At 61.1% G+C, this 224,436-nt stretch carries 212 protein-coding genes, 6 tRNA genes, 1 pseudogene and 1 other annotated feature; of the genes and pseudogenes, 115 read left to right on the top strand and 104 right to left on the bottom strand.

The window, feature by feature from the left end:
* Positions 1-27: 27 nt before the first annotated feature.
* On the bottom strand, positions 28-552 hold the full coding sequence (locus tag Q9295_RS03210; RefSeq protein ID WP_306679066.1) for a hypothetical protein: 525 nt from the start codon (positions 550-552) through the stop codon (positions 28-30).
* Between the two features lie 629 nt (positions 553-1,181).
* Between Q9295_RS03210 and Q9295_RS03215 the strand changes: the two genes are divergently transcribed.
* The 4 genes from Q9295_RS03215 (at position 1,182) to Q9295_RS03230 (ending at position 3,707) form a co-directional block, all read left to right on the top strand.
* Positions 1,182-1,877: a hypothetical protein gene (locus tag Q9295_RS03215; RefSeq protein WP_306679067.1), complete on the top strand. Its 696-nt coding sequence runs from the start codon at positions 1,182-1,184 to the stop codon at positions 1,875-1,877.
* Positions 1,878-2,276: 399 nt separating this feature from the next.
* Positions 2,277-3,215 carry a pirin family protein gene (locus tag Q9295_RS03220; protein WP_306679068.1) on the top strand — a complete coding sequence of 313 codons (939 nt, stop codon included), beginning with the start codon at positions 2,277-2,279 and terminating at the stop codon, positions 3,213-3,215.
* A 154-nt stretch (positions 3,216-3,369) separates the two neighbouring features.
* A tRNA-Asp gene (locus tag Q9295_RS03225) sits at positions 3,370-3,446 on the top strand.
* 184 nt (positions 3,447-3,630) lie between these two features.
* Positions 3,631-3,707, top strand: a tRNA-Asp gene (locus Q9295_RS03230).
* An 80-nt stretch (positions 3,708-3,787) separates the two neighbouring features.
* Here Q9295_RS03230 and Q9295_RS03235 read toward each other — a convergent pair.
* Both Q9295_RS03235 and Q9295_RS03240 read right to left on the bottom strand, forming a co-directional pair.
* A complete protein-coding gene (locus Q9295_RS03235; protein WP_306679069.1) occupies positions 3,788-4,237 on the bottom strand; it encodes a GNAT family N-acetyltransferase in 450 nt (149 codons plus the stop codon).
* A 62-nt stretch (positions 4,238-4,299) separates the two neighbouring features.
* Positions 4,300-5,673 (bottom strand): dipeptidase, encoded by a 1,374-nt coding sequence (locus Q9295_RS03240; protein ID WP_306679070.1) that lies wholly within the window; start codon positions 5,671-5,673, stop codon positions 4,300-4,302.
* A 106-nt stretch (positions 5,674-5,779) separates the two neighbouring features.
* Here Q9295_RS03240 and Q9295_RS03245 point away from each other — a divergent pair, with 106 nt between their 5' ends.
* The 4 genes from Q9295_RS03245 (at position 5,780) to ispG (ending at position 10,136) form a co-directional block, all read left to right on the top strand.
* Positions 5,780-6,199: a hypothetical protein gene (locus Q9295_RS03245; RefSeq protein WP_306679071.1), complete on the top strand. Its 420-nt coding sequence runs from the start codon at positions 5,780-5,782 to the stop codon at positions 6,197-6,199.
* 133 nt (positions 6,200-6,332) lie between these two features.
* On the top strand, positions 6,333-7,562 hold the full coding sequence (hemA, locus tag Q9295_RS03250) for a 5-aminolevulinate synthase (protein ID WP_306679072.1): 1,230 nt from the start codon (positions 6,333-6,335) through the stop codon (positions 7,560-7,562).
* Positions 7,563-7,681: 119 nt separating this feature from the next.
* The gene (locus Q9295_RS03255; RefSeq protein ID WP_306679073.1) at positions 7,682-8,875 is read left to right on the top strand and encodes a helix-turn-helix domain-containing protein; all 1,194 of its coding nucleotides are present in this window, start codon (positions 7,682-7,684) and stop codon (positions 8,873-8,875) included.
* Positions 8,876-9,011: 136 nt separating this feature from the next.
* A complete protein-coding gene (gene ispG / locus Q9295_RS03260; RefSeq protein ID WP_306679074.1) occupies positions 9,012-10,136 on the top strand; it encodes a flavodoxin-dependent (E)-4-hydroxy-3-methylbut-2-enyl-diphosphate synthase in 1,125 nt (374 codons plus the stop codon).
* A 72-nt stretch (positions 10,137-10,208) separates the two neighbouring features.
* On the opposite strand, the gene Q9295_RS03265 is transcribed toward ispG, so the two are convergent.
* On the bottom strand, positions 10,209-10,952 hold the full coding sequence (locus Q9295_RS03265; RefSeq protein ID WP_306679075.1) for a DsbA family protein: 744 nt from the start codon (positions 10,950-10,952) through the stop codon (positions 10,209-10,211).
* A 162-nt stretch (positions 10,953-11,114) separates the two neighbouring features.
* Between Q9295_RS03265 and Q9295_RS03270 the strand changes: the two genes are divergently transcribed.
* From Q9295_RS03270 to prfB, 4 genes are all read left to right on the top strand, one after another.
* Positions 11,115-12,275, top strand: coding sequence for a pyridoxal phosphate-dependent aminotransferase (locus Q9295_RS03270; protein ID WP_306679076.1), 1,161 nt, complete (start codon positions 11,115-11,117; stop codon positions 12,273-12,275).
* A gap of 90 nt (positions 12,276-12,365) precedes the next feature.
* Positions 12,366-13,589 (top strand): N-acetylmuramoyl-L-alanine amidase, encoded by a 1,224-nt coding sequence (locus tag Q9295_RS03275; protein WP_306679077.1) that lies wholly within the window; start codon positions 12,366-12,368, stop codon positions 13,587-13,589.
* 86 nt (positions 13,590-13,675) lie between these two features.
* The gene (locus Q9295_RS03280) at positions 13,676-16,210 is read left to right on the top strand and encodes a penicillin-binding protein 1A (protein ID WP_306679078.1); all 2,535 of its coding nucleotides are present in this window, start codon (positions 13,676-13,678) and stop codon (positions 16,208-16,210) included.
* Between the two features lie 89 nt (positions 16,211-16,299).
* Positions 16,300-17,415 (top strand): peptide chain release factor 2, encoded by a 1,116-nt coding sequence (gene prfB / locus Q9295_RS03285; RefSeq protein WP_306679079.1) that lies wholly within the window; start codon positions 16,300-16,302, stop codon positions 17,413-17,415.
* Between the two features lie 39 nt (positions 17,416-17,454).
* Here the strand turns inward: prfB and Q9295_RS03290 are convergent, their stop codons facing one another.
* The 4 genes from Q9295_RS03290 to Q9295_RS03305 all read right to left on the bottom strand — a co-directional run bounded on the left by Q9295_RS03290 (position 17,455) and on the right by Q9295_RS03305 (position 20,633).
* Entirely contained in the window at positions 17,455-17,847 is a 393-nt protein-coding gene (locus Q9295_RS03290; protein WP_306679080.1) for a hypothetical protein, read from the bottom strand.
* A 191-nt stretch (positions 17,848-18,038) separates the two neighbouring features.
* Positions 18,039-18,554, bottom strand: a complete 516-nt coding sequence (locus Q9295_RS03295; protein ID WP_306679081.1) for a bactofilin family protein — start codon at positions 18,552-18,554, stop codon at positions 18,039-18,041.
* The gene (locus Q9295_RS03300; protein WP_306679082.1) at positions 18,544-19,884 is read right to left on the bottom strand and encodes a M23 family metallopeptidase; all 1,341 of its coding nucleotides are present in this window, start codon (positions 19,882-19,884) and stop codon (positions 18,544-18,546) included. The genes Q9295_RS03295 and Q9295_RS03300 overlap by 11 nt, the downstream gene beginning before the upstream one ends.
* A 275-nt stretch (positions 19,885-20,159) precedes the next feature.
* Complete coding sequence (locus tag Q9295_RS03305; protein WP_373457414.1) at positions 20,160-20,633, bottom strand: peroxiredoxin; 474 nt, start codon at positions 20,631-20,633, stop codon at positions 20,160-20,162.
* A 375-nt stretch (positions 20,634-21,008) separates the two neighbouring features.
* On the opposite strand from Q9295_RS03305, the gene Q9295_RS03310 reads away from it, so the two are divergent.
* The 7 genes from Q9295_RS03310 (at position 21,009) to uvrA (ending at position 33,263) form a co-directional block, all read left to right on the top strand.
* Positions 21,009-24,266: a YhdP family protein gene (locus Q9295_RS03310; RefSeq protein WP_306679084.1), complete on the top strand. Its 3,258-nt coding sequence runs from the start codon at positions 21,009-21,011 to the stop codon at positions 24,264-24,266.
* A gap of 9 nt (positions 24,267-24,275) precedes the next feature.
* Complete coding sequence (gene queA, locus Q9295_RS03315; protein WP_306679085.1) at positions 24,276-25,337, top strand: tRNA preQ1(34) S-adenosylmethionine ribosyltransferase-isomerase QueA; 1,062 nt, start codon at positions 24,276-24,278, stop codon at positions 25,335-25,337.
* Between the two features lie 232 nt (positions 25,338-25,569).
* Complete coding sequence (locus tag Q9295_RS03320) at positions 25,570-26,838, top strand: MFS transporter (RefSeq protein ID WP_373457415.1); 1,269 nt, start codon at positions 25,570-25,572, stop codon at positions 26,836-26,838.
* A 105-nt stretch (positions 26,839-26,943) separates the two neighbouring features.
* Positions 26,944-27,513 carry a DUF924 family protein gene (locus Q9295_RS03325; RefSeq protein ID WP_306679087.1) on the top strand — a complete coding sequence of 190 codons (570 nt, stop codon included), beginning with the start codon at positions 26,944-26,946 and terminating at the stop codon, positions 27,511-27,513.
* Positions 27,514-27,608: 95 nt separating this feature from the next.
* Positions 27,609-29,006, top strand: a complete 1,398-nt coding sequence (gene lpdA / locus Q9295_RS03330) for a dihydrolipoyl dehydrogenase (RefSeq protein ID WP_306679088.1) — start codon at positions 27,609-27,611, stop codon at positions 29,004-29,006.
* A gap of 129 nt (positions 29,007-29,135) precedes the next feature.
* Complete coding sequence (locus Q9295_RS03335) at positions 29,136-30,302, top strand: MFS transporter (protein ID WP_306679089.1); 1,167 nt, start codon at positions 29,136-29,138, stop codon at positions 30,300-30,302.
* A gap of 108 nt (positions 30,303-30,410) precedes the next feature.
* Positions 30,411-33,263 (top strand): excinuclease ABC subunit UvrA, encoded by a 2,853-nt coding sequence (gene uvrA, locus Q9295_RS03340; RefSeq protein WP_306679090.1) that lies wholly within the window; start codon positions 30,411-30,413, stop codon positions 33,261-33,263.
* A gap of 125 nt (positions 33,264-33,388) precedes the next feature.
* Here the strand turns inward: uvrA and typA are convergent, their stop codons facing one another.
* From typA to Q9295_RS03370, 6 genes are all read right to left on the bottom strand, one after another.
* Positions 33,389-35,203 (bottom strand): translational GTPase TypA, encoded by a 1,815-nt coding sequence (gene typA, locus Q9295_RS03345; RefSeq protein WP_306679091.1) that lies wholly within the window; start codon positions 35,201-35,203, stop codon positions 33,389-33,391.
* A gap of 57 nt (positions 35,204-35,260) precedes the next feature.
* The gene (locus tag Q9295_RS03350) at positions 35,261-35,875 is read right to left on the bottom strand and encodes a YitT family protein (RefSeq protein WP_306679092.1); all 615 of its coding nucleotides are present in this window, start codon (positions 35,873-35,875) and stop codon (positions 35,261-35,263) included.
* 129 nt (positions 35,876-36,004) lie between these two features.
* Positions 36,005-37,219 carry an NADP-dependent isocitrate dehydrogenase gene (locus Q9295_RS03355; RefSeq protein WP_306679093.1) on the bottom strand — a complete coding sequence of 405 codons (1,215 nt, stop codon included), beginning with the start codon at positions 37,217-37,219 and terminating at the stop codon, positions 36,005-36,007.
* Positions 37,220-37,314: 95 nt separating this feature from the next.
* A complete protein-coding gene (locus tag Q9295_RS03360) occupies positions 37,315-37,899 on the bottom strand; it encodes an HD domain-containing protein (RefSeq protein WP_306679094.1) in 585 nt (194 codons plus the stop codon).
* Positions 37,900-37,913: 14 nt separating this feature from the next.
* A complete protein-coding gene (locus tag Q9295_RS03365) occupies positions 37,914-38,177 on the bottom strand; it encodes a hypothetical protein (protein ID WP_306679095.1) in 264 nt (87 codons plus the stop codon).
* The gene (locus Q9295_RS03370; RefSeq protein ID WP_306679096.1) at positions 38,177-38,836 is read right to left on the bottom strand and encodes an alpha/beta hydrolase; all 660 of its coding nucleotides are present in this window, start codon (positions 38,834-38,836) and stop codon (positions 38,177-38,179) included. Before Q9295_RS03370 ends, Q9295_RS03365 begins: the two co-directional genes overlap by 1 nt.
* A gap of 173 nt (positions 38,837-39,009) precedes the next feature.
* On the opposite strand from Q9295_RS03370, the gene iscR reads away from it, so the two are divergent.
* The 11 genes from iscR (at position 39,010) to Q9295_RS03425 (ending at position 47,828) form a co-directional block, all read left to right on the top strand.
* Positions 39,010-39,492: a Fe-S cluster assembly transcriptional regulator IscR gene (gene iscR, locus Q9295_RS03375; RefSeq protein ID WP_306679097.1), complete on the top strand. Its 483-nt coding sequence runs from the start codon at positions 39,010-39,012 to the stop codon at positions 39,490-39,492.
* A 183-nt stretch (positions 39,493-39,675) separates the two neighbouring features.
* Positions 39,676-40,722 (top strand): cysteine desulfurase family protein, encoded by a 1,047-nt coding sequence (locus tag Q9295_RS03380; RefSeq protein ID WP_306679098.1) that lies wholly within the window; start codon positions 39,676-39,678, stop codon positions 40,720-40,722.
* A gap of 15 nt (positions 40,723-40,737) precedes the next feature.
* A complete protein-coding gene (gene sufB / locus Q9295_RS03385; RefSeq protein ID WP_306679099.1) occupies positions 40,738-42,246 on the top strand; it encodes a Fe-S cluster assembly protein SufB in 1,509 nt (502 codons plus the stop codon).
* Positions 42,247-42,309: 63 nt separating this feature from the next.
* Positions 42,310-42,621, top strand: a complete 312-nt coding sequence (locus Q9295_RS03390) for a heavy metal-binding domain-containing protein (protein WP_306679100.1) — start codon at positions 42,310-42,312, stop codon at positions 42,619-42,621.
* 75 nt (positions 42,622-42,696) lie between these two features.
* A complete protein-coding gene (locus Q9295_RS03395; RefSeq protein WP_306679101.1) occupies positions 42,697-43,281 on the top strand; it encodes a hypothetical protein in 585 nt (194 codons plus the stop codon).
* Positions 43,282-43,296: 15 nt separating this feature from the next.
* Complete coding sequence (sufC, locus tag Q9295_RS03400; protein ID WP_306679102.1) at positions 43,297-44,052, top strand: Fe-S cluster assembly ATPase SufC; 756 nt, start codon at positions 43,297-43,299, stop codon at positions 44,050-44,052.
* Complete coding sequence (gene sufD / locus Q9295_RS03405; RefSeq protein WP_306679103.1) at positions 44,052-45,338, top strand: Fe-S cluster assembly protein SufD; 1,287 nt, start codon at positions 44,052-44,054, stop codon at positions 45,336-45,338. The genes sufC and sufD overlap by 1 nt, the downstream gene beginning before the upstream one ends.
* A gap of 1 nt (position 45,339) precedes the next feature.
* Entirely contained in the window at positions 45,340-45,819 is a 480-nt protein-coding gene (locus Q9295_RS03410) for a YIP1 family protein (RefSeq protein ID WP_306679104.1), read from the top strand.
* A gap of 2 nt (positions 45,820-45,821) precedes the next feature.
* On the top strand, positions 45,822-46,415 hold the full coding sequence (locus tag Q9295_RS03415) for a YIP1 family protein (protein ID WP_306679342.1): 594 nt from the start codon (positions 45,822-45,824) through the stop codon (positions 46,413-46,415).
* A complete protein-coding gene (locus tag Q9295_RS03420) occupies positions 46,408-47,628 on the top strand; it encodes a cysteine desulfurase (RefSeq protein ID WP_306679105.1) in 1,221 nt (406 codons plus the stop codon). Before Q9295_RS03415 ends, Q9295_RS03420 begins: the two co-directional genes overlap by 8 nt.
* A gap of 123 nt (positions 47,629-47,751) precedes the next feature.
* Positions 47,752-47,828, top strand: a tRNA-Arg gene (locus Q9295_RS03425).
* Positions 47,829-47,836: 8 nt separating this feature from the next.
* Here Q9295_RS03425 and Q9295_RS03430 read toward each other — a convergent pair.
* The gene (locus Q9295_RS03430; RefSeq protein ID WP_306679106.1) at positions 47,837-48,019 is read right to left on the bottom strand and encodes a hypothetical protein; all 183 of its coding nucleotides are present in this window, start codon (positions 48,017-48,019) and stop codon (positions 47,837-47,839) included.
* A gap of 724 nt (positions 48,020-48,743) precedes the next feature.
* Here Q9295_RS03430 and Q9295_RS03435 point away from each other — a divergent pair.
* The gene (locus Q9295_RS03435; RefSeq protein ID WP_306679107.1) at positions 48,744-49,532 is read left to right on the top strand and encodes a helix-turn-helix transcriptional regulator; all 789 of its coding nucleotides are present in this window, start codon (positions 48,744-48,746) and stop codon (positions 49,530-49,532) included.
* A gap of 407 nt (positions 49,533-49,939) precedes the next feature.
* Here the strand turns inward: Q9295_RS03435 and tsf are convergent, their stop codons facing one another.
* Both tsf and rpsB read right to left on the bottom strand, forming a co-directional pair.
* Positions 49,940-50,851 carry a translation elongation factor Ts gene (gene tsf / locus Q9295_RS03440; RefSeq protein ID WP_306679108.1) on the bottom strand — a complete coding sequence of 304 codons (912 nt, stop codon included), beginning with the start codon at positions 50,849-50,851 and terminating at the stop codon, positions 49,940-49,942.
* Positions 50,852-50,996: 145 nt separating this feature from the next.
* Positions 50,997-51,767: a 30S ribosomal protein S2 gene (rpsB, locus tag Q9295_RS03445; protein ID WP_306679109.1), complete on the bottom strand. Its 771-nt coding sequence runs from the start codon at positions 51,765-51,767 to the stop codon at positions 50,997-50,999.
* A 324-nt stretch (positions 51,768-52,091) separates the two neighbouring features.
* On the opposite strand from rpsB, the gene Q9295_RS03450 reads away from it, so the two are divergent.
* The 3 genes from Q9295_RS03450 to Q9295_RS03460 all read left to right on the top strand — a co-directional run bounded on the left by Q9295_RS03450 (position 52,092) and on the right by Q9295_RS03460 (position 54,652).
* Entirely contained in the window at positions 52,092-52,982 is an 891-nt protein-coding gene (locus Q9295_RS03450; protein WP_306679110.1) for a PfkB family carbohydrate kinase, read from the top strand.
* The gene (locus Q9295_RS03455) at positions 52,979-53,893 is read left to right on the top strand and encodes a pseudouridine-5'-phosphate glycosidase (protein ID WP_373457416.1); all 915 of its coding nucleotides are present in this window, start codon (positions 52,979-52,981) and stop codon (positions 53,891-53,893) included. The genes Q9295_RS03450 and Q9295_RS03455 overlap by 4 nt, the downstream gene beginning before the upstream one ends.
* Positions 53,894-53,974: 81 nt before the next feature.
* Entirely contained in the window at positions 53,975-54,652 is a 678-nt protein-coding gene (locus tag Q9295_RS03460; protein WP_306679111.1) for a DUF502 domain-containing protein, read from the top strand.
* A gap of 5 nt (positions 54,653-54,657) precedes the next feature.
* Here Q9295_RS03460 and Q9295_RS03465 read toward each other — a convergent pair whose 3' ends face one another.
* Both Q9295_RS03465 and Q9295_RS03470 read right to left on the bottom strand, forming a co-directional pair.
* The gene (locus Q9295_RS03465) at positions 54,658-55,686 is read right to left on the bottom strand and encodes a patatin-like phospholipase family protein (RefSeq protein WP_306679112.1); all 1,029 of its coding nucleotides are present in this window, start codon (positions 55,684-55,686) and stop codon (positions 54,658-54,660) included.
* Positions 55,683-56,456, bottom strand: coding sequence for a 3-hydroxybutyrate dehydrogenase (locus tag Q9295_RS03470; RefSeq protein WP_306679113.1), 774 nt, complete (start codon positions 56,454-56,456; stop codon positions 55,683-55,685). The genes Q9295_RS03465 and Q9295_RS03470 overlap by 4 nt, the downstream gene beginning before the upstream one ends.
* A 321-nt stretch (positions 56,457-56,777) precedes the next feature.
* Here Q9295_RS03470 and Q9295_RS03475 point away from each other — a divergent pair, with 321 nt between their 5' ends.
* Together Q9295_RS03475 and Q9295_RS03480 are read left to right on the top strand one after the other, a co-directional pair.
* A complete protein-coding gene (locus Q9295_RS03475; protein WP_373457418.1) occupies positions 56,778-58,607 on the top strand; it encodes an extracellular solute-binding protein in 1,830 nt (609 codons plus the stop codon).
* Between the two features lie 125 nt (positions 58,608-58,732).
* Positions 58,733-58,852, top strand: a complete 120-nt coding sequence (locus Q9295_RS03480) for a lipoprotein (RefSeq protein ID WP_306679115.1) — start codon at positions 58,733-58,735, stop codon at positions 58,850-58,852.
* Here Q9295_RS03480 and Q9295_RS03485 read toward each other — a convergent pair.
* The 3 genes from Q9295_RS03485 to Q9295_RS03495 form a co-directional block, all read right to left on the bottom strand.
* Complete coding sequence (locus tag Q9295_RS03485; RefSeq protein WP_306679116.1) at positions 58,834-60,288, bottom strand: bifunctional serine/threonine-protein kinase/universal stress protein; 1,455 nt, start codon at positions 60,286-60,288, stop codon at positions 58,834-58,836. The genes Q9295_RS03480 and Q9295_RS03485 overlap by 19 nt on opposite strands.
* A gap of 1 nt (position 60,289) precedes the next feature.
* A complete protein-coding gene (locus Q9295_RS03490; RefSeq protein ID WP_306679117.1) occupies positions 60,290-61,030 on the bottom strand; it encodes a metallophosphoesterase family protein in 741 nt (246 codons plus the stop codon).
* Between the two features lie 117 nt (positions 61,031-61,147).
* Positions 61,148-61,771, bottom strand: coding sequence for a helix-turn-helix domain-containing protein (locus Q9295_RS03495; protein WP_306679118.1), 624 nt, complete (start codon positions 61,769-61,771; stop codon positions 61,148-61,150).
* Between the two features lie 73 nt (positions 61,772-61,844).
* On the opposite strand from Q9295_RS03495, the gene Q9295_RS03500 reads away from it, so the two are divergent.
* Genes Q9295_RS03500 through Q9295_RS03510 form a run of 3 tightly spaced genes read left to right on the top strand, consistent with a single transcriptional unit; the run spans position 61,845 to position 65,166 of the window.
* Positions 61,845-63,311, top strand: a complete 1,467-nt coding sequence (locus tag Q9295_RS03500) for a class I adenylate-forming enzyme family protein (RefSeq protein WP_306679119.1) — start codon at positions 61,845-61,847, stop codon at positions 63,309-63,311.
* Positions 63,308-63,946 carry a DsbA family oxidoreductase gene (locus Q9295_RS03505; RefSeq protein ID WP_306679120.1) on the top strand — a complete coding sequence of 213 codons (639 nt, stop codon included), beginning with the start codon at positions 63,308-63,310 and terminating at the stop codon, positions 63,944-63,946. Before Q9295_RS03500 ends, Q9295_RS03505 begins: the two co-directional genes overlap by 4 nt.
* Entirely contained in the window at positions 63,943-65,166 is a 1,224-nt protein-coding gene (locus tag Q9295_RS03510; RefSeq protein ID WP_306679121.1) for a multidrug effflux MFS transporter, read from the top strand. The genes Q9295_RS03505 and Q9295_RS03510 overlap by 4 nt, the downstream gene beginning before the upstream one ends.
* A gap of 50 nt (positions 65,167-65,216) precedes the next feature.
* On the opposite strand, the gene mfd is transcribed toward Q9295_RS03510, so the two are convergent.
* Positions 65,217-68,768, bottom strand: coding sequence for a transcription-repair coupling factor (gene mfd, locus Q9295_RS03515; RefSeq protein ID WP_306679122.1), 3,552 nt, complete (start codon positions 68,766-68,768; stop codon positions 65,217-65,219).
* A 2-nt stretch (positions 68,769-68,770) separates the two neighbouring features.
* Positions 68,771-69,295 carry a component of SufBCD complex gene (locus Q9295_RS03520; RefSeq protein WP_306679123.1) on the bottom strand — a complete coding sequence of 175 codons (525 nt, stop codon included), beginning with the start codon at positions 69,293-69,295 and terminating at the stop codon, positions 68,771-68,773.
* Between the two features lie 190 nt (positions 69,296-69,485).
* Between Q9295_RS03520 and hemB the strand changes: the two genes are divergently transcribed.
* The gene (gene hemB / locus Q9295_RS03525; protein WP_306679124.1) at positions 69,486-70,484 is read left to right on the top strand and encodes a porphobilinogen synthase; all 999 of its coding nucleotides are present in this window, start codon (positions 69,486-69,488) and stop codon (positions 70,482-70,484) included.
* Positions 70,485-70,644: 160 nt separating this feature from the next.
* Positions 70,645-71,202 carry a lipid-binding SYLF domain-containing protein gene (locus Q9295_RS03530; protein ID WP_306679125.1) on the top strand — a complete coding sequence of 186 codons (558 nt, stop codon included), beginning with the start codon at positions 70,645-70,647 and terminating at the stop codon, positions 71,200-71,202.
* A 49-nt stretch (positions 71,203-71,251) separates the two neighbouring features.
* Here Q9295_RS03530 and Q9295_RS03535 read toward each other — a convergent pair whose 3' ends face one another.
* Positions 71,252-72,115 carry an NAD(P)-dependent oxidoreductase gene (locus Q9295_RS03535; RefSeq protein ID WP_306679126.1) on the bottom strand — a complete coding sequence of 288 codons (864 nt, stop codon included), beginning with the start codon at positions 72,113-72,115 and terminating at the stop codon, positions 71,252-71,254.
* A 124-nt stretch (positions 72,116-72,239) separates the two neighbouring features.
* On the opposite strand from Q9295_RS03535, the gene Q9295_RS03540 reads away from it, so the two are divergent.
* A complete protein-coding gene (locus tag Q9295_RS03540) occupies positions 72,240-74,702 on the top strand; it encodes a penicillin acylase family protein (RefSeq protein WP_306679127.1) in 2,463 nt (820 codons plus the stop codon).
* A gap of 51 nt (positions 74,703-74,753) precedes the next feature.
* Here the strand turns inward: Q9295_RS03540 and hflX are convergent, their stop codons facing one another.
* The 9 genes from hflX to dusB form a co-directional block, all read right to left on the bottom strand.
* Positions 74,754-76,085, bottom strand: coding sequence for a GTPase HflX (hflX, locus tag Q9295_RS03545; protein ID WP_306679128.1), 1,332 nt, complete (start codon positions 76,083-76,085; stop codon positions 74,754-74,756).
* Positions 76,086-76,105: 20 nt separating this feature from the next.
* Complete coding sequence (hfq, locus tag Q9295_RS03550; RefSeq protein ID WP_054303569.1) at positions 76,106-76,339, bottom strand: RNA chaperone Hfq; 234 nt, start codon at positions 76,337-76,339, stop codon at positions 76,106-76,108.
* 181 nt (positions 76,340-76,520) lie between these two features.
* A complete protein-coding gene (locus Q9295_RS03555; protein ID WP_306679344.1) occupies positions 76,521-78,035 on the bottom strand; it encodes a TrkH family potassium uptake protein in 1,515 nt (504 codons plus the stop codon).
* A gap of 3 nt (positions 78,036-78,038) precedes the next feature.
* Positions 78,039-79,415 carry a Trk system potassium transporter TrkA gene (gene trkA / locus Q9295_RS03560; protein WP_306679129.1) on the bottom strand — a complete coding sequence of 459 codons (1,377 nt, stop codon included), beginning with the start codon at positions 79,413-79,415 and terminating at the stop codon, positions 78,039-78,041.
* A gap of 91 nt (positions 79,416-79,506) precedes the next feature.
* Positions 79,507-80,922, bottom strand: coding sequence for a nitrogen assimilation response regulator NtrX (gene ntrX, locus Q9295_RS03565; RefSeq protein ID WP_306679130.1), 1,416 nt, complete (start codon positions 80,920-80,922; stop codon positions 79,507-79,509).
* Positions 80,919-83,198, bottom strand: coding sequence for a sensor histidine kinase NtrY-like (locus Q9295_RS03570; RefSeq protein WP_306679131.1), 2,280 nt, complete (start codon positions 83,196-83,198; stop codon positions 80,919-80,921). Before Q9295_RS03570 ends, ntrX begins: the two co-directional genes overlap by 4 nt.
* A gap of 61 nt (positions 83,199-83,259) precedes the next feature.
* The gene (locus Q9295_RS03575; protein WP_306679132.1) at positions 83,260-84,624 is read right to left on the bottom strand and encodes a response regulator; all 1,365 of its coding nucleotides are present in this window, start codon (positions 84,622-84,624) and stop codon (positions 83,260-83,262) included.
* A 3-nt stretch (positions 84,625-84,627) separates the two neighbouring features.
* Positions 84,628-85,725, bottom strand: a complete 1,098-nt coding sequence (locus tag Q9295_RS03580; RefSeq protein WP_306679133.1) for a two-component system sensor histidine kinase NtrB — start codon at positions 85,723-85,725, stop codon at positions 84,628-84,630.
* Positions 85,722-86,699: a tRNA dihydrouridine synthase DusB gene (gene dusB, locus Q9295_RS03585; RefSeq protein WP_306679134.1), complete on the bottom strand. Its 978-nt coding sequence runs from the start codon at positions 86,697-86,699 to the stop codon at positions 85,722-85,724. The genes Q9295_RS03580 and dusB overlap by 4 nt, the downstream gene beginning before the upstream one ends.
* A gap of 199 nt (positions 86,700-86,898) precedes the next feature.
* On the opposite strand from dusB, the gene Q9295_RS03590 reads away from it, so the two are divergent.
* The 3 genes from Q9295_RS03590 to Q9295_RS03600 are packed head-to-tail and all read left to right on the top strand — an operon-like array spanning position 86,899 to position 88,996.
* On the top strand, positions 86,899-88,023 hold the full coding sequence (locus Q9295_RS03590) for a bifunctional 2-C-methyl-D-erythritol 4-phosphate cytidylyltransferase/2-C-methyl-D-erythritol 2,4-cyclodiphosphate synthase (RefSeq protein ID WP_306679135.1): 1,125 nt from the start codon (positions 86,899-86,901) through the stop codon (positions 88,021-88,023).
* Complete coding sequence (locus Q9295_RS03595) at positions 88,020-88,520, top strand: phosphatidylglycerophosphatase A family protein (RefSeq protein WP_306679136.1); 501 nt, start codon at positions 88,020-88,022, stop codon at positions 88,518-88,520. Before Q9295_RS03590 ends, Q9295_RS03595 begins: the two co-directional genes overlap by 4 nt.
* Complete coding sequence (locus Q9295_RS03600; RefSeq protein WP_306679137.1) at positions 88,517-88,996, top strand: CinA family protein; 480 nt, start codon at positions 88,517-88,519, stop codon at positions 88,994-88,996. The genes Q9295_RS03595 and Q9295_RS03600 overlap by 4 nt, the downstream gene beginning before the upstream one ends.
* Before the next feature lie 147 nt (positions 88,997-89,143).
* Here the strand turns inward: Q9295_RS03600 and Q9295_RS03605 are convergent, their stop codons facing one another.
* Positions 89,144-89,605, bottom strand: a complete 462-nt coding sequence (locus Q9295_RS03605; protein WP_306679138.1) for a type II toxin-antitoxin system RatA family toxin — start codon at positions 89,603-89,605, stop codon at positions 89,144-89,146.
* A gap of 138 nt (positions 89,606-89,743) precedes the next feature.
* On the opposite strand from Q9295_RS03605, the gene hpt reads away from it, so the two are divergent.
* From hpt to Q9295_RS03625, 4 genes are all read left to right on the top strand, one after another.
* Positions 89,744-90,298: a hypoxanthine phosphoribosyltransferase gene (hpt, locus tag Q9295_RS03610; protein WP_306679139.1), complete on the top strand. Its 555-nt coding sequence runs from the start codon at positions 89,744-89,746 to the stop codon at positions 90,296-90,298.
* Positions 90,295-90,462, top strand: a complete 168-nt coding sequence (locus Q9295_RS03615) for a hypothetical protein (RefSeq protein ID WP_306679140.1) — start codon at positions 90,295-90,297, stop codon at positions 90,460-90,462. The genes hpt and Q9295_RS03615 overlap by 4 nt, the downstream gene beginning before the upstream one ends.
* Positions 90,463-90,558: 96 nt before the next feature.
* Positions 90,559-91,455 (top strand): c-type cytochrome, encoded by an 897-nt coding sequence (locus Q9295_RS03620; RefSeq protein ID WP_306679141.1) that lies wholly within the window; start codon positions 90,559-90,561, stop codon positions 91,453-91,455.
* A 242-nt stretch (positions 91,456-91,697) separates the two neighbouring features.
* Entirely contained in the window at positions 91,698-92,642 is a 945-nt protein-coding gene (locus tag Q9295_RS03625) for a porin (protein WP_306679142.1), read from the top strand.
* Between the two features lie 77 nt (positions 92,643-92,719).
* Here Q9295_RS03625 and lipA read toward each other — a convergent pair whose 3' ends face one another.
* Positions 92,720-93,706: a lipoyl synthase gene (gene lipA / locus Q9295_RS03630; RefSeq protein ID WP_373457419.1), complete on the bottom strand. Its 987-nt coding sequence runs from the start codon at positions 93,704-93,706 to the stop codon at positions 92,720-92,722.
* Between the two features lie 90 nt (positions 93,707-93,796).
* Here lipA and Q9295_RS03635 point away from each other — a divergent pair, with 90 nt between their 5' ends.
* The gene (locus Q9295_RS03635) at positions 93,797-94,480 is read left to right on the top strand and encodes an MIP family channel protein (RefSeq protein WP_306679144.1); all 684 of its coding nucleotides are present in this window, start codon (positions 93,797-93,799) and stop codon (positions 94,478-94,480) included.
* A 63-nt stretch (positions 94,481-94,543) separates the two neighbouring features.
* Here Q9295_RS03635 and Q9295_RS03640 read toward each other — a convergent pair whose 3' ends face one another.
* Positions 94,544-95,650 (bottom strand): DUF6456 domain-containing protein, encoded by a 1,107-nt coding sequence (locus tag Q9295_RS03640; protein WP_306679145.1) that lies wholly within the window; start codon positions 95,648-95,650, stop codon positions 94,544-94,546.
* A gap of 286 nt (positions 95,651-95,936) precedes the next feature.
* Between Q9295_RS03640 and Q9295_RS03645 the strand changes: the two genes are divergently transcribed.
* On the top strand, positions 95,937-96,221 hold the full coding sequence (locus tag Q9295_RS03645; protein WP_306679146.1) for a DUF6477 family protein: 285 nt from the start codon (positions 95,937-95,939) through the stop codon (positions 96,219-96,221).
* 88 nt (positions 96,222-96,309) lie between these two features.
* Here the strand turns inward: Q9295_RS03645 and Q9295_RS03650 are convergent, their stop codons facing one another.
* Complete coding sequence (locus Q9295_RS03650; RefSeq protein WP_306679345.1) at positions 96,310-97,872, bottom strand: trimethylamine methyltransferase family protein; 1,563 nt, start codon at positions 97,870-97,872, stop codon at positions 96,310-96,312.
* A gap of 179 nt (positions 97,873-98,051) precedes the next feature.
* On the opposite strand from Q9295_RS03650, the gene guaA reads away from it, so the two are divergent.
* Together guaA and Q9295_RS03660 are read left to right on the top strand one after the other, a co-directional pair.
* Entirely contained in the window at positions 98,052-99,611 is a 1,560-nt protein-coding gene (gene guaA / locus Q9295_RS03655) for a glutamine-hydrolyzing GMP synthase (RefSeq protein ID WP_306679147.1), read from the top strand.
* A gap of 22 nt (positions 99,612-99,633) precedes the next feature.
* Positions 99,634-99,906: a putative quinol monooxygenase gene (locus Q9295_RS03660; RefSeq protein ID WP_306679148.1), complete on the top strand. Its 273-nt coding sequence runs from the start codon at positions 99,634-99,636 to the stop codon at positions 99,904-99,906.
* Between the two features lie 58 nt (positions 99,907-99,964).
* Here the strand turns inward: Q9295_RS03660 and Q9295_RS03665 are convergent, their stop codons facing one another.
* Entirely contained in the window at positions 99,965-100,558 is a 594-nt protein-coding gene (locus Q9295_RS03665; RefSeq protein ID WP_306679149.1) for a nitroreductase family protein, read from the bottom strand.
* 163 nt (positions 100,559-100,721) lie between these two features.
* On the opposite strand from Q9295_RS03665, the gene Q9295_RS03670 reads away from it, so the two are divergent.
* The 6 genes from Q9295_RS03670 to Q9295_RS03695 all read left to right on the top strand — a co-directional run bounded on the left by Q9295_RS03670 (position 100,722) and on the right by Q9295_RS03695 (position 106,335).
* A complete protein-coding gene (locus Q9295_RS03670; protein ID WP_373457420.1) occupies positions 100,722-101,648 on the top strand; it encodes a DMT family transporter in 927 nt (308 codons plus the stop codon).
* 113 nt (positions 101,649-101,761) lie between these two features.
* On the top strand, positions 101,762-102,865 hold the full coding sequence (locus Q9295_RS03675; RefSeq protein ID WP_373457421.1) for an outer membrane protein transport protein: 1,104 nt from the start codon (positions 101,762-101,764) through the stop codon (positions 102,863-102,865).
* 111 nt (positions 102,866-102,976) lie between these two features.
* Positions 102,977-103,855: an ATPase gene (locus tag Q9295_RS03680; RefSeq protein WP_306679151.1), complete on the top strand. Its 879-nt coding sequence runs from the start codon at positions 102,977-102,979 to the stop codon at positions 103,853-103,855.
* 40 nt (positions 103,856-103,895) lie between these two features.
* Positions 103,896-104,834: a homoserine O-acetyltransferase MetA gene (gene metA / locus Q9295_RS03685; protein WP_306679152.1), complete on the top strand. Its 939-nt coding sequence runs from the start codon at positions 103,896-103,898 to the stop codon at positions 104,832-104,834.
* A gap of 17 nt (positions 104,835-104,851) precedes the next feature.
* Positions 104,852-105,727, top strand: a complete 876-nt coding sequence (gene ppk2, locus Q9295_RS03690) for a polyphosphate kinase 2 (RefSeq protein WP_306679153.1) — start codon at positions 104,852-104,854, stop codon at positions 105,725-105,727.
* Entirely contained in the window at positions 105,724-106,335 is a 612-nt protein-coding gene (locus tag Q9295_RS03695) for a TetR/AcrR family transcriptional regulator (RefSeq protein ID WP_306679154.1), read from the top strand. Before ppk2 ends, Q9295_RS03695 begins: the two co-directional genes overlap by 4 nt.
* Before the next feature lie 97 nt (positions 106,336-106,432).
* On the opposite strand, the gene Q9295_RS03700 is transcribed toward Q9295_RS03695, so the two are convergent.
* The 5 genes from Q9295_RS03700 to Q9295_RS03720 all read right to left on the bottom strand — a co-directional run bounded on the left by Q9295_RS03700 (position 106,433) and on the right by Q9295_RS03720 (position 111,320).
* Positions 106,433-107,506 (bottom strand): ABC transporter ATP-binding protein, encoded by a 1,074-nt coding sequence (locus Q9295_RS03700; RefSeq protein ID WP_306679347.1) that lies wholly within the window; start codon positions 107,504-107,506, stop codon positions 106,433-106,435.
* Between the two features lie 23 nt (positions 107,507-107,529).
* Positions 107,530-108,339 carry an ABC transporter permease gene (locus tag Q9295_RS03705; RefSeq protein WP_306679155.1) on the bottom strand — a complete coding sequence of 270 codons (810 nt, stop codon included), beginning with the start codon at positions 108,337-108,339 and terminating at the stop codon, positions 107,530-107,532.
* Complete coding sequence (locus Q9295_RS03710) at positions 108,336-109,274, bottom strand: ABC transporter permease (protein WP_306679156.1); 939 nt, start codon at positions 109,272-109,274, stop codon at positions 108,336-108,338. Before Q9295_RS03710 ends, Q9295_RS03705 begins: the two co-directional genes overlap by 4 nt.
* A 243-nt stretch (positions 109,275-109,517) precedes the next feature.
* The gene (locus Q9295_RS03715; RefSeq protein WP_306679157.1) at positions 109,518-109,775 is read right to left on the bottom strand and encodes a hypothetical protein; all 258 of its coding nucleotides are present in this window, start codon (positions 109,773-109,775) and stop codon (positions 109,518-109,520) included.
* Between the two features lie 141 nt (positions 109,776-109,916).
* Positions 109,917-111,320, bottom strand: a complete 1,404-nt coding sequence (locus Q9295_RS03720; protein ID WP_306679158.1) for an aminotransferase-like domain-containing protein — start codon at positions 111,318-111,320, stop codon at positions 109,917-109,919.
* A gap of 86 nt (positions 111,321-111,406) precedes the next feature.
* Between Q9295_RS03720 and Q9295_RS03725 the strand changes: the two genes are divergently transcribed.
* Complete coding sequence (locus tag Q9295_RS03725; RefSeq protein WP_306679159.1) at positions 111,407-111,628, top strand: DUF1127 domain-containing protein; 222 nt, start codon at positions 111,407-111,409, stop codon at positions 111,626-111,628.
* A 102-nt stretch (positions 111,629-111,730) separates the two neighbouring features.
* Here the strand turns inward: Q9295_RS03725 and Q9295_RS03730 are convergent, their stop codons facing one another.
* The 4 genes from Q9295_RS03730 to Q9295_RS03745 form a co-directional block, all read right to left on the bottom strand.
* Complete coding sequence (locus Q9295_RS03730; RefSeq protein WP_306679160.1) at positions 111,731-112,021, bottom strand: DUF1330 domain-containing protein; 291 nt, start codon at positions 112,019-112,021, stop codon at positions 111,731-111,733.
* Positions 112,022-112,115: 94 nt separating this feature from the next.
* Positions 112,116-112,616 carry a 30S ribosomal protein S9 gene (gene rpsI, locus Q9295_RS03735; RefSeq protein ID WP_306679161.1) on the bottom strand — a complete coding sequence of 167 codons (501 nt, stop codon included), beginning with the start codon at positions 112,614-112,616 and terminating at the stop codon, positions 112,116-112,118.
* Positions 112,617-112,618: 2 nt separating this feature from the next.
* Complete coding sequence (rplM, locus tag Q9295_RS03740; RefSeq protein WP_306679162.1) at positions 112,619-113,083, bottom strand: 50S ribosomal protein L13; 465 nt, start codon at positions 113,081-113,083, stop codon at positions 112,619-112,621.
* Positions 113,084-113,271: 188 nt separating this feature from the next.
* Positions 113,272-114,078, bottom strand: a complete 807-nt coding sequence (locus Q9295_RS03745) for an SseB family protein (RefSeq protein WP_306679163.1) — start codon at positions 114,076-114,078, stop codon at positions 113,272-113,274.
* A 256-nt stretch (positions 114,079-114,334) separates the two neighbouring features.
* On the opposite strand from Q9295_RS03745, the gene Q9295_RS03750 reads away from it, so the two are divergent.
* The 4 genes from Q9295_RS03750 to kdsA all read left to right on the top strand — a co-directional run bounded on the left by Q9295_RS03750 (position 114,335) and on the right by kdsA (position 119,047).
* Entirely contained in the window at positions 114,335-115,576 is a 1,242-nt protein-coding gene (locus Q9295_RS03750; RefSeq protein ID WP_306679164.1) for a Na+/H+ antiporter NhaA, read from the top strand.
* A gap of 268 nt (positions 115,577-115,844) precedes the next feature.
* Positions 115,845-116,498: an ABC transporter ATP-binding protein gene (locus Q9295_RS03755; protein WP_306679165.1), complete on the top strand. Its 654-nt coding sequence runs from the start codon at positions 115,845-115,847 to the stop codon at positions 116,496-116,498.
* Entirely contained in the window at positions 116,482-118,206 is a 1,725-nt protein-coding gene (locus tag Q9295_RS03760) for a KpsE/RkpR family capsule polysaccharide export protein (RefSeq protein ID WP_306679166.1), read from the top strand. The genes Q9295_RS03755 and Q9295_RS03760 overlap by 17 nt, the downstream gene beginning before the upstream one ends.
* A 10-nt stretch (positions 118,207-118,216) precedes the next feature.
* Entirely contained in the window at positions 118,217-119,047 is an 831-nt protein-coding gene (gene kdsA, locus Q9295_RS03765) for a 3-deoxy-8-phosphooctulonate synthase (protein WP_306679167.1), read from the top strand.
* Positions 119,048-119,105: 58 nt separating this feature from the next.
* Here the strand turns inward: kdsA and Q9295_RS03770 are convergent, their stop codons facing one another.
* Positions 119,106-120,278 (bottom strand): BaiN/RdsA family NAD(P)/FAD-dependent oxidoreductase, encoded by a 1,173-nt coding sequence (locus tag Q9295_RS03770; protein ID WP_373457422.1) that lies wholly within the window; start codon positions 120,276-120,278, stop codon positions 119,106-119,108.
* 71 nt (positions 120,279-120,349) lie between these two features.
* Between Q9295_RS03770 and Q9295_RS03775 the strand changes: the two genes are divergently transcribed.
* From Q9295_RS03775 to Q9295_RS03795, 5 genes are all read left to right on the top strand, one after another.
* Positions 120,350-120,424 (top strand) — tRNA-Gln (locus Q9295_RS03775).
* Positions 120,425-121,053: 629 nt separating this feature from the next.
* A complete protein-coding gene (locus tag Q9295_RS03780; RefSeq protein ID WP_306679169.1) occupies positions 121,054-122,640 on the top strand; it encodes a flavin monoamine oxidase family protein in 1,587 nt (528 codons plus the stop codon).
* A 22-nt stretch (positions 122,641-122,662) separates the two neighbouring features.
* Entirely contained in the window at positions 122,663-123,064 is a 402-nt protein-coding gene (locus Q9295_RS03785) for a c-type cytochrome (RefSeq protein ID WP_306679170.1), read from the top strand.
* A gap of 110 nt (positions 123,065-123,174) precedes the next feature.
* Positions 123,175-123,711 carry a RidA family protein gene (locus Q9295_RS03790; RefSeq protein ID WP_306679171.1) on the top strand — a complete coding sequence of 179 codons (537 nt, stop codon included), beginning with the start codon at positions 123,175-123,177 and terminating at the stop codon, positions 123,709-123,711.
* Between the two features lie 497 nt (positions 123,712-124,208).
* Positions 124,209-124,703, top strand: coding sequence for a PRC-barrel domain-containing protein (locus Q9295_RS03795; RefSeq protein ID WP_306679172.1), 495 nt, complete (start codon positions 124,209-124,211; stop codon positions 124,701-124,703).
* 109 nt (positions 124,704-124,812) lie between these two features.
* Here Q9295_RS03795 and aroB read toward each other — a convergent pair whose 3' ends face one another.
* Complete coding sequence (gene aroB, locus Q9295_RS03800) at positions 124,813-125,919, bottom strand: 3-dehydroquinate synthase (RefSeq protein ID WP_306679173.1); 1,107 nt, start codon at positions 125,917-125,919, stop codon at positions 124,813-124,815.
* Between the two features lie 2 nt (positions 125,920-125,921).
* Positions 125,922-126,461: a shikimate kinase gene (locus tag Q9295_RS03805; RefSeq protein ID WP_306679174.1), complete on the bottom strand. Its 540-nt coding sequence runs from the start codon at positions 126,459-126,461 to the stop codon at positions 125,922-125,924.
* 184 nt (positions 126,462-126,645) lie between these two features.
* Between Q9295_RS03805 and Q9295_RS03810 the strand changes: the two genes are divergently transcribed.
* The 4 genes and pseudogenes from Q9295_RS03810 to Q9295_RS03825 form a co-directional block, all read left to right on the top strand.
* On the top strand, positions 126,646-126,780 hold the full coding sequence (locus tag Q9295_RS03810; protein ID WP_306679175.1) for a hypothetical protein: 135 nt from the start codon (positions 126,646-126,648) through the stop codon (positions 126,778-126,780).
* Positions 126,770-128,392 carry a hypothetical protein gene (locus tag Q9295_RS03815; protein WP_306679176.1) on the top strand — a complete coding sequence of 541 codons (1,623 nt, stop codon included), beginning with the start codon at positions 126,770-126,772 and terminating at the stop codon, positions 128,390-128,392. The genes Q9295_RS03810 and Q9295_RS03815 overlap by 11 nt, the downstream gene beginning before the upstream one ends.
* Complete coding sequence (locus Q9295_RS03820) at positions 128,392-129,339, top strand: tyrosine recombinase (protein ID WP_306679177.1); 948 nt, start codon at positions 128,392-128,394, stop codon at positions 129,337-129,339. Before Q9295_RS03815 ends, Q9295_RS03820 begins: the two co-directional genes overlap by 1 nt.
* Before the next feature lie 129 nt (positions 129,340-129,468).
* Positions 129,469-130,251 (top strand): annotated as a pseudogene (locus Q9295_RS03825) (transporter associated domain-containing protein); the annotation flags it as partial.
* A gap of 48 nt (positions 130,252-130,299) precedes the next feature.
* Here Q9295_RS03825 and Q9295_RS03830 read toward each other — a convergent pair.
* Positions 130,300-131,871, bottom strand: a complete 1,572-nt coding sequence (locus Q9295_RS03830) for a helicase HerA-like domain-containing protein (RefSeq protein WP_306679178.1) — start codon at positions 131,869-131,871, stop codon at positions 130,300-130,302.
* A 471-nt stretch (positions 131,872-132,342) separates the two neighbouring features.
* Between Q9295_RS03830 and Q9295_RS03835 the strand changes: the two genes are divergently transcribed.
* The gene (locus tag Q9295_RS03835; protein WP_306679179.1) at positions 132,343-133,029 is read left to right on the top strand and encodes an invasion associated locus B family protein; all 687 of its coding nucleotides are present in this window, start codon (positions 132,343-132,345) and stop codon (positions 133,027-133,029) included.
* Between the two features lie 53 nt (positions 133,030-133,082).
* Here Q9295_RS03835 and Q9295_RS03840 read toward each other — a convergent pair whose 3' ends face one another.
* From Q9295_RS03840 to Q9295_RS03855, 4 genes are read right to left on the bottom strand one after another with little or no spacing between them, the layout of a single operon-like run.
* The gene (locus Q9295_RS03840; protein WP_306679180.1) at positions 133,083-134,282 is read right to left on the bottom strand and encodes a beta-ketoacyl-[acyl-carrier-protein] synthase family protein; all 1,200 of its coding nucleotides are present in this window, start codon (positions 134,280-134,282) and stop codon (positions 133,083-133,085) included.
* A 1-nt stretch (position 134,283) separates the two neighbouring features.
* The gene (locus tag Q9295_RS03845; protein WP_306679181.1) at positions 134,284-134,544 is read right to left on the bottom strand and encodes an acyl carrier protein; all 261 of its coding nucleotides are present in this window, start codon (positions 134,542-134,544) and stop codon (positions 134,284-134,286) included.
* A 3-nt stretch (positions 134,545-134,547) separates the two neighbouring features.
* Positions 134,548-135,624: a UDP-3-O-(3-hydroxymyristoyl)glucosamine N-acyltransferase gene (gene lpxD, locus Q9295_RS03850; protein ID WP_306679182.1), complete on the bottom strand. Its 1,077-nt coding sequence runs from the start codon at positions 135,622-135,624 to the stop codon at positions 134,548-134,550.
* A gap of 36 nt (positions 135,625-135,660) precedes the next feature.
* A complete protein-coding gene (locus Q9295_RS03855) occupies positions 135,661-137,301 on the bottom strand; it encodes a L,D-transpeptidase family protein (RefSeq protein WP_306679183.1) in 1,641 nt (546 codons plus the stop codon).
* A 364-nt stretch (positions 137,302-137,665) separates the two neighbouring features.
* On the opposite strand from Q9295_RS03855, the gene mepK reads away from it, so the two are divergent.
* Complete coding sequence (gene mepK, locus Q9295_RS03860; protein ID WP_306679184.1) at positions 137,666-138,247, top strand: peptidoglycan L,D-endopeptidase MepK; 582 nt, start codon at positions 137,666-137,668, stop codon at positions 138,245-138,247.
* A 120-nt stretch (positions 138,248-138,367) separates the two neighbouring features.
* Here mepK and Q9295_RS03865 read toward each other — a convergent pair whose 3' ends face one another.
* Positions 138,368-139,132, bottom strand: a complete 765-nt coding sequence (locus Q9295_RS03865; protein ID WP_306679185.1) for an RlmE family RNA methyltransferase — start codon at positions 139,130-139,132, stop codon at positions 138,368-138,370.
* On the bottom strand, positions 139,129-140,280 hold the full coding sequence (locus tag Q9295_RS03870; protein WP_306679186.1) for a Ppx/GppA phosphatase family protein: 1,152 nt from the start codon (positions 140,278-140,280) through the stop codon (positions 139,129-139,131). The genes Q9295_RS03865 and Q9295_RS03870 overlap by 4 nt, the downstream gene beginning before the upstream one ends.
* A gap of 229 nt (positions 140,281-140,509) precedes the next feature.
* On the opposite strand from Q9295_RS03870, the gene Q9295_RS03875 reads away from it, so the two are divergent.
* Genes Q9295_RS03875 through Q9295_RS03885 form a run of 3 tightly spaced genes read left to right on the top strand, consistent with a single transcriptional unit; the run spans position 140,510 to position 142,797 of the window.
* Positions 140,510-140,818, top strand: a complete 309-nt coding sequence (locus Q9295_RS03875; protein ID WP_306679187.1) for a virulence factor — start codon at positions 140,510-140,512, stop codon at positions 140,816-140,818.
* A 40-nt stretch (positions 140,819-140,858) separates the two neighbouring features.
* A complete protein-coding gene (locus Q9295_RS03880; RefSeq protein WP_306679188.1) occupies positions 140,859-141,779 on the top strand; it encodes a methylenetetrahydrofolate reductase in 921 nt (306 codons plus the stop codon).
* 37 nt (positions 141,780-141,816) lie between these two features.
* Positions 141,817-142,797 (top strand): methyltetrahydrofolate cobalamin methyltransferase, encoded by a 981-nt coding sequence (locus tag Q9295_RS03885; RefSeq protein ID WP_306679189.1) that lies wholly within the window; start codon positions 141,817-141,819, stop codon positions 142,795-142,797.
* 59 nt (positions 142,798-142,856) lie between these two features.
* On the opposite strand, the gene Q9295_RS03890 is transcribed toward Q9295_RS03885, so the two are convergent.
* Positions 142,857-143,588 carry a GNAT family N-acyltransferase gene (locus Q9295_RS03890; protein WP_306679190.1) on the bottom strand — a complete coding sequence of 244 codons (732 nt, stop codon included), beginning with the start codon at positions 143,586-143,588 and terminating at the stop codon, positions 142,857-142,859.
* A 58-nt stretch (positions 143,589-143,646) separates the two neighbouring features.
* On the opposite strand from Q9295_RS03890, the gene msrB reads away from it, so the two are divergent.
* The gene (gene msrB, locus Q9295_RS03895; RefSeq protein ID WP_306679191.1) at positions 143,647-144,042 is read left to right on the top strand and encodes a peptide-methionine (R)-S-oxide reductase MsrB; all 396 of its coding nucleotides are present in this window, start codon (positions 143,647-143,649) and stop codon (positions 144,040-144,042) included.
* Between the two features lie 72 nt (positions 144,043-144,114).
* Here msrB and Q9295_RS03900 read toward each other — a convergent pair whose 3' ends face one another.
* Complete coding sequence (locus tag Q9295_RS03900) at positions 144,115-144,588, bottom strand: outer membrane protein assembly factor BamE (protein ID WP_306679192.1); 474 nt, start codon at positions 144,586-144,588, stop codon at positions 144,115-144,117.
* 330 nt (positions 144,589-144,918) lie between these two features.
* On the opposite strand from Q9295_RS03900, the gene Q9295_RS03905 reads away from it, so the two are divergent.
* From Q9295_RS03905 to Q9295_RS03940, 8 genes are all read left to right on the top strand, one after another.
* Positions 144,919-145,464, top strand: coding sequence for a YceD family protein (locus Q9295_RS03905; RefSeq protein WP_306679193.1), 546 nt, complete (start codon positions 144,919-144,921; stop codon positions 145,462-145,464).
* A gap of 157 nt (positions 145,465-145,621) precedes the next feature.
* The gene (rpmF, locus tag Q9295_RS03910; protein ID WP_306679194.1) at positions 145,622-145,828 is read left to right on the top strand and encodes a 50S ribosomal protein L32; all 207 of its coding nucleotides are present in this window, start codon (positions 145,622-145,624) and stop codon (positions 145,826-145,828) included.
* A 21-nt stretch (positions 145,829-145,849) separates the two neighbouring features.
* Positions 145,850-146,989 carry a phosphate acyltransferase PlsX gene (plsX, locus tag Q9295_RS03915; protein WP_306679195.1) on the top strand — a complete coding sequence of 380 codons (1,140 nt, stop codon included), beginning with the start codon at positions 145,850-145,852 and terminating at the stop codon, positions 146,987-146,989.
* Entirely contained in the window at positions 146,986-147,957 is a 972-nt protein-coding gene (locus Q9295_RS03920; protein ID WP_306679196.1) for a beta-ketoacyl-ACP synthase III, read from the top strand. The genes plsX and Q9295_RS03920 overlap by 4 nt, the downstream gene beginning before the upstream one ends.
* Before the next feature lie 102 nt (positions 147,958-148,059).
* The gene (ihfA, locus tag Q9295_RS03925; RefSeq protein ID WP_306679197.1) at positions 148,060-148,362 is read left to right on the top strand and encodes an integration host factor subunit alpha; all 303 of its coding nucleotides are present in this window, start codon (positions 148,060-148,062) and stop codon (positions 148,360-148,362) included.
* A gap of 6 nt (positions 148,363-148,368) precedes the next feature.
* Positions 148,369-149,331, top strand: a complete 963-nt coding sequence (locus Q9295_RS03930; protein ID WP_306679198.1) for a MerR family transcriptional regulator — start codon at positions 148,369-148,371, stop codon at positions 149,329-149,331.
* 74 nt (positions 149,332-149,405) lie between these two features.
* A tRNA-Pro gene (locus Q9295_RS03935) sits at positions 149,406-149,483 on the top strand.
* Between the two features lie 67 nt (positions 149,484-149,550).
* A complete protein-coding gene (locus tag Q9295_RS03940) occupies positions 149,551-150,624 on the top strand; it encodes a 2'-deoxycytidine 5'-triphosphate deaminase (RefSeq protein WP_306679199.1) in 1,074 nt (357 codons plus the stop codon).
* A gap of 6 nt (positions 150,625-150,630) precedes the next feature.
* On the opposite strand, the gene Q9295_RS03945 is transcribed toward Q9295_RS03940, so the two are convergent.
* From Q9295_RS03945 to epmA, 8 genes are all read right to left on the bottom strand, one after another.
* Positions 150,631-150,834: a hypothetical protein gene (locus Q9295_RS03945; protein ID WP_306679200.1), complete on the bottom strand. Its 204-nt coding sequence runs from the start codon at positions 150,832-150,834 to the stop codon at positions 150,631-150,633.
* A gap of 3 nt (positions 150,835-150,837) precedes the next feature.
* Positions 150,838-151,470 carry an SMC-Scp complex subunit ScpB gene (gene scpB, locus Q9295_RS03950; RefSeq protein ID WP_306679201.1) on the bottom strand — a complete coding sequence of 211 codons (633 nt, stop codon included), beginning with the start codon at positions 151,468-151,470 and terminating at the stop codon, positions 150,838-150,840.
* Positions 151,467-152,258: a segregation and condensation protein A gene (locus tag Q9295_RS03955; RefSeq protein ID WP_306679202.1), complete on the bottom strand. Its 792-nt coding sequence runs from the start codon at positions 152,256-152,258 to the stop codon at positions 151,467-151,469. Before Q9295_RS03955 ends, scpB begins: the two co-directional genes overlap by 4 nt.
* Entirely contained in the window at positions 152,251-153,270 is a 1,020-nt protein-coding gene (locus Q9295_RS03960) for a glycoside hydrolase family 3 N-terminal domain-containing protein (RefSeq protein WP_306679203.1), read from the bottom strand. The genes Q9295_RS03955 and Q9295_RS03960 overlap by 8 nt, the downstream gene beginning before the upstream one ends.
* The gene (locus Q9295_RS03965) at positions 153,267-154,193 is read right to left on the bottom strand and encodes an SPOR domain-containing protein (RefSeq protein WP_306679204.1); all 927 of its coding nucleotides are present in this window, start codon (positions 154,191-154,193) and stop codon (positions 153,267-153,269) included. Before Q9295_RS03965 ends, Q9295_RS03960 begins: the two co-directional genes overlap by 4 nt.
* Before the next feature lie 62 nt (positions 154,194-154,255).
* The gene (argS, locus tag Q9295_RS03970; RefSeq protein ID WP_306679205.1) at positions 154,256-155,998 is read right to left on the bottom strand and encodes an arginine--tRNA ligase; all 1,743 of its coding nucleotides are present in this window, start codon (positions 155,996-155,998) and stop codon (positions 154,256-154,258) included.
* A gap of 146 nt (positions 155,999-156,144) precedes the next feature.
* Positions 156,145-156,591, bottom strand: coding sequence for a cytochrome c maturation protein CcmE (ccmE, locus tag Q9295_RS03975; RefSeq protein ID WP_306679348.1), 447 nt, complete (start codon positions 156,589-156,591; stop codon positions 156,145-156,147).
* Between the two features lie 155 nt (positions 156,592-156,746).
* Positions 156,747-157,799 (bottom strand): EF-P lysine aminoacylase EpmA, encoded by a 1,053-nt coding sequence (epmA, locus tag Q9295_RS03980; protein ID WP_306679206.1) that lies wholly within the window; start codon positions 157,797-157,799, stop codon positions 156,747-156,749.
* A 90-nt stretch (positions 157,800-157,889) separates the two neighbouring features.
* On the opposite strand from epmA, the gene efp reads away from it, so the two are divergent.
* Positions 157,890-158,456, top strand: a complete 567-nt coding sequence (gene efp, locus Q9295_RS03985) for an elongation factor P (RefSeq protein ID WP_306679207.1) — start codon at positions 157,890-157,892, stop codon at positions 158,454-158,456.
* Positions 158,457-158,525: 69 nt separating this feature from the next.
* Here the strand turns inward: efp and Q9295_RS03990 are convergent, their stop codons facing one another.
* The 5 genes from Q9295_RS03990 to murI all read right to left on the bottom strand — a co-directional run bounded on the left by Q9295_RS03990 (position 158,526) and on the right by murI (position 162,444).
* A complete protein-coding gene (locus Q9295_RS03990; protein ID WP_306679208.1) occupies positions 158,526-158,729 on the bottom strand; it encodes a DUF2158 domain-containing protein in 204 nt (67 codons plus the stop codon).
* A gap of 30 nt (positions 158,730-158,759) precedes the next feature.
* A complete protein-coding gene (locus tag Q9295_RS03995; protein WP_306679209.1) occupies positions 158,760-159,458 on the bottom strand; it encodes a spermine/spermidine synthase domain-containing protein in 699 nt (232 codons plus the stop codon).
* A gap of 283 nt (positions 159,459-159,741) precedes the next feature.
* Positions 159,742-160,929 (bottom strand): acyltransferase family protein, encoded by a 1,188-nt coding sequence (locus Q9295_RS04000; RefSeq protein WP_306679210.1) that lies wholly within the window; start codon positions 160,927-160,929, stop codon positions 159,742-159,744.
* Positions 160,930-160,931: 2 nt separating this feature from the next.
* Entirely contained in the window at positions 160,932-161,630 is a 699-nt protein-coding gene (locus Q9295_RS04005; RefSeq protein ID WP_306679211.1) for an acyltransferase family protein, read from the bottom strand.
* A gap of 1 nt (position 161,631) precedes the next feature.
* Positions 161,632-162,444, bottom strand: a complete 813-nt coding sequence (murI, locus tag Q9295_RS04010) for a glutamate racemase (RefSeq protein ID WP_306679212.1) — start codon at positions 162,442-162,444, stop codon at positions 161,632-161,634.
* Between the two features lie 209 nt (positions 162,445-162,653).
* Between murI and Q9295_RS04015 the strand changes: the two genes are divergently transcribed.
* The 6 genes from Q9295_RS04015 (at position 162,654) to grxD (ending at position 167,395) form a co-directional block, all read left to right on the top strand.
* Positions 162,654-163,547: a LysR family transcriptional regulator gene (locus Q9295_RS04015; RefSeq protein WP_306679213.1), complete on the top strand. Its 894-nt coding sequence runs from the start codon at positions 162,654-162,656 to the stop codon at positions 163,545-163,547.
* Positions 163,548-163,890: 343 nt separating this feature from the next.
* Positions 163,891-166,053, top strand: coding sequence for a phosphoribosylformylglycinamidine synthase subunit PurL (purL, locus tag Q9295_RS04020; RefSeq protein WP_306679214.1), 2,163 nt, complete (start codon positions 163,891-163,893; stop codon positions 166,051-166,053).
* 4 nt (positions 166,054-166,057) lie between these two features.
* Positions 166,058-166,546, top strand: coding sequence for a GNAT family N-acetyltransferase (locus Q9295_RS04025; protein WP_306679215.1), 489 nt, complete (start codon positions 166,058-166,060; stop codon positions 166,544-166,546).
* Positions 166,547-166,630: 84 nt separating this feature from the next.
* Positions 166,631-166,873, top strand: a complete 243-nt coding sequence (locus Q9295_RS04030) for a BolA/IbaG family iron-sulfur metabolism protein (RefSeq protein WP_306679216.1) — start codon at positions 166,631-166,633, stop codon at positions 166,871-166,873.
* 19 nt (positions 166,874-166,892) lie between these two features.
* Positions 166,893-167,036, top strand: a complete 144-nt coding sequence (locus Q9295_RS04035; RefSeq protein ID WP_306679217.1) for a hypothetical protein — start codon at positions 166,893-166,895, stop codon at positions 167,034-167,036.
* Positions 167,033-167,395 (top strand): Grx4 family monothiol glutaredoxin, encoded by a 363-nt coding sequence (gene grxD / locus Q9295_RS04040; protein WP_306679218.1) that lies wholly within the window; start codon positions 167,033-167,035, stop codon positions 167,393-167,395. The genes Q9295_RS04035 and grxD overlap by 4 nt, the downstream gene beginning before the upstream one ends.
* Positions 167,396-167,450: 55 nt before the next feature.
* Here grxD and Q9295_RS04045 read toward each other — a convergent pair whose 3' ends face one another.
* From Q9295_RS04045 to Q9295_RS04055, 3 genes are read right to left on the bottom strand one after another with little or no spacing between them, the layout of a single operon-like run.
* The gene (locus Q9295_RS04045; protein WP_306679219.1) at positions 167,451-167,783 is read right to left on the bottom strand and encodes an MliC family protein; all 333 of its coding nucleotides are present in this window, start codon (positions 167,781-167,783) and stop codon (positions 167,451-167,453) included.
* Positions 167,780-168,154, bottom strand: a complete 375-nt coding sequence (zapA, locus tag Q9295_RS04050) for a cell division protein ZapA (protein ID WP_306679220.1) — start codon at positions 168,152-168,154, stop codon at positions 167,780-167,782. The genes Q9295_RS04045 and zapA overlap by 4 nt, the downstream gene beginning before the upstream one ends.
* Positions 168,147-168,776: a hypothetical protein gene (locus Q9295_RS04055; RefSeq protein WP_306679221.1), complete on the bottom strand. Its 630-nt coding sequence runs from the start codon at positions 168,774-168,776 to the stop codon at positions 168,147-168,149. Before Q9295_RS04055 ends, zapA begins: the two co-directional genes overlap by 8 nt.
* Before the next feature lie 277 nt (positions 168,777-169,053).
* Here Q9295_RS04055 and tkt point away from each other — a divergent pair, with 277 nt between their 5' ends.
* Both tkt and Q9295_RS04065 read left to right on the top strand, forming a co-directional pair.
* Complete coding sequence (tkt, locus tag Q9295_RS04060; protein WP_306679223.1) at positions 169,054-171,069, top strand: transketolase; 2,016 nt, start codon at positions 169,054-169,056, stop codon at positions 171,067-171,069.
* Between the two features lie 117 nt (positions 171,070-171,186).
* On the top strand, positions 171,187-171,828 hold the full coding sequence (locus Q9295_RS04065) for an ankyrin repeat domain-containing protein (RefSeq protein WP_306679224.1): 642 nt from the start codon (positions 171,187-171,189) through the stop codon (positions 171,826-171,828).
* Between the two features lie 81 nt (positions 171,829-171,909).
* Here Q9295_RS04065 and Q9295_RS04070 read toward each other — a convergent pair whose 3' ends face one another.
* On the bottom strand, positions 171,910-172,884 hold the full coding sequence (locus Q9295_RS04070; RefSeq protein WP_306679225.1) for a DUF808 domain-containing protein: 975 nt from the start codon (positions 172,882-172,884) through the stop codon (positions 171,910-171,912).
* Positions 172,885-173,099: 215 nt separating this feature from the next.
* Between Q9295_RS04070 and gap (Q9295_RS04075) the strand changes: the two genes are divergently transcribed.
* The 4 genes from gap (Q9295_RS04075) (at position 173,100) to Q9295_RS04090 (ending at position 175,753) form a co-directional block, all read left to right on the top strand.
* Complete coding sequence (gene gap, locus Q9295_RS04075) at positions 173,100-174,098, top strand: type I glyceraldehyde-3-phosphate dehydrogenase (protein ID WP_306679226.1); 999 nt, start codon at positions 173,100-173,102, stop codon at positions 174,096-174,098.
* Between the two features lie 30 nt (positions 174,099-174,128).
* A complete protein-coding gene (locus Q9295_RS04080; protein WP_306679227.1) occupies positions 174,129-174,272 on the top strand; it encodes a hypothetical protein in 144 nt (47 codons plus the stop codon).
* Between the two features lie 104 nt (positions 174,273-174,376).
* A complete protein-coding gene (gap, locus tag Q9295_RS04085) occupies positions 174,377-175,378 on the top strand; it encodes a type I glyceraldehyde-3-phosphate dehydrogenase (protein ID WP_306679228.1) in 1,002 nt (333 codons plus the stop codon).
* A gap of 210 nt (positions 175,379-175,588) precedes the next feature.
* On the top strand, positions 175,589-175,753 hold the full coding sequence (locus Q9295_RS04090; protein ID WP_306679229.1) for a hypothetical protein: 165 nt from the start codon (positions 175,589-175,591) through the stop codon (positions 175,751-175,753).
* Positions 175,754-175,846: 93 nt separating this feature from the next.
* On the opposite strand, the gene coaD is transcribed toward Q9295_RS04090, so the two are convergent.
* The 3 genes from coaD to Q9295_RS04105 form a co-directional block, all read right to left on the bottom strand.
* Entirely contained in the window at positions 175,847-176,338 is a 492-nt protein-coding gene (gene coaD, locus Q9295_RS04095) for a pantetheine-phosphate adenylyltransferase (RefSeq protein WP_306679231.1), read from the bottom strand.
* Between the two features lie 114 nt (positions 176,339-176,452).
* Complete coding sequence (locus Q9295_RS04100; RefSeq protein ID WP_306679232.1) at positions 176,453-176,884, bottom strand: CBS domain-containing protein; 432 nt, start codon at positions 176,882-176,884, stop codon at positions 176,453-176,455.
* A gap of 85 nt (positions 176,885-176,969) precedes the next feature.
* Positions 176,970-177,860 carry a LysR family transcriptional regulator gene (locus tag Q9295_RS04105; protein WP_306679233.1) on the bottom strand — a complete coding sequence of 297 codons (891 nt, stop codon included), beginning with the start codon at positions 177,858-177,860 and terminating at the stop codon, positions 176,970-176,972.
* A 93-nt stretch (positions 177,861-177,953) separates the two neighbouring features.
* On the opposite strand from Q9295_RS04105, the gene Q9295_RS04110 reads away from it, so the two are divergent.
* On the top strand, positions 177,954-179,453 hold the full coding sequence (locus tag Q9295_RS04110) for a CoA-acylating methylmalonate-semialdehyde dehydrogenase (RefSeq protein WP_306679234.1): 1,500 nt from the start codon (positions 177,954-177,956) through the stop codon (positions 179,451-179,453).
* A 100-nt stretch (positions 179,454-179,553) separates the two neighbouring features.
* Here the strand turns inward: Q9295_RS04110 and Q9295_RS04115 are convergent, their stop codons facing one another.
* From Q9295_RS04115 to recA, 5 genes are all read right to left on the bottom strand, one after another.
* The gene (locus Q9295_RS04115; protein ID WP_306679235.1) at positions 179,554-180,990 is read right to left on the bottom strand and encodes an NCS1 family nucleobase:cation symporter-1; all 1,437 of its coding nucleotides are present in this window, start codon (positions 180,988-180,990) and stop codon (positions 179,554-179,556) included.
* A gap of 206 nt (positions 180,991-181,196) precedes the next feature.
* A complete protein-coding gene (locus Q9295_RS04120; RefSeq protein WP_306679236.1) occupies positions 181,197-181,991 on the bottom strand; it encodes a class II glutamine amidotransferase in 795 nt (264 codons plus the stop codon).
* Positions 181,992-182,157: 166 nt separating this feature from the next.
* The gene (locus Q9295_RS04125; protein WP_306679237.1) at positions 182,158-182,451 is read right to left on the bottom strand and encodes a DUF1330 domain-containing protein; all 294 of its coding nucleotides are present in this window, start codon (positions 182,449-182,451) and stop codon (positions 182,158-182,160) included.
* 3 nt (positions 182,452-182,454) lie between these two features.
* Entirely contained in the window at positions 182,455-185,109 is a 2,655-nt protein-coding gene (gene alaS, locus Q9295_RS04130; protein WP_306679238.1) for an alanine--tRNA ligase, read from the bottom strand.
* 190 nt (positions 185,110-185,299) lie between these two features.
* Positions 185,300-186,373 (bottom strand): recombinase RecA, encoded by a 1,074-nt coding sequence (gene recA, locus Q9295_RS04135; protein ID WP_306679240.1) that lies wholly within the window; start codon positions 186,371-186,373, stop codon positions 185,300-185,302.
* A 202-nt stretch (positions 186,374-186,575) separates the two neighbouring features.
* Here recA and Q9295_RS04140 point away from each other — a divergent pair, with 202 nt between their 5' ends.
* Complete coding sequence (locus Q9295_RS04140) at positions 186,576-187,175, top strand: hypothetical protein (RefSeq protein ID WP_306679241.1); 600 nt, start codon at positions 186,576-186,578, stop codon at positions 187,173-187,175.
* Positions 187,176-187,181: 6 nt separating this feature from the next.
* Here Q9295_RS04140 and Q9295_RS04145 read toward each other — a convergent pair whose 3' ends face one another.
* The 6 genes from Q9295_RS04145 to guaB all read right to left on the bottom strand — a co-directional run bounded on the left by Q9295_RS04145 (position 187,182) and on the right by guaB (position 196,117).
* A complete protein-coding gene (locus tag Q9295_RS04145) occupies positions 187,182-189,461 on the bottom strand; it encodes a hybrid sensor histidine kinase/response regulator (protein WP_306679349.1) in 2,280 nt (759 codons plus the stop codon).
* 249 nt (positions 189,462-189,710) lie between these two features.
* Positions 189,711-190,865, bottom strand: a complete 1,155-nt coding sequence (locus tag Q9295_RS04150) for an RsmB/NOP family class I SAM-dependent RNA methyltransferase (protein WP_306679242.1) — start codon at positions 190,863-190,865, stop codon at positions 189,711-189,713.
* A gap of 175 nt (positions 190,866-191,040) precedes the next feature.
* Positions 191,041-192,051 (bottom strand): Ldh family oxidoreductase, encoded by a 1,011-nt coding sequence (locus Q9295_RS04155; protein ID WP_306679243.1) that lies wholly within the window; start codon positions 192,049-192,051, stop codon positions 191,041-191,043.
* A gap of 2 nt (positions 192,052-192,053) precedes the next feature.
* Positions 192,054-193,475 (bottom strand): SulP family inorganic anion transporter, encoded by a 1,422-nt coding sequence (locus Q9295_RS04160; protein ID WP_373457425.1) that lies wholly within the window; start codon positions 193,473-193,475, stop codon positions 192,054-192,056.
* A 20-nt stretch (positions 193,476-193,495) separates the two neighbouring features.
* Positions 193,496-193,551, bottom strand: a sequence feature (sul1 is cis-regulatory element that is thought to sense ions involved in sulfur or methionine metabolism; They are found in Alphaproteobacteria).
* Between the two features lie 172 nt (positions 193,552-193,723).
* Positions 193,724-194,425: an inorganic diphosphatase gene (locus tag Q9295_RS04165; RefSeq protein WP_306679245.1), complete on the bottom strand. Its 702-nt coding sequence runs from the start codon at positions 194,423-194,425 to the stop codon at positions 193,724-193,726.
* A 243-nt stretch (positions 194,426-194,668) separates the two neighbouring features.
* On the bottom strand, positions 194,669-196,117 hold the full coding sequence (guaB, locus tag Q9295_RS04170; protein WP_306679246.1) for an IMP dehydrogenase: 1,449 nt from the start codon (positions 196,115-196,117) through the stop codon (positions 194,669-194,671).
* 151 nt (positions 196,118-196,268) lie between these two features.
* On the opposite strand from guaB, the gene Q9295_RS04175 reads away from it, so the two are divergent.
* Both Q9295_RS04175 and Q9295_RS04180 read left to right on the top strand, forming a co-directional pair.
* Complete coding sequence (locus Q9295_RS04175) at positions 196,269-196,958, top strand: type 1 glutamine amidotransferase (RefSeq protein ID WP_306679247.1); 690 nt, start codon at positions 196,269-196,271, stop codon at positions 196,956-196,958.
* Positions 196,959-197,496: 538 nt separating this feature from the next.
* The gene (locus Q9295_RS04180; protein WP_306679248.1) at positions 197,497-198,468 is read left to right on the top strand and encodes a glucokinase; all 972 of its coding nucleotides are present in this window, start codon (positions 197,497-197,499) and stop codon (positions 198,466-198,468) included.
* Between the two features lie 100 nt (positions 198,469-198,568).
* On the opposite strand, the gene Q9295_RS04185 is transcribed toward Q9295_RS04180, so the two are convergent.
* Both Q9295_RS04185 and Q9295_RS04190 read right to left on the bottom strand, forming a co-directional pair.
* Complete coding sequence (locus Q9295_RS04185; RefSeq protein ID WP_306679249.1) at positions 198,569-199,231, bottom strand: alpha/beta hydrolase; 663 nt, start codon at positions 199,229-199,231, stop codon at positions 198,569-198,571.
* A complete protein-coding gene (locus Q9295_RS04190) occupies positions 199,228-199,857 on the bottom strand; it encodes a DNA-3-methyladenine glycosylase family protein (RefSeq protein ID WP_306679250.1) in 630 nt (209 codons plus the stop codon). The genes Q9295_RS04185 and Q9295_RS04190 overlap by 4 nt, the downstream gene beginning before the upstream one ends.
* Positions 199,858-199,903: 46 nt before the next feature.
* Here Q9295_RS04190 and Q9295_RS04195 point away from each other — a divergent pair, with 46 nt between their 5' ends.
* Positions 199,904-201,106, top strand: a complete 1,203-nt coding sequence (locus tag Q9295_RS04195) for an MFS transporter (protein ID WP_306679350.1) — start codon at positions 199,904-199,906, stop codon at positions 201,104-201,106.
* A gap of 7 nt (positions 201,107-201,113) precedes the next feature.
* Here Q9295_RS04195 and Q9295_RS04200 read toward each other — a convergent pair whose 3' ends face one another.
* From Q9295_RS04200 to cysS, 3 genes are all read right to left on the bottom strand, one after another.
* Positions 201,114-201,863, bottom strand: coding sequence for a phytoene/squalene synthase family protein (locus tag Q9295_RS04200; protein ID WP_306679251.1), 750 nt, complete (start codon positions 201,861-201,863; stop codon positions 201,114-201,116).
* A 63-nt stretch (positions 201,864-201,926) separates the two neighbouring features.
* On the bottom strand, positions 201,927-203,555 hold the full coding sequence (cimA, locus tag Q9295_RS04205) for a citramalate synthase (RefSeq protein ID WP_306679252.1): 1,629 nt from the start codon (positions 203,553-203,555) through the stop codon (positions 201,927-201,929).
* Between the two features lie 95 nt (positions 203,556-203,650).
* Positions 203,651-205,093, bottom strand: a complete 1,443-nt coding sequence (gene cysS, locus Q9295_RS04210) for a cysteine--tRNA ligase (protein WP_306679253.1) — start codon at positions 205,091-205,093, stop codon at positions 203,651-203,653.
* Between the two features lie 207 nt (positions 205,094-205,300).
* Between cysS and Q9295_RS04215 the strand changes: the two genes are divergently transcribed.
* Positions 205,301-205,651, top strand: coding sequence for an MmcQ/YjbR family DNA-binding protein (locus tag Q9295_RS04215; protein ID WP_306679254.1), 351 nt, complete (start codon positions 205,301-205,303; stop codon positions 205,649-205,651).
* A gap of 59 nt (positions 205,652-205,710) precedes the next feature.
* Positions 205,711-207,096, top strand: coding sequence for a pyridoxal phosphate-dependent decarboxylase family protein (locus Q9295_RS04220; protein ID WP_306679255.1), 1,386 nt, complete (start codon positions 205,711-205,713; stop codon positions 207,094-207,096).
* A gap of 161 nt (positions 207,097-207,257) precedes the next feature.
* On the opposite strand, the gene Q9295_RS04225 is transcribed toward Q9295_RS04220, so the two are convergent.
* Entirely contained in the window at positions 207,258-207,857 is a 600-nt protein-coding gene (locus Q9295_RS04225) for an outer membrane protein (RefSeq protein WP_306679256.1), read from the bottom strand.
* Between the two features lie 184 nt (positions 207,858-208,041).
* Positions 208,042-209,853, bottom strand: a complete 1,812-nt coding sequence (locus Q9295_RS04230) for an ABC-F family ATP-binding cassette domain-containing protein (protein ID WP_306679257.1) — start codon at positions 209,851-209,853, stop codon at positions 208,042-208,044.
* 335 nt (positions 209,854-210,188) lie between these two features.
* On the opposite strand from Q9295_RS04230, the gene Q9295_RS04235 reads away from it, so the two are divergent.
* The 5 genes from Q9295_RS04235 to Q9295_RS04255 all read left to right on the top strand — a co-directional run bounded on the left by Q9295_RS04235 (position 210,189) and on the right by Q9295_RS04255 (position 215,548).
* Positions 210,189-212,240 carry an ASKHA domain-containing protein gene (locus tag Q9295_RS04235; protein WP_306679258.1) on the top strand — a complete coding sequence of 684 codons (2,052 nt, stop codon included), beginning with the start codon at positions 210,189-210,191 and terminating at the stop codon, positions 212,238-212,240.
* Between the two features lie 142 nt (positions 212,241-212,382).
* Entirely contained in the window at positions 212,383-214,038 is a 1,656-nt protein-coding gene (locus Q9295_RS04240) for a vWA domain-containing protein (protein ID WP_306679259.1), read from the top strand.
* Positions 214,039-214,181: 143 nt separating this feature from the next.
* A tRNA-Gly gene (locus Q9295_RS04245) sits at positions 214,182-214,255 on the top strand.
* Between the two features lie 243 nt (positions 214,256-214,498).
* Entirely contained in the window at positions 214,499-214,933 is a 435-nt protein-coding gene (locus Q9295_RS04250) for an META domain-containing protein (protein ID WP_306679260.1), read from the top strand.
* 228 nt (positions 214,934-215,161) lie between these two features.
* Positions 215,162-215,548 carry a hypothetical protein gene (locus Q9295_RS04255; RefSeq protein WP_306679261.1) on the top strand — a complete coding sequence of 129 codons (387 nt, stop codon included), beginning with the start codon at positions 215,162-215,164 and terminating at the stop codon, positions 215,546-215,548.
* A 245-nt stretch (positions 215,549-215,793) separates the two neighbouring features.
* Here the strand turns inward: Q9295_RS04255 and Q9295_RS04260 are convergent, their stop codons facing one another.
* On the bottom strand, positions 215,794-216,147 hold the full coding sequence (locus Q9295_RS04260; RefSeq protein ID WP_306679262.1) for a roadblock/LC7 domain-containing protein: 354 nt from the start codon (positions 216,145-216,147) through the stop codon (positions 215,794-215,796).
* 495 nt (positions 216,148-216,642) lie between these two features.
* Between Q9295_RS04260 and Q9295_RS04265 the strand changes: the two genes are divergently transcribed.
* Positions 216,643-217,287: an SOS response-associated peptidase gene (locus Q9295_RS04265; protein WP_306679263.1), complete on the top strand. Its 645-nt coding sequence runs from the start codon at positions 216,643-216,645 to the stop codon at positions 217,285-217,287.
* A gap of 37 nt (positions 217,288-217,324) precedes the next feature.
* Here Q9295_RS04265 and Q9295_RS04270 read toward each other — a convergent pair whose 3' ends face one another.
* Positions 217,325-217,897: a CHAP domain-containing protein gene (locus Q9295_RS04270; protein ID WP_306679264.1), complete on the bottom strand. Its 573-nt coding sequence runs from the start codon at positions 217,895-217,897 to the stop codon at positions 217,325-217,327.
* A 216-nt stretch (positions 217,898-218,113) separates the two neighbouring features.
* Between Q9295_RS04270 and Q9295_RS04275 the strand changes: the two genes are divergently transcribed.
* Positions 218,114-218,467 carry a RidA family protein gene (locus Q9295_RS04275; protein WP_306679265.1) on the top strand — a complete coding sequence of 118 codons (354 nt, stop codon included), beginning with the start codon at positions 218,114-218,116 and terminating at the stop codon, positions 218,465-218,467.
* Between the two features lie 65 nt (positions 218,468-218,532).
* The gene (locus Q9295_RS04280; protein WP_306679266.1) at positions 218,533-219,744 is read left to right on the top strand and encodes a hypothetical protein; all 1,212 of its coding nucleotides are present in this window, start codon (positions 218,533-218,535) and stop codon (positions 219,742-219,744) included.
* A 6-nt stretch (positions 219,745-219,750) separates the two neighbouring features.
* On the opposite strand, the gene pgi is transcribed toward Q9295_RS04280, so the two are convergent.
* The 4 genes from pgi to Q9295_RS04300 all read right to left on the bottom strand — a co-directional run bounded on the left by pgi (position 219,751) and on the right by Q9295_RS04300 (position 224,399).
* On the bottom strand, positions 219,751-221,355 hold the full coding sequence (pgi, locus tag Q9295_RS04285) for a glucose-6-phosphate isomerase (RefSeq protein ID WP_306679267.1): 1,605 nt from the start codon (positions 221,353-221,355) through the stop codon (positions 219,751-219,753).
* Positions 221,356-221,454: 99 nt separating this feature from the next.
* Positions 221,455-222,129 carry a 6-phosphogluconolactonase gene (pgl, locus tag Q9295_RS04290; RefSeq protein ID WP_306679268.1) on the bottom strand — a complete coding sequence of 225 codons (675 nt, stop codon included), beginning with the start codon at positions 222,127-222,129 and terminating at the stop codon, positions 221,455-221,457.
* On the bottom strand, positions 222,129-223,580 hold the full coding sequence (gene zwf, locus Q9295_RS04295) for a glucose-6-phosphate dehydrogenase (RefSeq protein WP_306679269.1): 1,452 nt from the start codon (positions 223,578-223,580) through the stop codon (positions 222,129-222,131). Before zwf ends, pgl begins: the two co-directional genes overlap by 1 nt.
* A gap of 120 nt (positions 223,581-223,700) precedes the next feature.
* Positions 223,701-224,399, bottom strand: a complete 699-nt coding sequence (locus tag Q9295_RS04300) for an MgtC/SapB family protein (protein ID WP_306679270.1) — start codon at positions 224,397-224,399, stop codon at positions 223,701-223,703.
* Positions 224,400-224,436: the final 37 nt, after the last annotated feature.

The raw sequence follows: 224,436 nt of genomic DNA on the forward strand, positions 1-224,436 counted from the left end.
TCTGTCAGTCTCCTCGCGGAGCCTGAATCACGCCGCGAGTGGATAATCAATGGGTCCTGACCCTAAGTTTGTTGGGCCGTAAGGGCCCGAAAGGTATCCAGCTGTGGCCAAACAGTCTAAGACGCCCTCAAAATTGTCTTTGTTATGGCAACGACCGAACGATTCTTGGAGAACTGCATCAAGCTCAACCAAGTCTGCGGCTGCGATTGCGTTAGGTCGTTCGGCTTCTACGTCATCCGTTTGAGATTTCGACATCGCTTCGCCGATTGAAGGAACTGCTGCAGATGCACCAACTTCCCCGCGTTCGCCCGCCTCTAGTGGGTCGAGTGGAGGCATAAACTCATAGGGACTCACCGGGGTCACCAAACCCTTTGCTGAGCAAAAAGATCCCTCAGGAACCTTACCTTCAGCGATCAGTCCCGCAATGCGATCTTCCCACATCTCAATCTCGATAATTCCAGCGGTGATTGCTAGATACTCATTATTGGTCTGATAAACGTTCGAAGGTGGGAATTCCGGATTGTGCCAAATCCATTCGTGTACTTTAGTCATGGACTCTTTGGAGGCCATGACTATCGCGCAGTAACCCGCCGGCAAAGACTTCCCTTGGGCGTAAAGTGGCGGGCAAACCAGCACGAGTACACACAGACAAGATAAAAAAGACCGCATTGATCGCCGCCACTCTCTTTGTTGTGCGTTAATGCTGCACTACTTAGAGCAACAAGTCGAGTTCATTGGCTTAACGACCGGCTGGGATGGGGTGAATTTGCGGTGTCCAACGGCAAATTCACCTTCCTGTCCCGTCTCCAGTTCGCTATCCGTTCCCCATGTTGGAACTGGATCATCGCGTCACCTGCTGGTGCGGCCACCACGCGACCTTGAGGGCTGAGGACATGCCTGCGCGCTGGGTTACGGATTGGTGGAACCTCAAGCCCGAGGCGATGGGGCGGTTTCGCTGCACAAAGTGCGGACGACTCGGGCGGCCCCGGCAGATCTCGGTTTCATCGGTGGATCTGCGTGGGAGGGCATTCAGCTAAGGTTCTCTTGGCGACACGGTTCGTTAATAATCGAGCATGAAATTAGATCCGGATTAGTAGTTACTTAATACCTTTGTTGAAACTAACAAAATTACATCAAATTCTGAACAACACGCTACGGTTGATTAACCTTATGAGGCAATGTTGCCGATAGCCGCCGCGTCTGGCGGGCATGAGGGAGAAACCATGCTGCATAACAGAATGTTGCCGGTAAGCACTCCGGTGGATGCGTCTAAATTTCTAGCCCCACCACTCGATATCTTTGAGGCCGTTCAGCGGCACGCATATCTTGAGCAAGAGATGGATATGGCTATCCAGCAGCAAGAGGAGCTGACTAGGGCCTTCTATCGGTCCCGCAACCGTATGGCGAACGGAAAGTCGTATACTGGCAAAATGCTCGAAGGCGAGCTTCACGACGGCGACATCGTACTAGATGACGGCGGCGCGCGCAGGCGGAACGATTTGCGCATCGCTGAACTCCCGTTGAAAACGGTGTCAAAGCTTTTGCGGAGCGTGAAGGCTAGCGTACCGTCTTTCATGCCGAATGCGGCGCGACGGGCAGTTCTGAACCGCTGCAATATTGATCTCGTAGCGGTCGAAGAGATCGAAACGCAGATCTTGGTCTATCGGGTGAATATGGACGATCTCGAGGAGCATATCTGGGAATATCGTCCTAAAAATCTTGATGAGTGTGTTGCGAAGCTTACCTTCATCAGCGGCATCATGATGGATGCCCGCGAGACTGACCCCGCACATGTGGCGTTCGTCCTTGATGAGGCTGCAATGCTGATCAAAGCCGAATACTGGTCGGGGCAGGGGAAACCTCCTCAGTTGATCTAAGCTGCTCTGATCTCGCACCCGGGATTGCTCTACCCCTCGCGAAAGCGGGGGGTGTTTTTTGCGTTTAGGGTGGGGTTCGCGTACCAGTTCAGGCGCCTAACGAAGCGCTCCTCAGTTCACTGAACTGGCGTGAACTGGAACGGATGGCGAAACCCGCTCTTTACCCTCTGATAAAAAGCGTTCCTTTCACACACTTACAATATCTTGCGCTCGAGGCGCTTCGTTTACACCGAAGATGTCGGCGGGTCGAGTCCCTCACCACCCACCATCCTCTCCCAATTCGCACTGAACTTTGCCGAGTGTGGCGCATGCGTTCGTCAGCGCACAAATGGGTCGCGCCGCTTCGGGATGGATTCGGCCGCCAGAATGCCTATCCTTTGATCAGCAAAGGAGACCGTTATGAGCTGGAACCCCATCCTCGACCCCTCAATCCCGATCGGCGATCAAGTGGACAGCATTGAGACGGTCATTGTACCGCGTGCCCGAGACTTGGGCGGCTTTGAGGTGCGCCGTGCTTTGCCCTCGGCGCAGCGTCAGATGGTGGGCCCCTTCATTTTCTTTGACCAAATGGGTCCGGCTGAATTCTTGACCGGCGAGGGCATCGACGTGCGCCCGCACCCGCATATCGGTTTGGGAACCGTAACCTACCTGATGCGGGGTGCCTTGCATCACCGTGACAGCCTTGGCACCGATCAATGGATTGAGCCGGGGGCGGTGAACTGGATGATGGCGGGGCAGGGCATCACCCACTCTGAACGCACCGATGGTGAGGCGCGCCAAAAGCCATTGTCGATGTTCGGGTTGCAGACTTGGCTCGCATTGCCCGAGGCACGCGAAGAAGATCCGGCGGGCTTTATTCATATTGAGAAAGCCAAGCTCCCCGAGTTGGAGGGCGAGGGCAAGCAGGTCCGGCTGATTCTGGGCCATGCTTGGGGCGAGACCGTGCCGCTGGAGATGCCCTCCGAGGTGTTCTACGCCGATGCGGTGCTGCAACCCGGCGCTTCCTTGCCCTTGCCCGACGATCACGAGGATCGCGGCATCTATGTGCTGGAGGGCGAAGTCTCGTCTGGCGGTCAGACGTTTGATGCAGGGCGGATGTTGGTGTTCCGGCCGGGCGATCGGGTTTCCATCAAAGCCGGGGCGCAAGGCGCGCGGGTTATGGCGCTTGGCGGTGCCACGATGGGCGGGCCGCGCTTCATCTGGTGGAACTTCGTGGCCTCGTCGCGCGACAAGATCGATGCCGCGCGTGAAGCGTGGCGGGCTGGCGATTGGGCGCATGGCCGCTTCAGCCTGCCGCCGGGCGATAATGAAGAGTTCACCCCCGCGCCGGAACGTTAACTCGGGGCGTCCTATAGGGCTGGATTGGGCGATCACCCTGCGATCCGCCCGCCAATACACTGAACTTGCCGGAAATTTTTGATTTTTTGAAAATTTCTGGCAAGGGGCCATTGACGCGGCCGAAGCGGTTCAGTATCAGCCCCCTACGGTTCGCGCGGTGGTAGCTCAGTTGGTTAGAGTACCGGCCTGTCACGCCGGGGGTCGCGGGTTCGAGCCCCGTCCACCGCGCCACCGTCTTCTTCGGAAGGCATGAAGAAAGCCCCGTTTCCTGTCATGGGAAACGGGGCTTTCTTCATTTCCGATCAACGCGTTACGCGTGAATCTTCATCTTTGAGATTCTTTTCATGCTTCTGTCATTTTGGTGCATTTTCGTGCTTGACGCTCCCCGCCACAAACTCTATCTCACCCTCATAGCGCGGTGGTAGCTCAGTTGGTTAGAGTACCGGCCTGTCACGCCGGGGGTCGCGGGTTCGAGCCCCGTCCACCGCGCCACTTTCCTCTCGCAAGAGGGTGAAACCTAAAACGGCGGCAGCAATGCCGCCGTTTTGGTTTGTGGCCCTTACCGTAAGGACTTAGCCTTGCAACGGCAGGCGGTAGCGGATGTGGTCATCCGTTTTCACATATTGATCGTAAAGCTGACGGGCGCGGGCATTGTCGTGGCGGGTGTGCCAGTAAAGCCGATGCCAGCCCTTGGCGCGGGCCAGCGCTACAAGATCATCGATCAAAGCGCGGCCAATGCCGGCGCCGCGATGCGCAGGATCGACGAAAAGATCCTCAAGGTAGCAATCCTCCCCAATGACCCAAGACGAGGGGTGGTGCAGGTTCATCGCAAAGCCCACCGCCACGTCACCCATCACCGCCATGCGGGCCTTGAGCGGCGCCTGTGGGGCCATCAGGTTGCGCCAAGTGTTGTCGGTGACCTCGGGGGTCAAGCTCACCTCATAATAATCAAGGTAACCCGCCCAAAGCCGCCGCCAAGCTTGTTCATCTTCCAAAATGGCATCACGAATCGTCAGGGTCATTTTTATGGCTGTTCAAAGGGTTGAAAGAAAAAGGGCGGACACCGCAGTGCCCGCCCCGATGGTCACGCGATCCGCGCCAGCACCCGCGCCCAAGAACGGATGCCTTTGTGGAACGAGGCCAGATCGTATTTCTCATTCGGCGAGTGGATCTGGTCATCGTCTTGGCTAAAGCCAATCAGCATCGCATCCATCCCGAGCACGGTCTTGAAATAGCCCGCGATCGGGATCGAGCCGCCCTCGGCCACAAAGGCCGCCGGAACGCCCCATTCGTCCGAAAGCGCCTGACGCGCGGCCTCAAACGCCGGGTCGGAGATGTCCATCACGGAAGCGGGCGATCCCTCAACCCCGTCATGCCAAGTGACCGAGCAATCGGCAGGCAGTTGTGCTTCAAGCCAAGCGCGGAAGGCGGTCAGCACCTTGACCGGATCTTGCTTGGAGACGAGCCGGAACGAGACCTTGGCATGGGCTTCGGCCGGAAGCACGGTCTTGAAGCCCGCGCCATTATAACCGCCCCACATGCCGTTGACCTCGGCCGTCGGGCGCGACCAGATCCGCTCCAAAGGCGTGCGGTCTTGCTCACCCGCCGGGACCGACAGGCCCACGGCGTCCAAATAGGCGGCGTGGTCAAAGGCCAAAGCCTGCCATTGCTGGCGGAGGGTGTCGGGCAACTCGGCCACATCGTCGTAGAAGCCCGGCACCTGCACATGGCCCTCGGCATCATGCAGACCGGCAAGAATCCGCGCCATGATATGCAAAGGGTTCTGCGCAATGCCACCATACATGCCCGAATGCAGGTCGCGCGTCGCGGCGTGGATGGTGAATTCCGCCTTGGCAAGCCCGCGCAGCATGGTCGAGATCGCCGGGGTCTTGTCGCCGTAAAGCCCGGTGTCACAGATCAGCGCGAGATCCGCGGTCAGCTCTTCGCGGTTCTCAACCATGAACGGGATCAGTGAGGGCGAGCCGGATTCTTCTTCACCCTCAAGGAAGATGGTGATGCGGCCGGGCAGGGTGCCATGCACCTCTTTCCAAGCGCGGCAAGCCTCGATGAAGGTCATCAGCTGGCCTTTGTCGTCGGAGGCACCGCGGGCGCGGATCACCTTGCCACGGGGTGAATCCTCCAAGGCCGGATCAAAGGGGTCGCGGTCCCAAAGCTCCAACGGATCAACGGGTTGCACGTCATAATGGCCGTAGAAAAGGATGTGCTTTTCGCCTTCGCCACCATGCGCCACCACCATCGGATGGCCGGGCGTGGGGGCGACGCGGGCTTCAAAGCCCAAGGATTCCAGCTCGGCCACCAGCCATTCGGCGGCACGGGTGCAATCGGCCTTATAGGCCGGATCGGTCGAGATTGAGGGGATGCGCAGCAGGTCCATCAGACGGTCCAAAGCCTGTGGCAGGCTGGCGTCAATGCGGTCCAAAGTGGCGTCGAGGGACATCTTGCTCTCCGTAATGTCAAGTCACGGGACAGGGTAACAGGGTGCGGGGGGCTGTAAAGTGCTGCAAGGATGCGCTAGGGGAATAGCTGTTTTGCGGAGGTGTGAGATGAGAATTTTTACAAGTGCCGTGTTGGCTTGTCTGGCCGCAACCACTGTCTTTGGCGGCGCCGCTTCGGCGCAAGAGGCAGCCATTGAGACCGCGACTTTGGGCAAGGCAGAAGTGAAGCTGCATGCGCAGCCGTTCCTGACCGCCGAAGAGCAGGCAACTTTGCGCTTGGTTTTGTCCAATGAGCAAGCCTTGCAAGTCTTCATCGCGCCGGGCGGCAGTGTCGCCAAAGGCTACGCCGCAATGGCGGTGAACCCAGATGAGGGCTTTATCCGCGAGGGCCAGCCTGCGAAATCGGCATCGGCTTTGGCGGGCTTTGCCAGTGCTGAAGAGGCGTCAACCGCGGCGCGGGCAGCCTGTCAGGCGGCAGCAAAGTCAAAAGCGCCTTGCGTGCTGGTGCTTGAAGTCAAGGCAAGCTAAAGTTACGTAAAGTTAACCTATAAAAGGGGGTGACAATTCGCCCCCTTTTCCGCAATCCGCCTTTGATGCATGTCAAGGTCGGAAGCCCCAAGCTGCGCTAGGGACCTTCCCAAGCGAGAGCCAGGAGATGACGATGGATTACGATGCCCAACTGACCCATGCGCTGCAAAAGCTGCATGACGAGGGGCGCTATCGCACCTTCATCGACATCGAGCGCCAAAAGGGCCATTTCCCGCATGCGGTTTGGACCAAACCCGATGGCACGCAAAAAGACATCACCGTCTGGTGCGGCAATGACTATCTGGGCATGGGCCAGCATCCGGTGGTGCTAGAGGCGATGCATGAGGCTCTGGATGCCACCGGCGCAGGCTCGGGCGGCACGCGCAATATCTCGGGCACCACGGTTTATCACAAACGGCTTGAGGCCGAGTTGGCCGATCTGCACGGCAAAGAGGCGGCTTTGGTCTTCTCCTCGGCCTATATTGCCAATGATGCGACCCTGTCGACGTTGCGCACCATCTTCCCCGGCCTGATCATCTATTCCGACCAGTTGAACCATGCCTCGATGATCGAAGGCGTGCGGCGCGGCGGCGGCGAGAAGCGGATCTTCAAGCATAATGATCTGGCGCATCTGCGGGCTTTGCTGGCGGCGGATGATCCGGCGGCACCGAAGCTGATCGCCTTTGAATCGATCTATTCGATGGACGGCGATGTCGCGCCGATCTCGCAGATCTGCGATCTGGCCGATGAGTTTGGCGCGCTGACCTATATCGATGAGGTCCATGCCGTGGGCATGTATGGTGCCCGCGGCGCTGGCGTGGCCGAGCGTGACAATCAGATGCACCGCATCGACATGATCAACGCCACTTTGGCCAAGGCTTATGGCGTTTTCGGCGGCTATATTGCTGCAAGCGCGAAGATGGTCGACGCGGTGCGCAGCTACGCGCCGGGGTTCATCTTCACCACCTCCTTGCCCCCGGCAGTTGCGGCAGGCGCTGCGGCTTCGGTTAAGTTTTTGAAGACGGCGGAAGGCCAAGAGTTGCGCGATCAGCAGCAGGCCATGGCGAAAATGCTGAAGATGCGGCTGCGCGCTTCCGGTCTGCCGATCATGGACGAAGGCACGCATATTGTGCCTGTGCATGTTGGCAACCCCATCCATTGCAAGATGCTCAGCGATATGCTGCTGGATCAATTTGGCATCTATGTGCAGCCGATCAACTTCCCCACCGTGCCGCGCGGCACCGAGCGGCTGCGCTTCACGCCCAGCCCGGTGCATGATGCGGGCGAGATCGACCGGCTGGTGAAGGCGATGGATTCGCTCTGGCAGCAATGTGCGCTAAATCGTGCCGAGCTCTCTGCCTAAGGCCATATCCTGCATGTGCAAAGGCACTTGCCCTATGCTAGGGTTCCCGCAATACGATACGCGATGAGTCGGGTTAACCGACTCGTGTAACGCGGCGGGTTCAAGGGGACAGAGTGCTCATGATCGGCTGGAGGTCTAAACCTCAGGCAGCGGAAGAAGAGAAGCCAAAAGGCTTTGACGATTTCGACTTGCGGCTCGGCGACCTTATGCGGGGCGAGCGCGCAACCTTGGGCAAATCCTTGCTGGATGTGCAGCGCGAGCTGAAGATCAAAGCCACCTATATCGCGGCCATCGAAAATGCCGATATCTCGGCTTTTGAGACGCCCGGTTTCGTGGCTGGCTTCGTGCGCTCTTACGCGCGTTATCTGGGTATGGACCCCGATCAAGCTTTCGCCCGGTTCTGCCGGGAGGCCAATTTCACTGTCGCGCATGGGCTTTCGGCCTCGGCGGCTCCGGCGCGGCTGAGCCAAGCGCGGGCGCGGGTGGAATTTGCCGATCCTTTGGCCAATCCCAATGCCAGCTTCATCCCGCGCGGCGAAAGCCTTTTCAGCCGGGTTGAGCCGGGGGCTTTGGGCTCGGTCGCGGTTTTGGTGGTGCTGATTGGCGCCATTGGTTACGGCGGCTGGTCGGTCCTGCGTGAGGTGCAGCGTGTGCAGCTTGCCCCCGTGGATGAGGCGCCTGCCGTGGTTGCCCAGATCGACCCGCTGCAAGGTGTGACCATGCCGGCGCAAGCCGTGGTCACCGATCCCTCGCAAGCGGTGGATCATGCAGGGGCTTTGGCCTCGGCGGAAGGTGCGGGCCGGCTTTACCGCCAGCAGGCGTTGGATGTGCCAGTGCTGGTGTCGCGCGATGGCCCGATTGCGGCGATCAACCCCGGCATCACGGCCGCGCAAAGCGTAGAAGCCGCCACACTCGCTGCCAATGACCCGGCCTTGACCGAGACGGTGCAAGTCGTGGCTGACGCCCGTCCGAGGGTTGAGCTTTTGGCCGTGCGCCCAGCTTGGGTGCGGGTCTCGGCCGCCGATGGCACTGTTTTGTTTGAGAAAACCTTGGATGCGGGCGAGCGTTACGCCGTCCCCGCCATGGAAGAGGCCGCGATCCTGCGCGCGGGCAATTCGGGCTCGGTTTATTTCGTGGTGAACGGTCAGACCTTCGGTCCGGCGGCTCCGGGCGCCAATGTGGCCAAAAACATCGCGCTGACCGCAGAGTCGCTGACGCAAAGCTATGCTTTGGCCGATCCGCAGGCCGATGACGCTTTGGCCAAGGTGATGACCGCAGATGCCTCGGCGACGGGCACGGTGGCGGTCGAATAAGACCGTCTGGCGCGGACCCACCCCAGGGTCTGCCGCCCGTCTGACGCACCCGATTGACCCGACCATCTGCGGGCGCGGCAGTTGTCCTTGCCAGCACTTCCGCCTATGGTCCGCGCGAATGGCTTGAGGCTTTGTGATGTCGCTGAATCCGATCCGTCCCTGGCGCAATATTGAGCGGCGCAAGAGCCGCCAGATCATGGTGGGCAAAGTCCCGGTGGGCGGCGATGCGCCGATCACTGTGCAGACCATGACCAACACCGATAGCTCGGACGCGCGCGCGACGCTGGCGCAGGTGATCCGCGCAGCCGATGCCGGGGCCGATATTGTCCGGGTCTCGACCCCGGATGAGGCCAGCACCCAAGCCCTGCGCGAGATTTGCCGCGAAAGCCCGGTGCCGATCGTGGCGGATATCCACTTCCACTACAAACGCGCGATTGAGGCGGCGGAGGCAGGGGCGGCTTGCCTGCGCATCAACCCCGGCAATATCGGTGACGCCAAGCGCGTGGCCGAGGTGGTGCGGGCGGCGAAAGACCATGGCTGCTCGATCCGTATCGGGGTGAATGCCGGTTCTTTGGAGCGGCATTTGCTTGAGAAATACGGCGAGCCTTGCCCCGATGCGATGGTGGAATCCGGCCTCGACCATATCAAACTCTTGCAAGACAACGATTTTCACGAGTTCAAAATCTCGGTGAAAGCCTCGGATGTGTTCCTCTCGGCCGCTGCCTATCAGCAGTTGGCCGCCGCGACCGATGCGCCGATCCATCTGGGCATCACTGAAGCCGGGGGCCTGACCTCGGGCACGGTGAAATCCGCGATCGGGCTGGGGTCTTTGCTTTGGTTCGGCATTGGCGACACCATCCGCGTCTCGCTCTCCGCCGATCCGGTGGCCGAGGTCAAAGTCGGCTATGAGATCCTGAAATCACTTGGCCTACGCACGCGTGGTGTACAGATCATCTCTTGCCCCAGCTGCGCGCGGCAAGGCTTTGACGTGATCAAGACCGTCGAAAAGCTGGAAGAGCGGCTTGAACACATCAAAACGCCGATGAGCCTTTCGATTATTGGCTGCGTGGTCAACGGCCCGGGTGAGGCTTTGATGACCGATATCGGCTTTACCGGCGGCGGGGCTGGCAAGGGCATGGTCTATATGGCCGGCAAGCAGGACCACACGATGACCAATGACCGGATGATCGACCATATCGTCGAGCTGGTCGAAGCGCGCGCCGCCAAGATCGCCGCGGAAGAGGCGCAGGCGGCCGAGTAATCCGGGCGCTCAGGCAAAAGAAAAGGGCAGGGGTTTTCACTCCCGCCCTTTTTTCATGTGTAACCTATAGGCTTAGCCCTCTTCGCGCTCGCCCGCCACGATCTGACGCATGCCGTCCAAGGGCACATAGCCGCGCAGCATCGTGCCATTGATTACGAAGGTCGGCGTGCCGTTGATCTCAAGCGCGTTGGCCAAAGCGTGGTTGGACATGATCACCGCCTCAACCTCGGGCGAGCTCATTTTCTCCGTCACTGCCGCCGGATCATGGCCCAGATCGGTGGCCAGACGGCCCAGCGTCTCGGGCGTCGAAGGGCCGCGCAGAGTGACCAAAGCATCATGCGCCGCTTTGTAAGCGTCATCGCCGTAAAGCGCCCGCACGGCGAGGGCGAATTGCGCCGAATACAGCGATTCCTCGCCCAAGATCGGGAATTCCTTCAGCACGAAACGGATATTGCCGTCCGCGCTGACCAGATCTTCCACCTCTTGATAGGCCTTGCGGCAATAGCCACAGCGATAATCCATGAACTCGACCACGGTGATATCGCCGTCGGGATTGCCGCCCACCCAATCGCCGGGGCTGTTGAAAATAGCGTCTTGGTTCGCCGCCAGCATCTGTACATCGCGGTCAGCCGAGGCCAGCTCTTCGCGGGCCTGCAACTCGGTCATCGCCTCAACGATCACCTCGGGATGCTCCATCAGATAGGCCTTCACCTCTTCACGAAAGGCGCTGCGCTCGGCGTCGGTCATCTCGCCCAGGCCCCCGGCATAGGCGGTCGAGGTGGTCAGCGCGGCAAGAAGGGCAAGGGTAAAGCGCATGGAACTTCCTATCTTGGGGCGGGCCGATGGGGCCCAAGGCGGATCTGGGTCGGCCCAGCTATACTGCGTGCCCGAGGGCGGGCCAAGCGCTGGAACATCGGGTCAGGCTTGACCCAAGGCCCGTGACCGGGCAGGGATCGGCAAAACTCTATGAGGCATGTGATGACAAGTGCAAGTCAGCCCAACCGGCGCGGCGACGTTGATCCCTTCATTGTGATGGATGTGATGGAGCGCGCCCGCGCGGCCGAGGCCTCGGGCCGCCGCATCATCCATATGGAGGTGGGCCAGCCCGGCACCGGCGCGCCGCAAGGCGCGGTTGAGGCCGTCAAAGCGGGGCTTAATCAGCCCTTGGGCTATACGGTGGCGCTTGGTATCCCCGAGTTGCGCGCCGGAATCGCCGCCCTTTATCAGCGCTGGTATGGCGTCAGCATTGATCCGTCGCGGGTGATCGTCACCACGGGCTCGTCGGGCGCTTTCCTTCTGGCTTTCACCGCCTTGTTTGAGGCGGGCGATAAGGTGGCTTTGGGCGAGCCGGGCTACCCGAGCTACCGCCAGATCCTGCGGGCTTTGTCGCTGACCCCGGTGGGCGTGCCAGCGAGCCTTGAGAACCGTCTCCAGCCGGTGGTTGAGGATCTTGAGGGGCTTGATGTCGCAGGCCTGATCGTGGCCAGCCCCGGCAATCCCTCGGGCACGATGCTGGACCATAGTGCTTTGACCAAGCTTGCGAATTGGACTGCTGAGAAGGGGATCCCGCTGGTTTCGGACGAGATTTACCACGGGCTGCATTATGGCGAGCGCGCTGTCTCGGCGTTGGAGGTCACCGATCAGGCTTGGGTGATCAACTCCTTCTCGAAATATTTCTCGATGACCGGCTGGCGGATTGGCTGGATGGTGGTGCCGGAAGATCAGGTCCGCCGGGTCGAGCGCCTGGCGCAAAATATGTTCATCTGCCCGCCGCATGCCAGCCAAGTGGCGGCTTTGGCGGCCTTGGACTGCACCGATGAGCTGGAGGAAAACCGCAAAGCTTACGCCGAGAACCGCCGGCTGATGCTGGAAGGCCTGCCGAAGGCCGGTTTCACAAAAATCGCGCCGCCGGATGGGGCTTTCTACATTTATGCCGATGTCTCGGATCTGACGGATGACAGTCTGAAACTGGCCGAGGAAATCTTGGACAATGCCGGTGTGGCGGTGACGCCGGGGCTCGATTTTGACCCGGTCCGGGGCAAGCAGTGGTTGCGGTTCTCTTACGCGCGCTCAACCTCGGACATTATCGAGGGGCTTGAGATGTTGGCGCGCTATATGGCGGCGCGGCAAGCGCGTTAACGCGTTTCGGTGTTAGGCGGTAAGGGTGAATTTACTTACCGCCTGCTGCAAGGAATACTGGTCTGCCGGGCGGGCAGCGATGAGGTGATTATGCGGGCGGTTCTAGCGGCACTGCTGGTTTTGATCGGGCTTTGCAGCGCGGCACCTAAGGCTGCGGCGCAAGAGCTGTCGGCTTTGGCGCGGTTTGACGGCGGGCAAAGCCGGATCAGCGGCGATGCCGCGGCGCTGTCGGTGGAATTGGGGATCAGCCAGCCGGTGCCGTGGCGCATCCGCATGTTGGACGGCCCGCCTCGGCTTATCTTGGATGTGCGCGAGGTGGACTGGCGCGGGGTGGATGCGCTGGCTTTGCCGGCTTCGGTCGCGGAAATTCGGGCGGGCGTGTTCCGTCCGGGTTGGTCGCGGCTGGTGGTGGAACTGGCCGGGCCGATGGTCGTCACCAGCTCTGCCATGACCACGGGCGAGGCCAAAGGGGCGGCCGGTGCGGTGATCGCTCTGAACCTGACCGCAGCCTCGCCCGAGGCCTTTGCGGCGGAAGCCACGCGGCCCGAGCCGCCCGAATGGGCGACGCCGAAAGCCGCGCAACTGCCCATGCCGGACGTGCAAGGCCAGGGCCCGATCGTGGTGGTGCTGGACCCGGGACATGGCGGCATTGATCCCGGAGCAGAAAGCGGTGACCAGAATGAAGCGCGGCTGATGCTTCTTTTCGCGCGTGAGCTGAAAGAGATCCTCCTGCGCGATGGCGGCTTCCAAGTGGTGATGACCCGCGACGAAGATATCTTCGTGCCGCTGGAGACCCGGATTTCCATCGCCCGCGCTGCCGGGGCGGATGTCTTCCTGTCACTGCACGCCGATGCCTTGGCCGAGGGCGAGGCGCAGGGCGCCACGATTTATCGTTTGGCCGATGATGCCACCGATGAGGCGGCACAGGCTCTGGCTGAACGCCATGACCGCGACGATCTTTTGGCGGGATTGGATCTTTCCGCGCAAGACGACGTTGTCGTCACAGTGCTTATGGATATGGCGCGGACCGAGACCAAGCCACGGATCGACCGGCTCTCGGCCCAGTTGGTTGCGGCGATCCAAGGCGCCGAGTTGCGGATGCACCGCCATCCTGAACAAGAAGGCGGATTTTCGGTGCTGAAATCGCCCGATATCCCTTCGGTTCTGATCGAACTGGGGTTTCTGTCTTCGGCGCGGGATCTTAAGCGGTTGGAAGACCCCGAATGGCGGGGGAAATTTGCGGCGGCTTTGACGCAAGGGTTGAAGGCTTGGGCGGCCGAAGATCAGGCGATCAGAGCTTTAAAGGGCAACTAGCCGCCAGTGACGCGGCGAAGTTTGCCCAAGCTTTTGACGGCGCGCCACGTCTGATATAGGACGGCGCGAAATCTGCGGGGGTGCGCGTGATACGATTCATCGGCTCTTTCTTCGGGGCCATCTTCACGATGCTCACTCTGGGTGCCTTTTTTGGCGCCATAACCGTTGGTGGGATCTTCTGGATGTATGGGCGTGACTTGCCCAGCCACGAAAGCCTTGTGCAATATACGCCGCCCACGATCAGCCGGATCTATACCGGCGAGGGCCGGATCTTGGACGAATTCGCTCGCGAGCGGCGGCTGTTCGTGCCGGTCTCGGATATCCCTGATCTGGTGAAGCAGGCCTATATCAGCGCTGAGGATAAGGACTTTTACACCCACCACGGCTATGACGCGCAAGGCATGGTCTCGGCCTTCATCGATGCGGTGAAAAGCCGGGGCGAGGATGTGCGTGGCGCCTCGACCATCACCCAGCAAGTCGCCAAGAACATGCTTCTTGATGGCACCCGCAAGGGCGTGAAAGGGATTGAACGCAAGATCAAAGAGATCATCCTTGCGACGCGGCTGGAAAAGACGCTGACCAAGGACCGGATCCTTGAGATCTACATGAACCAGATTGATTTGGGGTATCGCAGCTTCGGCGTGGCGGCGGCGGCGCAGACCTATTTCAACAAAACGCTCGACCAGTTGAGCCCCGGGGAGGCGGCCTATTTGGCAGCTTTGCCGAAATCTCCGGGTCGCGGCCTGCGCCCGGTGCAAGAATATGACCGCGCGGTGGATCGTCGGAACTACGTTCTGGGGCAGATGCTGCAAAACGGCTACATCGATCAGGCCGTCCATGACGCCGAGCGCGCCTTGCCTCTGAAGACGGTGATGGCTGGGGATTACGAATCCTACCGCGAAGAGCTGCCCGATCGCACCTATTTCACCGAAGAAATCGCCCGCCAACTCTCGAAAGACTTTGGTGAGGAAGAGTTCTACAACGGTGGTCTGACCATCCGTGCCACCATCGACCCCGAGCTGCAGCGTCAGGCCGAGAAATCTCTGCGCGTGGCGCTTGAGAAATACGACCGTGGTTTGGGCCGTTGGCGCGGCACGGGCGAAGCTCTGGACCCGTCCGTCTTGGGCTCTGAGGCGGATTGGCGCGCCGCTTTGGCCGCCGTCAGCGTACCGCGCGATATTGAGGGCTGGTTCCCGGCGGTTGTGCTTGAAGTCGGCGATCGCGAAATGCGCATCGGCATTGAAGGCGTCGAGGCCAGTGAGGCCGAGCCGCAGGTGGTGCCGCGCAATGACATCGAATGGATGCGCGGCAGCTTTGCTGACAATTTCAAAGCCGGCGATGTGGTGCATGTCCGCCGCATGGTCAAAGACGCTGACGGCAGCTTCATCCGCTGGACCCTGCGGCAAGTGCCGGAAGTGCAGGGCGCCTTTATGGCGATGGACGTGAACACCGGACGCGTCATCGCGATGCAGGGCGGCTTCAGCTATCAAGATTCGGTCTTTAACCGCGCCACTTTGGCCAAGCGTCAGCCGGGGTCGAGCTTTAAGCCCTTCGTCTACGCCGCCGCTTTGGATTCGGGCTTTAGCCCTGCCACCATCGTGGTCGATGCGCCGATCGAGGTGAACACGCCGCAGGGGCTTTGGACGCCGAAAAACGCCTCGAACAAATTCTACGGCCCCACGCCTTTGCGCACCGGGATCGAGCAGAGCCGCAACCTGATGACGATCCGGATTGCCGAAGAGATCGGCATGGAGACGGTCGCAGGCTATGCCGAGCGGTTTGGCGTTTATGACCGGATGCAACCCTATTTGGCCAATGCGCTTGGCGCGCAGGAAAGCACGGTTTTCCAAATGGTCGCCGCCTATGCCATGTTCGCCAACGGTGGTGAGCGGGTAGAGCCGACCCTGGTGGACCGCGTGCAGGACCGCTACGGCCGCACCGTCTATCGCCACGACAAACGCCTTTGCGCCGATTGCAGCGCCACCAGCCTGCCCGAGGGCAAGGGGCTCAGCCTCAGCTCGGACCGCGAGCGGGTGATGGATGCGATCACCGCCTATCAACTGACCTCGATGATGGAAGGCGTTGTGCAACGCGGCACTGCGCGCGGTATCAACCTGCCCGTGCCTGTCGCGGGTAAGACAGGCACCACCAATGACTCGAAAGACGTGTGGTTCATCGGCTATACGAGTACCATCGTCGCGGGCTGCTACATCGGCTATGACAACCCACGCTCCTTGGGTTCGGTCTCGGGTGGCGGCTTCTGCGGGCCGGTGTTTGAGAGCTTCATGAAAGAGGCGATTAAGAAGTACGGCGGTGCGTCGTTCAAAGTCCCACCGGGCGGCTATTTCATGAAGATCGACCGCTTCACCGGCCAAGCCTTGCCGGGGGATGCGACGGGCGACAATGTCGTCTCGGAATACTTCCGCGAAGGCGCTGACCCGCTGATCGGTCTGGGTGTCTTCGTCGATGGTGGCTTTGAGATGGGGCAGAACCTGCCGCTCTATGCCTACGGCGAGACCGAGGCTGACCAAGGCTCACGCGTGACCACGGCCACGGGCGAGACCAAGGTCATCCCGAAGAAGGCCGATTTTGGCACCGTCTCCTCGGGCGGACTTTATTAACACCTGATGCAGGCGATCCGCCCGCGCTCTTGCCGGGGCGCGGGACTGGCGCTATCACGCCGCTTGTAAGTTGAAGGAAGACCGCACTCATGCGCGCAGAAACCCAAGGCGATATTGAAGCGATCCAGAAGTCGCTGGCGCTTTTGGCGCAACGGTTGGATTGGGAAACCGCTCCGCACCGGCTGGAAGAGTTCAACGCGCTGATCGAACAGCCCGACCTCTGGAACGACCCGGCAAAGGCGCAAAAGCTGATGCGCGAGCGCCAAGCGCTGATCGATGCGGTCAACGGCTATAAGCTGATCGACCAAGGGCTGAAGGACAATATCGAGCTCATCGAATTGGGCGAGATGGAGGGCGAGGATTCGATCATCGCCGAGGCCGAGACCGCGCTCAAAGCCTTGGTTGAAGTCGCCTCCCAAAAAGAGCTTGAGGCTTTGTTGAATGGCGAGGCCGATGCCAATGACACCTTCCTTGAGATCAACGCGGGCGCTGGCGGCACCGAGAGCCAAGACTGGGCCGAGATGCTGGCGCGGATGTTCACCCGTTGGGCCGAGCGCCGTGGTTTCAATGTCGAGATGCTGTCAGAGGAAGCCGGGCAAGAAGCCGGCATCAAATCCGTGGCTTACAAGATTTCCGGCCATAATGCTTATGGCTGGCTGAAGACCGAAAGCGGCGTGCACCGTCTGGTGCGGATCTCGCCCTTCGGCTCGGGCGACAAGCGGCAAACCTCCTTCGCCTCGGTCTGGGTCTATCCGGTGGTCGATGACAATATCGACATCGAGATCATGGACAAAGACATCCGGATCGACACCTATCGGTCGTCCGGCGCGGGCGGTCAGCACGTCAACAAAACCGACTCGGCGGTGCGGATCACCCACTTCCCATCCGGTATCGTGGTGACCTCTTCGATGAAGTCACAGCACCAGAACCGCGAGATCGCGATGAACGCGCTGAAGGCGCGGCTCTTCCAGATCGAGCTCGACAAACGCTCGGCCGCGATCAACGAGGCGCATGATGCCAAGGGCGATGCGGGCTGGGGCAACCAGATCCGCTCATACGTCTTGCAGCCCTATCAGATGGTGAAAGACCTGCGCACCAACTTTGAGACCTCGGATACACAAGGCGTGTTGGATGGGGATCTCGACGGGTTCATGGCCGCCACTTTGGCGATGAACATGGCCGGCAAGAGCCGCGCCGACGCGTGATAAATGGCGGAGCGTGCAGTGCACCCTCCGCCTTTTTCTTTAGATCCGGATATTATTGGCTTGGCAGTATTGCCGCACGGCGGCAATACGCGCCGGATCTTGGCCCTTGCCCGGAATGCGGACCGGTTGGAATTGGCCGCCTACCAAATGCGCGGCAAAGATCGACTGAGGTCCGCCGCCGGTGGCATAACCGCAGACCGTGATCAGCCCGTCTTGCAATCGGTAGCTGGCATCAAGGCCAGAAACGACGACCGGGGTGTTCAGGTAGCTCGCCATACCCGATTGGATCTTGACCTGCTCGGCCGTGGTCAGCTTGTGATCGGTATGGCTGATTGTCGCTGAATTCGCGACCGATAGGTCACTGACCATTTCATCCACACAGCCCGCTGTGAACAGCGCCGCGGTGACCGCGAGAATAGGGATAATGCGCATTTTATTCCTTTCATTCAGTCTGGTCTAAAAAAGCCGAAGTCAAACGCTGCTAGTTTCAGCGTTAAGAACAAACATGGCAACCGTTTAAGCCTGAATTGGACGGGGGCCGTGGCATGCGCCACTGGCCCAATGAAAAAGGCGCGCCAGATTGGGCGCGCCTTTGCATAAGTTTTCTAATTGGACTGAAGGGCTTAGCCTTCGCCACCAACCGGGCCCGGCGGGAAGGGCGGCACGGTGCCAGCAGCGGAAGCGCTGCGGCCGGTGGCCAGCGGGTCTTCCTGACGCTGCACCGAACCTTCGAAATGCGCGCCCGACTCGATGGCGATGGTCTTGTGGATGATATCGCCTTCGACCCGCGCTGTTGCGGTGAGACGGACTTTCAACCCGCGAACCCGGCCAATCACGCGGCCATTGACCACGATATCATCAGCCACGATCTCGCCGCGGATGGTGGCACTTTCGCCAACCGTCAGCAGGTGGGCGCGGATATCGCCCTCGACCGTGCCCTCGACTTGAATATCGCCCGTGGTGCGCAGATTGCCCACAACCGTCAGGTCCGAGGACAGCACAGAAGCGGCAGCTTTGCCCTTGGGCGATGCGGCCGAGAAGTCCATCGAAGATTTGGTCACAGGTGCCTCTGGGGTCTTGGGTTTATCGCCATCGGCTTTGGGAGATCCGGGCTCGTTGATGCGGCTCTTAGAAAACATCGCTGGCTGCCTTTATGAACTTCACCGGGTTGACGGCCCCGCCGCCGATCCGGACTTCGTAGTGGAGATGTGTGCCGGTGGACCGACCTGAATTTCCCATATCACCGATCCGGTCCCCGCGCGAGACCCTTTGGCCGACTTCGACCCGGATCTGCGACAGGTGGGCGTATCGCGTTTCGATGCCAAAGGCGTGCTGGACCTTAATCAAGCGACCATATCCGCTTTGCCAGCCTGCGAAAGTCACGACACCGTCACCGGTGGTGATGATCGGCGTGCCATAATCGCCGCCGAAATCTTGACCCTCATGCTTGCGGTAGCCGCGACCCAAGGGATCATTGCGGCCGCCAAAGCCCGAGGTCCAGCGCACCGAATTTTTGACCGGCATACCCAGCGGCACGCGGAAGGCGGCCATGCGGTAAAGGTTGACCTCTTCCAGCGATTTCAAAATCGCATTCGCCCGCAGTTCATCGCCCGTCAGCGCTGCGCCGCCCGAGGTCGAGGCCGTGATCGGCGACAAAGGGCCGCCGCGTCCCGAATAGCCCTTGCGGACCGATGAGATCAGATCATCGGGGTTCAGGCCCGCGGCCCGGAACATCTTTTCCATCGGCGCGACCGAGATGGTCATCGCATCTTCGAGCTTGGCAAAGATCGCGTCATTGCGTGCCTCAAGAGCGGCTTTGTCCATCTCAACCGCTTCGAGTGCGGCCTGCACTTCGGCGGCAGCTGCAGCATCGGCATCGCGGGCGCGGGCGGTTTGGCCCAAAGCGCTGGTCAAATAGGCCAGTGTTTCGGCGGTGTCGCGGATCCGGCCCATCTCGGTGCTGCCATCGCCTTGCTGGTTCAGTGCAAGCTTCATGCGCTCTGCCTCGGCGCGGGCTTCATCCCGCTCGGCAATGGTGCGGCGCAGGGTGTTTTGGATCACTTCAACGCCGGTCTCGAGCTCGCGGCGGCTGTCTTCCGAGGCAAGGAGTTTTTCTTGCATTTCAGAGACTTGGGCGAGGGCGACGTTGAACCGCTCCTGCGCACGCACGGCCTCTTCGGCGCGGGTGTCGCGATCAGCCGAGATGAAGGAAAGCCGCTCTTCAAACAGCATCCGCTGTCGCTGGGTCTGATCGCGGGCCGAACCTGCGCCGATCGTCTCCATCATGATAATCGCGGTGGCGACGATGGTCCAAGCCAGCCCCAAAGCCCCGACAACCAGCGCAACGGCTTGGGTCGAGGGGCGCAGGCGCACAAACCGCGTACCGTGATCGGATTTCAGAAACAGACGTTGTTCCGGGAAATACCGTTCCAGCTGGCTGTGGATCCGGAAGGCAAAGCGGGTCAGCACGGGGTTGCTAAATCCATGATTGGGGCAAAGATGGCTGCCGAAAAGCGGCGCGCTGGCAACTGATTAGACAACAGGGTCTAGGCTCGCAAGGAGTATGACCCAATGCGCGGGAATGCCGCCGGAAGGCTTTGCGCGATCGGCAAGATCCTGCCGAACCGGCTTTTACGGCGCTGCGACGGTGGGTCATCTGGGCTGGCTGGGGCGGCGCAGCCCAAGTGATCAGCCGCGAATCTGACCTTCAGCCGATTGCATAAGGCCGTTCAGGCATTTTGGCATTAAAGGGCTTCAGTCGCCGCCAGCACGGCCTCGACATGACCCTTCACTTTCACCGGTGACCATATCTGTGCGATCTTGCCATCTGCATCGATCAAGAAAGTGCTCCGCACCATGCCCATAAAGGCGCGCCCGTAAAGTTTCTTTTCGGCCCAAGTGCCATAAGCCTCAGAAACAAGCCCTTCGGCGTCTGAGCCCAGCATCAATCGCAGATCATGCTTGGCACAGAACTTGTCATGCGAGGCGACCGAATCCCTTGAGATGCCGATCAATTTGGTGCCTGCAGCCTCGAAGGCCGCAAGCGCTGCGGAAAATCCTTGCGCCTCAAGCGTGCAGCCGGGAGTGTTGTCCTTGGGGTAAAAGAACAGCACCACTTTGGCAGGCCGCAAAGCCGAAAGCGTGACCGAGGTGCCGCCATTGCAGGGCAGAGTGAAATCAGGGGCGCTGTCGCCCGGACGTAAAGTGACTGTTTGCATGGGCATCTCCTTGCCAAACCCGAAGGCCGGGCTTGGTGTTCTTGTTGCCTTCGGGCAAAGTTGAAGGCAAGGGCATGCTGCCTGCATGAAGATGGGCAAAGCAAAAGACCAGAGGCAGAGGGCCAGTTGGCTGAGGGCGAGACACAGCGGACGGGGCTGATGGCAAAGGCGGATGCGTCTTCGGCTGCGGCAGGGCCTGTGCAGCAAGGCGATAGGGCGGCTGCTGATGGCGCTGAAGCGCTGTCCGTCGATCCTCCTGCTCAGACGGCCGGTGCTCCGCGTGCAGGCGATGACAGTGAGTCGTCTCCCCCTGGGAAATCCCGGCGCAACCGGCACTTACAGCATAAGCACAGACCCCGGATCGGCTTGCGGCTGGTGCTTTTGATCCTGCTTATGGCTTTGCTGGTGGGCATCGGCGGCATGGCCCTGACCGGGCGCAGCCTTGGCTTGCCGGTTTTCGTGGTGGCCGAGGCCGAGGCACGGCTCAACGCCAGCCTGCGTGCCAACAACCATTTGCCCCCCGGCGCGGCGATCGCCCTTGGCCAGATCGAGGTGGCATTGCACCGCGATTTCAGCCCGCGATTCCGGCTGACCGATCTGCAACTGATCGAACCCAGTGGTCGTGCGATTTTGGCTCTGCCGCAGCTGGAGGTCTCGCTTGATCCTGCCGCTGTGCTGAGGGGGCAAATCCGGCCCAGCTCGGTGCGGTTGATGGGCGCGCAGTTGGAAGCATTGCGCGACGCAGAGGGCCGGATTGGCCTGTCGATCGGGGGGCTTTCGGGCGCGCAAAATCCGCAATCCTTGGCCGAAGTTTTGGATGCTTTGGACCGGATGTTCTCGACCCCGGCACTGGCGGGGCTGCGGATCATCGAGGCCGAGGCGCTGACCTTTACCCTAAAAGACGCCCGCGCCGGCCGGGAGTGGCAGTTGGGCGATGGCCGTCTGATTTTGGAGAACCGCGACACCGCTCTGGCGGCGGAGCTGAGCTTGACGCTTCTCGACGGTGAGACCCCGGCGCAAGCCCGGATGACGATCGAGACGGATAAGTCCAACTCCTCGGCGCGGATTTTGGCCAATCTCGATCGGATGGCGGCGGCTGACCTTGCCGCGCAAGCGCCGCCCTTGGCGATTCTGGCGCTGTTGGACGCGCCGATCTCGGGCCGGATGATCGGCGAACTCGGCCCCGAAGGGCGTCTTAAGGGCTTTGAGGGCGCGCTTTCTTTGGGGGCGGGCGAGATGCGCCCCGCGCCAGACGCAGCCCCTGTCGCCTTTGATCGCGCGGGATTGGCTTTGCGCTACGACCCCGAGCAGCAGCGCGTCACGCTTGGCTCTTTGCGCGTCGAAAGCGCAAGCCTTCGCTTGCGCGCCCGCGGTTCGGCTGAACTACAAGACGGCACGGGCAATTTGGCCCGCGTGGGCCAGATGCCGGCGCAAGTCGTGGGCCAGCTGATCTTCTCGGAAGTTATGGTCGATCCCGAAGGGCTTTTCGCCGAGCCGGTCCGCTTTGACACCGGTGCTTTGTCGATGCGTGTCTCGCTTGACCCGTTCAGGGCCGAAATTGGCCAGCTGTCCTTGGGCAAGGGCGAGGGGCAGTTGCGGCTGACCGGCGATCTTGCGGCAGGCAAGGGCGGCTGGAGCGGCGCGGTGGACGTGGCCTTGGACCGGATCGATGCGGATCGGTTGATGAAGCTTTGGCCGGTGGCGGTGGTGCCAAAAACCCGCGATTGGCTGGCGGATAACGTTGGCCAAGGCGAATTCCGCGATTTCGATGCCAGCCTGCGGCTGAAGCCCGGCCAAGAGCCTCGCTTCGCGCTGGATTACAATTTCGAAGGCGCTGAAGTGCGGTTCATCCGCACGCTCCCACCGGTGCAAGACGGCACCGGGCGTTCTACGATCTTTGGCAATGCCTATACCGTGGTCTTGGAAAGCGGCCATGTCACCGCGCCAAGTGGCGGGCAGATTGATGCGGCTGGCTCGGTTCTGGTGGTGCCCGATATCACCCAAATCCCCGCCGTGGCCGAGGTTTCGCTGACCACGCGCTCGGGGCTGACCGATGCTTTGTCTTTGTTGGATCAAGAACCGTTTCGGTTCCTGACCAAAGCCGGCCGGCCGGTGGATCTGGGCGACGGTCAGGCCGACATTCGTTCCTTGCTGCGCTTTCCTCTGAAAGCCCGGATCGGGGTTGAGGATGTCAGCTATGAGGTCGAGGGGCGGGTGCGCGACTTCCGTTCGACCGTGCTGGTGCCCGGTAAGGTGCTGAGCCTGCCCGATATGGCGGTGAAAGTAACGCCCGAAGGCTTGGCGCTTTCGGGCAAGGGCCAGTTGGATCAGTTGCCCTTCGATGCCACATTCACGCAACCTTTCGGCCCCGAGGCCAATGGCCGCGCGACCGCCAGCGCGAAGGTCAAACTGACCGATGCCCGTCTGCGCCAGTTTGGCATTGCTCTGCCGGAAGGCTGGCTTGGCGGCGAGGCCGAGGCTTCGGTCGATATGGTGATCCCGAAAGCCGCACCCTTGACGCTGGAGCTGAGCTCCTCGCTGATCGGCGCGGTGCTCAAAGTGCCGCCTTTAGGTTTTGCCAAAGCGGCCAAAAGCAAGGCGCAGCTCACGCTTTCCGCCAAGCTCGGCGCGCGGCCCGAGGTCACAGCTTTGCGTCTGGAAGCGCCGGGGCTTTTGGCCGAAGGCACGCTCACCACCAGCGAAGGCGGCGCTTTGGAGCGCGCGCGTTTCTCGCGGTTGGTTGCGGGAGAATGGCTCTCGGTCGCGGTGGACCTGGTCGGGCGCGGCGCGAATCGCATGCCATTGGTCGAGGTGAAATCGGGACGGCTGAGCCTGCCTTTGATGCCAAAATCCTCGGGCGGGGCGGGCAGCGAAGGCACCGAGATGAAGGTGGCGCTGGACCGGTTGGATGTCTCATCTGGCGTGGCGCTCACCGATTTGCGCGGCACCTTCAAGGCCCTGAAGGGCGGGATGGACGGGCGCTTTTCGGCGGCGGTCAATGGCAGGGGCGCGGTTGACGGCACCGTGGTGCCAGATCGTGGTCGCACTGCGGTAAAAATCACCTCGGGCAATGCTGGCACGGTGATGGCTGCGGCAGGCTTTTTTGAAAATGGCCGTGGCGGCAGCCTTGAAATGACGCTTTCGCCGCGCGGGCCCGAGGGGCAATATGTTGGCAATGCCACCTTCCGAAAGCTCTCGGTGCAAGAGGCCCCGGCGCTGGCGGCGCTGCTCTCGGCCGTCTCTGTCGTCGGGCTTTTAGAGCAATTGAACGGGCAGGGGCTGCATTTCGACGAAGGCGATGTTGAGTTTGTCCTTGCCCCTGAAGGCGTTCAAATCACCAAAGGTGCTGCGGTCGGCGCCTCCCTTGGCATTTCCTTTGAAGGGGCCTATTCGAGCGCCTCTGAGAAACTGGATCTGCAAGGCGTGATCTCTCCCATCTATCTTTTGAACGGCATCGGCCAGATTTTCGCGCCGCGCCGGGGCGAGGGGCTTTTTGGCTTCAGCTATCGGCTTTCGGGGCCGGTGGACAATCTGACTGTGGGGGTGAACCCGCTCTCGATCCTGACGCCCGGCATGTTCCGCGAGATTTTCCACCGCCCGGCGCCCGTGGTGCGCAAGGCCCCCGGCGGCTGAGGACTGATAATGCAGCTTTCTGACTTCGATTTTCACCTGCCCGAAGAGCTGATCGCCACAAGGCCGGCGAAGCCGCGCTCATCGGCGCGCCTGTTGCGGGCCGAAGCTGGGGCAGGCGGCGTCACGCTGACCGATCTGCATGTGCTTGATCTGATTGATATTTTCCGCCCCGGCGATCTTTTGGTGTTGAACAATACCAAGGTGATCCCAGCGCGGCTTTTCGGTCAGCGTACCCGTGGCGAAGCCGTCGCCAAGGTTGAGGTCACGCTCCTCGAACCCGCAGCCTCGGGCGGCTGGCGCGCCTTGGCCAAACCCTTGCGCAAGGTCCAAGAGGGCGAGGTGATCCGCTTCTCGGATGCTCTCTCGGCCACCGTTACGGCCAAGGGGGAGACCGATCTGCATCTGGCCTTCAATCTAGAGGGTGAGGCTTTTGACGCGGCCTTGGCGCAAGCAGGGGCGATGCCGTTGCCGCCCTATATCGCGGCCAAGCGCCCGGCCGATGCGCAGGACAATCAAGACTATCAGACCGTCTTTGCCCGCCATACCGGCGCGGTTGCCGCTCCCACCGCCAGCTTGCATTTCGATGCCGATCTTTTGGCAGCTTTGCGCGCCAAGGGCGTGCGCTTTGTCGAAGTCACGCTGCATGTTGGCGCGGGCACCTTCCTGCCGGTCAAGGTCGAGGATGTGACCACCCACCGCATGCATGCCGAATGGGGCCAAGTCACGCCTGAGGCCGCCGCCGAGATCCGGGCGGCAAAGGCGGCTGGCGCGCGGGTGATTCCGGTCGGCACCACGGCGTTGCGGCTGATCGAGACGGCAGCGCGCGAGACTGGCACGGTTGAGCCTTGGGAAGGCCCCACCGATATCTTCATCTATCCCGGTTTCCAGTTCCGCGTCACCGATGCGCTGATGACCAATTTCCACCTGCCAAAGTCAACGCTTTTGATGCTGGTCTCGGCGCTGATGGGCAAAGCGGCGGTGGATGCAATTTACGACCACGCGGTTACCTCTGGTTACCGTTTCTTCAGCTATGGTGATTCATCTTTGCTGATTCCCGGGACCGCTGGATGAGCGCTTTGCCGTGACCGTGTCGCCCTTCGCTCAAGGCCATCCCGTTGGGGGCAAGCTGGCGTGCCAAAGCGCTGGCTGGATGGGGCTGAGTGCGGCACTCTTGATCTCAGGGCAAGCGAACAGCGGTTTTCCCTTCACAGTGTCGCTTCTGTTGTGTGTTGCACAGACGATTGCGTTTTACTTCTTCATGATGTGGTGTGGCCCCAAGCCGGGCATAAAACGATAGGTTACGATGCTCAGAGTATTTCTCCAGTCTTGGCCCCTCTTGATGGGGGTGATGTTGCTGATGGTTGGCAACGGGGTGCAGGGCTCTTTGCTGGGCATCCGAGGCACGCTGGAAGCCTTCGACACGATGCAGCTTTCCGTGGTGATGTCGGCCTATTTCTTGGGCTTCCTTGTCGGCTCAAGGCTCGCGCCCGAGATGATCCGCAGTGTCGGCCATGTGCGGGTTTTCGCGGCACTGGCCTCGCTGATCTCGGCGGTGTTGGTGACGTATCCGATGCTGGTCGAATGGCAGATTTGGGCGATCATGCGGGTGGTGATCGGCTTTGGCTTTGCGGGCATCTATATCACCGCCGAAAGCTGGCTGAACAACACCGCCACCAATGAGACCCGCGGTCAGGCGCTGTCGCTGTACATGATGGTGCAGATGGTGGGCATCGTCACCTCGCAGGGCTTGTTGGCGATGGGCGACCCCTTTGGCTACGACATGTTCTTGATCTCCTCGGTGCTGGTCTCGCTGTCGTTCCTGCCGATTTTGCTGGCAAAAACCCCGGCGCCGACGTTTGAGAGCACGGCGCGGTTGGGCGTTCGCGAACTCTATGCCATCTCGCCTTTGGGCTGCGTGGGGATGCTGATTTCGGGCGGGATCTTCTCGGCGATGTTCGGGATGGCGGCGGTTTGGGGCACGCTGAGCCTTTTGTCGGTGTCGCAAATCGCGCTCTTTGTCTCGGCGCTTTATGTCGGCGGGCTGATGCTGCAATACCCCGTTGGCTATTTCTCTGACCGGATGGATCGCCGGACCATTATGCTGTGGCTTTCGGCGGCGGCGACCGTTGTGCTTTTGGTGCCAACGATCTTCATTCTGCCGTTCTGGGCGATGCTGATCGTCGCGATGATACTGGGCGGCATCACCTATCCGATGTATTCGCTGCTGATCGCCTATACCAATGACTTTCTGTCGAAAGAGCAAATGGCGGCGGCCTCCGCTGGGCTGATCTTTATCAACGGCTTTGGCTCAATCTTTGGTCCCTTGATTGTGGGCTGGTTGATGGGCGTTGTGGGCACGCGCGGGTTTTTCCTTTTTATGTGCGTGCTTTACGCGATCATGGCGGGCTATACGCTTTGGCGGATGAGCCGGCGCGCAGCGCCTTCCACCACAGGCGGCTATCGTGGCGTGACGCCGACCGCCTCGCCTGTGGCGGCGGTTGCGGTGTTGGAAAGCGCCCCCGAAATTGGCCCATCGCCCGAGGCGCCAAAGGCGGATTCTAACGCCGCCTGAAACCCTTGATGTGACCCAAGCCCGGCGGGGCAGGGTCACATCCGCACGCCAATGGTTGCGCTGGCCGGTCAGGCCTGTCAGGCTAAGGCCAAAGTGGAGGTGTTTATGTCTGACCCGTTGGAAGTGTTGGATTTCTGGCTTGATGAGATTGGCCCGGATGGTTGGTATGCGGGCACGCAAGAGATTGACGATGCCTGTGCCACCGGCTTTGGCGAACTGGTGACGGCCGCGCGCGAAGGCAATCTTGAGCATTGGGTCGATGGCCCGGCGCCGACCTTGGCTTATCTGCTGCTCACCGATCAATTCACCCGCAATATCTATCGGGGCGATGCGCTGTCATTTGCCTCGGATCACCTCGCACGGGCGGCTTCGCGCAAAGCTTTGGCCGAGGGATGGGATATGCAAGTGCCTGAGCCTGAACGCCAATTCTTCTACATGGCCTTTGAGCATTCCGAGGATATGGCCGATCAGGATCTGGCGGTTGAGCTGATGGAAACCCGGATGCCCTCGCTGCCGGATTTGACTTTGCACGCCAAAGCGCACCGCGAAATGATCCGCCGCTATGGCCGGTTCCCGCTGCGCAACGCTGCTCTTGGGCGTGAAAATACGCCCGAAGAGCAGGCCTTCTTGGATGCGGGCGGCTATATGGCACTGGTGCAAGAGATGCGCGGCTGAGCCATGCGCTAGGTGCATGGGCCTGCGGCGTGGGGTTCATTGCTGGCCGGCTCAGGATGGTTTAGGGCTAAACCACTTTTCCGAGGGAGGGAAGAATGGCCGACCAAAGCTTTGATGTGATTGTCGTGGGCGCAGGCCCTGGCGGCTATGTTGCGGCGATCCGCGCCGCTCAACTGGGGCAAAAGGTTGCGATCGTTGAACGTGAACATCTCGGCGGCATCTGTCTGAACTGGGGCTGTATCCCGACCAAGGCGCTCTTGCGCTCGGCCGAGGTGTTCCATCTGATGCACCGCGCCAAGGAGTTTGGCCTAAAGGCCGAGGGCATTGGTTTCGACCTGCCCGCCGTGGTCGCGCGCTCGCGCGGGGTGGCCAAGCAGCTTTCGGGCGGCATTGGCCATCTGATGAAGAAGAATAAAGTCACCGTCTTTATGGGGGCTGCGACCCTGCCGAAAGCCGGTGTCGTCTCGGTCAAAACCGAGAAAGGCAGCGAGACGCTGACCGCCAAGAACATCATCCTTGCCACCGGTGCTCGCGCGCGGGAATTGCCGGGGCTTGAGGCGGATGGCGATCTGGTTTGGAATTACAAGCACGCTTTGGTTGCGACCCGGATGCCGAAAAAGCTTCTGGTGATCGGCTCGGGCGCGATTGGCATTGAGTTTGCCAGCTTCTTCAACACCTTGGGCGCGGATACCACCGTGGTCGAAGTGATGGATCGCATCTTGCCGGTCGAAGATGTTGAAATCTCGACCTTCGCTAAGAAAGCCTTCGTCAAGCAAGGCATGAAGATCATGGAAAAGGCGGCGGTGAAGAAGCTTGACCGCAAGCCGGGCAAGGGCGTCACCGCCCATATCGAGATCGGCGGCAAGGTCGAGACGCATGAGTTTGACACCGTCATCTCGGCCGTCGGCATTGTCGGCAATGTCGAAGGCCTTGGGCTTGAGGCTTTGGGCGTTAAGATTGATCGCACCCATGTGGTGACGGATGAATATTGCCGCACCGGCGTCGCGGGCCTGTTCGCCATCGGCGACATCGCCGGCGCACCGTGGCTGGCGCATAAAGCCAGCCATGAGGGCGTGATGGTGGCCGAGTTGATCGCAGGCCAAAAGCCACATCCGATCAAGCCCGGCTCGATCGCGGGCTGCACCTATTGCCACCCGCAAATCGCCTCGGTCGGCATGACTGAAGCCAAGGCGAAAGAGGCAGGCTTTGAGATCAAAGTGGGCCGTTTCCCCTTTATTGGCAACGGCAAAGCCATTGCTCTGGGTGAGGCCGAGGGCATGGTGAAAACCATCTTCGACGCCAAAACGGGTGAGCTGTTGGGTGCCCATATGGTCGGCGCGGAAGTGACCGAGCTGATCCAAGGCTACGTCGTGGGCCGCAGCCTTGAGACCACCGAAGAAGATCTGATGAACACGGTCTTCCCGCATCCGACCCTGTCCGAGATGATGCATGAATCGGTGCTCGACGCTTACGGGCGCGCGCTGCATATCTAAACTTTGACCCAAATGGGTTAAGGAACGCAGGCCCAAGGGACACCTTGGGCCTTTTCTATGTGCTACCCTTGTCAATGATTTCGATCATCGGCTCTGGTGCCTGCCGCGCGGCTCGGCTAGCTCATGGGCATGACACGTTCTCCAATGCTGCTTGTGACTTTGCTCTGGTGTGCTGGCCTTGGCGCTGCCGCGCAATTTGGAAAAATCTCGGTTATCTACGAGGAGTTGCGCGCCATTTATGGCAGCAATGGTGAGCTGGCGCTTGGCCTTGTCGTCTCGGTTGTGGGCATCGTCGGGCTGATCTTTGGCACCACCGCGGGGCTGATCGTCGCCCGCATCGGCCCCAAACGCGCCATTGTGGCGGCCCTGGCCTTGGGGGCGTTGGTCTCAGCGGGCGAGGCGATGCTGCCCAGTTGGTCGCTGATGATCCTTGCCCGCGTGCTGGAAGGCGGCTCGCATCTGGCGATCGTGATCGTCGGTCCGGTGATGATTGCCGGTCTGGCCCCACCCGCGCGGCGGCCCTTCGCGATGACGCTTTGGTCGTCCTTCTTTGCTGTCACCTATGCCATTTTGGCGCTGATTGCGCCTACAGTGCTGGCAATGGGCGGTATCCCCGCCTTGTTCATCGGCCATGCGGCTTGGATGGCCGCTTTTGCGGTGATCCTTTGGCTGGTCCTACCGGCCGATCCTAGGGCCGAAGCGACTCCAACGGGCAGCTTTTGGGCCGAGCATGTTAAGATCTACACCTCGCCCTCGATGTCCGCCCCGGCGATGGGCTTTGCTTGCTATACCTTCCTTTACGTTGCCTGCCTGACCCTCTTGCCCGCCCATGCGCCGCAAGAGATGCGCGGGCTGATGGCAAGCGCGATGCCTTTGATCTCCATGGCAATCTCGCTGACACTTGGCGTCTACCTTCTGGGTCGGCTGCCAGCGGTGCGGCTGGTGCAATGGGGGTTTGCGGTCAGCCTGCCGGGCTTTGCCCTGCTGGGGCTTGGCTGGGGGCAGGGCCTGCCGATGCTGATCGGCGGGCTTTGGGTTGCGGCCACTTTGGGCGTGGTGCAAGGCGCCAGTTTCTCGGCCATCCCCGAGCTCAACGACAGCCCTGAAGGCCGTTCCGGTGCCGCGGGCGCGATTGCGCAACTGGGCAATCTGGGCACCACCACCGGCACGCCGCTTTTGGCATTCGTGCTGGCCAATAGCGGCGCCACGCCGATGGTGCTGATCGCGATTGCCAGTTGCCTTGCGGGCATCTGGCTGCATAGCTGGCATGCCAAGCGCCGCCTTGTGCAAGGCTAAACGCGCCCCCATTTCCCGCTTGCGTGATTGTTCGCGCTACGTTCTCATTAACCAGTTGGATCGGGGCCCGATTTGCCCTATCTGTTGGGCATATTTGTAGGGCTGGTCATGGCTGAGCAGAAGTTTATCGAAGTCCGCGGCGCGCGCGAGCACAACCTTAAGAACGTGGATGTCGACATTCCACGCGACAAGCTGGTGGTGATCACCGGCCTTTCAGGCTCGGGCAAATCCAGTCTGGCCTTTGACACGATCTATGCCGAAGGCCAGCGCCGCTATGTCGAGTCGCTCTCGGCCTATGCGCGGCAATTCCTTGATATGATGGGGAAACCTGACGTCGATCATATCTCGGGTCTCAGCCCCGCGATCTCGATTGAGCAAAAGACCACCTCGAAAAACCCGCGCTCGACCGTTGGCACGGTGACCGAGATCTATGACTATCTGCGGTTGTTATGGGCCCGCGTCGGCGTGCCTTACAGCCCAGCCACTGGTCTGCCGATCACGGCGATGCAGGTGCAGGATATGGTCGATGCGGTGATGGCAATGCCCGAGGGCAGCCGCGCCTATCTGCTGGCGCCGATCATCCGCGACCGCAAGGGCGAGTATAAAAAAGAGTTTATCGAGCTGCGGAAGCAGGGTTTCCAGCGCGTAAAGGTTAACGGTGAATTCTACGAGCTGGAAGAGCCGCCGACTCTTGATAAGAAGTTCCGCCACAATATCGATGTGGTCGTTGACCGGATCGTGGTGAGGGAAGGCCTTGAGACGCGGCTTGCTGACTCCTTCCGCACGGCGCTGAACCTTGCCGATGGCATCGCAGTGATCGAAATGGCCGATGAGGGGGCCGCGCGCATCACCTATTCGGAGAAATTCGCCTGCCCAGTCTCGGGCTTCACCATTGCCGAGATTGAGCCGCGTCTGTTCTCCTTCAACGCGCCCTTCGGCGCGTGCCCGGCCTGTGATGGCTTGGGGGTTGAGCTCTTCTTTGACGAGCGGTTGATCGTGCCCGATCAGGGGTTGTCGGTCGCCCAAGGCGCGCTGGCGCCATGGGCGAAGTCGAAATCGCCGTATCTCACCCAGACCATCGATGCTTTGGCCAAGCATTATGGCTTTGATAAAAAGGTGAAATGGCGCGATCTGCCCGAGTCTGTGAAGTATCTGTTCTTGCAGGGTTCAAAGGGCGAAGAGATTGATTTTGCCTATGACGAGAACGGCCGCAGCTACAAAGTGCGTCGGGTGTTCGAAGGCATCATTCCCAATATGGAGCGGCGCTACCGCGAGACCGATTCCGCTTGGAGCCGCGAAGATATGGAGCGGTTCCAAGGTCATAGGGATTGCCAGACCTGCAACGGCCACCGACTGAAGCCCGAGGCTTTGGCGGTGAAGATTGACGGCAAACATATTGGTGAGATCGTTCGGCTCTCGATCCATGAGGCTTACGAATGGGTACAGACCGTGCCCGGCTCGCTGAGTGGCCAGCAGAATGAAATCGCCCGCGCGATTTTGAAGGAAATCCGCGAACGTCTTGGATTCCTTGTGAATGTTGGTTTGAACTATCTGACGATGAGCCGCAATTCCGGCACTTTGTCAGGCGGCGAAAGCCAAAGGATCCGGCTGGCGAGCCAGATCGGCTCGGGGCTGACGGGCGTGCTTTACGTCTTGGACGAGCCTTCGATCGGTCTGCATCAGCGCGACAATGACCGGCTTTTGACCACGCTGAAGAACCTGCGCGATGCGGGCAATACGGTGCTGGTCGTCGAGCATGATGAGGATGCGATCCGCGAGGCGGATTATGTCTTCGACATCGGTCCGGGCGCGGGTGTGCATGGCGGGCAAGTGATCGCCAAGGGCACCCCGGCCGAGATCGCCGCCGATCCGGCCAGCATGACGGGGCAGTATCTTTCCGGGGTAAGAGGAATTCCTTTCCAGAAAACCCGCCGGGCCGGGAATGGGAAAAAGCTAACGGTTGTCGGGGCTTCCGGGAATAACTTAAAGAACGTGACGGCGGAGTTTCCGCTGGGTAAATTCGTTTGCGTCACCGGGGTTTCGGGCGGCGGCAAGTCGACGCTGACGATTGAGACTTTGTTCAAGACCGCCTCCAGCCGGTTGAATGGCGCGCATCACAACCCGGCGCCTTGCGAGACGATCAAGGGTTTTGAGCATCTTGATAAGGTGATCGACATCGATCAACGCGCCATCGGCCGGACTCCACGTTCGAATCCAGCCACTTACACCGGGGCCTTCACACCGATCCGCGATTGGTTTGCCGGGCTTCCCGAGGCGAAAGCGCGCGGCTATGGCCCGGGGCGGTTCAGCTTTAACGTCAAAGGCGGGCGCTGCGAGGCGTGCCAAGGCGATGGTGTCATCAAGATCGAGATGCACTTCCTGCCGGATGTTTACGTGACCTGCGAGACCTGCAAAGGGCAGCGCTACAATCGCGAGACTCTGGAAATTAAATTCAAGAACAAGAGCATAGCTGACGTTCTTGATATGACATGTGAAGATGCGCGCGACTTCTTCACCGCCGTGCCAAGCATCCGCGAGAAGATGGACGCGCTTTGCGAGGTGGGTCTTGGCTATATCAAGGTTGGCCAGCAAGCGACCACACTTTCGGGCGGTGAGGCGCAAAGGGTGAAGCTTTCAAAAGAGCTGAGCCGTCGCGCCACTGGCCGCACGCTGTACATCTTGGATGAGCCGACCACGGGTCTGCATTTCGAAGACGTGCGCAAGCTCTTGGAAGTGCTGCATTCCTTGGTGGATCAGGGCAATACGGTCGTGGTGATCGAGCACAATCTGGATGTGATCAAAACCGCCGATTGGATCATCGATATCGGCCCCGAAGGCGGCGATGGCGGCGGGCAGATCGTGGCCACCGGCACGCCGGAGGCGGTGGCCAAGGTCGAGGCCAGCCATACCGGGCGCTATCTGAAAGATATGCTGAAGCCCAAGCGGGTCGCGGCCGAATGAGCCAAGGCCGGGGGCGCTGCCCCCGGACCCCCGGAGTATTTGGGTCAAGATGAAATGCAAACGGCCGCTCTTTCGGGCGGCCGTTTTGGTTTTGGGGAGGTTAAGGGGCGCGTGGCCCCTTTGCCTTAGCTGCGGCTTTGACGCTTACGCTCGTTGGAATCGAGGAAGCGCTTGCGGATCCGCACGATCTTCGGCGTCACTTCGACCAACTCGTCGTCTTGGATATAAGCGATCGACTCTTCAAGGCTCATCCGCACCGGGGTGGTGAGGCGGACGGCTTCGTCGGTGCCGGAGGCGCGGACGTTGGTCAGTTTCTTGCCCTTGAGCGGGTTCACTTCAAGGTCATTGTCACGGCTGTGCTCGCCAATGATCATGCCCTCATAGACCGCTTCTTGCGCGCCGATGAAAAGCTTACCGCGCTCTTCGAGGTTCCAAAGCGCATAGGCCACCGAGACGCCGTTCTCCATCGAGATCAGCACGCCTTGGCGACGGCCTTGGATCGGGCCCTTATGCGGGGTCCAGCCGTGGAAAATGCGGTTCATCACGCCCGAGCCGCGGGTGTCGGTCAGGAATTGGCCGTGATAGCCGATCAGACCGCGCGAAGGCACATGGGCGATGATCCGGGTCTTGCCAGCACCAGCTGGTTTCATCTCGACCAGATCGCCCTTGCGCTCACCGGTCAGCTTTTCGATGACCGCGCCGGAATATTCGTCATCCACGTCGATGACGACTTCTTCCACCGGCTCCATGCGCTGGCCATCTTCGTCTTTGAAGATCACGCGCGGACGCGAGATCGAAAGCTCAAAGCCCTCGCGGCGCATGTTTTCGATCAAGACGCCCATTTGCAATTCGCCGCGGCCCGAGACTTCGAAAGCCTCACCACCGGGAGTGTCGGCGATCTTGATCGCGACGTTTTGCTCGGCCTCTTTCATCAACCGCTCGCGGATGACGCGGCTTTGCACCTTGGACCCGTCCTTGCCGGCAAGGGGTGAGTCGTTGATGCCGAAGGTGACGGTGATGGTCGGCGGATCGATCGGCTGGGCCGGGATCGCAGTGTCGATCGACAGATCGCAAAGCGTGTCGGCCACGGTGGCTTTGGTCATGCCGGCGAGGGTGACGATGTCGCCAGCAACAGCCTCATCGATCGGGGTTTGGGTGGTGCCACGGAAGGCGAGGATTTTCGAGACACGGAATTGCTCGATCCGCTCGCCGTCGCGGGTCAGGGCCTTCAACGAAGCGCCTGCGGTGATGCGGCCAGCCTCGACGCGACCGGTGAGCAGGCGGCCCAAGAACGGGTCGGCGCCAAGCGTGGTGGCCAGCATTTGGAAGGGCTCTTCCTGCCGCGCCATTTGCTTCGGCGCCGGAACATGTTTGACCACGAGATTGAAAAGCGCGGTCAGATCCTTGCGCGGACCATCCAGCGACTCGTCCGCCCAGCCGGAACGGCCCGAGGCATAAAGATGCGGGAAATCAAGTTGTTCGTCGCTGGCGCCAAGGTTGGCGAAGAGGTCGAAGACCTCGTTCAGCGCGCGCTCGGGCTCGGCATCGGCTTTGTCGACCTTGTTCAGCACCACGATCGGGCGCAGGCCCAGTGCCAGGGCTTTCGAGGTCACGAATTTGGTTTGCGGCATCGGGCCTTCGGCGGCGTCGACCAGCAGCACCACACCGTCCACCATCGACAGGATCCGCTCCACCTCGCCACCGAAGTCGGCGTGGCCGGGGGTGTCGACGATGTTGATCCGCATGCCCTCATATTCCACCGAGGTGGCCTTGGCGAGGATGGTGATGCCGCGCTCGCGTTCGATGTCATTGCTGTCCATCACGCGTTCGGTGGTCGCCTGACCTTCGCGGTAGGTGCCGGCTTGTTGCAGAAGCCCGTCAACCAGCGTCGTCTTGCCGTGGTCAACGTGCGCGATAATCGCAATATTGCGAAGGTCCATTAGAGTGTCCTGTTTGCTATGCGCCGCCCATACAGCAAGTTTTGCGGCTTGGCTAGTTCAGCTCACCACATACCAATCGCGGCGATGGTTCAGGGCCACGATAAAGTTCACAATCGCGGTGCCCAGCAGTGACCAAGCCACGATTTGCAGTGGGAAGAACCAAAAGGCAACGGCAAAGAGTGCCACATCATACCCCAGCTGGATCCAGCCGGCCTTCACGCCGAAGCGATCTTGCAAGACCAAAGCGACGATGGAGATGCCGCCCAGAGAGCTGGCGTGACGGAAGAGGCCCAAGAGGCCAACGCCCGAGCTGATGCCAAAGAGGATGGCCGCGATGGCCGGATGAATGCTGTCGATGTGCAGATAGGGTTTCAGTGCCTCGGTGACCAAGGCCACCAGCGCGACGGTGATGATGTTCTTGATCAAAAACACCCGACCGCGCGCCATATAGGCGAAGATGAAGAAGGGCAGGTTCAGCACCAAAAACACCAGCGAGAAGTTCCAGCTGGCAAGGTACGAGATCACCAAGGCCGTCCCCGCGGTGCCGCCGGTGACAAGCCCGGCCGAGCGCAAGATGAAGACGCCAAGCGCGGCCTGCACCGATCCGATCAGGATGCCTTGAAAGTCCTCAAAGAGGCTGTGGCGGCGGGGGGTGATTAGGTCAATACTCATGACCTAGTAATAACGCAAAACCGGGGCTCCGGTCGAGAGGGGAAAATACGGATTTCGGGCCGGGTCTTGGAAATCCGGGGCAGCGCTGAACAATCGCGCAGCCCCGCCCAAAACTTCAGCACCGAAAGGTTAGCCCGCCAGCGCGCGGTTTAGATATTCATCAACCTTTTCAAGATATCCCATCGTGGTCAGCCAGTTCTGATTGGGCCCGACCAGCAGCGCCAGATCCTTGGTCATATGGCCATCCTCGACCGTCTGCACGCAGACCTTCTCCAGCGTCAGAGCGAAATTCATCAGCGCCTCATTGCCATCCAGCTTGGCGCGATGCTTCAGCCCGCCGGTCCAAGCGTAGATCGAAGCGATGGAATTGGTCGAGGTTTGCTCGCCCCTTTGGTGCTGGCGATAGTGGCGGGTGACGGTGCCATGCGCGGCTTCGGCCTCGACCACTTGACCATCGGGGCTAAGGAGCACGCTGGTCATCAACCCCAATGAGCCAAAGCCCTGCGCCACGGTGTCAGACTGCACATCACCGTCGTAATTCTTACAGGCCCAGATATAGCCACCCGACCATTTCAGCGAAGAGGCGACCATATCGTCGATCAAGCGGTGCTCGTAATAGATGCCAAGTGCTTTGAATTTCTCGGCAAATTCGGCGTCATAGATCTGCTGGAACAGCTCTTTGAACCGGCCATCATAGGCTTTGAGGATGGTGTTCTTGGTCGAAAGGTAAACCGGCCAGCCCTTCATCAGCCCGTAATTGAACGAGGCGCGGGCGAAATCGATGATCGATTGGTCAAGGTTATACATCCCCATCGCCACCCCGGCGGCGGGGGCGTCGAAGACCTCGCGCTCGATCACCGTGCCATCCTCGCCCACGAATTTCATCGTCAGCTTGCCCTTGCCGGGAAAGTGAAAATCGGTGGCGCGGTATTGGTCGCCGTAAGCGTGGCGGCCGACGACGATCGGCTTGGTCCAGCCGGGTACCAGTCGAGGTACGTTGCGGCAAATGATTGGCTCGCGGAAGATCACGCCGCCAAGGATGTTGCGGATGGTGCCATTGGGGCTTTTCCACATCTCTTTGAGGCCAAATTCTTCGACCCGCGCCTCATCCGCGGTGATCGTGGCGCATTTGACGCCCACGCCCACCTCTTTGGTCTTTAGCGCCGCATCAATGGTGATCTGATCATTGGTGCGATCGCGCTCTTGGATCGAGAGGTCATAATAAAGCAGATCAATGTCCAGATAGGGCAGGATCAGCTTTTGCTTGATGAAATCCCAGATGATCCGCGTCATCTCGTCGCCGTCCATCTCGACGATGGGATGGGCCACTTTGATCTTGGTCATGGGCGTGCTTTCTCGCTGAGGGCTTTGGGGGGCGAGCCTAACGGAAAGCGGCGGGCGGGGCAAAGTGGAGCGCTACGTCCTTAGCGGCGCTTCGCTCAGCCGAACCAGGGCCGCACCTTGGTCTGCACCCAGTCCCAAAGCTTTGGCGCACCGCGGGCGACTTTGGTGCCGACGCGGGCCTCAAGCTGGTCATAGGTCACGCCATATTCCACCCAAGTGCCGCCGTCGCAGGCCAAGTTCTGCATCACCGGCTGCACCCGGTCGAGGCTTTTGGCAAAGATCGCGTCTTGGGTCTCGGCGGCTTCGAATTCATCCCAAATCGCGCGGAAGCTGTCGCGCAGATCGGGGGGCAGAAGGCCGAAGATCCGGTCCGCCGCGCGCCTCTCGGCTGCAATCGTATCGGCGCTGGCATGGGCGGCGCCACCCGACGAATGGATCGGCACATCGCCGGTGTCGATCTCGACCAAATCGTGCAAGATCAACATCTTGATCACCCGGTCGATCGAGACACCCTTGGGCGCTTGATCGGCGAGAACCATGGCATAAAGCGCCAGATGCCAAGAATGCTCGCCCGAGTTTTCCCGCCGCGAGCCATCACAAAGCGTGGTGGCGCGCAGCACCGATTTCAGCCGATCCGCCTCATTCAAAAAGGCAAATTGCGCGTCCAGCCGGTCGTTCATTTCAGGGCTGGTATTCAATGACCCGAGCTCAGATCCCGCGGCGCATCGGGGGCTTTGCTCCCATCACGCTTGGCCTTCAGTGCCTTGTCCAAGAAATCACGCCCCCGACGCTCGGCCAGACGGATCCGGATCGAGGTCATGAAGCTTTCTTGCAAGGTGGGCGAGGCGGCCAGGAGAACCCGGCCGACTTGCTCATAAAACCGATCATCGCCCAGCTCATCCTGGCTATCCAACACATCTCTGGCGAGATCGTCTGCAAGCTCTTGGATGAAAGACATCAGCGCGTGCCTTCGCCCATCCGGCGGCGCACATAGTCGCTGACGGTTTGGATCATCGGGTTCATATGGGTCTCTTCATCTTTGAAGAAGTGATCCGCACCTTCCACCTCGGTATGGGTGATGGTGATGCCCTTTTGCTCATGCAGCTTGCCCACGAGCGTGCGGGTGTCCTTCGGCGGTGCCACTTTGTCGGCGGTGCCGTTGATGATCAGACCCGACGAAGGGCAGGGCGCCAAGAAGCTGAAATCATAGATATTCGCCGGCGGTGCGACCGAGACAAAGCCGGTGATTTCCGGACGGCGCATCAACAGCTGCATGCCGATCCAAGCGCCAAAGGAGAAGCCCGCAACCCAGCAATGCTTGGCGTTTTGGTTCATCGATTGCAGGTAATCCAAGGCCGAGGCGGCATCCGAGAGCTCGCCAATGCCTTGGTCATATTCACCTTGGCTGCGGCCGACACCGCGGAAGTTGAACCGCAGCACCGTGAAGCCAAGGTTGTAGAAGGCGTAATGCAGGTTATAGACAACCTTGTTGTTCATCGTGCCGCCGTAAGCGGGGTGCGGGTGCAGCACGATGGCAATCGGCGCGTCGCGTTCTTTTTGCGGATGGTAGCGGCCTTCAAGACGGCCGTCAGGACCGGCAAAGATAACTTCGGGCATGGATCTCGCCTGTATGTTCAGTGGGGGACGGCGTTTCTTGACGGAACCGCCCGTCCAACTTAGAATGGTTCCAAACTCCGCGCGGAGCTGCGGGGGTCGGTGTTTGAGGTAATGGCCGGATTGTCCGGCGTCAATCGGTTTGCGCCTTTTGGGTGCGTACGGGGCAGGTAGGGATGAAGCTTTCCACGAAAGGGCGCTACGCCATGGTCGCTTTGGCCGACCTCGCCTTGGCCGAAGCCAAGCGAAAAGAGGGGGCGACGGATGAGCTGGTCTCATTGGCCGCGATCTCCAAACGCCAAGATATCTCGCTGCCCTATTTGGAGCAGCTTTTCGTCAAGCTGCGTCGCGCCGGGTTGGTCGAGGCCGTGCGTGGCCCGGGCGGCGGCTACCGTCTGGCGCGCTCGGCCGACAGCATTCGGGTCTCGGAAGTGATGGAGGCGGTCGAGGAGACCGTCGATGCGATGCATTCCGGGGCAGGGGCGACGGGCGGCGTCTCAGGGAGCCGCGCCCAGAGCCTGACCAACCGGCTTTGGGAAGGGCTTTCGGCCAATGTCTATGTCTTCCTGCATCAGGTGCGGCTTTCGGATGTGGTGAAGAACGATCTGACGCCATGCCCGGCGGTGCCTTCCTTGTTCCGCGTGGTGGACGAGGAGTGATCTGCGGGAACAACTTGCGAGCCGTGGGACTTCTGGCAGAGGCCGGGGGCTGTCTGCCCGCCGCATCTTTGACCAAGGCCGGGGGCTGTCAGCCCCCGGACCCCCGAGGATATTTAGAGACAGAAAATGAAGCGGCGTTGGGCAAGTTCCGGCGCGTGGGCGGCAAACAAGTGGTGAGTTTCGGTGGCTGAGCGGCTTTATCTCGATTGGAATGCGACGACACCGCTGCGGGCAGAGGCCAAAGCGGCGATGATCGCGGCGATGGAGCTGGTGGGCAATCCATCCTCGGTCCATGCCGAGGGCCGCGCGGCCAAAGGGCTGATGGAGCGTGCCCGCGCCGATATCGCGGCGGCTTTGGGTGCGGATGGGGCGGATGTTGTCTTCACCTCGGGTGCGACCGAGGGCGCTGCTTTGGCATTGGCTGGGCGCGGCTTTGCCTGCGCCGCCGTTGAGCATGATGCGGTGGCGGCTTGGTGTGACGCGAGTTTGCTGGTGACTGAGGCCGGTGCGGTGCAAGTGCTGGATCCGGCGCAATCGTGCCTGCAACTGGCCAATTCCGAGACCGGCGTTGTGCAAGATCTGCCGCAGGGCTTGGCGGTTTCCGATTTGACGCAAGGTTTTGGCAAGTTGCCGATCGCGTTTAATTGGTTGGGCTGCGATATGGGGCTGGTCTCGGCGCATAAGCTGGGCGGCCCCAAGGGCATTGGCGCGGTGGTTCTGCGCCAAGGACTTGATTTGCCAGCGCAACTGCGCGGTGGCGGGCAGGAGATGGGGCGGCGCGCGGGCACCGAGAACCTGATCGGCATTGCCGGTTTTGCCGCCGCTGCCAAGGCGGCCGCGCAAGATCTTGCCAATGGGGTGTGGGAAGAAGTGGCTGAAATTAGAAATATTCTAGATTCAGCATTGTCGGCAGCCGCGTCTCAGACTATTTCAGTCGGAAAAGGAGCCAGCCGGCTGCCCAATACGCTTTGTGTGATCGCTCCCGGTTGGCGCGGCGAGACGCAAGTGATGGCGATGGATCTGGCGGGTTTTGCGGTTTCTGCCGGTTCGGCCTGCTCCAGCGGCAAGGTCCGGGCTTCGAAAGTGTTGCGGGCGATGGGGTTCGATGAAGAGGCGGCGGCGCAAGCCATTCGCATCTCGATTGGCCCAGGCGTTCGAAAGGAAGACGTGCTGCGGTTCGCCGATCAATGGACCAAGGCCTATCAGCGCGCCCTATCACGGGCTGCGTGAGACGGAGGTGAAGTGATGACCGAAGTGATCGACGATATCCGCGAAGGCGTGGACCGTGAGACGATCGAGACCGTGCAGGCTATGGCCGGCAAGTATAAATACGGCTGGGAAACCGCGATCGAGATGGAATATGCGCCGAAAGGCCTGTCCGAAGACATCGTGCGGCTGATTTCCGAGAAGAACGAAGAGCCGGAGTGGATGCTGGAATGGCGTCTGGCGGCTTATCGGCGCTGGGTGCAGATGGAAGAACCGCGTTGGGCGATGCTCAACTATCCTGAGATCGATTATCAGGACCAGTATTACTACGCGCGCCCCAAAAGCATGGCGGAAAAGCCGAAGTCCTTGGATGAGGTCGATCCGAAGCTTTTGGCCACCTATGAAAAGCTTGGCATCCCCTTGAAAGAACAAGCGATCCTTGCCGGCGTCGAAGTGCCGGAAGGCGAGCGTCGCGTGGCGGTGGATGCGGTCTTTGACTCGGTTTCCGTTGGCACCACGTTCAAGGAAGAGCTGAAAAAGGCCGGCGTGATCTTCTGCCCGATCTCGGAAGCGATCCGCGACTACCCGGAACTGGTGAAGAAATATCTCGGTTCGGTCGTGCCGCAATCGGACAATTTCTTTGCCACGCTGAACTCGGCCGTCTTCTCGGATGGGTCCTTCGTCTACATCCCCGAGGGCGTGCGTTGCCCGATGGAGCTGTCGACCTATTTCCGCATCAATGCCGAAAACACCGGGCAGTTTGAGCGCACCCTGATCATCGCCGACAAGAAGTCCTATGTGAGCTACCTTGAAGGCTGCACCGCGCCCAAGCGCGATATCGCCCAGCTGCATGCTGCCGTGGTCGAGTTGGTGATCTTGGAAGATGCCGAGGTGAAATATTCCACCGTCCAGAACTGGTTCCCCGGCGACGAGGAAGGCAAGGGCGGCATCTACAACTTCGTCACCAAGCGCGCCGATTGCCGGGGCGACCGCGCCAAGGTGATGTGGACGCAAGTCGAGACCGGCTCGGCGATCACCTGGAAATACCCCAGCTGCATCCTGCGCGGCGACGACAGCCAAGGCGAGTTCTATTCGATCGCCATCGCCAACAACCTGCAACAGGCCGACACCGGCACCAAGATGATCCATTTGGGCAAGCGCACCAAATCGCGCATCGTCTCGAAGGGCATCTCGGCGGGCAAGGCGCAAAACACCTACCGGGGGCTGGTGTCGATGCACCCCAAGGCCAAGGAAAGCCGCAACTACACCCAATGCGACAGCTTGCTGATCGGCGATCAATGTGGCGCGCATACCGTGCCTTACATTGAGGTCCGCAACAACTCGAGCCGGGTTGAGCATGAGGCCACCACCTCCAAGGTGGATGACGACCAACTCTTCTACTGCCGCTCGCGCGGGATGGATGAAGAAGAGGCCGTGGCTTTGGTGGTGAACGGCTTCTGCAAGGAAGTGCTGCAAGCGCTGCCGATGGAATTTGCTATGGAGGCGCAAAGCCTTGTGGCGATTTCCTTGGAAGGCTCGGTCGGCTGATAAAGGCCTGAACGGCGCAACCCGGCCCGCATTTGCGGCCGCCCAGTTAAGATGGAGAGAGACATGATCGTGACGACCACTCCCACCGTCGAAGGGCGGCCTGCGCGGGATTATCTGGGCATTGTGACCGGCGAGGCGATCTTGGGCGCGAATATCTTCAAAGATCTTTTCGCCGGGATCCGCGACATCGTCGGGGGCCGCTCGGCCGCTTATGAAAAAGAGCTGGGCCGCGCCCGCAAAACCGCTTTGGCCGAGATGGAGGCCGAGGCGCAAAAGCTGGGGGCCGATGCCGTGGTGGGCGTCGACCTCGATTTCGAAGTGATCAACAATATGCTGATGGTTTCGGCCAGCGGCACGGCGGTGCGTCTTGGCTAAGAGCTTGGCCCTCCTTTTTTCCTTGCATCTCCCGGGGCTTATGCCCACGGGTGGCAAGGCTATTGGGGGCAGGGCATGTTGATCGCGCGTCCCGAATGCACCATGCCCGAAGCGGAAGCCGCAGCCTTGGCCGAGGCCTACCGTCGCGCCGATACCGTGCTTGAATATGGCTCGGGCGGCTCGACCGTGGTCGCTGCGGAAGCCGGGGCCGAGGTTTGGGCCGTGGAATCTGACGCTGCTTGGGCGCAGATGATGCAAGGCTGGTTCGCCCAGAACCCTGCCAAGGGCCGCGCGCATATCCATCACGCCGATATCGGACCGACCAAGGAATGGGGCCATCCGCGCGATGAGAGCCAGATCCGCAAATGGCCCGATTACGCGCTTAGCATTTGGGAAAGCGCGGGCTTCCGCCATCCTGATGTGATCTTGGTCGATGGCCGCTTCCGTCTGGCCTGCTTCATGACCGCGCTCTACCGCATCACCCGCCCGGTGGTGCTCTTCTTCGACGACTACGCCCCACGCCCTGCCTATCACAAGGCCGAGGCGCTGCTGGCACCCTCTCATCTGATCGGCCGTATGGCGCGGTTCGATCTTACGCCCGTTAAACTTACCCCTGACCGGATGCGCGCTTATGTGAAAGCGCTCTTGCAACCGGTGTGAAAGACCGAGGAAATCATGCTGGAAATCAACAACCTGCACGTCAAGCTTGAGGAAGAAGACAAGGTCATCCTCCGCGGTGTTGACCTCAAGATCAAAGCCGGTGAAGTGCATGCGATCATGGGCCCGAACGGTTCGGGCAAATCGACCCTGTCTTATGTGCTCTCGGGCCGTGACGGTTATGAAGTGACCGATGGTTCGGCCACTCTGGACGGCGAAGAGCTGTTGGAGATGGAGCCGGAAGAGCGCGCTGCCGCTGGCCTGTTCCTCGCCTTCCAATACCCGGTGGAAATCCCCGGCGTTGGCAATATGACCTTCCTGCGCACCGCAGTGAACGCACAGCGCAAAGCGCGCGGCGAGGAAGAGCTTTCCGCTGGCGACTTCCTGAAAGTCGTGCGCGAAAAGGCCAAAACCCTGAAGATCGACGCCGAGATGCTGAAGCGTCCCGTCAACGTTGGTTTCTCGGGCGGTGAGAAAAAGCGCAACGAAATCCTGCAAATGGCCATGCTTGAGCCGAAGATGTGCGTGCTGGACGAGACCGACTCCGGCCTTGACGTCGATGCGATGAAACTTGTGGCCGAAGGCGTGAACGCTTTGCGCGATGCGGGCCGCAGCTTCCTCGTGATCACCCACTACCAGCGCCTTCTGGACCACATCAAACCGGACGTCGTCCACATCATGTCGGCCGGTCGCATCATCAAAACCGGCGGCCCGGAGCTGGCGCTTGAGGTCGAGAACAACGGCTACGCCGACATTCTGGCCGAGGTGAAGTGATGTCTGTTGCACAGGTGAAACAAGACGCGCTGGCGGCGCGGATTGCCGATCTGTCCTTTGCCGAGAAGGGCTGGTTGGCCGCCCCGCGCCGTGCCGCATTGGACCGTCTTTCGGCGGTTGGCCTGCCGGGCAAGCGTGATGAATACTGGCGCTACACCGATCCGGCGGCGCTGAACGCGCCAGCAGCGGCGCCGGCTGCTTTGTTCGATCCCGGTGATGAGCCGCAGGTCTTCGACCAGATCGACCGGGTGAAGCTGGTCTTCGTCGATGGCGTTTTTGACGCCGCCGCCTCGGACGATCCGCGCCTTTCCGGGGTTGAGATCGAGCGCCTGACCGAGGTCGCCACCCGCGACAGCCACTGGGCCTCGGGGCTTTATGGCGCGCTGGAGGCCCGCGGCCAAAACCCGGTCTCGCGCCCGCAAGCCATTCTGAACACGGCCTTTGCGACCGATGGCGTGCTGATCCGGGTCACCGGGCAGGCGAAAAAACCGGTCTCGCTGATCTATAAGCAGGGCAGCACCACCTCGGACGTGATCTTGCACCACTGCATCCAGTTGGAAGCCGGGGCCGAGCTCACGCTTTTGGAAAACGGCGCCGCCGCCGCACGGCTCAACACCGTGATGGAGGTCGAGGTCGATGACGGCGCGCGCTTCCACCACATCCGTGGCCAAGGCCGCGCGCATGAGCGCCAAGCCGTGACGCATATCTTTGCGCGTCTGGGCAAGGAATCGAGCTTCAAATCCTTCACCCTCAGCGCCAATGGTCGTCTGACGCGCAACGAATGCGTGATCGAGATGACCGGCGAAAACGCGGTGGCCCATGTCGCCGGCGCGGCGGTGGGCGATGGCGATTTCCACCATGACGACACCGTCTTCCTCACCCATGGCGCCCCCGGCTGCGAAAGCCGTCAGGTGTTCAAGAAAGTGCTGAAGAACGGCGCCACCGGCGTCTTCCAAGGCAAGATCTTGGTGAAACAAGTCGCGCAGAAGACCGACGGCTATCAGATCTCGCAATCGCTTCTGTTGGACGATGACAGCCAGTTCCTCGCCAAGCCCGAGCTGGAAATCTACGCCGATGACGTGAAATGCAGCCACGGCTCGACCTCGGGCGCCATTGACGAGACCGCGCTCTTCTATCTGCAATCGCGTGGCGTGCCGAAGTCGATTGCACAAAGCTTGCTGGTTTTGGCCTTCTTGGCAGAAGCGATCTCCGAGATCGAAGATGCTGAAATCGCTGAAGATATCCGGACCCGGCTGGAAAGCTGGCTGGAACGGCACGAGCGCTGATATGGCGGTGACCACCGACCTGCTAGCGGCCTGGAGGTCACCGGGCCGCTCGATCCGCCGACATCTGAACCGGGGCATCTCGGAGCCATTTGCGTTTTCCTTGCTGATGGTCTTCGTGCTCCTCGCTTTGGTCGGGCATTGGCCGGTGGCCGCACGCGAGGCGTTTTTGGCGGAAGAGCCCTCGGCTATGCCGCGGATGCTGGCCTTCGCCTTGGCGCTTTTGGCCACGATCCCGCTGTTTTACGGCTTGGCAGCTGTGGCGCGGCTTGTGGCGCGCGCATTGGGCGGGCAGGGCACATGGTATGGCGCGCGGCTTTCGCTTTTCTGGGCGTTGGCTGTCACCGGCCCATTGATGCTCCTCTTAGGGCTGGTTGAGGCGATGATCGGTCCCGGCGCGCAGCTCAACGCAACAAGAGGCGTGGTCGGACTTGCCTTTCTGGGCTTCTGGATTTTGATGATGCGCGAAGAAAGCCGCGGGTGAACATGGGTCTGACCGATCTTATTGCCTATGCCAAAGAGACGTTGCGAAACCCTCGCGAGGGGCTGCGCGCGATTTTGGACATGGGCCTCACGCGCCGCGCTCAGCTTTTGATGCTGTCGCTGGTTGCCGTAGTCTCGGCAATTTTTACGCATATTTCCCTGAGCTTAATGCCCGTACCTGACAATCCGGTTCTGGCTTTGCTGCTGGTCTCGCCGGTGCAGACCGCGATGATCCAGATGGTGGGCATGGTGGTGACGGCGGCGCTGGTACAGATGATTGGCCGGATGATGGGCGGGCGCGGCAGCTTTGATGAGGCGCTGATCGCCGTCATCTGGCTGCAAGTCTTTATGCTGGCGCTTCAGTTGGCCGAGTTGATCGGCGCGGCAACGGGTGTCACCTTAATCAGCCTGATCGCCGCATTGGCAAGTTTGGTGATTTTTCCGTGGCTTTTCACGATGTTCGTGACCGAAGTTCACAGATTCATCCGGCCGGTGAAGGTGTTCTTTGGCATCATCTTCAGCGCCACGCTTTTGATCTTCGTGCTGAGCTTCGTGCTTGTCGCGATCTTGGGACCGGAGAGCTTTGCACATGTATGATCTCGACAAGATCCGCGCCGATTTCCCAATCCTGTCGCGGCAGGTCAATGGCAAGCCGTTGGTCTATCTCGACAACGGCGCCTCGGCGCAAAAGCCGCGCGCGGTGATTGATGCGGTAACGCAGGCCTATTCGATGGAATATGCCAATGTTCACCGTGGCTTACACTACCTTTCTAATCTTGCGACCGAGAAGTATGAGGCCGTTCGCGGCATCATCCAGCGCTTTTTGAACGCGGCTTCGGAAGAAGAAATCGTCTTTGCTTCCGGCACGACCGAGGCGATCAACCTGGTCTCCTACGCTTGGGCCGCGCCGCACTTGCAGCCCGGCGATGAGATCGTGCTGTCCATTATGGAACATCACGCCAATATTGTGCCGTGGCATTTCCTGCGCGAACGCCAAGGCGTGGTGCTCAAATGGGTCGAATGCGATGCCAATGGCGATCTTGACCCGCAAGCGGTGATCGATGCGATAGGGCCGCGCACCAAACTGGTCGCCATCACGCAAATGTCCAACGTTTTGGGCACGGTGGTGGATGTGAAAACCATCTGCCAAGCGGCGCGGCAAAAGGGCGTGCCGGTGCTGGTCGATGGCTCGCAAGGGGCCGTGCATATGCCGGTCGACGTGCAAGATATCGGCTGCGATTTCTATGCGATCACCGGACATAAGCTATATGGTCCAAGCGGTTCTGGGGCGATCTTCATCCATCGCGATAGGATGGCCGAGATGCGGCCCTTCCTTGGTGGCGGGGATATGATCCGCGAGGTCTCGCGTGAGGCGGTCAGCTACGCCGATCCTCCGATGAAATTTGAAGCGGGTACGCCCAGCATCGTGGCGCAGATCGGTCTTGGGGTTGCTTTGAGCTATCTGATGGATCTTGGCATGGACAAGGTCGCCGCGCATGAGCGGGCTTTGCGCGACTATGCACGCGCGCAGCTTGATGGGCTTAACTGGCTGAACGTGCAGGGGAATTCGGCGACCAAAGGTGGGATTTTCTCCTTCACCTTGCAAGGTGCGGCCCATGCGCATGATGTCTCGACCGTGCTTGATAAACGGGGAATCGCGGTGCGGGCGGGCACGCATTGCGCCATGCCGCTCTTGACGCATCTTGGCGTCGGCGCGACCTGCCGGGCCTCCTTCGCGCTTTACAACACCAAGGACGAGGTCGATGCGCTGGTCTCAGCGCTGGAGCTCTGCCACGATCTTTTCTCGTGATTTCAACCCAATACCCTTGCCGCGCCTTTGGCCGCGGCAAGGGTAGGGCGACTGCAATCTTGTTGCCAAAACCGACAGTTAGCGATTGCAGCGCCCGGCCCAAGCCGCTATAGACGCGCTCAGGCACCCATAGCTCAGCTGGATAGAGTGCTGCCCTCCGAAGGCAGAGGTCTCAGGTTCGAATCCTGATGGGTGCGCCATTTCCCCCTTAGAATGCGCTTTCTAGCATAATCTGGATCGTATGATCCCGCTGGCGGCTGTCGCGCCAGCCAATGGCGCAGTCGCCGGTGGCGTCGATGTCGTGGCGTCTGTCACAGCCCATCAAACCGTAGCCGTGCAGGCCGTTGATATAAAACTGAGGGCTGGGCTTAAAACTGCGGTAGGTGGCCACCGACCAAGCTTTGCCGCTGGTCTGGTCTGGCTGCCATTCGTGCCAAACTGCCTCTTATCGCATCCGTAGCCGAAACCGATGCTGCCTACGAAATGCGAGGAAAAGTGATGCTCCATGCCGCCCGAGACGCCGACACGCGTGCTCTCAAGATCGACGCTGCGAATCTACCATGTATCAGGATATCGCATAATCAGTATTATGTAACTAATGCATGGTGCCGCATAGGGGTTTGGTTAAGCTTTTGCACTTAATGCGAAGGAATAAGGCCTTACCGGAGAAAACGCACCGCGCTGTCTGCTGTGAGCGTAACGCATAGCCTGCCATGTAACAGCTATCTGCCCCAAAATCCCGCGATGTATAACGAGAGATCCCCGTGACTTCTCTGCCACGCGTTGATGCTGCCCGACGACCGTTTGGGGTTGAACGGCACGTTCCTGCCGCGCATTGCAAAGCGGTTGCGCTGCTCGCAGATCTTGTGGGTGTGGACAGTTCCGTCCACAGATGTCGGTCTTTACTGCTGCGGGCCGTTTACACCTTGGGGTGATCGTGAGCGCCGCGCCTTAGGCGCATGTAAGATGACAAGCACCGTCATGGAGCGCTTTGACCTTGCACAACTCTCGACAGCCTGCCGTCGCCTTCGTATGAGAGTCAGGATTTGTCGATTTACGTTAAGCAAGGCCCAACCAGGCCGGTTTTGATGACTATAGGTTAAGGAGTGCTTGGCATGAACGGATCGTCCGTGCTGCCCTTGCTGTCGCAGATTGCCGAGGCCCAGAGCATCGATGGGGTTTGGCGTCTGACGCGCGAATATTTCGCCTCGATTGGCCTTTCGCATGTTAATTACGGCTTCACGCGCTTCAAGCATCAGACAACGATCGGCGATCCTGACGATGCGCTTTTTCTGACCACCGGCGATGATGCCTATGCGCAGCGTTATTATCGCGGCGGATTTTACGCGAAATCACCGCTTTTTCGCTGGGCGCAGCGCAATTCGGGCGCCTGCACTTGGAAATGGGCCACCGATGCTTTCGCCGCTGGAAAACTCTGCGCCGAAGAGGCCGAGGTGATGCGCTTCAATGCCTCAATCGGGGTGATCGCCGGCCTCTCCTTCAGCTTTCCCGAAACCTCAGCCCGCGCCAAGGGCGTGATGGGATTGACGGCAGATTTTGGGATCACGGTTGAGCAGATCGAAGATCTGTGGCGCGAAAAGCGACATGAAATCATGGCCGTAGCCCATATGGCGCATCTCAAGATCATCCAGCTCCCCCGGCTCAGCCGCGCGCGGGCCTTGTCGCCTCGGCAGCGCGAGGCGCTGGAATGGGTGGCTGATGGCAAGACGACGCAGGATGTGGCGCTTTTGATGGGCGTCTCGCCGGCAATGGTGGAAAAACACCTGCGTTTGGCGCGTGAGGCTCTGGCGGTTGAGACCACCGCACAGGCCGTCGCCAAGGCGGCTTTGCTCAATATGATTTTCCAAGAGCCGACCGTGCCGCAGGCGCAAGCGGCGCGATAGCTACAACTTACTTTAAGCATTGGTAAAGGTAGGGAATCCCCAACTGGATTGACCCAAGGGAAAGGCGCTAGTCTGATCTTGTTCCGTGAGCGAAGGCATTAGCCTGGAACAGTGGGTGCTGGGGCCGCAATTACGACCCTATCTGTGCCTGCAATCTGTCTTTCCCCCGTGGTCCTCATCCCCGAAGTAAGCGGGGGAAAGACAATTTTTGTAATATAATCATATTTCTATAGCTTAAGGCTAATCTATTACGTGAAGCGCAAGGCCCAAAGCCTTGCGCTATTTTCTTATGTCGATCAGGGCGCCTAAGACCCAGCAATGCGCATAAGAAAAGGCCGGCGCAGTTCCCTGCCCCGGCCCTTGTCTATCGATCGGACCGCACAACTTGGCGCGGTCTGAAAGCCATCTTAGCCTTGCGCGATTTTCGCGACTTCGGCTGCGAAGTCTTCTTCTTTCTTCTCAACGCCTTCGCCAACCATCACGCGGGCATAGCCGGTGATCTCGACGCCAGCTTCTTTCGCTGCGGCTTCGACGGTCAGGTCGGGGTTGATGACGAAGGGCTGACCCATCAGGGTGTTCTCCGCCAGGTACTTCTTCATCCGGCCCGGGATGATGTTCTGGTGGATCACGTTCTCGGGCTTCGGCTTGGCCGAGGAAGCGTTTTCTTCCAAAGCTTTAGCGGTTTGCACGGCCAGCTCACGCTCAACCAAAGCCGCATCCATCGTGGCTTCCGACAGCGACAGCGGGTTGGTTGCAGCGATGTGCATCGCGAATTGCTTGCCAATCGCTTGGGCTTTGTCAGCCGGGCCTTTCAGCGCAACGAGCACGCCGATTTTGCCCATGCCGTCAGCGGCAGCGTTGTGGACGTAAGAGACCACATTCTCACCGGTCAGCACATGCATGCGACGGAAGGTCATGTTCTCGCCGATCCGAGCGATCGCGTTTTGGATCACGGTCTCAACCGGCTCGCCGTTCAGCGCAGCGGCTTTCACCACTTCCAGCGAGTCGCCAGCGGTCAGAGCGACATTGGCAACATCACGCACAAGCGCTTGGAAGTCAGCGTTCTTCGCAACGAAGTCGGTTTCCGAGTTGATCTCAACGGCAACGCCGCGGCCATCCGAAACGGCGACGCCAACCAGGCCCTCGGCCGCAACGCGGTCGGCCTTTTTGGCGGCTTTTGCGAGGCCCTTGGTGCGCAGCCAGTCGATTGCTGCATCCATGTTGCCGTCGTTTTCGGTCAATGCCTTCTTGGCATCCATCATGCCTGCGCCGGTGGTCTCGCGCAGTTCTTTCACCATTGCTGCGGTGACTGTGGTCATTTCAATGCTCCTGAATCTCGTGCGCCGGCGGGCTAACCCCGCCGGGCATCGGTTCCGTCACAGAACCCCTGATCGGGATCCTTGGGCCCTGCCCCGCAGCCCTATGGGCAAAGGCAGAACCCTCAGTAAGCTTAAGGCCTAAAGATCAGGCCTCGGTGACAGCTTCTTCCACGGCTTCTTCAACCGGAGCAGCTTCCAAAGCGCCCAAGTCAACGCCAGCAGCGCCCAGCTGTGCCGACATGCCGTCCAGAGCCGCGCGGGCCACCAGGTCGCAATAGAGCGAGATGGCGCGGGCCGCGTCGTCGTTGCCCGGAATGACATGGGTCACGCCTTTGGGGTTGCAGTTGGTGTCAACCACAGCCACGACCGGGATGCCCAGCTTTTGTGCTTCGAGGATGGCGAGGTCTTCCTTACCAACGTCGATGATGAACAGCAGGTCCGGAACGCCGCCCATCTCACGGATACCGCCCAGCGAAGCTTGCAGCTTAGCTTGGTCACGTTCCATGCCCAGACGCTCTTTCTTGGTCAGGCCTTCAGCGCCCGAAGCCAGCGTCTCGTCGATCTGCTTCAAGCGCTGGATCGATTGCGAGATGGTTTTCCAGTTGGTGAGCGTGCCGCCCAGCCAACGGTGGTTCATGTAGTACTGAGCGCATTTTTCAGCGGCTTCAGCGATCGGCTTCTGCGCCTGACGCTTGGTGCCAACGAAAAGAACGCGGCCGCCTTTTGCAACGGTGTCACGGACGGTTTTCAGAGCTTGGTCCAGCAGCGGAACAGTCTGGGTCAGGTCGAGAATATGGATGCCATTGCGGTCACCATAGATGTACTGACCCATGCGGGGGTTCCAACGGGCGGTTTGGTGACCATAGTGAACGCCAGCTTCCAAAAGCTGACGCATCGAGAAATCGGGGAGCGCCATTGCGATATCCTTTTCCGGTTTAACCTGAGCGGATGTTCTTACGACTTGCGCCGCAACCGGTGGACTGACGAGGATTTCTCCCCCGACAAGCCCGCATCCGCCTGTGAAGTGTCGCGCATATAGACCCAAGACCCGGCAATGGCAAGCATGGATGCCATATCTCTTGCGACCAATCGCGTATGAGTATTTGGATCAAGATGAAAACCTCGTCCAGTCGCTCAGTGATACGATACTGGCTCTTCCCTTACGTCCTTTCATCTTGATCTAAATACTCACTTGCCCCCTGCGGCTTGCGCCGGGCGCGGGCTTGGGCGATGAAAGCCTATGACACCAGATATCCTTTGCATCGGCTCGGTCCTTTGGGACGTGATTGGACGCTCGCCTGCGGTGATGCGGGTGGGCTCGGACGTGCCCGGACGCATCACGCGACTGCCGGGGGGCGTGGCGATGAACATCGCTATGACCTTGGCGCGCTTTGGCCTGCGCCCCTCAGTCTTGACCGCGATCGGCCGCGACGCCGAGGGGGATGAGCTGGTGGCGGCTTGCGGGCGGCTGGGGGTGGCGACGGATTATGCCTATCGCTCTGAGGATTTGCCCACCGATGTCTATATGGGCATCGAGGGCGCCAATGGCCTGATTGCCGCCATCGCCGATGCCCATTCGCTTGAGGCTGCGGGGGATAAGATCCTGCGCCCATTGGAAGATGGCCGCCTTGGCAGCGCCGAGGCCCCTTGGCTTGGCCCCATCGCGCTGGATGGCAATCTGACCGAGGCGCTTCTGTCGGACATCGCCGCCTCACCGCTCTTTGCCGCTGCCGATCTGCGTGTCGCGCCCGCCAGCCCCGGCAAGGCCGAGCGTCTACGCCCGCTGCTCGCCCATCCCCGTGCCACGCTTTATGTGAACCTTGAGGAGGCCAATCTCCTCACCAAACAGCCCGCCGCTACGGCTGCCGAAGCCGCCGAGGCTTTGCTTGCCCGTGGCGCCGCCCGCGTGCTCGTCACCGATGGCGGCCGCTCTGCCGCCGAAGGCCGCGCCGGGCAAGGAGTCATCGCCGATGTGCCGCCGCAGGTTTTGGTGACCCGCGTCACCGGCGCAGGTGACACCTTCATGGCCGCACATCTTGTGGCCGAACGCAGCGGCGCCGCCCGCGCCACCGCCTTGCGCACCGCTTTGCAAGCCGCCGCTTCTTATGTTTCAGGAGATCCCGGATCGTGACGATTGCTCTGACTTACTCCGCCGAAGTTGAAGCCGCCCGCGCCAATGGCGCGCCGATCGTGGCTTTGGAATCCACCATCATCACCCACGGCATGCCCTATCCGCAAAATGTGGCGACCGCCGCAAGGGTCGAGGCGGAGATCCGCGCCGCCGGCGCCGTGCCTGCCACCATCGCCGTCATGGGGGGCAATCTGCACATCGGTCTGTCCGAGGCTGAGCTGCAAAGCCTTGGCCAAGCGCAAAATGTGGCCAAGCTTTCCCGCGCCGATCTGGCCGCTTGCGTCGCCACCGGCGGCACCGGCGCCACCACGGTCGCCGCAACGATGATCTGCGCCCGCCTCGCCGGGATCGAGGTCTTTGCCACCGGCGGCATCGGCGGCGTGCATCGCGGGGCTGAGCTGAGCTTTGACATCTCCGCCGATCTGGCCGAGCTGGCCCAGACCGCCGTCACCGTGGTGGCCGCTGGGGCAAAAGCCATCCTCGATCTGCCGAAAACCTTGGAATATCTTGAAACCCAAGGCGTGCCGGTCATTGCTTACGGTCAAGATGACTTCCCGGCCTTCTGGTCGCGCTCTTCGGGCCTCAAGGCACCTTTGCGCATGGACAGCGCCGCTCAGATCGCCGCCGCCCACCGCATGCGCGCCGCTTTCGGCCTGCCCGGCGGCCAGCTTGTCGCCAACCCGATCCCGCACGCCGCCGAGATCCCGCGCGCTGAGATCATGCCGGTGGTCGAGCAAGCTCTGGCTGAGGCCGAAGCCCAAGGCATCGCCGCCAAAGCTGTCACGCCTTTCCTCCTCCAACGGATCTTTGAGCTGACCGAGGGCCGCTCACTGCATTCCAATATCGAGCTTGTCTTGAACAACGCCCGGCTTGGCGCGGCGATCGCGGCAGAATTGGCCAAACAGCGCTGAAATTAAGCCTTTGATTTCCCAGAGCGTCCTTGCACAGTGCAGGGGCGGCTCCCTAAATTGGGGGCAAATAGGGTATTGCGAATGTCTGAACTGCCTCCGACCCGGCGCGGCTTTCTGGCCAGCCTGCGCGCCAGCTTTCTGACCGGCCTTGTCGTCGTTCTGCCGATCGGCCTGACGATCTATTTCGTCTGGGCGGTGATCGGCTGGATCGACGGCTGGATCTTGCCGCTGATCCCACCATGGTATCGCCCCGATGCTTTGATGCGCGATTGGTTCGGGCCGGAATATGAATTTCCGGTGCGCGGCGTTGGCGTCTTGGTCTTCCTTGTCTTCACCATCCTTGTCGGCTGGATGGCCAAGGGTCTGATCGGCCGCTCGATCATCCGCCAAGGCGAGATGATGGTTGACCGCATGCCAGTGGTCCGCTCGATCTACGGCGGCATCAAGCAAATCGCCGAGACGTTCTTTAACAAAAAAGAGCAAAGCTTCGACAAGGTGGTGCTGGTCGAGTTTCCCCGCGCTGGCTCATGGGCGCTTGGCTTTGTCTCAACCCGGCCCAAGGGCGAGCTTGCTGACAAGCTGGCTTTGATGAGCCCCGAGATGTCGGCGGTCTTCGTTGGCCTCACGCCCTTCACCTCGGGTATGCTTCTCTTCGTGCCGACCAAGGATCTGGTCGAGCTGGATATGGGTGTCGATGATGCGGCCAAGCTCATCGTCTCGGGCGGGCTGGTCTATCCTTTGCCGAAAGAGCTGCGCTAAGACGCTTAGGTCAGCATCCCGCGCAGATCGACCGGCGGGGTGGCAGCGATGCCGCCCTTGGCGCGGGTCAGGAAATCCGCCCCGCGCGCCCTGCCCGCCTGATACATCTTCTCGATCAGCTCTCCGGTCGGCTGCAGCTTCGATGACCCGCTCAACTCATTCATCAAAGCATCATCAGCGATCAGATGGATGCGCACATCCTTCATCTGACCCTCCTCAATGCGGCCCTGCTCGATCAGGCGGTGCACGAAAGCAATCGCGCGCAGCTCGCCCATCAAAGGCGCATTGAAGCCGATCTCATTGACCCGGTTCTGAATATCCAGCGGCGTCTCGGGCAAAACCTCACGCCGCAACGGGTTCACCTGCACCACCACGATGTCATCGGGCAGTTCGGCATGAAACAGCGGCCAGAGCGAGGGGTTGCCCGAAAAGCCGCCGTCCCAATAGGCCTCGCCCTCGATCTCGACCGCGCGAAAGGCGGTGGGCAAGCAGGCCGAGGCCATCACCGCCAAGGGCGTCACCTCTGTGCCGCGAAAGAGCCGCACCTTGCCGCTGCGCACATTGGTGGCGCCAATGTAAAGCCGCGGGCCCTGCGCTGCCGCCACCGCGTCGAAATCGATCAGATTAATGACCGGCTCCAAAGGGTTGGCCGTATCCACCCCGGCGCTATAGGGCGACCAAAGCTGGGTCATCAAACCGGCGGGGTTAAAGGGCAAAAGGCTTTCCGCCGCTTGCTGCCAGAACCTATAGCCCGGCACGAAGGGCTGCACCCATGGCATCGAGCGGAAGTCGCCGATCGCCGCCACCGCCTCCCAAACCTGCCGCAAGACCCGCCGTGCCTCATCCGCACCGCCCTGCACCATACCCGCCTTCAGCGCCGCGCCATTCAGCGCCCCGGCCGAGGTGCCTGAGATCGCGGCGATCTCAAAGCGGTCTTCCTCTAGCAGCCGATCCAGCACGCCCCAAGTGAAGGCGCCATGCGCGCCGCCGCCTTGCAGCGCCAAACTGACCTTGTCGCGCTGAGCCCCGCTCAAAGCGCCGTCCAGCCGCCATCAAGTGAGATCGTCGTCCCGGTGACCTGCTCGGCATAAGCGCTGCACAGCCAAACCGTGGTGCCGCCGATCTGCTCGGTGGTGGCAAAGGTCTTGCTCGGCTGGCGCTCCAGCATCACCTCCCGGATCACCGTCTCGCGGTCCATCCCATGCACCTTCATCTGCTCGGGGATCTGCGCCTCGACCAAAGGTGTCAGCACATAGCCCGGACAGATCGCATTGCAGGTGATGCCTTGGCCTGCCGTCTCCAGCCCCACGGTCTTGGTCAGCCCGACCACACCATGTTTGGCCGCAACATAGGCGCCTTTATAAGGGCTTGCGGTCAATCCATGCGCCGAGGCGATATTGACGATCCGGCCCCAACCCTTCGCGCGCATCCCCGGCAAAGCCGCTGCCGTGGTGTGAAAGACCGAACTCAGATTGATCGCCAAGATCGCATCCCATTTGTCGGTCGGAAATGTATCAATCGCGCTCACGAATTGAATGCCCGCGTTATTCACCAAAATATCGCAGCCCCCGGCCTTTTCAATCAAAGCCCGGCATTCCGCCCCTTTCGACATATCAGCGGCAATATAGCGCACCGTCACGCCATGGCGGCGGCCCATCTCAGCCGCCAATGCATGATCTTCATCGCGGTCGGTGAAGCTGTTGATCACCACCTCGGCCCCGGCGCGGGCCAACTCTTCGGCCACCCCAAGTCCAATGCCCGAGTTCGACCCGGTGACGATGGCGCGTTTTCCGTTCAGCCTCATGCCGACCTCCATGCTGCGGTTGCGGCAAGATTATAGGTCAGCGCGCCGAAAGAAAGCCCATGCCGGCGGATTGGCGCCGAGCGCCCCCATTGGTGCCGCGCTTGTGACTGGCAGCCCCCGCGCGGCGCGTGGCAAAAAAAAAACGCTGGCGCAAGGCCAGCGTTAAGTCGTTGAGGCAGGTTTCATACAGGCAAGAAACCTATCGAGCAGTAGGCCCTTTATATCCTTCTCGATCGGGATGGCCAAGCTAAAAGTTTGAAAACCCATGACCTCGGGCGTAACTTGCCACAAAGGCCAGAACCCGAAGGGACCGTTTCCGAAATGCGATATCCAACTCCATCCGCCCTGCGCACTGCGATCCTTGGGGCGGCCCTGATTCTCGGCGGCCCTCTCAGCCTTGGTTTCGCCCATGCAGAGCCGCGTCATGGCATAGCTATGTATGGAGAACCGGCACTTCCCCCTGATTTTGTGTCCCTGCCACAGGTCAACCCCGATGCGCCGCAAGGCGGCAGCTTCCGCTGGGGAGAGGCTGGCAGCTTCGACAGCCTCAACCCGTTCATCACCAAAGGCCGCCCCGCTTCTGGCATCAACACTCTGGTGATCGAGACGCTGATGGGCCGCAATTATGACGAGCCCTTCTCGCTTTACGGCCTTCTGGCCGAATCGGTCGATACCGATGAGGCCCGCAGTTTCGTAGAATTTACCTTGCGTGAAGAGGCCCGATTCTCTGACGGCTCTGCGGTCACTGTCGAAGACGTGATGTGGTCGGTCGAGACCTTGGGCACCCAAGGCAACGCCCGCTACGCCGCCGCTTGGGGCAAGATCGCCTCGATGGAGCAAACCGGACCCCGTTCGGTCCGCTTCACCTTCAATGTCGAAGACCGCGAACTGCCGCTGATCATCGGCCTGCGCCCGATCCTGAAAAAGGCGCAATGGGACGGCAAGGACTTCACCCAATCCTCGCTTGACGCCCCGATCGGTTCCGGCCCTTACCTCGTCGACCGGATGGAGCCGGGCAGCTTCATTTCCTTCCGCAAAGATCCCAATTGGTGGGGCAAGGATCTGAATTTTAATCGTGGCCTCTGGAACTTAGACGAAATCCGTTATGATTATTTCACAAATGCCCAAGCCATATTCGAGGCGTTTAAGGCGGGCGAACTTTCCGCCTATAACGAAAGCAATGCCTCGCGCTGGGGCACCAATTACGACTTCCCGGCTGTGAAGTCGAAAGCCATCGTGAAAAGCGAAATCCCGCACCGCCGCCCCTCGGGGATTGAAGGTCTGGCCTTCAACACCCGCAAACCGCTCTTCGCCGATTGGCGGGTGCGCGAGGCGCTGATCCTGTCCTTCAACTTTGAATTCATCAACCAAACCCTGAATGCGGGCATCTTGCCGCGCATCTCCAGCTACTTTGGCAATTCGGCCTTGGGCATGGCCCCCGGCCAACCCGCCGAAGGCCGCGAGCTGGAGCTGCTGACCCCCTTCGCAGCCGATCTGCCGCTTGGCACGATCGAGGGCTATGCTTTGCCGGTCTCGGATGGCAGCGCGGGCAACCGGCGCAACATCCGCGCCGCTGCGGCGCTGTTGGAAGAGGCGGGCTGGAGCGTCGGCACGGACGGCGTGTTGCGCAACGCCACCGGTGAGGCCTTCAGCTTTGAGATCCTTCTGTCGAACGGCCAAGACGACCTCGCCGCCGCCACCGCGATCTGGACCGAGGCTTTGCGTCCCTTGGGCATCACCGCCCGCGTCACCATGGTCGATGATGCGCAATATAAAGAGCGCACCAACGCCTATAACTTTGATATGACGCATTATATTCGCGGCCTCACCCTCTCGCCTGGCAATGAGCAGATCCTTTACTGGGGCCGCGCAGGCGTTGACCAACCGGGCAGCCGCAACTGGCCCGGCATCAACTCCGAGGCTGTGGAAGCGCTGATCGCTGCCATGGTCTCGGCCAAGGACCGGGCAGAGTTCGAAGCCGCCACCCGCGCTTTGGACCGCGTGCTGACCGCAGGGCGCTATGTGATCCCAATCTGGTATTCCGATGTCGCTCGGCTCGCGCATAAATCAGATCTGCGCTACTCCAAGCAGATCCCCCTCTACGGACATTGGCTTGGCTTCATGCCCGACACTTGGTGGCAGGAAAACTAAGCCAAACCACAGCGCCTATGGGCGTGATTTTGAAGTGCTTTATCGCCGGTAATCGGCGATAAAGCTGCAGCGCCCCCAATCAGGGCCCAAGCATAAACGAAACGCTGTCAGATTAAGGAAGCTCTATGAAACGGATGATCCTTCTCGCCCTCGCCCTCAGCGCGCTGTCCGCTTGCAACACGGTTGCCGGCGTTGGCGAAGATGTCGCGGGCGGCGCCCGCACGGTTCAAGGCTGGGTCGGCTGATCCAAGGCCACTGGCTTGGGCAGGGGCGCACCCTGCCCTTCGCGCAAGCGCACCACCGTGACCGAGCAGGCCGCCTCGGCCACCACCTGCGCCGAGACAGACCCCAGATAGCGCCGCGCCGTTGATGAGCCGCGCGCGCCCATCACAATATGATCCGCCATGTTCTGCGTGGCAAAATCGATGATCGCCTGCGCCGGATTGCTGCCCTCCAGCACCGAAAAGGTCAGCCGCTCTTGCGGCAAAGCAATCTCATCGCCCCAAGCGCGCAGCTGCAAGAGCCTTTGCACATGCAGATGCTGGCCGTCCGCATCGGTCATTTGATCGATCCCCAGGCGCGCGGTCTTGATCACATTCACACAAGCGATCCGCGCATCGGGCGCATTGACCAGCATCCGCTTGATCTGACGGCGCAAAGTATTGGCCAGCTTCTCGCCCTCGGGCGTCAGATCCACCGCCACCACGATGATCGGCACCGAGGCGATTTGCGCGCCAATGAAATCTGCCGGACGGAAGCTTTGCATCTTGCGCAATGCGCGCCAGCGATCAAACACCCGCAGCCAGCCGTCGCGCTTCACCTTGCGCCCGCGCGCGGTGATCTGCACCTGCGCCGGATGCGCCAAATCAAAGCCCATCTGCGCCGCCGATTGGTACCGCCGCAGGGGATCCACCTCTAGTGCGTGCAGGATAACCTCTTGCAGCCATTCGGGTATCTCGGGCCGATGCAGGCGCGGCGGCACCGGATCACGCCAAAGGCGCTTGCGCACCCCGCGCAAGGTTTCAGGCGTGCCGAAGGGCTGCTTTCCGGTGCAAAGCCCGTATAACAGCACCCCCAAAGCAAAAAGATCAGACCGAGGATCATCCCGGCATCGCAGGTATTGCTCGGGCGCGATATAGGGATAAGTCCCCATCGGGATGCGAAACTCTTCGGCCAGAAGGTCGGGCAGCTGCGCATGCCGCGACAGGCCATAATCCACCAGCACCATCTCGCCACTGGCGCGTTGCAGGAAATTCTCCGGCTTCAGATCCAGATGGATCACCTTCTGGCGGTGCAAATCCGCCACCGCCTGCACCATCTTCGCAATGATCTCCACCGCCTCAGATATCGGCAGCGGCGCGCGCAAAAACGTCTCCAGAAACGATCCACCTTGGATCTTTTCGGTGACGATATAGGGCATCACATCAAAATCACCGAGGCCGATGACCTTCGGCACATGCGGCCCGGAAAGCCGCGGCATGATCATCTGCTCGACCTCGAAGCCCACGATGGTTGGCCCATCATCGCCGTCCAAAATCGTCGGCACCTTCATCACCATCGGCAGATCTTGGGCCAAACCGTCGCTGCGGCTCACCTCCCAGATCGTTGCAAAACCGCCCTTATGCAGCTGCGCGCCAAGGGTGAAGCCGTCGATCTGCAAGCCTTGATAGGGACGAATCATGCTATCTTCCCTCGCTCAACCGCTGCGCCAAGCTTTCTGGCAGCCCCGCTGCGCGGATTTTTTCAGCCGTTTTGGCAAAATCCGCCGGGCTGCGGCGGAAGGTCAGCTCATGGCTCTCGCTGTCAAAGAGCGCCCATCCCGCCTGCGCCACCCCATCGCGCGGCTGCCCGACCGAGCCGACCACCGCCAACCAACGCCGCGAGCGCAACAATGGGATCGCGAAGCCGGTGCGAAAACTTTGCGCCCGCGCCACCCCTTGCCGGTCGCAATGCACCAGCAAAGGCACATGCACATGGCCGCAAAAGATCACCTTGGCATCCGAGCTGCGAAACGATCCAATCGCCTTGGTGTCCGAGCTGACATAGCGCCATTCCTCTGGCGCATCAGCGCTGGCATGGCTGAAAAGCAACGCGCCCAGCCGCTCGGTATAGGGCAAACCGCCCAAATAGGCCTTCTGCGCGCCGTTCAGCCGGGTCTCGGTCCAATCCATCGCCTTGCGCGCGGTGCTCGACATCTCCTCCGCCGCGCCCGAGGCCGCGTTGTCATGGTTGCCGCGCAAAACCAAAGCGCCCGAGGCATGTAAGTCCATCGCGCGCTCAACGCACCATTCCGGGTCCGGCCCATAGCCGACGATATCGCCCAAGAGCACCAGCCGCTCCGCGCCATGCGCCGCAGCATCGCGCAGGACCGCCTCAAACCCCTCACGATTGCCGTGGATGTCGCTTAGGATCGCCAGCCGCATCCGCCCCTCCCGCTGCGCATGGCGCGACGATAAAAGCAGCTCGCCCTAAGGACAATGCGACAAATCAAGCGCTTGGGGCTTAAAGACCCGCGATCAAGCCAGCGGTCAGACCCTTGGTCAAACCAGCGAGGTCACCCAAAGCAAAGTCGCATCATCCTCGGAAAGGCTGATGACATTATGACCCATCGAGCCGTCATAATAGGCGCTGTCACCGCGTTTCAGGTCCACCGGCTCATAGAACTCGGTGTAAAGCCGGACAACGCCGGTCAAGACATACAAGAATTCCTCGCCGTCATGGCGCACCCAGCCGTCGAAATCGTCAAAGGATCGCGCCCGGATCACCGCGCGATAGGGCAACATCTGCTTCTTGCGCAGGCCCGTGGCCATCAGCTCATGCTCATAGGTCGCGGTGGCATTGGCCTGCCCTTCGCCCATTTTCGTCACCGCCATCCGGCCATTGACCTGCGGCCGCGAGGGCGGCGTGAAGAGCTGCGGCACCGAGATCGCCAAGCCCTGCGCCAGCTTTTTCAGCGCCTCATAGGTGGGCGACATCTGCCCGTTTTCAATCTTTGACAGCGTCGAGCGGGCCAGCCCTGCCTGCGCTGCGGCCTGCTCTAAGGTCCAGCCGCGCGATTTGCGCAGCTCGCGCACGCGGGCGGCAAGGTCCAGCTGCTCTGGTTGCGGCGTGCTGCCCTCTTCTCGGGCAATTCGGATCAGGCTTTTGGGATCTGTGGTGCGCATAGCGCAAGGGCCTATCCTTCCGCGCCCGCGCTTGCAACCCAAGCGGCGCGCGCCTATTCCAAACCCTATGGATATGCGTGAATTCAACCTTGCCGCTTATGTGTTAAACGCCGGTGAAGCGGTGCCCGAAAAGATCGCTCTGGCGATCTTGGGCCTGACCGGGGCTGAGCGGTGGAGCTATGGCCGCCTGATCGGCGCGGTGCGCGGATGTGGCACCTGGCTCTCGCAACGCGCCGCCCCGGGTGATCGGATCTTGATCCGCATGGCCAATACGCCCGCCTATCCGGTGCTTTATCTCGGCGCGATCGCCGCTGGCATGGTCCCGGTGGCGACCTCGCCCCTCCTCACCACGCCCGAGATCACCCGCATGGCCGCGCTGATCCGGCCCCGGCTGATCCTCACCGATCCCGGCATCGCTTTGCCCGAAACCCTGCCCCATTCCACCGCGCTCCCCGCCGATCTGGCCGCATGGGAGGCCAGCCGTCCCTGCCCCTATCACCTCGGTGATGCCGAGCGTGAGGCCTATATCGTCTTCACCTCGGGCACCTCTGGCAGGCCCATGGCCGTGCGCCACGCCCATCGCGCCATCCTCGCGCGGCAAAAGATGCACCAAGGCTGGGAGGGGCTGACCCCGCAAGACCGCATGATGCATGCCGGGGCCTTCAACTGGACCTATACGATGGGCACCGGGCTTTTGGACCCTTGGACGCTGGGTGCCACCGCCCTCATCCCCGGCGCGCAGGTGCCGCAAGAGCATCTTGGCCTTCTCATTAAGCGCCATGATGCGACGATCTTCGCCGGCTCGCCTGCGCATTTCCGCCGCCTCTTGCGTAATCCTCTGCCCCCGATGCCGCGCCTGCGCCATGCGCTCTCGGCCGGTGAAGCCCTGCCGCCTGCGGTTCGCCAAGCCTGGCGTGACACCACCGGGACCGAGATCCACGAGGCCTACGGCATGTCCGAGATCTCGACCTTCATCTCGGCCAGCCCCGACCGGCCTGCCCCGCCCAATGCCACCGGCTTCCCGCAGCAGGGCCGCCGCATCGCGGTGCTGTCCCCCGAAGGCCAAGCCCTGCCGCCGGGTGAGATGGGCCAGCTTGCCATCTCGACCAAAGACCAAGGGCTGATGCTGTCCTACCTCGATCAACCGCCGCCCGAGGGCGATTGGTTCGTCACCGGTGACCTTGTTCACCAAGGCTGGGACGGGGCGATCCATTACGCCGGGCGCGCCGATGAGATGATGAACCCCGGTGGCATCCGCGTCTCCCCGCGTGAGGTGGAACTGGCGCTGTCCGACCTTCCCGGCGTCACCGAACTTGCCGTGACCGAGATCGCAGCCGCCGATGGCGCAAGTTTCATTGCGTGCTTTTACGCAGGCGATACCTTGCCGGAATATGAAGCCGCTGCCTTTGCGGCCGAACGCTTGGCGCGTTACAAGCAGCCCCGCGCTTGGGTGCAGCTTGACGCCCTTCCTCGTACCGCCTCGGCCAAGATCAACCGCCGCGCCTTGGCGGCGCTTTATCCGAAAGACCCGCAACGATGACCCCCATCCGGCTTGATATCTTCGCCGATCCGATCTGCCCTTGGTGCTATGTCGGCAAAGCCAATCTTGAGCGCGCTTTGGAAGCCGCCGCCGATCACCCTTTCATCATCCAGTGGCATCCGTTCCAGCTGAACCCCGATATGCCGCCCGAAGGTGTCGCCAAACGCGCTTGGCTCGAAGAGAAATTCGGTGGTGCCGCCAAGGTCGATGCCGTGCATGACCGGCTGCGCGAAGTGGCCCGTGCCGCTGGCCTGCCACTGAACCCCGATGTGCCAAAACGCATCCCCAACACGCTCAACGCCCATCGGCTGATCCATTGGGCCGGGGTTGAGGGCCGCCAAGCCGCTGTCGTCTCGGCGCTTTACCGCGCCTATTGGGCCGAAGGCCGTGACATTGGCAACACGGGCGTCCTTGCCGATATCGCCGGAGCCGCCGGTATGGACCGCGCCGCCACCGCACGACTTCTGGACAGTGACGCCGATTCCGACGATATCGCAGCCCGGGATGCCGATGCCCGCGCGAAGGGCGTGTCCTCCGTGCCGACCTGGCTGATCGGCCAACATTATGTCGTCACCGGCGCCCAGCCCCCCGAACTTTGGGCCCAAGTGATCGACGACCTCAGGAAAGACCAATGACCGAGCATATACCGAGTACCGCCAAGCGCTTGTCGCAAGGCGAGTTCATTGCGCTCATCGCAATGCTCTTTGCCACGATCGCCTTTTCGATCGATGCCATGCTGCCCGCCGAGCCTGCGATTGCCGCAGCGCTCTCGCCCGAAGACCCCAACCGCGCCAAGCTGGTCGTCGGCGCCTTCTTCCTTGGCATGGGCATCGGCACCTTCGTCTCTGGCCCTCTGTCCGACGCCTTTGGCCGCAAGCCGGTGATGATCTGGGGCGGCGTGCTTTATTGCATCGCCTCGCTCGCCTGCATCTATGCCCAATCTTTGGACATGCTGCTTTTGGCCCGTGTGGTCCAAGGCATCGGCGGCTCCGCTCCGCGCGTGGTCTCGCTGGCTTTGGTGCGTGACCTTTACAAAGGCCGCGAGATGGCACGGATCATGTCCTTTGCCATGATGATCTTCATGCTCGCCCCCGCGGTTGCCCCGCTCCTTGGCCAGCAGATCATCTTCCTTGCCGGTTGGAAGGCCATCTTCGTTGCCTTCATCCTCTTCTCGGTGGTCTCGCTTCTCTGGCTTGGCTTGCGTCAGGGCGAAACCCTGCCGCCCGCCGCCCGCACCAAGCTGACCGTCGCAGGCCAGATCGCCTCGCTGAAAGAGCTGTTCTCGCATCGCGTGGTCGTGGTCTCGGTGATGATCCAAGCCCTGACCACCGCCGTTTTGGTGGCGATGATCTCCTCGGTCCAAGGCATCTATGCGCAAGAATTCGGCCGCGAGGCAGAATTCCCGATGTGGTTCGCTCTGGCCGCGGTGCTTTCGGCGGTGGCCTCCTTCCTCAACGCCAAATTGGTGATGCGGATGGGCATGCGCAGCGTGGCACGGTGGGCCTATATCGGCGGCGTCGCCCTGACGCTGCTGCATTTCGGGCTTTATGAGCTGGAAATGCTCACCGGCACCGCCGCATTCATCAGCTTCTTCCTCTGGCAGGTCACGCTTTTCGTGATGATGGGCCTGACCATGGGCAACCTCAACGCTCTGGCGATGGAGCCTGTGGGCCATATCGCAGGCTTTGCGGCTTCCTTGATGGCCGCTGTCTCGACCGTGCTCGCGGTGGTGATCTCCACCCCCATCGCACAGGCCTTTGACGGCACCCACCAGCCCTTGGTGGTCGGCGCCCTCGTCTGCCTGATCCCTTCGACACTTATGATGCGGCTTCTGGGCAAGCCCACGAAAAGCTGAACCAGCCTAAGGCGTTGCACTAAAAAAGGGGCCCTCCGGGGCCCCTTTTCTTATCTGCGGAACTTCGGCACCTGCCGCCCCGATTGCGGCACCCTCGGCGGCTTCGGTGCCGGAGGGGGGGGCGGCGGCGGTGGCGGCAAGCTCGTCCCACGCGGCGCGGCACCGGGCTTTTTTGCGCCCTGCAATTGCTCGGCCAGATCGCGGGCAATCGCAAAAGCGCCCTTGATCCGTTCAGATTCCAGCTTCATCTCGCCCGCGATCGAGATCTTGGTGCCCTGCACCTTGGCCGCCCCGCCTTGCGCTTTCAGGAACTCGACCAGACCTGCCGGATTGGCGAATTTGTCGTTGTGGAACTGGATCGTCGCGCCCTTCGGCCCCAGATCCATCCGAGAAATCCCAGCCCGCTTCGCCATCGCCTTGATCCGCACGATCAGCATCAGCGTGTTGACCTCTTTCGGCACCGGGCCAAAGCGGTCAATCAACTCAGCGGCAAAGCCCTCCAGCTCAACCTTGCTCTGCAAGCCCGAAAGCCGCCGATAAAGCCCGAGCCGGATATCCAGATCGGGGATGTAATCCTCGGGGATCATCACCGGCACGCCCAGATTAAGCTGCGGGCTCCAATCGTCCGAGATGGTGGAAAGCCCCTGCAACTCGCCCGATTTGATCTTGGCAATCGTCTCTTCCAGCATCTGCTGGTAAAGCTCGTAGCCGACTTCCTTGATATGCCCAGACTGCTCCTCACCGAGCAAATTGCCCGCCCCGCGCAGATCAAGGTCATGGCTGGCAAGGTTGAAGCCTGCCCCCAGAGAGTCAAAACTGGCCAACAATTTCAACCGCTTCTGCGCCTGAGGCGTCAGCGGGCTGCGCGGCTTTGTCGTCAGATAGCAATAGGCCCGCGTCTTCGAGCGGCCCACGCGACCGCGGATCTGGTAAAGCTGGCTTAGGCCGAACATATCCGCCCGGTGCACGATCATCGTATTCGCGGTCGGGATGTCCAAGCCGCTTTCCACAATCGTCGTCGCCAAAAGCACATCGAATTTACCATCATAGAACTGGTTCATCCGATCATCGAGATCGCCCGCCGCCAACTGGCCATGCGCGATCATATAAGAGACCTCGGGCACATGGGTTTTCAGGAACTCTTCCACATCCGGCAGGTCCGAAATCCGCGGCACCACATAGAAGCTCTGCCCGCCCCGGAACCGCTCGCGCAGCAGCGCCTCGCGGATGGTGATCGTGTCGAACTCCGAAACGTAAGTGCGGATCGCCAAACGGTCGACAGGCGGCGTTGCGATGATCGACAGATCGCGCACGCCCGTAAGCGACAGTTGCAAGGTGCGCGGGATCGGCGTTGCCGTCAGCGTCAGCACATGCACCTCGGATTTCATCGCCTTCAGCCGCTCTTTATGGCTCACGCCAAAATGCTGCTCTTCATCGATGATCAACAACCCAAGGTTCTTAAACGTGATCCCCTTGGCCAAAAGCGCATGGGTGCCCACGACGATATCAACCTTACCCTCGGCCATTTCGGTCCGCGTGCGGCTGGCCTCAGACGCTGTAACAAAGCGAGACAAGGGTTTGACAATAATGGGAAAACCACGGAACCGCTCGGCAAAGCTGCGGTAATGCTGGCGCGCCAGCAGGGTCGTCGGGCAGATCACCGCAACCTGCATCCCGGCCAAAGCCGCGACAAAAGCCGCGCGCATTGCGACCTCGGTTTTGCCAAAGCCCACATCGCCCACGACCAGCCGGTCCATCGGGCTGCCCTTTTCCAGATCCGTGATCACATCGGCAATGGCTGAGAGCTGATCATCGGTCTCCTGATAGGGGAACCTTGCCGCAAAAGCCTCCCAAAGCGAATGCGGCGCCTCCAAGATCGGCGCATGGCGCAAGGCGCGCTCGGCCGCGATCCGCATCAGACGGTCCGCAATCTCGCGGATCCGCTCTTTCAGCTTGGCCTTCTTCGCCTGCCAAGCCCCGCCGCCCAGACGGTCCAGAAGCCCCTCTTCATGGCCATAGCGGCTGAGCAGCTCGATATTCTCTACCGGCAGGTAAAGCTTTGCATTATCTGCATATTCCAGCATGACGCAGGCATGCGGAGCGCCCAAGGCAGTGATGGTCTCCAGCCCCAGATAGCGGCCCACGCCATGTTCGACATGCACGACGAGATCGCCCACGCTCAGCGTATCAACCTCCTTAAGGAAGTTCTCCACCTTGCGCTTGCGCCGGGGCTTGGCGACCAGCCGATCGCCCAAAACATCCTGCTCTGAGATCACCACCAGCCCCGGCGCGGTGAACCCCGCCTCCAGCGCCCAGACCACCAGATGCAAGCCACCCTTGCCGGGCTTCAGATCCCGTAGATCAGCCAGTTCTTCACTCGCCAGACCTTGGTCGGTCAAAAGCCCCTTCAGCCGTTCGCGCGCGCCTTCGGACCAACTGGCAATCACCACCTGAGCCTCTTTGCGCATCACGCGAATATGATCCGCCAAGGCGCTGAAAAGGCTAACGCTTTCCTGCTGACGCTCGGGCGCAAAGCTGCGCCCCATGCGCCCGCCCGCATCCAAAACCCCCGGTCCCGGCGGCTGCGCCAAGGGCGAGAATTGCACCACCCGATGCCGCGCCACCGCCGCTTCCCAAGCGCCGTCATCCAGATACAAGAGCCCCGCCGCCACCGGTTTATAGACCGTGTCCAAACGCCCCTTGGCCGCCAAAGCATCGGCGCGGGCGTCATAGGCGTCGTCCACCGTCTCCCAGCGCGACAGCCGCGCCGGGGTGATCTGGTCATCCAGCATCACCGAGGCCTCGGGGAGATAGTCGAACAGGGTCTCTAGCCGGTCATGGAAGAACGGCAGCCAATGCTCCATCCCCTGATGCTTGCGCCCCGCCGAGACCGCTTCATACAACGGATCATCCGTGCCCGCCGCGCCGAACTCCACCCGGTAGTTCTGGCGAAACCGGGTGATCGAGCCCTCATCCAGCATCACCTCGGAGACCGGGGCAAATTCGACATAAGTCAGCTTCTCGGTCGTCCGCTGCGTCGCAGGGTCAAACCGCCGCGCGCCATCCAAGACATCGCCGAAAAAGTCCAAACGCACCGGACCATCCGGGCCCGGCGGATAGATGTCCACAATCCCGCCGCGGATCGCATAATCGCCGGGTTCCGCCACCGTCGAGACCGGCGAAAACCCCATCCGCGCCAAGAACCCCTTCAGCCGCGCCTCATCCACCCGGTCCCCGACCGAGGCGCGGAACGACGAGGCCTGCACCAAATCCCGCGCCGGTATCCGCTGGGTCGCAGCATTCAGCGTGGTCAGCACCACATAAGCGCCCTTCAGCCCATCGGCCAACGTCGCCAAAGTCGCCATCCGCCGGCTGGAAATCTCGGGGTTGGGAGACACCCGATCATAGGGCAAGCAGTCCCATGCCGGGAAATCCAGCACCACCACCTCGGGGGCGTAAACCGCCAAAGCCGCCCGCATCGCCTCGGCCCGCTTGTCATCGCGCGCGACATGCAGAACCGGGTGGCCCTTCTCCAGCTCTCGCAAGAGCAGTTTGGCGTCAAAGCCTTCCGGGGCACCCCCGAGCAGAATACGGTCACTCATAGTCAATTCAGAATGGAGAGGTTCATGTTTTGATACATACCGAACATGGAGGTGATGAAGATAGAAACAAGTCCCACCACTTGGACCAAGCGGCGATGGATGAGCAACCGGCGATAAAGCGCGGGGCCGCTGGTCTCACCGCCCTCAATCTTCAAGGCACTCCGCAAGCTGAGCCAGCCGATGAAGATCATCGGCACCAGCAAGAACAAAACCGCCTGCGCAAATTCCATCCTATACCAGATCGCCAGCAGCAAAAGGCAGCTGAGCATAAACGACAGTACCACAAAGATCGGCACCGCTGCCGTGCGCGAGATGCCAAGGAAGCGGCGGGTGTTGATCGCGACCAGCGCCTCAAGATCCATCTCAGTCTGCCCCCCCAATCGGCGCGCGCGCTGGATCATATCGAAGGGGACGCCAAGCACCCAATGGCTGCTCGAGGACCACAGCACCGCCAGCGCGATCCAGTACCAAAGGTTCGAGAAGGATCGCATGTCGATCACTTCTGACAGGGTGCGGTAGAAATCCACGCGCCATCCTTTCGCCAAAGCCTGCGTCGAAGCGCCAGCTTGAGGTGCGGGTCTTTCCATGGCAGGCAGAAAGCAAAGCCGCAAGCCCTCTTTGTCGCGTGGTCTTGCCTAAGACCTACGACATGACGCAAACCATACTAAAGCCATACCTAAGCCATACGTCATCCAGACGTTGCCACCGGAGAATTTCATGCGCCCCCGTATCGCCGATTACCCCGCCATGCGTTTTCGCCGTCTGCGCCGCAGTGCGGCCCTCCGGGCCTTGGCGCAAGAGAATGTCCTGTCGGTGGGCGATCTCATTTGGCCGATCTTTGTGCGCGATGGTGAAGGGGTTGAAGAGCCAATTCACTCAATGCCCGGCGTCAAGCGTCTCAGCATTGATCTGGCGGTAAAGGCCGCGCGCATGGCGGCCGATCTTGGCATTCCGGCGATCTGTATCTTCCCCTATACCGATCCCGCGCTGAAGACCGAAGCCTGCGAAGAAGCGTGGAATCCCGACAACTTAGCCAACCGCGCCATCCGCGCGATCAAGGCGGCGGTGCCTGAGATTGCCGTGATGACCGATGTTGCCTTGGACCCTTACAACGCCAATGGCCATGACGGCATCGTGCGCGATGGCGTAATCTTGAACGACGAAACCGTCGAGGCTTTGGTGCGCATGGCCCTGCGTCAGGCCGAAGCTGGCGCCGATATCCTTGGCCCTTCGGATATGATGGATGGCCGCATCGGCGCGATCCGTTCCGCGCTTGAGACGGCAGGCCATAAGGACGTGGCAATCATGTCTTATTCAGCCAAATATGCCTCGGCCTTCTACGGCCCCTTCCGCGACGCCGTTGGCGCGTCTGGCGCGCTGAAGGGCGACAAGAAAACCTACCAAATGAACCCCGCCAATTCGGATGAGGCGCTACGTTTGGTAGAGCGCGACCTCTCCGAAGGCGCCGATATGGTCATGGTCAAACCCGGCATGCCCTATCTCGACATCTGTCGGCGGGTGAAAGACCAATTTGGCGCGCCGACCTATGCCTATCAGGTCAGCGGCGAGTACGCGATGATCAAGGGTGCCGCGCTAAACGGTTGGATTGACGGCGAAAAAGCCATGATGGAAAGCCTTTTGGCCTTCAAACGCGCAGGCTGCGACGGCATCCTGACCTATTTCGCCCCCGAGGCCGCGCGGCTGCTCCGGGGTTAATTTTCGGTAAACCAGCATCGGGGCAGCTCTTTCCCGGCGGGCAATCGCCGGGCAGAACGCCTCTCTGGCATCACCGGGTGACAGATGGGCGGATTACCGCTAGGCTGTTGTGTGAACGGGACTTCAGATCCCGGTAATTGAGGCGCAAAGGGCTGATAAGATGCAAAATTTCCCAACGCGGCGCAGCGTGATCCTTGGGCTTGGGGCGACCTCGCTTTTGGCGGCTTGCGGCAATGGAGTAGGCTCGAACGGCGCCGCGCAGATCGATGCGCGGGTGGATGCGACGCAAAATTATCTCTTTGGCCGTTACCCCGGCACGCGGGACCTCGCCTCGCGCGCGGCGGGTGTGCTTTACATGCCGCTGATGACCGAAGCCGGGCTGATCTATGGTGGCGCGTTCGGCCGTGGCGCCCTGCGTATTCAAGGGGTTACGGTGGATTATTATTCCGCCGGCAAAGCCTCGATCGGTTTGCAAATTGGCGCGCAGCAATATGCCCATGCGCTTTTCTTCATGACCCCGCAGGCACTGGAAGAATTCCGCCGGGCCCAAGGCTGGGCTGCGAGCGCCGACCTGCGCTATGCAACACCCGAGGAAGGCGCCACCATCGGCAAAGCCACGACCGAGATTGACCCGGTGGTCCCCTTCGTCTTCGGCCAGCAAGGCCTGATCGCAGGCGCATCGCTCGCGGGCGTCAAATACACCCGGATCATCCCGTAAGTATTTGGCAGAACGGAATAAAAAATGGGAGCCAATCGGCTCCCATTTCTCATTTCAACCGCCGGATCAGGCTGGAAGTATCGTTGCGCCCGCCGCCCATCAGCTGCACATCCTTGTAGAATTGATCGACCAAAGCCGTCACCGGCAACCGCGCACCGATCTCATCCGCGGTGGCAAGGCAGATCGCCAGATCCTTGCGCATCCAATCGACCGCAAAGCCGAAATCAAACTGATCGGCCAGCATGGTCTTGTGGCGATTGGCCATTTGCCACGAGCCTGCCGCACCTTGGCTGATCACCTCGACCACTTTCTCGCCATCCAACCCGGCCTTTTGGCCAAAAGCCATCGCCTCCGACAGCCCCTGCATCAGCCCGGCAATGCAGATCTGGTTCATCATCTTGGCCAATTGCCCGGCGCCACTTTCACCCAAAAGCCGGCAAACCCGCGCGAAAGCCGCCATCACCGGCTCTGCCGCCGCATAATCCGTGTCGGAGCCGCCGCACATGATGGAAAGCACGCCATTCTCGGCGCCCGCCTGCCCGCCCGAGACCGGAGCATCAACGAAACCAATGCCTTGGCCCGCCGCAATGCCATGCAGCTCGCGCGTGACGGCGGCCGAGACCGTGGTGTGATCGACAAAGATCGCACCCTTCGCCATGCCCGCAAAGGCCCCATCCGGGCCAAGGCAGACCTGCCGCAGGTCATCATCATTGCCCACGCAAGCCATCACAAAATCGGCACCCTCAGCCGCCTCCCGCGCTGTCGCAGCGGGCCTACCGCCATGCTTGGCCACCCAAGCCTCGGCCTTCGCCGCAGTGCGGTTCCAGACCACCACCTGATGGCCCTTGGCCGCCAGATGCCCCGCCATCGGGAACCCCATCACCCCCAACCCAAGGAACGCCAATTTCGCCATCATCAGACCCCTGCCCTAAACGTCATTCACCGCTCACGATTGTTCTGTCGTGATTGCTCTGTTTCGTCGTATGGACTAGGAACCGATCGCGTTCCCATCGTCAAGCATGGCCCCGGAAGTCCCGATGTTCACTCTGTTCCGCTGGCTCCTGCGCATCGTTATCGGCATTCTGGCCTTTGCGCTGCTTGCAGGGCTGTTGCTCTATTGGTTCCTGTCGCGGTCCTTGGTGGATTACGCCGAGGATTTCACGCTCAAAGGCCTCGACGGCCCGGTTGAGATCGTGCGCAACAATGACTCGGTGCCGCATATTTTTGGCCAGAGCGACCATGACGTCTATTTCGCGCTTGGTTTTGCCCATGCGCAGGATCGGCTTTGGCAGATGACCATGCTGCGCCGCACCGCCCAAGGCCGTCTGTCCGAGCTTTTCGGTGAGCGCACCCTGCCGGTGGATGAGTTGATGCGACGCTTGGATCTTTACCCCTTGGCGCTGCAATCGGTGAAGGCGCAGGACGCGCAGACGCTGAATGCTTTGCAGGCCTATTCCGACGGGGTGAACGCTTGGATCGGTGAAGTGAATGCGGGCGCGCGCGGACGTGGCGCGCCGGAATTTTGGTTCTTTTCCAATGAGATCTCGGCTTGGGCTCCGGCGGATTCCATCGCTATCCTGAAGCTTATGGCTTTGCAGATGACAAGCCACGCCAGCACCGAGGTTTTGCGGGGACAGCTCTCCTTGCTGCTGCCACCGGAGCGGTTGTTGGACGTGTTGCCCGAGGATAAAAATCCCGGCATCGCCGCCTTGCCGAAATACTCTGACCTCGTCCCCGGCATCCTGCCCGCGATGCCGGTGAAAACCGCCGCTTTGCCCTTTGATCCGGTGCCGCAGATCGGCATGGCGGGAGCGTCCAACGCTTGGGCCGCCGAGGCGCGGCGCTCGGCCGCCGGTGGCGCGCTTTTGGCCAGCGATCCGCATTTGGGCTTCTCGGCCCCGACGATCTGGTATCTGGCGCGGTTGCAGCTGACCTCGGGCAGCATCATCGGCGGCACCATTCCGGGTGTGCCAGCGGTGCTTGTCGGGCGCTCGGATCTGATCGGCTGGGGGCTGACCACGGCCTATCTTGATGACCAAGATGTGGTGATCGAAAAGCTGAACCCCGCCAATCCGGAAGAATATGCTTTGCCGGACGGCAGTTGGGCTAAGTTTGAGGGCCGCCAGACCATCGTTCGGGTCAAAGACGCGCCGCCGATCAGCCTGACCCTGCGCTGGTCGCGCAACGGGCCGGTGCTGCCCGGCACGCATTTCAACCTTGCCGCCATCACGCCCCCCGGCCATGTCGCGGCGCTCAGCTGGACGGCGCTGTCCGGCGCCGACACTTCGATGACGGCGGCAATGCGGGTGATGGGCGCGCAAAGCGTGGCCGAAGCGATTGAGGGCGGCAAGCTGCATATCGCGCCTGCGCAAAACCTGATGTTGGCGGGGCCGGATGGCATCGCCCTGCAGGTGATCGGCGCCATGCCGATCCGCGATGCCGCACACCCCAGCCAAGGCCGCCTGCCTGCGCCGGGTTGGATGGAGGCGGTCGGGTTCAAAGGCGTCTATCCCTATGAAACCAATCCGCGTTTCGTGAACCCCGAGATGGGAATCTTGGGCAATACCAACAACAAGACCATCGACCGCGCCTTCCCCGAGCACCTCAGCTTCACTTGGGGCGACACCCAACGCATCCGCCGCTGGCTGACGCTGATGGAGACGCGAGCCGTCCACACCCGCGAGAGTTTTATCGAGGCGCAGCTCGACACCGTTGACCCCACCGCGCGTCTTTTGCTGCCGCTGATTGGGGCCGATCTGTGGTACACGGGCACGCCCGCGCCCGAGGGCACTCCGGAAAGCCTGCGCCAGCGCGCACTTAGCCTTTTGGCGGAATGGAACGGCGAGATGAATGAGCATCTGCCCGAGCCGCTGATCGCCACCGCTTGGATCCGCGCGGTGCAAGACCGGCTGATCCGTGATGAGCTGGGCCCGATGGCCGATAAATTCACCCATCCCGAGCCGGTTTTCATCGAGCGCGTCTATCGCAACACCGATGGTGCGGCGGCGTGGTGCGATGTGATCCAATCCGCGGCGGTCGAGACCTGCACCGATGTGGCCCGCGATGCTTTGGATGAGGCGCTCTTGCGACTGACCGAGACCTATGGCCCCAATATCGAAAGCTGGCGCTGGGGCGATGCGCATCAGGCCACGCATGACCATGCCGTCTTGGGCGAGGTGCCGTTCCTCAAATGGTTCGTAAACATCCGCCAATCCACCAGTGGTGGCGATGACACGTTGATGCGCGGCAAAACCGCAGGATCGGGGGCCAACCCCTATCTCAATGTGCATGGCGCGGGCTATCGCGGAGTCTATGACTTCGCCGACCCCGACAGCTCGGTCTTCATCTCGGCAACCGGACAATCGGGCCATCCGCTCAGCCGGCATTATGATGATCTTGGGGAACTCTGGCGGCGCGGCGAATATATCCCGATGTCGCTGGATGATGAGCTGGCACGGGCGGCGGCGGTTGGGGTGATGCAGCTGACGCCTGCACCATGAGATAAAAAAGCGGGGCCGAATGGGCCCCGTTTTTCTTTTATTTTGAGCGGCTTACAAGGCGCGGTAGCGGGCTTCTTGTCTTGCGGTCCAGCGCACGGTGACGGACCAAGCCTCATCACCTTCGCGCTCTTCCGTGATCAGCCCCCGCTCATGCAACCAAGCGCGGCGACGGCCTTCGCTGAAGGGCAGCTGCAAGACGGCCGTGCTGCGCTCTTCGTCCAAGGCCTTGCCCACAGCGGCTAGCAGCGTGTCCAAACCTTCACCGGTCAAAGCCGAAAGCGCATAGACGCCCCGGCGCTGTGCAGCTTGGGCAAGCAGTGCCTCACGCGCGGCGGGATCAACGAGATCAAGCTTGTTCCAGACCTCAAACTGCGGCGTCTCGGCCGCGACGCCCAGCGAGGACAGGATCTCGGCCACATCCGCCGCCTGCTCGCCCGTCTCAGGGTGCGAGATGTCGCGGACATGCAAGATGAGATCGGCGCTCAGCACTTCTTCCAGCGTCGCCCGGAAAGCCGCGACCAGCTGGGTCGGCAGATCCGAGATGAAACCCACGGTGTCCGAGAGAATGACCTTTTGTCCCGAGGGCAAAGTCACGCCGCGCATCGTGGGGTCCAATGTGGCAAAGAGCATGTCTTTGGCCAGCACATCCGCCCCGGTCAAGCGATTGAAAAGCGTAGATTTTCCAGCGTTGGTATAGCCAACCAAAGCCACAATCGGGAACGGCACCTTGGCGCGCGAGGCGCGGTGCAGCTCTCGCGTTTTGACCACTTGCTCGAGCTGACGCTTCAGCTTGACCACTTGGTCATCAATGGCGCGGCGGTCGGATTCGATCTGGGTCTCACCCGGGCCGCCGACGAAACCAAAGCCACCGCGCTGCCGCTCAAGGTGGGTCCAAGCCCGCACCAGACGCGAGCGCTGGTAGCTCAAAGCCGCCAGTTCGACCTGCAAAACACCCTCACGGGTGCGGGCGCGATCGGCGAAAATCTCCAAAATCAGGCTGGTGCGGTCAAGCAGTTTGACCCCCCATTCCTTCTCCAGATTGCGCTGCTGCACAGGCGAGACGACACCGTCCACCAGCACCAGATCAATCTCATCGGCTTTGATCCGTGCGCTCATCTCGGCCAGTTTGCCTGAGCCGAAAAGCGTGCCGGGTTGGGCCTTTGGCAGTCGCACCACCTCGGCCCAGACAACATTCAGCCCCGGTAAGGCTCCCGCCAAGCTGACGGCTTCAGCCAAGCCATGCTCGGGCAAACGCCGGGTTTGCCGCGCCTTGGTGTCGGGGTGTAAGACGATGGCGCGCGTCAGCTGCTCTGCCGTGTCATGGCCGCCCACATGTCGCGCTTTGCCGCGCGGCAGATCGCCGGCGGGTTCGTCTTCATCCATGCCTGAACCCATCGGTGAGATCAGTCTTCGCCTTCGTAAAGGTTGATCGGTGCGCCCGGCATGATCGTCGAGATTGCATGCTTATAGACCAGTTGCGACTGGCCATCCCGACGCAGCAGGACGCAGAAATTGTCAAACCAAGTGATCACGCCCTGCAGCTTCACGCCATTGATCAGAAAGATCGTGACCGGGACTTTGGCTTTGCGCACATGGTTCAGAAATGCGTCTTGCAGGTTTTGCTTATCAGCAGCCATTCTTATTTTGCCTTGCCTTTGGCTCGCGTTTGTCCGCGAGTCTGTTCAACCATATGCATCCCCTACCACTCTGATCCACGTGGCACAGGCGGAAGCGAGTATGGTATGGGTGCGTGGGATATTCCAGATACAAAATCGGGCATTTTCGCAACAGCTTGCGGAGCGTTGCTTGGAAAGCGCATCAGCGCCGCCAACCTTGCGGCGCGAAAAGCGCGATCAGAGCCAGCGTCTCAAGCCGCCCGATGATCATCGCGACACCCAAGATCAGCTTCACCGTCGGGGAAAGTGGGCCGTAGGCGATCGGTTGGATTTGCGCCACATCGGCCAATTGCCCCGTTGTCGTAAGTGCGGCAATCGCCAGAACCAGCCCCGACTGAAAGTCGATCCCAGCCATCGACAAGGCCAGCACCACGGCGGCGATCGACATGGCAAAAAGCATGAAGAAGACCCAAGCCATATAGGCGCCCTCACCGCGCAGCTTGCGCGCGGAAGGCCCGCTGCCGCCGATGGATGAAGGGTGGATGAGCCGCTCTAACTCGCGCTCACCGTGGCGCAAAAGCGCATAGACGCGCAACAGCTTGACGCCGCCGGCAGTGGTGGCGATGCCGCCGCCAAGGATTGACAGACCCAGAAGCATCATCCCCGGCGCTTGCAGCCCCGACCAAGCCTGCGCTTGGCCCCAATGCGCGCTTTCATAACCCGTGGTGGTCAGGAACGAGACAGCGGTGAAAAGCGCGCCCCAGAACGTCGCAGCGATACCCGCGATCATGCTGATCTCATCCGGGGCTGCAGCTGCAACAAGCGCGTGATGCAGCAACAGCACCAGCGGCACTGCGCTGGTGAGCAAAAGCGCGGTGCGCAACTCTGGATCGCGGTGCAGCGGTTGGCTGCGGTCGATGAGCCCGACGAAAGGCACGGCGCGGCGGGTTATGGCAAAGACCATGAAGCCCAAAATCAGCGCCTCATCCAACAGCAACGCCGGATTGCTCTCCGGCCCGCCTGCGGCTGAAATCCCCGAGGTGGAAAGCGTGCCCATCGCATGGACCAAAGCGGTCAGCGCCGTCTCTCCAGCCAGATAAAGGCCCAGCCAAAGTGCCAAAGTCAGCCCGGCATAAACCGGGAAGATCTGCCCAACATGGCGCGCAATCCGATCTGACGGATCATAAATCCGGGTGTAAGGCGCGCCCGAGGTGCCACGGTCGGGCAAGCGGCCCGAAATCACCTCGGTGCCGCCAAGGTTGAGCGGCGCTAAGATGGCGTAGGCTGCAAGCAGGATGAAAAAACCACCCATCCAGCCCGCTATCGCCCGCCACAGATGCAGCGATTCGGGCAAACGATCGGGGGCATAGCCGGTGGCCCCGGTCGTGGTGAAGGAGGACAGCATCTCAAACCAAGCATTGGTGAAGCTGGTGTCGGGCAGGATTTGCAAAAACGGCAGCGCCATGACGACGGGCAGCACAAGATAGGCCCCGGCCAAGGTGGCCAAATGGCTGCGTGCCAGATTGCGTGGTTGCCAAGAGGCGGTGGCCAGACCGAGCATCACGCTCAGAACGAGCAGCAGCAAACCGGCGTAGAAAAACGCCTGCGCGGTCGGCGCATCCTTCAGCATCGCTGCATGTAAAGCCGGCACCCAATTGGCCAGCGCCGTGATCCCCAGCAAAAGGACAATCAGCGGCAGCTGCAGCAAGCGGCGCATCATCTAGAAGAAATCAATCGAGACCTGCAGGAGGCGTTCCACCTCGGGCACGTCTTTGGCCATGGCAAACAGCGCCACCACATCCCCCGCCTCGATCCGCAGATCTCCGGTCGGCTTCATAACCCGCTCGCCCTTCATCACCGCGCCCACGAGCACGCCTTCGGGGAAGTTGATCTCGCGCACGAGCCGCCCCGAGAGCGGCGAGGTCGACATCACCTGCGCCTCAATCAGCTCGGCCTCGGCATCCCCGATCGAATAGACATTGCGCACCCGGCCATGTCGGATGTGGCGCAGGATCGAAGACACCGTGGTGGCGCGCGGGTTGATATAGGCGTCAATGTCCAAGGGCGCCATCAAAGGCGCCAGCGTCGGGTCATTGACCAAGGCGATGGAAAGGCGGCAACCGGCCTGTTTGGCGCGCACCGCCACAAGCAGGTTGGTCTTATCATCATCGGTGACGGCCAAAACCGCATCGGCGCGGTCAATCGCCGCCTCCATCAGCAGGTCCATATCCATACCATCGCCGTATAGCACGATGGTGCGTTCCAGCGCATCCGCCGCGCGTTCAGCCACTTGGCGGTTCTTTTCGATGATCTTCGCGCGGCTACGCTCGGTCCTTGTTTCCAGCGCACGGGCCACCATCAGCCCGACATTGCCGCCGCCAATGATCACAACACGCTCTTGTTTGTGGTTCTTCTTACCAAAGATCTCAAGACTGCGGCCCATATCCTCGGAATGGGTAAAGAGATAAATCTGGTCATCGGGCAAAAGCTGATCGCCGGGATCGGGGGCGAAAAGCCGCCCCTCGCGCCGGATACCCACCACGATGGCGCGCAGGCTGGGGAAGAGCTCATTGAGCTGACGCAAAGGCGTGTTCAACACCGGGCAATCTTCGGCAAGCTGAATGCCCAAAAGCTGCGCCCGGCCGTTCATGAAAATCTCGGTGTCAAAGGTCGAGGGCGCAGCAAGCCTTTGCAAAGCGGCCTCGGCCACCTCGCGCTCGGGGCTGATCACCACATCAATCGCCAGCCGGTCGAAGTTATAAACATCCGAATAAGCGGTCTCGAGGTATTCTTGCGCCCGGATCCGCGCGATTTTGCGGGTCACGTCAAAGGCGGCCGAGGCGATCTGGCAGCAGATCATATTCACTTCGTCGGAATAGGTCGCGGCGATGATCATATCTGCATCGCGCGCGCCGGCCCGTGCCAGCACGTCCGGATGTGAGGCGAAACCCACAACCCCTTGAACATCCAAAGATTCTGTCGCGCGGCGCACCAAGTCTGCATTGGTATCAACGATGGTGACATCGTTCTTCTCGCCGGCAAGATGGCGGGCAATTTGCCAGCCAACCTGCCCGGCGCCGCAGATGATGACTTTCATAACGCGCCTGTTCCTTGGGTCTCAAACTTGCACTTTGGCTTGGCAGAAGCCCCGCCTTGGGTCAAGCCGGCGCCCTTTGACTGGGCGCGTGTCAAGCTTCGCCCTCGCCCTCATCATCCTCATCTCCGCCCGCACGCAGGCCGGATTTTAGCCCCGTCACCACACCGAGAGATTTCAGTTTGCGATGCAACGCCGAGCGCTCCATGCCGACGAAATTCGCGGTGCGGCTGATATTGCCGCCGAAGCGGTTGATCTGGGTCAGCAGATATTCACGCTCAAACATCTCGCGCGCTTCGCGCAGTGGCAAGGTGGCGATGGTGCCGCCCAAGAACATGCTTTCCGACCGGGCTTCACCGCCGCTTTCCATCCCCGGAAGCTCTTTCGCTTCGATCTGGCCGCCGCCCTCACCAAGGATCAGCACCCGTTCAATCACATTGCGCAATTGGCGGATGTTGCCGGGCCAGGGCATGGTTTGCAGCATCGCCTCGGCTTCTTGGCTGAGGCTGCGGGCCGGCAAACCCTGAGTGCGGTGGAACCATTCGATGAATGAGCGGGTGAGTTCAGGGATATCCTCGCGCCGCTCGGAAAGCGGCGGCACTTGGATCGGCACCACGTTCAGCCGGTCGTAGAGCTCTTGGCGGAAGCGCCCGGCGCGGATCTCGGCGGGCAGATCGCGGGTGGTTGATGAGATCACGCGCAGATCAACGCGCACCTTATCGGTGCCGCCGGCGCGGGTAAATTGCTGCTCAGTCAGCACGCGCAGGATCTTCGATTGCGTGCCCGAAGGCATATCGCCGACCTCGTCGAAATAGATCACACCGCCATGCGCCTGCTCCAAAAGGCCTGGCTCAACGCCACGCTCGGGCGTCTCGCGGCCAAAAAGCACCTCCTCCATCCGATCGGGTTCCACCGCAGCGCTGGAGACCGAGATGAAAGGCGCCGCAGCACGGGCCGAATTGGCATGGATGAAGCGCGCCGCAAGTTCTTTGCCCGAGCCGGGCGCGCCGGTCAGCATGACCCGGCCGTTGGACTTCGTGACCTTTTCAAGCTGTGATTTCAATGCCTTGAAGGCCGGACTTGAACCAATCATTTCAGATGTGGTCACATCCTTGCGGCGCAGCTCTTGGTTCTCGCGCCGCAGGCGGCTCGTCTCCATCGCCCTGCTCACAACGACCATCAACTGATCGATATTAAAGGGTTTTTCGATAAAGTCGTAAGCGCCCTGCTTGATCGCCGCGACGGCGATTTCGATATTGCCGTGACCCGAGATGATGATGATCGGGATATCGGGATTGTCCCGCTTCACCGTTTTGAGAATGTCGATCCCGTCCATCCGGCTGTCTTTCAGCCAGATATCAAGGATCATCAGATGCGGAGGCTCGGCGTTGATCTCGGCCATGCAATCATCGGAATTCCCTGCGAGACGAACGGGATAGCCTTCGTCCTTCAGAATGTCTCCGATCAGCTCACGAATGTCCTTCTCGTCGTCGACGATCAGAATGCTCATATCTGCCCCTCCTGGCCGCTGCCTTGCGGCCCGATGTTTCTGCCCATTCGACGTTTGGCCAGCCGCGGCAGGCGCACCTCAGCCATCGCACCGGAATGGGAATTACCAGCAAAAACGGGGGCATCCAGCAGCGCCAGCTGCCCACCGTGGTCTTCAATGATCTTCTTAACAATGGGCAGGCCCAGGCCGGTGCCCTTTTCGCGTGTCGTCACATAGGGCTCAAAGAGCCGGCTGCGGTCCTCGGGCAGGCCGGTGCCATTGTCCATGATCCGGATCACGCCATCGCCCTCTTCGATGGTTAGGCTGATCTGGATTTGCGCTTGGTAGCTCTCAGCCGGTCCCTTTTCTCTATAACTTTCGGTAGCTTCCCCGGCATTCTTAATGAGGTTTGTGAGCGCTTGGCTGATCATCCCTGCATCAAGATCCAAGAGCAAAGGCATCTCTGGAAGTTCGGTCGAAATCTGTACCTGCGGTTGGCCTGCAACTTGAAGCGTGACAGCGTCGCGCAAGATTTGCACCAGATCGGTCTCTTTGCGGTCGGGTTCGGGCATGCGTGCGAATTTAGAGAATTCATCAACAATGCGGCGCAAGTCGTTGGTTTGACGGACAATAACGTCCGTGAGCTGCTCCAGCTCTTCGGGTTGTTGAACCTGCCCGCGGAACTTGCGCTTCAACCGTTCGGCCGAGAGTGCGATCGGGGTCAGTGGGTTCTTGATCTCATGCGCGATGCGCCGGGCCACATCGCCCCAAGCCGCCATACGTTGCGCGGTGACCAAATCGGTCACGTCGTCGAAGGCCACCACATAGCCTTCAAGCCGCTGGCCTTCACTCCGCCGGATCGACATGCGGACCAACAGACTTTCCAATTTGCCCCGCCGTGTCAGGCGGACTTCTTCTTGCACTGCATTGACAGCTTCGTCGCGCAAGCGCTCGAACAGTAATGAAAATTCTGGAACAGCCTTATCAAGCGGCAGATCCTGTCCTTCGGGCAGATCCAAAATCCGCATCGCAGCGCGGTTTAGAAAATCGACGTTCCCTTCGGGGTCAAGGCCCATCACGCCCGCAGTGACGTTGCTCAGCACCGAGTCAAAAAGCCGCCGCCGTTGCTCGGTCTGCCGGTGGTTCTCCACCAATGCCTCGCGTTGACCCTTCAACTGATGCGTCATCTGATTGAAGAGACGCCCCAGCATCGCAATCTCATCGTCGCCGTCCTCTTCTTGCACGCGCACGTTAAGATCGCCGCCACCCACCATTTGCGCAGCGCCAGCAAGCCGCCCGACCGGTCGTGCCAACCGCTCGGCGAACCAAAGGCCCAGCCAGATCGCCGCTAAGATCAAGATCAGCGCAAAGCCCAGATAAATAAGGCCGAAATTGAACAAGATGCTGCCGCGGTCGGCCTCAAGTTGGTTGTAGACTTTCACCGTCTCTTGGGTCTCATCCAAGAGCGACAGGATCGAGCCATCGACCTCACGGCTGACATAGAGGTAGCGATCGGGGAATGAATCTAGATGAACAACGGCCCGGAACTCATTGTTCGACCAGTCTTCTATCAGCTGGGGGCCCTCTTCGCGGGCGTAGCGCAATGTGTTCAGCGGCACCGGCTCAAAACCGAAGAGGTAAGAGCGTTCGCCCCGCAACTGCAAAGCCCCGGTGCCATCGATCAGATAGGCTTCTTTCAGCCCGCGCTGGATCAGCTCTTGGCCCCGCGCCAGCATCGTGCGCAGCACGTCATCTGGCAAAGCGCGGCTCTTTTGCCGCTCAAGATTTAAGAAGGCTGCCAGCCGGACGGCGTCATTCTCAAGATCCTCCCGCTGCTCGCCCTCATAGGCCTGAGCCGCCGCCAGCGATGTCCCAACGACCGAGCGCACACGGTCCGAGAACCAGCCCTCAAGGCCCAGATTAACCGTGAGCATGGCAAAGACCGCGACAAGCACGGTTGGCACCAAGGCCATGCCAGCAAAAACGCCGGTGAGCCGAAGGTGCAGCCGTGATCCGGCCGAGCGGCTGCGCCGATCCGCGATCATCCGCGCGATCCGCGACAGCACCAAGGCGGCCACGACCAGCACATAAACGAAATCGGTGAGCAAGATCAGCCGCAGGGTCGGTGAGCTGCTGCTTTGATTAAGCGGACCCAAGGTCAGGAAAGTCAGTACGACCAAGACTGGCCCAAGGAAGACCAAGCCAAGCGTCATCGCGGTCTGCACGCGGCGGATCCGGCGCAGGCGCGTCAGTCTGGTCCAAGTGTCCCGGCGCAGAGCGCGATTGAACGGCGTCATCACTCACAACATCTGGTGGCGCGGCCGGCTAGGCTCCGGCGCAACGCTTGATGTTGCAGTTTTACATCAACTTGCGGCGCCGTGTCACCCGGATATCGAGGTCGGTGATCTTCTTGCGCAAGGTATTGCGGTTGATCCCCAAAAGATCGGCACATTTGGCCTGATTTCCGGCAGTCGCATCCAGCGCAATTTCGATCAATGGCATCTCAACTTCGCGCAAAATCCGCTGGTAAACCCCTGCGGGCGGCAGCTGCCCGTTGTGTAGATCGAAATAGCGCTTCATGTGGCGCATCACGGAAGACGAGAGCTTTTCATGATCGCCACCGCCCTTCAAAGGCTCACCCACCGGTTGTGAGCCTAGGGCTTGCTCCAACTCGGCACGCGAAATCTCTGATTCGGAGCTGGTGACCAAAAGGCGGCGCAGGGTGTTTTCAAGTTGGCGCACATTGCCGGGCCAGGGATGGGTGCGAATATAGTCGGCAGCCGGCTCGGACAGACGCCGCAGCGTGCCCAGATCCCGCCCGCCGCGTCCCAGGAAATGCTCGGCCAAGAGCGGGATGTCGTCCACCCGCTCGCGCAAGGCGGGCACATGCAGTGCCACGCCACTGAGCCGGTAATAAAGATCCTGCCGGAACTGGCCGCTTTGCAGCCGCGCCGTCAGATCGATCTGGCTCGTGGCCATGATGCGCGGCGCGTGGTCCAGTTGCAGGTCCAAGAGCCGCACCACGCGGGCTTGGGTGTCCTCGTCGAAATCTGAGACCTCGTCGAAGACGATCGAGCCACCGCGCGCTTTGGCCAAAAGCGAAGACGGACCGTCAACCCCAGCGAGATCAGAGGCCTGCGCGATCGCGAAAGGCAAAGTTCTGCGGTCAGAGAAATCATGGATCGCGCGGGCGATCAGGCTTTTGCCGGTGCCGGATTCGCCAGTGATCAGCACCGGAAGATCGGCGTTCATCACCCGTGCCACCAGCCGGTAAAGCGCCTGCATCGCCGGGGTGCGACCGACCAAAGGCAGCTCCTCGGTCGGGGCACGCACGGGCGGCTCAACCTTGGGCTGGCGGCGCTTTTGCTCTAGCGCGCGGGCCGAGCGTTTCATCAGATCGGGCAGATCGAAGGGTTTCGGCAGATAGTCAAAGGCCTCGGCCTCGGCCGCCTGAATGGCGGTCATGATGGTGTTTTGCGCCGAGATCACGATCACCGGCAGGCCCGGCCGCATCCGCGCAATCCGCGGCAAAGCATCCAGACCATTGCCGTCTGGCATGATCACATCCGAGATCACCAGATCGCCTTTGCCCTCTTCCACCCAACGCATCAGGGTCATCAGGCTTGAGGTGGCATGCACCTTGCAGCCCGCCCGGGTCAGCGCTTGGGTCAGCACGGTGCGGATGGTGCGGTCGTCATCTGCGACAAGAACGGTTCCGTCCATGGTCTAGAGATCCTTGCGTTTTTCCTTGGGTGCCATAGGCAGGGAGAGGCGAAAGACCGTGCGGCCGGGGACGGAATCCACCGTGATCCAACCGTCATGGTCCGAGATGATTTTCGACACCAGCGCGAGGCCGAGCCCGGTGCCATTCTCGCGCCCCGAAACGAAGGGTTCGAAAATCTCGCCCGCGATATCGGGCGGAATGCCGGGGCCGTCATCGATGATTTCCACGTTCAGCGGCAAAGCAGCTTGTTTGCCGTCCTTGCCCCGCACCCGCAGGCTCAGGTCGTAAAAGGTGCGCAGCCGGATGGTGCCGCCGCCCCTGCCCGCCGCTTCTGCGGCATTCTTGATGAGGTTCAAGAACACCTGCATCAACTGATCCGGATCGACCCAAGTCGGCGGCAATGACGGGTCATAGCTTTCGATGATGGTCATTTGCGAGGCGAACCCCACCTGCGCCGATTTACGGGCGCGGTCCAAGGCGTCGTGGATATTAACCGCGCGCCGCTCGGGCGGGCGCAGATTGCCGAATTGCTCAACCTGCTCCAGCAGTTTGACGATGCGGCGGGTCTCTTCCACGATCAGATCGGTCAGCTCTTGATCTTCAGGCGTCAGACCCATCGACAAAAGCTGTGCCGCACCCGAGATGCCCGCGAGCGGGTTTTTGATCTCATGTGCCAGCATCTCGGCCATGCCGATCGCCGATTTCGCCGCCGATTTGACGCCCATCGAGCGGCCCAGCCGGTCGGCCAGCTCGCGCGGCGACAGGATCAGCAAGATCACCTCGGGGTTGTCTTGCAAGGGCGCCACATGGATGTTGCATTGCACGGGGGGGCGGTCGCCCCCCGTCACATCCACATCATTGATATTCAGGCCAGATTGATTGGCCCGCGCCCGTGCCAGCACCTCTTGCATCGGCGCGTCTATGGAAAGCCGATCAAAGGCCGGATGCCCCGCCAGACTGCGGCTTGAGGCGTTGAGAAAGGTCTCGGCCTCGGGGTTGACCTCAAGGATCGCGTCATCCGGCCCAATCAGCAGCGAGGGCAGCGGCAGCGAGGCCCAGATCACCCCGGGCACCGGATAGGGCGCGCGGTAGCCGCTCATGCAGCAGACTCCATCTCGTCGAAGGCGCGGTTCAGCAGGCGGATCACCTCATCAGGGTCGGTCGAGGTCAGGATCGCGTCGCGGGCCTGCGGCAGTCCGGCCTCTTCCAGATGCCAGCCAAGGTGCTTGCGCGCGCAGCGCAGGCCCAGATCGCGGCCGTAAAAGCCAAGGATGGCCTCATAATGCTCAACGATCATCTCGGCTCGCGCCCGGCCTTCGGGGATCCGTGGCGCAGGCGCGCCGTGCAGTGCATGGGCGATCTCGGCCAACCGCCAAGGCGCGCCCTGCGCCCCGCGCCCGACCATCACCCCATCGGCGCCGGAATGGTCCAAAGCCGCGCGGGCCGAGCCTCCATCGGTGATATCGCCATTGGCGATCACCGGAATGCGCACCGCCTCTTTCACCGCGCGGATCGCGCGCCAATCGGCATGGCCCTTGTAGAACTGGCAACGGGTGCGGCCATGGATCACCACCATTTGCACCCCCGCCCCTTCGGCGCGGCGCGCAAGTTCGGGCGCGTTGTGCAAGCTGTCATCCCAGCCCAGCCGGGTCTTCAGCGTGACGGGAACTTTGACCGCCCCGACCACGGCCTCAATCAGCTCCAGCGCCAGATCGAGATCGCGCAACAGGGCTGAGCCGCAAAGCCCGGTTGTCACCCGTTTCGACGGGCAGCCCATATTGATATCAATCAGCTGCGCGCCCTGGCCTTCGCACCATTTGGCGGCCTCGGCCATCAATGCCGGATCCCGGCCCGCAAGTTGCACCGAGGTGGCTTGGTCTTCAAACCCCAGCTCTGCCCGCGCGCGGGCCTCGGGCTTGGCGCGCAAAACCTCATCCGAGGCGACCATCTCACTGACCACCAGCCCGGCGCCGAAACGCCCCACCAAGCGGCGGTAGGGAAGATCGGTGATTCCCGCCAGTGGAGCGAGAAAGACGGGAGGGCTTGCGGTGAGGGGGCCAATCGTAAAGGACAAATGCCGTTTCCTTGTGCGTTACCAAATCGAATAGCGCGGGCTTAGATTTAGATGAAAGCGGCCCGGCGCTTGCCGTAGGGTCGGTTATGCGCGATTTGCGGCAGATGCACAAATATTAGGCGATGGCGCTGAAATAAGCGGCGCGTTGAAAGCGGGCACGGCTTGGCCTAGGAAGGCAACACCGATCAAAGGAGGCGCCATGAGCACGGCCGTCATCATCGTCGCCGCCGGACGCGGCAGCCGCGCCGGGGGCGATTTGCCCAAGCAATGGCAAAGCCTTGCCGGAAAATCTGTGCTGGAACATACGGTTGCGCAGTTTGGCGCCATGCAGATCGTGCTGGTGATCCACCCCGAGGACCGCGTGCGTGCCGCAGCGCTTTTCCCCGAGCTAACCTTGGTCCATGGCGGCGAGACGCGGGCGCAAAGCGTGCTCAACGCCTTGGCCGCGCTGGAAGGCTCACAAGTGGACCGCGTCCTCATCCATGACGGCGCCCGCCCCTTCGTGTCGCAAGCGGTGATCACCCGTGTGATCGCGGCACTCGATCATCACCCTGCCGCCGCCCCTGCCTTGGTGGTCTCGGACGCACTGTGGCGCGGCGAGGCTGGACTTGTGCAGGGCACCCAAGACCGCGCCGGGCTTTACCGCGCGCAAACCCCGCAAGGCTTCCGCTTCCCCGAGATCTTGGCCGCGCATCGCGCCCATCCCGGTGGCGCCTTGGACGATGTCGAGGTTGCCCGCGCCGCAGGGCTTGACGTTGCCATTGTCGAGGGCGACGAGGAGAATATGAAACTCACCTACCCCGGCGATTTCGCCAAGGGAGAGGCTTTGCTGAAGGGTCGCAAGATGGATCTGCGCGTGGGGAATGGCTATGATGTGCATGCCTTTTGTGAGGGCGATCACCTCTGGCTTTGCGGGGTAAAGATCCCTCATTCGAAAGGCTTGCTGGGACATTCCGATGCTGATGTTGGCATGCACGCTTTGACCGACGCGATTTATGGCGCGCTGGCCGAAGGCGATATCGGCCGCCATTTCCCCCCCTCGGACCCGCAATGGAAAGGCGCTGCGAGCCATATCTTCTTGGCCCATGCGATCGCCTTGGCGCGGGAGAAGGGCTATCAGCTGGCCAATTGCGATGTGACCTTGGTTTGCGAATATCCCAAGATCGGCCCGCATGCGCTGAATATGGCGGCCGAGCTTGCCCGGATCATGGGGGTCGAGACCAGCCGTGTCAGCGTTAAGGCCACCACCTCCGAGCGTCTGGGCTTCACGGGCCGCGAAGAGGGCATCGCCAGCATCGCCACCTGCGCTTTGGTGAAAGCATGAACCGGGCCATCGCGACCTTTTTCTACATCGGCCATCTGCGCCCGGCCCCCGGCACTTGGGGCTCGCTCGCCGCCGCCGTCTTGGGCGTTTTGGCCTATCAATGCGGCGCGGGCTGGCTGGTGCCTCTGGGCGCGGTGCTTGCGACGATTTTGGGCTTCTGGGCGGTGCCGCTTTACTTGCAAAGCAGCGCCTCGTCGGACCCCTCCGAGGTGGTGATCGATGAGGTCGCGGGGCTGTGGCTGGCGATGAGCTTCCCCGTGATCCCACTGATGATGCGCGGCGTGGAGATGGGCTTTTTCTCCGGCGCTTGGCCGGGTTGGGTGGCGCCCTTCCTGCTGTTCCGGCTTTTCGACATCTGGAAACCTTGGCTCGTCGGCCGGGCAGATCGGCGCGGCGATGCGGCGGGGGTGATGCTTGATGACCTTTGGGCTGGGCTTTTCGCGGGGATCGGCTCGATCCTTCTCGCAGCACTCTACCATGTGGTGCTTTTCGCATGATCGCCGAGGCGCTGGCCCGTGAGGTGCTCGCCTTGGCCCGCGCGCGCGGTCTGCGGATTGCCACGGCGGAAAGCTGCACCGGCGGGATGGTCGCGGCGGCGCTGACGGATGTGGCAGGCTCATCGGATGTGTTCGATCGCGGCTTTGTCACCTATTCCAACGCCGCCAAAGAGGCTGTGCTGGGCGTCCTACCCGCCACCCTCGCCGCCCATGGCGCGGTCTCTGAAGCTGTTGCGGCTGAGATGGCGTCCGGCGCGCAGCGCAATTCGCTTGCTGAACTCACGGTCGCCACCACCGGCATCGCCGGCCCCGGCGGAAGTGAATATAAACCCGAAGGCCGGGTCTGCTTTGGCCTCAGCCTTGGAGGCCAGACTCAGGTCGAAACGATCGACTTCGGCCCGCTTGGCCGCGCGGAGGTGCGCCTTGCGGCCACGCAACACGCTTTGCAGCTTTTGCAGCGCGCCCTGACCGCCTGAGCCACCTTGAACTTCGGTCGGATGCCTCCGGCGGGGATATTTTTATTCTGAAAGAAATCCCCTCTTTCAGAACTTAAATATCCTCGGGGGGAGGCCCTGCATAGCAGGGCCGTGGGGGGCGAAGCGCCCCCGCTTCTTCAAAATAACCTATTTCGCGCCGTAAAGCGTGGCGGCGCGGGTCTCAAAGGCGCGCACGATGCGCTGCATCGCCTCGTTGAAGACAAGGCCGATGATGCCTTGCAGGATCGCATTGCGGAATTCGAAATCGACGAAGAACTCGACCTCAGAGCCGCCGCCCTCTGTCTCGGGCAAATCCCGGAAGCTCCAGGTCGAGCGCATGTATTTGAACGGGCCATCCAAATACTCGGTGAGGATTTTCCCCTCGCCCGGCAAAAGCGTCACTCGGCTGGCAAAGCGCTCGCGGAAGACCTTGAAGCTGATCACCAGATCAGCCTCCATCACCTCACCGCCCTCAACCGGCAGGCGCGAACGGATGCGCGCGGCCGAGTTCCAAGGCAGAAACTCGGGGTAGCGGGCGACATCGGCGACCAGATCATAGATCTGGGCAGCGGTGTAAGGCAGACGGCGTTTTTCGTGATGGGTGGGCATTTTGGTCTTTCCGGCTTCCCTGCTGATTTGGCCTGCGTGACTGCGAAGTTCAAGCGCCTGTGCCGGATAACGCTGCGCGAGGCTTGCATTGTGGCGCTGATGGCGCAAGGAAGGAGCGCGAACCAATTGAGGTGCAGGATGACCGATACCCCGCCGCGTTATGTGATCGACCAGATGATCAGCGCCAAATCCATCGCGGCCCGGGTCGAGGCCTTGGCGCGCGAGATCACGGCGCATTACCAAGATTCCGAGAAACTGGTGGTGGTCGGGCTCTTGCGCGGCTCTTTCGTCTTCATCGCCGATCTGGTGCGCGAGATCGATCTGCCGGTCGAGGTCGACTTCCTTGAGGCCAGCTCCTACGGCGACGGCATGCAATCGAGCCGCGAGGTCCGCATCCTGAAGGATTTGCGCGGCGAGATCGCGGGCCGCGATGTGCTGGTGGTGGAAGACATCGTCGACACCGGCTTCACCTTGCACCATGTGAAAAACCTTCTCCTCTCGCGTGAGCCGCGGCGTTTGGAGATCTGCGCTTTGCTTGACAAACCCTCGCGCCGCGAGGTGCCGATCAAGGCGACATGGACCGGCTTTGACATCCCCGATGAATTCGTCGTCGGCTATGGCATTGATTACGCACAGCGCAATCGCAACCTGCCCTTTATCGGCAAGGTGCGCTTCCCCGACGCCGAGGCATGAACCCGCGCTGGCTGATGAAGGCCAAGCGTTGGGCACAGAATCCGCCCTCGGCGCGACAGGTTGTATTTTACGGGGCAATCTTGGCGCTTTGTCTGGCGGTGGCGGGCTTTGAATGGTTCTTCGGCTGGCCCGAGGCGCTGACGCCCGCGCGGTTGCGTCCCTAAAACCGTCGCGCCGCCCAATCGCCGCGCATGAGGTGAGCTTGGCGCAGACAGCAGCGGAGCGATCCGCTATCCTAAGCGCAGCGAAAGGGAGCCACCATGCGATTGCTACGTAACTTTATGATTCTCTGCGGTATTTCTGCGGCGGGCCTTTACTGGTGGACCTTGCCCGCCCCCTTAGACGCCTCGGCGATGGCCGGGCTGACAGGCGATGCGACCCGTGGTGAGGCGGTGTTCCACGCAACGGGCTGCGCCTCTTGCCATACCGCGCCCGGCGCCTCGGACAGTGATGAGCTGGTGTTGGCGGGTGGGCAGCGTTTTGCCTCGCCCTTTGGCACTTTCCTTGCGCCCAACATCAGCCAAGACAAAGCGCATGGCATTGGCGATTGGAGCGCGTTGGATCTGGCCAATGCGCTGACACGCGGTGTGTCGCGCGGGGGCGAGCATCTTTATCCGGCCCTGCCCTATGCCTCATATGCCAAGTTGGCCTTGCAAGATGTGGCGGATTTGCATGTCTATCTGCAAAGCCTGCCCGCCGATCCCACCCCCAGCCAGCCACATGAGATTGGCTTTCCCTTCAACATCCGCATGGCGCTTGGCGGATGGAAGCTGCTGTTCTTGAGTAACGACTGGGCGGTTGCGGGCAATCTGACCCCGACCGAGGATCGCGGCCGCTATCTTGTTGAGGCAATGGGGCATTGCGGTGAATGCCACACCCCCCGCAATGCGCTTGGTGGAATGGACCGCAGCCGTTGGTTGGCGGGGGCCGAGGACGCTTCAGACCCGACTGGCGTGGCGCGGGTGCCGAATATCACCCCAGCCAAGCTGAGCTGGTCCGAAGATGAAATTGCCTATTACATGCAAAGCGGCTTTACGCCGGATTACGACTCGGTTGGCGGCCATATGGCACATGTGGTGGCGAACTTTGCACGCCTGCCGGTTGAGGATTCCAAAGCCGTAGCGGCCTATCTTAAGCGGGTGCCGGCGGTCGAATAAAGCCGCAGCTTTCTGCTGCGTGAACCCCTGATAAGGCGGCCTTTCATGGCCGCCTTTTCTTCGGCGAAAGCAGCTGTGTTAGATATATCAAAGAGTTGCCTTTAATTGCTGTTGGCACGTTCTTGTCTATCCCGTTGCAGAGCTTTGAGGGTACAACTGACGTCATCACACGCAGGAGTTGAACCTTGTCTTTGACGTGCCTTCCCCGCCTCACAGGTCTTGCCTTGGGCCTTAGCTTTTCGATGCTCCCGTTTTCTGCCAGCGCAGAAGGTCTGGAACTCGCCCCCGGATTGACGCTCACCGGCGATGTGATGCTGCAACACAGCGTTGACGCCTATTACGAATATACCGATATCATCGCCGATCTGCGTCTGTTCTGGCGTCCGGTCACCGACACGTCCTTTAGCTTTGGCATCGAGGCCAGCACCGATAGCTTCATCGGTCTGCATGAGGATTGGAGCGATAACGGTCTTTATGCAGCTGCAGTCTTCGGGTTTGAGGGCTATGATTTGCGCATCGGCGCACCGCGCCCGGTCAGCGATACGATGGCCTTGCTGCCGCCCCTTGGCGCCTATCGCTATGTCAGCTTGGGTGTGGAAACGCTGCATGGATCGGTTGTGCGGGGGAACGCCCGTTGGGATGACCGTTTCACTCCGGGCCTATCGCTGCAAAGCAACACGGACGGTGCTTTCGCTTGGGGACTCTCGGCGCATAAATCCAGCTACGCGGACCAAGGCTACCGCGTTGATGTGCCAGTGGTCGAAGCGGTCGCGCAATATAGCTTTGGCGATCTGACGCTGGGCGCGCAGATTGTGCATACGCGCATGGACGATGGTGAGGCTGATCAGGAATATCCCTTTGCAGTGGGGGTATCGGGAACCTCAGCCATGATCGGGATGCGTTATGCCAAGAATGGCTGGCTCCTTGGCTTGGCGCATGGCAAAGCCGACACTGGCGACGCCGAGCAAAATTTCTCGCGCGTGCATGGATCTTATGATTTTGGCAACGGCCTGACGCTTTATGCTGATCTGACCAAAGCTGACCGGCTCTATGAGGACGATCCGTCGGGATACCAAGTGCTGGGCGCCCAATACCGCTTTGCAAACGGCTTCTATCTGGAAGCGGGCGTGACGCATGATCGTGGTGAATACACCCATAAGACCATTGCCGCAGGTTATAAGTTCTGACACGCAACGCTTAGGTTTTGAATAAAAAAAGGCGCCAGAGTGGCGCCTTTTTTCGATCACATGAGAAGCGATGCCGCTTATGCGCGCCCCAGCTTTTGCAGACGTGCCTCGCGCAACCGGGCGAAATCGTCGCCTGCGTGGTAGCTGGACCGCGTCAAAGGTGTCGCCGAGACCATCAAGAAGCCTTTGCCATAAGCGGCTTTTTCATAGGCTTTGAACTCATCCGGTGTAACAAAACGGTCGACCCGGTGGTGTTTGGGCGTCGGCTGCAGATATTGTCCGATGGTCAGGAAATCGACATCCGCCGCGCGCATGTCATCCATCACCTGCAAGACGCCGGCGCGATCTTCGCCCAAGCCGACCATGATGCCGGATTTGGTGAACATCGTCGGGTCAAGCTCTTTGACCTTTTGCAAAAGCCGCAGCGAGTGGAAATAGCGCGCGCCGGGGCGCACCTCGAGGTAAAGCCCGGGCACGGTTTCCAAATTGTGGTTCAGCACATCGGGCCGCGCTTCAACCACCGTCTCCAAAGCGCCGGGGGCGGCTTTTAGGAAATCGGGGATCAGCACCTCAATCGTGGTGCCGGGGCTGCGGTGGCGGATGGCGCGGATCGTCTGAGCGAAATGCTCGGCACCACCATCGGTCAGGTCATCGCGGTCGACAGAGGTCACCACAACGTGGTTCAGCGACAGCTCCGAGACCGCATGTGCCACGCGGCCCGGCTCGAAGAGATCCAGCGCATTGGGCTTGCCGGTGGCGACGTTGCAGAAGGTGCAGCCACGGGTGCAGATCTCGCCCATGATCATCATGGTGGCATGGCCTTGCGACCAGCATTCGCCAACGTTGGGGCAACCCGCCTCTTCGCAGACCGTGACCAGCTTTTTCTCTTTGAGAATAGCGCGGGTCTGCTTGTAGCCCTCGGAGTTGGGCGCGCGCACGCGAATCCAATCGGGCTTCTTGGGCTGCGCCTGATCGGCCCGATGGGCCTTTTCGGGATGGCGTTGTTCCGGAAGGCTGAGGTCTCGCACAGAATTTTCCCCCTGCAATGCTCTCTTTATGCTCATACTGCTGGGAAAGGATCAAGGCCATGCCCGACCTGCCTGCTGCAAAGGCGCGTCAGGGGGCGGCAGATGGCGACAACGAGGGGTCTTAACATGAAGAAATTTATTGCAGAGACGATGGGCACAGCCATTTTGGTGCTCTTTGGGTGCGGGGCTGCGGTGATCGCAGGTGCCGATGGTACCACCGGGATCGGGCTTGCGGGGATCAGTCTGGCCTTTGGCCTGGCGATCGTCGCTGCGGCCTACGGTTTGGGCGCGATCTCGGGCGCGCATTTGAACCCTGCGGTCTCGCTCGGCGCACTGATGGCCGGTCGGATGCCTGCGGCCGAGTTCGTCAGCTATGTGATCGCACAGATCCTTGGCGCGGTGATCGGCGCATTGCTGCTTTACCTCATTGCTTCGGGTTCTGCGGGCTGGACCGGCGGGCTGGGGCAGAACGGCTATGGGGCGGGTTATATGGGCGAATACAGCCTGACTTCGGCGCTGGTGTTTGAGTTCGTGATGACCTTCATCTTCGTCACCGTCATCCTGGGCGCCACCCAGCCGGGCGCTGCAACCGCTTTTGCAGGTCTTGCAATTGGTCTGACGCTGGCAGCAATCCACCTTGTCGGCATCAAGGTGACGGGCGTTTCGGTGAACCCTGCCCGCTCGATCGGTCCGGCGCTCTTTGCTGGCGGCGCGGCTTTGTCGCAGCTTTGGGTCTTCATCGCAGCCCCGCTTTTGGGCGGCGCTTTGGCAGGGATCGTGCATAAAGCGGGCCTGACCCGCGCCGATTAAATCGGGCTGATCCGCAAGGCAAAAGGGGCGCAGCATTCTGCGCCCCTCTTCCATTTGGCCCCTTCAACCAATCAGCGGGCCTGCGCGGCCATAGCGCGCATCGTAATGCCGCCGCAGCCGCATCAGCGCGATGCGTAAGACGATCTTGCCCGAGCGCGCCGCCCAGCCCATGCGCTTTTCGGCCATCTCGATGCCTTCCAAAAAGCAGCAAACCCGCAAAGCGACATCCCCCAACCCGGGGCCAAGGTCGTGCAACGCCTCGGCGACACGCTCACGGGCACGGGCCGAGCCGCCACCCGCCCCATCACTGCGAAAGCTGCCGCGCTCGCCTCCTGTCAAGAATCGCTCCCAATTTTGCGCCACGCGCGGGCCCATTTGGGCCAGCTCAAAATCTTCGCGCAACCGTTCGGCCGCTTCGACCAAGGCGCTGTCGAGAAAAGGTTTGCCGTCTTTGTCGCGCCGCCGGCCCAAGATAGAGACCGGGCTTTCGGCAAGGTTGGAGCGGATACGCCGCGCCCCGCCCGGCTCACTCACTTGCCGTTCGCCCCAGATCCGATGCTGGTCGGCAAAGTTCGCCTGCGCTTCGGCCATACCTAGCGGAGCCGATTGCCGGCGCAGGTCCTCCTCATCAATCATCCGCTTCAACGCCATGCGCCCGGCTTGGGTGATCTCATAGGTCGAGATCCGCCCCGCCTTGCGGCATTGGATCCAGTCCTTCAGCGCAAAGGCCTGCGCCACCGCCCGGTCCACGATGGCCGTGCGCGAGGACCGACCGTCCGCCAATTCGCGCATCACCACCGCCTTCTCCATGTCGGCGGCAATCGCCATCACCGCCCCGGGTTCGACCAACCGGCGCAGCACACGTCGCCCCTCACGCATCAAGGTGTCCTCATCGGTGAGCGGCTCGGTTTCGGGCGCCATGAGCGGGTGCCGCGTCTGGTGGTGGGGGGCCGGTGTGATGGTCATCTTGGCAACGTCCTTCTGCACAGGGCTTTGAGAGGGAAGCAGGCCACGACCGAGCCGCGTTAAAGCTTCATCCATCAAAGGGTCGTCCCGGCGCAGTTCAAACCGCCGCACTTGCCGCATCACGGTCGAGGCATTCAGCCCTGCCGCGCGCGCCAGCGCCCGGATCGAGACCCCATCCTCGGTATGGCTAAGATAGTGTTTCACCCGTTCGGGAAGCCATTCAGGAAGGCGGTCTCTCAGCGGATGTGCTGCGCGATGGGCCAAGTCGGTCACCTGTCTTGCATCGAGGCCTAAGGAAGCGGATGCGTCCGACGAGAACGGACGCAACCCATGGATGAAATCGTTACATCTTGGTTAATCGTGGCGATAATGCAGATAATTCTAGCGGTTTCTTAAAGGTTTGAGAAACTTCCGCGCGCTCGAAAGGCGCAAAATGCAACGTTAGGTTGCGCTCTGTCAGACTGGTCGGCCTGCAATCGGAGGCCTGATCATGCGCGACAGTGAACGTCTTCTCACAACACTACGCCGCCCTGCCCTTTTGATGCGCGCAGCACGGCTTGGGCTGCAAAGCTATCAACGCAGCCGCTGGCTTCGGCGTCTCGCAGCGGAAGAACCCTGCCACGAGCGTATGTTAGAGCATTTGATGCGCAGCGAGGCGGCTTGGGAGGAAACCAGGAGACGCGGTGACGCGGGCTATTCCGTGGCGCGGCATCTGGAAGTGTTGATCGCCCTTTTGGCCGAAACGCGGGCTTTGCGCGCAGCCCTGCCCGGCTGAAACGCAAAACGCCCGCGCCAGTCAGGGCGCGGGCGTTTGCTACGTCTGGGAACCCGGCCCAAAGGCCAGTGCCCCAAAAACCTTAAGATCACATGAAAGCGTCAGGCATCGAGGCTTTGCGCTGCGTCACATAGGCCTCAAGCTCTTCTTTCTTGCCAGCGTCGATGTCAGGCGCTTGATAATCGGCCAGAAGCTTCTTCACGCGGGCAGATGCCAGCGCTTGGGTATCGCGTGCGCCTTCATCTTCCCAAGTCTCATAGGGCTTGTAGTCCAGAACTTCGCTGCGCCAGAAAGCGGTTTTGAAGTTGGCTTGGGTGTGCTCGCAGCCAAGGTAGTGGCCGCCCGGACCGACCTCACGGATCGCATCCATTGCTTGGCCATTGGTATCGATCGCCACGCCCTGGGCCAGATGGTGCAAGGTGCCCAGCTGATCGGCATCCATCACGAATTTCTCGTAAGACGAGACCAGACCGCCTTCGAGCCAGCCGCAAGCGTGCAGCATGAAGTTCACGCCCGACATCAGACCCATGTTGAGGCTGTTGGCCGATTCGTAACCCGCCTGCGCATCAGGCAGTTTCGAGCCGCAGAAGCCACCCGCCGAGCGATAAGGCAGCCCCAGACGGCGCACCAGTTGACCGGTGCCATAGGTGATATGGCTGGCTTCCGGGGTGCCAAAGGTCGGCGCGCCCGAATTCATGTCGATCGAGGTCACAAAGGCGCCCGCGATCACCGGTGAGCCTGCGCGCACCAGCTGGCTATAGGCGACACCGGCCAGAATCTCGGCCAGAACTTGCGTCAAAGTGCCCGCAACCGTCACCGGCGCCATCGCACCGCCGACGATGAAGGGCGAGACGATGGAGGCTTGGTTGTTCGAGGCATAGACCTCCAAAGCGCCCATCATGATCCCGTCGAAAGTCATCGGCGAGTTGATGTTGATGAGCGAGGTCATTACCGTGTTTTGGTCAACGAAATCATTGCCAAACAGGATCTTCGACATATCGACCGAATCCTGCGCCCGGCTCGGCTCGGTCACAGAGCCCATGTAGGGCTTATCCGACAAAGTCATATGCGCCAGCAGCATGTCGAGGTGGCGCTTGTTCACCGGAATATCGGTCGGCTCGCACACCGTGCCGCCCGAATGGTGCAGCCATTTCGACATATAGCCGAGCTTCACGAAATTGCGGAAATCCTCGATCGTGGCATAGCGGCGGCCACCTTCGGCATCGCGCACGAAGGGCGGGCCGTAGACCGGTGCCAGCACCAGACCATTGCCGCCGATATCGACATTGCGGGCCGCATTGCGGGCGTGTTGGGTGAACTTCGACGGCGCGGTCGAGCAAAGCTTGCGCGCAAGGCCACGCGGGATATGCACCCGCTCGCCGCGCACATCGGCGCCGGCATCGCGCCAACGCCGCAAAGCGGCTTCGTTTTCCACGAAGTTGACGCCGATCTCTTCCAGCACCGTCTCGGCATTATATTCGATGATCTGAAGCGCTTCTTCGTTCAGAATCTCGAAATTGGGGATGTTCCGCTCGATAAAGCGGGCGGTCTCGAAGCTGACAGCCGTGCGCTCGGCGCGGCGCGCCCCGCCGCCACCACCCCGTGCCCGGCGTCCACTCGTCTGTTCCGCTGCCACATCTAAATCGCCCATCATCGCCTCCAGCGCTGAAACCTTTGGCACCTTATGAACCCAAAGCTTTTCCGCCCGCCCCTCGTTTCCGTCGCATGCCCGCCAAAACCGACACGGCTCAACACCGAAAACGACGCCAAGACCCGCCGCGCTCTGCCTTGCCCTCTTGCGATTTGGCCCCTTGCGCGCTACGCGAGCGCATGACCCAGTCCCATGAACGCCTCCTGATCATCGACTTTGGTTCCCAGGTGACGCAGCTGATCGCGCGCCGCCTGCGTGAGCTGAACGTCTATTGCGAAATCCACCCCTATAACCGGGTGAATGATGCCTTCCTGCGCGACTTCGCGCCGAAGGCGGTCATCCTCTCGGGCGGGCCTGACAGCGTGACCCGCGAAGGATCGCCGCGCGCGCCGGAAGCTTTGTGGAGCTTTGGTGTCCCGGTCCTTGGGATCTGCTATGGTCAGCAGACCATGATGCAGCAACTGGGCGGGATGGTCGAAAGCGGCCATGGCACCGCCGAGTTTGGCCGCGCCTTCGTGACCCCTGCCAATGGCGATCTGTCGATCCTTGCGGGCTGGTTCGAAGAGGGCCGCGAGCAGGTCTGGATGAGCCACGGCGACCATGTCTCGCAGATCGCGCCGGGCTTTGAGGTCTATGGCACCTCGCCCAATGCGCCCTTTGCGGTGACGGCGGATGTGTCGCGCAACTTCTATGCCGTGCAGTTCCACCCCGAGGTGCACCACACCCCCAAAGGTGCGAAACTCTACGAGAACTTCATCAAACTCGCCGGTTTCAGCGGCGATTGGACCATGGCGGGCTACCGCGAGCAAGCCATTGCCGCGATCCGGGAACAGGTCGGTTCGGACCATGTGATCTGCGGGCTTTCGGGCGGCGTGGACAGCTCGGTCACCGCGATCTTGCTGCATGAGGCGATTGGCGACCAGCTGACCTGCGTCTTCGTGGACCACGGTCTTTTGCGCAAAAACGAAGCCGCCGATGTCGTGAAAATGTTCCGCGACAACTACAAGATCAAACTGATCGCGGCGGATGAGTCTGACCTCTTCCTCGGCGCGCTTGAGGGCGTCTCGGACCCCGAGGTGAAGCGCAAGACCATCGGCAAGCTCTTCATCGATGTGTTCCAGAAATACGCCAATGAGATCGAGGGCGCGAAGTTCCTTGCTCAAGGCACGCTTTATCCTGACGTGATCGAGTCGGTCTCCTTCTCGGGCGGGCCTTCGGTCACGATCAAATCGCACCACAATGTGGGCGGTCTGCCGGAGAAGATGGGCCTGAAGCTGGTCGAACCCCTGCGTGAGCTTTTCAAGGACGAGGTCCGCGCCTTGGGCCGCGAGCTTGGCCTGCCCGCTTCCTTCATCGGCCGCCACCCCTTCCCCGGTCCGGGTCTGGCGATCCGCTGCCCGGGTGAGATCACCCGCGAGAAGCTGGCGATCTTGCAAGAGGCCGATGCCGTCTACATCGACCAAATCCGCAAACACGGGCTTTATGACGAGATCTGGCAGGCTTTCGCCGCGATCTTGCCAATGAAAACCGTGGGCGTGATGGGCGACGGGCGCACCTATGACTATGCGGTGGCGATCCGTGCGGTGACCTCGGTCGATGGGATGACCGCCGACACCTACCCGTTCAGCCATGAATTCCTTGGCGAGACGATGACGCGAATCATCAATGAGGTGAAAGGCGTCAATCGGGTGTTCTACGATCTGACCTCGAAGCCGCCGGGCACGATTGAGCTCGAATAACGCGGGCAAAGGATTTCAGGCGATGATCACGCTGACGGGGTTGTTAATCTGTGCGAATGCAGAAGAGGCAGCTTTGGTGCGCGATCATCTGCCCGAGCATCGGCGTCTGACGCAGGATGAGATCGGCTGTTTGGCCTTTTCCGTCCAGCCGACCGAGGATCCGCTGATCTGGCAGGTCGATGAGGTTTTCACCGATAAAGCGGCCTTTGCCGCGCATCAGGCCCGCACGCGCGGGTCTGATTGGTTTAAAGCCACCGGCCATATTCGGCGCGATTATCAAATCACCGGGCTCTGAGCCTTTCGGCCCCAATAAGTTTGCGGCTCGGCCCTAAAGGAGCCGAGCCGCAGGCATTTTAGAAGCTGCCGTGGAAGGCGATTTCCGCCATCTCCAAGCGGTCGCTCGGCACTTCGCGCTCGCGCAGGCCTTCGGGCAGCGACTCGGGCGCGCCGATATAGCCGACAGCGGCAACCGCATGGATCGTGTGGCCGGCGGGCAAGTTCAGCGCCTCGGCCAGTGCTTTGGGATCAAAGCCGCCCATGCCATGCGCGTAAAGACCCACTTTGGCCGCTTGCAGGGCCAGGCTCATCCAAGCCGCCCCAGTGTCAAACCCAGCCCAGACGTTGGTCTTGGTCTCGCCGTCCATGCCGGTCATCTCATCTTTCGACGCAAAGACCACCAACGCCGAAGCCTTCTCGGCCCAGCCGCGGTTGAACGGCACCAGACCCGACAAGATGGCGTCAAAACCGGTCTCGCCGCGCAAGGCCCAAGCCATACGCCAAGGCTGCAGGTTCATGGCCGAAGGCGCCCAGCGGGCGGCCTCAAGCAAAACCGTCATCTGCTCGGCGGTCATCGTGGCATCGGTATAGGCGCGGGGTGACCAACGGGCCGGGAACACCGGATCAACGGGCAAAGCGGATTGCCGCGCAACGGGGGACTGAACTGTCATCGGGGGAACCTGTCGTTTTAGTGTAAAGGCAAATGCACGGGCGGTGATCTGCGCTTGGTGCGCAAATTTTGCAACACCCCCAATCGCAGGGCGATATGTTCACTGACGCACAGCGGGACGGAAGTCATGGACTTTTCGTCAGGCCGCCGTCACTGATCTTGGCATGAAACCCCTGTATGAGGCCGACATGACCATCCCAGACCGCGCCAATCCCCAGCCTTTGCGGGCAGCGGCTTGGATGATGGGCTCGATCGCGGCTTTTACGGGCATGGCGATTGCTGCGCGATCTATTCAAAGCGCGCATGACACATTCGAGATCTTGGGGTTTCGGTCCCTGCTCGGGGTGGGTCTCGTGCTCCTTCTGGCCACGGCCAGCGGCAGAACCGGCAGGATCGCCACGCGCCGCCTGCCAAGCCATGCCCTGCGCAGCGTTGTGCATTTTACCGGACAGGCCTTGTGGTTCTGGGCGCTGACCCAAATCCCCTTGGCACAGGTCTTCGCGCTGGAATTCACCTCACCGCTTTGGGTGATCTTGCTCGCGCCCTTGTTTTTAGGCGAGCGCCAAACCCGCAGCCGCCTGGTCGCGGCGGGCATCGGTTTTTGCGGCATCCTTCTCGTCGCCAACCCCGACTTCAGCCGCCTTGAACTGGGCGTCTTGGCCGCGGCTTTGTCGGCCGTGTTCTTTGCCAGCTCCGTCATGCTGACCAAAGCACTGACGCGGGGCGAGGATCTTTTCGCGATTCTTTTTTGGATGTGCCTGTTGCAAAGCGGGCTTGGCCTCGGGCTTGCGCTTTGGGATGGCGAGATCCGTTGGCCCACCTCTGCCAGCCTGCCTTGGCTGGCGTTGATCGGGCTGGCTGGGGTTGGGGCACATCTGTGTCTGACGCGGGCGCTGCAACTTGCCCCTGCATCTTTCGTCGGCCCGATCGACTTCGTCCGCTTGCCGCTCATCGCGCTGATCGGCGTTGGATTTTATGATGAGCGCCTGCCTTGGACGCTGGCGCTGGGGGCTGGGCTTATTCTTGCAGCCAATCTGCTCTCTATTCGGGCCGAGGCATTGCGGGCCAAAGAGACGCCCGCGCAGAATTGACAAATGGTGCCACAGCCGACAACTGCCCCTCACAAAGTGGTGACGTGGCGTCATTGATTGACCCAAAATGTCGCACCTCCTAGCCTGAATCTAGGGGAAATCCTTTGAGGGGGATGAGGACAGTGAAACGTATCTTAACGAATACGGTGGCCTTTGGCCTTGCGGCCGGTGCGGCCCATGCTGGGGGGATTGAACGCTCTCATTCCCCCTATGCGATCCTGTGGGAGAGCGGCAATTACGCCGAGCTTTCCTTCGCTTATGTAAAGCCCAAAGTCTCGGGGACGGTCGGGGGTGGCGCAGTGAGCTCGGGTGATATGGCGGGGGATTACAGCCAGATCGGCCTTGGCGTGAAATATGCCATCAATGACCAACTCGATCTGGCAGTGGTGATCGATCAACCGATGGGAGCCGATATCGCTTATTCGGCGCCGGTCGGAGGGCTTTACCCGCTGGCGGGCTCGACCGGCAACATCGACTCTGTCGCGGTGACCGCTTTGGCGCGCTACAAATTCGATGGTGGCTTCTCGGTCCATGGCGGGATCAAGGCGCAGCGTTCCAACGGGGATGTTAGTCTGCCTTTCGTCGGCGCCGGCTATACGATGCAGACGTCAAAAGAGACTGATCTCGGCTATATCATCGGTGCAGCTTACGAAAAGCCCGAGATCGCATTGCGGGTAGCCCTGACCTATCAATCTTCGATCACGCATAACTTCACCTCGGTCGAGACTGGACTCGGCGGCCTGAGCGGGACCGGAAGCTTCGAGACCGAGGTGCCACAGGCTCTGACCTTGGACTTCCAGTCCGGCGTGGCGGCCGATACTTTGGTGTTCGGCTCGATCCGTTGGCGCGAATGGACGGCCTTTGACATCAGCCCGCCCGGCTATGGCAACCCCTTGGCGGTGGGCGAAGCTCTGGTCGAATACAATGATGACGTGGTGACCTACACCTTGGGTGTGGGGCGTCGTTTCAACGAGAACTGGGCTGGTGCGATCTCGATTGGCTATGAAGGCTCGGGCAGTTCGACCGTTGGCAACCTTGGTCCGCATGATGGGATGCGCAGCATCACGTTGGGCGGCACCTACACCCAAGACAATATGAAGATCACCGCTGGTGTCAGCTATATCGACATTGGCGATGCGGTGACCAACACCATTAACGGCGTCTTCACCGACAATTCTGGCGTCGGTTTTGGGATGAAAGTCGGCTACAGCTTCTGATCGCTCCGGAAGCTGTGCGCCAGAGCCCCGCCCCTCACCGGGCGGGGTTTGTCATTGCCCCTGCCCGCTGCCAGCGTTAACAAAAGCGCTGCCAGACCAGAGGGCCCGACGATGATCTATCCCACCGCTGACGCTTATCGGCAGGCCAGCCACCGGCGCGTGATGCTGTTTGGCATGTCGGGCCTTGGTAAGACGCATCTGTCGAACATGCTGCGCGATGCGCCGCGCGAGAAGGGCGGCGGCTGGTTCCATTATTCGGTCGATTACCGGATTGGCACCCATTACATGGGCGGCTTCATCGCCGATATGTTCAAGCGCGAGGCGATAAAGAACCCGCTTCTGCGTGAGTTGTTGCTCTCGGATTCGGTCTATATCGCCTCGAACATCACCTTCGACAATCTGGCGCCGCTCTCGACCTATCTAGGCAAGCCCGGTGATCCGGCGAAGGGCGGCCTGCCCTTTGAGGAGTATCTCAAGCGCCAAGAGCAGCATCGCGAGGCCGAGATCGCCGCAACCTTGGATGCCGCGCGCTTTATCGAGCGGGCCGAGGAGATCTATGGCTACCGCGATTTCATCTGCGACACCTCGGGCTCGATCTGCGAGGTGGTTGAGGCCACGGATGCCCATGATAGCGTCATGGAGCAATTGTCGCAGACCCTGTTGCTGGTCTGGATCAAAGGGACCGAAGATCACCGCGAAGAGCTGATCCGCCGCTTTGACCGCGCGCCTAAGCCGATTTATTACCAACCCGACTTCCTGCGCGGGCTTTGGGCGGAATATCTTGCGCAGGAAAGCAAGCCCGAGGATCAGGTCGATCCCGATGCCTTCCTGCGCTTTGGCTACGCCCGCTTGCTCAGCCATCGCCAACCACGCTACGAGGCGATGGCGCGCTGGGGCGTCACCGTCACCGCCGAAGAGGTGGCCGATGTACGCACCCCCGAAGATTTCGACCGCCTGATCGCGCGCGCGATCGACCGGCGGGCGATTTGAACGCCTTACCATCCATGTTTATCATCAGGAGCTGAGAGTTATGCCCATTACCCTGCCCGAAACCCTGCCCGCCTTTGACGTGCTGCGGTCCGAGGGCGTTATGGTCATGTCTCCCGATCGTGCGGCCCAGCAAGACATCCGGCCGCTGAAGATCGCGCTTTTGAATTTAATGCCAAAGAAGATCCAGACCGAGAACCAGTTCGCGCGTCTGATCGGTGCCACGCCCTTGCAGATCGACCTGCATCTGGTGCGGATGTCCGACCACCAATCGCGCAACACCGCCGCCGAGCATATGGAGACCTTCTACCGCCCCTTCCAAGATGTGGCGGCCTCGGGTGAAAAGTTCGATGGTATGATCATCACCGGCGCTCCGATTGAACATCTCGACTTTGCCGAGGTGGATTATTGGGAGGAGCTGCGGGAGGTGATGGATTGGACGCAGAGCCATGTGCACTCCACCTTCGGCGTCTGCTGGGGCGGCATGGCCATGATCAACCATTTCCACGGCGTGCAGAAATATCCCTTGCAGGCCAAGGCCTTTGGCTGTTTCCGTCACCAGAATGTCTCGCCCACCGCGCCCTTGCTGCGCGGTTTCTCGGATGATTTCGTGATCCCGGTCAGCCGCTGGACCGAAGTGCGCCAATCTGAAATTGACGCCGCCCCCGGGCTGCGCACCCTTTTGGGCAGTGATGAGGTTGGTCCCTGTCTGGTGGAAGATCCGGCGCACCGGGCCTTCTACATCTTCAACCATTTCGAATATGACAGCGATACGTTGAAACAAGAATATGACCGCGACGTGGCGCAAGGCACGCCGATCAACGTGCCGCAGAATTACTACCCCGAGAATGATCCTGCGCGCCCGCCGACCAACCGTTGGCGCAGCCATGCGCATTTGCTTTATGGCAATTGGATCAATGAGATCTACCAGACCACCCCCTTCGACCTTACCAAGATCGGCACCACAGCCATCGACGAGTGACCCTATAGGAGTGCGCCATGGACCTGCCCTTTGACGGAGCGATCAGCCGGTATTTCCGCGAAGAGGCGCCGAAAGCGGTGCGCAAGGCGATTGAAAAGGATGACGGCAACGACATCCTCACCGCCTCTTATCCCTATCGGGAGGATATGAAGGGCAAGGATTACGACGCCCATATGGCGGCGTTGCAGATCGAACTGGTGAAGATGCAGGCCGATGTGAAGGCCACCGGCAAAAGGCTGGTGGTGCTTTTTGAGGGCCGCGATGCGGCGGGCAAAGGCGGCACCATCGATCGGCTGCGCGAGAACCTGAACCCGCGGCAGGCCTATGTCGTCGCTTTGCCCAAACCCACCGAGCGGGAAGCCAGCCAATGGTATTTCCAGCGCTATATCGACTGGCTGCCGGCGGCCGGAGAGATCGCTCTTTTTGATCGCAGCTGGTACAATCGAGCGATTGTTGAGCATGTCTTTGGTTTCTGCACCGAAGAAGATCGCGCGAAGTTCTTCCGCCAACTGCCTGAATTTGAACAGATGATCGTGGATGAGGGCATCACCTTCGTCAAAATCTGGCTTGAGGTCGGTCAGGCAGAGCAACTCCAACGCTTCCTTGACCGCGAGAGCGATCCTTTAAAGCAGTGGAAGCTCTCGGCCATCGACGTGCAGGGCTTGGCGAAATGGGACGCTTACTGCGCCGCCATCGATGAGACGATGGAGCGCAGCCATTTCAAACATGCGCGCTGGACGGTGATCTTGTCGGATGACAAGAAACGCGCCCGGATCGCGGCGGTTCAGTCGGTGCTCTCGGCGCTGGATTATAAGGGCAAGGACAAAGAGGTGATCGGCAAGATCGATGCCAAGATCTGCGGCGGTCCTAGATTGCGGCCCTCCAAGCCATGAAACGCGGCTACCACCACGGCAACCTGCGCCAAGCCTTGGTCGAGGCCGCATTGGCTCTGATTGCCGAGAAAGGCCCGCAGGGCTTCACCCTCTCTGAGGCCGCCAAAACGGCCGAGGTGACCCCCGCCGCCGTCTACCGCCATTTCGCCGGACGCGACGACCTTTTGGCCGAGGTGGCACGGCAAGGCTTTGATATCTTTGCGGCTTTGATGGAATACGCTTGGGCCGAGGGCCAGCCGAGCCCGATTGCGGCCTTTGAGGCCACGGGGCGCGCCTATCTCGCCTTCGCGCGCCGTTATCCCGGTCATTATCAAGCGATGTTTGAAAGCGGCTTGCAGCCCGCCGATCACCGCGATCTTGCCGCTGTGGCGGCCAAGGCGCGGGATGTGATGGACCGCGCGGCGCAGGCCATCACCGCGACCCTGCCCGAGACGCACCGCCCGCCCGCGACGATGATCTCGGCCCATATCCGGGCGCTGTCGCATGGTGTGGTGGAGCTTTATCTGCGCGGCAATGGCGGCGGTGCGCCCTTCCCGCCCGAGGATCTTTTGGAAAGCGCCACTGGCATCTATCTGCGGGGATTGGGGCTTTTGCCACCCGATCGGTGAGCCGGGAGGCGTTCGGCAGGCGGGGGCATTCTGCCCCCGCACCCCCTGAGAGTATTTTAGTCAAGATGAAAGGCGAGAAGGCTCGCCTTCCAATAGTTTAGCGGAAGAGCACCAAAGCTTCAGGGCTCCACGCCACTTGCACTTTTGAGCCCACATCCATGATCGGTCGTCCCGGCACGTTGCGCATCGAGAGCCGCACTTCGACATCGGTGCCGCCCAGATAGACGTCGTAATAGGTCATATCGCCGAAGTAGATCACCTCGTCGATCACCCCATCGACCACTTGGTCATTCGGCACTTGGCCGGGGTAGAGCAGCGTCAACGTTTCGGGGCGCAGGCCGATGACTGGCGCTTCGCCGCGCGCGGGCGGGGCTTGGCTGGCGTCGAGGGTCACGCGGCCAAGGCCCTTGGCTTCCACCTCGATCTTGCCGCTCTCATCCGACAAGATCTCGGCCGGCACAAAGTTCATCGTGCCGATGAAATCCGCAACCTTCTTCGAGTTCGGGCGGCGATACAGAGTCTCTGGATCAGCCAACTGCGCGATCTCGCCCTCAAACATCACCGCGATCCGGTCGGACATGACCAAAGCCTCTTCTTGGTCATGGGTGACCAAGACGAAGGTGATGCCGACCTGACGTTGCAGACGGATAAGTTCGACCTGCATATGCTCGCGCATTTTCTTGTCCAAGGCCGAGAGCGGCTCGTCCAAGAGAAGCACTTTCGGCTTCAAGATCAGCGCCCGAGCCAAGGCGACGCGCTGACGCTGGCCGCCCGACAAGGCATGTGCGGCGCGGTTGCCGTAGCCTTTCAGCCCGACCATCTCCAAAGCCTCTTCCACCGCTGCGGCTTTCTCGGCCTTCGAGCGCGGATCGCGGCGCAGGCCAAAGCCCACATTCTCGGCCACCGACATATGCGGGAAGATGGCGTAGCTTTGGAACACCATATTCGTTGGCCGCACGTTGGCGGGCACGTCTTGCATCGATTTGCCGTCGATCATCACCACGCCCGAGGACAGATCCTCAAACCCCGCGATGGTGCGCAAAAGCGTGGTCTTACCGCAACCCGAAGGGCCCAGAAGCGAGAAGAACTCACCGGCTTTGATGGTGCCGTTGATCCCGCGCAAGGCGTGATAATCGCCGTAATATTTATGGACGTCCCGGAATTCGATCATCACGGGCTTTTCATCGGATGTTGTCACAGGAAGCCTCCGCTATCCTTCCCGCCCGCCTTGGCCACGCCGCGGCGACGGAAATATTCGGCAATTGTCAGCAAGATGATCGAGAAAGCGACCAGCATCGTCCCCAAGGCCAGAACCGGAGGCACTGTTGCGGGGAAACGGAAGGCCGTGAAGATGAAGACCGAAAGCACCGGCTCACCGCCGCCAAGGAAGTTGGCGATGATGAATTCATCGATCGAGATGGTGAAAGTGATCAGGAAGCTTGCCATGATGCCCGGCATCACCAAGGGCAGCACGATCAGCCGGAATGTGCTCCAAGCGTTCTCGCCCAGGTCAAGTGCCGCCTCTTCCAGGGATTTGTCCAGCGTCTGGAAGGCAGAGGTCAGGATCGCCACCGCAAAGGGCATGCACATCAGCACATGGCCCAAGATGATGGTGAAGAGCGAAAGCTTGATCCCCATCGCCAAGAGAAGCACGAGAAGCGACATCGCCACGATCATCTCGGGCAATACCAGCGGCACCATGATCGAGCCCATCACCAGCCCCTTACCGGGCCAAGAATAGCGAACGGCCGAACGGGCGGCGAGGATGCCAAGCACGGTCGCCAGCGTTGCCGAGGAGAGCGAGACGATCAGGCTGTTCACCAGGGCCTTACGCAGGTTGGTGTTGGCCAGCATCTCGCTGAACCATTGGGTGGTGAAGCCTTGCAGCGGGAAGGCCACGGTGGTCGCATTGTTAAAGGCGAACATCGGCAGAATGATGATCGGCGCGTAAAGCACGATCAGGTAGAAGATCGTGTAAGAGCGCAGCCCCAACCCCTTTTTCATTTGCGCACCCCCAGGAAGCGACGGTTGGCCAGCACGAAGATCAGCGCCAAGATCCCTACGATCAGCATCGAGCTGACCGCCAGCGCCGCGCCCATCGACTGGTTGCGCAACTTCCACATTTGGGTCTCGATGAAATTGGCGATCATTGGCACCTTGCCACCACCGATAAGCTCGGGCGTGACATAGTCTCCCACGGTCGGGATGAAGACGATCAGCACCGCCGCCACAACGCCTGCCATCGACAAAGGCAAGGTCACGCGCAGGAACGTGGTCCAGCGGCTTTCACCAAGGTCCTGACCAGCTTCCAGAAGGCTGTGGTCCACCTTCTCAAGGCTCACAAAGATCGGCAGCACTGCGAAGGGCGCATAGGCATGGCTGAGCGTGATGATGATCGAGGCGGTGCCATATTGCAGCAGGTTAAGCGGTTGATCGATGATCCCGACCGCCCCCAAAGTCGCATCTACCGCGCCGTCATATCCAAGGATCGTGCGCCACAAAGCCACGCGGATCACATAGCTCGTCCAGAAAGGAATGGTGATCAGAAAGAGCCACAACGCCTTTTTCGAAGGCGCCACGTGGAAGCTGACGTAATAGGCGACCGGATAGGCCAAGACCACGGTCGTCAGCGTCACCAAAGCCGCCACGAAAAGCGAGCGCAGCATCGCCGTGGTGGTGGCTTGCGCCATCCGCACGTCCGTAGAGCTGCAGCTCTCGCTGGCGGAGAGGCAGAAGAGCTTGGCATAGTTCGACAAAGTGAACTGAAGGTCCTGCCCCTCTTGCAGCGGCAGCGCGACTTTGGCGCCGCCTTGCAACCCGACAAAGGACAGACCAAACACCAGCAGTAAAGGCGCGGCCAGCATCAGCAGCACATAGACTGCGGGCACCGAAACCAAACTCCAACCGGCTCTTGTCTCGGCTGTTGGTGTATTCGCCATTGCTCCCCCTGAATGCCTGTTAAGGCCTTAAGCGACGCCAGCCTTCGGGTGGTCTTTTGAGCCCGCCGGTTTGATCAAATCCTGACCTCGGATTCGAAGAAATTCAATTCATCATTTCTGTTCTGATTGTTCAATGTGCAATCAGCGCGCATGGGGCGGCGCAGGGCGAAGGTCTGTAACCTCTGCGCTCTCACGCTTGCAAAGCTGTGACCGCCCTGCCCGGCACTAATGGCGTTGCAAAGCCTAACCTTGAATGCGTTCGATGGAAATTGCGCGCTTTTTCAGCTCATCATAAAGTGTCGGTAGAATCCGATCTGCGCCCACGGCCACCCGCAGCGCGTCAGAAAGCCGCGCCTCCGCGCCGCGCGCCGCGGCCACGCGCCAGATCATCCGACGCGTCACACCATCATCATAAACGATCTCAGTCTCGCCAGCGCGCACGCGCCAGCCAAGGAAATCCGCGCCACCATGTGGCGCGTGAAAGCTGGCCTGATGTCCCATTTTGGGCTCTTTCATTGTGTTATCTGCTCGGCTGCCAGCCTGAGGGGGTGCTGCCGTTACCGTCAACGCAACTCACCGTGTTCGCGCAGATAAGTCCATTGGATGAGTCAATTTCGCCACAAAATCCCTAAGGTTTGGGGCTTAGGCCGCAAGATCCGACGGTGGGTTGCGCAAGAGCCGGGCCAAGGTCTCAAGCCCAGCCTCGAACTCGGGCCGTGGGATCGCCCCTGCCACCGCGAGCCGCACGGCATTGGGGGCCTTGCCGCCGATCAGCGCATATTCATCGGCCGGGCGTACCAGCACCCCCTCGGCCTCGGCGTAGCGGGTGAAGGCCGAGGCGCGCCAGCCCATCGGCATGCGAAGCCAAACGAATGGGACGCCGGGTTGCCAGCTGAGATCGAAAGTGCCCAAGTGATTGACCATTAGCTGCAATCGCTCGGCAAATTCGGCCTGCACCCGCGCCTTGATCGCCGCCGCCTCACCGCTGGCGAAAAGCCGCAGACACATCTCGGATACCGGGCGCGGCAGCGCGTAGGAGGCATGTTGCGCCGCCAAGCGCCCCGCCTCGCCCATGCCCGTGGGGCAAACGATATAGCCAAAGCGCAGAGCGGCAGAGATGGTTTTAGAGACCGAACCGACCATCCAGACCCGCTCGGGCGCCAAAGCGCGCAGCGAAGGAATGTCGCTTTCGGCCACGGAATAGCAATCATCTTCAATGATTTGCAGATCAAAGGCCCGGGCGATATTGGCGATTTCAACACGCCGATCCAAGGGCATACGGCCAGTGGTTGGGTTCTGCGCTTCGGTGGTCAGGCATAGAACTTGCGCCGAGTGGCGCCGGCAAGCAGCCTCAAGCGACGCCGGGATGACGCCGTGTTCGTCGATCTCAATCCCCACCACATCTGCGCGCGCGGCGCGGGCAGAGTATCGAAAGCCGGGATAGGCCAGCTCTTCGATCAGCACTGCAGGACGATCGCCGCGCAGGCAGCAGTCCAAGATCAAACCAAGCGCATTCTGCCCGCCTGCCGAAAGCGCGATATCCTCGGCCGAGAATGGGCCCAGGCTGCGATCACCGAGCCATTTCACCACCTCATTCCGCAAGGGCGCCTCGGCGCGCTGGCTGGTGTAATCAAGCCATGAGGCATCCATCTCGTTTGCCATGGCGGACAAGGTGTTGCGAAAGGCCTCGGCCTGCCCAACGTCGGGCACTTGCGGCGGGCGCAGATCAATAAGGTTCGGGGTGCCCGGCACAATCCGCTCATTATAAAGAGATTGTGTCGGTCCGAGTCGGGGCATTTGTGCTGCGACAAAGGTGCCGCGCCCGACAGTGGCTGCCAAAAGCCCCTCTTGTGTGGCCAGCTGATAGGCCCGCGCCACCGTTCCGGGCGTCAGGTGTAGCCGCCACGCCAGGTCGCGTACCGTTGGCAACTGACTTCCCGCCGGAAGCTCGCCAGACCGGATGGCATCGCGCAAGGCGCGGCTTAAGCCAAGGTACTTTGTACCAGGATATTGACTCAGATCTGGCTGCCAACTTGTATCAGTCACAAAGTACCTCTGGCGCGGATGCTGGTAGGATTGCTATGATACATTTACACAGTTTTCGATTTTGTATCAACACAAAGGAGAGGTCCATGTCGCGCACAGCCTCGCATAGCCTTGCCCTGCATCCGGTGACCAAGCTGCCGCCGCTGTCGCGCCTGCTGGTCACCGCCGGTCTTACGCTTGCCAACTGGGAGGAGCGTCGCCGCTCACGCCAGGCGCTGGCGCGGCTGACTGAGCAGCAATTGCAGGATATTGGCATGGCTCCCGCTGTCGCAGCGCTTGAGATCGCCAAGCCCTTTTGGGTCGCCTGAGCCGAGGTTCAGCCCCATCCCGAGGTTACCCCGAGACCCTGGGGGCCGGAGATCCGGTCCCCTTTTTTGTTTCAGTAATCTGAGGTCAGCCCCGGCTCACCGTCAAAGATTGCCCGCAAAGATCACAAGATCCCGGCTCGAGGCTTTATGTGTGAGGGCCGCCGCCGCCTTGTAGTCCGAATCATTGAAGCAAGCCTGCGCCGTCGCGAGATCGGCGAATTCCACCAAGAGCATACGCGTCGTGTCTTGCCGCGCCTCGGCCAATTGCGGGCCGCCTTCGCGGATCACCTTTGCGCCATAGCGCGCGGCAATCGGTGCCCAAAGCCGCCCATATTCGGCCTGCGCCTCGGCATCCGTCACCGCGGTGCCAAGGATCATCCAATAACCCTTCATCTGCATTCCTCCTGAAGTTGCGGCAGGCTAACCCTTGATGTGCAAAAGAAAAAGGCCCGCAGAAGCGGGCCTTTTCCAAAGAAGATCGTACAGATCAGCGCTTCGAGAACTGGAAGCTACGACGGGCTTTCGCCTTACCGTATTTCTTACGCTCGACGACGCGGCTGTCGCGGGTCAGGAAGCCAGCGGCTTTCAGAGCGCCACGCAGAGCGGGTTCATAAAGCTGCAGAGCTTTCGAGATGCCGTGCTTCACAGCGCCAGCTTGGCCCGAGAGACCGCCGCCAGCCACGGTTGCGTAAACGTCGAATTGACCTTCAACGTTTGCAACTTGGAACGGCTGACGCAGGATCATCTGCAGAACCGGACGTGCGAAGTAGAGCGTGTAGTCGACGTACTCGCCCTTGTTGTTGCGGATCAGGAACTTGCCCGAACCCGGCTTCACCCAAACGCGGGCGACAGCGTCTTTACGCTTGCCGGTTGCATAGGCGCGGCCCAGTTTGTCGCGCATCGGCTCACGCGGAGCAGCCACGGCAGCAGCCGGGGTGGCGGAGCCGACGGCGGATTTCAGGTCGTCGAGAGACTTGATATCGGACATGATCACGCGCTCCGGGTGTTTTTCGGGTTCAGGACTTTGACATCCAGAACGGTCGGCTGCTGCGCTTCATGCGGATGCTCGGCGCCTGCGTAAACGCGCAGGTTGGTCATCTGCTGACGACCCAGGCTGTGACGGGTGATCATACGCTCAACAGCTTTGGTCACGACACGCTCGGGGAACTTGCCTTCCAGCACTTGACGTGCGGTGCGCTGCTTGATGCCACCCGGGTGGCCGGTGTGCCAGTAGTACACCTTCTCATCACGCTTTTTACCAGTCATCTGGATTTTGTCAGCGTTGATGATGATGACGTTATCACCCATGTCCATGTGGGGGGTGAAGGTCGGCTTGTTTTTGCCGCGCAGGATATTGGCGACGATCGTAGCGAGGCGGCCCAGAACGACGCCTTCAGCGTCGATCAGGATCCACTTCTTCTCGATGTCCGCCGGAGTAGCGGTGAAGGTTTTCATCGTGAGTCCCAACGAAAAAGAGGCAACATGCCCCCGTGAATTCGGATGGGGGGCTTATCGCTGATGGATAGGATCAGGTCAAGCGTGGCACAAAAGAATAAATCAAGTAAAAACAATGACTTATAATTGCGGTATCATGATACCCCAAGTTTTTATGCGCCGCGCAGCGGAATGCGGCCGCCTTTGGCCTAACGTAGCTTCGGCGGCTTGGCGGGATCAGAGCCGGGCGCGGCGCGGGGCGGTTTGACCTCATGGCTTTCCGGACGGGTCAGATCAAAGCGCAAACCGATCTTGCCCATCGCCGCAGCGGCGGGCTCATCTGAGGCAAGGAACACCACGTCCAACTCACCCAGCTCGACGCCCGAAAAGACCAAGGCTTCGCGGACCGCGCGGGCCAAAGCCGGTTCAGCCCCTTCGGCGGCATCTAGAAAAGCCAGCACATGGCCATGCCGTGCTGCCGCGCCCTCCGCTGCCCCATAGACGACGCCGCAAAGCACGGCTGCCGTCGCCAGACCCTCAGCCCGCGCGAGTTTGGCATCGAGCCCGGTCAGCACATTTTCCGGCACCGAAGGCGCCATGAAACGCTCCGGCATGGCTTCGGCCTCTTCCGGCCCGCCTTCCAAGGTTTCAGCCAGCCAATCCAAAGCCTCGGGCGGCAAGAGCATGGCCGAGGGCGCCACATCGAGGTTCACCCCCATGCCGATGTCTTGCCCTTTCAGCATACCCGCCAAGACCCGGCCCGGCAAAGCAGCATAAGGCGCGACCCCGCCGGAAAACTCGGCCAGCCGCTCTTCGCGGTCAAAGACCAGAACCATCCGGCCGCTTTCCACCTCAAAGATACGCGGCTCTAGCGTGTCGCCCTCGGCCTCACGCTCAAGCAGGATGAACAACTCACCATCCGCCAGCCTTTCGTAAAAGCGCAGGCGGGCGGTCTCATCCTCGGGATTGGCCGAGACGGCGGCATGGGCGGCATCAAGCAAGGTTACAACGGTCATGGGGCCTCCATCAAAGGGCGCAAGCTTTGGCCTGTGGCGGGTCTAAAGATCCGGGCGCGGCGGACATGCCCTCGCCCTATTGCGGCGCGCGGGCTGCGGCAAGGGGAAGATGCCCCGTCGCCGCGTAACCAAGGGGGTAAGGAAGAGATAAGGCTTGGTCCTTGGTTGCAACACCTGACCAGCCATTGCAGGCCACCGGCTTGTCGCGCCCCCCCGTGGCGCGCTACCCAAGGCCAAAGAAGCATCGGCAGGTATCATGTATCGGATCTCGCGCTTTGTTGGCCTTTTGGGGCTGGCCCTGCTTATGGGCATTTTGGTGGCCACGACTTGGGTGAACCTGCACCCGGCCAGCTATTATGATTTCATCGAATGGCATCTGGCCCAGTTCGCTTTGCCGCAATGGATTTGGCGCGGCACGGTGTCGATCACCCCGTTTATGGTGGTGGCCGATATGCTGATGGCTTTTTTCTTTTTCTTTATCGCCAAAGAGTTGTGGGAATCCTTGGTGCTGGAGCGCGGCGCTTTGGCCGGGCGCGGGGCGGTGTTTCCCTTGGGCCTTAGCCTTGGCGGCATGATCGGCGCGGGAACCGTTTGGCTTGTGCTGCAAGCCGCGATTGAGACCGCCGAGGAGGCGAGTTTCGGCCAAGGCTGGACGGTGCCTTTGGGCAGCGATCTGGTGCTGGCCTATCTGGTCGGGCGGCGGCTTTTTGCGCCCGGTGATCCGGCCTTGCAGCTTTTGCTGCTGCTTGGGATCACCACCGATATTCTGGCGCTTTTGGTGCTGGGTCTGAGCAATCCCAACCTCTCGCTGCGGCTTTTGTGGCTTGCCCTGCCGCTGCTTGCCAGCCTGACCGTCTGGGCGCTTTACGGCCGTGCCGCAGGTCCCAAAGCGAGCGAGCGGCAAAAGCGCGCCGGCCAAGCGCTTTGGCCCTATCTGATTGCCGGGGCGCTGTCGTGGTTTGGCACGGCGGCCTCGGGGATGCCGGCGGCTTTGGGGCTGTTGCCAGTGATCCCGGCCATCGCCCATGCCAATCGCAGCTTTGGCCTTTTCGCCGAGGCCGAGGATCTGCTGCATGATCCTTTGAACCGGCTGGTGCAGCTTTTGGCTTGGCCCTTGGTGGCGGTTCTGTTCCTCTTTGGTCTGATCCGCGGCGGCATTGACCTGCAAGCCTTTGCGCCCACCACTTGGGTCACGCTGGGGGCAATGTGGATCGGGCGGCCCTTGGGGATGCTGCTCGCAGGGCTTGTGTTGATCCGTGCTTTCGGCCTGCGTCTGCCCGAGACGATCACTCTGGGCGATCTGGGGCGCATCGCATTGGTGCTGGCGATGGGCTTCACAGTGCCAGCGATCGCGATCTCCTCATCGCTGCCCGGAGGCGCGATGCAAGAGGCGGCGCGGTTGGGGCTGGCGCTCTCGCTTTTGGCGGGTGCGCTGGCCGCCGCCCTACCCCGCGCAGCACCGCCGCCGCCCGGTCCTGCAAACCACTGGCGGGGATAAGCAGCCTCACCCGTTACCCCGCTGACATCACGCAATAAGCTTTTCATTGTCGTGCCCGTTGAAGGCAGACATAATGCGGCCCCAAAGGCAGCCTAGATCTTTATAAGCCAACCCTAGAGGCCCTCTGCATCACAAGGCTTTGGGGAGGGCTGGCTCTGCGGCGCAGTGTAACGGTGATTGAGGCAGTAAGGTTGCGCATCTGGATGCGGCATCGGGCAGGAAAGAGGCGGGCCGCGCAAGGGAAAGCGCATCGCCCGCAATCACAGACATGATTGAATTTAGAAATGTCTCCAAATCGTTCTGGACCGGCACCCGCAGGAAGGTGATCCTCAACAATGCCTCGTTCCGGGTAGAGCTGGGGCGCTCTTTGGGGATTTTGGCGCCGAATGGCACCGGCAAGACCACGATCATCCAGATGATGGCAGGCTTGGAACAGCCCGATGAGGGAGCGATCACCCGCACCAGCCGGGTGTCTTTCCCCTTGGGGTTCATGGGCGGCATTGCGGGCAAGCAATCGGCTCTGGAGAATTCTCGCTATATTGCCAAGCTCTATGGGCTAGACCCCGATTACATCGAAAGCTTCTGCCGCTGGCTGTGCAATCTTGGCGAATATTTCGAAATGCCGGTCAGCACCTATTCGTCTGGCATGAAATCGCGCTTCACTTTCGCGCTGATGCTGGCCTTGGATTTCGACATCTATCTGATCGACGAAGGCATGCCCTCGACCGGCGATGTTGAGTTCAACCGCAAGGCCGGCGGCTTGCTGCGCGAGCGACTGAAACATGCCACCGTTGTCATCGTCTCGCATCAAGCGCAGACGCTTGAGAAATTCTGTCGGCAGGCGGCGGTCTTGAAAGATGGCCAGCTTTATATGTTCGACACCCTCGAAGAAGCGAAACGCCTCTATGACTACTCAGCTTAAGGCAGCCCGGTACAACATCCGCCGCCCCGAGCCCGCCGCGCGCGCGCCATCGGCACCTGTGAAGCGCCCGGTCGCGGAGGCTTTGGCGGCAGCGGCGCGCGGCGATGATATGCCCTTTGCCACCCATGATGATGGGTTTGGCGATCAGGTCTTCCCGGGTGCTGCGGCCGCAGCACCCAGCGCCCGCACATCGCCCGCCCGCACATCGCTCGTCCGCCCGATGAACGGTGCCGAAGCTGAAGGCCAGCTGGATGCGATCCGTAAAGAGGGCCTTACCGGGCGGCAGCTTCGCATGGCGCGGCGGCTGGCGCAGCGCCACAATCTGCCCGCAACATCAGACTTTGATGCCGTGCGGCTTTTGCGGCAAGCCGGGGTTGATCCTTTCCAACGCACCTCGATGCTGGACATGGTGTCGGCTGAGCCCGATGAACCGGCAACTGCGGCTGACACAGCTGCCGCCCCCAGCCGTGCGCTGACGGCCCTGCCGGGAGACGGCGTGCGCCTGCCCCAGACGATCAGGCCAATGCAACTGCCCTCAAACGAGCAGCGCGCCGAGGTGAATCACGCTGCCGAAATCCTGAAGATGCAGGAGCAGATCGCCCGGCGTCGCAAAAAGAAACTCACGCTTCTGGCCGCGCGGATGTTTGTCTTCATCGGCCTGCCGACGCTGATTGCCGCTTGGTATTTCGCCGTGGTGGCGACCCCGCTTTACGCCACTAAGACCGAATTCATCATCCAGACCGCCGAACCTGCGGCGGCTGCGGGTCTTGGTGGGCTGCTCACCGGCACTCCTGCCGCGAATATGCAAGATTCGATCACGGTGCAGAGCTACCTGATGTCCAAAGGTGCGATGCAGAGGCTTGAGCAGGATGTCGGATTCCGCGCCGCCTTCGAAGCCGATACGATCGACCCCGTACAGCGCCTTGCCACCGACGCGAGCGAGGACGCCGCTTATAAGCTTTACGGCAAGCATATGGTGATCTCTTACGACCAGAGCGAAGGCCTGGTGAAGATGGAGGTCATCGCCCCAGATCCGGCGCTTGCGGTGGAATGGTCGAAAAAGCTGGTCAGCTACGCCGAAGAGCAAGTTGACCATATGTCCAAGCGCCAGCGCGACAACACCATGCTGGATGCGCAAAACACCTATGAGGCCGCGCAAGCCGAGGTTTTGGCCGCGCAACGGCGCGTGATCGATCTGCAAGAGAAGTTCAAAGTCCTCTCCTCAGAGGTTGAGGTCACGCTTTTGACCCAGCAGATCGCTGCCTTGGAGACGCAGTTGACACAAGAGCGGCTGAGCCTTGCCCAAATGGAGTCGAACACCACCCCCAACCAAGCCCGGATGGAGCCGGTGAAGCGTCGCATCGCCACTTTGGAAGAGCAGATCGCCATTCTGCGCGCGAAATTGACCGATGGTGGTGTGGATGGCCAGTCTCTCGCCCATATCCAAGGTGAGCTTTTGATCGCGCAGGCCGATGTGCAAACCCGGCAGATGATGCTGGCGCAAAGCCTGCAAGCAATGGAGAATTCGCGCATCGAAGCCAGCCGCCAAGTGCGCTATCTTGCGGTTTCGGTGGAGCCCATCGCCTCGGACACCCCTGCCTATCCGCGCGCCTTTGAGAATACGCTCGTGACCATGCTTATTCTTCTGGGCATATATCTGATGATCTCGATGACGGCATCGATCCTGCGCGAACAGGTCTCGGCTTAAGGAAATGATGATGAAGACGGTAAAGATTGGGCCCTTGGCCTGCGGCAATGATTTGCCTTTGACGGTGATTGCGGGGCCTTGCCAGTTGGAAAGCCTTGACCATGCGCAGATGATCGCAGGCCGCATGGCCGAGGCCTGCGCGGCGGCTGGGGCCTCTTATGTGTTCAAAGCGAGCTATGACAAAGCCAATCGGACTTCGCTTTCCGGGCGGCGCGGCATGGGGATGGAAGCCGGGCTCAAGGTGCTTGAGACGATCCGCGCCACCGGCATTCCGGTGCTGACCGACATCCATGATGAGGCGCAAGCGCGTGAGGCGGCTACGGTGGTGGATGTGATCCAGATCCCGGCCTTCCTCTGCCGCCAGACCGATCTTTTGCTGACCGCCGGCAAGACCGGCGCGGTGGTGAACATCAAAAAGGGCCAGTTCCTCGCCCCTTGGGACATGCCCAATGTTGCCGACAAAGTCGCCAGCACCGGCAATGATAAGATCCTGCTGACCGAGCGTGGCGCGAGTTTTGGCTATAACACACTTGTCGCCGATATGCGCAGCCTGCCCACCATGGCGCGCACCGGCTATCCGGTGATTATGGATGCCACCCATTCGGTGCAGCAACCCGGCGGCATGGGCGGCAGCTCGGGCGGGCAGCGCGAATTTGCGCCGCTGATGGCGCGCTGCGCGGTGTCGATCGGCATTGCGGGCGTGTTCATCGAGACCCATGAAGACCCCGACCGCGCGCCCTCGGACGGGCCGAATATGGTGCGGCTGGATGAGATGGCGGCTTTGGTCGAGACGCTGATGGCGTTTGACCGGCTGGCGAAGGCCAATCCTTTGCGGGTCTAAGCCCTTGCGAATCATGAAGTTAAAAGGGCCGGGCATTCCCCGGCCCTTTTTCTTAACGTCAGGCCACCTGCCCTGCGGCCCAACCGCTCGACCAAGCCCATTGGAAGTTATAGCCGCCAAGCCAGCCGGTGATATCCACCACCTCACCGATGAAATAGAGCCCCGGCACCGATTTGGCCTGCATGGTCCGCGCATCCAGTGCATCGGTATCCACGCCGCCCAGAGTGACCTCAGCCGTGCGATAACCCTCTGAGCCGACCGGCATCAGCCGCCAATCGCGCAAGCCAGCCGCAATGGCATCAAGCCGCGCGCCGGAAAGCTCGGCCATTGGACCGCGCTCTTGGAAAACTTCGGCGAGGTGCTTGGCCAGCCGCTCCGGCACGATTTGCGCCAAAGCCGTGCCCAGCTGGCTGCGCCCCGCCGTCCGCTTAGCCTCACGCAGAAGCGCTGCCGGATCGGTGCCGGGGCAAAGATCAAGACTGATCGGCTCGCCCTCGCGCCAGTAGCTGGAGATCTGGAGAATCGCCGGGCCCGAAATCCCGCGATGGGTGAAAAGCACCGCCTCGGGGAAGGTCTTGCCGCCCGCTGTCGCCCGGCCCTGCACCGCGACGCCCGCCAAAGGCTTGATCCATTCCAGCTCTTGCTCGGCAAAGGTCAAAGGCACCAGGCCCGGCCGCGTCTCGGTCAGCGGCAGGCCAAAGCTTTCGGCGATCTTATAACCATAGCCCGTCGCTCCCATCTTCGGGATCGACTTGCCGCCAGTGGCCACGATCACCGCCCGCGCCTCTTGCACGCCGCGCTTGGTCTCGACCCGGAAGATGTCACCGTCCTTGGTGACCGCGCCCAACTCGCATCCAGTCCAAAGCGTCACGCCAGAATCGGCCATGTCGCGCAGGAGCATGTCGATAACCTGAGTCGAAGGCCCGTCACAGAAGAGCTGTCCGAGGGTTTTTTCGTGCCAAGTGATTCCTGCCGAATCGATTCGCGCGATAAAGTCCCACTGCGTGAACCTTTTCAGCGCAGAAATCGCAAACCTTGGATTTCGCCCAAGAAATTTCTCAGCCGAGACCCCGAGGTTGGTGAAGTTGCACCGCCCCCCACCCGAGATTCGGATCTTTTCCCCGACTTTTGCAGCATGATCCACCACCAGAACCCTGCGCCCACGCCGTCCGGCCTCGACTGCGGCGGCCATTCCAGCGGCCCCTGCACCCAACACCATAACATCCCACATACTTTTCCTCATTTTTTCCCAGACACCCCCTTGCAGTCCCCAGACCACTTAGCTAGATACCGCCTCACGGTTGGGGCGTCGCCAAGCGGTAAGGCAGCGGTTTTTGGTACCGCCATACCCAGGTTCGAATCCTGGCGCCCCAGCCAACCACTTCCTGCGAAGGAAGCAAATCTTCCCAAAGACTTACCGGAAAGACGGCGGCTGAAAGGCCCCAAAGATTGCCCCGCGTCTAACGGGGCTTTTGCGCTTTGTCGATGCGGAATGGTGCAGGTTCCCATCATGCCTAATCCTCTGAAATCCCCCCGAGAACCTGCGCCCCTACTGCCGCCGGGCGTATCAACATGTTCGCGTACGGGATCGGCCTCATCCTCTGACTTGATCTGTGTGAGATGGCAGCTTCGATGAAGCCGGGTTTAATGGGCGCGAAATCACCTGCGCTGACCTAGTAACGGTGGCACACTTATTCGAATCGAACGCTTCCGGAACACGAGCAAAGCTTAGGCCGCCCCGAAGCACGGATTCCTTGCCGCGGAAGTTGATTCCTTCAAAGTGATGGCAGTTTTCGCGACTGGGTCGGACCAGCCCCCGGCTGCGCGGGATGCCTTTGGCAATCGAGGGCTTGCAGAGCTGACATCGGAACTTTTTCGCGGTCTCCGCGTTATCCCTCACTGGGGTCGCCATCTCAAGCGTTCCGCTAAGGTTACGCCCTGATTCACGACCTCTGTTGAGCCAATTGTTTTAAGCCAGACGCGCCTTTCAGAACAGGGATGTAAAAATGGTAGATCACATAAGCGGGATGACACGCAGGGGCGTGCTAACGATGATCGGCCTCGCGGCGGGGGCATCGGCCATGTACACGGCGATGGCCGGTATGGGCCTTGCGGGGACCTCTAATTACAAGGGCCCGATCAAGCTTGAGGGTGATCCGAAGGGAACCTCTGTCCTGATCCTCGGTGCGGGGCTTGCCGGCCTGACGGCGGCGCTGGAGCTGCACAATGCGGGCTATAAGGTGCAAGTGCTGGAATACCGCGAGAAAGCCGGTGGCCGTTGCTGGACGCTGCGCGGGGGCGAAACCTACACCGAGCTTGGTGGTTTCAAGCAAGAGGTCAAGTTCACCGAAGGTAACTATCTGAACGCGGGCCCTTGGCGGATCCCCTCTGACCATTATGCCGTGCTTGATTATTGCCGCCGCTTTGGCGTGAAGCTTGAGCCCTTCATCCAGCAAAACTACAATGCCTATCTGCACAACAGCCAAGCCTTTGGCGGCAAGCCGCAGCGCTTCAAAGAGATCCAAGCCGATTACCGCGGTCAGATTTCGGAGCTTTTGGCCAAAGCGGTCGACCAAAAGAAGCTCGACGGCCCGCTGACCGATGATGACGCGGCCTTGTTGGTGGAATCCCTCAAGCGCTACGGCGTTTTGGACGAGAACCTGGCTTATGTGAAATCTGACGCCACCTCGATCTATCGCGGCTGGGCGAAAGAGCCTGGCGGTGGTGTGGATGCAAAAGGCGAGCCGTCGGACATCATTTCACTGTCAGATATCCTGCAAGGCCGGCTCTGGCAGGATTTGATCACCGGCGAATCTATTGACCACCAAGCGGGAATTTTCCAGCCCGTCGGCGGTATGGATATGATCGCGCAAGGCTTTGAGCGCGAAGTCAAAGATCTGATCACTTACAACGCAAAGGTCATCAAGATCGAAGGTAGCGAGACAGGGGTCAGCGCGACTTATGTCGACAGCAATGGGGGCACGGCAGAGAAAACTGTCTCGGCGGATTATTGCATCTGCACCATCCCCTTCTCGGTGCTGAGCCAGATCGAGCACAACTTCAGCGGTGAAATGACGGAGGCGATCGACAGCGTCCCCTATGCATCCTCGATCAAAGTCGGGCTCGAGTTTAAGCGTCGGTTCTGGGAAGAGGATGAGCATATCTATGGCGGCATCAGCTATACCGACACGCCGATCACGCTGATTTCCTATCCTTCGAATGATTATCTCAGCAAAGGGCCCGGCGTTTTGCTTGGCGCTTATTCATGGGGCGCGGCCTCTTACCAGTTCAACGCCATCCCTGCGGAAGAGCGGATCGAGATTGCCCTGAAATATGGTGAGATGATCCACAAGCAATATCGCGATGAGTATTCGAACGGCGTGACCGTCGCGTGGCACAGGGTTCCGTGGACGTTGGGCTGCTATGGCGAATGGCGTGACCAAGAGGCGCATTACGACAATGCCTGCAAGATGGACCAACGCACGCTGATGGCGGGCGAGCATATCTCATATCTGCCGGCCTGGCAGGAGGGCGCCATTCTCTCGGCGTTGAACGCGATTGAGCGGCTGCACAAAATCGTCACTGCGGCTTGATGTGAAGAAAGGGAAGAACACCATGAAACTCAAATTCTTCACCGTCGTCTTAACCGTTGGCCTCATGTCGCAAAGCGCCGCTTTCGGGCAAGACTTTGTGCAAAGCGGCACCGCGCCCACGCTTCCGCAGCGCGAAGGCAAAGAGATCTACAATGCGATTTGCTCGGGCTGCCATATGCCGGATGGTGTGGGTGCGGTCGGTGCGGCGGCCTATCCGCCGCTTGCAAAAAGCGACTTTGTGGGCAGCAAGGAAGCAACCGCGCAATGGGTGATCAAAGGCTATAAGGCGATGCCCCCCTTGGGCGATGTTATGGATGACGAGCAGATCGCCGCAGTGGTGAACTATGTGCGGACCAATCTCGGCAATGCCTACGACGACGAAGAGCTGACAGCGGCAGAAGTCGCTGACATCCGCACTTGGTAACCTGTCGTCCCTGATACGAGGCTTCACCGAGGCTTCAAAGCGCGCGCAGCGTCACTGCGCGCGTCCCCTCTCTCGGCTCTGTTATAGTATAGTTGATAAGGACAAGATCCATGCGGAAAACTCTGGCACTGGCAGCGATGGTCGCTTCCCTCCCCGTCCTGGCTTTCCCGGCTTTGGCCGAAGGCGTCGTGCGGCACAAAACGCCGGGCTCGGATTTCCCGATTGCCCGTGCGGTGGAGGTTCCCGGTGGCAGCACCACGGTCTACCTCAGCGGGGTTGTGCCCGCGGTTGCCAAAGCGGATGCCGATCCCGCCACAGCCGAGGCTTGGGGCGACACCAAAACCCAGACCATTTCTGTGCTCACCACCATTGAGGCCACTTTGAAGGACCTCGACCTTACGATGGGGGATGTGGTGAAGATGCAGGTCTTTTTGGTCGCCCCCGATGGTCAACCGGCAGATTTCTCGGGCTTCATGGAGGGATATACCCAGTTCTTCGGCACCGAAGCTCAACCCAACCTGCCCTCTCGCTCTGCCATGATCGTGGATGCCTTGGTCCATCCGCAATGGCTGGTGGAGATTGAGGTGACCGCCGTGCGTCCGAGTGTGACACCTGCCGCCGAGGCTGAGAGCCCTGCGCAAAACTAAAGCGCGGCTCGGGGTGAATTGGCCCCAAAGATTGCCTCGCTGCGGCTGGGTGACACAGGCTTAAGCGCGACTGTAATCAAATATCCGCAGCTCGCCCCGCGCGCGCTGCGGATTGTCTTTTGTAGCCCCCTTGGGTGCGTTTGCCGGAGCAAAGTGCCACCTGTGTAAACTGGCAGTGGCATCATTGGGGCCTTTAGCACGCGGGCCGCGAGGCATAGGGGCAAGGCTTCGGCGACGCCTTGTAAGAGCCTCCAGCGCTATTGGGTCGCCTTGCTCAGGCCAAAAGGAGGCCGCGCACAATCGCTATGAGGCGCGTATGTTCCCAGACGGATGCCAGGGATTGCCCGGCTGCGCATGGTTTCGCTGATGCAAATGCCGTCAATCGGCAAGAACTTTCCGCCATAGCCAAGGACGCAACTCACAGCGGAACGATCGCCACGCCGTCGGGTTTGCTTTCCACGAAGGGTAACTCAGTTGCTCATTATGTGGAGTTGAACATGCGTAAGTATACCGTTTCCGCGATCGCACTGACTGGTGTCATGGCCCTGGGTCTGCCGGCCTTTGCCCAAGAGGCAACCCCTGCCCCTGCGGCGCCCGCCGTCGAAGCAACCGAGGCGCCGGTAACCACCGAGGCTCCTGCCACCACGGCTCCTGCCGCGACCGCAGGTGATCCCGCTGTCACCATCGTCGCCCCCGAGGGCTACAGCATGGCTGATTTCGCCACCGTGACCGCCGATCAGCTGAAAGGCGTGAATCTCTATGACGCCGAGGGCAATGATGTCGCTGAGATCGCCGATGTGGTGATTGGCGCCGACAATAAGGTGACTGGCATCATCACCGATGTGGGTGGCTTCCTTGGGATGGGCGAACACCGCGTCTCGCTGAACCCCGATCAGGTCCATATCTACAAAAACACCGATGGTGACATGCGCGCCTATGTGCCGATGACCAAAGACGCGTTGAAGGCCCTCCCGGCCTATGTGGCGCCGTAACGGCTTGCCCGCCGCTAAAGCGATGGCCCTTTCATGGCCGCCCCTTTAGCGCAGAACGCCCCCGGATACTCCGGGGGCGTTTTTGCATGTTGTCGTGGGGGATCTGGCCTTAGGCCATCGCGTCTTGCAAAAGCCGCAAGACTTGGTCGCGCGGCACATCTTCGGCCACAAAGGCTTGACCGATCCCGCGCGCCAAGATGAAGCGCAACTGGCCGTCGATGACCTTTTTGTCTTGCCCCATCAGCTCGAGCAAAGCCTCTGGGCCCGGCAGATCTCCGGGGATGTCGCGGATATCCACCTTGGTGCCCATAGCACGCAGATGCGCGCGCAGCCGGCTTGGGTCTTCTTGCGAGCAAAGCCCAAGACGGGCCGAAAGCTCAAAGGCCAAAGCACAGCCGATCGCCACGCCCTCACCATGTAAGAGCCGATCAGAGTAACCGGTGGCCTTCTCCAGCGCATGGCAGAAGGTATGGCCAAGGTTCAAAAGCGCGCGCTCGCCCTCTTCCGTCTCATCCCGTGCGACGATCCCGGCCTTCATCTCAACCGAGCGGGTGACAGCGCGCAGCCGTGCCGCCGCATCGCCTGCGGCCAAGGCCGGGCCTTCCGCTTCAAGCCAGTCGAAGAAGGCGGCATCGCCCAGAAGCCCGTATTTCATCACCTCGCCATAACCGGCCAGAAAATCGCGCGGTGGCAAGGTTTGCAGCACGTCAATATCTGCCAGCACAAGGCTTGGTTGATGGAAGGCGCCGACAAGGTTCTTGCCCTGCGCGGTGTTGATGCCGGTCTTGCCACCGACGGAGCTGTCGACTTGCGCCAGCAGCGAGGTAGGGATTTGAACAAAGCGCACCCCACGCCGCAAAACGGCGGCGGCAAAGCCCACGAGATCGCCAATCACCCCGCCGCCAAGCGCCACCACCACATCGCGCCGCTCGACCTTTTGCTCCAAGAGCCATTCGACACATTGCGAGAAATATTGCCAGCTTTTCGTCGCTTCACCGGGCGGCAAGCTCAGCGCCGACACCGCGATGCCTTGGGCCTCCAAAGCCGCCGTCAGCGCTGGCAGATGCAAAGCCGCGACGGTCGCATCGCTGACCACAACCACGCGCTTGCGGCGCAGCAAGGGCGCGATCTCGGCTCCGGCGCGCGCGATCAGCCCCGACCCAATGCGCACGTCATAGGCACGCGCGCCAAGTTCCACCCGTACCCTATTGGTCATCGTCACGCCTCTTCCATCACGTCTGAGCGGCTGCGCAGGGCCTGCGCCACGCGTTCTGCCATCTCCTCGACCGAGTATTCCGGGGTCGAATCCACCACAAGATCGGCCAGCTCATAGAAAGGCTGCCGCGCGTGATAAAGCTCGGTCAGGGTCTGGCGAGGATTGGCGGTGCGCAACAATGGCCGGGTGTTCTTGTGCCGCACCCGGCTCCACAACAGATCGAGATCCGCGCGCAGCCAGACCGAGACGCCAAACTCGCGGATCTGATCGCGGTTGCGCTCGGCCAAGAAGGCGCCGCCGCCGGTCGAAAGCACCGCCGGCGCGCTGCGCAACAGACGGCCAATCACCTCATATTCGCGGTCACGAAAGAAGGCTTCACCGTCGCGCTGAAAGATCTCGGCAATGCTGCGATCGGCGGCGCGGGTGATTTCCTCATCCGAATCCAGCACCTCGACATTCAGAAGGCGCGCAAGCGCCGTCCCGACGGCAGTTTTGCCCGCCCCCATCATGCCCACCAACACCACGGTCTTTTTGAGCCGCATCCTTAATCCTTGTCACAACTGCCACGCGGCGATCAGGCGCGCCACGCGCGGTAAATTTCTCCCTGAATGGCGTGAAGTCAGCCAGAAAGCCATATATATTCCGCACAAGGCCTCTGTTGCATTCCAGCAAGCACTGGTGCAGGCAAGGCCAAAGCAGAACCGATAAAAACAAGGAAACGGGCACATGGGGCGCATCATCAAGGCAGTTTTTATTCTCGCCGTGCTTGGGTTTGTGGCCCTCACCGGCTATGCCTATCTGGGGGATCTGCGCCCCGAGCAGGTGGAGATACGCAAACCCGTGGTGCTTGATGCGGATTGAACCGGGGTTTTGGCTGAGCGGAAGCTTCGCTTTGGCGATGGTCTGCACGCCCGCAGGCGCGCAGCGCGGGGATCCGCTTTCGGCCATTGATTGGCTGTCGCAATCGGTGACCACCCCTGCCAAGGGGACGGTATCCGCTGCACCTAAAGGCCGGCTCAGCGCGCCTCCTGTCGAATCTGGTGCCGCCCGTGCGCCCGAGCGCAATCCCAATGAGCCGCCTGTCAGTAGGTCCGGCGCTTTGCCCGTGGCCGTGGCCACGACCTCACTGGATGGGCCGACGCCGGATGCGGTGGGGCTGATCTCGCCTGCGGTCTCGGGGTTTCCTAAGCGCATCTGGGGCGTTGGACTGACGGTCGAGGTGGCGCAAGCCGTCACCCGCGACCGCATGGACAGCCTGCCGCAACAGCGCCAGCTGCTTTTGACCCTCCTTTTGGCAGAAGCCGCCGCGCCCATCGACAGCGGCGGCAAGGGCGTTCTCTTGCAAGCCCGCGTTGATAAACTGTTGCAGCTTGGCGCTTTGGAACAAGCGGCAGCGTTGATCGAACTGGCCGACCAAGCCCAATCGCCCGACCTCTTTCGCCGTGCCTTTGACGTGGCTTTGCTGACCGGCCATGAAGACCGCGCTTGCGAGCGGATGATGCAAAACCCAAGCCTTGCGCCCACGCTGCAAGGACGGGTCTTCTGCCTGGCCCGCAGCGGCGAATGGGACGCCGCCGCCGTCACCTTGCAAACCGCCGAGGCTCTGGGCCAGGTCGATCATGACCAAGCTGGATTGATGGGCCGCTTCCTTGACCCCGACCTTTATGAAGGTGAGCCGGTTCCGCGCCCGCCAATGCCGGTCACGCCTTTGGATTGGAAAATGTTTGAAGGCATCGGTGAGCCGCTTTCGACGGCCAACTTGCCGGTGGCTTTTGCCTATGCCGAGATCAACCCCAATTTCGGCTGGAAAGCCCAGATCGAGGCGGCCGAGCGGCTGACGGCCGCTGGCACCATCGCCCCCAATGTGATCTTGGGGCTTTACACCGAACGCAGCCCTTCCGCTTCGGGCGGGGTGTGGGAGCGAGTTGCGGCCTTCCAAGACTTCGACAATGCCTTTGGCGCGCAAGATCGGGACAAGATTGAGCAAAGCCTGCCGGTGGTCTGGGCCCGCATGCAAGAGGTTGAGCTGGAGGTGGCCTTTGCCATGCTCTACGGCCCTGCCCTTGCCGCAATGGACCTACCCGGCGAGGCAGGCGAGATCGCCTTCCGCATTGGGCTGCTCTCTCCTGACTATCAGGCCGTGGCGCGCAACCATCAACCGCATGACGCGCATGAGGCTTTCTTGATCGCGCTTGCCTTGGGCGAGCTGCAAGGCGTTGTGCCGCCGGACCGGCTTGCCCGTGCGATTGCGCCCGCATTTACAACCCCCCAGCCTTCGGCCAATGCGCAAGCACTTTTGGACGGTGACCGGCTGGGCGAGGCGATCTTGGCGGCGATTGACGAGATTTCCGATGGGGTGCAGGGCAATCTGCGCGGCGTCACTGAAGGGCTGTCGTTGTTTCGCAAAGTGCAGCTTGAAGAAACCGCTCGACGCACGGCTTTAGAGCTGATGCTTTTGGAGCGGCGCGGCTGATGGCTGCGACGCCTCCACCTCAGGCCGCGCGGTGGATTTCGACTTTCCTTGCCGCGATTGCCGCTGACTCTGACGCAAGCCGTAACACGCAGCTGGCCTATGGCCGCGATCTTTTGGACTTCTCAACTTGGGCAGAGGGCCGCGGGCTTGAGCTTACCACCCTGCCGCGCGAGGCCGTTGAGGACTACCTTGTCTATTGCGACGCGCAGGGGCTTTCCAAATCCACCCGTGCCCGGCGGCTTTCTTCGATCCGCCAGCTCTTCCGCTTTGCCTTTGATGAGGGTTGGCGGGCTGACAACCCCGCTCTGCGGATCGGCGGTCCGGGGCGGCAACAAAGCCTGCCGGGCACGCTTTCGGAAGATCAGGTCAAAGCGCTTCTTGACGCCGCCTCGCGCTATGGCCGCACCCCGCCTGAACGGCTGCGCGCTTTGGCGATGGTTGAACTGCTCTACGCCACCGGTCTGCGGGTGAGCGAGCTATGCACCCTGCCCCAAGCCTCGGTCCGGGGCGATCCTCGGATGATGCTGGTGCGCGGCAAGGGCAACAAAGAACGGCTGGTGCCGCTTTCCGCCCCGGCGCGCGAGGCGGTGAACGCATGGCTTGGCCATCTTGATGCCGAGGCCACAAGGCTGCGAACTGAGGGCAAGCCGGTGCCGAAATACCTCTTTCCGTCCAAGGGCAAAGAAGGATTTTGGACGCGCCAGCAGGTGTTTCTGACCCTGAAGAACATTGCCGCTTTGGCCGGAATCGACCCGGCGCTGGTCACCCCGCACCGCCTTCGCCATGCCTTTGCCACCCATCTTTTGGCGCATGGTGCCGATTTGATGGTGATCCAGACCCTCCTTGGCCATGCCGATGTCGCCACCACCGAGATCTACACCCATGTGCTGGATGAGCATCTTAAAGAGCTTGTCCTGACCCATCACCCGCTTGCGCGCAAAAGCTGACCCTAAAGGCTGCCCATGACCTCTTATGCTGTGCCGCTTTTGTCGGTTCTTTTGCTTGCAAGCCTTACCGCTCTGCTCTGGACCAACCGCGACCGGCTGCACCGCGAGGCCCGTGATGGCGTAAGCCTGCGCCAGGATATCGCCGGTGCGATCGCCTTGGGCCATTCCGGCGGGGCAATGCAGAAAGACGACCGTGACCGGATGCTGGCCGCGCTTGAGCTGCAAGGGCGCACCGTCGAAGAGATCATGCGCCACCGCCAGCATATCGAGATGATCGACGCCGATCTGCCGCCTGACCGGATCCTGACGCAAGTGCTGGCCTCCCGCTACACCCGCTTGCCGATCTTCCGCGACAGTGATGACACGATCCTTGGCGTGCTGCATGCCAAAGATCTTTTGCGCGCCGTTGACCCTTTGCTGCGCGGCCCCGATGCACCAGCGGATGGGCTTGCCTCGCTCGACATCCTCAAAGTCGCGATGAAGCCCTATTTCATCCCCGAGACCACCAGTCTCGATGAGCAGATGCGTGCCTTCCTTGAACGGCGCACGCATTTTGCACTGGTGGTGGACGAATATGGCACCCTGCAGGGCCTGATCACGCTGGAAGATATCTTGGAAGAGATCGTCGGCGAGATCACCGATGAGTTTGACCTTGTCTCCCGCGATGCCGGGCTGAAGCGCGGCGAGGATGGCAGCTATGAGGTCGACGGCGCGATGACGATCCGCGATCTCAACCGGGCGATGGATTGGTCTTTGCCCGATGATGAGGTGCATACGATCGCCGGTCTGGTGATCCATGAGGCGCAGATGATCCCGACCGAAGGTCAGGTCTTCATCTTCCACGGCTTCCGCTTTGCCGTGCTGACACGGCGCGAAAACCGTATCACCAAGCTGAAGATGCGGCCGCTTTGAACCTGTAGCGCAAAAGGCCGACCCCGCGATGGGATCGGCCGCTTGGCCTTAGCGTTTGCCGAAGATCGTGCCCAAGACACCGCGCACCAAGGCTTGGCCGCCTTTGGTGCCCAATTGCCGGGCGAAGGATTTGGCAAAAGTCTCGGTGATCGAATCCGACTGCCGCGCGCGGCTGCGCGGCTTCGGGGCCTGCTCAGCCTCGGCCCTGCTGTAACCTTTGCCGTCATAGCGGCGGGCTTGGCGGAACTCTCGTGCATCGAGTTGCAACCCGCCACCCGCAGGCGGTGCGGGCGGCTCCTCGGCGGCCTGAGCGGCGGCCTCTTCACGACGGCGGAGCATCTCATAGGCGCTGTCGCGGTCGATCGCCGTGTCATATTTCCCCGCCACCGGAGAATTGGCCAAGCTGGCCGCCCGTGCGGTTTCTTCGCAAGGGCCAAGGCGGCTGAAGGGCGGACGCACCAAGGTGCGCTCGGCGATGCCGGGAATGCCTTTGGCCTCAAGGAACGAGGTCACCGCCTCGCCGGTGCCAACGTCGCGGATCGCATCTTCAATGGCGAAGCGCGGGTTCGGCCGGTAGTTCTGCGCTGCCATGCGCAGATCCTTTTGGTCCTTGGCGGTGAAGGCGCGCAAAGCATGCTGCACGCGATTGCCCAATTGGCCAAGAATCGTATCGGGCACATCGCCGGGGTTTTGGGTGATGAAATAAACCCCAACGCCCTTTGAGCGGATCAGCCGTGCGACCTGTTCCACCTTTTGCACCAAGATCTTAGGCGCATCTTGGAAGAGGAGATGCGCCTCGTCAAAGAAGAACACGAGCTTGGGTTTATCCGGATCGCCCACCTCGGGCAGCGTCTCGAAAAGCTCGGACAGCAGCCACAGAAGGAAGGTCGCGTAAAGCCGCGGTGAATGCATCAGCTTGTCGGCGGCCAAGACGTTGATCCGGCCCGCGCCCGAGGCATCCTGCAGCATCAGATCCGCGAGATCCAAAGCCGGCTCGCCAAAAAGCCGCGCCCCGCCTTGGTTTTCCAGCACCAAAAGCCGGCGCTGAATCGCACCGATCGATTCTTTGCTCGAAAGCCCATAACGGCTGGAGACCGCGTCGTTATTATCGGCAATGAACGTCAGCAGCGCTTGCAGGTCTTTCAGATCCAACAGCGGCAGTCGCTCATCATCCGAGAGCCGGAAGGCCACGTTCAACACGCCCTCTTGCGCGTCTGAAAGCTCCAAAAGGCGGCTGAGGAGCAACGGGCCCATCTCGGCCACGGTGGTGCGGATCGGATGGCCCTTCTCGCCGTAAAGGTCCCAAAAAGTGACCGGAAAGGCGCGGTATTGCAGATCAAGCCCGATGGTCTCAGCGCGCGACATAAAGCTGCCATGCGTCTTGGCGCTGGCGTCGCCTGGCTGGCAAAGGCCCGAGAGATCGCCCTTCACATCCGACAGAAATACCGGCACCCCAGCGGCCGAAAAACCTTCGGCAAGCACTTGCAGAGTCACAGTTTTACCTGTGCCGGTGGCACCTGCGATCAGCCCGTGCCGGTTGCCATATTTCAGCAAAAGCTGCTGCGGCGCGCCGTAACCCTCGCCACCGCCGCCCACGAAAATTGCTGTGTCTTCGCTCACCTAAACCCCCTGACTGAACGCGATTTGCCAAAGGACCAGCCCCGGCGTCGCGCCCTAGACTATCCGCTTCAGCCGCAGCTGCCATCCCGAACTTCGCTTGATCTGCCTGACAGCTCTGGCACCGGTTAGAGGTCGCCAAGGTCCCGCAGGCGCCGCGTGTTGCCCCTGATTTTGTTGAAATACACGAGATAAGAAACTCGTTGACGCATTGTAAAAAGCACAATAGCGTCACCTTTATTAAGTCGGCCAGTCCGACAGGGAGCAAAGAATGACGCATAAAGGGCCGGCAACTCCGGCCCTTTATATTTTTGCCCACCCCATGCTTGGCCATTGAGGCTGTAGCTTCTGCGATCAGCCTCGCGCTTTTATGACCTGACAGCGCAAATGCGCCATGCTACCTAACCGCCAACCCGGTCAGCCGCGCTTTCCGCGCCAACCGTGGCCGTCTTTCGTCCGTTCAAAGGATCAAGCATGACCAGGACCAAATTCCATTTTTCCGCTTTGGCCTTTTCTTTGTCGCTGGGGCTTGGCCTGCCAGCTTTCGCCCAAGAGGCCGCCCCTGCTGAGGCGCCTGCTGTTGTTGTAGATGGTGCCTCGAATGATGGCCTGTCGATGGGGGCTGCTGTTGGCGGTGGCGCACCGGCGGTGGGTGACAATTACGTCGCCGCTAAATTTGAGGGCTGGGACCAGCGCTGCGTGAAAACCGGAGCCGCTGCAGATCCTTGCCAGCTCTATCTGCTCTTGAAGGATGAGACCGGCCAGTCCGTGGCCGAGCTGTCGTTCTTCAACCTGCCCGAAGGCGGCCAAGGTCCGGCTGTTGCCGGCGCGACCTTCATCGCTCCGCTTGAAACCCTGCTGGGTGCTGGCGTGACGATCCAAGTCGACAGCAACACACCGCGCGCCTATCCCTTCACCTTCTGCGCCAGCATCGGCTGCGTCGCCCGTCTGGGCTTCACCGCCGAAGAAGTGGCGATGTTCAAAAAAGGCAACAATGCCGTGCTGAGCATCATCCCGGTCGTCGCACCTGACCAGAAAGTCTCGCTGACCGCCTCGCTGAAAGGCTTCACGGCTGGTCTTGATGCTGTGACTGTAGCCAATAAAGCCGCCGATGAGGCCGCGAAAGCCGCTGCTCCGGCCGAGGCACCTGCGGCCGAGTGATCCTTGGATCTTAGACGAAAGCTGCGGCCCCCTTTATGGGGGCTGTTTGCTTTTCAGGGGATGCGTTTCAGCGCCAGGACGGCGTTTAGGCCTCCAAAAGCAAATGAGTTCGACAGCGCCGCCCCGACCGATGCCGCCCGCGCTGCCCCAGTCACGATGTCCACACCAAAATCTGGATCAACTGACTCGCAGCCTAAAGTGGGCGCGATTTGGCCTTTGTGCAGCGCGGCGATTACGGCCAAAAGCTCCAAAGCGCCGGTTGCGCCAATGGCATGGCCATGCGCGGCTTTGGTGGAGCTGACCGCAGGCCCGCTTGCGCCAAAGACTTGGCGCAACGCCGCCGCCTCGGCCCGGTCATTGGCTTGGGTGCCGGTGCCATGCGCATTCACATAAGCCACCTCTTGCGGGGAAAGCCCCGCCTCGCGCAGTGCTGCCTGCATCGCGGCCACGGCCCCCTCGACCGAAGGTGCAACGATATCCGCCGCATCTGCCGTCATGCCAAACCCGGCGATCTCGGCCAATCGCATCGCGCCGCGCGCTTTTGCATGGCCCGCCTCTTCCAGCACGAAGATCGCGGCGCCCTCGCCCATCACCATACCGTTGCGGCGGGCATCAAAGGGGCGGCAACCATCCGGGGAAAGGACCCGCAACCCCTCCCAAGCCTTGAGGCCACCGAAAAGCAACATCGCCTCGGCCCCACCTGCCAACATCACCGGCGCGCGGCCTTCGCGCACCTCGCGGAAGGCCAAACCCAAAGCGTGATTGGCGCTGGCGCAGGCCGAGGAGACCGAGAAGGAGGCGCCGCGCAGCCCGTGCCGGATCGAGATATGCGACGGGGCCGCATTATGCATCAGGCGTGGCACTGTCAGCGGCGGCACGCGGTCGCGCCCCTCGGCATAGACGGCGCGGTAATTGTCTTCCCAAGTGGCAATGCCGCCCGCCGCAGTGCCAAGGATCACCCCCGCCGGGGCCAGTTCATCGCGCGAAAGCCCCGCCATCGCCACCGCCTCATCCGCCGCAGCAATCGCATAGCGGGTGAAGGGATCCCAAAGCGAGGCCTCTCGGGCCGTCATCCCGGCAATGCCCGGCCAGTCGCGGATCTGCGCGCCGATCCGGATGCTGAGACGTTCAACATCGCGAAATTGCAAAGGGCCGATGCCGCTCTGCCCGGCAAGCAAAGCCGCGATCGTGCCCGGCACATCATGCGCCAAGGCGTTGATCGTTCCAGCTCCGGTGATCACAACCCGGCGCATCTTAGCCCTTTGCGGAGACGAGCCGCCGCACCCCCGCCACCACGGAAGCCACAGAGGAAATGTCGAAATCCGTCTGATCCGGGGTGTTGGCGTTGAAGGGCACCGAGATGCCAAACTCTTCTTCGATCACGAAGATCGCCTCGACCATGCCAAGGGAATCGAGCCCAATCGCCGCCGGATCATCCTCAAGACGCAAAGACGAGGGATCAACCAACGCTTGTTGCGCCAAGATCTCGGTCACGCGGCGGGCAAGGTCATCCATGCCCTAGTCTTCCGCGCCACGGTCCAATGCTGAAACCTTCGCCGCCAGACGCGGCAAGCGGCGCAGCGCCTTTTGGATCTCGACATGCGTCTCCATCTTCACCGCCGGATAGCCCAGCAAGACCCGCCCTGCAGGCGCATTGGTGAAGATCTTGGTGCCGCCACCCGCGATCACATCATCGCCGACAAAGATATTGTCATTGACCCCAACCTGCCCGGCCAACACGACGCGGTTGCCGATCTTGGCCGAGCCGGCAATGCCAACCTGCCCGCACAGCAGGCAGTCCTTGCCGACTTGGACGTTGTGGCCCACATGCACCAAATTGTCCAACTTCGTGCCCGAGCCGATCTGCGTGTCGCGGATCGTGCCGCGATCGATGCAGGCATTGGCGCCGATTTCAACGTCATCGCCGATGGTGACAGCCCCAAGCGAATGGATGCGGGTCCAGCTTTGCTGCACAATCTCGGCCCGTGTGCCAAGGGTTTCGCGGATCTCTTCAACACCCGATTTCTCGGGCGTGACGAAAGAGAACCCGTCCGAGCCGATCACGGCCCCTGGCTGGCAGGTGAAGCGATCCCCGATTGTCACCCGCGCGCCGATCCGCGCGCCTTGGAAGATCACCGCATCTGCACCAATCCGGGCGCCCTCGGCAATGGAGACATGCGCGGCGACGCGGGCATTGGCGCCGATCACCACATCGCGCCCGATGGTCACAAAAGGCGCAATCGCGGCGCCCGCGCCGATCTGCGCCGAAGGATCGACCACCGACATTGGGTGGACACCCGGCGCGATATCGGGACCGGGGTCCATCATCCGCGTCAGCCCCGCCATTGCAAGCCGTCCGCGCGGGGCGAAAATTGCCGCCTTCAGACCCAGCCCGCGCCAATCCGCGCCGGGCCAGAGCACCGCCGCTTGGGCTTGGCCCTTGGCGATGCCATCGGCGTAGCGTGGGTCCATCGCCAAGGCCAGTTGATCGGGGCCTGCCGCCTGAGGTTCGGCCGCGCCGGTGACGCGCAGCTCCAGATCGCCCTCGGCCTCGGCTCCCAAAGCCGCTGCGATTTCGCTGATCTTATGGCTCATCCAACCGGCCTCCGGCTTGTCAATCTGCTGTGGTTCTTAGCCTTCTTCGGGCGTCAAAGCCACCCCACCAGAGCTGAGCGCCTCCCAGAGCTTGGCATCGCGGTCATAGACATCGCGGCGATAGCCGATGCGGCCTTTGCCCTCGGGATAGGCGGTGAAATAGACCATATGGATCGGCACCTTTTGGTCCAAACGCACGGTGGTTTCCTTGCCGGTTTTCAGCACGGCAAGGAACTCTTCCTCGGCCGTCTCCGACTGGGTCGAGAACAAAGCATGCGCGAAATCAAAAGGATCGGCGAGCCGGATGCAGCCATGGCTATAGGCGCGCACATCTTCTTTGAAGAGCGACTTTGAGGGCGTGTCATGCAGGTAGATGTTGTATTTATTGGGGAACATGAACTTGACCTTGCCAAGCGCATTCGCATCCCCCGGCGGTTGGCGCATGCTGTAGGGAAAGCTGCGCGCGGTATAGGCCGAGAAGTTGATCGCGCTGCGCGGCACCACCCTCCCCCGACTGTCGATGACCTGCAGATGGCTTACCGCATTGGGGTTGTTCTTCATCAAGGGCAGATATTCCCCAACGGTGATCGAGCGCGGCACACCCCAGCTGGGGTTCACCACCATATGCGCCATCTCATCCGAGAATTCCGGCGTGCGCCGATCCATATCCTGCCGGCCAATGACCGAGCGGGTCATGAAGACCGTCTGCCCGTCTTGCAAAATCTTGGTCGAGTAATCGGGCAGGTTCACCCAGATCATCCGGCCATCGCGCGGAATGTCGAGCCAACGCTCGCGCTCCATGGCCACGACCACCGATTGCAAGCGTTGTGCAGGATCGATGTTGATCTGCGTGATCGTCGCCGGCCCCGCCACACCATCGGCTGGCAGGCCATGCGCCAGTTGGAAGGCCAAGACCGCCGCTTCGATTGTGGGATCATAGCGCGCCGTGGCACTGCGGCCAAGATAACCCAGCGCGACCAGCCGGTCGCGCAGCTGCACAACAGCGGGGCCCATCGCACCCGGTTTCAACGCCTTGGCGGCGACCGGCTCTCCCCAACCGCCATTGGCGATCAGCGTTTCAAGCCGAAGCTTTTCCTTCATCAGCTGCACATAAGCATCTGAAGTCGGAACCAGATCGCGCAAGACCTTTTGTGGATCCTCGCCAGAGATCAGCGTCAAAAGCCAAGCCGGATCTTCAATCTTGATCTCACGCACAATCGTCGTGTCGATCTTCTGGGGCTCTAGCATGCCCGAGGTCAGATCCTTGGCCCAAGTCAGATAAGCCCGGCTCATCGCCGCCTCGATCCGGCCGCGATCGCCCTCGGTGCGCGCAGACTGCAACGCATGGCGCAAGCCCGCCGCGTCATAGCGCGCGGGCGGCAAGCCGTGATCAGCGGCCGTATCCAATGCCGCCAGCAAAGCGGCACGGCGCGGCGCGTCATTCTCACCGGTCCAGATCGGCGCGAAATTATGCAGCCTGTACCAATCGGCCAAAGCCGTATCCGTGCCAGCCGCAGCGGCAAGAGATTGGGTGAATGGGTCCAAACCGGCGATGTCGAAGGATTTCGGCATCTCTTGCGCCGCGGCCATCGGCGAAAAACCGCCCATCGCCGCGATCAGCAAGGCCGGGGCAACACTGCGCAGCATTATCGAGGCCTGCCGCTTGAAACTCATCATCCGCAACTCCTGAAACCTGCTCAAGTTCAAGGCCATGAGGCCGCTTTTCGCCAAGAATTTCGGAAAAAAGGGGCCGTGTCCATTCACATTCCGGCATATCGGCGATGATTGCTTTAGAAGGTAAGGAATTTCTGACTTTCCGTCACTTTGCTCCACTGGCCAGAGACCGCCTGCCCCGGTTTTGGATTCAGCAAATCTTTGCCGATCTGCGATTTAATGCCCTTAATGGCTGCAATCTGCGCTTGGGCTTCAAATTTTCATGTGCCATAAAGTCCCGGCATCTGGGAATATGTTGCACAGAAGCTGCCGCTTAGGCAGTCAGAGACGATCACGGGCAAAGACCAGTACGGGACAGGCGTTCAGAATGACGAATACATCCTTTGGCACAGGCTCCTTTGGGCTGACACGTCGTGGCTTGTTGGGCGCTTTCGCAGCGACCGCCGTCACCGCCGCCCCGTTCTTTGGCAGCGCTCCGGCCTTTGCGCGTGGTGCTGGCGATATCCGCCGCATTCGCATGTATTCGGGCCGCACCGGTGAAAGCTTGGATTCAATCTATTGGATCGAAGGCGATTACATCCCGGAAGTGGTCAAAGAGATTAACAGCTTCATGCGCGACTGGCGCACCGGCGACACCATTAAGATCGACCTGCGCACGATCGATATCATGGCCGCCTCGCATCGCCTGATGGATGTGACCGAACCCTATATGCTGCTCTCGGGCTATCGCAGCCCGAAGACCAACACCATGCTGCGCTCGAACTCCAAAGGTGTGGCGAAGAATTCGCTGCATATGGTGGGTAAGGCTGCCGATCTGCGGTTGAAATCGCGTTCGGTTGGTCAGATGGCCAAAGCGGCCGCGGCCTGCTCGGCGGGTGGCGTAGGCCGCTATTCGCGGTCGAACTTCGTGCATATGGATTGCGGCCCGGTGCGGACCTGGGGCGGCTGAGCCCTTCCCTTTACCCAGCATCACCGCTTGCAGCGCCCCTTCGTGGGGCGTTTTGCATTTCTGGGCAAGAGTTCAGTTTTGGCCGTCTGCCCAAGGATCACCAGGCAGACGGCCAAAGTTTTACTCTTCGTCCAGCTCCGCCGCATGGGCCGGTTTCGGGCGGCCGCGGAAGCCCGTGGCCACCACGAATTTCTCGGAACTGTCCGAGCGGCTGGCCGGCGGCTTCACATTGGCCACCTTTTTGAAGCTGCGCTTCAAAAGCGCTTGCATCTCATTCTCGGCGCCGCCGGCCAAAACCTTGGCCACAAAGGTGCCGTTCTCTTCCAAAACGTCAAAGGCAAAGTCCAAGGCCGCCTCAATCAGCGCGATGATGCGCAAGTGGTCTGTGCCCTTATGGCCCGAAGCGGCGGCGGCCATGTCCGACATCACCACATCGGCCTTACCGCCCAGCCATTCCTTGACTTGCGCATCTGCCCCGTCTTCAAGGAAATCAAGCTGATGCACCTCGGCGCCCGAGATGGCTTCCACCTCTTGCAGATCGACGCCCAACACGGTGCCGACGGGCTTTTTGGGGTTCTGCGCCAAAGCGTTCACCCGCTCGACCGCGACTTGGCACCAGCCGCCCGGCGCGCAACCAAGGTCCACAACCCGCGCGCCCGGTTTCAAGAAACCGTATTTATCGTCCAGCTCTAGAATTTTATAGGCTGCGCGCCCGCGATAGCCCTCGCGTTTGGCCGCCTGCACATAAGGGTCATTCAACTGCCGCTCCAGCCAGAGCGTCGAGGAGAGCTTACGCCCCTTGGCGGTCTTGACCTTCACTCGCAACTCACGCTGACCGCGACCCGAGCTGTTGCCCGCTGCACTACCTGTCTTTTTAATCGTCATCTGTAAGGCCCGTCCCCAAGAACGCCATCCGCGCTCATCTGTGCATAAAGAAGGCCCTCACGAAGCCCTCTGTCGGCCACGGACAATCGGTCCGTCGGCCAAATTCGCATCAAAGCCTGCAAGATTGCAGCGCCTGACATAATCAATGTGTGGCGGTCGCGTCCGATCCGCGGATCACTGCGCCGCCCCTCTGGCCCCAAGGCCAGATAGTCGCGGATCACATGGTCGATCTGCGCCGAAGACATTTGCAACCCATCCACCTTGGTGCGGTCATAGCGCCGCAACCCCAGATAACTTGCCGCCACCGTTGTCACCGTGCCCGAGGTGCCGATGATCTGAAAGCCCTCACGCGGGGCTTGGGCGTGATAGGGGCTGAATGAGGAGAGATTCTCTTCAAAATACCAGCTCATCAACGCAAACCGCGCACCATCATCCTCGACATCGGCAAATTGGTCCTTCAGCGTTGCCACCCCCAGCTTGACGCTGATCCAATCCACCACCCGCGCTTGGCCCATGCCTTGCTTATCAAAGCCCATATGCAACCGCATGATCGCGCGCGGTCGGTCTTCGGGTGCAACCGCCGTCAGATCGATCCACACCAGCTCGGTCGAGCCGCCGCCAATATCGACGACCAGCAGTTGCTCGGTGCGCGGGCTGACCAGAGGCGCGCAAGAGATCACTGCCAGCCGCGCCTCTTCCTCGGCGCTTATAACCTCAAGCGCCAAGCCGGTCTCGCGCTTCACCTGACGGATGAAATCGCGGCCATTGCGGGCGCGTCGGCTGGCTTCGGTCGCCACCAGTCGCATGCGACTGACGCCGTGTTTGACCAGCTTCTTTTGACAGATCCGCAGCGCCTGCACCGTGCGCTCCATCGATGAGCGCGACAACCGGCCCGTCGCCTCAAGCCCGGCGCCGAGCTGCACCGTTTTTGAGAAACTGTCCACGACCACAAACTGACTGCCCTTAGGTTGGGCAATCAGCATCCGACAACTGTTCGTGCCAAGGTCCAACGCGGCGTATAGCGCCGCGCCCTCAGCTTCAGGGGCTGACGTTTCAACCTCGGGGGAGACAGCTGGCGCGCCCAAAGGCACGTTCCGCTCGACCGCCGCTGCTGTCGCGTCCGCCCTTTGGGGACGCTCGGGCGTCATTCCGCCCTCCAACTCTTGTTAAGACGAAACTAATCGGCTTCCGGCCCCGGCGCAAGCGCCGCTGCGGGGCATGCGTCGTTTGGAGCGCGCGTGGTTTGGCTTTGGTGAGCCCAAACCGTCACAGGGTCGCATCCCGTGCATCCGATGTCGAAAACCGGCATTGAATGGCGCTGTGTGACGCTTATCAACGCGGCTAACCGCTCTTCAGCCTAAGTTTAGGAATCAACGCATGCCCGAGGTCACAATCGTTTATTGGCGGGATATTCCTGCGCAGGTGATCGTCGGCAAAGGCCGCTCGGGCGCCAAAGTGCAGCTCCCTGAGCGCTTTGAGCAAGCGATTGACCGCTGCGCCATGAAGATTGGCGCCAAGGATGCGGACGCTTATCTGGCCGAATGGCGCAAAGCCGCGCCCTATGAGGTCGAGGGTGACAAGGATGAGATCGCCCGCACCACTGCCGCCAAGCTTGAGGCGGAATACGACCTTGAGCGGATCAAACAACTGATCGCCAACGAAGGCTGGGCGACAGCGCAAGGCTGACCCCACTGTCCCAACCCCAGCCAGCTTCAAGGAGCGACTGATGGCCCTGTTTCCCTTCCTCAAATCCTCTGCCGCCGCTCCGCAAGCTGCCACCGCCGAGGTCGAAGCCTTCCTGAAAGGCTATTCGATCGAGGTGATGCCGCGCACCGCCGAGAAGGTTGAAGATTTCCGCGCTTTGCTGCCCACCGGCACCCGCGTCTATATTGCCCATATCGAAGGCACGCCGATCGAAGATATGGTCGCCACCGCCAAGCGGATCGGCGATGAAGGCTTCTCCGTGATGCCGCACTTCCCCGCGCGGATCATCAAAGACAAAGCCACGTTGGTCGATTGGGTTGGCCGTTATAAAGACGTGGGCGTCAATCAGGGCCTCCTTTTGGCCGGTGGCGTGGCGCAGCCGCATGGTGATTTCCACAGCTCGATGCAGCTTTTGGAAACCGGTGCTTTCGACGGGTTTGAGCGTCTGCACGTTGGCGGTCACCCCGAGGGCAACAAAGACATTGATCCCGATGGTTCGGATAAGATGGTGATGGAGGCCGCGCGCTGGAAATCCGCTTTCTCCGAGCGCACCGATGCCAAAATGGCGATGGCAACGCAGTTCTGCTTTGAGGCGGGTCCGGTGATCGAATGGGTCAACCGTCTGCAAGCCGAAGGCATCAAACTTCCGGTGCATATCGGCGTGGCGGGCCCTGCGAAGCTGCAAACCTTGATCAAGTTCGCCATCGCTTGCGGCGTTGGCGCCTCGCTCAAAGTGCTGCAAAAGCGGGCATTGGATGTGACGAAGCTTCTTCTGCCCTACGAGCCGACCGAATTCATCACCGAGCTTGCTGCCCACAAAGCCGCCAATCCCGATTTCGGCATTGAGCAGGTGCATTTCTTCCCGCTTGGTGGCATCAAGACCAATGCCGAATGGGTCACCGCCAATGGCGGCACCTCGGGCAAGCCGGCAAAAGCCGCCTAAGACCACGTCGAAAGACCTTTAACTTCAGGGATAACTGATGACCCGTACTGTCATTGAATCAAAAACGAAAACCGTGGTCATCGGCTTTGACGAGCCCTTCTGCGTGATCGGTGAGCGGATCAACCCCACCGGCCGCAAGAAGCTGGCGGCCGAGCTGGAGGCTGGCAACTACGACACGGTGATCAAGGACGCGCTGGAGCAAGTGGCTTGCGGCGCGACCGTGCTCGACATCAACTCGGGCGCCGTTTTCACCAATAAAATGGCAACCGATCCGCGCTATGCCGACAACAACTTTGTCGAGCCGCCACTGATGAAAGCGCTGATCGAGATCGTTCAACAAACCGTTGACGTGCCTTTGTGTATCGACAGCTCGGTTCCGGGCGCTTTGGAAGCCGGTTTGATGGCATGCGAAGGCCGTCCGCTTCTGAACTCGGTCACCGGCGAAGAAGAGCGTCTGGAGCTCGTGCTGCCGCTGGTGAAGAAATACAACGTGCCGGTCGTGGCGATCTCGAACGATGACACCGGCATCTCGCCCGATCCCGATGTCCGCTTTGCTGTGGCCAAGAAGATCGTTGAGCGTGCCGCCGATTTCGGCATCCCGGCGCATGATATCGTGGTCGACCCGCTGGTGATGCCGGTGGGCGCGATGGCTTCGGCTGGCCAGCAGGTCTTTGCTTTGGTGCGCCGTCTGCGTGATGAGTTGGGCGTGAACACCACCTGTGGCGCCTCGAACATCTCCTTCGGTCTGCCGCACCGCCATGGCATCAACGGCGCCTTCCTGCCGATGGCGATTGGCGCTGGCATGACCTCGGCGATCATGAACCCGGTGCGTCAGCAAGAGATGGAGGCGATCCGCGCCGCCAACTTCTTGATGAACCACGACGCCAATGGCGGCGAGTGGATCCGCTTTGCCAAGGTGCTGGAAGCTGTCGATGGTGGCCTGAGCTTTGCTGACGCCTCGGCAGCTGCCTCGCAAGCCGCTGGTGGCCGTCGTGGCGGCCGTCGCGGTCGCGGCTAAGCGCTTCGGAAACGACGATCAGAAAGGCCGTCCTTCGGGGCGGCCTTTTTCTTAGGCGCTTAACCTTCAGCAATCAGGCGCAGGCTGGCCGCGCGGGCGGGTGGCACCTTGTCCACCTCAACGCAAGTGAAGACATGAAGCGTGTCCAAGCTGCGGTCGACAACAGCATGATCACTGACCCAGCCGCCCATGGTGAGGTAGGTTCGCAAAAGCGGTGGTAGCGCGCTTAAAGCGGTGCGTTGATCCGCTGCCGGGCCAGCAAGCGCAGGGTAATCCACCACTTCCTCCGCCTTGCGGCCCGGCAGATGCTCAGGCGGACCAATGTGCCGCGCCGCCAGCAGTGACAGTCCCGCCCGGTGCCGCTCCCACTCAGCGCCGCGAAAGGAGCTGCAACCAACGATCAGACCCGCCTGCCCTTCATCCACCAGCCGCGTCATCGCCCCCCAAGCCAGCCGCAGCACATCGGGATGCACTCCGCCCGGGGCAAGGCAGAACCGCCCCATCTCGGCAATGGGCCGCGCATAGCCGGCCAAGGGGGCGACATCGTAGAACCGCGCCGCATAGCCCTGCGCCAACCCGGCGCCCCAGCCAAAGAGCATCACCCGGTAATAGGCCAGAAGACCCGCCGCTCCTTCGACCATCACATGCGCCGACAAAGCGTCTTGGGCATCCTCTTCAGCCGCGCGATCCTGCCGTGGAAAGGCGGCACGGCGAAACGCCATCACCTGTGCCAGATCCTCTGGCCCCTTAGCCAGCCGCGCCACCATTCCGCCCCGCGCCAAAGGTCTCACATCTTTTCCCCCGCAGCTCTCTGCCCTATCTATGGCACAAGGCCACGAAAGGTGCAGCATGGACAAGATCGAGAAAACCGAAGCCGAATGGCTGGCCCAATTGGGCGAGGCCGCCTTCCGCGTTACCCGCCAACATGGCACCGAGCGCGCCTTTTCGCACCCGGGCTTTCCGAAAGTGCCGGGCACTTACTTCTGCGTCGGCTGCGGCGCGCCGGTCTTTGACCAAGAGACCAAGTTCGAATCTGGCTGCGGCTGGCCAAGTTTTTACGCCCCCATCGCCCCGGACGCGGTTGAGGAAGAGGTCGACCGCAGCCATTTCATGGTGCGCACGGAAGTGCATTGCCCACGCTGTGATGCGCATCTGGGCCATGTCTTTCCCGATGGCCCTCCGCCCACGGGCCTGCGCTATTGCATCAATGGCGTGGCTTTGCGTTTTGAACCGGATGCCGAATAAGCCAGCGACATGACAAAAGAAAACCCCCGGCCGCTTTCGCGCGCCGGGGGTTTTTCGTCTCGTAAGCCGCGATCACTCTTTGAAGAGATCAGAGGCTTGGATGCGGCCGAAGTTCGACAGCAATTGGCGAATGAAGCCGATGCCTTGAATGTTGGTCTCGGTGATGCGGCGCGAGATTGGCACCACACGGCCATCTTGCAGCCCGTAACGGCCAATATTGCTGACCGTGCCCGATTGGTTAAAGGTCACAGCGACAACCTGCCGATCGGTCTCGACCGGCTCGCGCGGGCCAACATGCTCAAACCGGCTTTGGACGTAGAACCAGCCTTCATCATTCAGCACACCTTGCGCCGACGGGCGGCCGATCTTCTGCGCCACCGTCTCGCGGTTGTCCTTGCCGATCTCAATCTGGGCGAGTTCGGACTCAGCGGGCACATAACCGTGGTTGCGGGTGATCGTGGCGCAAGCCGCCAGCGCCAAGCAGCACAGGCCAATCATCGCCCGCGCCATAAAGCGCCCCCCAGCCGTCATCGAGTTCACTGCCATCACCGCCCCTAAATATCCGCGCTTGGCACTGGCTTGGCACTTTTGCTTTGGCCAAACTTCGCCATGCAAGCGCTGGCCTGCAATTGTCTCTTGCGACTTGGGATAACAGATTGAGCGGCCTTAATTCAAGGACGACAAAGCAAGCGGCCTCGGACTTGCGCAGAGAGAAATTCCGGGGATGCGCTGCTAGCGCCGTGCAGTACCGGGGACTATACTGGCCCTCTTGGCCTTGACACCGCGGGGCATGCCTGCCACCGCAGGACCAAGAGTGGATGCCAAAGGCGCAAAGGCGCGCCCCATCGGCTTTGTGCAAGTGGTAACGGACAGAAGATGACCGAAAAAGACCCGACCCGTTTTCGCAGCGCGACGCTTTCGCATCGCAAGGTCACGCGCTTTCGATTGGTGCCCGATGCCGCGACCCGCAAAGAGCTGGCTCAGTCGCTGGATCTGATTGATCTGCCCGAGGCCAGCCTTGAAGGTGAGATCGCTCCCACCGGCAAAGCCGACTTCATCTTGAAGGCTCAGCTTTTAGCCCATGCCGTGCAATCTTGCGTGATCAGCCTGAAGCCGGTGCAATCGCGGATCGATGAGCCCATCGCCCGGCACTATCTGGCGGATTACGAGACCCCCGAAGAGGATGAGATCGAGATCTCGGAGGATGACAACTCTGAACCCCTGCCTGAGGTGATTGACCTGGTCGAGGTTCTGCGCGAGTCGCTGGCACTGGCGCTGCCGCCTTATCCGCGCGCCAAAGGCGCCGAGCTGGGACAAGCGGTTTTTGCCCCCGAAGGCGCCACGCCTTTGCGCGATGAAGACCTGCGTCCTTTTGCCGGTCTGGCCGCTTTGGTAAAGAAGGATAGCGCCGAAGATGAATAACCGCTCTTGCGGTTGCATTTAGGGGCTTGCACCCGGCCGGAATGCGACTATGTTCCGCGCTTCAATAAGCCTGTGTTTCGGTCATGGGCCGTATTGGTCTAAACTACCGAAACGCAAACGAAAACCGGGGCCTGTCCCCACTACCCGAGGTCGTGACATGGCAGTCCCGCAGAATCGCACCACCAAATCCCGCCGCAATATGCGTCGTTCGCATGATGCGCTTGTCGCCGGCAACCCGGCTGATTGCCCGAACTGCGGCGAGCAAAAGCGCCCGCACCACGTTTGCGGCGCTTGCGGTCACTATGACTCGCGTGAAGTCGTGGCAGCAGCCAAAGCCGTCGACATCGACGAGGACGCGGCGTAAGCCGCGCCTAAGCACGTCGTCATGGTAGACGGACTGCAACTTCCGCGGACCTCTGACGGCACGCCTATTGTCATTTCGGTCGACGCTATGGGCGGAGACCTGGGGCCGGCAGCTGTGGTTGCCGGTCTTGCCCTTTCCGCCGCCGCCCTTCCCGATGTGCGCTTCGTGCTGCACGGGGATGAGGCGCAGCTGAAGCCGCTTATGGCCCGCCATCCTGAGCTTGCCGCCCATGTCGCCTTGCGCCACGCCGCGCGCGTTGTCTCGATGGAAGACAAGCCCAGCCAGATCATGCGTCACGGTCAAGGCACCTCGATGTGGGGCGCGATTGATTCTTTGCGCGATGGTGAGGCGGGAGCGGCCGTCTCCTGCGGCAATACCGGCGCTTTGATGGCGGTCTCAATGCTGCGGCTGCGCAAGCTGCCGGGCGTCAACCGCCCTGCCATTGCTTGCCTCTGGCCCTCGCGCAGCCCCTCGGGGTTCAACGTCATGCTGGACGTGGGCGCGGATGTAAAAGCCGATCCCAAGGATCTTTTGCAATATGCCGTGATGGGGGCAAGCTATGCCCGCAACGGCATGGCGACCAAGCGGCCGCGCGTTGGGCTTTTGAACGTCGGCACTGAAGAACACAAAGGCCGGGCCGAGCTGAAAGAGGCCTCGGATCTTCTGGCCGCGCAAGCTGCGGCGGGCGATTACGACTATCTTGGCTTTGTCGAAGGCTCTGACATCCCGTCGGACCGGGTGGATGTGATCGTAACGGATGGCTTCACCGGCAATGTCGCGCTGAAGACCGGCGAAGGCACCGCCAAGCTGATCTCGGGCATCATGCGTGAAGAGCTGGGCCGGGGCCTGCTAAGCCGCATCGGCGCTTTGTTCTCGATGCGCTCGCTGAACCGGCTGAAGCTGCGGATGGACCCGCGCCGGGTGAATGGCGGGGTGTTCTTGGGCCTCAACGGCGTTGTGGTGAAATCCCACGGCTCAGCCGATGCCACCGGCATTTCTGCCGCAATCAGCCTTGCCGCTCAGCTGGCCACCGCGCGTTTCCATGAGCGTCTGGCCGCACGGGTTGCATCCGCTGGCAGCACAACGCAGAATGATACTGCGATAATTTCCGGCGACCAGACGGGCGCCCAGACGGGACAAGGGAGCGATCCAACCCAATGACCACACGCGCCATTGTCAGGGGTGTCGGGCACTACCTTCCCGAACGGATCGTTCCGAACGCCGAGTTTGAAAAGACCATCGAGACCAGCGATGAATGGATCCGCTCGCGCTCGGGCATCGAGCGGCGGCATTTCGTGGCCGAAGGTCAGACCACGTCGCAAATTGCCAGCTTGGCCGCAAAGGCCGCTTTGGCCGATGCGGGGTTTGCCGCCGATGACATTGATCTGATCATCGTCGCCACCTCGACCCCGGATCTGACCTTCCCTTCCGTCGCCACGATGGTGCAGGCCGAACTTGGCATGACCAAGGGCTTTGCCTTTGATGTGCAAGCGGTTTGCGCCGGTTTCGTCTTTGCTTTGGCCAATGCCAATGCGCTGATCCTGTCCGGTCAAGCCAAGCGCGCCCTGGTGATCGGGGCCGAGACCTTCAGCCGGCTGATGGACTGGAACGACCGTTCCACTTGCGTGTTGTTCGGCGATGGCGCTGGCGCTTTGGTGCTTGAGGCTGGCGAAGGCGCTGGCACCAATGCGGATCGCGGCGTTCTGGCCACCGATCTCAACTCGGACGGGCGTCACAAATCGATCCTTTATGTCGATGGCGGCACCTCGACCGGCACCACCGGCCATCTGCGGATGGAGGGCAAAGAGGTCTTCCGTCACGCGGTTGAAAAGCTGGCCGAGACGGCCCATGCCGCTTTGGACAAGCTTGGGATGACCGGCGACGATGTCGATTGGATCGTGCCGCATCAGGCCAATATCCGCATCATCCAAGGCACTGCCAAGCGCATGAACGTGCCAATGGAGCGTGTTGTTGTGACCGTGCAAGACCACGGCAACACCTCGGCCGCCTCGATCCCACTGGCTCTGTCGGTTGGCAAAGCGCGCGGCCAGATCAAAGAGGGCGATCTGGTCGTCACCGAAGCCATCGGTGGGGGTCTGGCATGGGGCTCGGTTGTGCTGCGCTGGTAAGGCTTTCGCCCTTACATGAAATGCGCGCTGCAAGTGGTTGATATTGACAAGGCAATTCCTTCCGCCGCATCCTAGGCCACACAACAGATGTAGGGGTTAGAGATGAGCGAGAAGACTCTGACGCGGATGGACCTCTCTGAGGCAGTCTTTCGCGAAGTTGGACTAAGCCGCAATGAATCTGCCAACCTTGTCGAGGCCGTGCTTCAGCACATGTCCGACGCTTTGGCAGCCGGTGAGACCGTGAAAATCTCGTCCTTCGGCACCTTTGCCGTGCGGGCGAAATCGGCCCGTGTGGGTCGCAATCCAAAAACCGGGGACGAGGTTCCGATCTCGCCGCGCCGGGTGCTGTCGTTCCGCCCTTCGCATCTGATGAAGGATCGCGTTGCGGCGGGGAAAAAGAAGTAAGGACTGATGGACAAGTCGCCGGAGGCCTTTCGGACCATCTCTGAGGTGGCCGAGGCGCTTGAAACCCCAGCGCATGTGTTGCGCTTTTGGGAAAGTCGTTTTCCGCAGATCAAGCCGGTGAAACGTGCCGGAGGTCGGCGTTACTATCGCCCTGCGGATATCGCTTTGTTAAGCGGTATCAAGCGGTTACTCCATGATGACGGAATGACAATCCGGGGCGTGCAGAAGATCTTGCGCGAGCAAGGTGTTCGGCACGTCTCTGGCATTGCCATCGAAGCCGAAGCCGATGCGCAGGCTTTGGAGCAGGCACTCTCGGGCCGCTATAGCGCGCAGGCCCCTTCCGGTTTGGGCTTTGAGGCTGCCCCGCTGGAAGAGCGTGGCGTTGTGCTGCCCTTCCTGCCGACGGAACCCGCCAGTTCTGTTGCAGCCGAAGCTGACCTGCCTGAAACGGAAGCGCCCGGCGAAATTCTTGTGGAAGCGCCTGAGATGACCACGCAAGACCCGACTGAACAAAGCCTGACCGTGCAAGAACGCACCAGGCCCGACACCGCCCCTGCCGGCGATGAGGCTGAGGCGGTTTCTGATCTTCTGTCCGCAGGCCTGCCCGACCACCCGGCAAAGGCTTCTGAACCCGACGATGCCGAGAGTGCAGCCGAAGATCCGGTCATGGCTGCGCCCGAATCGGCGCCCTTCGCGGCTGATCTTTTTGCTGCAGCCCCCGTTGCAGCACCGCCTGTGCCAGAATTGCCGGCCGCTGAGGCTCCTGAACAAGCAAAAGCGCCTCAGCCCAGTGTGGTATCCGAATCGACGATCGAGCTTGGCCCTGATGAAGACACCGCCACCTTGGCCGCACGGCTCCGCGCCCTGCCCCGCGGTGCCTTTCAGGACCGCCAAGAGGCGCTCTTGGCCCTTGCTCACCGTATCGCAGCCCTGCGCGCCAGCATGGGCGCACCCACTTCGCACAATTGATGCGAAGATACGGGCACTAAAGGTGTTTTTCCCGCTTGCCCCCGCCCGGAAAACCGCTAAACAGCCCTCACGGTCGGGCCGTAGCGCAGCCTGGTTAGCGCGTCCGTCTGGGGGGCGGAAGGTCGAGAGTTCGAATCTCTCCGGCCCGACCACTGTAAAACCGCCCGCCTGTTCATCAGGACGGGCGGTTTTTCATTTCAACCGAAGGGGTTGGCACTTATGACCGGAGTTCTTCCCGACAGCGCCTTGCGCCGGATGATTGCCTCGGGTGCCATCACCGCAAGCCCTGAGATCATCGACGCCCAAGTGCAGCCCGCCAGCCTTGATCTGCGGCTTGGCAAAGTGGCTTACCGCGTCCGCGCCTCGTTCTTGGCCGGTAAGGGCCGCACCGTGGCCGAGCGGATTGCTGAATTTGAGATGCATCGGGTGGACCTCAGCAATGGCGCTGTGCTGGAAAAGGGCTGTGTCTATCTGATTCCCTTGGCCGAAAGCCTTGCCCTGCCCGCGGGTGTCACGGCTGTGGCCAATGCCAAATCCTCGACCGGGCGGATGGATCTTTTGACCCGTGCCATCACCGATGGTGGTACCGAATTTGACCGGATTCCCGATGGTTATCACGGGCCGCTTTATGCCGAGGTTTGCCCGCGCTCCTTCTCGGTCCTCGTGCGCGCCGGGCAACGCCTGAACCAGATTCGCTTCCGCGAGGGCCAAGCCCAGCTTAGCGACCAAGAGCTGACCGCTTTGCACGAAGCCGAAGGGCTGGTCGATGGTGCGCCCTTGATCTCGGAAGGCCTTGGCTTCTCGGTCGATCTGCACCCGCGTGAGGGCACATTGGTGGGCTACCGTGCCAAGCCCCATACCGGCGTCGTCGATCTTGACCGCATCGGCCATTACCCCGCGCGCGACTTCTGGGAAGAGGTGCACAGCGAAGACGGCCGCGTCATCCTTGACCCCGGCGCCTTCTATATCCTTGTCAGCCGCGAGGCGGTGACGATCCCGCCCGATTACGCCGCCGAAATGGCGCCCTATCTCGCGATGGTGGGCGAATTCCGAGTGCATTACGCGGGCTTCTTCGATCCGGGCTTTGGCCATGCCTCTGCGGGCGGCAAGGGCAGCCGGGGCGTGCTGGAAGTGCGCTGCCATGAGGCGCCCTTTGTGCTCGAGCATGGCCAAGTCGTCGGACGGTTGGTTTATGAGCGAATGCAGGCCCGGCCCGAGCGGCTTTATGGCACCGGCATTGCCTCGAATTATCAGGGCCAAGGCTTGAAGCTGGCCAAGCAGTTCCGCGACTGAAACCGTTTAAAGTCGGCGGCTTAACCGCTGCATTTTGCGGGCTTTATCGGCAAGGCCTTGCGCGGCATTGGCCTGCTCGCGCTCGGCCTTGGTCATGGGCTGTGGCTGGGATTTCCCACGCCGCGACAGATGGTTGATCCCGGCATTCACCCCGCGCCGCACCAGCTTGCGCAAGAGCATGTTCACGATCTGCGACAGCATGCGGTCCATGGCTCAATCCTCGAAAAGCTCGCTCTGGCCGGGCTGCGGCTCATCTTCATCCTCGGACGGAGGTGCCATTGGCGACGGACGGCTGTCCAGAAGCCCCGCCGCGCGCAGTTCTTTGATCCCCGGCAAATCGCGCGCCGATTCGAGCCCGAAATGGTCCAAGAAACTGTCGGTGACCACAAAGGTCACCGGGCGGCCGGGCGTCATCCGACGCCGGCCAAAACGGATCCACTCCAGCTCCATCAACAGATCAATTGTGCCCCGGCTCACGGCCACGCCACGGATCTCTTCAATCTCGGTGCGGGTGACGGGCTGGTGGTACGCAATGATCGCCAAGGTCTCGATCGCGGCGCGCGACAGCTTGCGCGTCTCGACCGTCTCGCGGCTCATCAGAAAGCCAAGATCGGCGGCGGTGCGGAAGGCGAAGGCATCGCCCACCTTCACCACATGCACGCCCCGCCCCTCATAGCGCTTGCGCAGATAGGCCAAAGCCTCGGCCGGGTCGCAGCCATGCGGCATGCGCGAGCGCAACTCGGCCACTGTCACCGGCTCGGTGCTGGCAAAAAGGATCGCTTCCACCATGCGCTCTTGCTCGCCCATCGGGGGGGCTGCGAAAAGGCTTTGTTCTTGCTCGCTCATTCAGGCCCTCGGCGAATTTGGATCGGCGCGAAGGTCTCGGATTGACGGATCGCCACTTGACCGCGCTTGGCCATCTCAAGGATCGCGGCGAAATGCGCCGCCGTGGCGCTGCGTCGCGCCATCGGCGAGACATCCCAGCCATCGGGCAAAAAGCTTTGCAGATCAGCCCATTCACCGACATAGCCGATCAAGCCGCGCATCCGTTCTAGCGCCTGCTCCATCGTGAAGACATGCTTGCGGTCCAAAACGAAGGGACGAAACTCGTCCTTGGTGCGCAGCCGCGCATAGGCGCGCATCAGGTCCAGCAAACTGGCATCATAGGTGACTTTGCGGTGCAGGCTGATGCCTTCGGGCAGGCCACGGGCGAAGAAATCGCGGGCGAGTTGGTCGCGGCCCATCAGCCGCGCCGCGGCCTCTCGCATGGCTTGCAGACGTTCCAACTGGAAAGCCAGATGTGCCGCCAGATCTTCGGCACTCGGCCCCGCCTCACCGGGTTCGGGCGGCAACAGCAAGCGCGATTTCAGGAAGGCGAGCCAAGCCGCCATCACCAGATAATCGGCGGCCAGTTCGATCCGCAGGCTGGCGGCACGGTTGATAAAGGCCAGATATTGCTCGGCCAATTGCAGGACGGAAATCCGGCGCAAATCCACCTTTTGCGTGCGCGACAGCGTGAGAAGAAGGTCCAAAGGCCCCTCAAACCCATCGACATCGACGATCAGAGCCTCGGCGGCCAGACGTTCGGCGGTGGCATTGCGCTCCGCCTCGATCCAGTCGTCTTGCTCAGCCATGCGCCGCCTCGCTTGTCAGCGCGGCAAGCTCGGCCTCGGCAGCGGCAAGGTCGAAAGGTTGCGGGGCTTGGCGGCTGGCCAAAGCCGCCCTCGCGCGGGCTTGGCTGTCTGCGCGCATCGCCCCTGCGGCGGCTGCCACCTCTTCCATCTGGGCAAAATCGCCTTTGCAATGCAAAGCGATATCACAGCCCGCAGCCAGCGAGGCAGCGGTGCGGCTGGCAAGATTGCCCTTTAACGCTTCCATATTGAGATCATCGGTCATCAAAAGACCGCTGAAGCCAATCTCCTCGCGGATCAGGCGGATCATCGTCGGGCTTTGCGTGGCGGGCAAGCTGTCGAAGGCTGCAAAGATGATATGCGCCGTCATCGCCATCGGCAGGTCTTTCAGCGCCGCAAAGGGCGCGAAATCGACCGACCGCAACTCCTCGGCCGAGGCGGTCACGGTGGGCAGCTCCAGATGCGTGTCCATCGAGGAAAGCCCATGCCCCGGCATATGCTTGACCACCGGCCAAACCCCGCCCGCCTGCAACCCATCGGCCACCGCACGGCCGATCTGGGCCACGCTCAAAGCGTCCGAGCCATAGCAGCGGTTCAGCAAGAATGGATGCGTGGCAGCGCGGGCCACATCGGCGACCGGGGCGCAATTGGCGTCAATGCCCACATCGCGCAACTCGGCCGCGATGATGCGCATCCGCAGATACATCGCACGGGCGGCTTTCGCGGGATCACCAATCTGCGCCACTGTGCCAAAAGGCGGCTGCCAGTCGCGCCAATGGGGCGCGCGCATCCGCTGCACCCGACCACTTTCCTGATCGATCAGGATCGGTGCCTCACGCCCCACGGCATCGCGCAGATCGCCGGTCAGCCGACGCAACTGATCGGGCGTCTCAACATTGCGGGCAAAGATGATGAAGCCAAAGGGATCAAAGTCGCGGAAAAACCCGCGCTCTTTTGCCAAAAGCTCCGGCCCTGCGCAGCCAAAGATCGCAGCGCCCGTTCCAATTTCACTCATTTGTGGCTCACCGGGATGCAGCTGGCGTTTTCGATCAACAAGGCCGAGCAGAAGCGGCGGGCGTCATCTTCGCCCTCGAACCCAAGCGCGCGCAGCCGGTAAAAGGTGCTGCCGCCGCTGACCGCCGATTGAATGACCATAGATTTTCCCGCCATCAACGCGCCAAAGCGTCCCGCAAGACGGGTCCATTCTGAGCGGGCTTCGCTTTCAGAGTTAAAGGTGCCGAACTGGACCAACCTTGTGCCAACTTCCAGCGTCTCGGGCGCCACTTCGGTGGGCGGCGCGACCTCAACTGCCAGTTCAGCCCCGCCGCTGCGGTTGGGGCGCGGCATTGGGCGTGGCGAGCGGGTGATCGCTCCGGGCGGAGCCGGAGCGCCAGCATCGTCCAAAGCGGCGCTCTCAACGCCGGTGTCTATCTCATCTGGGGCGATGCCAAGCGCCTCGGCCAAGGCCAGAGCCACCGCATCCACCTCGGGATCAACCTCGGTCGGCACCAGTGCGGCAGGGCTTTCGCTCAGTTGCGGGGCAGCTTCGGCGACTTCGGGCGGTACCACCTCGGGGGTCAAAGAGCCCAAGCCGGGGCCGTCGTCTGAAGACAGCTCCACCGGCTTTGGCGCCAGCACCAGACGATCAGCGGGCGGCGTTGCGATGCCTTCGGCCACAACGTCATTCACCGCAAGCCCCTGGTGATCGGCGACCGCACCACCGGGATCTTCCGGCGCAATCCGCGCCGGGCCTTCCAGCGCGCGGATCACCGGCACGCCCGAGATATCGCGCACCGCCAGCCGATAGCCCCAGACGCCCAAACCGACGACCAGCGCAATCGAGCTGACCGCGCCCGCGATCTGCACCAAACGCTGCGCTTTACCGGGCCTTGGTGGCCCGGCGGGCGCGCCATAATCGGCATAGTCCCTATCCGCCATCATCGCCTCTGCCCGGCGGGTTGTCCCCGCCTGTTCCGCTGCTCTTCCGGCATGGGCTGTCGTCAGCGCATCTCTTCGACCGGAGTGACGCCCAAGATAGCAAGGCCACTGCAAATGACAACGCTTACAGCCTGAACAAGGGCGATTTTCGCCTGAGTAGTGGCCTGATCCTCTTGCACGAAGCGCAAGGAAAGCTCGTCATTGCCGCGGTTCCACAGACCGTGGAACTCAGACGCCAACTCGTAAAGGTAGAAGGCAACCCGGTGCGGCTCATTGTTGCGCGCGGCGATTTCCACCAAACGCGGCCATTCGGCGATCTTTTTCAACATCGCCAGCTCAGCCGCATGCGACAGCTGGCCGTGATCGGCCGCCGCAAGGGTCGCTTGATCCACCGCGATCCCAGCGTCCCGCGCCTTGCGCAGGACCGAGTTGATCCGGGCATTGGCATATTGGACATAGAAGACCGGGTTGTCCTTGGACTGCTCCAAAACCTTGTCGAAATCGAAGTCGAGCGAGACATCGTTCTTGCGGGTCAGCATGATGAAACGCGTGACATCCGCGCCCGCCTGCTCGACCACATCGCGCAAGGTGACAAAGGTGCCGGCCCGTTTCGACATCTTAAAGGGCTCACCGCCCTTATAGAGCTTCACCAGCTGCACCAGCTTGATATCCAAGGGGACTTTGCCGCCGGACAGGGCCGAAACCGCAGCCTTCATCCGCTTGACATAGCCACCGTGGTCGGCGCCGAAAATGTCGATCAGCTGATCGAAACCGCGTTTCACCTTGTTGTAGTGATAGGCGATATCGGGGGCGAAATAGGTCCAGGAGCCGTCCGATTTCTGCACCGGGCGGTCGACGTCATCGCCATGTGCGGTCGAGCGGAAGAGCATCTGCTCGCGCGGCTCCCAATCTTCCAGCGTCTTGCCTTTCGGCGGTTCAAGCACGCCTTCATAGATGAGGCCCGCTTGGCGCAACTCTTCGATGGCAGCTTCAATCTCGCCGGTGCCGTAAAGCGCTTTTTCGCTGGAGTAGATATCCATCTCAACGCCAAGCTGCGCCAGATCCTCGCGGATCATCTGCATCATCTCGGCGGTGGCGAATTCGCGCACATCGGCCAGCCAGACGGATTCCGGCTGGTCGAGCAGGCTGGTGCCGTATTTCGCCTTCAGCGCCTCACCGACCGGGATCAGGTAATCGCCGGGGTAAAGCCCTTCGCGGATCTCAGGCTCAAGCCCATTGGCCTCGCGGTAACGCTCAAAGGCCGAACGTGCCAGCACATCCACCTGCGCGCCGCCGTCGTTGATATAATATTCGCGGGTGACATCATGACCCGAGAAGGCCAAAAGCCGCGACAAAGCATCGCCCACAACCGCGCCGCGGACGTGGCCCACATGCATCGGGCCGGTCGGGTTGGCCGAGACAAACTCGACGTTGACCTTCAGCCCCTGCCCCAGGTCCGAGCGGCCATAATCAAGGCCTGCGCTCAGCACTTGGCGGATCACATCTTGCCACAGGGCCGGAGCCAGCCGCAGGTTCAAGAAGCCCGGGCCAGCCACATCGGCGGCCTGAATGCGCGGGTCTTCCAAGAGTTTCACCGCCAAAGCATCGGCAATCTCACGCGGGTTCTTGCCCGCAGGTTTTGCCAAAACCATCGCCGCATTGGTGGCCATATCGCCATGCGAGGCGTCGCGCGGCGGCTCGACCGCGACGGCACTAAGGTCAAGTCCTTGCGGCAAGAGCCCTTCAGCCGTCATCCGGCCAAGGGCATCCACCACCGCGCTGCGGAGATCCGCGAAGAGGTTCATCTGATCAAATCCCGTATGATGCTCTGGCATTGCCAGAGCGGGCTCGCCGGGTCAAGCGGGCGGGCTTACGCGGAGGGCTTTGCAAGAGCGTAACGCAGCAAAAAGCCGCCTCTAGGGCGGCTTTTGGGGGGTAAAGCGGGCAAATCTTAGCTTTCAGGCTCTTTATACACGCCCTGCTCTTTCAGCGCCTGCGTGACCTCTTTCGGCATATAGGTCTCATCATGCTTGGCCAACACTTCGGAGGCGACGAAGGTGCCGTCCTGCATCTTACCAAGCGCAACCATGCCCTGACCTTCGGCGAAAAGATCGGGCAACACGCCGGTATAGGTGACCGGGACGGTCTCATTGGTGTCGGTCACGTTGAAGGTGATGGTCACCCCGTCGCCACGCTTGAGGCTCCCTTCTTCGACCAGCCCGCCGATACGGAACACCTCATCCGCATCAGGCGGTGTGGTGACCACTTCGGTGGGCGAGCGGAAGAAGTTCAGCGCATCTTTCGGCACGAAGAAAAAGATCACCAAAAAGGCGGTGGCAAGCGCTGCAAAAGCCAAAACCACCACCTGAATCCGGCGGCGCTTTTTCAGGCCTTTCAGCCCGCGAAACTGCGGCGTGTCGCTGTTTTGCATCTTCATCTCCTGCGGCTGGTGCGGACTGCAACGCGCCGCAACCTGCGTTTAGCAGATAGGGCGCGGGGGGGCCTGTGTCGAGACCCTGCTCGCCCCCGCGTCAGCAGGTCACAGCTTTGACCTTACGGCGTCACGCGCCCTGCGGGCACCCATTGCACGGCCTCGACCGAAGGCGCTCCCGTGGCCAGCATCACCAAGCGGTCAAAGCCAAGCGCGCAGCCGCAGGCATTGGGCATCAGCGCCAAAGCGGCAAGGAAATCCTCATCAATCGGATAGGTCTCGCCGTAAGTCGCCTGCTTGATCGCCATCTCTTCTTCAAAGCGCAGGCGCTGCTCGATGGGATCGGTGAGCTCTCCAAAGCCGTTGGCCAGCTCCACACCGCAGGCATAGACCTCAAACCGCTCCGAGACCCGCGCATCGCCGGGCACGCGGCGCGCCAAGGCGGCTTCGGCGGCGGGATAGCGGTCAAGCACGGTCAAACGGCCCTGCCCCAGATGCGGCTCGACCCTCTCCGACAGGATCCGACTGAAAAGATCGGACCAGCTTTCACCCGCCATATGGGCAATGCCAACACGGTCCATCTGCTCGGCCAAGGCCGCCGCATCGGTGGCACCTTGCGCATCCATCGTGGCGAGAAGATCAATGCCCGCATAGGTGCTGAAGGCATCCGCCACCGAGACCCGCTCATAAGGCGCTTTAGGGTCGCAGGTCAGATCGCGGTGCCGCAAGAGCCCGTCGCAAGCGAGCCGCACCCAAGCCGCGATATCCTCCATCAGCTGCTCATAGCCTTCACCCACCCGGTACCATTCCAACATGGTGAATTCGGGCGCATGTTTCGGTCCGCGCTCGCGGTTGCGCCAGACATGGCCAAGGCTGTAGATCCGCCGCTCTCCCGCCGCCAAAAGCCGCTTCATCGCAAATTCGGGCGAGGTATGCAGATACATCACCTGCCCCGCGCCATCATTGCCGATCGCGGTGGTGGCAAAGGCGTGCAGATGCGCCTCATTGCCGGGGCTGACTTGCAGCGCCGAAGGGTCCACCTCAAGGAAGTCCTGCTCCGCCAGCCAACCCCGGATCGCGCCTTGAATCCGGTTGCGCGCCAGCAAAAGCGGGCGGCGATCAGCGTGGCGCGAAGGATGCCACCAAGGCGTATCTGCGGCGATCTCTGGGGTCATTTCGGGTTCCGGCTGGAAATCTGGGCAAGGTTGCGCTAAGGGCGGCGGCATACGCGCCACTGACGCGCCCATATCAAAGGATCACGCCCCGTGAAAGTCATCGCCTCGTCCCTGCGTAAGGGCAACGTCGTTGAGCTCGACAGCCGTCTCTATGTTGTTCTCAACGCTGAAACGTTCCGCCCCGGCAAAGGCACCCCCACCACCAGCGTCGACATGCGCCGCATCTCGGACGGGGTGAAAGTTTCGGAACGTTGGAAAACCACCGATCAAGTGGAAAAAGCCAATGTCGACGAGCGCGACTATGACTTCCTCTACGAAGACAGCGAAGGCTTCCACTTCATGCAGCCGGAAACCTACGAGCAAGTCGTGGTGACCGAGGATGTCATGGGCGGCAACAAGCCCTATGTCCAAGAAGGCATGCGCGTCTTCCTGAAAACTTATGAAGGCGTGCCGATCGCGATCGAAGTGCCGCAGCGCATTACCGTTGAGATCATGGAAACCGAGCCGGTCGTCAAAGGCCAAACCGCCTCGTCGAGCTACAAGCCCGCAACCGCCTCGAACGGTCTGCGCGTGATGGTTCCGGCCCATATCGGCGCAGGCACCCGCATCATCATCAACACCGATGATGACAGCTATGTGGAACGCGCCAAGGACTGATCCTTGGCACCTAGGCTAGGATTTAGGGGCGGGCCTTGCGGTCCGCCCCTTTTCTTTTGGGCGCTTCGCTCAGCTGGCGATGGCAGGTGCAGCTGCGGCTGCGGCTTCGACCAGCTCTAGCACCACCGGCAGGAAAACGGCCCGGCGCAGCTCGGTGCCCTCGAACCAAACGGCCGAGACCTTGATCTCACCGCCATAGCGGCCGACCTTTTCAACGGTCATCACCTCACCGCCCGAGCGCAGACGCACCAAATCCGCTGGTTTGAAATCCATTCTTCTTCTCCTAATGCTGCCAAACGCCGGTCAGGCGGCCAGCCGTTGCGCAAGGCTCTGCCTGTCAGAGCCGACGAAATAGAGGTGGTGCATCGCATCCGCCCGTCCGGGGATCAGCGGGATATCTTCAACACACCAAGCCGCACCCGCTTGGTCCAAGCGGCGCGCGAAAGCATCCGAGCGATCGGCCGACCAAAAAGCGGCAATGCCGCCGGGGCGCAGAGCATCCAGCGCCATCGCAATGCCGGCATCATTGTAAAGTCCGGCGTTGTCGGGGCGCGCCAAAGCCTCGGGACCGTTGTCAGTGTCCATGAGGATCAGGTCCCAACGCTTTGGATTTTCTTGCAAAAGCGCGCTCACGTCGCGCAGGTGCAAACGCACCCGACGGTCGGCCAAGGGATGATCCGCCAAAGGGGCCAAATGGCTGCGGTTCCATTCCGCCACCTCGGGCGAGATTTCGCAGACATCGACGCGCTCGGCCTGTGGCACGGCGTCAAGGATGGCACGCAGCGTAAAGCCCATGCCCAATCCGCCCACCAAAACCCGCGCATCATGGCGGTTCAGCATCCGCGCGGCTTTGATTGCAAGGCTGATCTCGGATTGAGAGTTTAGGTTAGACATGAGCTGCATGCCGTTGAACTTTATCTCAAAAAGCTCACCGCGCTGCTGCAGCAAGATATCGTCGCCCGAAGCGCTGCGCGCCCGGGCCAAAGGGGTCCAGAGGGTCATGATGGTCCACAACAATGCCGCGCCGCCCTAAGGGCGGTTGGCGGTCTCAACAGAAGATGAGAGATCGATCAGGGTTGCCGGGCGTATCCGCAGCAACCCTTAGGCATTGTTGGCCCTGGTTCCGAACAGAAGCGGAAACAGCGCAGAGATGTTCGACCGAAAACCAGTCAGCATGTCAGATCCGTTGCCACCAGAGCGCGGCACAATCTGCCGCATCGCCCCAGACTGCCGCCTTTGACGCCAGTTGTCCAGTGCCGGGGGCGCGGGCTTACCTTACTAGCGTTTAGTTGCCGGTCTGACGCGGCGCCATGATCCGGTCATAGATCCCGGCCTTATCGAACAATGGCCCCGCGTAACGGGCCCCAGCTCGCGACAAATGATAGCCATCAAAGGCTAGCACCTGATCATTGACGTCGACTGCTGGGCAGATTGCCCCGCCGCCCTCAGGGCAAAGCACCTCTTGCAGGTTGATGAAAATATCAGGGAACCATTCTTGCAGCTGCGCCGTGCTGCGAAGCACTTGTGGATCTGCATCTGCACGAAGCTCTTGCCGTTCGGCGCGGCTATATCGCGACAGCACGCGCAAGTCCGGCACTCCAAAGGATTTTGTGCCGACAAGCAGCAGATCATTCGCCGTCAGCTCTCGCACTCTTTTCAACGAGGCCTGCATGAAGGGCAAATGCCAATCGTCCCAATAGGAGATGAGTACCACCCGATCCGCGCTTTGCATCCGCCCCAAAAGCGGAGCGCCCTCGTAGCGGTCGATATCGTCGCATTTGGCAGGCAAATCTTGCGCCAAAAGTGCAGGATCATCACGCGGCACAGCCAGATTACCGCAATTCCAAGAAATGATGTGAACGCTCAGGTCGATCTGGTCAATCACACCGTATTCGATCATCGAGTTGACGAAATCCATTCCGTAGCTGTCGCCAATGATCTGGATCTTGGGGCGTCCATCATCTGAGAAGGCGCGATCCTTGTAGGGTTTAACGCCTGTTCGCACATAATTCCGCGCTTGGCGCCATTCGGCAGACAGCAAATCTCGGTTCTCGTTCGAGACGAAAAGGTAGGGTGCGCGCGACATTCCAAGCGTCAGCGTCAAGGCCAGGAGTGCGCCTTGAATAAGCAAGAGCCTTGGGATGATCCCCGCCTTGCGCCGATAGCGCTGCTCGACAAAGACCCAAGACGCAAAGCCCACGCCCAAGATCACCGCGACCCAGAATACGGCCGAGAGGAAAGAGCCCTCAGCCATCCAGCCCGAAAGCCGTGCGTAAGACAGGATCGGTTGGTGCCACAGATAAATTGAATAGCTCGCAAGTCCGATCAGGCGCAGCGGCATCCACGTCAAAAGCCGCCCCGACATCCCTTGGGTCTGGCCAAACCCCAATACAAGCATGGTTCCAACAACAGGCAGCAGGGTGAATGTCGAGGGAGTTGGCGTCTCTTCGTTGTAAAGAAAGAGGCTGGCCATGATCATAGCAAGGCCAATCCCGCCCAATCCATCCCGCGCCCCCAGGCTGAGCCGCGCCGCAGACCAGCGATCGCCGCCCCTGCCAAAAGCTCCCAAGCCCTTGAAGGGGAAAAGAAATAGTTCGAGCTCGGCTTGATGTCGGCACCATAATTGGCCAGCGCCAATGAGGCCAAAGCCAAGATAACGATCAGCCCCCATCGCAGAGCCGCCTTCATCGGGATCAAGAAGAGCAAAGGGAAGACCAGATAGAACTGTTCTTCGATGCCCAGGCTCCAAGTGTGGATCAGCGGCAGATTAAGCGTGGTCGCGGCAAAGTAATCCGTCGCATCCATGAAATAGAAGTTGGACAGAAACAGCAACGTTGCCGCGCCGGAGACGCCCAATTCGCGCAACTCGGATGGGATCAACACCAGACAACCCAGCACCAGCGAGACCGTAAGCATCACCACCAGCGCCGGCATCAGCCGCCGCATCCGCCGCGCATAAAACTGCTTAAGACTGACCCTGCCCTCGGCACGCTCTGCGCTTAGGACTTGGGTGATCAGGAAGCCCGAAATGACGAAGAAGATGTCAACGCCAAGAAAACCACCGGGCAAGCCGGCCCAGCCGGCATGCGCCAAAACCACGGCCATCACCGCAAGGCAGCGCAGCCCATCGATCTCGGCACGATAATGAGGGTCGGCCGGGATCAATTTATGCATTTTAAGCGGCCTCAAATTGGATCGCGCGGCGCAGGAATTGGGTGGCATGGTCTGAGACCGCTTGCGGATCGCCACTGGTCAAGAATTTCGATTGCTGCCCTTGGCCGATGAACTCGGGCCGACGGGTCAGGTAATCGGCAAGGCTTTCGGCAACCAAATTGGCTTGCGAATAGACCCTCACCTTGTCGCCAAGCGCCTTTTGAAACACCGATTCCAACAATGGGTAATGCGTGCAGCCCAAGATTGCCGCTTCGGGATGCGGCATCCGGCGTTTCAGCGCCTCAACATGGCTGCGCACCAAGGCTTCGGCCAGGATCTCATCACCCTGCTCGATTGCATCGACGAGACCGCCGCAAGGCTGTGCCTCGACATCCACACCGATCGCACGGAAGGCCAATTCGCGCTGGAAGGCACGGCTGGCAACAGTGGCGGGTGTAGCAAACAAAGCCACATGCTTCACTGCAACTTCGCGCGGCGGCGAGTTGTCGCCCCATTGCCGCTCGGTCAAAGCTTCAATCAGCGGCACAAACACCCCCAAGACACGCTTATCCTTGGGGATCCAAGTGTCCTGCATCCGCCGCAACGCCGCAGCCGAGGCGGTGTTGCAAGCCAAGATCACCAGATCGCAGCCCTCGTCCCACAGTCGTGCGGTCGCAGCGCAGGTCAGGTTATAGATGTCATCGGCGGTGCGCACGCCATAAGGCGCATGGGCATTATCGCCGTAATATACAAAAGGCACCTGCGGCAAACGACGCGACACTGCGTCCAAAACCGTCAAACCACCAAGGCCCGAATCGAAGATCCCGACTGCCATTTTCGCCCCTTCGCCTGCACACCAACGGGGCTCGATCGCCCTGCCTCGCTGCCGATTGTGCCGCGATCATAGGCAGACCCAACGGATTGCGGAAGAGCCGTGCGGCAAATGGACCAATTTTCCCCCGAGATACAGCATTTACATAAGATCAGCTTTTCACCAGAAGCATAGCTCGTGCTAGGCTGCGTTTGGTATTTAAGGGATGGGTTATGGACTGGGACAAATTACGGATCTTTCATGCGGTGGCCGAAAAGGGCAGCCTCACCCATGCAGGCGATGTTTTGCACCTGTCGCAATCCGCCGTCAGCCGCCAGATCCGCGCGCTTGAGGAAAGCCTCAATGTCACGCTCTTTCACCGTCACGCGCGCGGATTGATCCTGACCGAACAGGGTGAGCTTCTCTTTGACGCCACCCAAGCGATGGTGAAGCGGCTTGATGCGACCGCCGCCCGGATCCGCGATTCTGAAGATGAAGTTTTTGGTGAGCTGCGCGTCACCACCACCACCGGTTTCGGCACGCTCTGGCTCGCCCCGCGCCTGGCGCGACTTTACGAGCGCTACCCCAGCCTAAAGATCGACCTGATGCTCGAAGAGCGCGTTCTCGATCTGCCGATGCGCGAGGCCGATGTGGCGATCCGCATGAAAGAGCCAAGCCAAGCCGATCTCATCCGCAAGCGGCTGATGAACATCAAGATGCGGCTTTATGCGACGCCTGAATACCTTGAAGAGCACTCCACGCCCTTGACGATGGAAGACATGAGCCAGCACCGCCTGATCTGTCAGCACCCCGGCACGGCGCAAGTGGCGGCGGGCGCGCTGCTGGTCGCCGAGTTGATGACGCATGATGTGCCCTCGACCCTGCATGTGAACCAGTATTTTGGCGTGTTGCAGGGCGTCTTGAATCATCTTGGGATCGGGGTTCTGCCGGATTATATCACCGATGACTTCCCCCGCCTCGTTCGCGTGCTGCCCGAGGTGGAAAGCGGCGAAGTGCCTGTCTTTCTTGCCTATCCCGAAGAGCTGCGGCAATCCAAACGCGTCGGCGTCTTCCGTGATTTCGTGCTTGATGAAATTATGACCTATCGCAAGCGCCAACAGCCGTAGTTTGCGGCGCTGCGGCATAGCCATGCATTTGCTGCATGGCGGACATGCCTTAACGTTGGACGAAGGCGGCTTGAAGCGCGCAAGCCTAGCTCATAAATCGGGCTACGAAGCAGTGATTGAGTTTCTCTTGCTGCTTCATACCTCCCTGTTGGACTTGGCCGGACTTCGTGTCCGGCCTCTTTTTTTTCTGCACCTGCATTGTTTGGCTAGAAAATAGGCACAGCTTTGGCGCGCCTTGCAGGAAAGTTGCAAATTCCTATGTCCAAGCTTGGCGCGGCACCTTCCCCTTTGCCCGCCTATGGTCTAGGAGGCCCCCAATATTCCAAGCGTCCGGAGGCAGGCGATGACCGAACCCGCAATCACCCAAGAATTGGTGGCCGCGCATGGGATCAAGCCCGATGAATGGGAGCGTCTGCTCGGCATCTTGGGCCGTGAGCCCTCCTTCACCGAGCTTGGCATCTTCTCGGCGATGTGGAACGAGCATTGCTCGTATAAATCCTCGAAGATCCATCTGAAGAAACTGCCGACCACCGGCCCGCAAGTGATCTGCGGCCCCGGCGAGAATGCCGGTGTGGTCGATATTGGCGATGGCCAAGCGGTGATCTTCAAGATGGAGAGCCACAACCACCCGTCTTATATTGAACCGCACCAAGGTGCTGCGACCGGTGTTGGCGGCATCTTGCGCGATGTCTTCACGATGGGCGCGCGCCCGATCGCTGCGATGAACGCTTTGTCCTTTGGTCTGCCCTCGCATCCCAAAACCGCGCATCTGGTGAAAGGCGTGGTTGAGGGCGTTGGCTCTTACGGCAATGCTTTCGGCGTGCCGACCGTGGGCGGCGAAGTGCGCTTCCACAAATCCTATAACGGCAACTGCCTTGTGAACGCCTTTGCGGCGGGTTTGGCTGACGCCGATAAGATCTTCTATTCGGCCGCTTCCGGTGTGGGCATGCCGGTGGTTTACCTTGGCGCCAAGACGGGTCGCGATGGTGTTGGCGGTGCGACGATGGCTTCCGCCGAATTCGACGACACGATCGAGGAAAAACGCCCGACCGTGCAAGTCGGCGACCCCTTCACCGAAAAGCGCCTGCTGGAAGCCTGCCTTGAGCTGATGCAAACCGGCGCTGTCGTCTCGATCCAAGATATGGGCGCGGCTGGCCTCACCTGCTCGGCTGTTGAGATGGGCGATAAGGGCGGTTTGGGCATCAAGCTGCAACTCAATGACGTGCCGCAGCGTGAGCCGAATATGACGGCTTACGAGATGATGCTCTCGGAAAGCCAAGAGCGTATGCTTATGGTTTTGAACCCCGAGCTGGAAGATGTGGCCCGCGCGATCTTCGTGAAATGGGACCTTGATTTCGCCATCGTCGGTGAGACGATTCCGGAAGACCGCTTCCTGATCCTGCATGGCGATGCGGTGATGGCTGATATTCCGCTGTCGAAGCTGTCGTCTTCGGCCCCGGAATATGACCGTCCTTGGGTGGAAACCCCGGCCGCTGGCCCGATTGGCGATCTGCCGCAGATTGCTGCGATCGACGGGCTGAAGGCTTTGGTCGGCTCGCCGAACTATGCCCATAAATCTTGGGTTTATGAGCAATATGATTGCCAAGTTGGCGCCGATACCCTTGTCACTCCCGGCTTGCCTGCGGGCGTGGTGCGGGTGCATGGCACCGGCAAAGCGCTTGCTTTCACCTCGGACGTGACGCCGCGCTACGTCAAAGCCAACCCGTTTGAGGGCGGCAAGCAAGCCGTGGCCGAAGCCTACCGCAACCTCTCCGCCGTGGGCGCCCTGCCCTTGGCCACCACCGACAACCTCAACTTCGGCAACCCTGAGAAGCCCGAGATCATGGGCCAATTCGTCGGCGCTCTGCGCGGCATTGGTGAGGCGGTGAAGGCCTTGGACATGCCAATCGTCTCGGGCAACGTCTCGCTTTACAACGAGACCGATGGCCAGCCGATCCTGCCGACCCCGACCATTGGCGCGGTGGGCATCTTGGCTTCGGTCGAGGATGTCATCGCGGGCCGTCCGCAGGCCGGCGATCTGGCCGTGCTGATCGGCGAGACCCGTGGCCATCTGGGCCAATCCGCGCTGCTGGCCGAGGCTTTTGGCCTTGAGACCGGCGATGCGCCGCATGTTGATCTGGAGGCCGAGCGCAAGAACGGCACTTTCCTGCGCGACAATCGCAAAGCGGTCCGCGCGGCCTCGGATCTGGGCGATGGCGGTCTGGCTTTGGCCGCCTTTGAGATGGCTGAAGCGGCGGGGCTGGGTGTGACCCTGAACCAAGCCGAGACCGCCTTCCTCTTTGGCGAAGACCAAGCGCGCTATCTGGTGGCCCTGTCGCCCGAGGCACTGGACGGCCTGCAAGCCGCCGCAGCAACTGCTGGCGTTGCGCTGAGCGTGGTTGGCGAGTTTGGCGGCAATACGGTTGTGCTTGGTGCAGAATCGGCCCCGCTGGCCGAGCTTTCGGCGCTTTATCGCGGTGCCTTTGCGGCACAGATCGGCGTCTGAGCCTATGGGCCTGCGCCCCGCCACGGCTGCGGATTTCGACTTTATCCGCAGCCTGACGACGCATCCCGACTATACCCCCTTCATCGGCGACGCCGATGAAGGGCAGCTGGCGGTTTGGGCCGCCAGCCCCGCCTGCCGGATCCTGATCTGGCAGGACGGACCCGCCAAGGGCTTTGCGATCTTTCGCGAGATCGGCGACCCTTCCGGCCGGGTCGAGCTTTTCCGCCTTGCGCTGACCCCTGCCGGTGGCGGCGCGGGCAAAGCCTTCTTTGCCGCGCTCATCGACTATGGCTTTAACACCCTAAATGCTGCCCGCATTTGGCTGGATGCCAGTGGCGAGAACCCGCGCGCGATCAAGCTCTACAGTGCCGCCGGTTTCCAGCTTGAGGGCGTCATGCGCCAGCATTGGTATCGCCCCGCGCTTGGCCATGCAGTGGATCTGCATCTGATGGGTCTGATGCGATCTGAATGGTTGGCCCAAGGCGCGGCTTAAGCCTTGCGCTCTTGCAGCCCCCTAAACTGCGGCATACATCTTGGGGTAACGACCCAAAGACAATGACGTGAAGGAGCCGACAGGATGGCAATGGAAGGTAAGGACATCGAGGCGCTGATCCGCGCTGCGTTCCCCGCTGCCAAAATCACCGTCACCGATACCGTGGGCGACGGCAATCACTGGGCGGCTGAGGTCATTGACGAGGCCTTCCGCGGCATGAACCGCGTCCAGCAACAGCGCGCGGTCTATGCCAGTCTCAAAGGCAAAATGGACGGCGCAAACGGCGAATTGCACGCTTTGGCCCTGACCACCAAAGCCCCGGAATAACCTGTTGAAAGAGAGCTTGATGAATTTCTCGCGTCTGATCAGTGATTTGATCCGCTTCTTGGCGGGTTTGGCGCCCGCCCCCAGCTTGCAGCCGATCCCGGTCAAGGCCGAGCGGCCCAAAAACAATCTCGCCGCGCCACGCGGCAAAATGGAGAAAAAATGATGAGCGCGCAGGACCAGATCCGCGACATGGTGGCCAAGAACGACGTGGTTCTGTTCATGAAAGGCACCAAGATGATGCCGCAATGCGGCTTTTCCAGCCGTGTTGCTGGCGTGCTGAACTACATGGGCATCGACTATCTTGACGTGAACGTGCTCGCCGATGCCGAGATCCGTCAGGGCATCAAGGATTTCTCCGACTGGCCAACCATCCCGCAGCTTTACGTCAAAGGCGAATTCATCGGTGGCTGCGACATCATCACCGAGATGACGCTTTCGGGCGAGCTGGACACTTTGCTTGAGGATAACGGCGTGGCTTTCGATAAAGACGCCGCCGATAAGATCCGCGAAGCCAACGCTTAAGTCTTTGTTAAAACTGGGGTGGGCCATTGGCCCATCCTGATGCCCCCAAGGGGCGTTACATCTCGACGCAGTTAAGCAAGACCGTCTCCTGCCCGCCTTCTTTCCACAAAAGCGTGGCTTCCGTTCCCTTGCTCCACCAGACGTAGTTTGCACCGTCCGAAGGCCAGCCATAACGCGCGCCAGAGGCGGAAGGTTCGCCCAGCAAAGTGATCTGGCCGACTTCCACTGTCAAAACAGCAACTTGCAAGTCGCTCGCGGTGACATAAGTCACCGGAATTTCAACATCACGATCGCAGATGTAGCGCAGCGTCCCAAGCTCCGTCTGAGCGACAGCGGGAGCGGCGGCGACCATCAAGCTCATGGACAGCCCAAATTTGAAAAAGGTCATGCACGCACCTTTTCCTCAATGCTAGCGGCCAAAGCTTCTGTCCGCGCAGCAATTTCTGCAAAAGTTTCCGTCACTTGCGGCGGGATAACCGGCACTTCGATCCGCTGAGGCTCTGCCGGGGGCCGTGCTTCCAGCTCGGCCAGTTGACTGCGCAATTGCCGCAGCTCGTCCTCGATCGCGGCGGTGCGATCGGCCAGCATCAAGCCAGCCATCAGCAAAAGCTTCGACTCAGGCAGGCGCCCCATCGAGGCCAGTAAGGGCGTGGCTTCGGCATCCAACATGGCGGCAGCGGCGCGCAGGAAGTGCTCTTCGCCGGACTGGCAAGCCACCGTAAAAACGCGCCCGCCGATGTTCAGGTCCAGATCAGGCATGTTCAGCCTCCGTCAAATGGTCATCCAATGCTGCGGCAATCTCATCCAATTCGGCCATCTCGGTCAGCCGAGTGGCGCGCAAAGATTCCAGCTCATTCAACATGGCTTTGTTGATAAGATGCGGCTCGGCAAGACCTGCGGCTGTGGCCTCGCGCAATTGGCGCAACTGCTCACGCAGAGCGCTGCTGTTGCGACGCATGCGTTGCAATTCAAGCCCTTGCACGTCCAGCTGCCGGGTCAGCTGCTCAATCTTGCCCTGACTTCCGCTGTCCGCCGCCGCGCTCTGCATAAGACGCTGCTGCTCGGCCAGTTGCGCGGCCAAGGCCTCGGCACGCGCGCGTTCATCCCCAAGGGCTGCGCGCACAGCAGCAAGCTCTTCTTGCAGTGCCGCCAACTCGGCCGGATCGGCCGACGGTTCCTGCGCCGCAGGTTGCGCGGCCAAGGCTGCGGCCAAAGCGCGCTTGGTGTCATTCAGTTCAGCGCCCAAGATCGCTGCGCGCTCAGCCGCCATGTCCACGGCGATCTGTTCTTCAGAGTCGCGCAAAGCCATCTCGTCCAAACCGCGACCAATCCGCTGCAGCGCTAGGCTGATCCGATGCTCAAGCTTGGCCAGTTCTTGCATAATTTGCCCCGTTTCTGCCCCGGCGCAAAGCCGGTCCTTTGCGCCCTTATCCCAACACCAGCCCAAAGACTGGCTTCGGGACATATGCGAAAACCCGGTTTGCACCAGCGAATCGCGCTTGGAAAGGCGTATTCGTCCTTTATCCCTTATCCGAAGCCCCACGTCTTCCCTTTCTTCCCAAGGCCTTGGGCGTCGCGCTTGATCTTGCGCGGGGTGGCGGCTATGCGCGGGACCGAGAGCACCTCCTGAGCCCAAGCTGACCCGAAGGACAAGCCCCGTGGACATTGCAACTCTTCGTTCCCGTCACCCCGACCATTGGATGCGCGCCACTGCGATCCGCGCGCTTGCGCTGGATGCTGTTGCCGCGGCCAACTCGGGCCATTCCGGCATGCCGATGGGCATGGCCGATGTGGCGACCGTGCTGTTTGAAAAGCACCTGAAATTCGATCCCAAAGCGCCGCGTTGGCCCGACCGGGACCGCTTCATCCTTTCGGCCGGCCACGGCTCGATGCTGATCTATGCTTTGCTGCATCTGACCGGCTATGAAGATGTCACCTTGGATCAGGTGAAGAACTTCCGCCAATGGGGCGCCATCACCGCGGGTCACCCCGAATATGGCCATGTTGCCGGTGTTGAGACCACCACTGGTCCCTTGGGCCAAGGCATCTCGAATGCCGTTGGCTTTGCGATGGCAGAAGAGCATCTGCGCGCCCGTTGGGGTGCCAAGGTGCAAGACCACCACACCTATGTCATCGCCGGCGACGGCTGCTTGATGGAGGGCGTCAGCCAAGAGGCCATCGGCATCGCGGGCCGTCAGCAACTCTCGCGCCTGATCGTGCTTTGGGATGACAATGGCATCACCATCGACGGCAAGGTCTCGCTCTCGGATGTGACCGACCAGAAAGCCCGTTTCGCGGCTTCCGGCTGGGATGTCTTTGAATGCGACGGCCATGATCCTGAGGATATCGACCGCGCCATCACCGCGGCAAAAGCCTCGCCCCGCCCGGCGATGATCGCTTGCAAAACCCATATCGCTTACGGCCATGCCGCGCAGGACACCTCGAAGGGTCACGGCGCTTTGACCGACAAAGCCCAACTGGCTGCGGCGAAAGAAGGTTACGGCTGGACCGGCGGCGCCTTTGAGATCCCGGCTGAGGTCAAAACCTGGTGGGAATCGCTGGGTGCCAAAGGCGCCAAAGCCCGCGCCGAGTGGGACGCCCGTCTCGCCGCCCTCTCCCCGGCCAAACAAGCCGAGTTTGCCCGCATCTTCGCAGGCGACGCACCGGCGAAACTCGCTTCCGTCATCCGTGGCGTGAAGAAAGCCGCAGTCGAGGCTCCGGCGAAGCTCGCCACCCGTTCGGCTTCGGAAAAGGTGCTGAACGCGGTCAACCCGCTGATGACCGAGACCTTTGCAGGTTCGGCGGACCTCACCGGCTCCAACAACACCAAAACCGCCGATCTGGGCGCGTTTGACGTGGGCAGCCGCAATGGCCGCTACATGTATTGGGGCATCCGCGAGCATGGCATGGCGGCAGCGATGAACGGCATCGCGCTGCATGGCGGTATGCGGCCCTATTCGGGCACCTTCATGGCCTTCACCGACTATGCCCGTCCCTCGATGCGTCTCTCGGCGCTGATGGGCCTGCCGGTGGTCTATGTCATGACGCATGACTCGATTGGCCTTGGCGAAGACGGCCCGACCCACCAGCCGGTGGAGCATCTGGCGATCTCGCGCGCGACGCCCAACACGCTGGTGCTGCGCCCGGCAGACCTCGTCGAAGTGGCCGAATGCTGGGAAGTGGCTTTGAGCCAGAAGACCACGCCTTCGGTGATGGCTTTGTCGCGTCAAAACCTCGCCGCTGTGCGTCTGACCCATTCGAACCAGAACCTTTCCGCCAAAGGCGCCTATGTTCTGGCCGAGGCCACCGGCAAGCGTCAGGTCATCCTGATCGCCACCGGCTCCGAGGTTGAGATCGCCATGAAAGCGCGTGAGGCTTTGGAGGCCGAAGGCATCGGCACCCGTGTCGTCTCGATGCCCTCGATGGAGCTTTTTGCCCAGCAAGACGAGGCTTACCGCAAGAAGGTCCTGCCCGCAGGTCCGGTGCGCGTGGCGATCGAAGCTGGCGTGCAGCAAGGCTGGGACCGCTGGCTCTTGGGCGAGCGTGGCAAGGAAGCCAAAGCTGCCTTCATCGGCATGTCCAGCTTCGGTGCCTCGGCTCCCTATGAGCGTCTCTACAAAGAGTTCGGCATCACCGCTGAGGCAGCCGTCGAAGCCGCCAAGGCGATGCTCTAAGCGCATCACGCGAAAGTCAGATCGAAAGGGCGGCCCTCGGGTCGCCCTTTTGCTATTCTAGCCCTGACGCGAGGCGCCCGGCCCTTGCCGTGCACGTTCAAGGAGCCCTGCTGCGCCATGACCCGCCCCAGCCTAGCCCTTACCCTCTCCCTCACGCTTGGAGCCGCGCTGATGTCCAAACCGGCCCGCGCCGATGTTCTGGCCGCCGTTCAGGCCCAAGACCACGCAGCCTTGGCGGCAGCCCTCTCGCAGGGAAGCCCCGTCGATGCCCGCAATGCGCAAGGTCAAACCGCGCTTTTGGTCGCAACTTGGGCCAATGACATCGAATCCGCCCGCCAATTGATCGCCGCCGGCGCCGATGTGAATGCCAAGGATGACATCCAGGACAGCGCCTTTTTGGTGGCCGGCGCGCATGGCCGGATTGAGATCTTACGCATGACCATCGCGCAGGGCGCCAATCTGGCCAGCACCAACCGCTATGGCGGCACCGCGATCATCCCAGCGGCCGAGAAAGGCCATCCCGAGGCGGTGTCGATCCTGATCGAGGCTGGGGCGGATGTGGACCATATCAACAATCTCGGCTGGACCGCCTTGCTTGAGGCGGTGATCCTTTCCGATGGCGGACCTCTGCATCAAGACATCGTCAAACGGCTCTTACAGGGCGGCGCGGATCCTTCCATCCCCGACCGCGAGGGCGTGACCGCCTTGGAACATGCCAAGCGGCGCGGCTTTGCCGATATGGTTAAACTGTTACAATAAGAACGACTTACAAGCATTTGTTATAAAAGCAAAAAGCCGCGCATTAAGCGCGGCTTTTCAATCATCCAAGGCAGGCCCAGCTTAATGCGCGGCTTGCTTCTTACCCGAAACCCGCGCCCAAAGCGGCCCAATCATCCGGGTCGCCACCGGGATCAGCAAAATACCGAAGATCAGCCCGAAGATGCCGTCAAAGAGCGCCGTCACCGCCCAAGCCACAAAGCCTTTGGCTTGGGTGACGCCCGAGGCGACATTCTGCGCGATGTGATGAATCGTGTCATAGGGCCAAGCCCAAAGCCCCGTCACCTCAAGCCCGTGCAGCACGATATTGCCGCCGACCCAAAGCATCGCCGCGGTGCCGACGATCGACAGGAACCGCAAAAGCACCGGCACGAATTTCACCAAAGCATTGCCAAGGCTGCGGCTGACGCTGGTGCGGCCGTTTTGGGCGACGTAAAGCCCCAGATCATCCAGCTTCACGATCACCGCGACCACGCCGTAAACCAAAGCTGTGACCAAAATCGCCACCACCGCCAGCGTGATGCCCTGCATCCACAGGCTGTTGCTTTCGATCACCGAGAGCGACAGCGTCATGATCTCGGCCGAAAGGATGAAATCGGTTTTGATCGCGCCCGCGACGCGCTCTTCCTCAAGCCGGGCGGGATCGCCGGTGTGCAGATCGGCGGCCACATGCGCGTCATGATGCGGGAAGAGCACATGCCAAACCTTCTCGGCCCCCTCGAAACACAAGTAGGCCCCGCCGACCATCAAAAGATAGGGAATGACATCCGGCAAGAAGGTCTCAAGCAGCATCAAAACCGGCAGCAAGATCACCAGCTTATTGAAAATCGAGCCTTTAGAGATCCGCCAGATGATCGGCAGCTCACGCTTGGCGCTGAACCCAGTGACATATTTCGGCGTCACCGCCGCATCATCGATCAGCACCCCCATCGCCTTGGTGCCGGCCTTTGCGGCATTGGCCGCAATGTCATCCACCGAGGCAGCGGCGATCTTCGCAATCGCGGCAACATCATCCAAAAGCGCCAGCAGTCCGCTCATTCCAAACTCCACCTATCACGCAGCGCAGTTTAACTGGCGCCTCAGATTACACAAATGCCAAGAGGGCCTCAGCGGTTCCCCGCAATGGTGCCGCAAACGTTAGCGCAAACGGCAAATGTTCTCGCTAACATAAGGAAAATGCTTCGTTTTGCGGCTAGGCATACGCGGACATAAGGGCTAGCTGCTCACCAAGCAATTCAATTCGGAGTCGCGTCATGATCACCATCGGCATCAACGGATTTGGGCGTATTGGACGCTGCACCTTGGCGCATATCGCTGAATCCAACCGCAATGATGTGCAAGTTGTTGCGATCAATGCCACCGGCCCGATCGAGACCAATGCGCATCTGCTGAAATATGACTCCGTGCATGGCCGCTTCCCCGGCACCGTGACGGTTGAAAACGGCGCGCTGGATTTGGGCCGTGGCCCGATCCGCATGATGTCGACCTACAATCCTGAAGAGCTGGATTGGCAAGGCGTCGATGTGGTGCTGGAATGCACCGGCAAGTTCAACGACCGCGATAAGGCCGCCGTGCACCTTGGCCGTGGCGCCAAGCGCGTGCTGGTCTCGGCCCCGGCGAAACGCGCCGATCTGACCGTGGTTTACGGTGTGAACCATCGCGCTTTGACGCCCGAGCATCTGGTCGTCTCCAACGCCAGCTGCACCACCAACTGCCTTGCCCCTCTGGCCAAGGTGCTGAATGACAGCATCGGCATCGAGAGCGGCATCATGACCACGATCCACAGCTACACCGGCGATCAGCCGACGCTGGACCGCCGCCACAAAGACCTCTACCGCGCCCGCGCCGCCGCAATGGCGATGATCCCGACCTCGACCGGCGCTGGCAAAGCCATTGGCGAAGTGCTGCCCGAGTTGGCAGGCCTGCTCGACGGCAGCGCGATCCGCGTCCCCACCCCGAATGTCTCGGCGGTGGATCTGACCTTCATCGCCAAGAAATCGACCACCGTGGCAGAAGTGAATGAGATCGTGCGCGAGGCTTGCGCCGGTTACATGGGTATGGTGATGAGCTATGACCCCGAGCCGAAAGTCTCAATCGACTTCAACCACACGCCGCATTCGTCGATCTTCGCCCCCGACCAAACCAAGGTTGTTGGCCGTTCGGTCCGCGTTCTGGCATGGTATGACAATGAATGGGGCTTCTCCTGCCGCATGGCCGATGTGGCCGGCGTCTTGGGGCGTCTGGCACAATAAGGGGCAGCGCCTGCCCCATCGAGGGCAGCGATGACACCTTCTGTTGCGGCTTGGCTGGCAGGGCTTATTGCCCTTCTGATCGCGGCTGATCTTGCACTGAACGCGGGCAACGGCTTGCTCTTTGCCGCGCGCAAATTCCTTGATCTTGTAGCTTATGTAGCATTCTGGCGCTGAACGCGCCGGAGTGCTGCTTAACGCTTTTGCCACTTTGCCATTGTTAGCGCTACCACAAGGCGCTAGAATGAGGTGAAGTGCTGCAACGTCGGAGGTGTTGGGTTATGGCGGTCAAAGTCGCGATCAACGGATTTGGGCGGATCGGTCGTAACGTCTTGCGTGCGATCATTGAATCCGGCCGGACAGATATCGAAGTCATCGCCATCAACGATCTCGGCCCGGTTGAAACCAACGCCCATCTCTTGCGCTTTGATTCGGTGCATGGCCGTTTTCCCGGCACCGTGACTACGGGTGACGATTGGATCGATGCCGGTCGCGGCCCGATCCGGGTCACCGCGCTCCGCGATCCGGCCGAGCTTCCCTGGTCCGACGTGGATATCGTGCTGGAATGCACAGGCATCTTCACCAGCAAGGAAAAATGCCAAGCGCATCTGGAGAATGGCTCCAAGCGGGTGCTGATCTCAGCCCCGGGCGAAGGTGCCGATAAGACCATCGTTTACGGCGTGAACCACGACACGCTCACGGCCGAGGATCTTATCGTCTCGAACGCCTCTTGCACCACCAACTGCCTCTCGCCCGTCGCCTCGGTCCTCCACCGCGCCATCGGGATCGAGCGTGGCATGATGACCACGATCCACAGCTACACCGGTGACCAGCCGACGCTCGACACCTTGCATAAGGATCTCTATCGCGGCCGCGCGGCGGCTTTGTCGATGATCCCAACCTCGACCGGCGCTGCTAAGGCCGTCGGTCTGGTGCTGCCCGAGCTTAAGGGCAAGCTTGATGGCTTTGCGATCCGGGTGCCGACGCCCAATGTCTCGGTGGTGGATCTGAAGTTCATCGCTAAGCGCGAAACCTCGGTGGAAGAGATCAATGCCGCGATCCGCGCCGCCGCCGATGGTCCGCTGAAGGGCATCTTGGGCTATACCGATTACAAAAACGTCTCCGCCGATTTCAACCACGACCCCCACTCTTCGGTCTTCCACATGGACCAGACCAAAGTGATGGAGGGCACGATGGTCGCCGTTCTGGCGTGGTATGACAATGAATGGGGCTTTTCCAACCGCATGGCCGATACCGCCGTGGCGATGGGAAAGCTCATCTAAGGTTTTGTTCTTAACGAGTGACTTAGGTCTAAGGATGGGCGCTTTAGGGCGCCCTTTTCTTATGGTTTTTGCTCAGAATAGCCGCCCTCCTCCCATGCAGCCGCTGCATCGCCGCAATGCAGCATTGGCAATTGTTAGCGATAACAGATACGCCTATCTCTCTGGCATGCCGCAGCGTAATCCTTCGCTCGGCACAAAGAGGAAATGAAAATGATCACGCTGATCCAGAATATCAAAGAAGCCGCCCGTAAGCGCGCCGCCTATGTCCGCACCCGTGATGAGATCGCCCGCATGCCGATGGATCTTGCCTGGGATCTGGACATCCACCCCGCCGACGCCGCTCAAATCGCCCGCAAGGTGGTTTACGGCTCCTGATTGCCCGCTCAGGGCACGTAAGCGGGCTTGCCAAAGCCCGGACCAGGGCCCCTGCGGGGCCCTTTTGCGTTTCTATCCGAAGGCTTTTCGGTCTCAGCTGTAGCGCTGTTTCAAGGCCGCCTGCACCGGAGGTGTGACGAATTTCGACACATCCCCTTGCAGCCGCGCGATTTCCTTCACCAGTTTTGAAGCAATCGCCTGACGCCGCGCATCGGCCATCATGAACACGGTCTCGATGCTGCTGTCCAAGGCGCGGTTCATGCCAACCATTTGAAACTCATATTCAAAATCGGCAACAGCCCGCAGTCCGCGGATAATCACGGTCGCGCCCACATCGCGCGCGCAATCGATCAGCAGGTTTTCAAACGGATGCACAACGATCTCGCCGCCGGTCTTATCGGTGATAGCCGCGCATTCCGCCTGCACCATCGCCACCCGTTCTTCAAGGCTGAAGAGCGGCCCCTTGTCGCGGTTGATCGCCACGCCAATCACCAGCCGGTCAACCAAAGCCATGGCCCGCTGGATGATATCGGTATGACCCAAAGTGATCGGATCAAACGTCCCCGGATAAAGGCCGATGCGCATAGATGTTACCCCCGGGGCAGGCTGCGAATGTGACCGGCAGGCAACAACAGCGCCAGCGAAAGCGCAAGTCCCCTTTGCGTATTTTTTCAGCGATATGTGAACGGGCGCCGGGGCCTAGAAGCCCTTGATCATCCCCTCAAGCGCATCTTTCTCGGCCGCAAGCTCCTCCAGCCGCGCTTTCACCACATCGCCGATCGAGATCACAGCGATCACCCGTGTCCCATCAAACACCGGCATATGGCGGAAGCGGCCGTCGGTCATCTGCTGCAAAACCGTCAGCGTCAAATCGCCGCTCGAGCAGCCCGTCACCTTGGTTGTCATCAGTGCTGAGACCGGATCCTCCAGCACCGCAGGCCCCCGTTTACCCAGTTCCCGTACGATATCGCGCTCAGAAAGGATGCCAACGCATGAGACGCCATCCGCCGAGACGATCAGCGCGCCAATGCGGCGCTGTGACAACATCGCCACCGCACCGGCCACAGTGGCATCAGGCGCAATGTGAATAACCTCGGCGGGTTTGGTTTTCAGGATCTGACTGACAAGCATCGGCAACTCCTTACGGTGTCTTCCTTGGGCGGTGTCTGTCCTTGGCAAGGTCAGGTGCAGGCGAGGGCCTGTCAAGCCATTGCTGCTAGGCCCCCGCCTCTAACCGGCCCATTTCCGCCCTTGCCTCGCGGATCAGCGCCTCGGCAAAGCGGGTCAGGCGCGGCACGCGGGCATCGTCCGCATGGCGGATCAACCAAAAGCTGCGGTGCAGGCGGATCTCATCGGCCAAAAGCGGTACCAATTCGGGCGCGGCGGGCAAGGCGAAATCATGCACCACGCCAAGCCCCGCGCCTTGGCGCAGGAAATTCAGCTGCACCGAGACCGAGTTCGACGAGAACCGCGCGGGCGGCGCGCCGATCTCGGCCAGATAGTCGAGCTCTTTGTCGAAGATTAGATCCGGGATATAGCCGGTAAAGCGATGACGCTTCAGATCCTCGGGCCCCTGCAAAGGATGGCGGGCGAGGTAATCGCGGCTCGCCGCCAGAACCAGATGATAATCCACCAGTTTTTGCACGGTCAGCCGCCCCGTTTCGGGCCGCGAGACGCCAATCGCCATATCGGCCTCGCGTTTGGAAAGGTTAAAGACCCGCGGCAAAGCCACCAGTTGCACCTCAAGCCCCGGATGCGCCTCGGCGATGCGGGTCAATATCTGCGGCAGAAGGTAGTTCGCGCAGCCATCCGGCGCGCCAAGGCGGATTTGCCCGGTGAGACCCTCGTCCCCTTCGGCGTCACGCGAAAGGGCTGCGGCGCGGGCGGCGGTTTCAGCCGCCTCGGCATGCGGCAAAAGCCGGCTGCCGGCCTCGGTCAAAACATAGCCTTGCGGGGATTTTTGAAAGAACCGGCTCGCCATGCCCTCTTCCAGCCGGGCAATCCGGCGCCCCACGGTGGCCGGGTCGATTTTCAACAACCGCCCTGCCCCCGACAGCGATTCCGTGCGTGCCACCGCAAGAAAGACCCGCAGATCATCCCAATCCATCTTTGCAATCCTGCAAAACCTTTTTGGGATATTGGCGCTTCGCGTGGCGTTTGTGCAAGGCTAGAAAGACGCCAAAGCAAATGGGAGGATTCCATGCAAGAGATTGGACATTGGATCAACGGCAAGCTGGTCGCCGGTAAATCGGGCCGCTTCTCGGACATCTACAACCCCGCCACCGGCGAGGTGCAGGCGCGCGTGGCTTTGGCCACCGCCGAAGAACTGGATTACGCCGTGCAAGAGGCCGCCAAGGCGCAGGTCGCTTGGGCCGCCACCAACCCGCAGCGCCGCGCGCGGGTGATGATGGCCTTTGGCGCTTTGATCAATGAAAACATGGACAAACTGGCCGAGTTGGTCTCGCGCGAGCATGGCAAAACCATCCCCGACGCCAAGGGCGATGTGCAGCGCGGCTTGGAAGTCGTTGAGGTCTGCATGGGCGCGCCTGCGCTTCTGAAGGGCGAGATGACCGACAATGCTGGCCCCGGCATCGACATCCATGCCATGCGCCAGCCTTTGGGCGTGGTCGCGGGCATCACGCCTTTCAACTTCCCCGCCATGATCCCCTTGTGGAAAATGGCCCCGGCGATCGTCTCGGGCAATGCGATGATCCTGAAACCCTCGGAGCGTGTACCCTCGACCAGCCTCTTCTTTGCCGAACTGCTGAAACAAGCCGGCCTGCCCGATGGCGTGCTGCAAGTGGTGAACGGCGATAAATCGACCGTGGACGGCATCTTGGATCATGAGATCATCCAAGGCGTGGGCTTTGTCGGCTCAACCCCGATCGCGCAATATATCTATGGCCGCGCCGCCACCAATGGCAAACGCGCGCAATGCTTTGGCGGTGCCAAGAACCATATGATCATCATGCCCGATGCCGATCTCGACAAGGCGGCGGATGCTTTGATCGGCGCAGGCTACGGCGCTGCGGGCGAGCGTTGCATGGCGATCTCGGTGGCCGTCCCGGTGGGTGAGAAAACCGCCGATGCTTTGATTGAAAAGCTGGTGCCGCGGATTGAGAAGCTGAAAGTTGCCCCCTATACCGCCGGCAATGATGTCGATTTCGGGCCGCTGATCACCAAACAAGCGCAAGAGCGCGTGCTGGGGTTGATCGACAGCGGCGTGGAGCAAGGCGCGAAACTGGTGGTCGATGGCCGCGGCTTGAAGATCCAAGGCTATGAGAATGGCTTCTTTGTCGGCGCGACTTTGTTCGACAATGTCACCACCGATATGGAGATCTACAAACAAGAGATCTTCGGCCCGGTGCTCTCGACCGTGCGGCGCGAGACCTATGAAGATGCGCTGAAGCTGGTCATGGACAATGAATACGGCAATGGCACCGCGATCTTCACCGCCGATGGCGACACCGCACGCGATTTCGCCAGCCGGGTGAATGTGGGCATGGTCGGCATCAACTTCCCGATCCCGGTGCCGCTGAGCTATTACTCCTTCGGCGGCTGGAAGAAATCGGCCTTTGGCGATTTGAACCAATATGGCCCGGACGCCTTCCGCTTCTACACCAAGACCAAAACCGTCACCTCGCGCTGGTTCTCGGGGATCAAGGAAGGCGCATCGCTGAACTTCAAAGCGATGGACTGATGGAAAAGGCCGGGGAGGTTTTACACCTCCCCGGACCCCTCCGTAGGATATTTATAGACAGAAAATGGGGAGGGGCTTTGCGGCTCCTCCCCTTTGTTTATCAGACTTTGGCTTGGCCTTGGCGCAGAGCGTAATAGACCGCCCCACCGATGCCAACGCCGAAGAACCAGCCATAGGTGCCCCACCATGCCGGCAAGACATTGGTGAAGGTCGGCAGGATCGACGAGAAGATGATGCCGACGCCCAAAGCGATGAAGGCCTTCACATGCCAGCCGTTTTGGAAACGGAACTCGCCATGTTCTTGGTAGAGCGCATTCACATCGATCTGCGATTTGCGGATCAGGTAGTAATCCACCATCATGATCCCGAAGATCGGACCCATCGTCGAGCCGATGAAGTTCACGAAATTCGCAGCACCGGTTTCCCAAGGCGACCAGGGGAACAAGGCCAGCGAGATCAAAGCCGCGATATAGCCGCCGCCCTTGAAGCTGATCTTCGAGGGGAAGACGTTGGAGAAGTCAAAGGCGGCCGAGACGAAGTTCGCCACCACGTTGATGCCAAGCGTGGCCACTGCGAAGGTCAAAGCGGCCAGGATCGCCAGGAACAGGCTATCGAATTTGGCCGAGATCGCCTCGGGATGCAGCAGCACCTCACCATAGACGGTATAGGCGGCGGTGGTGGTGACGCCAGCAACCAAGCAGAAGGCCAAAAGGTTGACCGGCAGGCCCCAGAGGTTGCCACGGCGCAGCGACTCTTCGTCTTTCGCATAGCGCGAGAAATCGCAGAAGTTGAGGTAAAGCGCTGCGAAATAGGTGATCCAGGTCGCGGCCACCGCCATCAATGCGGCAAAGCTGCCGGGCAATGCCGTGACACCGGCCCCCGCCGTCGCGGCGATCAGCACGTCTTGCGGGATTTCAGAGCCGAAGGAGAAGGTCCCGGCCTTGATCACCAGATAAACCGCCAGCACCAGCATCACGATCCAAACCGCCGGACCGGCCCAGTCTTGGAACTTCCGCACCGTCTCCATGCCGTTTTGGATGATGAGCAGCTGCGCGCCCCAAACGACGAGGAAGCAGATGAACATCAGGCTGGAATGGCCCATGAAGGTGCTGGTCTGATGGAACTCAAGCAAAGCCGGGCTGCGGATGAGCAGTGCCACCAAGGCCCCCGCGGCAGCGGCGGTTTGCGCGCCATACCAGAAGCAGGCCACCACGGCGCGGATCAGCGCCGGCGCATTGGCGCCAAAGGTGCCAAAGGAGGCACGCGCCAGCACCGGGAACGGCACGCCGGTGCGCACGCCGGCATTGCCCACAAGGCTCATCAGGAAGAAAATGACCATCGAACCGATGCCGATGGCGATGACAAAATTGATAAAACTGCCGCAAAGCAGGAAAAGGCTGGCGGCCAGATAATAGCCCCAAAGACTGTGAACGTCCGAGGTCCAGACGTTGAAGATTGAGAAGGCGCCCCACTTCCGCTCGGCGGCGGGCGCGAGATCCTCGTTGTGTAACGAGGGTGATGGATTGACCAGTTTCATGCTGTCCCCTTCCAAGGTTCAGGAACCGCCGCCCCCTTGGATGGAGGTTCTAGCGGTGCAGAAGACCTAGACAGCGAATCGCCTCTAAGACAATCAAGCCAATCAAGATATGATTTTTCGGGATTTTTTGAAAAAGCTTCGGGAAACCGAAGGGAAGGCCGGGGCTTTGCAGCGTTAGAATCAGCCGATTCTACGCCGCTCCAAAATTACGCCGCCGCAGCCAAGCGGCAGGGCAAGAACCGCGCCACCTGGACCGAGCGCCCTTCAAAGGTGCAAAAGGTTGCCGGTGCCACCGCAGTCCAGCCGCCCTCATCCTTTTCCAAAGGCTCCGAGACCACGGCATAGCCCTGACGGCTTTCCGACCAGCGGTAGTACAGGCTGGGGGCGGCGTCATCCGTGGCGTAGCGCACGGCGTAAAGGCGATGCCCATCAGAAAGCGCCGCTGTCATCCGCAGATGCGGCAAAGCCCCTTTCTCACGCGCAAGCCGGATGAACTTGGCCGATGCCCGCTCCAATGCGGCGCAAGGATCGGAGTCGAGCCCCTCGGCAATGGCGGCAAGGAACAAGGCCTCACTGTCCGTCGCGCCTTTGCGGAAAGGGTAAAGATGCTCTGGCACCATCATATCGGCATCGCGGCGGAACTGCTCATAGCCGCCGACTTGACCGTTGTGCATGAAACTCCACACGCCATGCACGAAAGGATGGCAGTTGTTGCGGCTGGTGGCCGTGCCGGTCGAGGCCCGGACATGCGCCAGAAAGAGGCCGGATTTCACCTGCGCGGTCAAAGACTTAAGGTTCGGGTCCGACCAAGCTGGCATCACATCACGGTAAAGCCCCGGCTCGGGGCGATCGCCATACCACGCCAAGCCAAAGCCATCGGCGTTGATCGCGGTGTGGCATTGCGTGGCGCAATGCGATTGGTGGATCAGGGAATGGCCCGGCCGGCTGATGATCTCTTCAAGGAAGATCGGCGCCCCGGTATAGGCGGCCCAACGGCACATCAGTGCGCCCCCGAACTTTGGGCGAAGGCCCCTGTGTAGCTGGTCATTCTGTCACGCTTGCACTTGTTCACTGCCGCCTCTGTCGGGCCGCCGTCACTGCGCCGGCCCTGTTTGAAGCAATCATACAATGAAAGCTGGGAATTGCGCGGAGAAAATCCGAAGGATTTTACGTCTCCGCCTCCTCCACCACCATCAAATCACGCTCACTTGCGCCCCTCGCATGGGACAAGGCCTCTTGGTAGGCGGCCGAGTGATAGCACTCCACCGCCTTTTCCAAAGAAGGGAACCGCGCCACCACATTGCGCGGCCGGTCGTTGCCTTCCAGCTGCACATAGCGCCCGGCGCGGGCCAGGAAGACCCCGCCATGCGCCGCGATCGCCGGGCCTGCCAAAGCGGCGTAGCGCCCGTAAGCCTCGGCATCGATCACATTGACATGGGCAATCCAAAGCGCGGTTGGCATGGCTTAGCCTTTCATTGCGGCTTCGACCGCGGCAAGGGCAGCATCGGCCAAAGCGATATCCGCGCCACCGGCCTGCGCCATATCCGGACGGCCACCGCCGCCTTTGCCGCCCAAAGCCTCGGCAGCCGCCTTGACCAAGGTAACGGCCGAGATTTGGCCGGTCAGATCCGCCGTAACGCCCGCCGCCACCGCAGGCTTAGCGCCCGTGTCAGCGATCAGCACCACCGCGCCCGAGCCGATGCGGCCCTTGATCTCATCGATCATCGCCGGCAGATCTTTGCCCGAGACGCCTTTCAAGACCTGCGCCACCAGCTTCACGCCGTTGATTTCTTTGGCTTCCGTGGCCTGACCCGAGCCGCCCATCGCCAGCTCACGCCGCAAAGTGGCCACTTCGTTTTCCAACTTGCGGCGATCTTCGGCCAACAGCCGCACCCGCTCGACCACTTCCGTGACCGGCGCTTTCAGCGAGGAGGCAATCTCGGCCAACCGCTGATCTTGCGCGCGCAGATGGTCCAACGCCGCTTGACCGGTCAGCGCCTCAATCCGCCGCACCCCGGCGCTGGAAGCGGAATCGCCCAACAGAACCAAAGCGCCGATATCGCCGGTGCGCGTGACATGGGTGCCGCCGCAAAGCTCAAGCGAGTAGGTGCGCTGATCCGCGCCCTTGCCCGAACCATCAAGCCAACCCATTGAAACAACGCGGACTTCCTCGCCGTACTTCTCACCAAACAAGGCCTGCGCGCCAATAGCACGGGCATCGTCCGGCGTCATGATCCGGGTATCAACCGGCGCATTTTGGCGGATATAGGCGTTCACCTCGGCCTCAACCTGCGCCTGTTCGGCAGCGGTCAAAGCGTGGCTATGGCTGAAGTCAAAGCGCAGACGGTCGGGCGCGTTCAAGCTGCCCTTTTGCGCCACATGATCGCCAAGCGCACGGCGGAGCGCCTCATGCAGCAGGTGCGTCGCCGAGTGATTGGCTTGGATCTGGCTGCGGCGGCTGTGCTCGACTTCAAGCTTGGCGGCTTGATCCTTGGCAATCTTGCCCTCAGTGACGCGGCCGATGTGCAGGAAAACCCCGGCCACCTTCTTGGTGTCGGTCACTTCAACCACGCCCGTCGCAGTGCGGATCACGCCGGTGTCGCCCACCTGACCGCCGCTTTCTGCGTAGAAGGGCGATTGGTTAACGACCACCTGCACCGCCTCACCCGTCTCGGCCGAGGCGATTTCCGCGCCGTCGCGGACCAGAGCCAAGACAACACCCTCAGCCACTTCAGTATCATAACCCAAGAATTCGGTGGTGCCGCGCTCTTCAGCCAGCTCGAACCAGATTTTGGCGTCCTTGGCCTCACCAATGCCCGACCATGCCGCACGGGCTTTGGCCTTTTGCTCGGCCATAGCCGCATCAAAGCCCTCAACATCGACCGCACGGCCCTTCTCACGCAAAGCGTCTTGCGTCAGATCCAGCGGGAAGCCGAAAGTGTCATAAAGCTTAAAGGCTGCCGCACCCGGCAGATCGCCGCCCTCGGGCAGACGGGCCAGCTCATCATCCAAGAGCCGCAAGCCACGATCGAGGGTCTGCTTGAACCGGGTCTCTTCCAGCTTCAGCGTCTCTTCGATCAAGGGCTGCGCGCGGGTCAGCTCGGGGTAAGCCGCGCCCATCTGGCGCACCAAAGCCGGCACCAGCTTCCACATCACCGGATCCTGCGCGCCCAGCATATGCGCATGGCGCATCGCGCGGCGCATGATCCGGCGCAAAACGTAGCCGCGGCCCTCATTCGACGGCATCACCCCATCGGCAATCAGGAACGAGGTCGAACGCAGGTGGTCCGCGATCACCCGATGGCTGGTTTTGCCAGGCCCATCAGGGTCTTGGCTGGTGGCATGCGCCGAAGCCTCAATCAGGCTGCGCATCAAATCGGTGTCGTAATTGTCGTGCTTGCCTTGCAGCAAAGCGCCAATCCGCTCCAGCCCCATGCCGGTGTCGATGCTTTGCATCTCCAAGGGACGCATCGAGCCATCGGCGAACTGCTCGTTTTGCATGAAAACGTTGTTCCAGATCTCGATGAAGCGGTCGCCGTCTTCATCCGCGCTGCCCGGAGGACCGCCCCAGATGCTGTCGCCGTGATCGTAGAAAATCTCGGTGCAGGGACCGCAAGGCCCGGTCGGCCCCATGCGCCAGAAGTTGTCATCGCTGGCGATGCGGATGATGCGATCTTCCGGCAGGCCGGCGATGCGCTTCCACATCCCGGCGGCTTCGTCGTCAGTATGGTAAACGGTGACCAAAAGCTTGTCTTTGGCCAGGCCGAAATCCTTGGTCAAAAGCTCCCAAGCGAAGGTGATCGCCTGCTCTTTGAAATAATCGCCAAAGGAGAAATTCCCCAGCATTTCAAAGAAGGTATGGTGGCGCGCCGTATAGCCCACATTGTCAAGATCGTTGTGTTTGCCGCCGGCGCGCACGCATTTTTGCGCCGTGGTGGCCCGCTTGTAATCGCGCGTCTCAACCCCGGTGAACAGGTTCTTAAACTGCACCATGCCCGAGTTCGCAAACATCAGCGTCGGATCGTTGCGCGGCACCAGCGAGGAGCTTTCCACGACCCGGTGGTCGTTGCGCTTGAAGAAATCGAGATAGGTGGAACGGATATCGTTCAGCGAAGCCATGATGCGGGGCCTTTCAGCACTGGGCTTTTTTCGAGAAATTCAGCCAATTGCGCCCCGTTTAGCCGTGCTTTTCGGGCCTGTCCACCACGGGATGCGCCAGAGCTGCCGCGAAGACGCAAAAGGCCGGAGAGTTCCCCCCGGCCCCTGCCCGATCGCTTTAAGTTCAGCCAGCTTGCCCTGGCTGCGGGCCTTAGCCCTCCATCACGTCATCATCCTCACCGCCCGGCTCGGCTTGGAAGTCCAAGCCATTGGCATTGCGGATTTTCTCTTCGATTGCGGCCGCCATAGCGGGGTTGTTCTTCAGGAAGGTTTTGGCATTTTCACGGCCCTGACCGATCCGCTCATCCCCGTAGGAATACCAAGCGCCCGATTTATCAACCACGCCCGCCTTCACGCCGATATCGACCAGCTCACCGGTTTTCGAGATGCCTTCACCATACATGATGTCGAATTCCACCTGTTTGAAGGGCGGCGCCACTTTGTTCTTCACCACCTTGACGCGGGTGGTGTTGCCAACCACCTCTTCGCGGTCCTTGATCGCGCCGATCCGGCGGATGTCCAGACGCACCGAGGCGTAGAATTTCAAGGCGTTACCGCCAGTGGTGGTCTCGGGGCTGCCGAACATCACGCCAATCTTCATCCGGATTTGGTTGATGAAGATCACCATGCAGTTGCTGCGGCCAATGCTGGCGGTCAGTTTGCGCATCGCTTGAGACATCAGGCGCGCCTGCGCGCCGACCGTCGCGTCGCCCATGTCGCCTTCAAGCTCGGCCTTGGGGGTCAGTGCCGCGACCGAGTCGACCACGATCAAGCTGACCGCGCCCGAGCGCACCAGCGTATCCACGATCTCCAGCGCCTGCTCGCCCGTATCGGGTTGCGAGATCAGCAATTCATCAAGGTTAACACCAAGTTTCTTGGCATAGCCCGGATCCAGCGCATGTTCAGCGTCAACAAAGGCGCAAACCCCGCCCTTCTTCTGCTCTTCGGCCACAACATGCAGCGTCAGCGTGGTTTTACCCGAGCTTTCCGGCCCATAAATCTCCACGATCCGGCCCTTAGGCAGACCGCCGATGCCAAGCGCGATATCCAGACCCAACGAGCCGGTCGATGTCGCTTCAATCTCCATCGCAGCGGTATTGGCGCCGAGCTTCATGATCGAGCCCTTGCCAAACTGCCGTTCGATCTGCGCCAACGCGCTCTCCAGGGCTTTTTGCTTATCCATATCCCGCTTGCTCCCAAGATCGAAAAGATTGGCGACAGTCATCCGTGTCTCCTTATCCCACAGCCACCCTTAAGCAGCAATGCTTGCCCGTGTTCCACTTCTGTTCGCAATATATGCGATCAAAACGTGAACATTTCAAGCGATTTGTCTCGGATTGATTTTTCTCCGGACTTGCTTAACGGATGGTTTAAATTGCAGCGCAGAAGCGCTTAAAATTGGGTGTTTGCGAAGGGATTGGCTTGAAATGCTGGTATTTTGGGAAGCTCGGCTGGTGTTCTTGGCCACACCCAAGACCGGATCGAGCGCGATTGCTGCGGCGCTCGAATCGCAGGCCTCCATCTCAGTGCAGCGCCCGCCGGTGCTGAAACACACCACGGTGCACCGCTTCCGCCGCTTTCTTGGTCCCTATCTTGAAGCGGCCAGCAAGACCGATTGGACCGCCGTAGCGCTGATGCGCGAGCCACGCGATTGGCTTGGCTCTTGGTATCGTTACCGCCAGCGCCCGGGGACTGAGCCGACAAAATCCACCGCTGGACTGAGCTTTGAGGCATTCGTGCAAGGTTGGTGCTCCGCCGACCGTCCCGATTTTGCCGATGTGGGCAGCCAAGAGCGCTTCTTGCGGCCGCGTCAAGGCCAAGGTGTCGACCGGCTCTTTCGCTATGAAGAGATCGACATTTTCATCGATTATCTCTCCGAACGTTTGGGGCGAGAGATCACCTTGTCGCGGGTGAATGTCTCACCCAAAGTGGAGACAGAGCTTTCCCCCGAGACCGAGGCTTTGCTGCGCAAATCCGCTGCAGCGGATTTTGCGCTTTATGACAGTATCGGGCCCAATTTTCTTTAACAAAGCTTAGTGCAGCTGCCCCTGCACGGTCTGCGTAAGATCATTCAGAGAGAAGGGTTTGGGCAGGAAGATCGAATTGGGGATCCGCGCCTGATCGGCCGAGAGTACATCCTCGGCATAGCCCGAGACGAAGATCACCTTCACATCTGGGCGCGTCTCTAAGGCGCGCTTGACCCAAGTTGGCCCGTCCATCCCCGGCATCACCACATCGGTGACGAAAACATCCACCTCAAGTGCGGGGTCGGCCAAAGTCCGCAGCGCCTCTTCCGCGCTTTCTGCCTCAAGCACGGTATAGCCGCGCAGCCGCAAGGCGCGGCTGGCAAAGGCGCGCACCGGTGCCTCATCCTCGACCAAAAGCACCACACCTTCGCTGGTGCGGATCATCATCCGGCGCGGCTCTTCCACCACGGGTGCAACAGTTTCATCATCGTCCACCGCAGTATAGGCGGGCAGAAAAATCTCAAAAACCGTGCCACGGCCCTGTTCACTGGCCACAAAAATGTAACCACCCGATTGCTTGACGATCCCGTAGACTGTTGAAAGGCCAAGCCCGGTGCCCTCGCCCACCTTTTTTGTGGTGAAAAAGGGATCGAAAATCTTCTCAAGCTTATCCGTGGGGATGCCGCACCCTGTATCCAGCACCCGGATCATTGCGTAATGGCCGGCCGGAATCGTGGCGCGCTCACGCACCAAAGGCTCGGGCAGCGTCATCGCCTCGGTCTCGATCCGGATCGTGCCGCCGTCCGGCATCGCATCGCGGGCGTTCACGACAAGGTTCATCAAAACCTGTTCAAGCTGGCGTTTATCGGCGCGAATGGGCGCCAGGCTGGGGTCATGCGCCAGCTGCAATTGCACCTTTTCCCCCACCAGCCGATTCAAAAGATGGGTGAGGTCGGAAAGCACTTCCGGCAGATCCAGGGTTTCCGGCGTAAGGGTCTGCTTGCGCGAAAAGGCCAGCAATTGACTGACCAAACCCGCCGCGCGATTGGCGTTCTGGCGGATCTGTTCAAGATCGGCGAAATCGGCATCCTCACGGCCGTGATGCAGCAGCAAAAGATCGCAATGCCCCAAGATCGCGGTCAGCAAGTTGTTGAAATCATGCGCAACTCCACCGGCCAACTGGCCAATCGCCTGCATCTTCTGGCTTTGGGTGAACTGCGCTTCAAGCTTCTTCAAAGCCGTCGCATCGGCCAGCACGGCCAAGGCGCCGCTGCGGCCATGCTCAACAATCCGGCGCAGTTGCACCTGGACAAAACTGTCCTCACCGGCCCGGCGCACCCTTAGCACCTCGGACCCGGCTGGAAGCCGTTCCGAGACCACATCCGAGAGCCAATCCGCGACAGGTCGCCCCAGATCTTCAAAGAGGTCGTGAAAGGACAATTCGGCCATCGGAATGTCACCCAAAAGCCGCCGCGCCTCTAGGTTTAGGCTGCGCAACCGGCCATCTGCGGCGAATTTCATCAGCGCCACCGGCACGCTTTCAAAATCGGTGCTGATCGTATCTTCGTCGTTGCGCGTGGCGGACGGCAAGAGAAACACCTCACGGCGATCACCCAAGCCTTCGACCTCGGCCACCACGGCGCGTAACGGGCCATTATGACCGAAAACCTGCACCTCCTCGCCCGAGACAACGCGCGGGTTCGGGAAGATGCGGTCCAGCCGTTTTGGCCGCTCTCCCAAAAGCTTACGCATCGCTTCATTGGAAAACAGCACCACGCCGGCGCGGTTTACCACCACCATCGGCAGGCTGAGCCCCTCTGCCCCGCGGCCCGCGGTGCTGCGGTCTTGAAACTCCTCCAACCGCCACAGAAATCGATCGGCAGCCAGTCGGTGCACCGAAAGTCGCAGATGCCCCCGCCGCGTCACCAGATCCTCACGCGCGGCGCCGCTGTTGGCCGCGCGTGATTGCAGGCGAAAGAGCACCGCGGAAGGTGCCGCAAATTGCTCATGCAGCTGCGCCACCAGCGTTTGTGCGGCGTGATCGCCAAAGCGGCTCAGGGCTGCGGCGTTGCGAAAGAGAATGCGCCCCATCTCATCGGTCGAAAAGCAAGGCGCCACATCCTGCCCCACCAGCTGGGTCAAATGCGCCGCTTGTCTTCGGTCATGCCAGCGCTGCACCCCAAGCCCACTGCGCAAGATCAGCGTCAGCGCGACAAGCGCCAAGCCCGTGATTAATAACCCGTTTCGCACCGGTCCCGCCCCTGAGACCAGCGCGAGCCCAAGGCTCACGAGCCCCGCGCTTAAGATCCATACCGCTTGCGCTGACAAGCCGCGCGTCACCCGCATCACGGCCCTCATCTCGCTGTCGGGTTGACGCACCTGTCCCTCCGCTTTGCACCCGGGCATTGGCGAGGGCAGCCCCCGCTGGCTCCATAGGAGAGGCAACTCGTTAAACAGGGATTAACTTGAGTGAGATTTTTCCGGCAAATCGCAATTAAAGGCGTCAGCACGGCGGGGCTTTGAGCCTGCAGCGAAGCAAGGCGCAGGCTCAAATGTTAAGGCTTTGTTTGGCAACCTTAAGGTGCACCCATCAAGTCAGTCGCGCGCCAAAAGCGCAAGGCCAAAGCCGTCGCCGTCTTGCAAAGGCGTGAAACGATAGCTTTCACGCAACGACCAGCCGGGGGTGCGGGCCAAAAATGCCGCCACCTGATCTTCATTCTCCGCCCGCAAAAGCGAGCAGGTGGCATAGCCCACCACGCCATTTGGCGCGCAAAGCCGCGCGGCTCGGTCCAAAATCTCGGACTGCAAAGCCACCAAACCGGCCAATCGCTCAGCGCTCAGGCTCCACTTGCCTTCCGGGTCGCGCCGCCAAGAACCCGAACCAGAGCAAGGCACATCGGCCAGCACAACGTCAAAGGGCGCCTGGCTTTCTGGCGCGGTGGTCAGGGTGATTTTCACCCCGGCCCGCGCCGCGCGCGCCGGCAAATCGGCCATCCGGCGTGGGTTGGCGTCATGGGCGTAAAGCTTCAGTTTCGCCCGCGCCGCCAAGGCCAAAGACTTGCCGCCGCCCCCGGCGCAAAGGTCCAAAACCTTTGCGCCCGCGCGCAAAGGCACCGCCTCGGCCAAGGCCTGCGAGGCGGCGTCTTGCAGCTCAACCAAGCCTTCCGCGTAAGTAGCAGAATTCTGGATTTTCCGAGCGTTCCCGGTCACTTCCAAGGCAAACTGTGCCAAAGGATGCGGGCGCGTGGTGATCCCTTCCGCCGCCAAAGCCGCCATTGCGGCCTCAACCGTGGTCTTGCCCGCGTTCACCCGCAAAAACACCGGCGCGCGCGATTGCAGCGCCTGCATGACGGGGGCGAAATCCTCGCCCAAAGCTTGCTGCAACTGCGGGGTCAGCCATGCCGGGCAGTCCAAAGCGTCCAGCCCTTCAGGCTGCGCAGCCGGCTCTGTTGCTACGGCAGGGCCATGCGGCGAGCCATCGAACCACAAAGCCTCAACCCCGGCAGCGCGTGCTGCCCCCAAAACCACGCTGCGACCGGTCAGCGTGCCGATGGGCGCCCCGCCAAGCGCTGCGAATGAGCGCAAGCAGCGCAAGCCGTCATAGACAATATCGCGCACCGCCGCCCGGTCGCCCGATCCGGCATAGCGCGCGCCGCGCCCCCAGCTGGTCAAAACCTTCTCAGCGGGCTCCCCCGCCAAAACCTTGTCCAAGATGCCAATGGCCGCCGCGGCCCGTGCTGCCAGCTGCATCAGATGCCCCCAGCGCTGAGTGGGTGAGACAGCGTCGGGACGCGACAGGTTAGGGTCGAAAACATGAAGATTTCCCGAACAGTTTTGACGAATTTCGCAAGGCGGCAAAGCGCGCGCCTTGCTTTACCCCAGCCCCGCTGTGGGGCCAAGGGCTGTGAGATATCGGCGCGCGGGCCTAGCGGCCTGCGATCCCCGCCAAAATCTGCTCATAAAGCGCGTGGCGCAAAGGGATGCCGTCACGCTGATGCACGTCGCGCAAGCCATGCCGCCGCGCCCCCGGCAGGCGCGCGCCCTGCCCCGAGATCGCCCCCAACATCGCCTCGGCAGCCGCCTCATCCGAGGGATCCGACAAAAGCTTGGGGTCAATCGCAATGACCAGTTCGGCATGGCAGGGCGCCGCCTTATGCCCCTCATCAAACCGGGCCGAGGCCGCACTCGTCAGCCCGCCAATCATCGGCCCCGCCATCAGCTCAATCATCGTCGCCAGAGCCGAGCCTTTGTGGCCGCCAAAGGGCAGCATCGCCCCCGCCAGCACCGCCGCAGGATCGGTTGTCGGCTGGCCCTCAGGGTCCAGCCCCCAGCCCTCAGGGATCGCCCGCCCCTCATTGCGCGCCATAGCAATATCGGCGCGCGCCGCCGCAGTGGTTGCAAAATCAAACACATAGGGCGGCTGTCCGGGCCTTGGCCATGCAAAAGCCATCGGATTGGTGCCGAGCACCGGCTTTGTGCCGCCCGCTGGCACCACCCAATCATGCGTTGGGTTCATCGACAGGCCCACCAGCCCTGCCTCGGCCAAAGCCTCGACCACCGGCCAAAGGGCTGTGGAATGAAAGCCATTGCGCACCGCCATAAAGGCAATGCCCAAAGCCTTCGCCGAGGCAATCAGCTGCGGCAAGGCACTCATCGTAGCATGGACCGCAAAGCCGTAATCGGCATCGACCTTCAAGACCGCAGGCGTCACCTGCTCTACCCGCAGCTGCGGGGCCTTTTGAAAGGCCGGATGGCCAATGGTGTCGCGGGTGCCGGGCAGCCTTTGCAGCCCATGCGACAGGCTCCCATCGCGCTGCGCCGCGCAAAGCACAGATGCCATCGACGTCGCGTGGCCGCGCTCAAGCCCTTGCGCTGTAAGGAAATCCACCGCCAGCTGCATAAGCTCGGCCTCGGTCATCCGCAGATCATCAGACATCGTTACCCTCTCCCAACCTCAGCGACAGCCGCGCCCTGCATGCCCCGCAGGGTCACGCCGATCTCATGCGCCAAGAACCGCTGCCTTACCTTCTCAACCGCCGCTGCGGCGGTGATGTCCCAGAGCTTGGCCCCGCTCAAGTCAATCGTCACCGGCCCCTCATGGTCGCTGGGATCAAAGGCATCCACAAAAGCATCGGCCGAGGCAAAGAACAGCTGCCCCTCGACGATATAGGTGTCACCCTCGCGCCGCACCTGCTGCAACGCCGCGACTTTGGCGGCGAAGAAGACGCCGCTCATCAGCACCCCCACCAGCACCCCCAGCGAGAGGTTGTGGCTGACCACCGTCACCGCCACCGTGGTCAGCATCACCAGATTGGAGAGCCTTGGCGTGGCGCGCAGCCGCCGCAACGAGCCCCAGTCCAACGTATCGATCGAGACCATGATCATAATCGCGACCAGCGCCGCCACCGGCACTTGGCCGATCACATCTCCGGCCGCCACCATGAACAGCAGCAAAAGCCCGCCCGCCGCCAAAGTCGAAAGCCGCCCGCGGCCGCCGTATTTCACATTCGACACCGTCTGACCGATCATCCCGCAACCGGCGATGCCGCCAAAAAGGCTTGCCGCCACATTGGCCAACCCCAAACCGCGCGCCTCGGCATCCTTGTTCGAGGGCGTGCCGGTCTGATCATCGACCACCCCCGCCGTCATAAGGCTTTCCAAAAGCCCCACCATCGCAATCGCCAAGGCAGGCGCGAAGATGATGCTGAGAAGCTCCAACCCCCACGGCACCTGCGGCAGATGGAAGCCCGGCAAGCCTTGCGGCAGCGCGCCCAGATCGGCCACGCGCGGCAGCTCAATCCCAAGGGCCGCGCACAAAGCCGTCAGCACCACCACGCAAATCAGCGGCGCCGGGATCTTGGTGGTCAGCCTCGGCCCCAGATAAATGATCGCCAACCCCGCCGCGATCACGCCATAGCCCACCGCCCCCGCATTCAAAATATGCGGCAGTTGCGCGGCAAAGATCAGGATCGCCAAGGCATTCACAAAGCCCGTGCGCACCGAGCTTGAGACATAGCGCATCAAGCTCGACAGCCGCGCAAAGCCAAAGACGATCTGGAACAGGCCCGCCAAAAGCCCGGCGGCAAAGAGATATTCCACCCCATGCTCGCGCACCAAAGGTGCCACCACCAAAGCCACCGAACCCGCCGCGGCCGAGATCATCGCCGGGCGACCACCAAAGACCGCGATCACGATGCTGATCACGAATGAGGCGTAAAGCCCCACAGCCGGATCGATGCCAGCGGTGAAAGAAAAGGCAATCACCTCAGGGATCAGGGCAAAGGTCGCCACCGCCCCTGCAAGGATCTCACGCATAGGATGCGCCTGCCACTGCCGCAGGTAAGGCCGGGTTTGGATCATGATGCAGGGATTTTCGCTATGGTAATCCGGCGGATCAGCGGCCGGAAGAGCCACCCGGGCTTGCACCGGGTCCAAATGAGTGACGCCGTCTTACCCGCAAGCCCCGTAAGTTCCAAGCCCAAGGGGCCGCGCCCCGCGTCCCTCGCAAAAAGGCCTGCCATTCCCCATGGCAGGCCTTTTTGGTGTGATGTCCGTCAAACCCGCCCTCACCCGCAGCCTTTCGCGGGATAGAGCGATGACGCGTCGGTTTACTTGGCTTCGTATTGCGCGGCAGCCGCCTCAAAGACGCTCATCGCGACGTCTTTCTCCGCAAAGCCTTGCGATTCCATCCCGCCATCGGGGCCTTTGTAATTGGCAAACCACAGGCCGATGATCTCGCTCACGCCCGGATAGACCTCATCCAACTGCGCCATGCTTTCGATCGCAGCAAAGGGCGAGTTCTCGGTCATGACCGCGATCAGCTTGTCGTCCTGCTCGCCACCGTCGAGCATCTTCAGAACGCCGATCAGTCGTACATCAACGATCTCGCCGCGCGGTGCGGCTTGGCCAAGGATGATCACATCCAGCGGGTCGCCGTCGCCGCCCAGCTCTTTGGGCAAAGCCGTGCCGGGGATCGAGCCGTAATTACCCGGATAGCCAAGGTAATTCACGATGCGCGGGGCGTCGTTCTTATATTCCCAATAGACCGCATTCGGGTTTTCTTTGCTGACTTCCCATTTGGCCGAAGTGCCGGTCGGGATCTCAACGATGGCGCGGATCGTACCATCGTCGTTGCGCGCGGCCAGTTCCATCAAGGCATCTTTGCCGACAATGGTGAAATCATCCTGCGCCGTCATCGCCGAGCTGTGGCGGATCGCATCGGCAAAGCCAAGCCCGCCAAGGGTCTCGGCAGCGGCGAAACTCGGCAGCATGGCGCAAAGAGCGGCGGAAAGTGCAATCTTGGTGTTCATGGTCATCCTCTCAGGTTGAAAGCCTGATAGACCCGCGACATGACAGCCCAGTAAAACTGACGTGACAGTTTTGTAAGGGACCCGGGTGCTGCCAAAGGAAACCTACGGGCCCCAACGCCCCGGCAGACCAGAGATTGCGCGACAGCTTTGCGCAAAACTCGCAAGAAAAAGGCGGTGAGATCCTGTGATCTCACCGCCTTTTCGGCTGTAACTGGCCAAAAGGCTTAACCTAGAACCGCAGGATCAACCGATCCGGTAGTTCGGGCTTTCGCGGGTGATCTGCACGTCATGGACGTGGCTTTCCTTCAAGCCCGCCCCGGTGATGCGCACGAAATTGCAGTTCTTGCGCATCTCTTCCACGGTGCGGTTGCCGGTGTAGCCCATTGCCGCGCGCAAGCCGCCCACCATCTGGTGAATGACCGCAGCCGCCGTGCCCTTGTAAGGCACCTGCCCTTCGATCCCCTCAGGCACCAGCTTGTCGCTCGCCGCATCCTTCTGGAAATAGCGGTCGGCCGAGCCACGCGCCATCGCACCAAGGCTGCCCATGCCGCGGTAGGCCTTGAAGCTCCGCCCCTGCCACAGGATCACCTCACCCGGAGATTCGTCGGTGCCCGCAATCGCCGAGCCAACCATGGCGCAAGAGGCACCCGCCGCGATCGCCTTGGCAAAATCGCCCGAATATTTGATGCCGCCATCGGCGATCACCGGGATATCTCCGGCCGCGCGGGCCGCATCCATGATCGCGGTCAGCTGCGGCACGCCCACACCGGCCACGATCCGCGTGGTGCAGATCGAGCCGGGGCCGATGCCCACTTTGACCGCATCTGCACCAGCGCCGATCAGTGCCCGCGTCGCCTCGCCGGTGGCGACGTTACCTGCCACCACTTGCACGCTGCTCGAGAGCTTCTTGATCCGCTCCACCGCAATCGCCACCCCTTCGGAATGGCCATGCGCGGTGTCGATCACCACCATATCAACGCCCGCCTCGATCAAGGCCTGTGAGCGCTCGAAACCTGCATCGCCAACGGTCGAGGCCGCAGCCACGCGCAGACGGCCCAGCTCATCCTTGCACGCATGCGGGTTCAGCACAGCGGTTTCCGTGTCGCGCAGGGTCAAAAGCCCGGTGAGCTTATTTTGCGCATCCGTCACCAAAAGCTTCTCAATGCGGCGCGATTTCATCAGGCTGATCGCCTCGGCCCGGTCCACCGGCTCCCGCAGGATCGCCAGATTTTCGGCGCTCATCATCACCGAAACCGGGGTGCGGTCATCAGAGGCAAAGCGCATATCGCGGTTGGTGACAATGCCAAGCACGCGACCTTGGGCGTCCACCACCGGGAAGCCGGTGATATTGTAGCGCTCCATCAACACCTTAGCATCGGCAAGGGTCTGCTCGGGCGACAAAGTGATCGGCTTATCCACCACACCGCTTTCGAACCGCTTCACCCGACGCACCTCAAGGGCCTGCGCTTCGATATCAAGATTGCGATGCACCACGCCAATGCCGCCAGCCTGCGCCATCGCAATCGCCATCCGGGCCTCGGTCACCGTATCCATCGCCGAGGACAGAAGCGGGATCGTCATCCGGATCGATTTGGTGACATAGGTCGAGGTGTCTGCGTCGGAGGGCAGCACATTGGACGCTGCCGGAACCAGCAGAACGTCATCAAAGGTCAGTGCCTCGCGAATCTCCATAGGTATCTCCTTGGGATGCTCGTTTGGCGGTTTGCCATTTCACGCCAAGACCGGGATGGCAAGCGTGATTCGCGCATAACATGGCTTGCCCAGCCCTTGCCTATGCGCCACGGCCATGGTGATTGGGGCGCATAAGAGAATGAGGTTTCTGATGCGCGTCGCCATTGTTGAAAACACCGCTGCCACCAACCACGGCCAGATCGGCGTGGCTTTGCATGAGGCAGGCGCGCGGATCGACCTTTACAAACCCTGGAAGGGTCAGCCGCTGCCCACAAAGGTGGATGCTGATGCCTTGGTGGTCTTCGGCGGAGAGCAATCGGCGCTGGATGACCACAGCCACCCCTATCTGCCGCAGCTGGCGCAACTGATGGCCGAATACACCGCGCTGGATCGCCCGGTCTTGGGGATTTGCCTTGGCTGCCAACTGCTTGCCCGCGCCTTTGGCGCCGAGAACCATTTGGGCCGCACGCCAGAATTTGGCTGGACCCCGATCACCCTGACCGAGGCAGGCCGCGCCGATCCTGTGCTGGGCCATCTGCCCACCACTTTCCCGATTTACCAATGGCATGGCGACACCTTCACTTTGCCAAAAGAGGCCGTGCAGCTTGCCAGCTCGGCCGCGGTCGCCCAACAAGGCTTCCGCATCGGCCGCGCCACCTATGGCACGCAGTTTCACTTCGAAGCCAACCGCGCCGTGGTCCGCGATTGGCGCGCAAGCTTCCCCGATCTTATGAACGCCGCCCGCCCCAATTGGGATTTCGAAACCGAGGCCGCAAGCTTGGGCGCTGAGGCAGACGCGCATGGTCTGAGCATCGCCCGCGCTTGGGTGCGTTTGATCTGACGCTGCACCCGTGGCTGGCGGCGCCAAGATGAGTATTTAGATCAAGATGAAGGGTTAAGGAGAGGTTAAGCCTTAACCCTGACTTGGGTTCAGCGCCCATCGGTTGCACTTCCCTCAAAGGGGGGCGACGCAGACAGCTTGGCATCGCAAGAAGCGGTGGCTCCCGAGGTGATCTATGGCCGTCTCACAGACGGCAACGCGTTGCCACAGGCGACGCCAACAGGCCAAAAGTGCGCCTCAAAGCCATAACACCCGGCGCAAGGATTATGGCCTGCTTCTCAGCCCTGCCCCAAAGCTGCGAGATCTCAGGCGCCAGCAAAGCCCGCAGAGGGCGTTGCACCCAACTTCGACGAGATTGGATCCCAAGCGCAAAGCCCTTCGTCTCAGGCTTTTTCTGCGGGTCACTTCTTGCTAGCTATGACAGGGGCAAGCCCGGTATTAAGGGCCAAAGCCCTAGCTTTGACGTCCATAGCATTCCCCAAACCCTCGACCACGCCTTCGCATGGGCCTTGGCCCGCAATCTCCATAAGGCTGCACTATGACGCTTTCCCTTCTGGCCGATATCGGCGGCACCAACACCCGCGTCGCCTTGGCCAATGGCCGCATTGTTTTGCAGCCCAGCATCCGACGCTTTTCCAACGCCGCTTATAAAGCCAAGGGCCAAGATATCGGCGATATCCTGCGCGATTACCTTGCCAGCTGTGGTGAGGCGGTCTCGGGCCTTTGCGTCGCTGCCGCAGGCCCGGTGCAAAACGGCGTGGCCACCATGACCAATCTCGCTTGGAGCATGGATGCGCCGATGCTCTCGGCTGCGACGGGCGCCACCAAGATTGAAATCCTGAACGATCTGCAAGCCCAAGGCCATGCTTTGGGCCATATCGCCGACGGTCATCTGCGCCGCGTGGTCGATGGCCCCCAAACGTCGGGCACGATGCTGGTGGTGGGGCTTGGCACCGGCGTCAATGCCGCTCCCGTGCATGGCAGCGGTGCTGGGCGTCTGGTGCCGGCCTCGGAATGCGGCCATGTCAATATGCCGGTCCGCACGGCCGAGGATCTGGCTTTGGCGCAGTTTATAACCGATCTGCTCCATTCACGCGCCGAGAATGGCCATCCGGGGGTGGAAGAGGTGCTCTCCGGTCGCGGCCTCGCCAATCTTTATGCCTTCGCGGCGGCGCAAGCGGGCTCGGACAGCCGGCTTGCTTCGGCCGAGGTGCTGGCCGCAGTGGCGGCTGAAGACGCGATCGCCACCCAGGCTGCCCAGCTCTATACGCGGATCTTGGGCCAGTTTCTGGCCGACCTTGCATTGGTGCATCTGCCCTTCGGCGGCATCTATTTGATCGGCGGGATGAGCCGGGCCATGATGCCCTCCTTCGCCCGCTTCGGCCTCAGCCAGCATTTCCGCGAAGACCGTCGCATCGACCTGCTGACCCGCGATTTCTCGGTGCAGGTGGTCGAGGATGATTATGCCGCTTTGACCGGATGCGCCGCTTGGCTGGCAGCCCAAGGCTAGGCTGCGCGCGTCATGCGCAAAGCCATACCAAAGCCATATGTAATACAGCTGCAAAACATACCCTGATTTCACTGCGAAATCAGGGTGTTCTGGTCGCCCTTCAGGCTTGCGGCAGGCGCTCTTTCAAAAACTGCAAAGCCACGCCCAAACCATCCGGCGCGATGCCATGGCCGGTGCCTTGCATCACATGGCCAAAGGTCTCGAACCCGGCCCCCACCAGCGCATTTGCGGCCAGCTGCATCGATTGGAACGGCACCACATCATCGCGGTCGCCATGCACCAGCAGCACCGGAGGCTTCACCTTGGCCTCCGCCTCCAACCGCTCCGGCGCCATCAACCGGCCCGAGATGGCCACCACGCCAGCAATCGCCCGATCGCGCCGAGGGGCGACATGCATCGACATCATCGCCCCTTGGCTAAAGCCCAAAAGCGCCAAGGCACTGCCCTCAAGCCCTTCCGCGGCAAGGGTTTTATCAATGAAGGCGTTGAGATCCGCCACCGCCGCCTCAAGCCCTGCGGCCTGCTCAGCCTCCGTGGAGCCATCGATCCACGGGATCGGGAACCACTGCCGACCGTAAGGCGCGCCCCGGCAAGGTTCGGGCGCATCGGGGGCGTAAAACGCCACGCCCGGGAGTTGCGGCCCCATCGCATCGGCCAGATCCAGAAGATCCGCCCCATCGGCGCCATAGCCATGCAGGAAGATCACCACGGCCCGCGCCTCACCCAAAGCCGCGCCGCGCCGGCCCGATTGCAACTCTCTCATCCCGAAATCCCTTCTCTGCCCTTCATCGCCCGGTAATAGGCCCAGAGCGCCCGCGCCGCAATCGACCGCCAAGGGCTCCAAGCCTCTGACATTGCGCGCAATTCCTTTTCCTTGGGCCGCAGGTCCAGCCCAAACAGCCCCCGCGCCGCCTCTTGCAGCGCCAGATCGCCGGGCGCGAAAACATCCGCGCGCCCCAGCGAGAACATTGCATAAATCTCCGCCGTCCAAAGCCCGATCCCCGGCAAAGCCACCAGCCGGTCAATGACCTGCCGGTCCGGCGCCGCCGCCAACCCGGCATAATCCAGCCGCGCCTGCGCCAAGGCCGAGGCATAGCGCGCCTTTTGTCGGCTTAGGCCCGCCGCCCGCAAATCCTCATCCGAAGCCTGCGCCACCGCAGTTTCTTCCATCAAACCAGCGGCTTGCATCCGCGCCTTGATCGCCGCGGCCGAGGCCAAAGACACCTGTTGGCCGATGATCGCATCCAGCAAAGCGCCAAATCCCTCCGGCCAGCGCCGCAAAGGCAAAGGCCCCAAAGCCAAGGCCGGGGCAAAGCGAGGCTCGGCCTTCACCAGCCAATCCGCCCCCTCTTCCAGATCCGCCGGCGTCAAAATGATCCGCCCGACCATCGCCTTCCCCTTGCCAGCTTGCACCGAAGAGCCTACCCCTTCAGCCATGTCAGACGCCATCGCCAAACGCAACGTTGCCGTCCTCGTCGCCGCTCAGGCGATCATCGGAGCGCAGCTTCCCATCATCTTCACCATCGGCGGCTTGGCCGGGTCGACCCTGGCCCCCAACGCCTGTTGGGCGACGCTGCCGATCAGCTGCACGGTCATCGGCTCGATGCTTTCGGCCACCCCGCTCTCGGCTTTCATGCAGCGCTTTGGCCGCGCTTGGGGCTTTACCCTTGGCGCCGCCGGAGGTGCCATCGGGGCGGCTTTGGGTGCCTTGGCGCTTTACAATGCCAGCTTCGTGCTCTTTTGCATCGCCGCCCTCTTCACCGGCATCTATATGAGCGCGCAAGGCTTTTTCCGCTTCGCCGCCGCCGATACCGCGTCTGAGGCTTTCCGCCCCAAGGCGATCAGCTGGGTGATGGCAGGAGGGCTCTTCTCGGCCGTGATCGGCCCGCAGATCGTCAAGCTGACCAGCGATGCGATGGTGGTGCCCTTCCTTGGCACCTATCTTGCGGTGGTGGGGCTGAACCTCCTCGGCGTGGTACTTTTCTTCTTCCTGCGCATCCCGAAACCCCAAGCCCAAGCCGCCGGAGCCCCCAAAGGCCGCACCATTGGCGCGCTTTTGCGCAACCCGACCATCGTCGTCGCCATGATCTGCGCCACCGTCTCTTACGCGCTGATGAACCTTGTGATGACCTCCTCACCGCTGGCCGTGGTCGGCTGCGGTTTCGCGGTCTCGGACGCCTCCAACATCGTCACCGCCCATGTGCTGGCGATGTATGCGCCCAGCTTCTTCACCGGCCATTTGATCGCCCGTTTCGGGGCCGAACGGATCATCGCCCTTGGCCTGATGATCTTGGCCGGAGCCGGTGCCGTGGCCATCTCCGGGGTGGAGCTCACGCATTTCTTCGGCGCGCTTATCCTTTTGGGATTGGGCTGGAATTTCGGCTTCATCGGCGCCACGACGCTGCTGACCTCGGCGCAGCGCCCCGAAGAGCGCGGCCGCTTGCAAGGCGTCAATGACTTCGTGGTCTTTGGCGGCGTGACGATGGCCAGCTTCTCATCGGGCGGGCTGATGAATTGCTCGGGCGGCTCGGTCGAGGCGGGCTGGCAGGCCGTCAATATGGCGATGCTGCCCTTCTTGGTGCTGGCCGGCGGCGCGCTGATCTGGCTATGGCTGAAGCCGCGCGAACATCGGGTTTAAGCTTTCTTTACCAACGCCCGCTAAAAGCCTGCCACAACAGTCGGCCGCGTTTGGAAAATTCCGAAAGCTCGGCCGGCTCGCCCGCTGCAAGGCGCTGCAAAATGCCTTCCGCTTGCCATCCTGCCAGCAAAGCCGGACGCGCCACTTTCGGCACCGAGCCTCTTGCCGCGCGCGCTGCGCCAAGCCAATCCAGCCCCAACCGCGCCAGTGAGGCCACATTTTGCTTATCTGGCAAAGGCTTACGCCCCCGCGAGAGCAATTCCGGCACCGCACGCAGGAAATTCGCCATCCCCGCCGCGCGCCCATAATTGCGCACCGCAGCCTCCGCCCCCGCAGGCGCGCCAAGCGCCAAGGCCGAGGCCCAACTGAGGCCGCCAGTGGTGTCCTCCAGATAGGCCTCAAGCGCCGCCAGATCGTCAAAAGGCTCGCGCCAGCAATCCCAGCGCCGCGCCGCAACCATGCCGTCGAGCAGCTTGCGCGGCAGCCCCACCTCGCGGATCAGCGCATGCAAAGGCTCGGCCACCTCATGCGCGCGCGCAGCACCTGCGGCCGTGTTTTCAATGACATCGCGCCACCATTGCAGCCGCATCTCAGCGACCAGCGGCTCTTTCGCGGCCCAAGGCGCACGGGCCACCTCAAGGTTGAAGGCGTAAAGCGGCAAAAGCCGCGCCCGCGCAGCAGGCGGGGCGGCCATAATGGCCAGATGGCGCTCGGGGTCGCCACGCTGGAGAAGGTCTGCACAGGCATCAAGGCTCATGCCGGGCGAGATAGCGCAGCGCGACCGGAAGGGAAAGCCCCGGCCCCGCTGCGGCCTGTGATCTTAGAGCGTGGCGACAGTGGTCCCGGCATCGCGGATCAGCTTCCATTGCAGCGCGTCAAGCAAAGCCTCAAAGCTTGCATCCACGATATTGGGCGAGACCCCCACCGTCGACCAGCGCCGGCCTTGCCCATCCTCGCTATCAATGATGACGCGGGTCACGGCATCGACCCCGCCTTGGGTAATCCGCACTTTAAAATCAACGAGTTTCATGTCGTCGATCAGCGCCTGCCAAGGCCCTAGATCTTTGACCAAGGCCTTATAAAGCGCGTTCACTGGGCCACGATCCGAGGCCGCCTCATCCATCGAATCCGAGACCGACATGACCTTTTGCCCGCCGATGCGGACCACGACCACGGCCTCGGAAAGGCTGATCATCTGGTCATATTTGTTCTTACGCCGCTCGACTGTGACCCGGTAGCGCTTGACCTCAAAGAACTCCGGGCAAAGCCCCAATTCGCGCCGAGCGAGCAGCTCGAAACTGGCCTGCGCGCCGTCATATGCATAGCCTTGATCCTCGCGCGCCTTGATCACCTCAAGGATATGCGCCAGCCGCGGATCCTTGGGATCAACCTCAACCCCAGCCGAAGCCAGCCGCGCCCGCAGGTTCGACTGCCCGGCCTGATTGCTCATCGGGATCTGGCGTTCGTTGCCAACCAAAGAAGGTTCGATATGTTCGTAAGTGGTTGGATCCTTTAGGATCGCGCTGGCATGGAGCCCCGCCTTATGGGCAAAGGCCGAGGCCCCCACATAAGGTGCGGCGCGCGAAGGCACCCGGTTCAGGATATCATCCAGCATCCGGCTGGTCTTCAGGATGCCTTGCAAAGCCGCGCGCGAGACGCCGGTGTCAAACTGGCTGGCATAGGGCTCTTTGAGGAGCAGAGTCGGGATCAAAGTGATCAGATTGGCATTGCCGCACCGCTCACCCAAGCCGTTGAGCGTGCCTTGGATCTGTCGACAACCGGCCTCGACCGCAGCCAAGGAATTGGCCACCGCATTGCCGGTGTCATCATGGCAATGAATGCCGAGATGGTCGCCGGGGATGCCCGCCGCAATGACCTCACGCACGATGCGGCCCACCTCAGACGGCAGACTGCCGCCATTGGTGTCGCAAAGCACGATCCAACGCGCGCCCTCGTCCAAAGCGGCGCGCAGGCAAGAGAGCGCGTAAGCCGGATCGGCTTTGTAGCCGTCGAAGAAATGCTCGGCATCAAAGAGCGCCTCGCGGCCTTTGGTCTTTAGGTGGCGGAAGGTCGCGGCAATCGCCTCGCGGTTTTCTTCCAGCGTGACGCCAAGCGCGGTGGTGACATGGAATGGATGCGTCTTGCCGACGAGGCAGACCGTGGCGGTGCCGGCATCGAGCACGGCCGCCAGCACATCATCATTCTCGGCCGAGCGGCCGACGCGTTTGGTCATGCCAAAGGCGGTCATCTTGGCGCGGGTCTTCGGCGCGGTGCGGAAGAAATCGCTGTCGGTCGGGTTCGCCCCCGGCCAGCCGCCCTCGATATAATCGACCCCGAGCGCGTCCAAAGCCTCGGCGATCTGCACCTTTTCCGAGGCAGAGAACTGCACGCCTTGGGTCTGTTGCCCATCGCGCAAAGTGGTGTCGAAGAGATATAGCCGCTCGCTCATCGCTTGCTCCAAGCCCAGTCGTGCACCCATTCCTTCAAAGGAATGGGCAAATTTTGTTCGAACAAAATTGCCCAGAGTTTTGGAAAACTCTGGTGTTACAGCAAGCCATCCAGTTTCGAGGAATTAAAATCGGGTCCGGGCACCAGTTCCACACCCGCTTTGGACATACGAACCTCGACGCCAGCGGCGATGAGGGCTGCCTTCATTGCATCCACCGGCGCGAAGTCTTTAGTGGCTATTGCTGCCTCGCGAAGGCCCGCCAAATGCGCAGAATAGGGTTGGAGTCTCTCGGCATTCTCTAGACTGGTTTGCAGAGCGCTCTCCCAGTCAGCGCCGAAGCCCAGAAAGGCCAAACTCGCGTAAAGCCGATCGTATTTCTGCTCATTGTAAAGCTGATGCAGCACTGCGATGGCTTGCGCGGTGTTCAAATCATCCGCTAAAGCCTCGACCACAGCGGAGTCCGGTTTGGCGAGATGCGGATCGGTGCCCCGCACAGCCTCGCGCCACTTCCGCAACGTCGCCTCGGCCTGACGCGCCTTTTCCGCCGTCCAATCCATCGGACTGCGGTAATGCGTCATCAGGAACACAAAGCGGATCACCTCGCCTTCGATACCTTTGCCCAACAAATCCCGCACGGTGAAGAAATTGCCCAAGGACTTGGACATTTTCTTGCCCTCAACCTGCAGCATCTCATTATGCATCCAGACCGATGCAAACCCGCTTTCCGGATGCGCGCAGCAGCTTTGCGCGATCTCATTCTCATGATGCGGGAATTGCAGATCCAAGCCGCCGCCGTGGATGTCAAAGCTCGTCCCCAACAGTTCATAAGACATCGCCGAGCATTCGATATGCCAGCCCGGACGCCCCCGGCCCCAAGGGCTGTCCCAGCCCGGCAGATCGGCATCCGAGGGCTTCCACAAAACGAAATCCATCGGGTCTTCTTTGAAAGGCGCCACCTCGACCCGGGCGCCGGCGATCATATCATCGACAGAACGGCCCGAAAGCGCGCCATATTCTTTGTAAGACCGCACCCGGAAGAGCACATGGCCCTCTTTGGCGTAAGCATGGCCCTTCTCGATCAGCTGCTCGATCATGGCGATCATCGCGCCGATATATTCGGTTGCGCGCGGCTCGGCCCGGCGCAGGCCCGCCTCCGAGCGGTCCTCGCGGATCGCGGGCCGCAAAGCGCCCAAAGCGTCCATATCGGCGTGATACCACGCGATGGTTTCCTCGGTCCGCTCGGCGATCAGCTCTTCCAGCGTCTCACCCCGGCCAAGCGCTTTGCGGCGCTGCGCCTCGGCGTTGATCTTGTCGTCAACGTCGGTGAAATTGCGCACATAGGTGACCTGTTCAGGCCCATAAACATGGCGCAACAGCCGGTACAGAGTGTCAAAGACGATCACCGGCCGCGCATTGCCCAGATGCGCCCGATCATAGACGGTCGGGCCGCAGACATACATCCGCACATCCGAAGGGTTCAGCGGCGCAAAGGCCTCCTTCTTGCGGGTCTTCGAATTCGTCAGCCGGATCGTCACCATCATCGGTCCCCGTAGGTCTTGGCAAATCCGTCACGCCAGATCCGCCCGCAGCCGTCCCGCGCGGGGTCCGCTTAGCATTCATTAGGAATGACGAAGCGCCCGCGCGACAAATGTCAGCGGGTAATGCAGCAGATGCAGATGTTGCGCAATCTCGTCATGGCTGCGACGATTACACTGCCCAGAGTTCGTCGCCAAGGATATATTCCGATGCAGGACCGCACATTCGTCAACCAAATCTGTGCCAGCCTACCCGGCGCCATGCTGAGCCACCCCTTTAGCCCGGCGCATGACTGCTGGAAGCTTGGCGAGAAGATGTTTGCCATCATCGGTGATACCGGCCATGCGGTCTCGGTGAAGACCGATCATGTCGAGACCGCGCAACTTTTGATCGAGACCGGGCGGGCGCAAAGAGCCGCTTATTTCCATGCCAGCTGGGTGCAGCTGCCCTTTGGCTTGCTCGAGGATGAAGAGCTGCGCGACAGGATCGCCGAGAGCTACCGGCTGATCCGCTCAGCCTTGCCGAAGAAGCTGCAAGCCGGGCTCGCCCCCTTGCCTTAAGCGCCACCCTTGATCTTGGTCCTGCCCTAGGGCTAGCTCGCCTTCAGGGAGGAAAACTTATGGATCACGAAGACTTGCGGCATTGGTCGAAGCGGGCGGCCGATTGGGCGGCCGATTATCATGCGGGCTTGCGCGACCGCCCCGTGCGCGCGCCTTTGGTGCCGGGGGCGGTGGCTGCCTCCCTGCCCACCCAGCCCCCCGAAGCACCCGAGCCCATTGCGCAGATCTTTGAGGATTTTGAGCGGATCGTGCCGCCGGGCATGACGCATTGGCAGCATCCGCGCTTCTTTGCCTACTTCCCCGCCAATGCCGCGCCTGCCTCGATCTTGGCTGAGCAATTGGTCAATGCGATGGCCTGTCAGGGGATGATCTGGCAGACCTCGCCCGCCGCGACCGAGGTTGAACAGGTGATGATCACCTGGCTGCGCGAGGCTTTGGGCCTGCCCGAAAGCTTCACCGGCACGTTGCACGATTCGGCCACCACGGCGACGCTTTCGGCCGTTCTGACCATGCGCGAGCAGGCTTTGGGCTTTGAGGGCATCTTGAAAGGCCTTTCCGGCCAGCCCCGTTTGCGGCTTTACGCCAGCGCCGAGACACATTCTTCGGTCGATAAGGCGGCGCAGCTTTCGGGCATCGGGCAGGAGAATTTGGTCAAAGTCGCCACCGATGACAGTCTGTCGATGTCGCCGCAGGCCTTGGAGGCGGCAATCAAGACCGACCTTGCCGCAGGCTATCGGCCCGCAGGTGTGGTGCTTTGCGCAGGCGGCACCAGCGTTGGGGCCTTTGACCGTATCAAAGACTGCATCGCAGTTGCGAAATCCCACGGGCTGCCGGTGCATGTGGATGCGGCATGGGCGGGCTCGGCAATGATCTGCCCTGAATATCGCGCACTTTGGGACGGCATTGAGGGCGCGGATTCGGTGATTTTCAACCCGCATAAATGGCTGGGCGCGCAGTTCGATTGCGCGGTGCAATTCCTGCGCGATCCCGGTCCGCAGGTCCGCACCCTTGGCCTACGCCCCAGCTATCTTGAGACCGCAGGCCGCGAAGAGATCGTCAATTTCAACGAATGGACCGTGCCCTTGGGCCGCCGCTTCCGGGCGCTGAAAATCTGGTTCCTCTTGCGCGCTTACGGGCTGGAAGGCTTACGCGCGCGCATCCGCAACCATGTGACTTGGGCCGAAGAGGCCTGCGAGGCTTTGCGCGCCCTGCCCGGCCTCTCTATCGTTACCGAGCCACGGCTGTCGCTGTTCACTTTTGCACTGAAAGACGACATAGCGACCGAAGCGCTTTTGCAGCGGATCAATGATGAGGGCCGGATTTACCTCACGCAAACCCGCCACAAGGGCCGCTTTGTCATCCGCGTGCAGGTGGGCCAGTTCGACTGTTCCCAAAGCGATGTGCAAGAGATTGCGCTGGCTGTCCAACGGCACTTAACGCCTTAAGCGCATGAAAAAAGCGAGGCACCAATGTGCCTCGCCGAGTACTTGTGAACACTAACGCGTCGCGGAGGAACTGGTTAAGAACAACTTGTTACTCCACACCGATCTCCAAGCGGCACGCCTCATGCTACAGGACGGGCGCAAGGCCCATCCTGCCGGCAAGATCAGAACTTGAAGCCGACACGCAGGGTTGCGGTGGTGGCGTCGAGATCGGTGCCAGCGCCGTCAACATCGTCAAACTGGTTCTTCAGCACTTCGCCACCAACGGTCCATTGGTCATTGACCGCATAGGTCAGACCAGCGCCGAGCGACCAGCCGTTCTCGGAGAAATCGGTGCCGGCGAGATTACCTTTGGCTTTCGCCGCACCAGCGGTTGCGTAGACAAGGGTCTGGCCCATGTCATAGCCGCCGATCAGTTTCAGGCGGGCGATGCTGTCGAGCGACGAGCCAGCGGCATCAAGATCAATATCGGTTTTGTCCCAGTCGGCTTCAACGCCAACCACGGCATTGCCCATGTCCCAGCGGTAACCGCCATGCACACCATAGGTGCCGCCATTGCCCTCAAGACCGGTGGTGTTCGAACCCGCATCGGCATAGCCAAGCTGGCCACCGACATAGGCGCCCGACCAATCAGCGCCATAAGCCACAACCGGAGCCGGGGCTACGACGATGACGGGCTCAGGCTCAACCAGAACTGGGCCACCCGCGAAAGCCGGGGCCGCGAATGCGGTGGAGGTCAGAAGGACTGCTGCAAGTTTTTTCATTGTCACTCTCCAAAAGGTCTGGACCGGCCAAACACACGGCCAGAGCAGATCGCCCCTAGGTGAGCGCCCCCGCCCTCAAAGGCAACCAGGCCTCACGGGCCTGTGAGAGGAGGTGAACAACCTCGGCCAAAACTGGCCGAGGTTCTCGGGGTGCAATCGGCTGAATTTGGCCGAAAATTACCGGTTAAGCCCGCTCGGCAAGCGTCAGCCATTCCTCTTCGGCCTTGGCCAAAAGCTCTTGACGCTGGGTCAGCCCCTCGCTGGCCTTGTGGAACTTCACCGGCTCTTTCTCAAAGAGGTCAGGCTGGGACAGGAATTCGGTCAACTTGGCCATTTCGGCCTGCAACCGCTCCATCTCGGCCGGCAGATCGTCAAAGCGCTTGCGCTCGGTGAAGGTCAGACCTGAGGCCTTGGCGGCCGGTGCTGCCGGGGCGGCTTCGGCCTTTGGCTTTGCCGCCGCGGGGGCAGCCTTGCGCGCCTCTTCCGGGGCTGGGCGTTGATCGACGTAATCCGACCAACCGCCCGGATAGACGGCCGTGCGGCCGTTGCCTTCCATCGCGATGGTTTGCGTCGCAATACGGTCGATGAAATCACGGTCGTGGCTGACCAAAAGCACCGTGCCGTCAAACTCGCCCAAGATGTCTTGCAACAGATCCAGCGTTTCCACGTCAAGATCGTTGGTCGGCTCGTCGAGCACCAAAAGGTTCGCAGGCTTGGCCATCAGTTTTGCCAGCAAAAGCCGCGCCTTCTCGCCGCCTGACAGGCTGCGCACGGCGGCCCGGGCCTGCGATTCGTCGAAAAGGAAGTCCTTGAGGTAAGCCACCACATGGCGCGGCTGGCCGCGCACCAAGACCTGATCCGATGCGCCCGAGACCTTCATCAAGGGATCCCCGGTCAGGTTCTCCCAAAGGCTGGCATTGGGGTCCAAAGCGGCGCGGCTTTGGTCAAAGACCGCCACTTCCAGATTGGTGCCGTGCTGAACCGTGCCCGCATCGGGAGCAATCTCGCCGGTCAGCATCTTCAAAAGCGTGGTCTTGCCAACGCCATTCGGGCCGACAAAGGCCACCCGGTCGCCGCGCATCACCCGGATGCCGAAATCCTTGGCAATCACCTTGCCATCATAGCTTTTGGCAAGCCCGGTCGCCTCGATCACCCTTTTGCCCGACTGGGCCGAGGTTTCCAGCTCCAAAGCCGCCGTGCCTTGACGGCGGATCTGCGCCGCGCGCCCCGCTTTCAGCTCTTGCAAGGCCCGCACCCGGCCCATGTTGCGCTTGCGCCGGGCCGAGATGCCTTCAACCGCCCATTTCGCCTCGGCCTTGATCTTGCGATCCAGCTTATGGCGGGCCTCATCCTCCTGCGCCCAAGTCTCTTCGCGCCATTCCTCAAAGCCGTCAAAGCCGCTTTCACGCCGCCGCACTTCGCCCCGGTCGATCCAGAGCGTGGCGCGGGTCAGCGCGCGCAGGAAAGCGCGGTCGTGGCTGATCAACACATAGGCCGCACGGGTGGTGCGCAGCTCTTCTTCCAGCCATTCAATGGCTTGAATATCAAGATGGTTGGTCGGCTCGTCCAAAAGCATCAACTCGGGCGCTTCGGCCAAGAGCTTGGCCAAGGCCGCCCTGCGCCGCTCACCGCCCGATGCGGTCGCCACCGGCGCATCGGGGTTGAACTTCAGCCCCTCGGCCACGACGGAAAGGCGGTAAGCCTCATCCTCAGGCAGGTTCGAGGCGGCGAAATCGCCCAAAGTCTCAAACCCCGACAGGTCGGGATCTTGCTCCATATAGCCCACGGTCACGCCTTGCGGCACGACACGGGTGCCGCGGTCGGCTTCGACCAGACCGGCCATCACCTTCATGAGCGTGGATTTGCCCGAGCCGTTGCGGCCGACAAGGGCCACCCGGTCACTGGGTTGGACATTCAGCGAAAGCCCGTCAAAAACGGGATTGCCGCCGAAGGTCAGCGAAATATCGGAGAGCTGTAAAAGAGGTGCGCGAGCCATGGCAGCGAGTTATGCGCGGAAACCCCCGGCGTCAATCTGTGACGAGAGGCCTTGGCCGCGCTTGGCACGCCGTCGACGGCACGCTAAGCGACGCAAGCAGGCGCGAAAATGACGTTTCCAAGCCTGCCTGTTCCCGGCGATGGATTAGAGAGGAGCAGACGAACCGGAGTCTCCATGTGCCAGCCGACCTTTACGGGCCGTTCAGCCAGAAGATCCCACCGCGCCAGCGCCGCTGGTTGCGGCTGTTGCGTTTTCCTTCGCCATAATCTCAAGGGACAAGCCTGACGCTTCCCCTTGCCTGACCACCCGCTTCGCCCTTGGGGCCGGAGAGACATATGACTGATGCCGTTGATGCACTTGTGATCTTCACTCCTTCGGGCAAAAGGGGCCGCTTTGCGCTTGGCACGCCAGTGCTGACGGCAGCACGCCAATTGGGGGTTGATCTCGACTCCGTCTGTGGCGGTCGTGGCATCTGCTCGAAATGCCAAATCACCCCCGGCTACGGTGAGTTCTCGAAGCATGGCGTCACGGTTGAGGCGGATGCCTTGTCCGAGTGGAACGCGGTCGAAGATCGCTACAAGCGCATCCGCGGGCTGATCGACGGGCGGCGCTTGGGCTGTCAGGCCAAGGTGATGGGCGATATCGTCATCGACGTGCCGCCGGAAAGCCAAGTGCATAAGCAGGTGATCCGCAAATCCGCCACCGATCGCCATATCGAAATGGATCCGGCCACCCGCAGCTATTATGTTGAGGTCGATGAGCCCGACATGCACGAGCCGACCGGCGATTTTGAGCGGCTTTTGCGCGCGCTGAAGGCGCAATGGAACATCGAAGGCGTTGAGACGGATTTGTCCGTGCTGCGGCGTCTCCAGCCGGTGCTGCGCAAAGGTGAGTGGAAGGCCACTGTGGTGCTGAACAAGGGCAACCATGATGCGCAGCATCGCTTGCTCGACATCCACCCCGGCTATCATGAAGCCCCGCTTTACGGTCTTGCGGTCGACCTTGGCTCCACCACCATCGCGGGCCATTTGTGCGATCTGGCCGATGGCAAGGTGCTGGCCTCTTCGGGGCTGATGAACCCGCAGATCCGCTTTGGCGAGGATCTGATGAGCCGGGTGTCTTATGCGATGATGAACCCCGGCGGCGATATCGAGATGACCAAGGCGGTGCGCGAGGCGCTGAACGCCTTGGCGCTGAGCATTGCGCAAGAAGCGGGCGTCGAGCCGGGTGCGATCTATGAGATGGTGATCGTCTGCAACCCGGTCATGCACCATCTTTTGATGGGGATTGACCCGGTGGAACTTGGCCAAGCACCCTTTGCATTGGCCACCAGTGGTGCGCTCAGCATGGACGCGCAAGAGCTGGATCTGGGCAATTTGAACCGCAAGGCGCGGGTCTATGTGCTGCCCTGCATCGCGGGCCATGTGGGGGCTGATGCCGCCGCTGTGGCGCTCTCGGAAGAGCCGCAGAAGTCCGATGACATGGTGCTGATCGTTGATGTCGGCACCAATGCCGAGATCCTTTTGGGCAATACGACCCGTGTGTTGGCCTGCTCCAGCCCCACCGGCCCCGCCTTTGAAGGCGCGCAAATCTCCTCGGGCCAGCGCGCGGCACCGGGCGCGATTGAGCGGATCGAGATTGATCCCGTCACCAAAGAGCCGCGCTTCCGGGTGATCGGCTCGGATCTGTGGTCGGATGATGCGGGCTTTGAGGCAGCCACCTCGGGCACCGGCATCACCGGCATCTGCGGCTCGGGCATCATCGAAGCCGTGGCCGAGATGCGGATGGCAGGTCTGATCGACCAAAGCGGTCTGATCGGCAGCCCCGATCAAACCGGCACGCCCCGGTCGGAACCCTTTGGCCGCACCTTCTCATATGTGCTGCATGATGCCACGGCGACGGGTGGGCCGAAAATCTCGGTCACCCAAGGCGATATCCGCGCGATCCAGTTGGCCAAGGCTGCGCTTTATGCAGGCTCGAAGCTCTTGATGGACACGATGGGCGTCGAGAAGGTCGATCGTGTGACCCTTGCCGGGGCCTTTGGCGCACATATCAGCCCCAAACATGCGATGGTCCTTGGCATGATCCCGGATGTGCCGCTGGATCACGTGCGCAGCGCGGGCAACGCGGCGGGCACCGGCGCGCGGATCGCGCTTTTGAACCGCGCCGCCCGCGATCAGATCGAAGGTCTGGTGCACAACATCCACAAGGTCGAAACCGCGATCGAGCCGAAATTCCAAGAGCATTTCGTCAATGCCTCGGCCATCCCCAATGCGGTGGAGCCCTTCCCCGAACTGGGGCAAGTCGTCACTTTGCCCGATGTCAGCTTTAACACCGGCGGCTCGGGCGAAGGCGAAGGTGGCGGCCGCCGCCGCCGCCGCGGCTGAGCGAAAATCAAAGGCCGGAGCCCCTGCTCCGGCCTTTTTTTCATGGCTTAGAAGCGCTTAGAACCCAAAGGTCAGAACGCTTGCCAGAGGCGCTGGGCTGGGACTAGGATTTCGACAGTTTTTATAAGTGTCGGAGATTTCAATGCGCCCCTTTCTAACGGCTTTGACCTTCATTTGCGGCCTCTCCACCCCTGCCCTTGGCGACGGCAAATCCATCATCGTTCTTGACGCCTCGGGCTCTATGTGGGGCCAGATCGAGGGCCGCGCCAAGCTTGAGATCGCGCGCGAGGCTTTGGGCCAAGTGCTCGCCTCGACCCCGGCCGACAGCGAGATTGGCCTTATGGCCTATGGCCACCGTTCCAAAGGCGATTGCGCTGATATTGAGCTGGTGGTCGCGCCCGGCAAGGGCACCGCTGGCGCGATCAGCTCTGCCGCCAATGCGATGAAATTCCTTGGCAAAACGCCGCTTTCCGACGCCGTCCGCAAAGCGGCCGAAGAGCTGCGTTACACCGAAGAGAAGGCCAATGTGATCCTAATCACCGATGGGATCGAGACCTGCAACGCCGATCCTTGTGCCCTTGGCCAAGAGCTTGAGGCCGCAGGCGTTGATTTCACCGCCCATGTGGTGGGCTTTGGTCTTTCGGCGGAAGAGGGCAAATCGGTGGCCTGCTTGGCCGAGAACACTGGCGGCAGCTATATTCAAGCCTCGGATGCCAGCTCACTGGTCGATGCGCTGAAAACCACCGTGGTCGAAGCCGCTCCCGCCCCCGAACCCGAGCCTGCGCCGGAACCGGTAAAGCCTGCGCTTAAACATAACGTGGACCCGATCCTGCGGCTGAAACCCGGTCAGGATGAGCCGAAATTCGTCATCGACGCCACCTTTGAGATCTTCCCCCTTTCCGATATGGGCCTATCGCAAAAGCCGATCCTGAAGCTTTATGCGACCGATAAAGGCAACCTTCCCCCCGGAAAATACCGCATCCGCGCCAAGTTGCACGAAGCCACAGCCGAGACGGAATTTGAAGCCACCGCAGATACTCTGGCCGAGCCCGAGTTGATCATGGACGCTGGCATCTTACGTCTGCGTGTGTTGGCCGTCGAAGGCGGTGATCCCGATAATGACGCCTTTTTCGAGATCACCGGCCCCGGAGAAGTGCGCGAAATCGGCTATGGTAAGAAAGATATGGTCCTGCCCGCGCAAGAATACGCCTTGGATATGAAGCTCGGTTCGGCAACCGCAAGCCAATCCGTGGTGGTCGAGGCTGGGCAAGATCTGATCCATGAGGTGGTGCTGGGCATTGGGGTCGGCGCGGTCCAGGTCACCTATGATGGCAGCCAGCCGGTGGATGATGGCGATCTGCGAATCTTCATCCTTGCCGCCAAGGCCGATATCGCCGGAAAACGTGCGCAGCTGGATTATAAATGGGGCAACAATCACGATTTCGACCTCCCCCCCGGCGACTATCTTCTGCGCGCCACCTTGGACGGCGCTGTGGCTGAGCAGCCCATCAGCATCGCCCTGGCCGAGCGCAATGAGGTCTCGATCAGCCTTAATGCCGGCGTCGCGGCGTTTCTGGGCACTGGGGGCAATGACAAGGTCACAGTGCTCTCGGCGACCAAGGACATCGCTGGCAACCGTACCGAGATTATCGGCGGTTGGGGCCCGGATTGGCAGGCGGTGCTGAGCGCGGGCGATTACATCGCCCATATCAAAGGCGACCGCGGTGAAAGTGAGACGCCCTTCACCGTGAAATCGGGGGAGCGGATCGAGCTAACCTTCGCCCCCGCCGCTCCCTGATCAAAACTTTAGGCGGCATAGGGGAATGGCCCCATTGCCGCCTAAAATTTTACCTGTCTGGCAAATTGCAAGACAGCTACCGCGCCCCGGCGCGCAAATTACCCTTGAAGCCCGGAGCCTCGCCCGCTAATCAAAGCGCAGATGCGGGTGTAGCTCAATGGTAGAGCAGCAGCTTCCCAAGCTGAATACGAGGGTTCGATTCCCTTCACCCGCTCCAAATCCCAGAAGCATGTATCTTTGCATCGGCTGCGCGCGCGGCCGTGTGGTCTTAGGCTGTCACGCCCCTATCGAGCTGCAACCTTACCGTATCGCGGAGATCTCGGGCTGAACACCGATAAGGCAGCCCGCAAGTCGCTTCTCAAATGCCACTGGCCCCTGCCAGATGACGGAAATTTTCATTGGCCGATGCCAGCTTGTCGGCATATTCCGAAGGGGTTAACCGCTTGGATCTATGAAAAAAATGAAACAGCCTTTGCTCTTAACCATTGTTCTGACCGCATCGGTCTTTCTCGGACGCGCCGCCCATGCGCAAGAGGCGGTTCCGCTGTCCGACGAGCTTTTCACTTGGTCTTGGGTGATGACCGACTACGCCGGCCGAACCGATGTCGAGATCGTAACGCCCCCAACCTTCTACGTCTTTGATCGCGCGGATGGCGACGTGGGCGGCGATACACCGTGCGGGGACAGCTGGAACGCGAAGATCGCCATCGACCTGCCCAAGGTCGCATTTTCTGAGGTTGAGGCCTTCTACAGCGATGAGTGCCCCGCCTCCCGCAACACGATCGCAATTTTAGAAGCGCTCGAGGCCGTTGTTGCTGCGCGCACGTCTTCTGAAGGGCTTGAGCTTATTGGACAAGACGGTGATCGCCTCATCCTTTTGAACGCAGGCGGTTAAGTCTTGGAAAGCGATATGCGGGTGCCGGCACGACCCGTCCGTCATCCGCATCATGCTATTTTGCGAAGCGGATGAAGCCCGCAGTGATGCGACGGCCCAGCGATCCGGGCGGGTCGCCGCGATCTCGCACATCGTGCCTACAAACACGGGCCAGAATCTTACAATCTAGGGTGGACACTCCGGTGGCGTGGTCGCTATGCCAACGCTCATTTAAAGGGAGGACACTTTATGAATTGGTTTGCTCAATGGACCGCAGGGACAGCCGCAGTCGTTGCGACGTTCGCACTGTTTGGTGGAGCCGCCCACGCCGCCGACCCGACCGGCGTTTTTCGGGTTGAAGGTATGAACCCCGGTGGCCAAGGCCAATATACGGGTCAAGTCATTGTCGAAGGCACTGGTGAAACCTATTCAGTGACTTGGGAGATTGAAGGCGTCGTCATGCAGGGGGTCGGGATCGCTTATTTCGGGATGCCCGCCCATCTTTCGGTCGCTTTTAATTCCGATCAAAACTACGGCGTTGCACATTTCACAGCGACGGATGACGGCAACTGGACCGGCACCTGGGCAGGCTATGGCGGCGAGGTCCAAGGCTCGGAGCTCTGGACCCGGCAATAATCCACGAATCTAAGGGTTTAGACCAATGGGCCGGCCTGCAACTGGGCCGGTCACACTGGCGACCAAGATGGTCCATTTGAGAAACAGCGCGCCTTCAGCACGAAACGCCACCGCGATGCGGACAGGTTCGGCGTCTGTGTAATGTGAGGCCTTAAATGAACAATGGCTCGCCTTTGCGAGCCATTGAGAGTTCGTGTCCGTTCGGCACTGCGGCAAAGACAGCTCACCGCAGTGCAGGACTGAGCTTAGAGGCTCAGCGTCGCCTCAACGTCGCGCAGCTTGATGCGTGCGAGGCCAAGGTTGGCAGAGGCACGGTCAAGTGCCACATAGACGAACACCGTTGGGTTTGAAGCCAGCGGGCGGATCAAGTGGTACTGCTTGCCAAGCGTAATGAGGATATCCTCGATCTTGTCCGACAGCTTGAGCGAGTTCATCGCTGCCAGTTTCGCCTTCACCACCTGCGTATTCAGCGCGGATGCTGCTTCAAGATCGATCTTACCACCTCCCTCCGAGGCAAGCATCAGGCCGGTCTCGCTGTCCACAAGACATCCGCCAATGAAACCTGCAATCTCGCTTACTGCTGAAATGTTCGTCGCCATCACTTACTTCCTTCGGGTCTTTTGGCCACGTTCTGCGGCCTCTCTCCCAATCGGAAATAATCCGGACAGAATTTTGTCTGAATATTGACAAAATCATCCGATTTTCGCGGCCAAATCCTCCGCTAAATGGGGCGAAAATGTGGCGAACGCTATATTTCCTAGAGAATCCTTGGCTAGACGGCCGCCAACGCCGCGCCGATCAGCAGCGGGACTTGTCGATTTTATCCGGCAGTGACGCCACGGAACCTGCATGATGACACCACAGTGGACTGACGGGGCCATGACGCGGTGAGGCTGTCGCCCGTGGCGCCACCGGGCGATCACCCGGCCTTTCGACAATGTATGGTTCGCATATGGCTGACGTCTGGTGAACGTATGGCTTTGGGCATGACGTTGGAACCTGCAGAAGCCGACCGGGGAAAGCAGAAGACCGGCCCCTAGCGCCCTGGCCGTCTTGCGCTATTCTGGCGCCTGAGGAGTGCAGTGGAGCCTGTCATGTGTGGACGGTTTGTCGATCCCAACCTGCAAAGCCTTGGCCTTGATACCAGCTGGCTGAAGCTCAACCCGATCCCGCGCCGCTTCAATGTGAAGCCGACCAATGAAGTCGTGATCCTTGGCAAAACCCCGCCCGAGCCGATGCTGGCGCGCTGGGGGCTGATCCCGTCATGGTTCAAGGGCGACGAGGCCAAAGAGTGGAAGGCCACCACCTTCAACGCAAGGTTTGAGGAAGCGAAAGAGAAGCCCACCTTTCGCAATGTCTGGAAACACGGCCGTTGCTTGATCCCGGCGGCGGGGTTTTACGAATGGACCGGTGAGAAGAGCAAGCGACAGCCCAATTTCATCCAATCGGCTGGCAATGAGGATGTGCTCTTCTTCGCGGGCCTTGCCAGCCGCTGGCGCGACCTTTTGACCTGCACGATTCTGACCCGCGCGGCCAATGACAGTATGGCGGGCCTTCACCACCGAATGCCGGTGATCTTAAACGCCGAAGAACGCGATGTTTGGCTGGGGGGCTCTGAGGAGCCGGATCTGGGGGCCGAGGTGAAGCTGCGTCATCACCCTGTCCAGCCCTTCGGACTGCTCGACGATGGACCTGAGCTGATCGAGCCCTTTGCCGCGCCGCGCGCGGGTTTGCTTTAGCGAAACGTTTGGGGCGCGGAACCGCTAAGCCCTTAGATCAGTTATAGATAAACCCATGCACCGGGTTATTGCGCCCCAAGGTGCCGCTGGCATTGGCAACGCGCACCACGCTCCAATCGCCCTTTTTGGAGACATCGACCACCAAAGTGTCTTGGGTGATCCGATTGCGTTCCCAATTGGCTTGATCGACCAGAACTTCGCGCTCCGAGATCACTTTGGACACGACAGCAACATGGCCCATCGGCATGGATTTCGACGAGGCGAAGGTCATCACCGCACCGATTTTCGGCTGGTGGCCACGCTCATAAACGCCTTTGGCCTTGCCCCACCATGTGCCGGCATTGCCCTTCAGCTCAACCCCCGAAACGGTGCGGGCAAAGGGCACACACCAGATCCGGCCGCGCGGCTTATTGGCGGTGGCATAGGCCACCATCTCTTTGACGCGGCTGCGCTCGGCCTCGGCCATGTGTTCCGGAGCTTGGCGGGCTTTCTTTCCAAACAGGAAGAAACCGGCTTTTTGCACCGTGGGTTGCGTTTCGGCGAAGGCAGCTGTGACGGGTTGCATCAGCGAAAACGCAAGCAAAATGGCGGCAAAGGGGCGTGCTGACATCGGCTAAGGGCTTCTCGCTGTTGAACCTTCGGCCCCGATGCCACGGCGATCACGGATTGTGCAACCTTGTGACAAATGCGTGAGCGTGATCTTGCCGACCCGCCCGCCTCCGAAGCGCGGTATTTTGCACGGCCTTATCCTGCAAGCGGTGCTTTTCTTTCGTCCCACGGCGGGCTAGCAAGGTCGCGTAAGTTCAGGAAAAAGAGGAGTTTCCACATGGCAAACGAGATCAAGCGGATTGGCGTTGGCGCCCGCATGTCCGAAGCCGTTGCTTATAACGGCATCGTCTGGCTGGCTGGCCAAGTCGGCAACCCGGGCGACAGCGTGGCCGATCAGACCCGCACTTGCCTTGCAGAAGTTGACCGCATTCTGGCCGAGGTTGGCATCGACAAGACCCGCATCCTGTCGACCCAAATCTGGATGGCCGATATGGCCGATTTCGCCGAGATGAACGCGGTTTGGGACGCTTGGGTTCCGCAAGGCAACACCCCGGCGCGTGCGACCGGTGAAGCCAAGCTGGCCACCCCCGAGTACAAAGTCGAAATCATCGTGACGGCAGCTTTGAACTAAGCTCTCCGCCCCGGACCGGCTTGCGGTCCGGGGCAACTCTTCACGCTTTAGCCCCAGAGGCCAGCATGATCCCGCCCCCGCCTGTTGCACTTTTGGCAAGCGAACTTGGTGGCGGGCGCGGCCATGTCAGCACGCTTGCGCAGGCCGGTCTGGCGCTCGGCCCCGGCGTGACGGTGATCGCCGCTTTGGGCGAAATGCGCCATGCGGCTGAGTTGGAGCGCTTGGGCTTTGCAACACTCTCCTGTCCCAAACTTTCCGCCTCGGCTGCGGTAAAGGCGCAGCCATTGACGCGCGGCAATGCGACCTGGGCCTGCTATCTGGCCGATTGCGGCTTTATGGACCGGGCGGTGTTGCAGCGCAGTTTGCGGTTCTGGCGGGATCTTTTGCTTCAGCGGAAGGTGGCAATCCTTATCGCCGATTACGCCCCCTTGGCGCAGCGCGCTGCGTTGGCTTTGCGTGAAGAAGGCCATGCGATCCGCATTGTCACCATCGGCACCGGCTATGGCATTCCGCCAAGCGATCTTGCGCCGCTGCCGCAGCTGACGCCGGATTATAACCGGGTGATCCACTCTGAGGCTTCGGTCCTGGAAAGCTTAAACGCTGCGGCGGCGGAGTTGGGGATGTCGGCCCTGCCCCGGCTTTCGGCGCTTTACGCGGCGGATTTGGCGCTTATTGGCACTTTCGATGTCTTGGATCCTTACCAGCGGGCAAAGGCGCAGCTGTCTCCACCTGTGGTCAGCCGCAGCGATATCTTGGCGCAAGGCGATGAGGTCTATGCCTATTTCTCGCGGGAAGAAGTGGAGGGCACGGCTTTGGTCAAGGCTTTGTGTGCGTTAAGCTTACCCAAGCGCGGCTACTTCCCAGCCGCTTCAGAGGCGGCCAAGGCCCGGCTGGCGGCCTCCGGGATGGTGATTGAAGAAAAGCCGATTTCTTTCAACATGATCGCGCAGAGATCGCGGGTGATGTTGCATCCAGCACCGCATGGCTCGATCTGCACAGCGGCTTTGGCGGGGCTGCCGCAGATTGGCCTGCCCGGCCACCGCGAGCAGCTGTGCCACGCAAGGCGGGCCGAGGCTGCGGGGATTTGCAAGGTTCTGCCCCCTGCTGCCGCGCCCGAGGCTATCATCGCCGCAATCGAAGGCGTCTATCACGATCCAAAGGCCCTTCCCCGCGCCCATGCTTTGGCGCGGGATTTGCGACAAGATTTCCCGGAACATCCGATGGCGGCGCTGTCCCATCGGCTCGCGCCGCTGGTGCGTGAGGTCTTGGTGGGCTGAGCGCGCTCAGTTGCGCAGGAAATCCACCAAAGCGGCGGTGGAGCCGTCTTTGCCTTCGGTCCCCACCCGACCTTCCAGCACCGGCTGCAAGGCCAGGGCCAGCTCTTTGCCGAGCTCAACCCCCCATTGGTCATAGGAGTTGATGCCAAGGATGACGCCCTCGACAAAGACCCGGTGCTCATAAAGCGCGATGATCTGGCCGAGCGTGAAGGGCGTCAGTTGCGGATAGGCCAAGGTGGTTGAGGGGCGGTTGCCGGGGAAGACGCGGTGGCGGGCTTGGCGTTCAAGCTCATCACCTGTGGCGCCTTTGCGGGCCATGATGGCGCGGGCCTCGTCCAAAGACCGGCCGCGCATCAAAGCCTCGGACTGGGCCAGGCAATTGGCGACCAAAAGGAGATGCTGATGCGCCAGATCCGGCTCATGTCCTTGCTTGGCCACAAGGAATTCACACGGCACCACGCGGGTGCCCTGATGGATCAGCTGATAAAAGGCGTGCTGGCCGTTGGTGCCGGGCTCGCCCCAGACCACAGGCCCCGAGGGCAGCGTGAGGTCCGAGCCGTCGCGGGAGACGCGCTTGCCGTTGCTCTCCATCTCAAGCTGCTGGAGATAGGCCGGCAGGCGGGCAAGGCGCTGGTCATAGGGCAGCACGGCGCGGGTCGCATAGCCGCAAAGCTGATTGTGCCAGATCCCGACAAGCGCCAGCATGACGGGCATATTCTGCGCCAAAGGCGCGGTCAGGAAATGCTGGTCCATGGCGCGGCCACCGGCGAGGAAGTCGCCAAAAGCCTTGGGGCCGATCGCCAGCATCAGCGCAAGGCCAATCGGGCCCCACATCGAATAGCGCCCGCCAACCCAATCTTCAAAACCAAAGACCCGCTCGGGCACGATGCCGTAAGCCGAGGTCTTGTCCAAAGCGGTCGAGACGGCGGCGAATTGGGCGCCGGGATCCTGCACGACTTTTGCCATCCACGCCTTGGCGGTGTCGGCATTGGTCATGGTCTCAATGGTGCTGAAGGTTTTGGAGGCCACAATGACCAAGGTCGTCTCTGGGTTAAGCCCCTGCAACGTCTGAGAAATATGCGCGCCATCGACGTTTGAGACGAAATGCATGCGCGGCCCGTCATGGTAGGGCGCCAAGGCCAGAACCGCCATCGCCGGGCCAAGATCTGAGCCGCCAATGCCAATGTTGATCACATCGGTGATCTTGCCGCCCTGCCCTTGGAAACGCCCCTCGCGGAGGTCTTGCGCAAAAGCCTCCATCCGACCGCGCACGGCGCGGATTTCGGGCATCACATCTTGGCCGTCGGTTTTGATCACCGCCGCATCGTCGGCGCGCAGGGCGACATGTAAGACGGCGCGGCCTTCGGTGTCGTTGATCTTCTCACCATTGAACATGGCGCTGCGCCGGCCTGCCACGTCTGAGCTTTCGGCCAAAGCCACCAGCAAAGCGCGGGTCTCGCGGCAAATATTGGTTTTGGAAGCATCAAAGAGCATGCCATCGGCGCGGATTGAGAAATCCGCCGCCCGGTTCGGGGCGTCAAACAAAGACAGGATGGCGCGGTCAGCCACCTTGGCCTGATGAACACGGAGGGCGGCCCATTTGTCAGTCATTCTCAACCCCTATTGCAACCGTCACCAAGGTCAAACGGCCCTCACGGCCAAATCATTAACGCGCCCATCTGGGCCTAAAGCACTGAAAGACAAGGCTGCTTATTCCGCCCAATGCACCACGGCCATATCTAAGACCGCCCGGATTGGCGCTTGTTCGGGCGAAAGGCTTGCGGCGCGTTCGATGGCCGCACGTTTTTCGGCGCCGGTGATCATCACATGCACCCGCACCGCGGCGCGCAAGACTGGCGCGGTCAAAGTGACGCGCGGCTCGCCCGCACCTTCGGCCCGCATCGGCAAGATCAGGCGTTGGGTGGCTGACAAGGCCTCTTCCAGCCGGTCGGCGCCGGGAAAAAGGCTTGCGGTATGCATATCGGCGCCCATGCCCAGAAGCAGCACCGAGATCGGCAGATGCGGCGCAAGCCCGGCCTCTAAGATCTCAACCCCGTCTTCGGGGATCGAGGGACCGGGGTGATACATCGGGATGAGATGCGCCGCCGCCGCTTTGCCGCGCAAAAGCCGCTCACGCAAAAGCCGGGTGTTTGAGCGGTCGGAGGTTTCTTCGACCCAACGCTCATCGGTCAGGACCACGGCCACATTGCCCCAGTCCAGATCGACACCCGAAAGCGTGTCGAAGACCGGCCCCGGCGTGGTGCCGCCCGGCACTGCCAAAGTGGCCTTGCCTTCCCGCCGCAAGGTCTCGGCCAATTCCCCGGCCAAGATATTGGCCAGTTGCAGCTGCATCAGCTCACGATCGGGGTAGGTCTCAAATTGCATCAGCGTATCTCCCGCCAGCGCCGCCCATCGCGGTGCATCAGCATCAACGCATCCTCGGGGCCCGAGGATCCGGGGTCATAGGGTTGTGGGCGTTCGCCGCGCCGCTCCCAGCCTTCGATGATCGGATCGGCCCAAGCCCAAGCCGCCTCGACCTCATCGCCGCGCATGAAGAGGGTTTGGTTGCCACGGATCACATCCATAATCAGCCGCTCATAAGCATCGGGGACATCTTGGGCGGCTTCGCCAAGCGCATCGGCAAAGGACATGTCCAAAGGCACCTGCGTCAGACGCATCCCGCCCGGCCCCGGCTCTTTGATCATCACCTTGAGGTTCATGCCCTCATCCGGTTGCAGGCGGATCACCAGCACGTTTTCGCGCCAGCCTTCGGCATCGTCAAAGATTGAATGTGGCGGCTCGCGGAAAGTGATCGCGATTTCTGAGGCGCGGGCGCGCAGGCGTTTGCCGGTGCGCAGATAGAAGGGCGTGCCCTTCCAGCGCCAGTTCGAAATATGCAGCTTGAGCGCGATATAGCTTTCGGTCTTGCTGTTCTTATTTTCGGCATCTTCCAGATAGCTGGCCTGCCCTTTTAGCCCAACATATTGACCGCGCACGATATCTTCGGGGCGCACCGGATCAAGCGCGCGGATCACCTTCAGCTTTTCATCCCGCACAGCGTTGGGATCAAAGTGATAGGGCGGCTCCATCGCGATCAGGCAGAGAAGCTGCATCAGGTGGTTTTGCACCATATCGCGCATCGCGCCCGAGGTGTCGTAATAGGCGCCCCGCCCCTCGACCGAGACGGTCTCGGCCACGGTGATCTGGACATGGTCGACATATTCCGACTTCCAGAGCGGCTCAAAAAGGATATTGGCGAAGCGGACGGCCATTAGGTTCTGGACGGTCTCTTTGCCCAGATAATGGTCGATGCGGTAGATCTGGCTTTCGGCAAAATGCTGGGCCAGCGTGGCATTCAGAGCCTTGGCGGTGGCAAGATCGCGGCCAAAGGGCTTTTCGACCACCACACGGGCCTGCGGTCCGGCAATGCCATGTGCGGTCAACCGGCTGGCCAGATCGCCAAAGAGCGCCGGCGCCACCGAGAAGTAAAAGGCCTGAACGACGTCATCCCGGACCAGCGCTTTCAGCTGAGGCCAGCCGTTCTCGCCCTGAGCGTCAACCGCAACATATTGCAGGCGCTTTAGAAAGTCGGCGATAGCGGCAGGGTCTTGCTGGGTTTTCGGCAGAAATTCGGCGATCGCTTCTGCGACGAGGTTTCGAAACGCCTCATCGCTGAGCTCGCCCCGCGCGGCGCCGATGATGCGGCTGTCATCGGTCATCTGGCCTGCTTGGAAGCGACGGTAGAGCCCGGGCAAGATCTTGCGCCGTGCCAGATCGCCCGTGCCGCCAAAGATCACAAGGTCGAAAGGTTCGACCGGGATAACGCGGGAAACCATGCACCCTCCGCAGGAATGTTAGCGCTAACTAAGCGTTCGCTACGCCTTCTAGCGCCGTCGAACGCTTAAGTCTAGCACCTTGCTCAGAGCGGGGAAATGAAGCTTTAGCGGTGGCGCGGGCTAGCCCTCATCGACCATCTGCCAATCGACGCGCAAAAAGCCGGGTTCGGCGCCGATGCGCTGCACCGCCTGCTCGAGCATCGTCTCGCCCGTGCCATCGGCCGAGACAGTGGCGGTCAACTCGACGGTGCCGGTTTCGGGCGATGGGGTCATCGAAATTCCGCCAAAATGCATGCCGCCGAGGCCCAATTGGCGCAGCATCAGGCTGCGCGCACCGGCCTCGTCGGATTGCTGCACGGTGACAGTGACGCGGAAATGCCGGGCATCCTCGCTTTTCTGGCCGGTGCGCCGCTTCATCCATTGCACGAAGGGGCGAAGCGCGAAGTTCACAAAGACCACCAGCGCCATTGTGAGCAGCGCCACATCCCAATTGCCATGCCCCGCCAACAGCCCCACCGCCGCCGAGCACCATAAGGTTGCTGCCGTGGTCAGGCCTTGGACGTTGAACCCATCGCGGAAGATGATGCCCGCGCCAAGAAAACCGATGCCGCTGACCACTTGGGCCGCAACCCGGCTGGGCGACATATCGCCGTCAATCTCCATCGAGAAGACCATGAAGGCCGCCGCCCCCAAAGCTACCAAAGCATTGGTGCGCAGACCGGCTTTGCGCTGGCGGATCTGCCGCTCCATCCCGATCACGGCGCCACAGCCAAGGGCGACGGAGAGGTTAATCGCGGCAGCGGTGAGCGTCAGACTCATGAAAACCCCCTAAACTCGCGCAGGCATAAGCGGCTGC

This window comes from Pseudogemmobacter lacusdianii (assembly GCF_030848395.1).
Classification (GTDB): domain Bacteria; phylum Pseudomonadota; class Alphaproteobacteria; order Rhodobacterales; family Rhodobacteraceae; genus Pseudogemmobacter; species Pseudogemmobacter lacusdianii.

Coding starts and splice junctions, on each gene's coding strand:
- Q9295_RS03555 (WP_306679344.1), bottom strand. CDS start 78,035: ATGCGCCGCTTGCTGCAGCTGCCGCTGATTGTCCTTTTGCTGGGGATC.
- Q9295_RS04215 (WP_306679254.1), top strand. CDS start 205,301: ATGCAGGACCGCACATTCGTCAACCAAATCTGTGCCAGCCTACCCGGC.
- Q9295_RS03600 (WP_306679137.1), top strand. CDS start 88,517: ATGATCGCCGAGGCGCTGGCCCGTGAGGTGCTCGCCTTGGCCCGCGCG.
- Q9295_RS03595 (WP_306679136.1), top strand. CDS start 88,020: ATGAACCGGGCCATCGCGACCTTTTTCTACATCGGCCATCTGCGCCCG.
- Q9295_RS03780 (WP_306679169.1), top strand. CDS start 121,054: ATGGTAGATCACATAAGCGGGATGACACGCAGGGGCGTGCTAACGATG.
- Q9295_RS04125 (WP_306679237.1), bottom strand. CDS start 182,451: ATGCCAACCGCGCTTTGGATTGCCCATGTCAATGTGATCGATGCCGAG.
- Q9295_RS03370 (WP_306679096.1), bottom strand. CDS start 38,836: ATGCCCGAAGTTATCTTTGCCGGTCCTGACGGCCGTCTTGAAGGCCGC.
- Q9295_RS04030 (WP_306679216.1), top strand. CDS start 166,631: ATGGCAATGGAAGGTAAGGACATCGAGGCGCTGATCCGCGCTGCGTTC.
- Q9295_RS03885 (WP_306679189.1), top strand. CDS start 141,817: ATGACCCGTACTGTCATTGAATCAAAAACGAAAACCGTGGTCATCGGC.
- Q9295_RS03620 (WP_306679141.1), top strand. CDS start 90,559: ATGCGATTGCTACGTAACTTTATGATTCTCTGCGGTATTTCTGCGGCG.
- hflX (WP_306679128.1), bottom strand. CDS start 76,085: ATGGATGAAGACGAACCCGCCGGCGATCTGCCGCGCGGCAAAGCGCGA.
- Q9295_RS04115 (WP_306679235.1), bottom strand. CDS start 180,990: ATGAAACTGGTCAATCCATCACCCTCGTTACACAACGAGGATCTCGCG.
- Q9295_RS04100 (WP_306679232.1), bottom strand. CDS start 176,884: ATGCTTGTCAGTCAGATCCTGAAAACCAAACCCGCCGAGGTTATTCAC.
- Q9295_RS03500 (WP_306679119.1), top strand. CDS start 61,845: ATGCGTGAATTCAACCTTGCCGCTTATGTGTTAAACGCCGGTGAAGCG.
- Q9295_RS03480 (WP_306679115.1), top strand. CDS start 58,733: ATGAAACGGATGATCCTTCTCGCCCTCGCCCTCAGCGCGCTGTCCGCT.
- Q9295_RS04105 (WP_306679233.1), bottom strand. CDS start 177,860: ATGGATTGGGATGATCTGCGGGTCTTTCTTGCGGTGGCACGCACGGAA.
- Q9295_RS03395 (WP_306679101.1), top strand. CDS start 42,697: ATGTTGATCGCGCGTCCCGAATGCACCATGCCCGAAGCGGAAGCCGCA.
- Q9295_RS04065 (WP_306679224.1), top strand. CDS start 171,187: ATGACCCGCCCCAGCCTAGCCCTTACCCTCTCCCTCACGCTTGGAGCC.
- Q9295_RS03335 (WP_306679089.1), top strand. CDS start 29,136: ATGACACGTTCTCCAATGCTGCTTGTGACTTTGCTCTGGTGTGCTGGC.
- Q9295_RS04195 (WP_306679350.1), top strand. CDS start 199,904: ATGTCAGACGCCATCGCCAAACGCAACGTTGCCGTCCTCGTCGCCGCT.
- Q9295_RS03820 (WP_306679177.1), top strand. CDS start 128,392: ATGGCTGCGACGCCTCCACCTCAGGCCGCGCGGTGGATTTCGACTTTC.
- Q9295_RS04045 (WP_306679219.1), bottom strand. CDS start 167,783: ATGACCTTTTTCAAATTTGGGCTGTCCATGAGCTTGATGGTCGCCGCC.
- Q9295_RS03305 (WP_373457414.1), bottom strand. CDS start 20,633: ATGCAAACAGTCACTTTACGTCCGGGCGACAGCGCCCCTGATTTCACT.
- metA (WP_306679152.1), top strand. CDS start 103,896: ATGCCCATTACCCTGCCCGAAACCCTGCCCGCCTTTGACGTGCTGCGG.
- ntrX (WP_306679130.1), bottom strand. CDS start 80,922: ATGAGCATTCTGATCGTCGACGACGAGAAGGACATTCGTGAGCTGATC.
- zapA (WP_306679220.1), bottom strand. CDS start 168,154: ATGCCTGATCTGGACCTGAACATCGGCGGGCGCGTTTTTACGGTGGCT.
- Q9295_RS03870 (WP_306679186.1), bottom strand. CDS start 140,280: ATGACGCCCGAGCGTCCCCAAAGGGCGGACGCGACAGCAGCGGCGGTC.
- Q9295_RS04145 (WP_306679349.1), bottom strand. CDS start 189,461: ATGCGGGTGACGCGCGGCTTGTCAGCGCAAGCGGTATGGATCTTAAGC.
- Q9295_RS03865 (WP_306679185.1), bottom strand. CDS start 139,132: ATGACGATTAAAAAGACAGGTAGTGCAGCGGGCAACAGCTCGGGTCGC.
- msrB (WP_306679191.1), top strand. CDS start 143,647: ATGGACAAGATCGAGAAAACCGAAGCCGAATGGCTGGCCCAATTGGGC.
- Q9295_RS03475 (WP_373457418.1), top strand. CDS start 56,778: ATGCGATATCCAACTCCATCCGCCCTGCGCACTGCGATCCTTGGGGCG.
- grxD (WP_306679218.1), top strand. CDS start 167,033: ATGATGAGCGCGCAGGACCAGATCCGCGACATGGTGGCCAAGAACGAC.
- iscR (WP_306679097.1), top strand. CDS start 39,010: ATGAAGCTTTCCACGAAAGGGCGCTACGCCATGGTCGCTTTGGCCGAC.
- Q9295_RS03810 (WP_306679175.1), top strand. CDS start 126,646: ATGGGGCGCATCATCAAGGCAGTTTTTATTCTCGCCGTGCTTGGGTTT.
- sufB (WP_306679099.1), top strand. CDS start 40,738: ATGACCGAAGTGATCGACGATATCCGCGAAGGCGTGGACCGTGAGACG.
- ispG (WP_306679074.1), top strand. CDS start 9,012: ATGTCGCTGAATCCGATCCGTCCCTGGCGCAATATTGAGCGGCGCAAG.
- trkA (WP_306679129.1), bottom strand. CDS start 79,415: ATGAAAGTCATCATCTGCGGCGCCGGGCAGGTTGGCTGGCAAATTGCC.
- Q9295_RS04240 (WP_306679259.1), top strand. CDS start 212,383: ATGCGCCCCTTTCTAACGGCTTTGACCTTCATTTGCGGCCTCTCCACC.
- zwf (WP_306679269.1), bottom strand. CDS start 223,580: ATGGTTTCCCGCGTTATCCCGGTCGAACCTTTCGACCTTGTGATCTTT.
- Q9295_RS03675 (WP_373457421.1), top strand. CDS start 101,762: ATGAGGACAGTGAAACGTATCTTAACGAATACGGTGGCCTTTGGCCTT.
- Q9295_RS04150 (WP_306679242.1), bottom strand. CDS start 190,865: ATGCAGCTGGCAGCACGGGCCGCGGCGGCCATTGGCATCTTGGACAAG.
- queA (WP_306679085.1), top strand. CDS start 24,276: ATGCAGCTTTCTGACTTCGATTTTCACCTGCCCGAAGAGCTGATCGCC.
- Q9295_RS04080 (WP_306679227.1), top strand. CDS start 174,129: ATGACACCTTCTGTTGCGGCTTGGCTGGCAGGGCTTATTGCCCTTCTG.
- Q9295_RS03715 (WP_306679157.1), bottom strand. CDS start 109,775: ATGGGACATCAGGCCAGCTTTCACGCGCCACATGGTGGCGCGGATTTC.
- Q9295_RS03495 (WP_306679118.1), bottom strand. CDS start 61,771: ATGCGCACCACAGATCCCAAAAGCCTGATCCGAATTGCCCGAGAAGAG.
- Q9295_RS04185 (WP_306679249.1), bottom strand. CDS start 199,231: ATGAGAGAGTTGCAATCGGGCCGGCGCGGCGCGGCTTTGGGTGAGGCG.
- sufC (WP_306679102.1), top strand. CDS start 43,297: ATGCTGGAAATCAACAACCTGCACGTCAAGCTTGAGGAAGAAGACAAG.
- Q9295_RS03840 (WP_306679180.1), bottom strand. CDS start 134,282: ATGCGCCGGGTTGTGATCACCGGAGCTGGAACGATCAACGCCTTGGCG.
- Q9295_RS04190 (WP_306679250.1), bottom strand. CDS start 199,857: ATGGTCGGGCGGATCATTTTGACGCCGGCGGATCTGGAAGAGGGGGCG.
- Q9295_RS03695 (WP_306679154.1), top strand. CDS start 105,724: ATGAAACGCGGCTACCACCACGGCAACCTGCGCCAAGCCTTGGTCGAG.
- Q9295_RS04300 (WP_306679270.1), bottom strand. CDS start 224,399: ATGAGTCTGACGCTCACCGCTGCCGCGATTAACCTCTCCGTCGCCCTT.
- Q9295_RS04235 (WP_306679258.1), top strand. CDS start 210,189: ATGACTGATGCCGTTGATGCACTTGTGATCTTCACTCCTTCGGGCAAA.
- rpsB (WP_306679109.1), bottom strand. CDS start 51,767: ATGGCGCTCCCCGATTTCTCGATGCGTCAGCTTTTGGAAGCTGGCGTT.
- plsX (WP_306679195.1), top strand. CDS start 145,850: ATGGTAGACGGACTGCAACTTCCGCGGACCTCTGACGGCACGCCTATT.
- Q9295_RS04160 (WP_373457425.1), bottom strand. CDS start 193,475: ATGATCCAAACCCGGCCTTACCTGCGGCAGTGGCAGGCGCATCCTATG.
- cimA (WP_306679252.1), bottom strand. CDS start 203,555: ATGAGCGAGCGGCTATATCTCTTCGACACCACTTTGCGCGATGGGCAA.
- guaA (WP_306679147.1), top strand. CDS start 98,052: ATGACCCAGTCCCATGAACGCCTCCTGATCATCGACTTTGGTTCCCAG.
- Q9295_RS03815 (WP_306679176.1), top strand. CDS start 126,770: ATGCGGATTGAACCGGGGTTTTGGCTGAGCGGAAGCTTCGCTTTGGCG.
- Q9295_RS03255 (WP_306679073.1), top strand. CDS start 7,682: ATGATCGGCTGGAGGTCTAAACCTCAGGCAGCGGAAGAAGAGAAGCCA.
- Q9295_RS04200 (WP_306679251.1), bottom strand. CDS start 201,863: ATGAGCCTTGATGCCTGTGCAGACCTTCTCCAGCGTGGCGACCCCGAG.
- Q9295_RS04220 (WP_306679255.1), top strand. CDS start 205,711: ATGGATCACGAAGACTTGCGGCATTGGTCGAAGCGGGCGGCCGATTGG.
- aroB (WP_306679173.1), bottom strand. CDS start 125,919: ATGACCAATAGGGTACGGGTGGAACTTGGCGCGCGTGCCTATGACGTG.
- Q9295_RS03660 (WP_306679148.1), top strand. CDS start 99,634: ATGATCACGCTGACGGGGTTGTTAATCTGTGCGAATGCAGAAGAGGCA.
- Q9295_RS03235 (WP_306679069.1), bottom strand. CDS start 4,237: ATGACCCTGACGATTCGTGATGCCATTTTGGAAGATGAACAAGCTTGG.
- Q9295_RS03245 (WP_306679071.1), top strand. CDS start 5,780: ATGAGAATTTTTACAAGTGCCGTGTTGGCTTGTCTGGCCGCAACCACT.
- Q9295_RS04005 (WP_306679211.1), bottom strand. CDS start 161,630: ATGCATAAATTGATCCCGGCCGACCCTCATTATCGTGCCGAGATCGAT.
- Q9295_RS03770 (WP_373457422.1), bottom strand. CDS start 120,278: ATGTGGGATGTTATGGTGTTGGGTGCAGGGGCCGCTGGAATGGCCGCC.
- tsf (WP_306679108.1), bottom strand. CDS start 50,851: ATGACCACAGTCACCGCAGCAATGGTGAAAGAACTGCGCGAGACCACC.
- Q9295_RS03625 (WP_306679142.1), top strand. CDS start 91,698: ATGCTCCCGTTTTCTGCCAGCGCAGAAGGTCTGGAACTCGCCCCCGGA.
- Q9295_RS04140 (WP_306679241.1), top strand. CDS start 186,576: ATGCTGGTATTTTGGGAAGCTCGGCTGGTGTTCTTGGCCACACCCAAG.
- lpxD (WP_306679182.1), bottom strand. CDS start 135,624: ATGAGCCATAAGATCAGCGAAATCGCAGCGGCTTTGGGAGCCGAGGCC.
- Q9295_RS04180 (WP_306679248.1), top strand. CDS start 197,497: ATGACGCTTTCCCTTCTGGCCGATATCGGCGGCACCAACACCCGCGTC.
- Q9295_RS03650 (WP_306679345.1), bottom strand. CDS start 97,872: ATGGGCGATTTAGATGTGGCAGCGGAACAGACGAGTGGACGCCGGGCA.
- Q9295_RS03665 (WP_306679149.1), bottom strand. CDS start 100,558: ATGACAGTTCAGTCCCCCGTTGCGCGGCAATCCGCTTTGCCCGTTGAT.
- Q9295_RS03220 (WP_306679068.1), top strand. CDS start 2,277: ATGAGCTGGAACCCCATCCTCGACCCCTCAATCCCGATCGGCGATCAA.
- Q9295_RS03265 (WP_306679075.1), bottom strand. CDS start 10,952: ATGCGCTTTACCCTTGCCCTTCTTGCCGCGCTGACCACCTCGACCGCC.
- Q9295_RS03615 (WP_306679140.1), top strand. CDS start 90,295: ATGAACCCGCGCTGGCTGATGAAGGCCAAGCGTTGGGCACAGAATCCG.
- Q9295_RS04230 (WP_306679257.1), bottom strand. CDS start 209,853: ATGGCTCGCGCACCTCTTTTACAGCTCTCCGATATTTCGCTGACCTTC.
- Q9295_RS03355 (WP_306679093.1), bottom strand. CDS start 37,219: ATGACCAAGATCAAAGTGGCCCATCCCATCGTCGAGATGGACGGCGAC.
- Q9295_RS03530 (WP_306679125.1), top strand. CDS start 70,645: ATGCAAAATTTCCCAACGCGGCGCAGCGTGATCCTTGGGCTTGGGGCG.
- Q9295_RS04270 (WP_306679264.1), bottom strand. CDS start 217,897: ATGTCAGCACGCCCCTTTGCCGCCATTTTGCTTGCGTTTTCGCTGATG.
- ppk2 (WP_306679153.1), top strand. CDS start 104,852: ATGGACCTGCCCTTTGACGGAGCGATCAGCCGGTATTTCCGCGAAGAG.
- rplM (WP_306679162.1), bottom strand. CDS start 113,083: ATGAAAACCTTCACCGCTACTCCGGCGGACATCGAGAAGAAGTGGATC.
- Q9295_RS03855 (WP_306679183.1), bottom strand. CDS start 137,301: ATGATGAGTTTCAAGCGGCAGGCCTCGATAATGCTGCGCAGTGTTGCC.
- uvrA (WP_306679090.1), top strand. CDS start 30,411: ATGGCTGAGCAGAAGTTTATCGAAGTCCGCGGCGCGCGCGAGCACAAC.
- Q9295_RS03295 (WP_306679081.1), bottom strand. CDS start 18,554: ATGTTTTCTAAGAGCCGCATCAACGAGCCCGGATCTCCCAAAGCCGAT.
- Q9295_RS03420 (WP_306679105.1), top strand. CDS start 46,408: ATGTATGATCTCGACAAGATCCGCGCCGATTTCCCAATCCTGTCGCGG.
- Q9295_RS04275 (WP_306679265.1), top strand. CDS start 218,114: ATGGCAAACGAGATCAAGCGGATTGGCGTTGGCGCCCGCATGTCCGAA.
- Q9295_RS03790 (WP_306679171.1), top strand. CDS start 123,175: ATGCGGAAAACTCTGGCACTGGCAGCGATGGTCGCTTCCCTCCCCGTC.
- Q9295_RS03490 (WP_306679117.1), bottom strand. CDS start 61,030: ATGCGGCTGGCGATCCTAAGCGACATCCACGGCAATCGTGAGGGGTTT.
- Q9295_RS04255 (WP_306679261.1), top strand. CDS start 215,162: ATGAATTGGTTTGCTCAATGGACCGCAGGGACAGCCGCAGTCGTTGCG.
- Q9295_RS04090 (WP_306679229.1), top strand. CDS start 175,589: ATGATCACGCTGATCCAGAATATCAAAGAAGCCGCCCGTAAGCGCGCC.
- gap (WP_306679226.1), top strand. CDS start 173,100: ATGATCACCATCGGCATCAACGGATTTGGGCGTATTGGACGCTGCACC.
- epmA (WP_306679206.1), bottom strand. CDS start 157,799: ATGACCCCAGAGATCGCCGCAGATACGCCTTGGTGGCATCCTTCGCGC.
- Q9295_RS04260 (WP_306679262.1), bottom strand. CDS start 216,147: ATGGCGACGAACATTTCAGCAGTAAGCGAGATTGCAGGTTTCATTGGC.
- Q9295_RS03505 (WP_306679120.1), top strand. CDS start 63,308: ATGACCCCCATCCGGCTTGATATCTTCGCCGATCCGATCTGCCCTTGG.
- kdsA (WP_306679167.1), top strand. CDS start 118,217: ATGAAGACGGTAAAGATTGGGCCCTTGGCCTGCGGCAATGATTTGCCT.
- pgi (WP_306679267.1), bottom strand. CDS start 221,355: ATGACTGACAAATGGGCCGCCCTCCGTGTTCATCAGGCCAAGGTGGCT.
- Q9295_RS03710 (WP_306679156.1), bottom strand. CDS start 109,274: ATGGCGAATACACCAACAGCCGAGACAAGAGCCGGTTGGAGTTTGGTT.
- Q9295_RS03700 (WP_306679347.1), bottom strand. CDS start 107,506: ATGATCGAATTCCGGGACGTCCATAAATATTACGGCGATTATCACGCC.
- Q9295_RS03995 (WP_306679209.1), bottom strand. CDS start 159,458: ATGACCCTCTGGACCCCTTTGGCCCGGGCGCGCAGCGCTTCGGGCGAC.
- Q9295_RS03535 (WP_306679126.1), bottom strand. CDS start 72,115: ATGGCGAAATTGGCGTTCCTTGGGTTGGGGGTGATGGGGTTCCCGATG.
- argS (WP_306679205.1), bottom strand. CDS start 155,998: ATGAACCTCTTCGCGGATCTCCGCAGCGCGGTGGTGGATGCCCTTGGC.
- Q9295_RS03275 (WP_306679077.1), top strand. CDS start 12,366: ATGCGGGCGGTTCTAGCGGCACTGCTGGTTTTGATCGGGCTTTGCAGC.
- Q9295_RS03415 (WP_306679342.1), top strand. CDS start 45,822: ATGGGTCTGACCGATCTTATTGCCTATGCCAAAGAGACGTTGCGAAAC.
- Q9295_RS03435 (WP_306679107.1), top strand. CDS start 48,744: ATGAACGGATCGTCCGTGCTGCCCTTGCTGTCGCAGATTGCCGAGGCC.
- Q9295_RS03960 (WP_306679203.1), bottom strand. CDS start 153,270: ATGAGTGAAATTGGAACGGGCGCTGCGATCTTTGGCTGCGCAGGGCCG.
- Q9295_RS04175 (WP_306679247.1), top strand. CDS start 196,269: ATGCGCGTCGCCATTGTTGAAAACACCGCTGCCACCAACCACGGCCAG.
- murI (WP_306679212.1), bottom strand. CDS start 162,444: ATGGCAGTCGGGATCTTCGATTCGGGCCTTGGTGGTTTGACGGTTTTG.
- Q9295_RS04035 (WP_306679217.1), top strand. CDS start 166,893: ATGAATTTCTCGCGTCTGATCAGTGATTTGATCCGCTTCTTGGCGGGT.
- typA (WP_306679091.1), bottom strand. CDS start 35,203: ATGGACCTTCGCAATATTGCGATTATCGCGCACGTTGACCACGGCAAG.
- Q9295_RS03325 (WP_306679087.1), top strand. CDS start 26,944: ATGTCTGACCCGTTGGAAGTGTTGGATTTCTGGCTTGATGAGATTGGC.
- Q9295_RS03930 (WP_306679198.1), top strand. CDS start 148,369: ATGGACAAGTCGCCGGAGGCCTTTCGGACCATCTCTGAGGTGGCCGAG.
- Q9295_RS03905 (WP_306679193.1), top strand. CDS start 144,919: ATGACCGAAAAAGACCCGACCCGTTTTCGCAGCGCGACGCTTTCGCAT.
- Q9295_RS03755 (WP_306679165.1), top strand. CDS start 115,845: ATGATTGAATTTAGAAATGTCTCCAAATCGTTCTGGACCGGCACCCGC.
- guaB (WP_306679246.1), bottom strand. CDS start 196,117: ATGGAGATTCGCGAGGCACTGACCTTTGATGACGTTCTGCTGGTTCCG.
- rpsI (WP_306679161.1), bottom strand. CDS start 112,616: ATGTCCGATATCAAGTCTCTCGACGACCTGAAATCCGCCGTCGGCTCC.
- Q9295_RS03705 (WP_306679155.1), bottom strand. CDS start 108,339: ATGAAAAAGGGGTTGGGGCTGCGCTCTTACACGATCTTCTACCTGATC.
- Q9295_RS03590 (WP_306679135.1), top strand. CDS start 86,899: ATGAGCACGGCCGTCATCATCGTCGCCGCCGGACGCGGCAGCCGCGCC.
- Q9295_RS03350 (WP_306679092.1), bottom strand. CDS start 35,875: ATGAGTATTGACCTAATCACCCCCCGCCGCCACAGCCTCTTTGAGGAC.
- Q9295_RS03635 (WP_306679144.1), top strand. CDS start 93,797: ATGAAGAAATTTATTGCAGAGACGATGGGCACAGCCATTTTGGTGCTC.
- Q9295_RS04025 (WP_306679215.1), top strand. CDS start 166,058: ATGGGCCTGCGCCCCGCCACGGCTGCGGATTTCGACTTTATCCGCAGC.
- Q9295_RS03945 (WP_306679200.1), bottom strand. CDS start 150,834: ATGGACCGCATGCTGTCGCAGATCGTGAACATGCTCTTGCGCAAGCTG.
- Q9295_RS03410 (WP_306679104.1), top strand. CDS start 45,340: ATGGCGGTGACCACCGACCTGCTAGCGGCCTGGAGGTCACCGGGCCGC.
- Q9295_RS04015 (WP_306679213.1), top strand. CDS start 162,654: ATGGACTGGGACAAATTACGGATCTTTCATGCGGTGGCCGAAAAGGGC.
- Q9295_RS04000 (WP_306679210.1), bottom strand. CDS start 160,929: ATGGCCAGCCTCTTTCTTTACAACGAAGAGACGCCAACTCCCTCGACA.
- Q9295_RS03510 (WP_306679121.1), top strand. CDS start 63,943: ATGACCGAGCATATACCGAGTACCGCCAAGCGCTTGTCGCAAGGCGAG.
- Q9295_RS03680 (WP_306679151.1), top strand. CDS start 102,977: ATGATCTATCCCACCGCTGACGCTTATCGGCAGGCCAGCCACCGGCGC.
- Q9295_RS03920 (WP_306679196.1), top strand. CDS start 146,986: ATGACCACACGCGCCATTGTCAGGGGTGTCGGGCACTACCTTCCCGAA.
- Q9295_RS04225 (WP_306679256.1), bottom strand. CDS start 207,857: ATGAAAAAACTTGCAGCAGTCCTTCTGACCTCCACCGCATTCGCGGCC.
- Q9295_RS04120 (WP_306679236.1), bottom strand. CDS start 181,991: ATGTGCCGTTGGGCCGCCTATACCGGGGCGCCGATCTTCCTTGAAGAG.
- alaS (WP_306679238.1), bottom strand. CDS start 185,109: ATGGCTTCGCTGAACGATATCCGTTCCACCTATCTCGATTTCTTCAAG.
- Q9295_RS03965 (WP_306679204.1), bottom strand. CDS start 154,193: ATGGCGGATAGGGACTATGCCGATTATGGCGCGCCCGCCGGGCCACCA.
- Q9295_RS03990 (WP_306679208.1), bottom strand. CDS start 158,729: ATGGATTTCAAACCAGCGGATTTGGTGCGTCTGCGCTCGGGCGGTGAG.
- hemB (WP_306679124.1), top strand. CDS start 69,486: ATGCGCCCCCGTATCGCCGATTACCCCGCCATGCGTTTTCGCCGTCTG.
- Q9295_RS04155 (WP_306679243.1), bottom strand. CDS start 192,051: ATGTCTGATGATCTGCGGATGACCGAGGCCGAGCTTATGCAGCTGGCG.
- Q9295_RS03365 (WP_306679095.1), bottom strand. CDS start 38,177: ATGTCTTTCATCCAAGAGCTTGCAGACGATCTCGCCAGAGATGTGTTG.
- Q9295_RS04055 (WP_306679221.1), bottom strand. CDS start 168,776: ATGCAAGAACTGGCCAAGCTTGAGCATCGGATCAGCCTAGCGCTGCAG.
- Q9295_RS03460 (WP_306679111.1), top strand. CDS start 53,975: ATGTCTGAACTGCCTCCGACCCGGCGCGGCTTTCTGGCCAGCCTGCGC.
- Q9295_RS03745 (WP_306679163.1), bottom strand. CDS start 114,078: ATGACCGTTGTAACCTTGCTTGATGCCGCCCATGCCGCCGTCTCGGCC.
- Q9295_RS03580 (WP_306679133.1), bottom strand. CDS start 85,725: ATGAGCGGCTACCGCGCGCCCTATCCGGTGCCCGGGGTGATCTGGGCC.
- Q9295_RS03645 (WP_306679146.1), top strand. CDS start 95,937: ATGCGCGACAGTGAACGTCTTCTCACAACACTACGCCGCCCTGCCCTT.
- scpB (WP_306679201.1), bottom strand. CDS start 151,470: ATGAGCGAGCAAGAACAAAGCCTTTTCGCAGCCCCCCCGATGGGCGAG.
- Q9295_RS04250 (WP_306679260.1), top strand. CDS start 214,499: ATGAAACAGCCTTTGCTCTTAACCATTGTTCTGACCGCATCGGTCTTT.
- mfd (WP_306679122.1), bottom strand. CDS start 68,768: ATGAGTGACCGTATTCTGCTCGGGGGTGCCCCGGAAGGCTTTGACGCC.
- Q9295_RS03320 (WP_373457415.1), top strand. CDS start 25,570: ATGCTCAGAGTATTTCTCCAGTCTTGGCCCCTCTTGATGGGGGTGATG.
- lpdA (WP_306679088.1), top strand. CDS start 27,609: ATGGCCGACCAAAGCTTTGATGTGATTGTCGTGGGCGCAGGCCCTGGC.
- mepK (WP_306679184.1), top strand. CDS start 137,666: ATGACGAATACATCCTTTGGCACAGGCTCCTTTGGGCTGACACGTCGT.
- Q9295_RS03360 (WP_306679094.1), bottom strand. CDS start 37,899: ATGAACGACCGGCTGGACGCGCAATTTGCCTTTTTGAATGAGGCGGAT.
- Q9295_RS03760 (WP_306679166.1), top strand. CDS start 116,482: ATGACTACTCAGCTTAAGGCAGCCCGGTACAACATCCGCCGCCCCGAG.
- rpmF (WP_306679194.1), top strand. CDS start 145,622: ATGGCAGTCCCGCAGAATCGCACCACCAAATCCCGCCGCAATATGCGT.
- Q9295_RS03540 (WP_306679127.1), top strand. CDS start 72,240: ATGTTCACTCTGTTCCGCTGGCTCCTGCGCATCGTTATCGGCATTCTG.
- hfq (WP_054303569.1), bottom strand. CDS start 76,339: ATGGCTGCTGATAAGCAAAACCTGCAAGACGCATTTCTGAACCATGTG.
- Q9295_RS03290 (WP_306679080.1), bottom strand. CDS start 17,847: ATGCGCATTATCCCTATTCTCGCGGTCACCGCGGCGCTGTTCACAGCG.
- recA (WP_306679240.1), bottom strand. CDS start 186,373: ATGACTGTCGCCAATCTTTTCGATCTTGGGAGCAAGCGGGATATGGAT.
- Q9295_RS03270 (WP_306679076.1), top strand. CDS start 11,115: ATGACAAGTGCAAGTCAGCCCAACCGGCGCGGCGACGTTGATCCCTTC.
- hemA (WP_306679072.1), top strand. CDS start 6,333: ATGGATTACGATGCCCAACTGACCCATGCGCTGCAAAAGCTGCATGAC.
- Q9295_RS04280 (WP_306679266.1), top strand. CDS start 218,533: ATGATCCCGCCCCCGCCTGTTGCACTTTTGGCAAGCGAACTTGGTGGC.
- pgl (WP_306679268.1), bottom strand. CDS start 222,129: ATGCAATTTGAGACCTACCCCGATCGTGAGCTGATGCAGCTGCAACTG.
- Q9295_RS03485 (WP_306679116.1), bottom strand. CDS start 60,288: ATGATTCGTCCCTATCAAGGCTTGCAGATCGACGGCTTCACCCTTGGC.
- hpt (WP_306679139.1), top strand. CDS start 89,744: ATGACCGATACCCCGCCGCGTTATGTGATCGACCAGATGATCAGCGCC.
- Q9295_RS03570 (WP_306679131.1), bottom strand. CDS start 83,198: ATGACGCCGTTCAATCGCGCTCTGCGCCGGGACACTTGGACCAGACTG.
- Q9295_RS03880 (WP_306679188.1), top strand. CDS start 140,859: ATGGCCCTGTTTCCCTTCCTCAAATCCTCTGCCGCCGCTCCGCAAGCT.
- cysS (WP_306679253.1), bottom strand. CDS start 205,093: ATGGTGACGATCCGGCTGACGAATTCGAAGACCCGCAAGAAGGAGGCC.
- Q9295_RS04265 (WP_306679263.1), top strand. CDS start 216,643: ATGTGTGGACGGTTTGTCGATCCCAACCTGCAAAGCCTTGGCCTTGAT.
- sufD (WP_306679103.1), top strand. CDS start 44,052: ATGTCTGTTGCACAGGTGAAACAAGACGCGCTGGCGGCGCGGATTGCC.
- Q9295_RS03670 (WP_373457420.1), top strand. CDS start 100,722: ATGAAACCCCTGTATGAGGCCGACATGACCATCCCAGACCGCGCCAAT.
- ihfA (WP_306679197.1), top strand. CDS start 148,060: ATGAGCGAGAAGACTCTGACGCGGATGGACCTCTCTGAGGCAGTCTTT.
- gap (WP_306679228.1), top strand. CDS start 174,377: ATGGCGGTCAAAGTCGCGATCAACGGATTTGGGCGGATCGGTCGTAAC.
- lipA (WP_373457419.1), bottom strand. CDS start 93,706: ATGAGCATAAAGAGAGCATTGCAGGGGGAAAATTCTGTGCGAGACCTC.
- Q9295_RS03725 (WP_306679159.1), top strand. CDS start 111,407: ATGTCGCGCACAGCCTCGCATAGCCTTGCCCTGCATCCGGTGACCAAG.
- Q9295_RS03240 (WP_306679070.1), bottom strand. CDS start 5,673: ATGTCCCTCGACGCCACTTTGGACCGCATTGACGCCAGCCTGCCACAG.
- purL (WP_306679214.1), top strand. CDS start 163,891: ATGACCGAACCCGCAATCACCCAAGAATTGGTGGCCGCGCATGGGATC.
- Q9295_RS03940 (WP_306679199.1), top strand. CDS start 149,551: ATGACCGGAGTTCTTCCCGACAGCGCCTTGCGCCGGATGATTGCCTCG.
- Q9295_RS03390 (WP_306679100.1), top strand. CDS start 42,310: ATGATCGTGACGACCACTCCCACCGTCGAAGGGCGGCCTGCGCGGGAT.
- Q9295_RS03955 (WP_306679202.1), bottom strand. CDS start 152,258: ATGGCTGAGCAAGACGACTGGATCGAGGCGGAGCGCAATGCCACCGCC.
- Q9295_RS03785 (WP_306679170.1), top strand. CDS start 122,663: ATGAAACTCAAATTCTTCACCGTCGTCTTAACCGTTGGCCTCATGTCG.
- coaD (WP_306679231.1), bottom strand. CDS start 176,338: ATGCGCATCGGCCTTTATCCGGGGACGTTTGATCCGATCACTTTGGGT.
- Q9295_RS03450 (WP_306679110.1), top strand. CDS start 52,092: ATGACACCAGATATCCTTTGCATCGGCTCGGTCCTTTGGGACGTGATT.
- Q9295_RS04110 (WP_306679234.1), top strand. CDS start 177,954: ATGCAAGAGATTGGACATTGGATCAACGGCAAGCTGGTCGCCGGTAAA.
- Q9295_RS03805 (WP_306679174.1), bottom strand. CDS start 126,461: ATGCGGCTCAAAAAGACCGTGGTGTTGGTGGGCATGATGGGGGCGGGC.
- Q9295_RS03470 (WP_306679113.1), bottom strand. CDS start 56,456: ATGAGGCTGAACGGAAAACGCGCCATCGTCACCGGGTCGAACTCGGGC.
- Q9295_RS03900 (WP_306679192.1), bottom strand. CDS start 144,588: ATGGCAGTGAACTCGATGACGGCTGGGGGGCGCTTTATGGCGCGGGCG.
- Q9295_RS03210 (WP_306679066.1), bottom strand. CDS start 552: ATGACTAAAGTACACGAATGGATTTGGCACAATCCGGAATTCCCACCT.
- Q9295_RS03605 (WP_306679138.1), bottom strand. CDS start 89,605: ATGCCCACCCATCACGAAAAACGCCGTCTGCCTTACACCGCTGCCCAG.
- Q9295_RS03750 (WP_306679164.1), top strand. CDS start 114,335: ATGTATCGGATCTCGCGCTTTGTTGGCCTTTTGGGGCTGGCCCTGCTT.
- Q9295_RS03845 (WP_306679181.1), bottom strand. CDS start 134,544: ATGGATGACCTTGCCCGCCGCGTGACCGAGATCTTGGCGCAACAAGCG.
- Q9295_RS03835 (WP_306679179.1), top strand. CDS start 132,343: ATGACCAGGACCAAATTCCATTTTTCCGCTTTGGCCTTTTCTTTGTCG.
- Q9295_RS03795 (WP_306679172.1), top strand. CDS start 124,209: ATGCGTAAGTATACCGTTTCCGCGATCGCACTGACTGGTGTCATGGCC.
- Q9295_RS04165 (WP_306679245.1), bottom strand. CDS start 194,425: ATGAACACCAAGATTGCACTTTCCGCCGCTCTTTGCGCCATGCTGCCG.
- Q9295_RS03730 (WP_306679160.1), bottom strand. CDS start 112,021: ATGAAGGGTTATTGGATGATCCTTGGCACCGCGGTGACGGATGCCGAG.
- Q9295_RS03575 (WP_306679132.1), bottom strand. CDS start 84,624: ATGGACGGAACCGTTCTTGTCGCAGATGACGACCGCACCATCCGCACC.
- prfB (WP_306679079.1), top strand. CDS start 16,300: ATGCGCGCAGAAACCCAAGGCGATATTGAAGCGATCCAGAAGTCGCTG.
- Q9295_RS04070 (WP_306679225.1), bottom strand. CDS start 172,884: ATGAGCGGACTGCTGGCGCTTTTGGATGATGTTGCCGCGATTGCGAAG.
- Q9295_RS03875 (WP_306679187.1), top strand. CDS start 140,510: ATGCCCGAGGTCACAATCGTTTATTGGCGGGATATTCCTGCGCAGGTG.